222 protein-coding genes, 2 tRNA genes and 1 pseudogene (1 of these 225 running past the window's edge) are annotated in these 225673 nt (G+C 67.0%); 126 read left to right on the top strand and 99 right to left on the bottom strand.

What is annotated here, in order from left to right:
* A protein-coding gene (locus NGM06_RS08570; protein WP_254269871.1) for a methyl-accepting chemotaxis protein crosses the window boundary here: on the top strand, nt 1-211 show its end. Its footprint begins 2228 nt before the window's first position; only the last 211 of its 2439 coding nucleotides appear in the window; the start codon falls outside the window, past its left edge; the stop codon is at nt 209-211.
* Nucleotides 212-233: 22 nt separating this feature from the next.
* Here NGM06_RS08570 and NGM06_RS08565 read toward each other — a convergent pair whose 3' ends face one another.
* The 3 genes from NGM06_RS08565 to NGM06_RS08555 are packed head-to-tail and all read right to left on the bottom strand — an operon-like array spanning nt 234 to nt 1947.
* Complete coding sequence (locus tag NGM06_RS08565; RefSeq protein WP_254269870.1) at nt 234-683, bottom strand: VOC family protein; 450 nt, start codon at nt 681-683, stop codon at nt 234-236.
* A 38-nt stretch (nt 684-721) separates the two neighbouring features.
* On the bottom strand, nt 722-1267 hold the full coding sequence (locus NGM06_RS08560; protein WP_254269869.1) for a hypothetical protein: 546 nt from the start codon (nt 1265-1267) through the stop codon (nt 722-724).
* Nucleotides 1268-1320: 53 nt separating this feature from the next.
* On the bottom strand, nt 1321-1947 hold the full coding sequence (locus tag NGM06_RS08555; RefSeq protein ID WP_254269868.1) for a DUF7097 family protein: 627 nt from the start codon (nt 1945-1947) through the stop codon (nt 1321-1323).
* Nucleotides 1948-2081: 134 nt separating this feature from the next.
* Between NGM06_RS08555 and NGM06_RS08550 the strand changes: the two genes are divergently transcribed.
* Complete coding sequence (locus NGM06_RS08550; protein ID WP_254269867.1) at nt 2082-3158, top strand: succinylglutamate desuccinylase/aspartoacylase family protein; 1077 nt, start codon at nt 2082-2084, stop codon at nt 3156-3158.
* Nucleotides 3159-3277: 119 nt separating this feature from the next.
* On the opposite strand, the gene NGM06_RS08545 is transcribed toward NGM06_RS08550, so the two are convergent.
* Nucleotides 3278-3589 (bottom strand): hypothetical protein, encoded by a 312-nt coding sequence (locus NGM06_RS08545; protein WP_254269866.1) that lies wholly within the window; start codon nt 3587-3589, stop codon nt 3278-3280.
* Nucleotides 3590-3974: 385 nt separating this feature from the next.
* Between NGM06_RS08545 and NGM06_RS08540 the strand changes: the two genes are divergently transcribed.
* Together NGM06_RS08540 and NGM06_RS08535 are read left to right on the top strand one after the other, a co-directional pair.
* The gene (locus NGM06_RS08540) at nt 3975-4325 is read left to right on the top strand and encodes a DUF192 domain-containing protein (protein WP_254269865.1); all 351 of its coding nucleotides are present in this window, start codon (nt 3975-3977) and stop codon (nt 4323-4325) included.
* An 82-nt stretch (nt 4326-4407) separates the two neighbouring features.
* Nucleotides 4408-6000, top strand: coding sequence for a 2-isopropylmalate synthase (locus NGM06_RS08535; RefSeq protein ID WP_379793441.1), 1593 nt, complete (start codon nt 4408-4410; stop codon nt 5998-6000).
* Nucleotides 6001-6009: 9 nt separating this feature from the next.
* On the opposite strand, the gene NGM06_RS08530 is transcribed toward NGM06_RS08535, so the two are convergent.
* Nucleotides 6010-6291 (bottom strand): hypothetical protein, encoded by a 282-nt coding sequence (locus NGM06_RS08530; protein WP_254269864.1) that lies wholly within the window; start codon nt 6289-6291, stop codon nt 6010-6012.
* A gap of 119 nt (nt 6292-6410) precedes the next feature.
* On the opposite strand from NGM06_RS08530, the gene NGM06_RS08525 reads away from it, so the two are divergent.
* Both NGM06_RS08525 and NGM06_RS08520 read left to right on the top strand, forming a co-directional pair.
* The gene (locus tag NGM06_RS08525; RefSeq protein ID WP_254269863.1) at nt 6411-6920 is read left to right on the top strand and encodes a TspO/MBR family protein; all 510 of its coding nucleotides are present in this window, start codon (nt 6411-6413) and stop codon (nt 6918-6920) included.
* A 111-nt stretch (nt 6921-7031) separates the two neighbouring features.
* On the top strand, nt 7032-7475 hold the full coding sequence (locus tag NGM06_RS08520; RefSeq protein WP_254269862.1) for a hypothetical protein: 444 nt from the start codon (nt 7032-7034) through the stop codon (nt 7473-7475).
* Nucleotides 7476-7562: 87 nt separating this feature from the next.
* On the opposite strand, the gene NGM06_RS08515 is transcribed toward NGM06_RS08520, so the two are convergent.
* Nucleotides 7563-7648: transfer RNA gene (locus tag NGM06_RS08515), tRNA-Ser, on the bottom strand.
* Between the two features lie 102 nt (nt 7649-7750).
* Here NGM06_RS08515 and NGM06_RS08510 point away from each other — a divergent pair.
* The 3 genes from NGM06_RS08510 to NGM06_RS08500 all read left to right on the top strand — a co-directional run bounded on the left by NGM06_RS08510 (nt 7751) and on the right by NGM06_RS08500 (nt 9388).
* Nucleotides 7751-8701, top strand: coding sequence for an AAA family ATPase (locus NGM06_RS08510; RefSeq protein WP_254269861.1), 951 nt, complete (start codon nt 7751-7753; stop codon nt 8699-8701).
* 8 nt (nt 8702-8709) lie between these two features.
* A complete protein-coding gene (locus NGM06_RS08505; RefSeq protein ID WP_254269860.1) occupies nt 8710-9171 on the top strand; it encodes a hypothetical protein in 462 nt (153 codons plus the stop codon).
* A 61-nt stretch (nt 9172-9232) separates the two neighbouring features.
* Nucleotides 9233-9388 (top strand): hypothetical protein, encoded by a 156-nt coding sequence (locus NGM06_RS08500; protein WP_254269859.1) that lies wholly within the window; start codon nt 9233-9235, stop codon nt 9386-9388.
* Between the two features lie 411 nt (nt 9389-9799).
* Here NGM06_RS08500 and NGM06_RS08495 read toward each other — a convergent pair whose 3' ends face one another.
* The 8 genes from NGM06_RS08495 to NGM06_RS08460 all read right to left on the bottom strand — a co-directional run bounded on the left by NGM06_RS08495 (nt 9800) and on the right by NGM06_RS08460 (nt 19048).
* Nucleotides 9800-10300 carry a DUF7519 family protein gene (locus tag NGM06_RS08495; protein ID WP_254269858.1) on the bottom strand — a complete coding sequence of 167 codons (501 nt, stop codon included), beginning with the start codon at nt 10298-10300 and terminating at the stop codon, nt 9800-9802.
* Nucleotides 10297-11574 carry a DUF58 domain-containing protein gene (locus NGM06_RS08490; protein ID WP_254269857.1) on the bottom strand — a complete coding sequence of 426 codons (1278 nt, stop codon included), beginning with the start codon at nt 11572-11574 and terminating at the stop codon, nt 10297-10299. The genes NGM06_RS08495 and NGM06_RS08490 overlap by 4 nt, the downstream gene beginning before the upstream one ends.
* Complete coding sequence (locus NGM06_RS08485) at nt 11571-12338, bottom strand: DUF7269 family protein (RefSeq protein WP_254269856.1); 768 nt, start codon at nt 12336-12338, stop codon at nt 11571-11573. Before NGM06_RS08485 ends, NGM06_RS08490 begins: the two co-directional genes overlap by 4 nt.
* Nucleotides 12335-13345 carry a DUF4129 domain-containing protein gene (locus tag NGM06_RS08480; RefSeq protein ID WP_254269855.1) on the bottom strand — a complete coding sequence of 337 codons (1011 nt, stop codon included), beginning with the start codon at nt 13343-13345 and terminating at the stop codon, nt 12335-12337. The genes NGM06_RS08485 and NGM06_RS08480 overlap by 4 nt, the downstream gene beginning before the upstream one ends.
* Nucleotides 13346-13471: 126 nt before the next feature.
* Nucleotides 13472-15097, bottom strand: a complete 1626-nt coding sequence (locus tag NGM06_RS08475) for a hydantoinase B/oxoprolinase family protein (protein ID WP_254269854.1) — start codon at nt 15095-15097, stop codon at nt 13472-13474.
* Nucleotides 15094-17169 carry a hydantoinase/oxoprolinase family protein gene (locus NGM06_RS08470; protein ID WP_254269853.1) on the bottom strand — a complete coding sequence of 692 codons (2076 nt, stop codon included), beginning with the start codon at nt 17167-17169 and terminating at the stop codon, nt 15094-15096. Before NGM06_RS08470 ends, NGM06_RS08475 begins: the two co-directional genes overlap by 4 nt.
* A 125-nt stretch (nt 17170-17294) precedes the next feature.
* Nucleotides 17295-18134, bottom strand: a complete 840-nt coding sequence (locus NGM06_RS08465; protein ID WP_254269852.1) for an ABC transporter permease — start codon at nt 18132-18134, stop codon at nt 17295-17297.
* Nucleotides 18131-19048 carry an ABC transporter ATP-binding protein gene (locus NGM06_RS08460; protein WP_254269851.1) on the bottom strand — a complete coding sequence of 306 codons (918 nt, stop codon included), beginning with the start codon at nt 19046-19048 and terminating at the stop codon, nt 18131-18133. Before NGM06_RS08460 ends, NGM06_RS08465 begins: the two co-directional genes overlap by 4 nt.
* 156 nt (nt 19049-19204) lie before the next feature.
* On the opposite strand from NGM06_RS08460, the gene NGM06_RS08455 reads away from it, so the two are divergent.
* The 22 genes from NGM06_RS08455 to NGM06_RS08350 all read left to right on the top strand — a co-directional run bounded on the left by NGM06_RS08455 (nt 19205) and on the right by NGM06_RS08350 (nt 48952).
* Complete coding sequence (locus NGM06_RS08455; protein ID WP_254269850.1) at nt 19205-20554, top strand: ferritin-like domain-containing protein; 1350 nt, start codon at nt 19205-19207, stop codon at nt 20552-20554.
* A 72-nt stretch (nt 20555-20626) separates the two neighbouring features.
* Nucleotides 20627-20902 (top strand): ArsR/SmtB family transcription factor, encoded by a 276-nt coding sequence (locus NGM06_RS08450; protein WP_163522401.1) that lies wholly within the window; start codon nt 20627-20629, stop codon nt 20900-20902.
* 61 nt (nt 20903-20963) lie between these two features.
* Complete coding sequence (locus NGM06_RS08445) at nt 20964-21269, top strand: DUF8036 family membrane protein (protein WP_163522402.1); 306 nt, start codon at nt 20964-20966, stop codon at nt 21267-21269.
* A gap of 153 nt (nt 21270-21422) precedes the next feature.
* Nucleotides 21423-21569, top strand: a complete 147-nt coding sequence (locus tag NGM06_RS08440) for a hypothetical protein (protein ID WP_254269849.1) — start codon at nt 21423-21425, stop codon at nt 21567-21569.
* A 420-nt stretch (nt 21570-21989) separates the two neighbouring features.
* Nucleotides 21990-24215, top strand: coding sequence for a type II/IV secretion system ATPase subunit (locus tag NGM06_RS08435; protein WP_254269848.1), 2226 nt, complete (start codon nt 21990-21992; stop codon nt 24213-24215).
* A 307-nt stretch (nt 24216-24522) separates the two neighbouring features.
* Nucleotides 24523-25452 (top strand): glycoside hydrolase family 16 protein, encoded by a 930-nt coding sequence (locus NGM06_RS08430; protein ID WP_254269847.1) that lies wholly within the window; start codon nt 24523-24525, stop codon nt 25450-25452.
* A gap of 126 nt (nt 25453-25578) precedes the next feature.
* The gene (locus tag NGM06_RS08425; protein WP_254269846.1) at nt 25579-28584 is read left to right on the top strand and encodes a glycosyl hydrolase; all 3006 of its coding nucleotides are present in this window, start codon (nt 25579-25581) and stop codon (nt 28582-28584) included.
* A 183-nt stretch (nt 28585-28767) separates the two neighbouring features.
* Complete coding sequence (locus NGM06_RS08420; protein ID WP_379793588.1) at nt 28768-30690, top strand: type II secretion system F family protein; 1923 nt, start codon at nt 28768-28770, stop codon at nt 30688-30690.
* Nucleotides 30687-31490, top strand: a complete 804-nt coding sequence (locus NGM06_RS08415) for a DUF7289 family protein (RefSeq protein ID WP_254269844.1) — start codon at nt 30687-30689, stop codon at nt 31488-31490. Before NGM06_RS08420 ends, NGM06_RS08415 begins: the two co-directional genes overlap by 4 nt.
* Nucleotides 31483-31968: a DUF7266 family protein gene (locus NGM06_RS08410; RefSeq protein WP_254269843.1), complete on the top strand. Its 486-nt coding sequence runs from the start codon at nt 31483-31485 to the stop codon at nt 31966-31968. The genes NGM06_RS08415 and NGM06_RS08410 overlap by 8 nt, the downstream gene beginning before the upstream one ends.
* Nucleotides 31968-32654 (top strand): DUF7263 family protein, encoded by a 687-nt coding sequence (locus NGM06_RS08405; protein ID WP_254269842.1) that lies wholly within the window; start codon nt 31968-31970, stop codon nt 32652-32654. Before NGM06_RS08410 ends, NGM06_RS08405 begins: the two co-directional genes overlap by 1 nt.
* Entirely contained in the window at nt 32647-33087 is a 441-nt protein-coding gene (locus NGM06_RS08400; protein WP_254269841.1) for a DUF7262 family protein, read from the top strand. The genes NGM06_RS08405 and NGM06_RS08400 overlap by 8 nt, the downstream gene beginning before the upstream one ends.
* Nucleotides 33084-33641 (top strand): DUF7261 family protein, encoded by a 558-nt coding sequence (locus tag NGM06_RS08395; protein WP_254269840.1) that lies wholly within the window; start codon nt 33084-33086, stop codon nt 33639-33641. Before NGM06_RS08400 ends, NGM06_RS08395 begins: the two co-directional genes overlap by 4 nt.
* Before the next feature lie 210 nt (nt 33642-33851).
* A complete protein-coding gene (locus NGM06_RS08390; RefSeq protein WP_254269839.1) occupies nt 33852-34616 on the top strand; it encodes a hypothetical protein in 765 nt (254 codons plus the stop codon).
* 35 nt (nt 34617-34651) lie between these two features.
* A complete protein-coding gene (locus NGM06_RS08385; RefSeq protein WP_254269838.1) occupies nt 34652-35470 on the top strand; it encodes a hypothetical protein in 819 nt (272 codons plus the stop codon).
* Nucleotides 35463-36014, top strand: coding sequence for a hypothetical protein (locus tag NGM06_RS08380; RefSeq protein WP_254269837.1), 552 nt, complete (start codon nt 35463-35465; stop codon nt 36012-36014). Before NGM06_RS08385 ends, NGM06_RS08380 begins: the two co-directional genes overlap by 8 nt.
* An 11-nt stretch (nt 36015-36025) precedes the next feature.
* Entirely contained in the window at nt 36026-36952 is a 927-nt protein-coding gene (locus NGM06_RS08375; RefSeq protein WP_254269836.1) for a hypothetical protein, read from the top strand.
* A 127-nt stretch (nt 36953-37079) separates the two neighbouring features.
* Complete coding sequence (locus NGM06_RS08370; RefSeq protein WP_254269835.1) at nt 37080-38024, top strand: metallophosphoesterase family protein; 945 nt, start codon at nt 37080-37082, stop codon at nt 38022-38024.
* Between the two features lie 335 nt (nt 38025-38359).
* Nucleotides 38360-40897: a PKD domain-containing protein gene (locus NGM06_RS08365; RefSeq protein WP_254269834.1), complete on the top strand. Its 2538-nt coding sequence runs from the start codon at nt 38360-38362 to the stop codon at nt 40895-40897.
* A 127-nt stretch (nt 40898-41024) separates the two neighbouring features.
* Nucleotides 41025-42266: a hypothetical protein gene (locus NGM06_RS08360; RefSeq protein WP_254269833.1), complete on the top strand. Its 1242-nt coding sequence runs from the start codon at nt 41025-41027 to the stop codon at nt 42264-42266.
* 171 nt (nt 42267-42437) lie between these two features.
* Nucleotides 42438-47006, top strand: a complete 4569-nt coding sequence (locus tag NGM06_RS08355; RefSeq protein WP_254269832.1) for a NosD domain-containing protein — start codon at nt 42438-42440, stop codon at nt 47004-47006.
* Complete coding sequence (locus NGM06_RS08350) at nt 47003-48952, top strand: CARDB domain-containing protein (protein WP_368410474.1); 1950 nt, start codon at nt 47003-47005, stop codon at nt 48950-48952. The genes NGM06_RS08355 and NGM06_RS08350 overlap by 4 nt, the downstream gene beginning before the upstream one ends.
* Nucleotides 48953-49037: 85 nt before the next feature.
* Here NGM06_RS08350 and NGM06_RS08345 read toward each other — a convergent pair whose 3' ends face one another.
* From NGM06_RS08345 to NGM06_RS08330, 4 genes are all read right to left on the bottom strand, one after another.
* Complete coding sequence (locus NGM06_RS08345) at nt 49038-52316, bottom strand: right-handed parallel beta-helix repeat-containing protein (protein WP_254269831.1); 3279 nt, start codon at nt 52314-52316, stop codon at nt 49038-49040.
* Nucleotides 52317-52433: 117 nt separating this feature from the next.
* Nucleotides 52434-52616, bottom strand: a complete 183-nt coding sequence (locus NGM06_RS08340; protein WP_254269830.1) for a DUF7535 family protein — start codon at nt 52614-52616, stop codon at nt 52434-52436.
* A 34-nt stretch (nt 52617-52650) separates the two neighbouring features.
* A complete protein-coding gene (locus NGM06_RS08335) occupies nt 52651-53274 on the bottom strand; it encodes a DUF8054 family protein (protein WP_254269829.1) in 624 nt (207 codons plus the stop codon).
* On the bottom strand, nt 53271-54044 hold the full coding sequence (locus NGM06_RS08330; protein WP_254269828.1) for a nucleotide-binding protein: 774 nt from the start codon (nt 54042-54044) through the stop codon (nt 53271-53273). Before NGM06_RS08330 ends, NGM06_RS08335 begins: the two co-directional genes overlap by 4 nt.
* A 190-nt stretch (nt 54045-54234) precedes the next feature.
* Here NGM06_RS08330 and NGM06_RS08325 point away from each other — a divergent pair, with 190 nt between their 5' ends.
* The 9 genes from NGM06_RS08325 to NGM06_RS08285 all read left to right on the top strand — a co-directional run bounded on the left by NGM06_RS08325 (nt 54235) and on the right by NGM06_RS08285 (nt 62567).
* Nucleotides 54235-55605, top strand: a complete 1371-nt coding sequence (locus tag NGM06_RS08325) for an ABC transporter substrate-binding protein (protein ID WP_254269827.1) — start codon at nt 54235-54237, stop codon at nt 55603-55605.
* Between the two features lie 24 nt (nt 55606-55629).
* On the top strand, nt 55630-56496 hold the full coding sequence (locus NGM06_RS08320) for a branched-chain amino acid ABC transporter permease (RefSeq protein WP_254269826.1): 867 nt from the start codon (nt 55630-55632) through the stop codon (nt 56494-56496).
* Nucleotides 56497-56498: 2 nt separating this feature from the next.
* Nucleotides 56499-57671, top strand: coding sequence for a branched-chain amino acid ABC transporter permease (locus NGM06_RS08315; RefSeq protein ID WP_254269825.1), 1173 nt, complete (start codon nt 56499-56501; stop codon nt 57669-57671).
* Entirely contained in the window at nt 57661-58479 is an 819-nt protein-coding gene (locus tag NGM06_RS08310) for an ABC transporter ATP-binding protein (RefSeq protein WP_254269824.1), read from the top strand. Before NGM06_RS08315 ends, NGM06_RS08310 begins: the two co-directional genes overlap by 11 nt.
* Entirely contained in the window at nt 58476-59327 is an 852-nt protein-coding gene (locus NGM06_RS08305) for an ABC transporter ATP-binding protein (protein ID WP_254269823.1), read from the top strand. The genes NGM06_RS08310 and NGM06_RS08305 overlap by 4 nt, the downstream gene beginning before the upstream one ends.
* Nucleotides 59328-59454: 127 nt before the next feature.
* Nucleotides 59455-61032, top strand: coding sequence for a long-chain-fatty-acid--CoA ligase (locus NGM06_RS08300; protein ID WP_254269822.1), 1578 nt, complete (start codon nt 59455-59457; stop codon nt 61030-61032).
* Nucleotides 61033-61047: 15 nt separating this feature from the next.
* On the top strand, nt 61048-61842 hold the full coding sequence (locus NGM06_RS08295; RefSeq protein WP_254269821.1) for an enoyl-CoA hydratase-related protein: 795 nt from the start codon (nt 61048-61050) through the stop codon (nt 61840-61842).
* Nucleotide 61843: 1 nt separating this feature from the next.
* Nucleotides 61844-62290 (top strand): thioesterase family protein, encoded by a 447-nt coding sequence (locus NGM06_RS08290; protein ID WP_254269820.1) that lies wholly within the window; start codon nt 61844-61846, stop codon nt 62288-62290.
* A gap of 97 nt (nt 62291-62387) precedes the next feature.
* Complete coding sequence (locus NGM06_RS08285) at nt 62388-62567, top strand: hypothetical protein (RefSeq protein WP_254269819.1); 180 nt, start codon at nt 62388-62390, stop codon at nt 62565-62567.
* A 72-nt stretch (nt 62568-62639) separates the two neighbouring features.
* On the opposite strand, the gene NGM06_RS08280 is transcribed toward NGM06_RS08285, so the two are convergent.
* Nucleotides 62640-63701 carry a zinc-dependent alcohol dehydrogenase family protein gene (locus tag NGM06_RS08280; protein WP_254269818.1) on the bottom strand — a complete coding sequence of 354 codons (1062 nt, stop codon included), beginning with the start codon at nt 63699-63701 and terminating at the stop codon, nt 62640-62642.
* Between the two features lie 125 nt (nt 63702-63826).
* Between NGM06_RS08280 and NGM06_RS08275 the strand changes: the two genes are divergently transcribed.
* The 4 genes from NGM06_RS08275 to NGM06_RS08260 all read left to right on the top strand — a co-directional run bounded on the left by NGM06_RS08275 (nt 63827) and on the right by NGM06_RS08260 (nt 70030).
* Entirely contained in the window at nt 63827-64966 is a 1140-nt protein-coding gene (locus tag NGM06_RS08275; RefSeq protein ID WP_254269817.1) for an acyl-CoA dehydrogenase family protein, read from the top strand.
* A gap of 2 nt (nt 64967-64968) precedes the next feature.
* A complete protein-coding gene (locus NGM06_RS08270) occupies nt 64969-65856 on the top strand; it encodes an alpha/beta fold hydrolase (RefSeq protein ID WP_254269816.1) in 888 nt (295 codons plus the stop codon).
* Nucleotides 65857-65879: 23 nt separating this feature from the next.
* Nucleotides 65880-66407, top strand: coding sequence for an Lrp/AsnC family transcriptional regulator (locus NGM06_RS08265; protein ID WP_254269815.1), 528 nt, complete (start codon nt 65880-65882; stop codon nt 66405-66407).
* Between the two features lie 239 nt (nt 66408-66646).
* On the top strand, nt 66647-70030 hold the full coding sequence (locus NGM06_RS08260) for an MEDS domain-containing protein (RefSeq protein ID WP_254269814.1): 3384 nt from the start codon (nt 66647-66649) through the stop codon (nt 70028-70030).
* Nucleotides 70031-70101: 71 nt separating this feature from the next.
* Here the strand turns inward: NGM06_RS08260 and NGM06_RS08255 are convergent, their stop codons facing one another.
* From NGM06_RS08255 to NGM06_RS08235, 5 genes are all read right to left on the bottom strand, one after another.
* Nucleotides 70102-70539, bottom strand: a complete 438-nt coding sequence (locus NGM06_RS08255) for a MaoC/PaaZ C-terminal domain-containing protein (protein ID WP_254269813.1) — start codon at nt 70537-70539, stop codon at nt 70102-70104.
* Nucleotides 70536-71018: a PaaI family thioesterase gene (locus NGM06_RS08250; RefSeq protein WP_254269812.1), complete on the bottom strand. Its 483-nt coding sequence runs from the start codon at nt 71016-71018 to the stop codon at nt 70536-70538. The genes NGM06_RS08255 and NGM06_RS08250 overlap by 4 nt, the downstream gene beginning before the upstream one ends.
* A gap of 4 nt (nt 71019-71022) precedes the next feature.
* A complete protein-coding gene (locus tag NGM06_RS08245; RefSeq protein WP_254269811.1) occupies nt 71023-72987 on the bottom strand; it encodes a 3-hydroxyacyl-CoA dehydrogenase/enoyl-CoA hydratase family protein in 1965 nt (654 codons plus the stop codon).
* A 278-nt stretch (nt 72988-73265) separates the two neighbouring features.
* A complete protein-coding gene (locus NGM06_RS08240; protein WP_254269810.1) occupies nt 73266-74429 on the bottom strand; it encodes a branched-chain amino acid ABC transporter permease in 1164 nt (387 codons plus the stop codon).
* A gap of 39 nt (nt 74430-74468) precedes the next feature.
* Nucleotides 74469-75818, bottom strand: a complete 1350-nt coding sequence (locus NGM06_RS08235) for an ABC transporter substrate-binding protein (RefSeq protein ID WP_254269809.1) — start codon at nt 75816-75818, stop codon at nt 74469-74471.
* A 217-nt stretch (nt 75819-76035) separates the two neighbouring features.
* On the opposite strand from NGM06_RS08235, the gene NGM06_RS08230 reads away from it, so the two are divergent.
* From NGM06_RS08230 to NGM06_RS08215, 4 genes are all read left to right on the top strand, one after another.
* Complete coding sequence (locus tag NGM06_RS08230) at nt 76036-76947, top strand: branched-chain amino acid ABC transporter permease (RefSeq protein WP_254269808.1); 912 nt, start codon at nt 76036-76038, stop codon at nt 76945-76947.
* A 1-nt stretch (nt 76948) separates the two neighbouring features.
* On the top strand, nt 76949-77836 hold the full coding sequence (locus NGM06_RS08225; protein WP_254269807.1) for an ABC transporter ATP-binding protein: 888 nt from the start codon (nt 76949-76951) through the stop codon (nt 77834-77836).
* Between the two features lie 49 nt (nt 77837-77885).
* Nucleotides 77886-78602 carry an ABC transporter ATP-binding protein gene (locus NGM06_RS08220; protein ID WP_254269806.1) on the top strand — a complete coding sequence of 239 codons (717 nt, stop codon included), beginning with the start codon at nt 77886-77888 and terminating at the stop codon, nt 78600-78602.
* Nucleotides 78603-78740: 138 nt separating this feature from the next.
* Entirely contained in the window at nt 78741-79013 is a 273-nt protein-coding gene (locus NGM06_RS08215) for a HalOD1 output domain-containing protein (RefSeq protein ID WP_254269805.1), read from the top strand.
* A gap of 22 nt (nt 79014-79035) precedes the next feature.
* Here NGM06_RS08215 and NGM06_RS08210 read toward each other — a convergent pair whose 3' ends face one another.
* From NGM06_RS08210 to NGM06_RS08195, 4 genes are all read right to left on the bottom strand, one after another.
* Nucleotides 79036-80697 (bottom strand): acetate--CoA ligase, encoded by a 1662-nt coding sequence (locus tag NGM06_RS08210; RefSeq protein WP_254269804.1) that lies wholly within the window; start codon nt 80695-80697, stop codon nt 79036-79038.
* Nucleotides 80698-80868: 171 nt separating this feature from the next.
* Nucleotides 80869-81489 (bottom strand): class I SAM-dependent methyltransferase, encoded by a 621-nt coding sequence (locus NGM06_RS08205; protein WP_254269803.1) that lies wholly within the window; start codon nt 81487-81489, stop codon nt 80869-80871.
* A gap of 105 nt (nt 81490-81594) precedes the next feature.
* Nucleotides 81595-82365: an SDR family NAD(P)-dependent oxidoreductase gene (locus NGM06_RS08200; protein WP_254269802.1), complete on the bottom strand. Its 771-nt coding sequence runs from the start codon at nt 82363-82365 to the stop codon at nt 81595-81597.
* A 92-nt stretch (nt 82366-82457) separates the two neighbouring features.
* Complete coding sequence (locus NGM06_RS08195) at nt 82458-83609, bottom strand: phosphotransferase family protein (RefSeq protein ID WP_254269801.1); 1152 nt, start codon at nt 83607-83609, stop codon at nt 82458-82460.
* A 160-nt stretch (nt 83610-83769) separates the two neighbouring features.
* Here NGM06_RS08195 and NGM06_RS08190 point away from each other — a divergent pair, with 160 nt between their 5' ends.
* Entirely contained in the window at nt 83770-84984 is a 1215-nt protein-coding gene (locus NGM06_RS08190) for an acyl-CoA dehydrogenase family protein (RefSeq protein ID WP_254269800.1), read from the top strand.
* 42 nt (nt 84985-85026) lie between these two features.
* On the opposite strand, the gene NGM06_RS08185 is transcribed toward NGM06_RS08190, so the two are convergent.
* From NGM06_RS08185 to NGM06_RS08175, 3 genes are all read right to left on the bottom strand, one after another.
* Nucleotides 85027-86196, bottom strand: a complete 1170-nt coding sequence (locus tag NGM06_RS08185; RefSeq protein ID WP_254269799.1) for a zinc-dependent alcohol dehydrogenase — start codon at nt 86194-86196, stop codon at nt 85027-85029.
* A 226-nt stretch (nt 86197-86422) separates the two neighbouring features.
* Nucleotides 86423-87178: an HAD family hydrolase gene (locus NGM06_RS08180; RefSeq protein WP_254269798.1), complete on the bottom strand. Its 756-nt coding sequence runs from the start codon at nt 87176-87178 to the stop codon at nt 86423-86425.
* A gap of 2 nt (nt 87179-87180) precedes the next feature.
* Nucleotides 87181-88746 carry a class I adenylate-forming enzyme family protein gene (locus tag NGM06_RS08175; RefSeq protein WP_254269797.1) on the bottom strand — a complete coding sequence of 522 codons (1566 nt, stop codon included), beginning with the start codon at nt 88744-88746 and terminating at the stop codon, nt 87181-87183.
* Between the two features lie 131 nt (nt 88747-88877).
* On the opposite strand from NGM06_RS08175, the gene NGM06_RS08170 reads away from it, so the two are divergent.
* Entirely contained in the window at nt 88878-89654 is a 777-nt protein-coding gene (locus NGM06_RS08170; protein WP_254269796.1) for an SDR family NAD(P)-dependent oxidoreductase, read from the top strand.
* A 229-nt stretch (nt 89655-89883) separates the two neighbouring features.
* Nucleotides 89884-92463 carry an efflux RND transporter permease subunit gene (locus NGM06_RS08165; RefSeq protein ID WP_254269795.1) on the top strand — a complete coding sequence of 860 codons (2580 nt, stop codon included), beginning with the start codon at nt 89884-89886 and terminating at the stop codon, nt 92461-92463.
* 263 nt (nt 92464-92726) lie between these two features.
* On the opposite strand, the gene NGM06_RS08160 is transcribed toward NGM06_RS08165, so the two are convergent.
* From NGM06_RS08160 to NGM06_RS08115, 10 genes are all read right to left on the bottom strand, one after another.
* The gene (locus tag NGM06_RS08160; RefSeq protein ID WP_254269794.1) at nt 92727-93683 is read right to left on the bottom strand and encodes a hypothetical protein; all 957 of its coding nucleotides are present in this window, start codon (nt 93681-93683) and stop codon (nt 92727-92729) included.
* Between the two features lie 76 nt (nt 93684-93759).
* Nucleotides 93760-94512, bottom strand: a complete 753-nt coding sequence (locus NGM06_RS08155) for an adenosylcobinamide amidohydrolase (protein ID WP_254269793.1) — start codon at nt 94510-94512, stop codon at nt 93760-93762.
* Nucleotides 94499-95560: an aminotransferase class I/II-fold pyridoxal phosphate-dependent enzyme gene (locus tag NGM06_RS08150; RefSeq protein ID WP_254269792.1), complete on the bottom strand. Its 1062-nt coding sequence runs from the start codon at nt 95558-95560 to the stop codon at nt 94499-94501. Before NGM06_RS08150 ends, NGM06_RS08155 begins: the two co-directional genes overlap by 14 nt.
* The gene (locus NGM06_RS08145) at nt 95547-96602 is read right to left on the bottom strand and encodes a nicotinate-nucleotide--dimethylbenzimidazole phosphoribosyltransferase (RefSeq protein ID WP_254269791.1); all 1056 of its coding nucleotides are present in this window, start codon (nt 96600-96602) and stop codon (nt 95547-95549) included. Before NGM06_RS08145 ends, NGM06_RS08150 begins: the two co-directional genes overlap by 14 nt.
* The gene (locus tag NGM06_RS08140; RefSeq protein ID WP_368410465.1) at nt 96599-97168 is read right to left on the bottom strand and encodes an NTP transferase domain-containing protein; all 570 of its coding nucleotides are present in this window, start codon (nt 97166-97168) and stop codon (nt 96599-96601) included. Before NGM06_RS08140 ends, NGM06_RS08145 begins: the two co-directional genes overlap by 4 nt.
* Nucleotides 97153-98016, bottom strand: coding sequence for an adenosylcobinamide-GDP ribazoletransferase (gene cobS, locus NGM06_RS08135; protein ID WP_417439921.1), 864 nt, complete (start codon nt 98014-98016; stop codon nt 97153-97155). The genes NGM06_RS08140 and cobS overlap by 16 nt, the downstream gene beginning before the upstream one ends.
* The gene (cbiB, locus tag NGM06_RS08130) at nt 98007-98984 is read right to left on the bottom strand and encodes an adenosylcobinamide-phosphate synthase CbiB (RefSeq protein WP_254269790.1); all 978 of its coding nucleotides are present in this window, start codon (nt 98982-98984) and stop codon (nt 98007-98009) included. Before cbiB ends, cobS begins: the two co-directional genes overlap by 10 nt.
* The gene (locus tag NGM06_RS08125; RefSeq protein ID WP_254269789.1) at nt 98981-99604 is read right to left on the bottom strand and encodes an HAD family hydrolase; all 624 of its coding nucleotides are present in this window, start codon (nt 99602-99604) and stop codon (nt 98981-98983) included. The genes cbiB and NGM06_RS08125 overlap by 4 nt, the downstream gene beginning before the upstream one ends.
* Nucleotides 99605-100104: 500 nt before the next feature.
* The gene (locus NGM06_RS08120) at nt 100105-101307 is read right to left on the bottom strand and encodes a M24 family metallopeptidase (RefSeq protein WP_254269788.1); all 1203 of its coding nucleotides are present in this window, start codon (nt 101305-101307) and stop codon (nt 100105-100107) included.
* Between the two features lie 81 nt (nt 101308-101388).
* A complete protein-coding gene (locus NGM06_RS08115; RefSeq protein WP_254269787.1) occupies nt 101389-101730 on the bottom strand; it encodes a hypothetical protein in 342 nt (113 codons plus the stop codon).
* 82 nt (nt 101731-101812) lie between these two features.
* On the opposite strand from NGM06_RS08115, the gene NGM06_RS08110 reads away from it, so the two are divergent.
* Nucleotides 101813-102358, top strand: coding sequence for a redoxin domain-containing protein (locus tag NGM06_RS08110; RefSeq protein WP_254269786.1), 546 nt, complete (start codon nt 101813-101815; stop codon nt 102356-102358).
* 3 nt (nt 102359-102361) lie between these two features.
* Here NGM06_RS08110 and NGM06_RS08105 read toward each other — a convergent pair whose 3' ends face one another.
* Nucleotides 102362-102880, bottom strand: coding sequence for a DUF21 domain-containing protein (locus tag NGM06_RS08105; RefSeq protein ID WP_254269785.1), 519 nt, complete (start codon nt 102878-102880; stop codon nt 102362-102364).
* Nucleotides 102881-102961: 81 nt separating this feature from the next.
* Nucleotides 102962-103399: a GNAT family N-acetyltransferase gene (locus NGM06_RS08100; protein WP_254269784.1), complete on the bottom strand. Its 438-nt coding sequence runs from the start codon at nt 103397-103399 to the stop codon at nt 102962-102964.
* Nucleotides 103400-103543: 144 nt separating this feature from the next.
* Between NGM06_RS08100 and NGM06_RS08095 the strand changes: the two genes are divergently transcribed.
* Entirely contained in the window at nt 103544-104113 is a 570-nt protein-coding gene (locus NGM06_RS08095; protein WP_254269783.1) for a PepSY domain-containing protein, read from the top strand.
* A 684-nt stretch (nt 104114-104797) separates the two neighbouring features.
* Entirely contained in the window at nt 104798-105226 is a 429-nt protein-coding gene (locus tag NGM06_RS08090) for a hypothetical protein (RefSeq protein ID WP_254269782.1), read from the top strand.
* A 78-nt stretch (nt 105227-105304) separates the two neighbouring features.
* Here the strand turns inward: NGM06_RS08090 and NGM06_RS08085 are convergent, their stop codons facing one another.
* The 3 genes from NGM06_RS08085 to NGM06_RS08075 form a co-directional block, all read right to left on the bottom strand.
* Nucleotides 105305-106774, bottom strand: coding sequence for a HEPN domain-containing protein (locus NGM06_RS08085; protein WP_254269781.1), 1470 nt, complete (start codon nt 106772-106774; stop codon nt 105305-105307).
* Nucleotides 106775-106852: 78 nt separating this feature from the next.
* Entirely contained in the window at nt 106853-107251 is a 399-nt protein-coding gene (locus tag NGM06_RS08080; RefSeq protein ID WP_254269780.1) for a hypothetical protein, read from the bottom strand.
* Between the two features lie 174 nt (nt 107252-107425).
* Nucleotides 107426-107499 (bottom strand) — tRNA-Tyr (locus tag NGM06_RS08075).
* Between the two features lie 271 nt (nt 107500-107770).
* On the opposite strand from NGM06_RS08075, the gene NGM06_RS08070 reads away from it, so the two are divergent.
* The 3 genes from NGM06_RS08070 to ftsZ all read left to right on the top strand — a co-directional run bounded on the left by NGM06_RS08070 (nt 107771) and on the right by ftsZ (nt 110038).
* On the top strand, nt 107771-108433 hold the full coding sequence (locus NGM06_RS08070; RefSeq protein ID WP_254269779.1) for a double zinc ribbon domain-containing protein: 663 nt from the start codon (nt 107771-107773) through the stop codon (nt 108431-108433).
* 186 nt (nt 108434-108619) lie between these two features.
* Nucleotides 108620-108802 (top strand): transcriptional regulator CdrS, encoded by a 183-nt coding sequence (cdrS, locus tag NGM06_RS08065; protein ID WP_254269778.1) that lies wholly within the window; start codon nt 108620-108622, stop codon nt 108800-108802.
* Between the two features lie 3 nt (nt 108803-108805).
* Entirely contained in the window at nt 108806-110038 is a 1233-nt protein-coding gene (ftsZ, locus tag NGM06_RS08060; protein ID WP_254269777.1) for a cell division protein FtsZ, read from the top strand.
* A gap of 217 nt (nt 110039-110255) precedes the next feature.
* On the opposite strand, the gene ncsA is transcribed toward ftsZ, so the two are convergent.
* Entirely contained in the window at nt 110256-111227 is a 972-nt protein-coding gene (gene ncsA / locus NGM06_RS08055) for a tRNA 2-thiolation protein NcsA (RefSeq protein ID WP_254269776.1), read from the bottom strand.
* Between the two features lie 265 nt (nt 111228-111492).
* On the opposite strand from ncsA, the gene NGM06_RS08050 reads away from it, so the two are divergent.
* Nucleotides 111493-111696 carry a DUF8027 family protein gene (locus NGM06_RS08050; RefSeq protein ID WP_254269775.1) on the top strand — a complete coding sequence of 68 codons (204 nt, stop codon included), beginning with the start codon at nt 111493-111495 and terminating at the stop codon, nt 111694-111696.
* 14 nt (nt 111697-111710) lie between these two features.
* On the opposite strand, the gene NGM06_RS08045 is transcribed toward NGM06_RS08050, so the two are convergent.
* Both NGM06_RS08045 and NGM06_RS08040 read right to left on the bottom strand, forming a co-directional pair.
* On the bottom strand, nt 111711-112784 hold the full coding sequence (locus tag NGM06_RS08045; RefSeq protein ID WP_254269774.1) for a Brp/Blh family beta-carotene 15,15'-dioxygenase: 1074 nt from the start codon (nt 112782-112784) through the stop codon (nt 111711-111713).
* On the bottom strand, nt 112775-113626 hold the full coding sequence (locus NGM06_RS08040) for a lycopene cyclase domain-containing protein (RefSeq protein WP_254269773.1): 852 nt from the start codon (nt 113624-113626) through the stop codon (nt 112775-112777). Before NGM06_RS08040 ends, NGM06_RS08045 begins: the two co-directional genes overlap by 10 nt.
* A 131-nt stretch (nt 113627-113757) precedes the next feature.
* Here NGM06_RS08040 and NGM06_RS08035 point away from each other — a divergent pair, with 131 nt between their 5' ends.
* The 5 genes from NGM06_RS08035 (at nt 113758) to NGM06_RS08015 (ending at nt 117952) form a co-directional block, all read left to right on the top strand.
* Nucleotides 113758-114354 (top strand): hypothetical protein, encoded by a 597-nt coding sequence (locus NGM06_RS08035; protein WP_254269772.1) that lies wholly within the window; start codon nt 113758-113760, stop codon nt 114352-114354.
* Between the two features lie 111 nt (nt 114355-114465).
* Nucleotides 114466-115512, top strand: a complete 1047-nt coding sequence (locus NGM06_RS08030; protein WP_254269771.1) for a zinc-dependent alcohol dehydrogenase — start codon at nt 114466-114468, stop codon at nt 115510-115512.
* 80 nt (nt 115513-115592) lie between these two features.
* Nucleotides 115593-115970, top strand: coding sequence for a 6-pyruvoyl trahydropterin synthase family protein (locus NGM06_RS08025; RefSeq protein WP_254269770.1), 378 nt, complete (start codon nt 115593-115595; stop codon nt 115968-115970).
* Between the two features lie 3 nt (nt 115971-115973).
* Nucleotides 115974-117071 carry a glycosyltransferase family 4 protein gene (locus tag NGM06_RS08020; RefSeq protein WP_254269769.1) on the top strand — a complete coding sequence of 366 codons (1098 nt, stop codon included), beginning with the start codon at nt 115974-115976 and terminating at the stop codon, nt 117069-117071.
* The gene (locus NGM06_RS08015; RefSeq protein WP_254269768.1) at nt 117068-117952 is read left to right on the top strand and encodes a class I SAM-dependent methyltransferase; all 885 of its coding nucleotides are present in this window, start codon (nt 117068-117070) and stop codon (nt 117950-117952) included. Before NGM06_RS08020 ends, NGM06_RS08015 begins: the two co-directional genes overlap by 4 nt.
* 121 nt (nt 117953-118073) lie before the next feature.
* On the opposite strand, the gene NGM06_RS08010 is transcribed toward NGM06_RS08015, so the two are convergent.
* Nucleotides 118074-119219 (bottom strand): site-2 protease family protein, encoded by a 1146-nt coding sequence (locus NGM06_RS08010; protein WP_254269767.1) that lies wholly within the window; start codon nt 119217-119219, stop codon nt 118074-118076.
* 428 nt (nt 119220-119647) lie between these two features.
* Here NGM06_RS08010 and NGM06_RS08005 point away from each other — a divergent pair, with 428 nt between their 5' ends.
* Entirely contained in the window at nt 119648-120043 is a 396-nt protein-coding gene (locus NGM06_RS08005) for a helix-turn-helix domain-containing protein (RefSeq protein ID WP_254269766.1), read from the top strand.
* A 384-nt stretch (nt 120044-120427) separates the two neighbouring features.
* Complete coding sequence (locus tag NGM06_RS08000) at nt 120428-121075, top strand: DUF7095 family protein (RefSeq protein WP_254269765.1); 648 nt, start codon at nt 120428-120430, stop codon at nt 121073-121075.
* A 286-nt stretch (nt 121076-121361) separates the two neighbouring features.
* Here the strand turns inward: NGM06_RS08000 and NGM06_RS07995 are convergent, their stop codons facing one another.
* Complete coding sequence (locus NGM06_RS07995) at nt 121362-122162, bottom strand: class I SAM-dependent methyltransferase (RefSeq protein ID WP_254269764.1); 801 nt, start codon at nt 122160-122162, stop codon at nt 121362-121364.
* Nucleotides 122163-122357: 195 nt separating this feature from the next.
* Here NGM06_RS07995 and NGM06_RS07990 point away from each other — a divergent pair, with 195 nt between their 5' ends.
* On the top strand, nt 122358-123038 hold the full coding sequence (locus NGM06_RS07990) for an AzlC family ABC transporter permease (protein WP_254269763.1): 681 nt from the start codon (nt 122358-122360) through the stop codon (nt 123036-123038).
* Complete coding sequence (locus NGM06_RS07985; protein ID WP_254269762.1) at nt 123039-123380, top strand: AzlD domain-containing protein; 342 nt, start codon at nt 123039-123041, stop codon at nt 123378-123380.
* An 88-nt stretch (nt 123381-123468) separates the two neighbouring features.
* On the opposite strand, the gene NGM06_RS07980 is transcribed toward NGM06_RS07985, so the two are convergent.
* Together NGM06_RS07980 and NGM06_RS07975 are read right to left on the bottom strand one after the other, a co-directional pair.
* Entirely contained in the window at nt 123469-124239 is a 771-nt protein-coding gene (locus tag NGM06_RS07980) for a CPBP family intramembrane glutamic endopeptidase (RefSeq protein WP_254269761.1), read from the bottom strand.
* 221 nt (nt 124240-124460) lie between these two features.
* Entirely contained in the window at nt 124461-125291 is an 831-nt protein-coding gene (locus NGM06_RS07975; RefSeq protein ID WP_254269760.1) for a deoxyribonuclease IV, read from the bottom strand.
* A gap of 137 nt (nt 125292-125428) precedes the next feature.
* Here NGM06_RS07975 and NGM06_RS07970 point away from each other — a divergent pair, with 137 nt between their 5' ends.
* On the top strand, nt 125429-125749 hold the full coding sequence (locus tag NGM06_RS07970; RefSeq protein ID WP_254269759.1) for a hypothetical protein: 321 nt from the start codon (nt 125429-125431) through the stop codon (nt 125747-125749).
* 10 nt (nt 125750-125759) lie between these two features.
* On the opposite strand, the gene NGM06_RS07965 is transcribed toward NGM06_RS07970, so the two are convergent.
* The gene (locus tag NGM06_RS07965; protein WP_254269758.1) at nt 125760-128687 is read right to left on the bottom strand and encodes an LLM class flavin-dependent oxidoreductase; all 2928 of its coding nucleotides are present in this window, start codon (nt 128685-128687) and stop codon (nt 125760-125762) included.
* 125 nt (nt 128688-128812) lie between these two features.
* Nucleotides 128813-129625 carry a lipoate--protein ligase family protein gene (locus tag NGM06_RS07960; RefSeq protein WP_254269757.1) on the bottom strand — a complete coding sequence of 271 codons (813 nt, stop codon included), beginning with the start codon at nt 129623-129625 and terminating at the stop codon, nt 128813-128815.
* A 237-nt stretch (nt 129626-129862) separates the two neighbouring features.
* Between NGM06_RS07960 and NGM06_RS07955 the strand changes: the two genes are divergently transcribed.
* Nucleotides 129863-130339 (top strand): YbhB/YbcL family Raf kinase inhibitor-like protein, encoded by a 477-nt coding sequence (locus tag NGM06_RS07955; protein ID WP_254269756.1) that lies wholly within the window; start codon nt 129863-129865, stop codon nt 130337-130339.
* 54 nt (nt 130340-130393) lie between these two features.
* Here NGM06_RS07955 and NGM06_RS07950 read toward each other — a convergent pair whose 3' ends face one another.
* Nucleotides 130394-132193, bottom strand: a complete 1800-nt coding sequence (locus tag NGM06_RS07950) for an ABC transporter substrate-binding protein (RefSeq protein WP_254269755.1) — start codon at nt 132191-132193, stop codon at nt 130394-130396.
* A 309-nt stretch (nt 132194-132502) separates the two neighbouring features.
* Between NGM06_RS07950 and NGM06_RS07945 the strand changes: the two genes are divergently transcribed.
* Nucleotides 132503-133417, top strand: a complete 915-nt coding sequence (locus tag NGM06_RS07945) for a serine/threonine-protein kinase RIO2 (RefSeq protein WP_254269754.1) — start codon at nt 132503-132505, stop codon at nt 133415-133417.
* On the opposite strand, the gene NGM06_RS07940 is transcribed toward NGM06_RS07945, so the two are convergent.
* A complete protein-coding gene (locus NGM06_RS07940; RefSeq protein WP_368410472.1) occupies nt 133406-133552 on the bottom strand; it encodes a DUF1328 family protein in 147 nt (48 codons plus the stop codon). The two genes, NGM06_RS07945 and NGM06_RS07940, sit on opposite strands and share 12 nt — an antisense overlap.
* Before the next feature lie 249 nt (nt 133553-133801).
* Here NGM06_RS07940 and NGM06_RS07935 point away from each other — a divergent pair, with 249 nt between their 5' ends.
* The 4 genes from NGM06_RS07935 to NGM06_RS07920 all read left to right on the top strand — a co-directional run bounded on the left by NGM06_RS07935 (nt 133802) and on the right by NGM06_RS07920 (nt 137884).
* Complete coding sequence (locus NGM06_RS07935; RefSeq protein WP_254269752.1) at nt 133802-135328, top strand: Hvo_1808 family surface protein; 1527 nt, start codon at nt 133802-133804, stop codon at nt 135326-135328.
* Between the two features lie 166 nt (nt 135329-135494).
* Nucleotides 135495-136085 carry a 50S ribosomal protein L15e gene (locus NGM06_RS07930; RefSeq protein ID WP_163522494.1) on the top strand — a complete coding sequence of 197 codons (591 nt, stop codon included), beginning with the start codon at nt 135495-135497 and terminating at the stop codon, nt 136083-136085.
* Nucleotides 136086-136368: 283 nt separating this feature from the next.
* On the top strand, nt 136369-137202 hold the full coding sequence (ubaA, locus tag NGM06_RS07925; protein WP_254269751.1) for an SAMP-activating enzyme E1: 834 nt from the start codon (nt 136369-136371) through the stop codon (nt 137200-137202).
* Between the two features lie 112 nt (nt 137203-137314).
* A complete protein-coding gene (locus tag NGM06_RS07920; protein WP_254269750.1) occupies nt 137315-137884 on the top strand; it encodes a DoxX family protein in 570 nt (189 codons plus the stop codon).
* Nucleotides 137885-137989: 105 nt separating this feature from the next.
* Here the strand turns inward: NGM06_RS07920 and gfo6 are convergent, their stop codons facing one another.
* The gene (gene gfo6 / locus NGM06_RS07915) at nt 137990-139075 is read right to left on the bottom strand and encodes a D-xylose 1-dehydrogenase Gfo6 (RefSeq protein WP_254269749.1); all 1086 of its coding nucleotides are present in this window, start codon (nt 139073-139075) and stop codon (nt 137990-137992) included.
* A gap of 198 nt (nt 139076-139273) precedes the next feature.
* Between gfo6 and NGM06_RS07910 the strand changes: the two genes are divergently transcribed.
* The 3 genes from NGM06_RS07910 (at nt 139274) to NGM06_RS07900 (ending at nt 142661) form a co-directional block, all read left to right on the top strand.
* Nucleotides 139274-140590 (top strand): alpha-amylase domain-containing protein, encoded by a 1317-nt coding sequence (locus tag NGM06_RS07910; RefSeq protein WP_254269748.1) that lies wholly within the window; start codon nt 139274-139276, stop codon nt 140588-140590.
* A 101-nt stretch (nt 140591-140691) separates the two neighbouring features.
* Nucleotides 140692-141429: an NAD(P)/FAD-dependent oxidoreductase gene (locus NGM06_RS07905; protein WP_254269747.1), complete on the top strand. Its 738-nt coding sequence runs from the start codon at nt 140692-140694 to the stop codon at nt 141427-141429.
* A gap of 116 nt (nt 141430-141545) precedes the next feature.
* On the top strand, nt 141546-142661 hold the full coding sequence (locus tag NGM06_RS07900; RefSeq protein ID WP_254269746.1) for a hypothetical protein: 1116 nt from the start codon (nt 141546-141548) through the stop codon (nt 142659-142661).
* A 97-nt stretch (nt 142662-142758) separates the two neighbouring features.
* Here NGM06_RS07900 and NGM06_RS07895 read toward each other — a convergent pair whose 3' ends face one another.
* Together NGM06_RS07895 and NGM06_RS07890 are read right to left on the bottom strand one after the other, a co-directional pair.
* Nucleotides 142759-145005 (bottom strand): amino acid permease, encoded by a 2247-nt coding sequence (locus NGM06_RS07895; RefSeq protein WP_254269745.1) that lies wholly within the window; start codon nt 145003-145005, stop codon nt 142759-142761.
* Nucleotides 145002-145445: a universal stress protein gene (locus NGM06_RS07890; protein ID WP_254269744.1), complete on the bottom strand. Its 444-nt coding sequence runs from the start codon at nt 145443-145445 to the stop codon at nt 145002-145004. The genes NGM06_RS07895 and NGM06_RS07890 overlap by 4 nt, the downstream gene beginning before the upstream one ends.
* Before the next feature lie 210 nt (nt 145446-145655).
* Between NGM06_RS07890 and NGM06_RS07885 the strand changes: the two genes are divergently transcribed.
* Nucleotides 145656-146399, top strand: coding sequence for a winged helix-turn-helix transcriptional regulator (locus NGM06_RS07885; protein WP_254269743.1), 744 nt, complete (start codon nt 145656-145658; stop codon nt 146397-146399).
* 50 nt (nt 146400-146449) lie between these two features.
* On the opposite strand, the gene NGM06_RS07880 is transcribed toward NGM06_RS07885, so the two are convergent.
* Nucleotides 146450-146806, bottom strand: coding sequence for a hypothetical protein (locus NGM06_RS07880; RefSeq protein WP_254269742.1), 357 nt, complete (start codon nt 146804-146806; stop codon nt 146450-146452).
* Between the two features lie 84 nt (nt 146807-146890).
* Here NGM06_RS07880 and NGM06_RS07875 point away from each other — a divergent pair, with 84 nt between their 5' ends.
* Nucleotides 146891-147580: a potassium channel family protein gene (locus tag NGM06_RS07875; protein ID WP_254269741.1), complete on the top strand. Its 690-nt coding sequence runs from the start codon at nt 146891-146893 to the stop codon at nt 147578-147580.
* Between the two features lie 49 nt (nt 147581-147629).
* Here the strand turns inward: NGM06_RS07875 and NGM06_RS07870 are convergent, their stop codons facing one another.
* A complete protein-coding gene (locus tag NGM06_RS07870; RefSeq protein WP_254269740.1) occupies nt 147630-147911 on the bottom strand; it encodes a hypothetical protein in 282 nt (93 codons plus the stop codon).
* A 176-nt stretch (nt 147912-148087) separates the two neighbouring features.
* On the bottom strand, nt 148088-148441 hold the full coding sequence (locus NGM06_RS07865; RefSeq protein WP_254269739.1) for a thioredoxin family protein: 354 nt from the start codon (nt 148439-148441) through the stop codon (nt 148088-148090).
* Nucleotides 148442-148704: 263 nt separating this feature from the next.
* On the opposite strand from NGM06_RS07865, the gene NGM06_RS07860 reads away from it, so the two are divergent.
* Both NGM06_RS07860 and mutS read left to right on the top strand, forming a co-directional pair.
* Nucleotides 148705-149217, top strand: coding sequence for a hypothetical protein (locus tag NGM06_RS07860; protein ID WP_254269738.1), 513 nt, complete (start codon nt 148705-148707; stop codon nt 149215-149217).
* A gap of 272 nt (nt 149218-149489) precedes the next feature.
* Entirely contained in the window at nt 149490-152126 is a 2637-nt protein-coding gene (gene mutS, locus NGM06_RS07855; protein WP_254269737.1) for a DNA mismatch repair protein MutS, read from the top strand.
* Nucleotides 152127-152180: 54 nt separating this feature from the next.
* Here the strand turns inward: mutS and NGM06_RS07850 are convergent, their stop codons facing one another.
* Complete coding sequence (locus tag NGM06_RS07850) at nt 152181-152978, bottom strand: DNA polymerase sliding clamp (protein ID WP_254269736.1); 798 nt, start codon at nt 152976-152978, stop codon at nt 152181-152183.
* 120 nt (nt 152979-153098) lie between these two features.
* On the opposite strand from NGM06_RS07850, the gene NGM06_RS07845 reads away from it, so the two are divergent.
* Nucleotides 153099-153668, top strand: a complete 570-nt coding sequence (locus tag NGM06_RS07845) for a DUF8102 family protein (RefSeq protein ID WP_254269735.1) — start codon at nt 153099-153101, stop codon at nt 153666-153668.
* A 109-nt stretch (nt 153669-153777) separates the two neighbouring features.
* On the opposite strand, the gene NGM06_RS07840 is transcribed toward NGM06_RS07845, so the two are convergent.
* On the bottom strand, nt 153778-154758 hold the full coding sequence (locus NGM06_RS07840; RefSeq protein ID WP_254270005.1) for a DMT family transporter: 981 nt from the start codon (nt 154756-154758) through the stop codon (nt 153778-153780).
* A 218-nt stretch (nt 154759-154976) separates the two neighbouring features.
* On the opposite strand from NGM06_RS07840, the gene NGM06_RS07835 reads away from it, so the two are divergent.
* Complete coding sequence (locus NGM06_RS07835; RefSeq protein WP_254269734.1) at nt 154977-155771, top strand: helix-turn-helix transcriptional regulator; 795 nt, start codon at nt 154977-154979, stop codon at nt 155769-155771.
* Between the two features lie 6 nt (nt 155772-155777).
* On the opposite strand, the gene nucS is transcribed toward NGM06_RS07835, so the two are convergent.
* The gene (gene nucS, locus NGM06_RS07830; protein WP_254269733.1) at nt 155778-156512 is read right to left on the bottom strand and encodes an endonuclease NucS; all 735 of its coding nucleotides are present in this window, start codon (nt 156510-156512) and stop codon (nt 155778-155780) included.
* A gap of 105 nt (nt 156513-156617) precedes the next feature.
* Nucleotides 156618-157196, bottom strand: a complete 579-nt coding sequence (locus NGM06_RS07825) for a DUF6735 family protein (RefSeq protein WP_254269732.1) — start codon at nt 157194-157196, stop codon at nt 156618-156620.
* Nucleotides 157197-157527: 331 nt separating this feature from the next.
* Here NGM06_RS07825 and NGM06_RS07820 point away from each other — a divergent pair, with 331 nt between their 5' ends.
* From NGM06_RS07820 to NGM06_RS07810, 3 genes are all read left to right on the top strand, one after another.
* Nucleotides 157528-158907, top strand: coding sequence for an outer membrane protein assembly factor BamB family protein (locus NGM06_RS07820; RefSeq protein WP_254269731.1), 1380 nt, complete (start codon nt 157528-157530; stop codon nt 158905-158907).
* A gap of 2 nt (nt 158908-158909) precedes the next feature.
* Nucleotides 158910-159557, top strand: coding sequence for a PH domain-containing protein (locus NGM06_RS07815; protein WP_254269730.1), 648 nt, complete (start codon nt 158910-158912; stop codon nt 159555-159557).
* A 141-nt stretch (nt 159558-159698) separates the two neighbouring features.
* Nucleotides 159699-160331 (top strand): hypothetical protein, encoded by a 633-nt coding sequence (locus NGM06_RS07810; protein ID WP_254269729.1) that lies wholly within the window; start codon nt 159699-159701, stop codon nt 160329-160331.
* Between the two features lie 29 nt (nt 160332-160360).
* Here NGM06_RS07810 and NGM06_RS07805 read toward each other — a convergent pair whose 3' ends face one another.
* Nucleotides 160361-160741 carry a winged helix-turn-helix transcriptional regulator gene (locus NGM06_RS07805; protein WP_254269728.1) on the bottom strand — a complete coding sequence of 127 codons (381 nt, stop codon included), beginning with the start codon at nt 160739-160741 and terminating at the stop codon, nt 160361-160363.
* 222 nt (nt 160742-160963) lie between these two features.
* On the opposite strand from NGM06_RS07805, the gene NGM06_RS07800 reads away from it, so the two are divergent.
* From NGM06_RS07800 to NGM06_RS07790, 3 genes are all read left to right on the top strand, one after another.
* Nucleotides 160964-161983 (top strand): AIR synthase family protein, encoded by a 1020-nt coding sequence (locus NGM06_RS07800; RefSeq protein ID WP_254269727.1) that lies wholly within the window; start codon nt 160964-160966, stop codon nt 161981-161983.
* A gap of 64 nt (nt 161984-162047) precedes the next feature.
* On the top strand, nt 162048-162413 hold the full coding sequence (locus tag NGM06_RS07795) for a DUF5518 domain-containing protein (RefSeq protein WP_254269726.1): 366 nt from the start codon (nt 162048-162050) through the stop codon (nt 162411-162413).
* A gap of 100 nt (nt 162414-162513) precedes the next feature.
* Nucleotides 162514-162828: an ASCH domain-containing protein gene (locus NGM06_RS07790; RefSeq protein ID WP_254269725.1), complete on the top strand. Its 315-nt coding sequence runs from the start codon at nt 162514-162516 to the stop codon at nt 162826-162828.
* 364 nt (nt 162829-163192) lie between these two features.
* Here NGM06_RS07790 and hisE read toward each other — a convergent pair whose 3' ends face one another.
* From hisE to NGM06_RS07765, 5 genes are all read right to left on the bottom strand, one after another.
* Nucleotides 163193-163525, bottom strand: coding sequence for a phosphoribosyl-ATP diphosphatase (gene hisE, locus NGM06_RS07785; protein WP_254269724.1), 333 nt, complete (start codon nt 163523-163525; stop codon nt 163193-163195).
* Nucleotides 163522-163974: a bifunctional nuclease family protein gene (locus tag NGM06_RS07780; protein WP_254269723.1), complete on the bottom strand. Its 453-nt coding sequence runs from the start codon at nt 163972-163974 to the stop codon at nt 163522-163524. Before NGM06_RS07780 ends, hisE begins: the two co-directional genes overlap by 4 nt.
* Nucleotides 163975-164010: 36 nt before the next feature.
* Entirely contained in the window at nt 164011-164628 is a 618-nt protein-coding gene (gene pdxT / locus NGM06_RS07775; protein WP_254269722.1) for a pyridoxal 5'-phosphate synthase glutaminase subunit PdxT, read from the bottom strand.
* Nucleotides 164629-164680: 52 nt separating this feature from the next.
* Nucleotides 164681-165268, bottom strand: a complete 588-nt coding sequence (locus NGM06_RS07770) for a hypothetical protein (RefSeq protein ID WP_254269721.1) — start codon at nt 165266-165268, stop codon at nt 164681-164683.
* A 125-nt stretch (nt 165269-165393) separates the two neighbouring features.
* Entirely contained in the window at nt 165394-165558 is a 165-nt protein-coding gene (locus NGM06_RS07765) for a preprotein translocase subunit Sec61beta (protein ID WP_163522530.1), read from the bottom strand.
* 198 nt (nt 165559-165756) lie between these two features.
* On the opposite strand from NGM06_RS07765, the gene NGM06_RS07760 reads away from it, so the two are divergent.
* Nucleotides 165757-166023: a thioredoxin family protein gene (locus tag NGM06_RS07760; protein WP_163522531.1), complete on the top strand. Its 267-nt coding sequence runs from the start codon at nt 165757-165759 to the stop codon at nt 166021-166023.
* A 118-nt stretch (nt 166024-166141) separates the two neighbouring features.
* Here NGM06_RS07760 and NGM06_RS07755 read toward each other — a convergent pair whose 3' ends face one another.
* Both NGM06_RS07755 and NGM06_RS07750 read right to left on the bottom strand, forming a co-directional pair.
* Nucleotides 166142-166915: a YqjF family protein gene (locus NGM06_RS07755; protein WP_254269720.1), complete on the bottom strand. Its 774-nt coding sequence runs from the start codon at nt 166913-166915 to the stop codon at nt 166142-166144.
* Between the two features lie 165 nt (nt 166916-167080).
* Nucleotides 167081-168562, bottom strand: a complete 1482-nt coding sequence (locus NGM06_RS07750; RefSeq protein ID WP_254269719.1) for a carboxypeptidase M32 — start codon at nt 168560-168562, stop codon at nt 167081-167083.
* Nucleotides 168563-168678: 116 nt separating this feature from the next.
* Here NGM06_RS07750 and NGM06_RS07745 point away from each other — a divergent pair, with 116 nt between their 5' ends.
* Complete coding sequence (locus NGM06_RS07745) at nt 168679-169236, top strand: preprotein translocase subunit SecD family protein (RefSeq protein WP_254269718.1); 558 nt, start codon at nt 168679-168681, stop codon at nt 169234-169236.
* Between the two features lie 4 nt (nt 169237-169240).
* On the opposite strand, the gene NGM06_RS07740 is transcribed toward NGM06_RS07745, so the two are convergent.
* From NGM06_RS07740 to NGM06_RS07725, 4 genes are all read right to left on the bottom strand, one after another.
* Complete coding sequence (locus tag NGM06_RS07740) at nt 169241-170773, bottom strand: carboxypeptidase M32 (RefSeq protein WP_254269717.1); 1533 nt, start codon at nt 170771-170773, stop codon at nt 169241-169243.
* A 61-nt stretch (nt 170774-170834) separates the two neighbouring features.
* Nucleotides 170835-171977: a M20 family metallopeptidase gene (locus tag NGM06_RS07735; protein ID WP_254269716.1), complete on the bottom strand. Its 1143-nt coding sequence runs from the start codon at nt 171975-171977 to the stop codon at nt 170835-170837.
* A gap of 129 nt (nt 171978-172106) precedes the next feature.
* Complete coding sequence (locus NGM06_RS07730) at nt 172107-172376, bottom strand: DUF7553 family protein (protein ID WP_254269715.1); 270 nt, start codon at nt 172374-172376, stop codon at nt 172107-172109.
* 83 nt (nt 172377-172459) lie between these two features.
* Entirely contained in the window at nt 172460-172729 is a 270-nt protein-coding gene (locus tag NGM06_RS07725) for a glutathione S-transferase N-terminal domain-containing protein (protein WP_254269714.1), read from the bottom strand.
* A gap of 109 nt (nt 172730-172838) precedes the next feature.
* Here NGM06_RS07725 and NGM06_RS07720 point away from each other — a divergent pair, with 109 nt between their 5' ends.
* Nucleotides 172839-173987: a pentapeptide repeat-containing protein gene (locus tag NGM06_RS07720; RefSeq protein WP_254269713.1), complete on the top strand. Its 1149-nt coding sequence runs from the start codon at nt 172839-172841 to the stop codon at nt 173985-173987.
* On the opposite strand, the gene NGM06_RS07715 is transcribed toward NGM06_RS07720, so the two are convergent.
* Genes NGM06_RS07715 through NGM06_RS07705 form a run of 3 tightly spaced genes read right to left on the bottom strand, consistent with a single transcriptional unit; the run spans nt 173988 to nt 175585 of the window.
* The gene (locus tag NGM06_RS07715) at nt 173988-174365 is read right to left on the bottom strand and encodes a hypothetical protein (RefSeq protein ID WP_254269712.1); all 378 of its coding nucleotides are present in this window, start codon (nt 174363-174365) and stop codon (nt 173988-173990) included.
* Nucleotides 174366-174395: 30 nt separating this feature from the next.
* Complete coding sequence (locus NGM06_RS07710) at nt 174396-175001, bottom strand: DUF2238 domain-containing protein (protein ID WP_254269711.1); 606 nt, start codon at nt 174999-175001, stop codon at nt 174396-174398.
* Nucleotides 174998-175585, bottom strand: a complete 588-nt coding sequence (locus NGM06_RS07705) for a hypothetical protein (protein WP_254269710.1) — start codon at nt 175583-175585, stop codon at nt 174998-175000. Before NGM06_RS07705 ends, NGM06_RS07710 begins: the two co-directional genes overlap by 4 nt.
* A gap of 120 nt (nt 175586-175705) precedes the next feature.
* Here NGM06_RS07705 and NGM06_RS07700 point away from each other — a divergent pair, with 120 nt between their 5' ends.
* Nucleotides 175706-177574: a PINc/VapC family ATPase gene (locus NGM06_RS07700; RefSeq protein ID WP_254269709.1), complete on the top strand. Its 1869-nt coding sequence runs from the start codon at nt 175706-175708 to the stop codon at nt 177572-177574.
* A gap of 135 nt (nt 177575-177709) precedes the next feature.
* Here NGM06_RS07700 and NGM06_RS07695 read toward each other — a convergent pair whose 3' ends face one another.
* On the bottom strand, nt 177710-177991 hold the full coding sequence (locus NGM06_RS07695; protein WP_254269708.1) for a helix-turn-helix transcriptional regulator: 282 nt from the start codon (nt 177989-177991) through the stop codon (nt 177710-177712).
* 143 nt (nt 177992-178134) lie between these two features.
* Here NGM06_RS07695 and NGM06_RS07690 point away from each other — a divergent pair, with 143 nt between their 5' ends.
* On the top strand, nt 178135-178443 hold the full coding sequence (locus NGM06_RS07690) for an EMC6-like membrane protein (protein WP_254269707.1): 309 nt from the start codon (nt 178135-178137) through the stop codon (nt 178441-178443).
* Between the two features lie 3 nt (nt 178444-178446).
* Nucleotides 178447-180261, top strand: coding sequence for a ribosome biogenesis/translation initiation ATPase RLI (locus NGM06_RS07685; RefSeq protein ID WP_254269706.1), 1815 nt, complete (start codon nt 178447-178449; stop codon nt 180259-180261).
* 33 nt (nt 180262-180294) lie between these two features.
* Here NGM06_RS07685 and NGM06_RS07680 read toward each other — a convergent pair whose 3' ends face one another.
* Nucleotides 180295-180720, bottom strand: a complete 426-nt coding sequence (locus tag NGM06_RS07680; protein ID WP_254269705.1) for a DUF7979 domain-containing protein — start codon at nt 180718-180720, stop codon at nt 180295-180297.
* A gap of 85 nt (nt 180721-180805) precedes the next feature.
* Between NGM06_RS07680 and NGM06_RS07675 the strand changes: the two genes are divergently transcribed.
* Nucleotides 180806-182158, top strand: a complete 1353-nt coding sequence (locus tag NGM06_RS07675; protein ID WP_254269704.1) for a hypothetical protein — start codon at nt 180806-180808, stop codon at nt 182156-182158.
* A 142-nt stretch (nt 182159-182300) separates the two neighbouring features.
* On the opposite strand, the gene NGM06_RS07670 is transcribed toward NGM06_RS07675, so the two are convergent.
* Nucleotides 182301-182822 carry an archaemetzincin family Zn-dependent metalloprotease gene (locus NGM06_RS07670; protein ID WP_254269703.1) on the bottom strand — a complete coding sequence of 174 codons (522 nt, stop codon included), beginning with the start codon at nt 182820-182822 and terminating at the stop codon, nt 182301-182303.
* A gap of 66 nt (nt 182823-182888) precedes the next feature.
* Here NGM06_RS07670 and NGM06_RS07665 point away from each other — a divergent pair, with 66 nt between their 5' ends.
* The 10 genes from NGM06_RS07665 (at nt 182889) to NGM06_RS07625 (ending at nt 193123) form a co-directional block, all read left to right on the top strand.
* A complete protein-coding gene (locus NGM06_RS07665) occupies nt 182889-183251 on the top strand; it encodes a UPF0146 family protein (RefSeq protein WP_379793384.1) in 363 nt (120 codons plus the stop codon).
* A 73-nt stretch (nt 183252-183324) separates the two neighbouring features.
* On the top strand, nt 183325-184110 hold the full coding sequence (locus tag NGM06_RS07660) for a formate/nitrite transporter family protein (RefSeq protein ID WP_254269701.1): 786 nt from the start codon (nt 183325-183327) through the stop codon (nt 184108-184110).
* 113 nt (nt 184111-184223) lie between these two features.
* Nucleotides 184224-185159 carry a TIGR01548 family HAD-type hydrolase gene (locus NGM06_RS07655; protein ID WP_254269700.1) on the top strand — a complete coding sequence of 312 codons (936 nt, stop codon included), beginning with the start codon at nt 184224-184226 and terminating at the stop codon, nt 185157-185159.
* 36 nt (nt 185160-185195) lie between these two features.
* Entirely contained in the window at nt 185196-185570 is a 375-nt protein-coding gene (locus NGM06_RS07650) for a hypothetical protein (RefSeq protein WP_254269699.1), read from the top strand.
* Nucleotides 185567-185971, top strand: a complete 405-nt coding sequence (locus NGM06_RS07645) for a hypothetical protein (protein WP_254269698.1) — start codon at nt 185567-185569, stop codon at nt 185969-185971. The genes NGM06_RS07650 and NGM06_RS07645 overlap by 4 nt, the downstream gene beginning before the upstream one ends.
* Nucleotides 185972-186007: 36 nt before the next feature.
* Nucleotides 186008-186676: an NADPH-dependent F420 reductase gene (npdG, locus tag NGM06_RS07640; RefSeq protein WP_254269697.1), complete on the top strand. Its 669-nt coding sequence runs from the start codon at nt 186008-186010 to the stop codon at nt 186674-186676.
* 191 nt (nt 186677-186867) lie between these two features.
* On the top strand, nt 186868-187044 hold the full coding sequence (locus NGM06_RS07635) for an HVO_0416 family zinc finger protein (RefSeq protein WP_254269696.1): 177 nt from the start codon (nt 186868-186870) through the stop codon (nt 187042-187044).
* Between the two features lie 375 nt (nt 187045-187419).
* Complete coding sequence (locus tag NGM06_RS24455) at nt 187420-187581, top strand: DUF7563 family protein (protein WP_438267632.1); 162 nt, start codon at nt 187420-187422, stop codon at nt 187579-187581.
* 122 nt (nt 187582-187703) lie between these two features.
* Nucleotides 187704-189530 carry a UvrD-helicase domain-containing protein gene (locus NGM06_RS07630; protein ID WP_254269695.1) on the top strand — a complete coding sequence of 609 codons (1827 nt, stop codon included), beginning with the start codon at nt 187704-187706 and terminating at the stop codon, nt 189528-189530.
* Nucleotides 189531-189835: 305 nt separating this feature from the next.
* On the top strand, nt 189836-193123 hold the full coding sequence (locus tag NGM06_RS07625) for a methyl-accepting chemotaxis protein (RefSeq protein ID WP_254269694.1): 3288 nt from the start codon (nt 189836-189838) through the stop codon (nt 193121-193123).
* 136 nt (nt 193124-193259) lie between these two features.
* Here NGM06_RS07625 and NGM06_RS07620 read toward each other — a convergent pair whose 3' ends face one another.
* Both NGM06_RS07620 and NGM06_RS07615 read right to left on the bottom strand, forming a co-directional pair.
* On the bottom strand, nt 193260-193400 hold the full coding sequence (locus tag NGM06_RS07620) for a hypothetical protein (protein ID WP_254269693.1): 141 nt from the start codon (nt 193398-193400) through the stop codon (nt 193260-193262).
* A 67-nt stretch (nt 193401-193467) separates the two neighbouring features.
* Nucleotides 193468-193713, bottom strand: a complete 246-nt coding sequence (locus NGM06_RS07615) for a DUF7533 family protein (RefSeq protein WP_254269692.1) — start codon at nt 193711-193713, stop codon at nt 193468-193470.
* 162 nt (nt 193714-193875) lie between these two features.
* On the opposite strand from NGM06_RS07615, the gene NGM06_RS07610 reads away from it, so the two are divergent.
* The gene (locus NGM06_RS07610) at nt 193876-194520 is read left to right on the top strand and encodes a riboflavin synthase (protein WP_254269691.1); all 645 of its coding nucleotides are present in this window, start codon (nt 193876-193878) and stop codon (nt 194518-194520) included.
* A gap of 131 nt (nt 194521-194651) precedes the next feature.
* Here NGM06_RS07610 and NGM06_RS07605 read toward each other — a convergent pair whose 3' ends face one another.
* Complete coding sequence (locus tag NGM06_RS07605; protein WP_254269690.1) at nt 194652-195806, bottom strand: PrsW family intramembrane metalloprotease; 1155 nt, start codon at nt 195804-195806, stop codon at nt 194652-194654.
* Between the two features lie 133 nt (nt 195807-195939).
* Between NGM06_RS07605 and NGM06_RS07600 the strand changes: the two genes are divergently transcribed.
* From NGM06_RS07600 to NGM06_RS07590, 3 genes are all read left to right on the top strand, one after another.
* Nucleotides 195940-196128, top strand: coding sequence for a hypothetical protein (locus NGM06_RS07600; protein ID WP_254269689.1), 189 nt, complete (start codon nt 195940-195942; stop codon nt 196126-196128).
* A gap of 79 nt (nt 196129-196207) precedes the next feature.
* Nucleotides 196208-196582, top strand: a complete 375-nt coding sequence (locus NGM06_RS07595) for a DUF7532 family protein (RefSeq protein ID WP_254269688.1) — start codon at nt 196208-196210, stop codon at nt 196580-196582.
* Nucleotides 196579-198027 carry a ribonuclease FAU-1 family protein gene (locus NGM06_RS07590; RefSeq protein ID WP_254269687.1) on the top strand — a complete coding sequence of 483 codons (1449 nt, stop codon included), beginning with the start codon at nt 196579-196581 and terminating at the stop codon, nt 198025-198027. The genes NGM06_RS07595 and NGM06_RS07590 overlap by 4 nt, the downstream gene beginning before the upstream one ends.
* Nucleotides 198028-198038: 11 nt before the next feature.
* Here NGM06_RS07590 and NGM06_RS07585 read toward each other — a convergent pair whose 3' ends face one another.
* Nucleotides 198039-198395: a cell division protein SepF gene (locus tag NGM06_RS07585; protein WP_163522563.1), complete on the bottom strand. Its 357-nt coding sequence runs from the start codon at nt 198393-198395 to the stop codon at nt 198039-198041.
* Between the two features lie 150 nt (nt 198396-198545).
* Here NGM06_RS07585 and NGM06_RS07580 point away from each other — a divergent pair, with 150 nt between their 5' ends.
* The 4 genes and pseudogenes from NGM06_RS07580 to NGM06_RS07560 all read left to right on the top strand — a co-directional run bounded on the left by NGM06_RS07580 (nt 198546) and on the right by NGM06_RS07560 (nt 203525).
* A complete protein-coding gene (locus NGM06_RS07580; protein WP_254269686.1) occupies nt 198546-200279 on the top strand; it encodes a S8 family serine peptidase in 1734 nt (577 codons plus the stop codon).
* Between the two features lie 164 nt (nt 200280-200443).
* The gene (locus NGM06_RS07575; protein WP_254269685.1) at nt 200444-202024 is read left to right on the top strand and encodes a S8 family peptidase; all 1581 of its coding nucleotides are present in this window, start codon (nt 200444-200446) and stop codon (nt 202022-202024) included.
* A gap of 131 nt (nt 202025-202155) precedes the next feature.
* Nucleotides 202156-202924: pseudogene (locus tag NGM06_RS24305) on the top strand (DUF1028 domain-containing protein).
* A 4-nt stretch (nt 202925-202928) separates the two neighbouring features.
* A complete protein-coding gene (locus NGM06_RS07560) occupies nt 202929-203525 on the top strand; it encodes a hypothetical protein (RefSeq protein WP_254269683.1) in 597 nt (198 codons plus the stop codon).
* Nucleotides 203526-203607: 82 nt separating this feature from the next.
* On the opposite strand, the gene NGM06_RS07555 is transcribed toward NGM06_RS07560, so the two are convergent.
* Entirely contained in the window at nt 203608-204087 is a 480-nt protein-coding gene (locus NGM06_RS07555; protein WP_254269682.1) for an RNA-binding protein, read from the bottom strand.
* A 97-nt stretch (nt 204088-204184) separates the two neighbouring features.
* Here NGM06_RS07555 and NGM06_RS07550 point away from each other — a divergent pair, with 97 nt between their 5' ends.
* The 3 genes from NGM06_RS07550 to NGM06_RS07540 all read left to right on the top strand — a co-directional run bounded on the left by NGM06_RS07550 (nt 204185) and on the right by NGM06_RS07540 (nt 207472).
* A complete protein-coding gene (locus NGM06_RS07550; protein ID WP_254269681.1) occupies nt 204185-204481 on the top strand; it encodes a DUF6432 family protein in 297 nt (98 codons plus the stop codon).
* Between the two features lie 117 nt (nt 204482-204598).
* A complete protein-coding gene (gene ygfZ / locus NGM06_RS07545; RefSeq protein WP_254269680.1) occupies nt 204599-205723 on the top strand; it encodes a CAF17-like 4Fe-4S cluster assembly/insertion protein YgfZ in 1125 nt (374 codons plus the stop codon).
* Nucleotides 205724-205990: 267 nt separating this feature from the next.
* Nucleotides 205991-207472 (top strand): hypothetical protein, encoded by a 1482-nt coding sequence (locus tag NGM06_RS07540; RefSeq protein WP_254269679.1) that lies wholly within the window; start codon nt 205991-205993, stop codon nt 207470-207472.
* A 377-nt stretch (nt 207473-207849) separates the two neighbouring features.
* On the opposite strand, the gene NGM06_RS07535 is transcribed toward NGM06_RS07540, so the two are convergent.
* Entirely contained in the window at nt 207850-208419 is a 570-nt protein-coding gene (locus NGM06_RS07535) for an LURP-one-related/scramblase family protein (protein WP_254269678.1), read from the bottom strand.
* Between the two features lie 158 nt (nt 208420-208577).
* Nucleotides 208578-209591 (bottom strand): AI-2E family transporter, encoded by a 1014-nt coding sequence (locus NGM06_RS07530; protein WP_254269677.1) that lies wholly within the window; start codon nt 209589-209591, stop codon nt 208578-208580.
* Between the two features lie 214 nt (nt 209592-209805).
* Between NGM06_RS07530 and uvrA the strand changes: the two genes are divergently transcribed.
* The 3 genes from uvrA (at nt 209806) to NGM06_RS07515 (ending at nt 214677) form a co-directional block, all read left to right on the top strand.
* A complete protein-coding gene (uvrA, locus tag NGM06_RS07525; RefSeq protein ID WP_254269676.1) occupies nt 209806-212757 on the top strand; it encodes an excinuclease ABC subunit UvrA in 2952 nt (983 codons plus the stop codon).
* Between the two features lie 209 nt (nt 212758-212966).
* Nucleotides 212967-213521 (top strand): DUF7344 domain-containing protein, encoded by a 555-nt coding sequence (locus NGM06_RS07520; protein ID WP_254269675.1) that lies wholly within the window; start codon nt 212967-212969, stop codon nt 213519-213521.
* 64 nt (nt 213522-213585) lie between these two features.
* Nucleotides 213586-214677 carry a geranylgeranyl reductase family protein gene (locus NGM06_RS07515; RefSeq protein ID WP_254269674.1) on the top strand — a complete coding sequence of 364 codons (1092 nt, stop codon included), beginning with the start codon at nt 213586-213588 and terminating at the stop codon, nt 214675-214677.
* Nucleotides 214678-214738: 61 nt separating this feature from the next.
* Here NGM06_RS07515 and NGM06_RS07510 read toward each other — a convergent pair whose 3' ends face one another.
* The gene (locus NGM06_RS07510; protein ID WP_254269673.1) at nt 214739-215326 is read right to left on the bottom strand and encodes a DUF7282 domain-containing protein; all 588 of its coding nucleotides are present in this window, start codon (nt 215324-215326) and stop codon (nt 214739-214741) included.
* A gap of 158 nt (nt 215327-215484) precedes the next feature.
* On the bottom strand, nt 215485-215667 hold the full coding sequence (locus NGM06_RS07505; RefSeq protein WP_254269672.1) for a hypothetical protein: 183 nt from the start codon (nt 215665-215667) through the stop codon (nt 215485-215487).
* A 28-nt stretch (nt 215668-215695) separates the two neighbouring features.
* Between NGM06_RS07505 and NGM06_RS07500 the strand changes: the two genes are divergently transcribed.
* Nucleotides 215696-216151: a DUF7979 domain-containing protein gene (locus NGM06_RS07500; RefSeq protein ID WP_254269671.1), complete on the top strand. Its 456-nt coding sequence runs from the start codon at nt 215696-215698 to the stop codon at nt 216149-216151.
* A 108-nt stretch (nt 216152-216259) separates the two neighbouring features.
* On the opposite strand, the gene NGM06_RS07495 is transcribed toward NGM06_RS07500, so the two are convergent.
* Entirely contained in the window at nt 216260-217000 is a 741-nt protein-coding gene (locus NGM06_RS07495; RefSeq protein ID WP_254269670.1) for an SDR family NAD(P)-dependent oxidoreductase, read from the bottom strand.
* Nucleotides 217001-217108: 108 nt separating this feature from the next.
* Between NGM06_RS07495 and NGM06_RS07490 the strand changes: the two genes are divergently transcribed.
* Complete coding sequence (locus tag NGM06_RS07490; protein WP_254269669.1) at nt 217109-217558, top strand: universal stress protein; 450 nt, start codon at nt 217109-217111, stop codon at nt 217556-217558.
* A gap of 11 nt (nt 217559-217569) precedes the next feature.
* Here the strand turns inward: NGM06_RS07490 and NGM06_RS07485 are convergent, their stop codons facing one another.
* On the bottom strand, nt 217570-217974 hold the full coding sequence (locus NGM06_RS07485) for a hypothetical protein (protein ID WP_254269668.1): 405 nt from the start codon (nt 217972-217974) through the stop codon (nt 217570-217572).
* A 133-nt stretch (nt 217975-218107) separates the two neighbouring features.
* Here NGM06_RS07485 and NGM06_RS07480 point away from each other — a divergent pair, with 133 nt between their 5' ends.
* Genes NGM06_RS07480 through NGM06_RS07470 form a run of 3 tightly spaced genes read left to right on the top strand, consistent with a single transcriptional unit; the run spans nt 218108 to nt 220988 of the window.
* Nucleotides 218108-219085, top strand: a complete 978-nt coding sequence (locus tag NGM06_RS07480; protein ID WP_254269667.1) for an ROK family protein — start codon at nt 218108-218110, stop codon at nt 219083-219085.
* Between the two features lie 48 nt (nt 219086-219133).
* A complete protein-coding gene (locus NGM06_RS07475; RefSeq protein WP_254269666.1) occupies nt 219134-220588 on the top strand; it encodes an LVIVD repeat-containing protein in 1455 nt (484 codons plus the stop codon).
* 40 nt (nt 220589-220628) lie between these two features.
* Nucleotides 220629-220988: a NifU family protein gene (locus NGM06_RS07470; RefSeq protein WP_254269665.1), complete on the top strand. Its 360-nt coding sequence runs from the start codon at nt 220629-220631 to the stop codon at nt 220986-220988.
* A 36-nt stretch (nt 220989-221024) separates the two neighbouring features.
* Here the strand turns inward: NGM06_RS07470 and NGM06_RS07465 are convergent, their stop codons facing one another.
* The 3 genes from NGM06_RS07465 to NGM06_RS07455 form a co-directional block, all read right to left on the bottom strand.
* Nucleotides 221025-221222, bottom strand: a complete 198-nt coding sequence (locus NGM06_RS07465; RefSeq protein ID WP_254270004.1) for a GNAT family N-acetyltransferase — start codon at nt 221220-221222, stop codon at nt 221025-221027.
* A gap of 61 nt (nt 221223-221283) precedes the next feature.
* Nucleotides 221284-221679, bottom strand: coding sequence for a DUF5611 family protein (locus tag NGM06_RS07460; RefSeq protein ID WP_254269664.1), 396 nt, complete (start codon nt 221677-221679; stop codon nt 221284-221286).
* Between the two features lie 90 nt (nt 221680-221769).
* Nucleotides 221770-222759 (bottom strand): DUF7093 family protein, encoded by a 990-nt coding sequence (locus tag NGM06_RS07455; RefSeq protein ID WP_254269663.1) that lies wholly within the window; start codon nt 222757-222759, stop codon nt 221770-221772.
* Nucleotides 222760-223075: 316 nt separating this feature from the next.
* On the opposite strand from NGM06_RS07455, the gene NGM06_RS07450 reads away from it, so the two are divergent.
* Nucleotides 223076-225535: a glycoside hydrolase family 3 N-terminal domain-containing protein gene (locus NGM06_RS07450; RefSeq protein ID WP_379793587.1), complete on the top strand. Its 2460-nt coding sequence runs from the start codon at nt 223076-223078 to the stop codon at nt 225533-225535.
* The last annotated feature ends 138 nt before the right edge of the window (nt 225536-225673 follow it).

Raw genomic sequence — 225673 nt, 5'->3', positions numbered from 1 at the left:
TCGCCTCAGCGAGCAGTCGGCCGACGAGGCCGAGGAAGTCGCCATGGCGACCGAAGAGCAGTCGGCGGCGGTGTCGGAAGTCACCGAGAGCGCCGACCACCTCGCGCGGCAGGCCGACGAACTGATGGAGATGCTCGAGGACTTCCGCGTGGACCGAGACGCCGACGACCTCGGCGAGCGTGACGCGGTGACGGTGTCCCGGACGGAGTAGCCGCGGTCCGACCGACTCGTTCTCACTCGGCGTCCGAGCGTTCGACCGACGGGTCGAACGGTTCGTTCTCGCCGCGCCACTCCGAGCGGTCGTTCGCCTCGCGAGTGTCCAGATACACCTCCAGACCGTTCCCGTCCGGGTCGTCGAAGTAGAGCGCTTCGCTGATGCCGTGGTCCACGGACGCGACTTCGACGCCGCGTTCGCGGAGACGCCGGTCGGTCTCGCGGAGCGCTTGCGCGTCCTCGACCTCGAACGCGGCGTGGTACAGTCCGACGCCCCGACCGGGGCCGGGAGCGTCGGGGCCGAGACCCTGCAGCGCCACGTCGTGGTGCTTGTCGCCCCACGAGAGGAAGACGTAGTTGCCGACGCGCTCGTTCACGTCGAGACCCAGTACGTCGCGGTAGAACTCCACGGCCCGGTCCACGTCGCGGACCTTCAGGTGGACGTGGCCGAGTTCGGTAGCGTGGCTCATACGGATTCGTTAGCGCGACGGTGCCAATAACCTGCGGGTCAGGCCCCACTGCCGTCTTCCTCGTCGCCGTCGAGTTCCTCCACCGCGATATCGAGGAAGTTGGCGAGGTCGGTGACGAGTTCGTGGGTCTGAAGTCGGTAGAAGTCGCCGCCTCCGCACGGTTCGCCGCCGACGACGCGGTAGAGCGACCGCGGCGGCACGCGCTCGCCCGCGAACGCCGCCGTGTCCTCGAAGCCACCGATGGAGTTCGGGTCGCCGCCGAAGAACCCCTCCGTCTCCGTCGGGTCGATGACGGTGGCGTCGTAAGATATCCACTGGCTGTCGGCAGATTCGGGCACCTCCGGGAAGCAGGCGTCCGGCGGGCGGAAGCCGGGCTGGTTCGGTTCGGAGACCAACACGACCCGATTAACGAAATCGGCGTCCAACAGGTCCACTCGGGGAACGACCATCCTGACGTACCGCACTCCGCCGCCCTGCCCACCGCCGCCGTCCTGTGCGGCGACGCCCCCGGCCAGTCCGGCGACTCCGAACGACGCCGCGCCAGCGCGACGGAGAAACCTGCGTCTGTCGAGTTGCTCGTCCATGGCACCGAAATCAGGGCCGCGACGTCAATAATCGTTGTTGCCGCGTGGTCCGGTCACTCGTCGTCGAGGTCGAACCGGTCGGCCGCCGACTCGAAACTGGCCTCGGACTGCTCGCGCGACCGGCGGCCCTCCTTCTCGGCGATTGCCTCCGGGTCGGGGTTCACGTCGTCGTCGATGCGCGCCCACGACTTGTGGACCTTGGCGTGACACCACCGACAGAGGTACACCGTAATCTCGTGGCCGATGGTCTCGCCGCCGCCCGCGTACGAGAGGTGGTGTTCCTCCAGTAGCGGTCGCTCCTCGGAGTGGGCCATCCGGCGCTCTTCGAGACCGCACCGCACGCACTCGCGGTCCCGGTTCCGACACCGGAAGTGGGGACACGACTCCCAGTCCCAGTCGCCGCTCCCGGAGACACCGTCAGAGTAACCCTCTTCCGAGCCTCCGGTCGCTTCGCTCCCGGAGACACCGCTCGCTTTCGAGGCGCACGACGCCTCGCTGTCGGGGTCGGCGACGGGACACCGCAGGTCGTCGCGCCTGCGTTCGCGGGCGAACTCCGGGTCCTGCTCGGGGTTCTCAAAGGCGTACCGGCACTTGCCCTCGTCGGTGAGGTGGTCGCAGACCCCGGCGTGGTCGTAGGGGTCGTCCACGCCGACGGGGGTTCCGGAGGGCGTCTCCTTCATGCCTCGTCACTGCCTCGGGCGGCGTCGAATAAAAACGGTCGGGCTACCGGTCCGGGAGCGGCGCGACGAGGTCGCTCGCAAGCGATACACCCAACACGGTCGAGTCGTCCCCTTCTCTCGGAGTTTCAACTTTCATGTCCGAGAACGAACGACCCGAACCGTTCACGTACGACGGGGAAGTCCCGCCCGGCGAGACGCGCCACCTTCGATACGAAGTCGGAGAGACCTACCTCGGCGACCCCGTCGAGGTTCCGATAACCATAATCAACGGTACCGAGGCGGGGCCGAACGTGTTTCTCACGGCCGCGATTCACGGCGACGAACTCAACGGCGTGAAGGTGGTTCAGGAGGTCGCGGACCGCTACGACCCCGACGACCTCCACGGCACGCTGGTCTGTCTTCACGTCGTGAACGTGCCCGGCTATCTCGCCCAACAGCGCGACATCCCCATCTACGACCAGGACATCAACCGCTCGTTCCCGGGGAAAGAGCGGAGTAACACGGCCGAGCGCATGGCGAACAAAATCTATTGCCGGTTCGTCAGTCAGTGCGACTTGGGCATCGACTTCCACACTTCGACGCGCAACCGGACGACGATGTACCACATCCGCGCGGACGTCTCGAACCCGGCGGTGGACCGACTGGCCCGCGCCTTCAACGCGAACGTCATCCTCGACGGAGAAGGCGAGGCGACGTCGCTCCGGTCGGTCGCCACCGGCGACGGCATCCCGACCATCACGGTGGAGATGGGCAAGGCCCACCGCTTTCAGCGGCCCCTCATCGACAAGGCGGTCGAAGGGGTGAACAACGTCCTCGCCGAGTACGACGTTCTCCCGGACGAGTCCGCAACCGAGGCGAAGTGGCACAAGGTGCTGGGCGGTGAACAGGAGAAACGCTGGTTGCGCGCCGAGACCGGCGGACTCGTCGAGATGGAGTGGGGACCGTATCCGCTCGTCCACGAGGGCGACACCATCTGTACGGTTACCGACCACTTCAAGCGGGAGGAACACGCGGTAACGGCCCCGTTCACCGGCATCATCGTCGGCGTACTGGAGAACCCGGTGGCGTTACCCGGCCACCCGCTCTGTCACCTCGCGCGAATCGACCGCGAGACCCACGCCGAGATAGAGACCGAAATCGAACGGGGCGAGTTCGACGGCTACCGAACGCTCGGTCTCGGCGAGATGGCCGACGGCGAGCAGACGGAGTGACGACGCGAATCGAAATCGCGGACCTGCCCTCGTCGAACACGGTGCTCTCGGTGAGCGGAAGCGTCCGGCCAGAAGTAGCAGAGTACACATAGCCGTACCGGCGTTCTCGGAGACGTGCGTCAGTCGGCGTGCGGTGCGGCGTTCGTCGTCGAGTCGGTCGAGCGCGAGACCTCGGAGTCCGACGAGGAGTTGTAGGGGTGGGGCGAACGGAGCGCGGCGATGAGACTCCACATGACGCCCGTGAGGACGGACCCGACCGCGGACATCGTCATGCCGAGCGTGAAGAAGGCCGTGCCGTAGACGAATCCGATTGTGGCCGACGGGAGCGCGGTGCCGAGCGGGACGTTGGCCATCGAATCGCGGAGAGTCGGAACGAGGACGACGAGCGAGAAGACGCTCCCGCAGAGGAAGACGGCGTCTTGCCACATCATGGTTTCCGGTGCAGTTGTGCGAGCGGTTCGGTGAGCGTTTCGGTCATCGACTCAATGTAGACGGAGGAATTTTAAAAGGTTTACTCACTAGCGAGTAAACAATCCGTTACAGTTCGAGACGGTACCGTCACCCACGGTTCAAGCACTCACGGAGTCCGTTTCGTCGCGCCGGACTCGACAGTAGGCCGTCGTTGTGATGGAGGGAGCGGACGGACCCGTTCGCTGGTGAAAGCAGGATAGACGGGCTTTGAGGCCGTTATTCCGGGCTTATCATCGCCGTTTCGTCGGTTGCAGTTCGTTGCGACGGTCCCGGAGCGTTCGACAGCGCCGACGCGAGTTCCCGGCGACGGAAACGCTTTTGGCGACGCCGGGAACACCTCCGGTCGTGCGATTGGTACACGAATCTGACAGTCGGAGCGAGACCCTCGCCACCGAGGTCGAGACCGCCGACTCGTTCCTCTCGAAGGCGAGGGGACTGATGTTCCGGCGGTCGATTCCCGACGACTACGCGCTGGTCTTCCGGTTCGACGACGTGGCGAGTCGGGACGTTCACATGGTGTTCGTCCCCTTCCCGCTGGACGTGCTGTGGCTTCAGGACGGTGAAGTGACGCGGACCGAGCGCCTGTCGCCGTGGACCGGACTGGCAGAGGCCGAGGCCGACCAGTTGGTCGAACTCCCCGCGGGGAGCGCGGACGAGGTAACGGTCGGCGACGAAGTCCGCGTCGTGCGGGGGTAACGCCGGTCCGACAGACCGGTCTGTCACAAAGGCCCGCTTAACTACGCCCGAGGGAAACGAGAGGCGTGGTCAATCATGGCCAGTGAACGATTTATTCGGGGGTCTCCCCGATAACACATCTCCATCGAACCGCGACGAACAGCACGAAGAACGCGACGGACTGCTCTCCGGTCGAACCGTGAAACTCCTCGACACCACGCTCCGCGACGGCGAACAGGCCCCGGGCATCTCGCTCACGCCCGACGAGAAGGCCGAGATAGCCGCGGCGCTCGACCGCGCGGGCGTCGCCGTCGTCGAGGCCGGGAGCGCCTGCACCGGCGAGGTGGAGCGCGAGACCATCCAGCGCGTGACGGACCTCGACTTGGACGCCCGCGTCACCAGTTTCGCGCGGGGCGTCCGCAACGACGTGGACCTCGCGCTAGACTGCGGCGTGGACGGCGTGAACCTCGTCGTCCCCGCCAGCGACCGCCACGTCGAGGGGAAGGTCGGGACGACCCGCGACGAGGTGGTCGAGACGACCGCCGACCTCGTGGCGTACGCACGTGACCACGGTCTCTGGGTCGAGGTCATCGGCGAGGACGGGTCGCGGGCCGACCTCGACTTCCTCGAACGACTCGCCGAGGCCGCACACGACGCGGGCGCGAACCGCTTCTGCTACGCCGACACCGTGGGCCACGCCGGACCCGAGCACACACGCGAGGCGGTTTCCCGACTCGCCGACCTCGGGCCGACCAGCACCCACACTCACGACGACCTCGGACTCGCCGTGACGAACGCCCTCGCCAGCGTCGCGGCGGGCGCGGACCTCGTCCACGCCACTGTCAACGGCGTCGGCGAGCGCGCGGGCAACGTCGCGCTCGAAGAGGTCGCCATCGCGCTCGCTCACTGCTACGACGTGGAGACGGTCGAGACGACCGAACTCTACGACCTCGCCCGGACGGTCGCGGACGCGACCGACGTGGCGCTCGCGCCGAACAAGGCGGTCGTCGGCGAGAACGCGTTCGCCCACGAGTCGGGCATCCACACCGACGGCACCCTCAAAGACGAGCAGATGTACGAACCCTACCCGCCCGAGACGGTCGGCCGGGAGCGACGCCTCGTCCTCGGCAAGCACACCGGTCGGGCGGGCGCGAAGGCCGCGCTCTCCGAACACGACGTCGAGGTGAGCGACGACGAACTCCGCGAGGTCGTCGCCCGCGTACAGGACCTCGCCGAGCGGAACAAGCGCGTGACCGACGCCGACCTGCTCGCCATCGCCGAGGACGTGCAGGGCCGCGAGCGCGACCGGCGCATCGAACTCCGGGAACTCACCGCCACCAGCGGCGGGCGCATCCCGACCGCGAGCGTCAGACTCGACGTGGACGGCGACGAACGCGTCGCCAGCGGCACCGGCGACGGGCCGGTAGACGCCGCGGTCACCGCGGTCAGGGCGGCGGTGGGCGACTCCGACGCCGCGACGGACTTCCAACTCGAATCCTACCACGTGGACGCGATTACCGGCGGCACCGACGCGGTGGTCACCGTCGAAGTCGAGATGCGCCGGGGCGACCGGTCGGTGACCGTCGCGTCCAGCGACGGCGACATCACCCGAGCGAGCGTCACCGCGATGGTGGACGCGCTCGACCGCCTGCTCCCGGCCGACTCCGAGGCCGAGACCGCAGTCGCCGACGACTGACCGGTCGGTTCACTCGTCGTCCCGAAGCGCGGCCGCGACGGCTTCGAGTTCCGCCTTCCGGAACGCGCTCCCCGCGCTCTCCGGGTCGTCTTCCTCCGCGACACCGATTTTCCACAGGATACCCGCTCGCATCCGGGATTTCGACGGGAGACGGTTCGCGTCGATGTCGTAGTCCACGGCGTCGCAGATGGCCGCGAGGGCCTCCTTGGTGAAGGCGGTCGATTCGACGCGCTCGTACCTGCCGACGGACTCCCGGATTTCGTTTCTGAGTTCGTCTACGGTCGGTGACATACGGACAGAGATGGGGAGGTTGGCCCTGTAAGTTGCGGTCGTGCGTCGAGATTCGCGCTCGGGAGCGTCGCGTCCGGCTACCCTCCATCTCTTTCCCCGTTCCCCACCTACGTGGTCGCATGACCCTCACCGAGACCCCGAAGCGAGGCGACCGCGGCGGGAACACCCGCTGGGCCGCGCTCGTCGCCAGCGTCCTCGTCTGCGAACTCGCGGGCATCGTCCCGTCGATTCTGACTGCCGACGAGGTAGCGACGTGGTACCCCACGCTGGTCAAGCCCGCGTTCACGCCGCCGAGTTGGGTGTTCGGCCCGGTCTGGACCGCGCTCTACCTCCTGATGGGCGTGGCGCTGTACCTCGTCTGGCGGAGCGACCGCAGTCGAGTGCGGCGGACGGCGCTCGCCCTGTTCGGCGTCCAACTTGCTCTCAACGCGGCGTGGACGCTGGTTTTCTTCGGTTCACAGGCCATCGTCGGCGGTCTCGCGGTCATCGTCGCGCTCCTCGCACTCGTCGTCGCCACCGTCGCCGCGTTCGCCCGCATCGACCGCCGGGCGGCCGCATTGCTGGTTCCGTATCTGCTCTGGGTCGGGTTCGCCACCGCGCTCAACTACGAACTCTGGCGACTGAACTGACCCGCGAACGCGCCGAGTCCGACCGAGAGGACGCGACACGGGAGAGTATTGGGTCGTTACTCCCGGCGACGACCGGCAACCGTCGAGTTGGACGGTCGTTACCGACGGCGTTTGCAGTCTATAACAAAGGACGGTAGCGGCGTCGAACGGGACGTGTCGAACAGTTCGGTTCCGAGTTCGTACGCTATCGACGGCGGCCGGTTCGGGGTCGGGGCGGACCGCTACACGCTGTTCGTAGTGCTGTTCGTCGGCAAGGCACTCGACGCCGTCAGCACCGTGACCGTGCTCTCGCTCCGCGAGGACGTCTACGAGTCGATGTGGCTCACCCGCACCCTGATGTCGGAGTTCGGGATGGTCACGGGCGTCCTCATCACCGTCGTCCTCGCGGTGGTGGGCGTGGTCGTCCTCGCCGAGAGCGGCGAGGCGGTCGCTCGACTGACCCCCGACGGGTGGGCACCGGACGATTACCCGACCGCGTTCCGGGTCGTCACCTACTGCTCGGCGGGCGTCTGGTACGGGTTCCTCGGAGTCCACAACTTCATGCTGCTGTTTTGAGACGGGGCGCGTCGAGCGTCCTCGAAAGTTCGGGAATCCACCGCAGAGACGACGCTATCGACGGTGAAAGCGGAAGAAGTTTGGTGACGCCGAGGAGGAGATTTGAACTCCTGTGTCCGTGAAGGACAGTTGCTCTCGAAGCAACCGCCTTGGCCGGGCTAGGCTACCTCGGCTCACTCCATCATACTTCCCTCTCCGTCTTAGTGATTTCGATTCTCGCGCCACAGTTCAGTAGACCGTCACCTTCAAGCGGGTGCCACCACTCCGGGTAGGGTATGGACGTAACCGAGGCGAACGAGCAGTGTGACGCCGTCCTCGATGCCATCGGCAACGCGGTCATCGCCGACCGAGAGTTCCTCGAAACCGTACTTCTCGGCGTGATGGCCGGCGGTCACGCCCTCCTCGAAGACGTGCCCGGAACGGGCAAGACCCTGACGGCGCGGAGTTTCGCGTCGGCGCTGGGGTTGTCGTTCTCGCGGGTCCAGTTCACTCCGGACCTCCTCCCCGCGGACGTGACCGGCACGCACGTGTTCAACGAACAGGACCGGACCTTCGAGTTCAACGAGGGTCCCATCTTCGCGAACGTCGTGCTGGCCGACGAGATAAACCGCGCGCCGCCCAAGACGCAGGCCGCGCTGCTGGAGGCCATGGAGGAGGGACAGGTCACGGTGGACGGCGACACCCACGACCTGCCGAAACCGTTCTTCGTCATCGCCACCCAGAACCCGGTCGAGCAGGAGGGCACGTTCCCCCTGCCCGAGGCGCAGGTGGACCGCTTCGCGGTCAAGTCCTCCATCGGCTACCCCGAGGCCGAGGGCGAGTACGAACTGCTGCGCCGACGCGCGGGCCGGAGCGCCCAGAGCCCGTCGGTCGGGACCGTGCTGGACGAGCGACTCGTGACCGACCTCCGGGAGGTGCCCGAGTCGGTCCGCGTGGACGACGACCTGCTGGAGTACATGGCGAACGTCGCCCGCGAGACCCGCGAGGACCGCCGGGTGTCTGTCGGCGTCTCCCCGCGCGGGACCCAGCGCCTCTTCGAGGCGACCCGGGCCTACGCCGCGATGCAGGGCCGGGAGTTCGTCACCCCCGACGACGTGAAGCGCGTGGCCCACCCCGTCCTCGCCCACCGCGTCGTCCTCACGCCCGACGCGCAGGTCAACAACGTCGCGAAGTCCGCCATCGTGGACCACGTCCTCGACAGCGTCCCCGTGCCGACGGTGGAGTAGTCCGACCCGTGCCCTCCAGACGGTCGGTTCTCGCTACCGGAGTCGCCAGTCTCTACGCCGCCAGCGCGGGGTGTACGACCGTCCTCGACGGGTCGACCCCCGAACCGGCGTTGTGGACCATCACCCTCCGGAACACCGACGACGAGTCCCACGCCCTCGCGCTCCGACTCTTCCACGACGGCGCGGAGATTCTCGACCGGACGTACGAACTCGGTCCCCGGACCTTCGACGAGGAGGACGCCGCCACCGCAGATAGCGATACCGACCACGTCGCCGCAGTCGAAGACGCGTGGGACTCGCCCACCGGCGAGTTCCGGGCCGCGGTCCGAGTAGACGGCGAGCGCCGGACGAAGTTCCGACTCGACGACGAGGTTCGTCCGCCGACACCCTACCGGTACGAAATCCGCGTCGAGCGGAACGCCAGCGTGTCCACGTGGGTGACGAAACTGGAATCGACCGCGACGCCGTAGCCAGTTTCACTTTCACTCCGCTTGGCTCGCCTTTACGTTAGTCCGGCGACCACCCGGAACCATGAACGCAGACGAGTCCGGGGAGGATTCGGAGTCGGCGGACGCCACCGAACACGACGAGGAGACGGAACTCGCTGACCTCGACCCGAACGCCGAGGAACAGGCCCGACGCGTAGAACGCCAACTGCGGCGACTTCGCCGCGAGATGCGCGGATAACAGGGGCCGGTCGGGTCGGATTTCCCGTCGGGGTCCCTCGTGATTCGCGGCGGTTCGACCGGTACTCCCGGAGTCTCGGCCGTCGTCCTTCGAATCTGTCCTCTTCCTCTTCGAATCTCGCGGTTGCCCTCTCAGTCGAAGTGATTGCGCAGAAGAAGTAGTTTCACGCTCGAACACGGGAGTCCACCGCACAGCATCGCAACTGCACTGCGACAGCCTCACACCTCCCCAACCGACTGCGCTACTCGGCCGACGGCCTCCGTCGCTCGTCCCTCGCGCGGTGGGCGCGGCGCACGAGAGCGCCGCGCCCGCACGCGTCGGGACGAAAACTCGAAAGTGCGCTTCTCGGGAGCCACACTACCGAGCGCGAGAGAACGGAAATCGAACCGGACGCGACCCGAAAACAGGAGTTCAGTTCCGGAGCGCCGACGTGAGCACCACCGCGGCCAGCAGCAGGAAGACCAGCGCGGTCACCGGCTTGCCGCCCGCCGAGACCAGATAGATGCCGTACCCCAGACCGCCAGCGCCGACGGCGACAACCGTACTCCCGGCGGCGTGAGTCGCCTCCAGTTGGGTCGTGTCGGTCTCGCGGCCCAACTGGTCGCCGACGGTGATGGCCTGCTCGCCGAGGTCCCACGCCAACACGGCGGCGATGACCCCCGGCAAGAGCAGGTACGGGGTGGGGAGCGCCAGACCGCCGACCAGCGCGGCGACGAGGAGCGCGGTCGAACCGAGCGTGACCGCGCGCCGGGACCCCCAGAAGACGCCGAGCGCGACCACGAGGAACCCGGCCGCACCGGCCGCGAGTCCGGCGGACCCGGTGAGCGCGCTGGTCCCCGCCGCGATTCCGGCCGCGGTCACCGCCAGCGCCGACGACAGGCGGGCGGGCGACCGGTCGATTTCGCGGGTCACGCTGACCCCCGTGTGACGCGAGCCATTCGAGCGAGGGCGACGCCCAGCGACTCGTCGGTGTCCCAGTCCACGACCCGGACCCCGCTCTGGCGAAGTTCCGAGACGCGGTGGTCGCGCTGGGTTCGGGCGAACCGCTGGCCCGCGGTCCGCGTCGAGGTCGGGTCGGGACTGACGACCGTCACGAGGTGGTCCTCGGCGTCCAGTCGCCGCGCGACCTCCGGGCCGAAGTCGTCGCACAGCGGCGTGACGAAGACGACCTGCGAGGACGCGGGGAGTCGCTTGCGAAGCTGTTTGAGTCGGGTGGTCGGGTAGAACATCTCGTCTGAGGGCGTCGGCGCGAACGCCGGGTGGGTCGCCAGCAGGTCGCGGGCACGGGCCTGATGGTCGTGGCCCGCGCCGGGCGCGAGCCAACAGATTTCGGGACCGAACGACGCCAGTCCCACGCGGTCGCCCGCGTCGAGCAGTCTCGTGACCATCTTGCCCGCGGCGTCCACGCCGAACTGGACCGCGTTGCGCTCGTCGTCGCCCCGGCCCAGATACGCCTTCTCGCGAGTGTCCACGAGGACGACCACGCTGGCGGCCCGCTCCTCGCGGAACTGGACGGTCGTGAGTTCGCCCGTTCGCGCGAGGCGGTTCCAGTCCACGCGCGAGAGCGGGTCGCCCGGCCGGTACTCGCGGGTCGCGTGGAACTCGACGCCCGACCCGCCCACGTCGGTCGTCACCCGGCCGGTGTATTGGGTGGTCTGTGCGCGCAGGGGCACGTCCACGGTGGTTCCGAGTTTCGGGACGCACCGGAGGAGGGTCTCGCACTCGACTTCGGTCTCGACCTCGATAGCGCCGCTGAAGTCCCGGACGATGGCGGTCACGGGGTCGAACTCGTGGTCGCCGCGTTCGGCCTCGACGGTGTAGGTGAACGACGCCGTCTTGCCCGGCCGGAGCGCGGTCCCGAGGCGGGCCGACCCGTCTGTCACGGGCAGGGCCTCCGGAACGCCGTCCACGAGTCGGAGGTCGGCCAGCATCGAGTCGCCGACGTTCTCGACGACGAGTCGGACCTGCACCTCGTCGCCGGGCAGGGGTTCGTCGTCGCTGAGCGTCCGGGTCACGTCGAGGGCCACCTCGGGCGTGCCCGCCGTCCGGGCGTAGGCCGCGAACGCGACACCGACGACCCCCGACAGCAGGACCAGCGGCCGACTGAAGAGGACGCCCAGCGACCCCGCCAGCAGGGCGACCACGCTGACGCCGCGCCACCGTTTAGTCTGGCGAATCGACTTCACGCTTCGGCCTCCGTTCGACGAGCGTCCTGCGTCCCCGCGTCGGTCCGAGAGACCTCCGATTCGTCGGCATCGGTCGGGTCCGCGGACGCGCTCGCGGGGGTCTCGGCACCACGGTCGGTCTCGGTGCCGCCCGCTCCGGCCTCGTCGGATTCGCCGTCTGCCGGGGGACCGGACGACTCGCCGTCCGCCGGTTCGACTCCGGCCGCCCGAGCGACGGCGTCGGCGGTTCGACGGATTCGGTACTGGGAGGGCGATTCGGTGCTGACCGCGAGTTTCACCCGGTCGAAGACGGGCGGCGAGGGGGCGTCCTCTCCGCCGAGGAACGACGCCGCGTGCCGGTCGTCCGTCCACGTCCCGGCGTCGAGTCGTTCGCGGGCCTGCTCGCGCGAGCAGTTCTCCCGGTCGGCGACGGCGGTGACTGCGGCGGTTTCGAGGGTCTCGCGCAGGTCCGCTCGCTCGCGGATGAGGTCCCGCCGCGGTCCCGACCGGAGTTCGGCGACCGTCCGGTCGAACTCGTCGCCGGGGGTCGGCACCGTCTCGACCGTCTCCACGTCGGGCGTCTCGGTGGCCTCTAGTTCGGTGGCCTGCCGGGACCGGGCGACCCGAATCGCCTGCACCAGCGCGAGCAGGCCGACGACGGTCACCGCGGCGTAGCCGGTGCCGATGGCGGCGGCGAACCCGGGGACGAACGCCATCAGCAGGCCGAGCGCGACCGCGACCAGACCGACGGCGGTCAGAATCGGGTGGTCGTTGCCGTCGGTCACTCGGCGTCACCCCCGCTGGTAGTGTCCGAGGACGGAGACCCGTCCGACTGCGACCCGGCGTCCGAGGGCCGACCGGCGTACTCCCGCTCGATGCGTCTGAGAGCGTCGAGCGCCTGCTGTTCGCGTTCTTCCGTCGCCGACTCGCCGCCGTACCGGACCTCCTCGAACAGCGAGGTGAGTCGGTCCACGTCCTCGCGGGCCATGCCCGCTTCGACCGCGGCCCCGGCGAACTCCGCGGGCGTGCTGGCGGCGGGATTGGCCACGTCGAGGTGGTCGGTCATCTCGCGCCACGCGCGGAACACCTCGTTGTCCACGTCGGTCGCGTCTTCGATGCGGTCGGCGGCCTCGCCCGCGGCCCGGCCGACCGCGCGCACGTCCCCGGTGTCGTCGGGTTCCGCGAACGACTCCTCGTCCTCGGGGTCGTCGCCGCTGGAGGAGACGAACAGGAGCGCGACGGCGGCGAGGAGCGCGACGCCGAGACCCGCCATCAGGAGGAACGAAGGGTCGGTGAACGTCGTCCCGCTGGCACCGCCGGGCGCGCCGCTCCCGCCCGAAGGGGCGAGGGAGACGTTCCCGCCTTCGAACAGCGCGTTCCGTGCGTTCGGCACGGGGTCCGTGCAGAGGGTCAGGAGCGCGTGGGCGAACAGGATGGGGATGCCCACCGGCCCGGCGTACGCCACGGCGCCGAGTCCGCCGAGGCGGCGGTACGCGGCGTACGCGCCGAGGGAGAACACGCCGAGGATGAGCGCGATGGCCCACCACGTGTCGAGGAAGGCGTAACAGGGGACGTCCATCGGCGTCCCGCCGGTCGCGTCGGACGATTCGTTCCCGAACTCCAGACTGGGCTGACTACCGTTCTGTACGCCCGCGTCCGAACTCGGCGCGCCGAAACCGAACCCGCCGGACGATTCGGTGAGGACCGCCGAGTCCAGCGTCGCGGCGGCGAAGCCGATGGCGACGACTGCTAACAGCGCGAGGACGACGGGGCGTGCGGTATCACGGTCCACAGAGGTAGGTTGCGGGATTGATAACTTAGAGTTTCTGCCTCGTCGGCGGAGTACGGCGTTTCTTTCCCGCTTTCTCCGGCAGAATTAGGGTCGAACGGGCCAGTTCGGTGCGAGCGCCGAGAGGACTCACTCGCCGTCCGTGACGGACCCGTCCACGCGGTCGGACTCGCGAGAGTCGTCGGTCCGCTCGCTCGGGTCGCCGTACCCGCCGCCGCCGGGCGTCAGTACCGTGACCGTCGTCCCGGTCTCGACCTCGACGGTGGTCTTCGCGCCGACGCGCTCGCCGTCGATGCGGTTCTCGCCGAGCGCGCCCGACGCTCCGCCGTCGAGTCCCTTCGGCGCGTGTCTGCGGCGCTCGGTCAGCAACGACACCGTCGCGTCGGTCTCGACCGTCATCGAGCGTTCGAGTCCGAGACCGCCGCGGTGTCGGCCCGCGCCGCCGCTGTCGGGGCGGAGCGCGTACCGCTCGACGCGCAGGGGGTACTCGGTCTCCAGCGCCTCGACCGGGGTGTTGAGCGTGTTGGTCATCCCGACCTGCACGCCGTCCATGCCGTCCTTCGTCGGACGCGCGCCGAACCCGCCGCCGATGGTCTCGTAGTAGGTGAAGTCGCCGTGCCTGCTCCCGATTATCAGGTTGTTCATCGTGCCCTGTCCCTCCGCGGGCACGCGGTCGGGCACCGCCTCGGCCAGCGCGCGGACGACCACGTCGGTCACGCGCTGACTCGTCTCGACGTTCCCCCCGACCACGGCCGCGGGCGGCGTCGGGTTCAGCAGACTCCCCTCCGGTGCGCTGACCGAGACCGGCGCGTAACACCCGTGGTTCGGCGGAATCTCGGGGTCTGTCAGACACCGGACGACGAAGTAGACCGCGCTCTTGGCGACCGCCAGCGGCGCGTTGAGGTTGCCCGGTACCTGCTCGGCGGTCCCCGAGAAATCCACCGTGAGCGAAGCGCCGTCGATTTCGACCGTCGCTTCGACGGGCACGTCGTCGTCGCTGACGCCGTCACCTTCGAGGAAGTCGGTGGCCGCGTACTCACCGTCGGGTAGGTCGGCCAGTTCGCTCTCGACGCGCTCGCGGGAGTACGCTATCACCGCGTCGAACGCCGCCAGCAGGCGGTCGCCGTGGTCGGCCAGCAGGTCGCCGAGGCGCTCCTCGGCCCTGTCGTTGGCGGCCATCTGCGCCCGGAGGTCCGCCCGGCGCTCGTCGGGCGTCCGGACGTTCGCCAGCAGGAGGTCGCGCACGTCCTCGTTCACCTCGCCGCCCGCGACGAGTCGGACCGGCGGGAGGCGCAGGCCCTCCTGATAGATTTCCCGCGCGCCAGCGGGCATGCTCCCCGGCGTCATCCCGCCCACGTCGGCGTGGTGGGCGCGCGAGACCGCGTAGCCGACGATCTCCTCGCCCGCGCCGCCGTCGGCCTCCGGGGGCGCGAGCGGCGAGACCAGCGTCACGTCCGGCAGGTGAGTGCCGCCCGCGAAGGGGTCATTGACGACGAACGTGTCGCCGGGTTCGGGGTCCCGTTCCAACACCGCCGCCACCGCCTCGGGCATCGCGCCGAGGTGGACCGGGATGTGTTCGGCCTGCGCGACCAGTCGGCCCGCGGCGTCGAACAGCGCGGTCGAGCAGTCCCGTCGCTCCTTGATGTTGGGCGAGTACGCGCCCCGGATCAGCACCTGTCCCATCTCCTCGGCCACGCTCTCCAGTTGGTTCCGGAGGATTTCGAGTTCCACGGGGTCGAGGTCGGCGTCGGTCACGCTCGACCCTCCGTGTCGGTCGCCTCGTCTCCGCGCTTGGTCAGCACCAGCGTCCCGTCCTCGCGCACTGCGGCCCGCCACTCTGGCGGGACGACCACGGTGCTGTCGGCCTGCTCGCAGACGGCCGGACCCGCGAACGACTCGCCCGCCGGGAGCGCCTCCCGGCGGTAGACGGGCACCTCGCGGAACCCGCCGCCGAAGTCGGCCTCGCGCTCCCCGACTCTGGCCTCGCCCGCGCTCTCGTAGGCGACGGCGGGCGTCTCGCGCGCGACGGTCGCGCGCACCCGCAGGCCGACGAGTTCCACCGCCTCGTCCATCCGGTAACCGTACGCCGTCTCGTGGGCCTCGTGGAAGCGACGTTCGACCGCCTCGGGGTCGAACTCCTCGCCGACTTCGACGGGTAACTCGAAGCTCTGGTCCGCGTACCGGAGTTCGGCGCGCCGGGCGATGTCGGCCGCGTCGGGGTCCCGGAGGTCCGCCCGCGCCTCGTCGGCGAGGTCCGCGAGGACTCCCGCCACCGCTTCGGGGTCGGCCGCGTCGAGCGCGGTGCGGTAGGTCCGGACCGCGTCGCGGGTCTCGTCGGCCGCGAGCAGGCCGAACGCCGACAGGACGCCGCAGGCCCGCGGGACGACGACGCGGGTCACGTCGAGTCGGTCGGCCAGCGCCGCGGCGTGCATCGGCCCCGCGCCGCCGAACGCCGCCAGCGCGAACGACCGCGGGTCGTGGCCGCGCTCGACCGTGACCTCCCGGACCGCCCGAGTCATGTCGGCGTTCGCCACGCGGTAGACGCCGCGGGCGGCCTCGACCGGACCCGACAGGTCCGCTTCGTCGGCGAGGTCCGCGAGCGCGTCGCGCGCGGCCGCCACGTCCAGCGAGAGTTCGCCCCCGAGCGCGGTGTCGTCGCCCAAGTAGCCGAGGACGACGTTCGCGTCGGTGACGGTCGGTCGCTCGCCGCCCTTCCCGTAGCACGCCGGGCCGGGGTCCGCCCCCGCCGACTCGGGACCGACCCGGAGCGCGCCACCGGCGTCCACCCGCGCGATGCTTCCCCCGCCAGCGCCCACTGTCGTCACGTCCACCATCGGGACGCCGACGGGTCGCCCGCCGATTTCGGTCTCGGTGGTGCGCTCGACGTCGCCCTCCCTGACGAGACTCACGTCGCTGGAGGTGCCGCCCATGTCGAACGTCACGATGCCGGGCGCGTCGGTGGCGCTCTCGGCGGTCTCGGCCGCGCCGTCGGTTTCCGCGGCCGCTCTCTCCGCGGTCGCGGCCGCGCCCACGACTCCCGCGGCCGGGCCGGAGAGACAGGTCGTCACAGCGTGTTCCCGGACCGTCTCGGCGTCGGCGATGCCGCCGTTCGACTGCATGACCAGCGGGGCCGGAACTCCGGCGGAGTCGGCGCGCTCGACCAGTCGCCCGAGGTAGGCGTCGATTCTGGGCGTCACGTAGGCGTCCACGACGGTCGTGGCCGTGCGCTCGTACTCGCGGAACGCCGCCAGCACCTCGTGGGACGCCGAGACCGGCGCGTCGAGTTCCTCGCGCAGGACCTCAGCGACCGCTCGCTCGTTCCGGGGGTCGGCGTAGGCGTGGAGCAGCGAGACCGCGACGCTCTCGGCGTCGGTGTCGCGGATTCGGTCGGCGAGGTCGCGGACCTCGCTCGGTTCGACTTCGCGTTCGACGCCCTCCGGGGTGGCGCGCTCGGCGACCTCGAATCGCCTGCGCCGGGGGACGAGCGGGTCGAGTTTCTCGGCGTTCAAATCGTAGAGCGCGGGCCGGTCCTGCCTCCCGATTTCTAGCACGTCGCGGAACCCCTCGGTGGTGACGAGCGCGGTCTCCGCGCCGTCGCCTTCCAGTAGCGCGTTGGTCGAGACGGTCATCGCGTGCGAGAACGCGTCGATGCTCTGGGGGTCGAGGTCGGCCGCCTCGCAGGCCTTCCGGATTCCGGCCAGCACGCCCTCGCTCTGGTCGTCCGTGGTCGGGACCTTCGCGGTGACGAGTTCGTGGTCGGGCGTCAGCAGCACGACGTCGGTGAAGGTGCCGCCCACGTCCGCGCCGACGCGGATTCGGTCGGTCACGGTCCCGTCCCTCCTCCGGGTCGGTCGTCCCTGTGACGGTGGCTCATGCGGTTTGGGTGTCGCTACAGGACGTAATAGTTAGTGCTTGCGGAAGTCGGACCGTTCGAGAGAAGCGTCCGCTACCGTTATCCGAGGTCCGCGCGCTCGAACCGCCAGTAGCCGAGCAGCACGGGGGCGACCAGCCAGCCGACCAGCACGACCAGTCCGAACCAGTTCTGCACGTAGAACGGCACCGACGACCCGGCCAGCGCCTCCGCGGAGACCATGGGTCCGGCACCCGAGAACACGAGGTCGGCGGCCTGCGAGTAGGCGTTGTTGGGGTTGAGTACCTGGAGCAGATAGTACCACGCCGGAATCCCACTCGCGCCGGTTGGTAGACCGCCCTCCACGAGGTAGTAGACGCCCAGCGGGACGATGTTCCAGAGCACTTGGAAGAGGAAGAACGCCCCGATGGCCAGCGCCATGGCGCGGGACCGAGTCGCCGCGAACGACGACGCGCCGATAGCGATGCCCACGTACGTGAGTCCGAAGAGGACGGTAAGCAGCGTCAACAACAGGAAGTCCACGACCGCGAGTTCGCCGAACAGCGCGAGCAGGGTGACGGCCGCACCGGCGAACGCCACGAAGATGCCGACCGTGACGACCAGCGTCCGGCCGACCAACTTGCCGAGCACTACGTCGGCGCGGGTGTGGGGGAGACCGAGCAGAATCTTGATGCTCCCGGACTCGCGCTCGCCCGCGATGGCGAGGTACGCCACCACCAGCGCCGTGAGCGGAATGATGAGGCTCGCCGGGGAGGTCAGGAACTGCGTGGCGTCCGGGAGTCCCGGCGCGTCGCCGAGAATCGCCTTCCGGACGTAGACCGCGCCGACGGAGAACAGGAGGAACACCGCGGTGATGACCCAGAGCATCCGCGAGCGCACCGCATCCTCGAAGTCCTTGCGCGCGACGACCAGCCAACTCATGCCGTCACCTCCTCGGTGGTGTAGGCGGCGAAGAGGTCCTCCAGCGACGCCTGCTCGGTCGAGATGTCGGTGACAGTCACGCCCTGCGCCTCGACCCGATTTATCACCTCGGACTTGACGCCCGAGTCGTTCACGGCGATTCGGAGGACGTTGCCGTCCGCGGTCAGGTCGGTCACCGCGTCGATGTCGTCGAGACTGAGGTCGTCCGGCACGCGGTCCACCGTGAGTTCGAGGGTCGAACTGGTGCCGACCGACTCGCGCAGGCCCTCGATTGTGTCCTCGGCGACGAGTCGCCCCTCGTTCATGATTCCGACGCGGTCGCACACCGCCTCGACCTGCCCGAGGATGTGACTGGAGAAGAAGACGGTCGTCCCGCGATTCGCCTCCTCGCGGACGAGTTCGCGCATCTGGCGCGCGCCGTTAGGGTCGAGACCCGACGACGGTTCGTCCAGAATCAGGAGGTCCGGGTCGCCCACGAGCGCCATCCCGAGCGCGAGGCGCTGGCCCATGCCGGTCGAGTAACCACCGGCTTTCCGTCCGGCCGCCTCCGGGCCGAGACCCACGCGGTCGAGAATCTCGTCGGGGTCGTCGTCGCTCCCTTTCGAGTCCACTGCGAACTCGACGTGCTTTCGACCAGTGAGGCGGTCGTAGAGGTCGAACCCCTCGGGGAGGATACCGATTCGCTCGTGAATCTGTTGGGTCTCGTCCTGTGCGTCGTAGCCGAGGACCGTCGCGGTGCCCTCGGTGGGCCGGAGGTAGTCGAGCAACACGTTGATGGTCGTGGACTTGCCCGCGCCGTTCGGGCCGAGGTAGCCGAACACCTCGCCCTCCTCGACGACGAGATCGAGGTCCTCGACAGCGACGACGCCCGCGCCGAAACGCTTCGTCAGTCCGTCGGTTCGGATAGCTGGCATGAATGTACGGTCAATCCCGTCCGGCATTAGTGTTGTTAATTCAATATCTCTCTCGCGGCCCGGAACTCGGGACGAAATTGGGGGAGAGTTCCGCGGGAACTCGGAGGAAATACTGTCAGATGTCCGAAAATCTTCATGGGTGACCGAGGGGTCGGTGTGAGTGAAGCAATGACCCGGAACGACTCGACCCCGACCGACGACTCGTCCGACCCGAACTCGACTCGCTCGCGCCGCGCGTTCCTCGGTAGCGCCTCGGCGCTGGGCGCAATCGCGCTCGCTGGCTGTAGCGGGAGCGGGAGCGAGACGACTACGACGACCGAAGAGACGACGACCGAAGCGACGATGACGACCACGGAGACGACGACAGAGGAGACCACTACTGCGGCCCCGACAAATCCGGACGTTCCGATTCTCAACTACGCGCTGACGCTCGAACACCTCGAAAACGCCTTCTACCGCGAGGGACTGAAGGAGTTCGGCGACGACGAGTTGATGCAGGCCGACGCGCTCTCGAAATTCGGCGAGGAACTCCGGATGGACGTCCCCGAACATCTCGAGACGGTCGGCGACCACGAGGCCGCCCACGTCGATGCACTCTCGGCCACCGTCGAGAAGTTGGGCGGCACGCCAGTCGAGGAAGGGGAGTACGACTTCGGTTACCAGACGCCCTCGGAGTTCCTCGGCGTCGCCAAGGCGCTGGAGAACACCGGCGTCGCCGCCTACGCGGGCGCGGCACCGAAGGTCGTCAGCAACGACGTGCTGGCGGCGGCAGCGGGCATCCACAGCGTGGAGGCCCGCCACGCCAGTTTCCTGAATCTGGTCAACTCCGACTCGCCGTTCCCGAACGCGGTCGATTCGGCGAAGTCGGTGGACGAGGTGCTGGAAATCGCGGGGCAGTTCGTCACCTCGGAAGTCGATCCGAGCGTCTACGAGACCGAGCCGCCCGAGGAACGGGCGACGCCCGACAGGAAGGCCGACGACGACACGAGCGACGTGACCGTCCTGAACTACGCGCTGACGCTCGAACACCTCGAGAACGCCTTCTACCGCGAGGGGCTGAAGACGTTCGGCGACGACGAACTGATGCAGGCCGACGCGCTCTCGAAGTTCGGCGAAGAAGTCCGGATGAGCGTCCCCGAACACCTCGAAGCGGTCGGTGACCACGAGGCCGCCCACGTCGATGCCCTCTCGGCCACCGTCGAGAAGTTGGGCGGCACGCCGGTCGAGGAGGCCACGTACGACTTCGGCTACCAGACGCCCTCGGAGTTCCTCGGCGTCGCCAAGGCGCTGGAGAACACCGGCGTCGCGGCTTACAAGGGTGCCGCGCCGACCGTCTCCAACGACGACGTGTTCGCGGCCGCAATCGGGATTCACAGCGTCGAGGCCCGTCACGCCAGCTTCCTGAACGAACTGAACCTCTCCTCGCCGTTCCCGAAGGCCGTGGACGAACCGAAGACGATGTCCGAGGTGAAGGAAATCGCGGGGCAGTTCATCGTGGAAGAGTGAGCGGCCCGCTGAGTCGGGACCTTCGACTCCGCTTCGGTGGCCTTACGTACCGGGTTTGAGTTGTGACCGGTGATGGAGAAGGTCCTCTGGTACGTGCTGGCGGGGACGCGCGGGGGCATCAACCGCGCGCGTCTCCTCCGGGAGATAGACGAGCGTCCCCGGAACCCCAACCAGCTCGCAGAGGAACTCGACCTCAACTACGACACGGTTCGACACCACCTCGACGTTCTTGTCGAGAACGACGTCGTCACGTCCAGCGGCGACGACTACGGCGCAGTGTACCTCCCCTCGGACGCCACCCGCGACCACTGGGACGTCGTCGAGGAAATCATCACCCAAATCGAATGACCATGATCCGACACCCGAGCGAACACGACCGTCTCGACCGACCGACGCGGAGGCCGAACCGATGAGCATCTGGATCGACCTCGCGCGAGTCGCCACGGGACTCAACCTGCTGCTGCTCGCCGCGCTGGCCAGCGTCTGGGCGCGCAACTACCGCCGGGTCCGGTCGAAGCACACGCTCGGCATGCTCGTGTTCGCCGCGCTCCTGTTCGCCGAGAACGGGTTCGCGCTCTACTTCTATCAGGTGGACCCCCTGCTGTCGGTGTGGTTCAGCACGCAGGTCCCCGACCCCGCGTGGCAGGCGATGCTGTCGTTCCACGTGTTGGAGACGCTGGCCATCGGCTTTCTAGCGTGGGTGACGATGGACTGAGTGGAGAGCGATAATCTGCGAGAGGGAAGGCGGACTTCTTGGACGCATTTTACGACCAGACGTGATAGCGAGACGGGCGGAATCCTATCGAACGCTCCACCGCGAACGCCGTTTATCGACCCGAGGCGCAGTACGCGCCCGACGCCCGCGCTCATGTTCGAAGATTCGCCCGCGACGAACGTCCGACTCGTCGTTGTCGTCGCAATCACTGAGACCGGCGGTCTGGACTCCCACGTCCGGAAAGCCGACTACTCTCGCTACTCGTCGTTAGCGACGAGTCCGAGCGCCCGAATCAGTTGACCCTCTAGCCGAAACTCGTCAGCGCTATCGCAGTTCTGGAGTCTCGCCTCCGCGGTATCCACTAATTGACTCGGCGGCTCTCCGCCTGCATCGGTCGTCGTGGGTTCGACCTCGGCGATGTGTCTCCGTATCTCGCTGATTACGCGCTGGTACTCCGAAATCGTGCTTGCGTCTCCGACTCGTTCTTGGAGGCTACTTGAATCCACGTACACCGATTTCTCGTTCGAGAGTGTAATTACCTTCCGCTCCGACAACTACAGTCGGAAAACAGTCGCTCTGTGACCCGACTACGACTTCCAGTCCGCAGTGGTCGGAGTAGTCGATTCGAGTACCGAACCGACAGGGAACGGAACCCACTCGCGTCTGAATACGGAAATCACATGCGTGAATTTAAATACTAGCAGGTGGCGAATTAGTCGCATGGCCGAAACGTCGCTGGCGAACGGTGGACGGGGAGAAGACGGGGCGAGCGACACCCCACCGCAGGTCCCGCCGCCGACCCCGCCCGACGACCCCGAGGCGTGGTACGCGTCGGACGTGCGGGCACAGTACGAACCACATCCGGGCGTCGTCGCCACTATCACGGAGACCGACGACGGGTTCGACTACCGGATTCGCGAACCGGCCCTCTCTCCCGAGGGCGAAGACGCCCTCGCAAAGGTCGAGGACCACTTCGCCGACGCCAACCTCGCACGTCCGCTCACCCGCGAAGGCGCGAGCGAGCGCGCGGCCGCCGGGTTCGACCCGAAGTACCGTCGTATCGTGGACCGCCTGACCGACCTATCGCCCGAGACGAGACGCCGCGTGGAGTACTACGCGCTCCGGGACCTGCGGTGTCTCGGCGAAGTGACCCCGCTCGCGCTCGACGACGGCATCGAGGTGGCCGACACCGCGGGCGACCGTCTCGTGGTTCACACCGACGACTACGCGCCCGCCGACACCGACCTCCCGGCCGACGCCGACTTTCTGGAGCGGTTCGCCAGTGAGCGCGTCGAGACTCACACCGTCGATTTCCGGGAGTTTCAGGTGCCGGTCGTCGTCTACCGCGAACACCTGCTGGCCAACGACTCGTTCACGACGAAGTACGCGGTGCTCGAACCCGACTTACTGCCCGGCGACGAGGAACTGATTCGGGAGTGCAAGGACCGGATTTGGGAGACCAACGTCGACGGCGTGGTCGAGGACCGCGCCGGATTCGTCCGCGAGCGCGCCCGGACGTTCCTCTCACGGCGACTCACCGCGCGAAACACCCGGGCGTGGCTCGACGCCGCCGCGTACCGGGTCCGGACCGCGCTCGCGGAGTACGACCTCGCGGTCCCGCCCGTGGACCACCGATTTTCGACCGACAGGCTCTCGGACTTGGTCTACTACGTGATGCGGGACTTCGTGGGCCACGGGAAACTGACGGTCCCCATCCGAGACGACCTGCTGGAGGACATCGAGGCCAACCGGGTCGGCGAGCGCATCAAAGTGGTTCCGCGAGGCCGGGAGATCGGCCACGGCGAGCGCGCGCCGACCAACCTCGTCTTCGAGGACGAGACCGAGTTCGCCAACGTCGTGACCCAGATGGCCGCCAGCGACGGTACAGAACTCAACGCCTCGAACCCCAGCGCGAAGGTGAACCTCCAACCCGAGGGCGTGCCGGAGGAAGTCACCATCCGGGCGGCGGTCGCGCTCGGCGTCATAAGCGAGGACGGCCCGCACATCTCCATCCGAAAGCAGGCGCCCGAGGCGATGACGCCGGTCGACCTGCTGGAGTCGGGAAGCCTCTCGACCGAAATCGTCACGCTGCTCTGGCAGGTCTACGAACACCACGGCGTCGTCCTCTTCTCGGGACCGACCGGCACGGGCAAGACGACGCTGATGAACTCCCACATGCCGTTCATCCCCTACCGCGACCGGCCAATCTCCATCGACGAAGGCTCGCGGGAGGTCCGCCTCCCCCACGAGACCGGCGTGTCACTGACGACGCGCGACCACGAGAGCGACTACAAGCGCGTGTCGATGGCCGACCTCATGACCGAGTGCAACTACCTCAATCCGGACGTGGAGGTCATCGCCGAGATCAACACCCCCGCCAGTTTCCGGACCTTCGCCGAGAGTCTGAACACCGGCCACGGCATCATCGGGACCACTCACGCCGAGGACGTGGAGAAGTTGGTGAACCGGGTCGTCGAGCAGGGGCTACCCCCGTACCTGCTCCGAGAGTTAGACCTCGTGGTGTTCCCCCGGCGCGTGGACGGTCAGCGCTACGTCGGCGAGGTCGTGGAACTCCTCACCGAGTCGGAGTACGCGAAACTCGACTCGCGGCGAGCGCGGTGCGGCGCGATAGAGAAGGACGGCACCACCGTCTACTGGAACACGGTCGCGTGGCGCGACTCCGACGGCGAGTTCCATCTGGCGTACGACCATCAAGAGTCGGGCGACGGCGAGCGAGAGCGTCGGCTTCGGTTCTTCGACCGCCTCGCCGAGCGGACCGACCGGACTGTCGAGGAAGTCGAGACGGAGTTCCAGCGCAAGCACCGGTACGTGCAGTACCTGGAGCGGGAGGGCGTGGACGACTTCGACGAGTTGTTCGCGTTCCTCGCGGACCTCCGGAACGACGAGGCCGCGACGGTGGAGCGCGTGAAACGCGAGTCGGTCTGAACCCTCGTCCGGTTCGACTCAATCGAGAGGACACCGCCCGACTGACGGTCTCGGTAGTTCGTGAGTGACGCTCAGTTTCGCCGACGAACGACCTCGCTATCGGCTTGTTTCTGCCCCTTCGAGGATGCGCCGCGAACACTCCGTCGAGACGGAGGAAGGAGCTATATGGGCGGGGATATAAGTAACAACTATTCTAGTAGTAAAAATTAAGTTCTGTTATTATGGTTTTTACTAGCGGCGGTGCGCCACTCGCCGTTCTACTCGCGAGAGAGCGGAACGGGTGTGGCGACCGAGAGAAGGGATATCTATGACCGACGATAGACCACGGCAACAGACGGAAGACGAATCGGCCAGCAAACGACTCCGCCGTCGGGGCTTTCTGAGTACCGCGGCGGCGACGCTCGGCGGCACGGTCGCGGTCTCGACAGCGAGCGCCGCGTCCGACGGCGGCGCTCGGACGGACCTCGGTGGCGCTCCGACGGCGTTCGACGGGAACCAGTGGTCGCTGAGTTGGAGCGACGAGTTCGACCGCGGGTACGTCGACGAGTCCGTCTGGAGTTTCGAGACGGGCAACGGTCACGCCCAAGGCATCCCCGGATGGGGCAACAACGAACTCCAGTACTACCAGCGCGAGAACGCGTGGGTCGAGAACGACCACCTCGTCATCGAGGCCCGCGAGGAGCAGGTGTCCGACCAGTACGGTTCCTACGACTACACCTCCGCCCGGATGAAGACTCAGGGCGGGTACAACAAGCAGTACGGCCGCATCGACGTGCGCGCTCGCCTCCCGGAGGGACAGGGACTCTGGCCCGCAATCTGGGCGCTCGGGTCGAACATCGACTCGGCCGGATGGCCCGACTGCGGCGAGATAGACATCATGGAACTCACCGGGGACGACACCGACACCGTCCACGGCACCGTGCACGGTCCCGGCTACTCCGGCGGCAGCAGCATCGGCGGCACCTACAACAACGGGTCGTTCGCCGACGCCTATCACACGTTCCAAGTCACGTGGTACCCCGACGCCATCAAGTTCTTCGTGGACGGCCAGCACTACTTCACCGTCACGCTCTACGGCGTGGAGGACGCCGGGAACGAGTGGGTCTTCGACGACGGGCCGTTCTTCTTCCTCCTCAACGTCGCGGTCGGCGGGAACCTCCCCGGTTACCCCGACGCTACCACGCAGTTCCCCCAGCGGATGGAGGTCGATTACGTCCGGGTCTACGACTGGGTGTAGCAGTCCGACCTCGTCGTGTGCGAATATTTCGCACTCATACGCACCGAGAGCAGAATAAGTATTTTACTAACCTAGTAGTAAATTTTATAGATATAAATACGCAACAATACTGCGGAGCCTACCAATATGGACGAACGGACGGACGAACCCGATAGCGACCGGACGAACAGAGCGGACGGACGAGAAGAACCGAACGACTCGAACGACGGACTATCCCTGTCGCGGCGCACCTACTTCGAGGCCCTCGGCGTCGCCGGTCTGGCGGGTCTCGGGTCGATTCCGGAACCGGCCACGGCGGCGAGCGGAATCCACAGCGTCGGCAACGGGAGCTACACCCACCAGAAGCCCTCTGGTGAGGGAGAACCGCCAGCGACGCGGTACACGACCGGGAACGTCGGCGCGCCGCTCCCGTCGAACGACTGGTGGTCGTCGGCGCTCGCGACCCAGTACTCGGAGAACCTGTTCTTCCATCCGGGGTTCGCACTGGCCAACGATACCGGTCTCCGTGTCGGTCATCCGACGACGTGGAACTACCCCAACGAGGACGCGAAGATGAGCGTCCAGCGTGACTTCACGCTGGGCCACACCGCGACCACGTTCTCGGATACGCGAGTCGACGGCCACAGCGACTGGTCGGTGACGCTGAAGTGGGGTACCGGAACGGCGACGACGCTCACCGCGTCGCTCACGAAGGGGTCGCCGTACGTCTTCTGTGAGTACGAGGGCGGCGGTGCCGAACTCGCCTTCCAGACGGCACCGACCGTCTGGGACGACCGCGGAAACGTCCTCGGAGTGACCCACGAGGGCAATCACTACGGACTGTTCGCGCCGTCGGGCGACGACTGGTCCGGCGTCGGGTCGGCCACGCTGACCAACGGTCTCTCCGGGGGATATCTGACGATTGCAGTCCTCCCCGACGACACGTCGTCCACGCTCGACACGTTCGAGAAGTACGCGTACAACTTCATCACCGACACCGGCGCGGGCGACGCGACCCGCGTCAGTCCGACTTACGACCGGGACGCCGGGGAGGTCCGCACCACCTACTCGTTCACCACGACCAACAAGCCGGAGAGTCAGGTCGGCGGTGACGCGACGATTACGGGACTCTACCCCCACCAGCACAAGTACACCGACGAATCCCTGCTCGGGTACGCGTACGAGTGTCCGCGAGGGACGATGAAAACAGTAAGTGGGTCGTCGTTCACGACGACCCATCCGTTCCGCGGCGTGCTTCCGTTCCTGCCCGACCGAGGTTCCTACGACGACTCGGAACTGGCGTCCTACGTCGGCGACGTGTCGGCGGGCTACGACAACGGACAGGGGAGCGGCACTTACTGGACCGGCAAGGACTTCGGCCGAATGTCGGAGGCGGCACCCATCGCCGACCAAGTCGGGAACGCCAGCAAGCGGGACGCCCTGCACGGCGCCATCCGGTCGGAACTGGAGAACTGGCTGACCGCCGACAGCGGCGAGAGTCAGAACCTCTTCTACTACAACGACCAGTGGGGGACACTCGTCGGCTACCCCGACTCGTACGGCGCGGCGGGCGACCTCAACGACCACCACTTCCACTACGGCTACTTCGTCCGGGCCGCCGCCGAACTGGCGCGGACCGACGACACGTGGAGCGACGACGGCAACTGGGGCGGCATGGTTGACCTGCTCGTCCGCGACTACGCGAACTGGGGGCGACCGAACAGGGCCAACGCCCAAGAACCCGCCGACAACCCCGCCGACTCGTTCCCGTTCCTGCGGAACTTCAGTCCGTACGGCGGTCACTCGTGGGCCGCCGGGACCGCGGAGTTCGCGGGCGGGAACAATCAGGAGTCGTCCTCGGAGGCAATCCACGCCTACGCGGCGATGCTGCAGTGGGCGGTCTTCACGGGCAACGACGAGATGCTGAACTGGGCGGCGTACCTCTACACCCACGAGGTCTGTTCGGCCATGGAGTACTGGTTCGACGTGGACGACCAGAACCACCCCGACGAGTGGGGCCACGACACCGCGGGCATCGTGTGGGGCATCAAGTACTCCTACTCGACGTGGTTCTCGGCGGACGCCGAGGCGATTCACGGCATCAACTACCTGCCGTTCGGCGGGCACTCGCTGTACCTCGGGTGGGACTCCCAACTGGCCGAACGCAACTACTCCGAGGCGGTAGCCAACGACGACAACGGCGGCGACTGGGACTACTGGCAGGACATCATGTGGAACTACCGGGCGTTCTCGGACGTGAGCGACGCCAAGAGCATGTTCCAGTCCGCGAAAGCGAGTTACAGTCCGGAGGCCGGTGAGACGAAGGCCCACACCTACCACTGGATATACAACATCGACGCGATGGGGAACCCCGACCCCTCGGTGACCGCGGACTACCCGCTGGCCTACGCCTTCGACGACGGGACGGAAACGACCTACGTCGCCTACAACGGCGAGAACTCCTCGATTACGGTGACCTTCTCCGACGGAACCGCACTCAGCGTCCCGGCCAATTCGATGAAGTCGAGTACTGGCGGCGGCGGTGGCGACCCGTCCGACACGACGCCGCCGACGGCCCCGTCGAACCTCCGGTCGCCGGGACACACCGGTTCGTCGGTGGACCTCGCGTGGGACGCCGCGAGCGACAGCGGCGGGTCGGGGATGGACCACTACGCCGTGTACGTGGACGGGACGCGGAGCCAGCAGATTCCGGCGGGCACCACCTCGACCACCGTCTCGGGTCTCGCCAGCGGAACGACCTACGAGTTCTCCGTGACGGCCGTGGACGGCGCGGGCAACGAGTCGAGCGCGTCCGGGACTGTCAGTGTCACCACCGACGCGTCGGGCGGCGGCGACTTCAGCCAGCACGTCACCCGAATCGACGGGTCCGACGGCGACACCGCCACCGACGAACTGTCGTTCGAGTTCGTCTCGAACGTCGGTTCGGACTGGGTGGACGTCCACTACACGGTCAACGGCGGCACCCAGTACAACTACCGGATGAACAACCCGAGCGGCGACACACACACGCTCGAAACGAGTCCGGACTACGTCGTCGGCGACTTCTCCTCCGGCGACACCATCGAGTACTACTTCACCTACCAACACGACGGCACCGCGAGCGACACCGGGTGGTTCAGCATCACGTACTGAACCCGCTGCGACCGCCGCGCGGTCGATTCCACGGAACAGTCACGAGGCTTCCCGGCCGGAGCCCCTTTCGATGCAGATTATATTGCCATATTTTAAATACCAGAAAGAATAGAAGAACGGCCATGAACGCGATTCGAGGAGGCTTACGCGGTGAACACCACCACTGAGGCGGGTGAGACCGGCGTGACCATCGACGCCGACGGGGTGAGAGCGACCGGCGAGAGTCAGTCCGCGAACGCCACGCTCTCGGTGCTCGACCGCGCCCTCTACGCGCTGTTCTCCAGACACGCCGACCGCTCGCGCCACGACGCCGACCGCAAGCACTACCGAGCGACCGACGTGACGACGAGTTTCGAGGTGTACCTCTCGCGAGTCTACGGCCTGTCGTGGCTGGCGTTCGCGCTGGTGACGGGGTGGACGTTCGTCGTCGTGGTCGCGCTCCCCGACGCCACGCTCGCGGTGGTCGCGGACTTCCTCCGGCGGGGAGTCCCCGGTCTCGAAACCGTCGCGTTCCCGGCCGTCTCTCGGCCCGTCTCGGCCGCCGCGGTCGGAACCAGCGTCGGTCTCGCCGGGAAACGGGCGACCGTCGCGCTCGGCGGGCGCTACCTCTCGTGGACCGCGAGCGCACGCGGGTCGAACATCGAGACCACGCTGCCCGGCGCGGTCCGGTACCTCCACGCGCTCTCGTCGGGGAGCGACGACGGGGCGGCCATGCTCCGGAAGGTCGCCGACCGAGAGGAGGCCTACGGCGAGACCGCGGTGGCCTTCCGGAAGGCGCTCAACAGGGCGACCCTGACCGGGAGTCTCGGCGAGGGCCTGCGCGTGGTGGCGCGGGACACCCCCTCGCGGGACGCGCTCGCGCCGTTCCTCGTGAAGTTCCGCGAACACGCCCAGCAGGGACCCGACGCGCTCGCCCAGTACCTCCAGATGGAGAGTCGGATGCTCTCGAACCGGCAGGCCAGAAGCCGCGAGCAGGCGGGCGACTTCCTCGAACTCCTCGCGGAGATGTTCGTCGTCCTGCTCGTCCTCCCGGCGCTGCTCGTCATCGTCGTGACCGTGATGAGCGTCCTCGCGCCCGGCCTGAGCGCGACCACTGCGACCCCAGTCGGTCCGATTTCGATGCGGGCGCTGCTCGTCTACGGGAGCGCCGTGTTCATCCTCGTCGTCGGTCTCGTCGCGACCGCAGCGGTGGGTTCGCTGCGCCCGCCCGACCAGTCGGGCAGAGACTACGAGCGCCCCGACGGGGTACTCCCCACGCTCGGCAGCGTCTTCCGGAATCCCGCGAGCGCAGTCGTCGGATTCGCGCCGGTCGCGTTCCTTCTGGGGGTCGCGCTCTGGTCGCTCGACTACTGGCCGGTCAACGTCGTCCTCCTCGGATACGTCGCCGTGGCCCTCCCCGCGGGTCTCGTCGCGCTCCGACGCGCGAATCTGGACGACGCCAAGGACCGCGAAATCAAGGACTTCGTCCACGCCGTCTCGGGCCACGTCAGCCTCGGCCGTCCGTTCTCGGCGGCGGTCGAACGCGTCGCCAGCGACGTGGACCTCGGCGCGCTGAACGACGACGTGGCCGACCTCGCGTTCAACGCGAACCTGACGACGCGCGACGGCGACCGTCAGGCCGCCGCCCTCTCGCAGTTCGTGGACCGGGTCGGCACGCCGCTGGCCGACCAGACCATCGGACTCGTCACGGGCGCGCTCGACGCGGGCGGAGACGCGGAGGCCGTCTTCGAGACCTTACAGGTCGAAATCGGGCGACTCTACCACGAGCGGAAGGCCCTGCGGTCGAACATGCTGGTCTACGTCGCGGTCGCGTGGACCACGGCCCTGCTCGTCGTGGGCATCATGGTCGCGGTCAACGTCCACGTTCTCGACAGTTTCGCGCAACTGTCGTCTGTTTCGACCGCCGACGCCGGTCTGGCGCTCGACGCCGACGCCGTGAAACCGGCCCGCGACCGGCGGCGATTCTACGTCGTCACGCAGGCGACGATGTTGGCCTGCGGGTGGTTCGCCGGGTACGCGAGTCGCGGGCGCTACGAGGCGCTGCTCCACTCGGGGGCACTGGTCGGCGTCGCGTACTTCGTGTTCGCGGGGGTCGGGATGGTGTGAGTCGGGATTGTCGCACTGACGCCGACGGGCGTCAGACTCGCCAATCTCGACTCGGTTGCCCCGACCGCGCCCAGTCCAACGTCGTCGGTATCGCCATACTGCTCGGCGTCGTCGTGCTCGCGCTCGCCTCGCTGACCGCGGGTATCGGTGCTGTCGTGGAGCAGAACGCCGCGGCGGCCGACTCGGTCCGCGTGGCCGCCGACTTCGACTCGGCGCTGGACCCCGTGGCGACGACCGGAGTCCACCGCGGCCGAGTCTCGTTCACCGACGGCGAGTTGCGGACCGTCGAGCGCGAACTCCGACTGGTGAACGAGTCGGGAGTAGTCGGGTCGCCCGTCGAAACCGACGCGCTGGTGTTCACCGCGGGCCAGCGCCGGGTGGCGTACCTCGCCGGAGCGGTCGTGCGCGGTCCGCCCGGCAACGCCAAGGTTCGGACCGCGCCGCCGATTACGGCGTCGCGCAGTGGTGGCGCTGACGGCGAGGACGACCACGGCGTCCTCGTCGTGGGTGCGCCGAGGCTGAACGGGTCTGTTTCGGTCTCGGCGACCGGAGGCGGTTCGGTCGTCCTCCGAACGACTGTCACCCACGACCGGACCGCGCTCGCCAACGGCACCTACCGGGTCGCGGTCGAGACGGCGACCCCCGACGCGTTAGGGCGGTACTTCGAGCGCCAGAACGCGAGCGTGACGACCCGCGACTTCGACGACGACGGGGTGGCGAGCGTCGTCGCCGCATACCCCGGCGAGCGCGTGGCCTACCTCGTTGTTCACGACATGCGTCTGGAGGTGCGGCATGGATAGCGACCCGCGAGCACGGGGCGACCGCGCCGTCTCGCCGGTCGTCGGCAAGGCGATGGAGGCGAGTATCGTTGTCCTCTACGTCGGACTCCTCTCGGCGACCCTCTACGGCGGAGTCGTCCCCGAGTACCGGACCGCGGCGGGCGCGGAGGTCGGCGAACGCGCGCTGGCCCAGTCCGCGGAACGCGTCCAGCAAGCGGTACCGACCGACGCCGCGACAGTCCGCGCCCGGACCGAGGTGTCGCTCCCCCAGACCATCCGCGGCCGGGCGTACGAGATACGGGTCGAGACCCGGACGCTGGTTCTCGACCATCCCCGGGACGGAGTCGGCGGCCGGGTCACGCTCGCGCTACCCGAGACAGTCTCGTCGGTCCGGGGGAACTGGTCGAGTCGCGAACCGGCGTTCGTCGTCGTTCGGAGCGACGGGGCTGGCGGACTGGCGGTCAGACTCGAATCCGGCGACTCCGGAGGTGAGGGCTGATGGGGCGACCGAGACGCGCCCAGATGAACCTGCCTGCGCTGGCGGTCGCGCTCCTCGTCGTGACCACGGTAGCGGTCGTGAGTTTCGGGATGGCCGACCGGGCGTACCTGAGCGCGGAGCGCGACGCCGACCAGCGGCGGGTCGCGGTCGCGCTCTCGGAGCGACTCGTTGCGTCAGAGTCGCGGGTCACGGCCCGACCGAACGTCCTCGGCGCCGACGCAGTTTCGGGACTGAACGCCTCGCGCCTCCGGACGCTGTTCCCCGTGACCGACGGCTACGACGTCGCGGTCCGCCTCGGCGACCGGACGCTCGCATCCACGGGCGACCCGACCGGCGGAACCACGATTCGCCGAATCGTACTGGTCGAGAACCGGAGTTCGGTGTCGGCGACGCCCGACCTCTCGGCGACCGACCCCTCGGTGACGCTCCCCCGTCGGTCCCCGCGGGTCGAGATTCGGCTGACACCGCCCGCCGAGACGGACGTTCGGGTCGTCCGGGCGAACGACAGGGTGGTCCTCCGGAACGCCTCCGGACTGACGGGGACGTTCGAGGTCGAACTCTCGCGGTTCGAGACCACGACGCTCACCTTCGAGGCGGACGGTGCGCTTCCCACCGGGAGCGTCGAACTGACGTACTCGCCCGCCGAGACCGGAAAGGCAGTGTTGGCGGTGACTGTCGATGGCTGAAGACCGCGACCGCGGCGTCCGCTCGCAGACGCCGCGCGGACAGCTTTCGCTGTCGGTCGTGGAGGCCGGTGTCGGGGCCGTGCTCATCCTCGCGGTCGCGATGGGGTTCGCGCTCGGGGTCGCACCGACCGACGACGGGACGGCCCAGTTGGACCTCTACGCCGAGGACGCCGCGACCGTCCTCGCGGGCGAACCGCCGCGCCACGCGGGTGCGACCCGAGTCTCGGAGGTCGTGCGCTCGCCAGACGCCTTCGACCGGGAACGGGACGCCCTGCGACGTCGAGTGGCCCGTATCCTGCCGGACAATCTGCTGTTTCGGGTCCGGACGCCCCGCGGCGCGGTCGGCTTCCGGAAGCCCGGGGGCGTGGCGGTCGGGTCAGCCACCGTGACGACCGCCTCCGGTGACGTGACGATATGGGTGTGGTACGCGTGAGCGGAAGGGGTTCGGGAGCAGACGAACCACCGGCCCGCGAGCGCGCTCAACTCGTCCTCGCGGCGGCCGCGCTGGTCGCCATCGCGCTCGCGCCGGTCGTGATGGCCTACCTCCAGTTGGGATACCACGCCGACCTCACCGCCAGCGAGGAGTACGACGCGCCCGGTCGGAACGCCGAGCGCCTGCTCTCGCGGGCGGTCCACGACGCCGCGGCCGACGTGCCCGACGACTTCGCGTGGGACGAGCGAACCGCGGCCGTGAACGCAGTTCGCGCCGACCTGCGCCCCAGAGTGGAGGCACTCAGGTCCTCGCGAGTCGAGTCCGGGACCGTCTATCAGGTCGCGTACAACCAGTCCGCGGCGAGGGCGTGGCGACGGGCGAACTGCCCCGGCGGACCCGGTACCGACCGTCAGTTCGGTGACTGCGAGGTTCGTCGAGGCGTCGTCGTGCAGGAGCGCGCGGGCGAGACGCACGTCCTCGCAGTCGCGTTCGACGTGCGCGTGACGACGGCGAACACGGAGATGGACGTTGTCCTACTCGTCCGCGCGAAATAGTCCGCGTGCTCGGGATCGGCAGCCCATCTATCAAAGTTCGTACTATGTGGGAATTAGTATAGTAGGTGGTTGGTTTTCGTCGGTTGGACTCCTCGAACCCCTCTAAATCAATCTCTTATAGCCTAAGAAGCACCTTTACTCGTATGGATTACGAGTAACTTTACTCGTAAAGATATATATGTATGGAGTAATACATCGGAAATGAGAGAGATGAACGACACGAACTTCCAGCGCACGTTCGTCGCGATGGCGGCGCTCCTCGTCCTCGCGGCGGGAATCGCCGCTCCGGCGGCCGCACAGCTACAGAACGACGTCGCAGCAGCGAACACCACGCAGACTACGACGGAGACCGTGGCGACCACGGAGGCGGCGGCCACCACTCAGGGCGAGTGCGAGAAGCCGTCCTCGCCGCCGAGCCTGTCGCAGGCCCGGTTGTACGCCTCCCAGAAGACCATCAACAAGTCCCAACCCGGGAAGATTTCGGGCGGCTTCCAAGTGGACCCCACGGCGACCTGTCCCGTCGTCGTCCACATCACGATGAGCGTCCCCAGCGGCATGACCATTCAGGGCTCGTCCGACCTCTTCTCGGGCGGTGCCGGGATGGTGTCGGGGACGTTCGACGTCCGACCGCAGGGCGGCATCAAGGACATCCGCGCGAACGTGTACAGCACCAACACCGGCAAGCGTACGGTGACTGCGGACATCCAGTACTGGCCCAAGGGTCACAAGGACATGGCCCAAGAGATAGACGGCATGTCGTTCACGTTCGACGTGACGCAACCCGTCGAGGCGACCGGCGACTCGGGGAGTAACGCGGAGAGCGAGACGACGGCGGTGGCCTCCGGAGCCAGTTCGAGTCTGCCCGTCTCCCAGAACATGCTGATAATCGGCGGTCTCATGTTCGTCCTGCTCGTGGCGGTGCTGGCGATGACCAAGATGAGTCCGCGCGACATCAACATCGGAGTCAAAAAGTGACGCTCGACGTCGGAACGCGACCGAGGTGACCACCCATGTTCGACCGATTCTTCGGCGACGAAGGCGACTCCGGTGACGCCGACCCGGAGGCCGACGTGGAGGTTCGCACCAACGCAGGCGCGTGGGGAACCGACGTGAACGTCGAGTCGGGCGACCCGTCCGGCGTGTTAGACGGAGATTCGTGGTTCACGACGCACACGTTCGACGTGGACTCCGAGGAGAGTTCGGCCGGAACGCGAGGCGGGACCGAACCGTCGCCGGACGTGTCGCCGCGGGAGTCCCCCATCGGGACCACGTATCCCCGCGGGACGTTCGCGTTCCCCGCCTCGAAGCCGTTCATGCAGGCGCTCGAAACGCGCGGCAAGAACGGTGCGCACGAGCGGGTCGAGACGGTGTACGTCCTGACGGGCCAGTCGGCGACGACCCCGACCGAACTGTTCGGCCTCGACGACCCCGAATACTACGAGTCGGCGACTCGGAACAGCGTGACGACCCTCGAAGGCAAGGTGGCGCGTCGCGTGGCGTCGTCGTATCCCGACGGCGAGACGCCCGGCGTCGTGGCTCGGTTCCACACCCATCCGGGCGGGACGACGACGCCGAGCGACACCGACGTCGGGAGCGCCGAGAGCATCGAGGAGTGCTACGAGGACGCCTTCGGCACCGACGACTTCGAGTTCTTCCACGGCATCCACGCCTACGTGGAGCAGTCGGGCGTCCCGTCCGTCACGGAACGACACGACCCCGCGGCGCTCAACGGCGGCGTCTCGTGGCGCGGCGAGCAGTACCGTCACGAACTCGCGCTCTACGGCCCGCGGTTCAGGAACCCGCAAGACGTGGTGATAGCCGATGGGTAGTGACGAGACGGACCGCGATGTCGGCTTCGAGGCGCTCGATTCGGAGACCAGAGACGCCCTGCGACGACTCGCGGCGAACGACCCGACGCTGTTGCGCGAGACGCTCGCGGACCTCGGGTACCTCGACCCCGGGTCGGAGTCGGTCGAGACCGTCGAGAATCGGGAGACGCTCGAACTCTCGCCCGCGCAGGAACGCCTCGGCGACCTCCTCTCGTCGATGGGGAGTCCCCGAAGCACGACCCAGATAATCGACCTGCTCGGCGAACAGCACCCGTCGTTCTTCGAGGAGTACGGGTCGGCGAAACACCGGCCGTGGATGTCGAACCAACTGAACGCGCTGGTGGACGCGGGCGAACTCGGCCGGTACCGCGACGGGCGGACCGTCCTCTACACGCCGAGCATCGCCGACGCGATTCGCCACTGGGCGCTCAAGAACGACTACTTCGCCGAAGACCTGACCGCTCGCCACGTCGGCCGAATCGCCTCCGACACCGAGATGCCGCGGTCGGCGGTGCGCGAGGGACTGGAGGAGTTGCGCGAGTAGCGCGTGAGACCGTGACGGACCTTCGTTTCAGTGTGACCCAGAAGGACCTCTCGCGAGGCGCTCGCGGTGACCGGCCCCGTCTCGGGTTTCTGTCTGAAATCGCGGAGCGAGGTCTCCCGGTCGAACTGTTCGTCGCGGTCAACGCGATGTCCTACGTCAGGGCCGACGTTTCGCAGGCCGAATCGCTCGACCTCGACGTGCGAACCGTCCACCTCCCGCCGCTCGCTCGCGGCGCGGACGAGGACGGCGACGTGGAACTCAACACCCACCTCAAGGAGAGCCAGATGGTCTACGAACACGACGACGGTTCGGTCGAACGACGGCGGAACCTCGCTCCCGAACTCACCACGCTCCACCCGCCGCGGTTCGCGTCCGACGACGCGGACCGCGAAGCGCGACGCGAACGACTGGTTCGGACCCTCGCGGCGTCGAAGGACCACCGTCGGGCCGAGCGGAAGTACCGCGGTCCGGTCGCACTGGAGAACGTCTGCCCGCGGGGGTCGTTCGACTATCTCCTGACGACGGCCGAGGACGTGACGGCGCTACGGGCGACCGCGGACCGACTCGGACGGCGCGACGTGCTCGCGTTCACCTGCGACCTCGGTCACGCTCGGCGTCCCTTCGAGTTCCTCGACGCGGTCGGGTCACCCGCGAGCGTCCACCTCCACGGGACGCTCCCGGAGCGCGCGACCCGGGAACTCGACGCGGTCTGCGAGACGTTCGGCGTCGAGTCGCCCGCGGAACTCACGGTCGAGGAGTCGGTCGGCGAGTACCACCATCTACCGCCGACCGTCGGGACGCCCTCGTTCGAGCGCGCGGTGGCGGCACTCGACGAGCGCGACATCGACTGCCCGCTGGTGGTGGAACTCCAACCGGCGTTCAGGACGGCCGAGACCGTGACGCGAATCGCCGACGCGTTTCGGGAGGTGCGGTCGTGACCGACCCGGCGATTTCGGTCTCGCTGCCCCCGGACGAACTCCCGGTCGCCGCCCGCGTGCCGGGCGGCGTCGAACTCACGTTCAGTTGGGACCACCGAGACACGACGTATCAGATTACACGACACATATGCGACTCCTGCTACTCAACGACCTGCACCTCGGCCCGGGCGACGACCGACCGGCGTACGCCCGGCCGGACATCAACGAGGCGAAGTTCGACGCCGTCGTGACTGCCGGGGACGTCGTGGACGAGAACCGCGACCACGCCAAATCGGCGGCCGCGGGGGAGCGCTACGAGCGAGTCGGCAGAGCGTTCTACGAGTTCCTCCACGAGGAGTACGACCTCCCGATCGTCGTCGTCCCCGGCAACCACGACCCGCTCGACTGCGTCGAGCGCCTCACCGAGGGGTTGGACCGGGCCGTCGTCGCCCACGAGCGCGTCGTCGGGGAAGCGGAGTTCGCGTCCGCTGGGGCCGACTTCGACGGGTTCGCGCTCGCCGGGTGGGGGTGTGAGCAGTTCGACCAGCGCCCCGAGATTCGGTACACCGAGTTCCCCGCGACCGACCCGCTCGAAGACGCGACGGCGGCGACTATCGACCACGTCGCGGCCGAGCGCGCCGCCGAAATCGAGGCGCTCGCGGGCCGGTACCTCGACGGCGACGCGGACGCCGACGCGGTGGCCGACGCCCTCGGTATCGCCGACGCCGACCGAGCGCGTCTGGCCGACCAGTTAGCGGCGCTCGAACGACGCTACGAGGCGCTCTACTCGCTGGTGACCGCCGACGAGCGAGTTCTGCTCTTCTCGCACGTCCCCCCGTTCGACGTTGCCTTCGACCACCACCACTCGGGGTCCGGACTCCGGGGACGCATCCGGCGCGGGTCGATAGCGCTCAAACACGCCGTCAGGCGGGGGAGTCCGCACGCGGTGTTCAGCGGCCACACCCACGAGTACGGCATCGACACCGTGAGAACCGCCCGCGGCGACCGCTACGCGTTCAACGCGGGGTCGCCGGGCGTCGCGGTCGTCGAGGTGGAGACCGACCCCGCGGTGCTGAACGTTCGGACGGCCTGAGAACGGCGTCGGCCCGGTGAGTTCTCCTCCCGTACTGTCGAGAGGCTGAAAAAGCACCGGACGAGACAAAATTGGTCTAGAGACCATCAGTTTAGCCATCAACACATTTATCTATATTTGATATATCCATTCAGACATGACCGGTGGGCGTGACGTCCGTGGCCGGTCGGCGTTCTTCCCCGCCAGTTCGGTGGGAAGCGTCGCGCTTCCGTCGCGACGAGACGGACCCACCGATACGGAGGACTCCGACACAGTTCAGTAGTCGGATGTCCGGGTCGTTCACCGCGGGAGGAGCGTCGTCGAACTGCGACCGCAGTCCACCGAGGGAACTCACAATGATGGGGAATCGACCGAGAACGGGACTTGCGACGATAGCCGCGGTACTAATCGTGACGGCCTCCGTCGCGGGTGCGACGGCGGCCGGGAGCGCCACACTGCGACAGTCCGCCGAGAGCATCGACGCACGCATACTCAACTTCAACCAACAGACGGGGTCGTTCGAACCGGGCGACACCGTCAGAGCGGAAGTGGAGGTGCGCAACACCGGCGATAGCAGGCACACCTTCTTCGTCGGATACGGCGTCCGGGGACCCGACGGGAACTGGTACAACAACGACGACCGGACCGGGACGACGGTGACGCTCGACCCGAACGAGCGGGAGTGGGTAACACTCAGTTGGACTGTCGAGCAGGACGCTCCCTACGGATGGTACGACGCGAGAACGTCGGTCTGGGCCGAGAGCGACCGGGACAACCTCCGCACTCGACTCGCCGACGAGAGTCGGGGCAGCGTCTTCGAGGTGGTCGAACCCACGAACCAACCGCCGGACGCCGAACTCCAGTGTACGGACACCGAGGTGTCGGTCGGCGACACCGTGACCTGCACGGCGGACCGTTCGAGCGACACCGACGGGTCGGTCACGTCCTACCAGTGGGAGTTCGGGGGGCAGGACACCGACTACGGTGAGACCGCGTCCCACACCTTCGAACGGAGCGGTCTCTACTCGGTCGAACTGACGGTGACCGACGACGAGGGCGCGACCGACAGGACCTCCGTGACGGTCAGCGTCGAAGACACGACCGACCCGCCCACCGCGTCACTGAGTTGTAGCCCCACCGAAGTGACGGCGGGCGAGCGGGTCGAATGCACCGCCTCGGGGTCGAGCGACCCCGACGGCGACATCTCGACGTTCGACTGGACCTTCGGCGACGGGACGAGCGACTCCGGGGAGTACGTCGGTCACACCTTCGACGAGGCGGGCACCTACACCGTCGAACTCGACGTGTCGGACGAGACCGGCGCGACCGACACTGCCACGGAGACGATTCGCGTCGAGAGCGCCACCGAACCGCCGTCGGCGTCGCTGAGTTGCACCCCCACCCGAGTGACGGCGGGCGAGCGGGTCGAATGCACCGCGTCCGGGTCGAGCGACCCCAACGGCGACATCTCGACGTACGACTGGACCTTCGGCGACGGAACCGGCGACACCGGGACGTACGCCAGTCACACCTTCGACGAGGCGGGGACCTACACCGTCGAACTCGACGTGGCGGACGAGACCGGCGCGACCGATACCGTCTCCGAGACGATTCGCGTCGAAGCGGCGGCTAAGCCGCCGTCGGCCCGACTCTCGTGCAGTCCCACCGAGGTGACGGTGGGCGAGACCGTCGAGTGTACCGCCTCGGGGTCGAGCGACCCCAACGGCGATATCTCGACGTTCGACTGGCGTTTCGAGGACGGGACTACCGGTTACGGCGAGCGCGTCACTCACAGTTTCGACGAACCGGGAACGTACAGCGTCGAACTCGACGTGGCAGACGAGACCGACCGCACGGCCACCGCGACCGCCGAGATTTCCGTGACGGAGAAGAACGAGAAGCCGAACGCGCAGATTTCCTACTCGCCGACGCACCTCGAACGCGGCGACACGGTGACGTTCGACGCGAGCGACTCGACGGACCCCGACGGGAGCGTCAGCGAGTACAAGTGGGTGTTCGACGGCACCGTCAAACGCGGAGAGAGGGTCGAGTACAGCGTCGAGGACACCGGCGACTACACCGTCGAACTCGTGGTGACGGACGGAGACGGCGGGTCGGACACCGCGGCCCAGTCGCTCTCGGTCCGGCGTCGGCCCACCGCCGACTTCGATTTCACGCCGAAACAGCCCAACTCGGAACAGAGCGTCTCCTTCACCGCGGAGCAGGACGCGCGCGTCGAGCGGTACGAGTGGGACTTCGACGGCGACGGCGAGTACGACGCTCGCGGACGGAAGGTGACCCGCAACTTCGACTCGCCCGGCAAGTACTCGGTGCAACTCCACGTCGTCGGGAAGGGCGACATGGAGAACACGGCGACGAAGATAGTCACCGTCCAGCAGAACGCCTACTTCCAGTTGACCACCGACCGCGCGACGGTCGAGGCCGGGAGCGGGACCGCGGTCGTGATGTTCAGCGTCTCGAACCACGTCAACGACCGTCCGCTACAGGTCAAACTCGAACTCGACCTGCCCGACGAGGGCGTCTCGATACAGAGCGTCGCCGGTGAGTCGCCGGTGAGTCGGAAGGCCACCGACTTCTTCACGGTCGAAGCGGGCGCGGACGAGAGCTTCCGAGTCCGCCTGCAGGTGAACGAACCCGGGACGTACGACATCGGCGGGAAGGCAGTCTACTACTTCGGCGAGCAGGAGGACCGCAGGAGCCGCAGTGTCGGTCCCATCACCGTCGGGACGAAAGGCGCGGTGCAGGACACCGGCGACAGCGAGACGAGGGCCGACGACCTCGGCGGGCAGGGGAGCACGCCCGGATTCGGTCCGGGCGTCGCCCTCGCCGGACTCGTCGTCGCGGTCTGGCTCGCGGCGAAGCGACGTTCGTAGCCGCCTCCGCGCGACGAATTCGAGACTATCGGGACCTGAGAGAAAACGATGGTCGGCGGAACCCGCCTCGTGGAAACTATCCGAGACATTCGAAACGCATTTCACGCCGTGAGCGGAGGCAAGCATCGTGCAGAATCTCAGGAAGGCAGTCGTCTGTTCGCTCGTGGCCGTCCTCGTCGCCAGCGCTACTGTGGCTCCGGTTACCGGCGCGGCGTCGGCCGCGACCGGTTCCGGCGGCGTTACGGTACACGCGTCGCCCGACGCGACGAGCGTCGCGCCGGGAGAGACGACCACCACCACGGTCGCGGTGTCGAACGTCACGGCGGGGGTCGGCGCGTACAACCTGACGGTCGCGCTCTCGAACGCCTCCGTCGCTCGAATCGCGGACTACTCGCTGGTCGGCGGCCCGGAGGGGGCCAACGTAGAGACGAACGCGGACAACTCGTCGCTCCGCGTCACGGCCTACGGCGTCGATACGGACCAGAACGGGACCGTGGAACTCGTGCGACTCGAACTGGCTGGCGAGACCGTCGGGGAGTCCGACGTGGACATCGACGTTCGCGTTGTCGGTGACGAGGCGGGCAACGAGTACGAACCCGTCTCGGTCTCCGCAGGCACCCTCTCGGTGTCGGAGCGACCGCGAACCGCCACCACGACGAGCGACGACGGCGGCGGCGGCGGTGGGGGCGGCGGCGCGAACGTTCCGCCACCGCCGGTCCAACTCTCGACCGAACGGACGGACGGCGGCGTCCGACTCGACGTCCGGAACGCGCGACCCGGCGAGAGCGCCGGTGCTTCGGTCGCCGGTCTCGCCGCGGGCGACGCGACGCTCGAACGCGTGGACCTCGAATTCGCGGGCGAAGCCGCCCACGTGGTGTTCGAGTTCACGGGCGGCGATGGGACTCCCGACGGAATCGCCCGGCCGCCGGGCGGCGCGGTCCTCGGCCACGTCGCGGTCGCGTCTCGGTACGCCCCGGCGTCGGTCGTCGGTCGGGCGACGTACCGGTTCAGCGTCTCGGCGGACGCGTTGCCGGAAGGCGCGGCGCTGGACGACGTGACGGTCTATCACTACGCGGGCGGGTCGTGGACCGAGGCCCGCGTCGTGCGCGATTCGAACGCGTTCACCGCGACGGCCGACGGACTCTCGCAGTTCGCGGTCGTGGTCGACCGGAGTAGCGACAACCCGGTGACGAGTACCGCGGCGACGGAGACGACCGAGGGGTCGGCCACGACCGGAACGACCGGCGAGGAGGCGGCTACGACCGCGAACACCGGCGGAGACGCCGAAGGTGGGGTCCCCGGATTCGGAGGCAGCGTCACGCTCGCGGCGCTGGTCGGCGGCGTCCTGTTCGCGCTGGGTCGGAGGTAGCGGTTCCGCGTTCCCGGGAGACGGCGTAAATCGCTCGACCCGGGTAACGATGCATTTAATACCCCATGTTGAAACAAATTCACATCGACAAGTCAGAAGTATATCTTATGTTCTGGTGAAGTATTCGAGAAAATGCCAGATATATTCTGACAAATAAAAACAACGTAGAACATGGTCTCGAAATCACGACGACGGAAGAGCGTACTTCTGATCGGAATCGTCCTCGTCTCGGTAGTCTCGGCGTCGACGCCCGCCTCGGCGCTTCCGCAGTCGAGCGGACTCGACGCGCCGAGCGTAACCGTCCCCGAGGTTCCCGAAGGACTCTCGTTTTCGCTGACGGCAACCACCATCGTCGTCGATTCCGACGGGTCGGGGGACTACCGAACGATTCAGGCCGCCGTCGATAACGCGAGCGCAGGTGATACGGTCCGGATAGAACCGGGGGTGTACGCCGAATCGGTGCGAATCTCGAAGCCTCTCGACGTCCGCGCACCGAACGGCGCGACGCTCGACGGGTCGTCGCTGAGCAGTTCCGCGGACGGGATTCGCCTCTACAACGACGCCAAGGTATCTCTCTCCGGAGTCACGGTTACGGGGTACGACAACGCGATATTCGCGAACGGCGTCGACCGGAACGTCTCTATCTCCGACGTCACGCTGCGACAGAACCGACGGGGTCTCTACGTGGACGAGACGTACAACCGCTGGGAAATCCACGACAGCGTCGTCGAGAACAACAGTCACGCCGCTGTCCAGACCAGCGGTTCCTCGCTGGGAAACGCGACGGCTAACTACTGGGGCCGGGCAGACGGCCCGACCCGCGGCCAGTGCCGGGGCGACGTGGACTGTGGCTACTTCCTCTCCAGTCCGTCCGATTCGGTGTCCGTGCCCGCGGACCGAACCGGGACGTACGTCGTGGCCAACGACGGGTCGAAGCCCTACGCCACCATACAGGACGCGGTTCGCGCTGCCCCGTCTCGCGCCACCGTCGAAGTCCGGCCCGGCACCTACACCGAGTCGGTTCGCCTCGACAAACCCCTCTCGCTCGTGGCACCCGACGGCGCGACCCTGAACGGGTCCACCCGCAACTCGGGTGCAGACGCGATTCGCCTCTACAACGACGCCAACGTCACCCTCTCCGGGTTCACCGTCGAACACTGGGACGAGGGCGTCCGCGCCGACAACGTCGATAGCGAGTTCCTGATAGAGAACGTCGTGCTTCGAGAGAACCAAGACGGTCTCTACGTCGAGGAGACGTACAATCGCTGGGACGTCCAGCACAGCGAGATTTACAACAACTCCCACACCGGCATCTATAGCGCCGACCACCTCGGCGACGCCACCGAGAACTACTGGGGCCAGTCCGACGGTCCGACGCGAGGCCAGTGCCGGGGCGACGTGGACTGCGGCTACTTCCTGTCGTCGCCCACCGACTCCGTCTCGGTCCCGTCGAATCGGACCGGCACCTACGTCGTGGCCAACGACGGGTCGAAGCCCTACGCCACCATACAGGACGCGGTTCGCGCTGCCCCGTCCCGTGCCACCGTCGAAGTCCGGCCCGGCACCTACACCGAGTCGGTTCGCCTCGACAAACCGCTCTCGTTCGTCGCTCCCGACGGCGCGACGCTCGACGGAGCGAACCGGAGTTCGGGCGCCGACGGGGTCAGACTCTACAACGACGCCAACGTCACCCTCTCCGGATTCACTATCGAACAGTGGGACGACGGCATTCGTGCCGACAACGTGAACACTCGATTCCTCGTCGAGAACGTCGTCCTCCGACAGAATCGGGACGGTCTCTACGTCGAGGACACGTACAACCGCTGGGACCTCCAGTACAGCGAGATTTACAACAACTCCCACACCGGCGTCCGCGGCGTCTCCTCGCAGGTCGGCGACGCCACCGAGAACTACTGGGGCCAGTCCGACGGCCCGCTCCGAGCACAGTGCCGCGGTGACGTGGACTGCGGCTACTTCCTGTCGAGTCCCGACGGGTCGGTCGACGTTCCGTTAGTCCGGCCTCACGTCCTCGTCGTGGCGAACGACGGGTCGGCACCGTACGCCACGATTCAGGACGCGGTTCGTGCCGCGAAGGCGGGCGATACCGTCGAGGTCCGGCCCGGCGTCTACCGGGAACGCGTCAGGATTCAGAAGGACATCAACCTGACCGCGCCGCGAGGGGCGCACCTCAACGGTTCGACGCTCAGCGACGGAGCCGACGGCATATACCTCTCGAACGGCGGGGGCGCGTCCATCTCCGGATTCGTCGTCAGGGAGTTCGACGTGGGCGTTCGCGCCTCCAGCACCGACCGAGCGGTGGCCATCGGCAACTCCCACCTCGTGAACAACAGCGAGGCGCTTCGGGTGCGCTACGCGAACGCCCCGGTGGAGATTCACGACAGTATGGTCGCGAACAACCGCAACTCGGGAATCTACGTCTATCGGTCCCAGACGGTCGATGCGACCCGGAACTACTGGGGGCAAATCGGCGGGCCGGTCTCCGGCCAGTGCGACTCGGCGGCCGACTGCTCGAGTCCCCTCTCGGGCGTTCCGGAGGTCCGCGGCGACGAGATATCCTACACGTCGCCCAGCGAGTTGGAGTTCAACGTCGGGATGCGAACCCCTGTCGCGAACCGGAGCCTACGGCTGAGGAGCGCCGGCGTCACGACGACCGGCGTCGAAATCGCGAAGGCCGAGTGGCACTTCGGCGACGGGGCGACCGCCAGAGGACTCCAAGTCGCCCACGCCTACGACTCGCCCGGCGTCTACACCGTCACCCACTCGGTCGTGACCGACGACGGTCGAGGCTACTCCGTCACCCGGCAGATAAAGGTCGGCGAGGAACCCGAGGAGTTCGACGTCGTCTCGGTCACGCCCCACCTGTCGGGTCACCCCCGGAAAGACGTCGTCGTCATCGAGGGCCTGCCGCTGGACCTGAGCTATCGCGCCGCGGTCAGCCAACCGTCGAACACCGCCGAAGTCCGGTTCAGACTGAACAACTCGACGTACGTCGATTCCGACGGGAGCGACGGGTACACCTTCCCCGTGAACACCAGCAACGTCACGTCCGACGAGACGCTGGTCGCCACCGCAGTCCACACCAACGGCACGACCGCGAGTCGGGCGCTTCGCGTCGGCCACGTCTCGACGCCGGGGTGGTTCGAGGCGATGACCGTCTCGGTGACGCGCCCGACCCACGGCTACCTGATACTGTCGTCCTCGAAGCCAGCCAGCCTCTCGAACAAGATACCGAACAAGTTCCCGTTCAAGGACGAGGTGAAGATGCCGGGCGCAGGCGAGAACCAGAAGACCAGCGCCGCGGTGACAGTCACCATCAAAGTGGACCTGACGACGACCGAGACGGAGGCGTCGGTCAGCGGAGGAGCGTCGTACGACCTCGAGGTCGTCAACGTCACCGGGAACGCCACCGGCAAGGCGTTCGTCGACCTCGAAGAGGGCAACCTCACGAAGGGCGAACTCGAACTCAAGGCGACCGCGACGGCGGAGTATCCCCCGCCGCCGACGGGCGTCCCGAGTCCGCCGATAGGCCCGGTTCCGCCGGGAGCGGTGAGCCTCTACCCCATCTTCAGTGCGGAACTGAAGGTGACGACGACCTTCGACGAGACGGACACCGCGGGGTCGGGCGACAACGTCTCCTTCGAGTTCGAGAAGGGCGAGGTCTCGCCCAAACTCGGGGCGAAACAGGAACTCGGGAAGAAGTGGAACGAGTTCGCGCTCGTCCTCGGTCTCGAAGAGGAGATAGTGACGAAAGCCCCGCTACCCGGACTGAGTCCGATAGACGGCACGGTGGCCGGGCAGTTGTACGCCCGCGCGCAGGCCTACATGTTCACGCAGGAGGCCTACTACCCGTCCGGGAAGAAGGAGAAGTTCACCTACGACTTCGAACTGCTACAGGAGGAGGCGGCCTTGACCGCCGAGGGAACGGCCTCGGACGGCGGTTCGGCCGACGCCACGGAGACGGGGAGTTCCGGCGAGACGTCGTGGAACGTCCGGGAGCGAACCGGCGACCGGCCCCCGAAACCGACGGTCGGCACGGGCGACGGGAGTCGACAGACCCTGACTCACCGGATGGGGTTCGTCGGGAGCAGTTTCAACTCGGCGGGAGGGACGCCCACGAGAATCGCCGAGACCGGCGTCGTCACCAACAACACCGTCGCCGACGAGTCGCCCGCGGTCACTCGAATCGGAGACGCCCACACCGTCGCGTGGAGCCACCAGTCGGCCGAGAAGTCCGCGCTCAACGGTCGCGACATCCGAGTGTCGCGGATGGACGACAGTGGGATTACGTCGCCGTCGCCGGTCACTGACGACTCGTGGAGCGACTACGACCCGGCGCTCGCCGGGTCGGCCGGAAACGGGTCGCTCGCCGCGTTCACCACCTTCGACCGGACGTTCGAGAACGTCAGCGGGCCGTCCGACGTGTACGCGTACGGCGAAATCCGAATCGCGACGTCCGACGGGTCCGGGTGGGACGCGCCGCAGTTCGTGACCGACGACGCCGACTTCGACTTCGCGCCCGCGGTCGCCCAGCGCGGTGACGAGTGGGTCGTCGCGTGGACCGAGGACGCCGACGAGAACCTGACGACGTGGCGCGACCAGTCGCCCGTGTGTTCGCGCGGTACGACGGCACGCTGGGGCCGGTCCAGACCGTCGAGACGGCGCGCGCGCCCGACGTGTCCGCGACCGCCGACGGGTTCCGCGTCGGCTACCTGTCGATGAACGAGAGTTCCGTCAAGGGGTCGGTGACTGTCCGAACCGTGAGCGCTCGGGACGGACTCCCCCAGCAGTCCGAACGCGCGGTTTCCGTCGGTCAGTTCGGCGGCATGGACGTGAGCGCGACCCACGTCGGCATCGTCGATACCGGGGCGAACGACACGCACCTGCGAATCGCCAACGGCACCACCGTGCGGTCGGTCGGACTGAAATCGAACGTATCGACCCCGCAGACGGTCGAACTCACCGAACGGGACGGCGACCTGCTCGTGGACTTCCGGGCGTACCCCGCCGCGAGCGACGTGGCGGCCGCGTACTACAAGCCGCGAATCGGCGGGCAGTGGCTCCCGGCGCGCAAGTACGCCGACGGGTCCCACCGGAACCTCACGTTCTGGCAGGGAGACGCGGCCCCGAGCGGCGACGGCTTCGTGTCGGTGTTCGCCGGGCAGGACCTGACCTCCGACCAGCAACCCGACGTCTACGCGTTCAAGCACCGGTTCCACCCCGACCTGACGGTGAACGCGTCGGTCACCGCCGAGAACGTCAGCGTCGGCACGCAGGTCGACGTTCGGTACGCGGTGCGCAACACCGGCGACGCTCCGGCCGAGGCGTCCGACCTGCTCGTGCGGTCGGGCGACGGACCCCTGAAGTCGGTCTCGATAGGGTCGATACCGTCGGGCGAGAGCGTCTCGGGCACGGCGACCGTGACGGTCGATAGCACCGGAACGCTGTCGGTCGTCGCCGACGCCGGGAGCGCGGTTCCCGAACTCGACGAGCGGAACAACGACGACCGGGCGCTCGCGCTGGACCCCGACCTGAACGTCACGGGGATGACGGCCGAACGGGCGAACGACACGATAACCGTCTCCGCCACCGTGACTAACCCGTCGGGCGTCCGGGCGACCGACGTGGCGTATCGGTTGGGCAACGGACCGAACGTCCAGCGATACGGGACGGTGTCGGTGCTGGAACCGAACGCCACCCGGACGGTCAACGTCTCGCTTCCGGCCGCCGAGGCCGACCCCGCGTACACGACCCGGTTCGAGGTCACCCCGAACGAGACGGACGGCGACGCCTCCGACGACACCGCGTCGCGATACCTGTTCCGACCCGACCTCGCTCTCGGGGAGGGGCAGGTCGGGTACTACCGGACGGACGGCGTCGTCCGCGCGTCGATGCTCGTCTCCAACGAGGGACTGGCGAACGCGACCGCGGAAATCGAGGTTCGGAACGCGTCCACCGGGAGCCTCGTGGCCTCGCGGAACGTCACCGTCGCGGGCAGCGACTCCTCGCAGACGACGGCGTTCACGGAGGCGACCGTCGGCCTGCCCGGCGTCTCGTCCGGTTCCCGCGTCGAGACTCTGGTCACCGCGCCCGGAGAGACCGCGCTCTCGGACAACGTCGTCGTGGACGAAGTCGAACTGAACACGACGCTCGTCCCGCCGAGCGGCGATATCAGCGCGAGTCGGTCCGCTCCGACCGTCAACGAGTCGGTCCAATTCACGATTACCAACGTGACCGACGCCGACGGTCGGGCGGTCCACACGCAGTGGCGGGTCGCGAACACCTCCGCCGTAGACACCGGTTCGCTCAACTGGACCGGCCGCAGTCCGGGGAACCACACCGTCGAACTCGTGGTGGTGGACGACGACGGCATCACTTCGATAGTCACCCGGACCGTCCTCGTCCGTCCGGAGCGCCCCGACGTCGTCCTCGGTTCGCAGGCCCCGCGAGACCTCGACCGCGACGGGCGCTTCCGCGACGTGGACGGCGACGGGACGCTCACCCGGAACGACGTGCGGACGTTCTTCGAGTCCTACCGGAACGGTTCGGTTCGAGACAACCGGTTCGCGTTCGACTTCAACCGGGACGACGAGCGCATCGACATCCTCGACGTGCAGGCGCTCCACGCCGACAACGAGGAGTCGAGCGACGAGAGGGACGAGCAGTAACCGCCTCGCTTCTCGCGTATCGGTTCGAGAATCGAAACGCGGGTTCGCGGAGTTTCTCGGAGGAAGAGACCGTACCAGCGGTCGCTCAGTCGTACAACTGTCGCGTGACCGCCCACAGGAGGACGACGAGCGCGACCCAGAGGACGCCACCGGCCACGCCGACCGCGAGCAGGCCGTCGGTGCCCAGTAGCCCGAACCCGACCCAGACGGCGACGCCCGCCGCCGCGAAGCCGTTGATGGTCGCCCCGCTGACGGGCACGCCCGCGCTCCGGAGCGTGAGGACCGTCCCGTACGCGCCGAGGACCAGCGCGACGCCGTAGAGCGCGAGACCGAGCAGTCCACCGAACGTCGAGAAGACGGTCGCCGAGGGGAGGAGACCCCCGTCTGGGTCCCCGGTGGCGTTCGGCGTCGCGGTCCCGTTCGCTCCTCCGGCGCCGCTCGGCGCGTCGGACGTGCCGCGGGTGGCGTTCGACGCCGCGGCCATCTCGCGCGGTCGGACCACGACCGTCGCAGTCGCGGTCGCGGAGTCGGCGTTCTCCACGCCCGCGTCGTCCGTCACGTTCACCGAGACCGTGTAGTTGCCCGGGGTCTCGAACGAGAGGGTAAGGTTCGGCGACGACGAGACGGTGACGTTCGACGACGAGACGGTGACGTTCGGCGACGTGCCGTTCTCTCGCGCGACCGAGAACCGGTAGGACGCGACGCGACCGTCGCGGTCGCTGGACTCCACGGCGGAGACGCGGACGCGCTCGCCGACCCTCGCGGGGTTCGGCGAGACGCTGACGTTCGCCACCGGGCGGTACCGGGGCGAACGGAGCGCCGAGTCGGCGACCGGGAGGAAGTCCACCCAACCGCGTCGGGTGACGACGCGGTCACCGGTGCCCTTCGGGTGAATCGAGGAGTGAGTGGGACCGTCGGGCGCACCCCAGTAGTTGCGCTCGGCGACGACAGTCCGGGTCGTGTTGACGAGCAGTCGCGTGGTCGTGTTCACGTCCACGAGCGTGCTGACGTTCACCGTCATGCCGCGGGGGTGGCCGTACACGTCGTTGTTCCGGACGACGACTCGCGAACGGCGGTCGGCGTCCTTCGGGAGCGTGATGCCGGTGGGGATGTCCTCGGAGAGCGACCGGACCGTGAGCGCCGCGTCGTCGCTCTCCCAGACGTCGCCCGCAGCGCGCGGTCGGAGGACGACCGTGTAACTATCGCCGACTCTCCCGCGGAGTTCGCGCTCGATCTGCGGGTCGTCGAGCAGCGCCGCGAGTTTCTCGTCCACGTCTCCGGTCCTGAAAATCGCGCCCGCGTCGCCGCCCTCCACGACGATGCCCGTCCCCGGTCGGTAGCCGGTGAGTTCGACCGGCGCGCCGACGCCGTACGTGTTGTGGGTTATCGTGTTGTGGTGGACTCGCGCGCCCAGCGAACCGGCGATGCGAACGCCGTACGCGTTCGCGGTCACGACGTTGCGAGTCAGGTCGATTCGCCCGGCGTTGGTCAACTCGTTGTCAACGTTCAGGCCGACGCCCGCGTTGTCGAAGACGCGGTTCGCCGCGACCGAGAGGTTGTGGACCACGACACTCGTCCGGACCGAGAAGCCGTGGCCGCGGTTCTCCGCGAAGCGATTGCCCGCGACTCGACCGCGACGGACCTGCCGTCCGACCATTTCGAATCCCGTTCCGCCGTTGTCCGAGACGGTGTTGTTCGCGACCGTCGTGCGGACGAGGCGTCTCGCTTCGAGGCGGACGCCGCCGTCGCCGTTTCGGGTGACGTCGTTCCCGCGAACCGCGACTCCCGTCAGTCGCGTGGACGGGGCCACGACCGAGATACCGCGGCCGTCGTTCCGCGAGAGTTCGTTGTCGGCCAGCGTGAGCGAGACGTGCTGGACGTAGTAGGCCGCCACGTGCCGGACGCGAACCCCGGTCTCGCTTCTGGTGACGGAGTTGTTCGCCACCCGAATCCCATCGACGTTCTGATGGCGCGCGAACAGGGCGATGCCCGCGTCGGCACCCGTGATTCGATTTCCGCGGAGTTTCGCGTCGGCGGCGCGCTGTGCGGCGACGCGAACGCCGTCCGCGGCGCGGCCGACCGAAGCGATGCGATTCCCGCCGACGGTGACCGACTCGACTCGTCGCCCGCGGAGGCTGACGGCCGACCCGCCGACGTTCGCGACGGAGTTGTTCGCCACCCGGAAGTCGCGGGCCGCGTCGGCGGCCACGAACACGGCCTGTTCGCCGATCGAGTCGAAGGTCGAATCGGTTATCGAGAACCGACTCGCGCGACTCGTCTCGGCGTTCCCGCGGTCGGCGCGCCGGTGCCGGTCGCCGGCGGAACTGAGGTCGAGGGGCAGCGTCGTCTCCGCCGTCTGCTCGACGCCGTTCCGCAGAAGGCTGACTTCGACGGGGTAGGTCCCGTACGTTCGCGGGTTGACCGCGTCGTCGTAGACAGCGACCACCGTGGCGTCGGCCGGAATCGTGACCGAGCGGTTCAGCCGTATCTCGTAGGCGTTGCCCGTCCCGTTGCCGAGGCCGACTAGCAGCGGTTTCAGCGACCGCTCCACGGTTCCGTTGCCGTTGAGGTCGAGACCGAACGTCGAGAACGAATCCTTCTCGACCTCGCGGACCCCGCCGTGGCCGCGGTACGCGACCCGGAGAGCGTCCACGGTCGTGTCCGCACCGACCGTGAACGTCGCCCGGTGGGTCGCTCGCCTGCCGGTCGCGCTCCAGTTCGAGACGACGGCGGCGTCGCTGACCGTTCCCATCCCGGGCGTGACGGCGACGCCGCGCCGACCGATATCGGTGAACGTCGAGCGTTCGACCGACAGTCTCGGCGTGCGCGAGGTGTCCTCGACCAGAATCCCGTTCCGACTCACGTTCCGGACGGTGACGTCGGCGACCGAGACGCGGCCCGCCGCGCTGCTCACGGTGAGTCCGTTCTCGGCCATCTCGACGGTCGCGTGCGAGAGCGAGAGGTGCGAGTTCGACCGCCCCTCGTACCGAATCGACGCCCAGCGGACGCGGTCGGGGGCCTCGGGCGCGGTCGTGAACGCGATGGGTTCGGCCCGCGTGCCGTCGGCACTGAGATTCCCTTCGACCCGAATCGTGATGGCCTCCGCGAGTTGGACGGTCGTTCCGGGTTCGATGCGGAGCGTCGCCCCCTCCTCGACGGTCACGTCCGCCGCGACTCGGTACGGGCCGTCCTCGGCGGACCACGTCGTGTCAGCCGTCACGTCGTGTTCGACGTACGTCACGTCGTCCGTTCCGCTCGCCGAGACGACGCCTGCCGGAACGCCGACAGTAGCGAGACCGGTCGCGGTACATCCGAGACCGAACACGAGGACGGCGGCGAGTATCCGAGTCCGAGCGCGGTTCACAGTGGAGGTTCAAAGATACGAGACATAAATCATGCCCTTCGTGACGTTTCGCCGGGCGCGAGGCCGCTCTCGGCGTCCCGGACAGTCACCGCCGCGGAACGGGACCGGTCGCGGGCGTCAACTCGCGTGTGGCGTTTCGCGCTCGTCCCTCTCACCGGACTCCGCGAGGAGCCACAACAGGAGGACCAACGGGAGAACCGGCAGGAGGACGATAGCGACCCCCGCCGCGACGACGTACCCGACCGTCCCCATCTGACTGTTCGTCGTCCGCCCCCGCATTCGGGATACCTGTCCAGTCATAACAGTGGGACTACGGGTTCGACGGGGAAAGGGATTATTGCAGTTCTCCGTCGAGACCCCACTCCTCAGCACGCTCGCGGGCCTCCTCGCGGGCGCGGTCCCGAATCGCGGCTATCTTCTCCTCGTCGTCCAAGAACGCCTCGACTGCGTCCAGCGACTCGTCGGCGTCGTCGTCCGGTCGCTCGTCGCCGCCGTCCCGCCACTCCGCCGGGGCCGTCTCGCGCGTGCGCTCGGCGAGGTCCGGGTCGCCAGCGAGGCGGTCGGCGACTAGTCCGGGCGGGACCCGCAGGTCGGGCGGGGCGTCTACCGCGAGGTCGTCGGTCGGGAGCGACCGGAGCGTCACGTCGTAGGGCCCCGGTGCCGCGAGGTCGGCCAGCGCCGCCGACCCGCCGCGGTCGGTACCGGTGTGATACGCGGACCGGGGGACGCCCGACTCGAAAGCGACCACGCCCGCGCCGTCGGCGTCGAGCAACAGCGCGTCCTGCGGTTCGAGGACGGCGTAGCCGGTCAGTTCGCGGTCGAGGGCGGCGGCGAACGGGACCGACAGGTCTGACTCGACGCGCGAGCGGAGCAGGGTCCCGTCTGCGAGCGACCGCTCGGGGAGAATCGGCGCGTCTCGGTCCGGCGGACTCCGGTCGTCCGAGTCGGGACGCGTCATAGCGAGTCGGGGACCACGGCGCTCCGGAAGCGGTCGGCCACGTCGTCCGATGCACCGGGTCGCACGTCGAGCGTCGCCGCGGCCCCTCGGTAGGCGCGCGCGGCGTCGCTGTCAGGGGCGTGGGCGAGCAGCGGTTCGCCCGCGCGGCGGGCCGACCGGGCGGCGTCGGAGTCGGGGACCGTCGCGAGCGTCCGGCCGTCGAAGTAGCGTTCGGCCTTCTCGGTGACGCCCGCCGCGCCGCCGGGGTCGTGGACCTTGTTGAACACGACGCCCGCGGTGTCGGTGCCGTACGAGTGGGCGTACTCCTGCACTTTCAGGCCGTCGCTGAGCGCCGGAATCGTCGGTTGGAGCACGACGACCACGCGGTCGGCGAGGACGACGGGGAGGACCGCGCTCTTCGAACCGAGCGCGGCGGGCGAGTCCAGCAGGAGAACGTCCGTGTCGGCCGCGAGTTCGGCGACGACCGCGCGGAGGCGCTCGGGGTCGGCCTCCTCGAACGCGGCGAGACTGGTTCCGCAGGGGACCACCGACATCCCGAATCGGTCGTAGACCGCGTCGGCAACGTCGGCGGTGGCGTCCGCGACCAGCAGGTCGTGGAGTGTCGCGTCGGCGTCGGTCAGACCGGTGTGGAACAGCAGGTTCGCCATCCCGGTGTCGGCATCGACTATCGTCACGTCGTACTCCTCGGCCAACGCCATGCCGAGCGCCACCGTCGTCGTGGTCTTGCCGGTGCCGCCCTTCCCGCTGGCTACCGCGAACGCCTCGACCATTACCCCGGAGTTGCGCCCGATGTGTTAAAAACCTACGCCCGTGAAACGAATGAGGTCGAGTGATGCCTCGGGGTGGCGACCGTCCGAGATCGCGTTCGTGACAGGGTGTCGAAACTCGGAGGACATCCTACACCCATGATACCACCCCACACATTTATATAGATAGTTATGGAAGCTTCCACCCGGAACGATGGTTAACGATGGTAACGATTACCCTCGTAATCGGGTAAATGGAAAGCAGGCTCGAAGCACAGAAAACAATGATAAGAAATCGCCGGGTGGCTCCGTCGTCGACCGGCGTCGGTTCCTCCGGGTCGCCGGGACCGGCGTCGCGGCCACGTCGCTGGCGGGGTGTACCGGCGGGAGCCAGTCCAGCGACTCGAAGACCCAACAGCTACAGGGGCCCATAAAGATCGGCGTCCTCGCGCCCGAACCGGGGAACAACCCCATCGGCGCGTCGATAGCCAACTCGGCGAAACTCGCGGCGAGCCAACTCAACGAGAACGGCGGCGTCCTCGGCGCGGACGTAAAGGTCGTCGTGAAGGACACGAAGGAGGACCCCGCGACCGGGAAGCGCAAGTATCAGGAACTCACCGTCGGTCAGCAGGTGGACCTGACCACAGGCGTGTTCACGAGCGAGGTCCTGCTGAACCTGATGTCGAGCATCGCCCAACAGCAGACGCTCCACATGAGCACCGGGGCGGCGACGCCCGAGGCGAGTCGGAAGGTCGCGGAGAACTACGACCGATTCAAGTACTTCTTCCGCACCGGACCGGTCAACTCCCACTTCCTCGGCCAGAACATGGTGGACTTCGCCAAGGCCAACTTCGAGTCGATGGGGTGGGACTCGGTGGCCATCCTCGCCGAGGACTACAAGTGGACCGAGCCGATTTCGAAGGCTATCAACGGGTCGCTCGGCGAAGCGGGAATCGACGTGCCCGTCAACAAGCGCTACGCCGGCGGGACGGAGAACTTCTCGCCCATCTACGACGAGGTCCAGAGCGCGGGCGTCGACGCGGCGTACGTCGTCATGGCCCACACCGGAACGTCGGCGGTCGTCCAGTGGGCGAAACAGCAGCGGCCGTTCGAGTTCGGCGGCATCCACGTGCCGATGCAGTTCCCGTCCTACTACAAGGCGACGAACGGGGCGTGCCGGTACGCGGTGACCCAGAACTCCGCGACGCCGACGAGCGAGATAACCGACAAGACCGTGCCGTACGCCAACTCCTATCAGGAGGAGTACGGCAAGTACCCGGTCTACACCGGATACATCACCTTCGACGCCGTCAAGCAGTACGCCGCGGCGGTGGAGGAGGCGGGGAGCAAGGAGTCGGAGAAGGTCATCCCGGCGCTGGAGAACTCGTCGTTCACGGGGACCACGTCTCCGGCGCTCGAATACTACGGGAAGGACTCGGAGTACCCCCACGACGTGAAGTACGGGAAGAAGCACGCGTGGCCGGTCTGGCTGCAGTGGCAGGAGACCGGCGGGACGGGGAGCCAAGAGGTCATCTGGCCCGACAACCTCTCGACGACCGAGTACAAGTCCCCGCCGTGGGTCTGACCGACACCGACTTACTCCCCAATTATGGTTGACGTTCTCACCACGGTCATCAACGCCGTCACGATTAGCGCGTTGTACGCACTCGTCGCCATCGGATTCACGCTGATATTCGGCGTCGGCGGCGTGTTGAACCTCGCCCACGGGGCGATTCTCACCATCGGCGCGTTCACGGCGTACTACGCCACGAGCGCGATGGGTCTCGGCATCTGGACCGGCATGCTCGCCGCGCTGGTCGTCGCCGCACTGTTCAGCGCGGTGCTGTACCTCGGGATGATTCGCTGGATACAGGACGAGCCGATACTCGTGATGATACTCACGCTCGTCTCCAGCATCGCCATCGAGCAGTTCTTCCTCGTGGCGGTCGGGACCCAACCGAAGGCGGTCCCGTCACTGTTGCAGGGGCAACTGCGTATCGCGGGCAGCACCGTCCAGACGAACCAAGCGCTGACGTTCGTCCTCTCGTGGCTCCTCATCGGGGCGCTGATAGTGGCGGTCAACTACACCCAGACCGGGAAGGCCATCCTCGCGACCAGCATGAGTACGAAAGGGGCCGCGCTCGTCGGCATCGAGAGCGACCGCATGTACCTGTACACGTGGCTGCTCGCTGGCGCGCTCGCGGGCGTGGCCGGGGTGTTCCTCGCCTCGGTCAGGACCGCTAGCTGGACGATGGGGCGCGGACCGCTGATACTCTCGTTCTCCATCGTCGTCATCGGCGGCATCGGCTCCATCCGCGGGAGCGTCGTCGGCGCGTACCTCATCGGGTTCCTCGAAGTGTTCACGGTCTCGTACGTGGATTCGAGCCTGAGCGGTCTCGCGTCGCTGGTGGTACTCGTGGTCGTGCTGCTCGTCAGACCCGAGGGACTGTTCGGCCGAGAACTCGCGGAGGCCTGACCATGTCCGAGAAAGTCACCACCGACGGCGAGTCCTACCGCGACCTGCTCGACCCGACCTCGCTGGCGTTGCGCCACCAGTTGGGCATTCTCGGACTGCTGGCGCTGGGCCTGCTCCCGTTCGGCGTCGGCTCCCTGACGGCGCTGAAACTCACGGGCGCGCTGTACTTCGCGGTGTTCGCCATGAGTTGGGACGCCGTCTCGGGCTACACCGGCCAGATCAGCTTCGGTCACGGACTGTTCTTCGCGGTCGGCGGCTACACGTCGGCGCTGCTCAACCTGAACTGGGGCGTCGAACCCGCGTTGGCGGTCGTGGTCGGGATGGCGATGGCTGCGGTCGCTGGCATCGTCGTCGGCGTGCCCGCGCTCCGGTTGGAGGGGCCGTACCTCTCGCTGGTGACGCTGGTCGCGCCGCTCATCCTGCTCCAGATATTCATCGTGTTCAGCGACACGTTCGGCGGCGAACTCGGCCTGTCGAGTCCCGAGAATCTGGTCACGTTCGAGAGCTTCGAGACCGCCATCACCGCGAACTACTACCTTGCGTTCGGGTTGTTCCTGTTCGTCCTGTTGCTGCTGCTGGCGGTCACGCGCTCGGACGCCGGGTCGGTGTTCACCGCCATCCGCGAGGACGAGGACGCGGTCGCCGCGGCGGGTCTCAACCCGGCGAAGTTCAAGGTGTTCGCGTTCGTGCTGAGCGCCGCGGTCGGCGGTCTCGCCGGGGCGATGTTCGTCCACACGCCGGTCGGCAACCCCCAACCGAGCCAACTGCTCGTCCTCACCGTCAGCATCGAGGTGATAATCGCCAGCGTGCTGGGCGGGATGGGGACCATCGTCGGTCCGGCGGTCGGGGGCCTGTTCTACTACATGTTCCGGGACTACCTCGGCGGTCTCGCGTGGACCGTGCCGGTGGCCGACGTGCCGGTGTCGGAACTCGACCTGCTGCTGTTCTCGCTGGTCACGCTCGCGCTCCTGTTCTTCCTGCCCGGCGGCATCGTCCGGTGGACAATCAGGAACGGGCGGCGAGCGTTACGGGGCGGCGGTCCGGACGGCGGACGCGCCGTCCCGGACGGCGGCGTCGAATCGGACGCCGGGACGACCCCGGTCGAACGGACGCTGGCCTCGTTTCGGGAGGCCCTCGGCGGCGACGCTTCGACGGAGGACGACAATGAGCACTGAAACACCGACGGACGACGAGAGCGCGACGACCCTCGCGACGGACGAATCGGCGACCGAATCGTACGGTCCGGACGACGGCGTTCTCGTGCTAGACAGTCTCACGAAGCGGTTCGGCGGACTGACCGCTGTGGACGACCTCTCGTTCGCGGTCGAGGAGGGCGAGATTCTGGGCTTCATCGGGCCGAACGGCGCGGGCAAGTCCACCACGTTCAACTGCGTGACGGGGACGTACCCGCCGACCGAGGGCACGGTCTGGTACCGCGGCGAGGACGTGACCGGCGAACCCGCCCACGAGATGGTCAAGCGCGGGATGGCCCGGACGTTCCAGTCGTTTCGCCCGCTCGACGACCGGTCCATCGTCCGGAACGTGGCGCTCGCGCTCGTCCCCGACAGGATCGCGTCGCTCTCGGGACTTCGGGGCGAGACCCGGCGGCGCGCGACCGAAATCTGCGAGCGCGTCGGGTTGGGCGACCGACTCGACCAACTGCCCGACGAGTTACCGCACGCCGGGCTGTTGCGGCTGGAACTCGGCCGGGCGCTCGCCACCGACCCGGACCTGTTGCTGGTGGACGAACCGTTCGCCGGACTCTCGAATCAGGAGGTCGGCGAGATTTCGGACCTGTTGGAGTCGCTCCGGGACGACGGCATCACGCTGGTCGTCGTGGACCACAACATGCGAGGCCTGCTCTCGCTTATCGACCGGGCCATCGTCATCCAGTTCGGGTCCAAAATCGCCGAGGGCGACCCCGAGGAGATAAAGCGCGACCCCGCTGTGCAGGAGGCGTACTTGGGGGGTGATACGTTATGAGCACCGACTCCGGTTCCGGGAGCGACGACGCCTCGACGCGAGACGACGCGGCGGCGTCCCGCGACGGTGTCGCGTCCTCCGGGAATGCGCCCAGTTCGTCCGCAGACGCGACTAGGGGGCGCGACGACGCGACTCCCGACCGCGGCGACGCGATTCTGCGCGCCGAGGACCTGCGGGTCTCGTACGGCGAGGTAGTCGCGCTTCGCGGACTCGACTTCCACGTCGAGGACGGCGAAATCGTCGCCATCATCGGCCCGAACGGCGCGGGGAAATCGACGCTCGCCGACGCGGTGTCGGGCCACGTCGCCTACGAGGGACGGGTCAGCTATCGCGGCCGGGAGGTCGCCGACGAGAGCGCGAGCGACCTCGTCTCGCAGGGGTTGATTCACTGCACCGAGACGCGGGACCTGTTCGGCTACATGTCCGTGGCCGACAACCTCGACCTCGGGGCGTACCGCCACCGCGACGACGTCGACGAGCGCCGCGAGTTCGTCTATGACCTGTTCCCGACCCTCGAAGACCGGGCCGACCAGAACGCCCGGACAATGAGCGGCGGCGAACAGCAGATGCTCGCCATCGGCCGCGCGCTCATGAGCGACCCGGACCTCCTGTTGCTGGACGAACCGACGCTGGGTCTCGCGCCGGTGATTCTGGACGACATCAGCGACGGCATCGAGCAGATTCGGGACGCCGGGGTCACCGTGGTGCTGTGCGAGCAGAACGTGACGTTCGCCATGGACCACGCCGACCGGGTGTACCTCCTCGAAAACGGCCGATTCGAGCGCGAAGGGGTACCCGAGACGCTCCGCGGAGACGAGTACATCCGCGACGCCTACCTCGGCGGGTGACGTTCGTTTCCACCGTAAGTTTTCAATCGCCCAAACACTACAACTGTTAGGGTGACTCGGGGACTGACGCAAAATTGGTTCTGCGCGGGGCAAATCTTTAGGGGGTGTGATGCGATACCTATCCTGTATGGCAAATCTTGTCACTAACGTGCAGGCGGTGGCCAAGGAGCATCCCGAGGAAGTAGCGGTCTCCTTCCGGGGCCGGGAGACGACCTACGAGGAGTTCTGGGCGCGAACCGGGCAGTTCGCGGCCGGACTGGCCGACCGGGGCGTCGGCGAGGGCGACCGAGTCGCCGTCTACCTCCCGAACCTGCCTCAGTTCGTGACCGCGTTCCACGGGACGCTCCGGGCGGGCGGCGTCGTCGTCCCGATGAATCCCCAGTACAAGTCCCGGGAGATTCGCCACCTGCTGTCCGACAGCGAGGCGCAGGTGGTCGTGACCCTCTCGGACCTCGTCCCGTTCGTCGAGGAGGTCCGCGACGACACCGACGTGGAACACGTCGTCACGGTCGGCGAGGAGGCGGACGCCGGGACGGACTTCGAGGCGTTCCTCGGCGACGACCACGAGTTCGAAGTCGTGGACTGCGCAGACGACGACGTGGCGGTCCAACCGTACACAAGCGGAACGACGGGCCAACCCAAGGGCGTACAGTTGACCCACAACAACCTCGCGTCGAACGCCGACACCGCGGCGGGTCTCGTCCCCGACGGTATCCGGCCCGACGACAAGCAACTCGGCGTCCTCCCGCTGTTCCACATCTACGGCATGACGGTCGTGATGAACGCGACGCTGTTCAACGGCGGCGCGTACTACCCGCTCCCCGAGTGGGAGGCCCAAGAGGCCGTCTCGCTCATCGAGGACGAGCGACTCACGCTGATGCACGGCGTTCCGGCGATGTACAACGACATCATCAACCAACCGGACGCCGAGGAGTTCGACCTCTCGTCGCTCCGCCTCGCGGGCGTCGGCGGGTCGGGCATCCCCATCGAGGTGCTACGGCGGTTCGAGGAACTGTACGACGTGAAGGTGTACGAGGGGTACGGACTCACCGAGACGAGTCCCGTGACCCACTTCAACTCGCCCGAGCAGGGCCGCCGGGTCGGGAGCATCGGGAAGTCCCTGCCCGGCGTGGACGCGAAGATAGTGGACTCGGACTTCGAGGAGCGACCCCGAGTCGCGGAAGGCCCGGTCGACGAAGAGGAGGTGGACTTGGACGAGATAACCGGCGAACTCGTCGTCTCCGGACCGAACGTGATGAAGGGGTACTCCGGACTGCCGGAGGCCAACGAAGAAGCGTTCACCGAAGTAGACGGGACGCGCTGGTTCCACACCGGCGACATCGGCTACTGGGACGAGGACGACTTCTTCTACGTGGTGGACCGCGAGAAGCACATGATAAACACGGCGGGGTACAACGTCTACCCGCGCGAAATCGAGGAACTGCTCTTCGAACACGAGGCGGTGGCAGACGCCGCCGTGGTCGGCATCCCGGACGACCGGCGAGGCGAGACCGTCAAGGCGTTCGTCGTGCCGGTTCCGGACGCCGACGTGACGCCGGAGGAAATCAAGCAGTTCTGTCTGGACAACCTCGCTGAGTACAAACACCCACGCGAGGTCGAGTTCGTCGAGGAACTCCCCCGGACGACCACGGGCAAGGTCCAGAAGTTCGAACTCCGGGACAGAGAGACGGAGGCGGCGGAGTGAGTCGGAGAGTCACACATGTCTGACTCACCGACGGAACTGACGCTGGACGACGGTGTCGCCACGATAACGCTGAATCGGCCCGACCGGCGCAACGCCCTCTCCGAGGAGATTTCGGCGGGCATCCGCGACGCGCTCGCGGACATCGCCGACGGCGACGCCCGGTGCGTCGTAATCGAGGGCGCTGGCGGGGCGTTCTCGGCGGGCGGGGACATCGACGCGATGCGCGAGCGGTTCGAGTCCGACGAGTCCATCGACGAGCAGGTCCGGCGACTCGAACGGACCACCAGCGAGACTGTCGCCCGACTCGCGACGTTCCCGCTGCCCACGATAGCCAAGATAGACGGCGCGGCGTTCGGGGCGGGCGCGAACCTCGCCATCGCCTGCGACGTGCAACTCGCCAGCGACGACGCGACGGTCGGGTTCGGGTTCCGGCAGGTCGGTCTCAGCATCGACGCCGGGACCTCCTACCTGCTCCCCAGACTCGTCGGCGAGAACGTCGCCAAGGAACTGGTGTTCACGGGCGAACTCCTCGACGCCGAGCGAGCGCTCGACCTCGGACTGGTGAACCACGTCTACCCGGCCGAGGAGTTCGAGGAGCGCGCCGACGCGTTCGTCGAGCGAGTCGCCACCGGGCCGACGGTGGCGCTGCGCCACGCCAAGCGCCTCCTCGGCGAAGGCCTCGACAAGTCCATCGACCGGGCGATGAGCGACGAGGCGACCGCGCAGGGCATCGTCTTCGGCACCGACGACCACGAGGAGGGCGTCCGGGCCTTCCTCGAAGACCGGGAACCCGAGTTCGAGGGGCGCTGACGTGACCGACGAGTCGCGGAGCGACGACCCCCTCTCGGCGGTCGCCGAGGGGTTCGCGTACGAATCGACGCGGGAGGCCGGGCAGATGGAACCCCAGACGGTCGCCGACGGCATCGAGGTCGCGGCCACCCCGGAGCTAATCGGCTTCATGGAGCAGACCGTCTACGACGGGGTGGTCCCGCGACTTCCCGAGGGCCACCGCATCGTCGGCGTGCACGTCGAGTGCAACCATCGCGCACCCACGCCCGCGGGCGAGGCGGTCTCGGTCACGATTACGGTCGAGGAGGTGGACGCCGAGAGCGGTCAGATAACCTCCAGCGCGACGGTCGAGGACGAGGGCGGCGTGGCGGCCACCGGCCGGATGCGCCACGCCGTCGTGAACCGCGAGGCGTTCGCCGAGCAGGTGAAGCGGCGGTTCGACGCGACGCGGAACGCCGACGGGGAGTGACCCAGACCTAACCCGTCTCAGAGCAAGAGACTAGGTCACCGTCCACCGTTCTGCGGGCGGGAAAACGACTTACTTCGTTCGGCACCTCCGTTCGGACGTGACCGACGACTGTACTTACTGCGGGAGCGACGTGTCCGAACACGACGCGCTGTTCGTGGCCGAACGGCGAGGCGACGAGCGCGAACCGGCGGGGCAGTTCTGTAACTACGCCTGCCTGTCCGCGCACATCGACGAGGAGAACCTCGTCGAGGGGACGTGCTGCAGAATCGACGTCTGAGCGACGCGTCTCTCGGCGCGGGCGACGAAGTCGGTGGAGCGGTTGTGAAGGCCGAACGACCGTCTCCGGCGCTCAGAACTCGTCCACGACCGGGATGCCCATCGTCTCGTAGTCGGTCATCGCGGCGAGGCGGTCTGGCACGTCGTCCAGCGTCACCGTCTCGGAGACGACGGCGCTCGGGTCGAGCGTCCCGGCCTCGACCATCCGGAATATCTCGCCGTAGCGCGGCGGTTGCATCCCGAACGACCCGATGAACTCGGCCTCCTGCATCACCATCGCGTCGGTCGGGAGTTCGACGGTCCCCCGCTCCTCCTCGGAGGTCAACCCGATCTGGACGTGCTGGCCGCGCCGACGCAGACTGCCCACGGAGTTGCGACACGTCTCGGCGATGCCGAGCGCGTCCACCGAGACGTGCGCCCCGCCGTCCGTGAGTCCCTTCACGGCCCGCGCGACGTCGTCGGTCTCGGCGGCGTTGACGGTCGCGTCCGCGCCCAACTCCTCGGCCTTCGCCAGTTTCTCGTCGGTGAGGTCCACCGCCACGACGTTCGCGCCGATGGCGTCGGCGATGTGGACCGCCGAGAGTCCCACGCCGCCGCACCCGTGGACCGCCACCCAGTCGCCCGCGTCCACGTCGGCCCGGTGGACGAGTCCGTGGAACGCGGTCACGAACCGACAGCCGAGACCCGCCATCGCCACGGGCGAGACGCCGTCGGGGAGCGCCACCGCGTTCTGGTCGGCGGCCGGGACGTGGACCTCCTCGGCGAACGCCCCCTGCGCGGCCTCGGCGAACCCGAGGGGCAGCAGGTTCTCGCAGACGTTCGAGTGACCGGCGAGACACTCGGGGCAAGTGCCGTCGCTGAGGTTGAACGGGACGGCCACGCTGTCGCCCTCGCTGAGGCGGGTCACGTCCTCGCCGACTTCCACGACCCGACCGGCGGGTTCGTGGCCCAGAATCTGCCCCTTCGGTGGTTTCGCGCCGATCCAGTCCCAGTCGCCCTGCCACGCGTGCCAGTCGCTCCGGCAGATGCCGCAGGCGTCGGTCTCTATCACGACGCCGTCCGGGTCCGGTTCGGGTCGGTCCACATCCTCGATTTCGAGAGGTTCGCCGTACTCGCGTAACACTGCGGCGCGCATAGTCGGTATCTTGCGGCACGGTACCACATAAATCTATGGCAGCGATGTAACCACCTCTCGGCGTTTTGGTTAACAGTATTCTAACTCTACCAAAAATACTTTTTATTGGAAGGTGATGTACGGGTATGGCATTTCGACTGTCAGACGAACAGCGGGCGATACGAGAGGCGGTCCGGACGTTCGGCGAGGAGGAGATAGAACCGGTCGCGCGGGAACACGACGAGGAGAAGAAGTACCCCGCGGACCTCGTGCAGAAGGCGGCGGACCTCGACTTCGTGGCCCCGTCCATCCCGGTCGAGTACGGCGGCGCGGGGATGGACACGCTGTCGGCCATCGTCGTCACCGAGGAACTCTGGCGGGCCGACCCCGGCATCGGGAGCGCCATCGGGAGCCGCGGGTTCGGGTCCAACATGATTCGGAAGTACGGCGACGAGTGGATGAAAGAGGAGTGGCTCACCCGAATCGCGTCGGGCGAGTCGGCGTGTTGTAGCTGTATCTCCGAACCAGCCCACGGTTCGAACGTCGCGGGCATCGAAACCCGTGCGGAGCAGGACGGCGACGAGTACGTCCTCAACGGCAACAAGATGTGGATAACCAACGGCACCGTCGCCGACGTGGCAGTGGTGATGACCAAGACCACGCCCGGCGAGGGCCACCGCGGCATCACCGCGTTTCTCGTCCCGACCGACGCCGAAGGCTTCCAGACCGAGAAGATAGACAACAAACTCGGCATCCGGGCCTCGGACCTCGCGGAGGTCATCCTCGACGACGTGCGGGTCCCCGAGGAGAACGTCATCGGCGAAGTGGACAAGGGGTTCTACCAACTGATGGACTTCTTCGCGTCGGGCCGCACCAGCGTCGCGGCGCAGGCGGTCGGGGCGGCGCAGGCCGCGCTCGACGCCGCGCTCGACTACGCCGACGAGCGCGAGCAGTTCGGCCAGAAGATCGGCGACTTTCAGGCAATCGAACACAAACTCGCGGAGATGGCGACCAACGTCGAGGCGGCCCGGTCGCTCACCTACCGGGCGGCGTCGTACGTCGACGACGGCGACGACCAACTGGCGACGCAGTTCGCCAGCATGGCGAAGCTGTTCGCCAGCGAACACGCCGTGGACGTGGCCGACGAGGCGATTCAGGTCCACGGCGGGGCCGGATTCGTCACCGACCACCCCGTCGAGCGCTACTACCGCGACGCCCGCATCACGAAGATATACGAGGGGACCAGCGAGATTCAGAAGAACATCATCGCCGACAACTTGCAGTGACCATGCCGGGACACGAGGAGTGGAGCGACCGGCAGGAGGCGACGACCGTCACTGTGGACGGTCACGAACTGGAGGTGGCGTACTACGATAGCGAGGCGCTACGCGCCTCGGAGGACGACGGGGCCGCCGACGACCGACCGCCGGTCGTCTTCGTCCACGGCATCCCGACGTGGTCGTTCCTCTGGCGCGACGTCGCACCCGCAGTCGCCGAGGACCGGCGCGTAATCGCGCCCGACCTGCTCGGCTACGGCAACTCCGCGATGCGCGACGGGTTCGACAGGTCCATCCGCGCACAGGAGGCGATGCTCGACGACCTGTTCGACCGACTCGGCGTCGAGACCGTCTCGCTGGTGGCCCACGACATCGGCGGCGGGGTCGCGCTCCGGTACGCGAGTCACAACCCGGACGCCGTGGAGCAGTTGGTGCTGTCGAACGCGGTCTGCTACGACTCGTGGCCGGTCGAGTTCGTCAACGACCTCGGTCTCCCGTCCGTCGCCGAGGAGACGACCGACGAGGAACTCGACGCCAAACTCGACTTCGCGTTCGCCGACGGTCTCTACGACGACGGGGGCCACGGGGAGTTCGTGACGGGCATGAAAGCGCCGTGGCAGTCCGAGGCGGGGAAGGTGTCGCTCTCGCGGAACGCGGTGGCGACCAACACCAACCACACCACGGAACTCGACTACGGGGCCATCACCGCCGAGACGCTCCTGCTGTGGGGCGGCGACGACGTGCTCCAACCGGTCCGGTACGCCGAGCGCCTCGCGGACGACCTGCGGGACGCGGAACTGTCGGTGCTGGACCGGGCCTACCACTGGGTCGTCGAGGACCGCACGGAGGCGTACCGCGACCGACTCGACTCCTTCCTGAGCGAAGGGGAAGCGTCATAAACCGCTCGCGGGAAGCCAAGACCATGACCGACGGAACCGAATCACCGAACTGGAACTTCAAGGACAGGGACATCGCCATCCTGCGGGAGTTGACGCGGGACCCGCAACTGTCCTCGCGGGAACTCACCACGATTCTCGCCGAGGAGTACGACATCGAGGTGTCCCACGTCACCGTGAGCGAGTCCATCCGGGAGATGCGCAACGAGGGCGTCTTCCGGGAGGCCATCATCCCCAACGAGGAGTACTACATCTTCGGCCTGTTCGAGTTCAAGTTCAACCCCGAGAACTTCGAGTCCGGGTGGCGCGACGCGATGGAGTACATCCGCGACGACCCCCACACCCTGTTCTACTTCCTCTCGGACGGCGAGTACCAGTGGAAGACCGTGATGATGTTCCCCACGCGGGAGGACGAGTCCCGGTGGATTCACGAGTGCTACAAGGAACACGGCGACGTCATCGCCAACATCCGCAACTCGGTCATCCACAACGTCCTCAAGTTCGGCACCGACCCCGAGATATTCGACAGCCTGAACGGCGAACGCCCGGAGTAGCGGGTCGCCGCGAGACGGTTCTTTTCCATCGAACACCCCGAAAGCGCGCCGCCCCCATCGTACCGGAGAGCGACACGGACAGTTCACACGCCCACCCCCTCGTCGGGGTCCCTGACAACGAACCTGACGGGCCGTACGGTGCCTGCAGTAAGTTTTTCCCTGCAGAAACACTGTTCGTACTGTATGAAAACGACACTGTGGCCGAGAGATTTTCGCCCGACGGGGAGGGGGACGGCGACGTGAGCGAACACGCATCTCCGACCACAGCGGAACCGTCTCGAACCCTCGAAACCGAACTCGAGACGTTCCAGTCCAATCGGGAGTTCGACGGTCCCGTCGAGTCGCTCGACGACCACACCTGCAACGACCACTTCGCACAGATCTACGAGACGACCGAAGAGAAGTTCGCCGCCGCCGTCCCGTTCGTCCGCCACGGTCTCGAACGCGGCGAGCGCGTCCTGTACGTCGTGGACGAAACCGCCGAAGCCGAGGTCCGGGCGGCGGTGCGGGACGCCGGACTCGACGTCGATACCGCACTCGATTCGGGAGCGCTATCGTTCCACACGGTGCAGGACACCTATCTCCGCGACGGAACGTTCTCTGCGGACGAGATGCTGGAGTTCTACGCCGACACCGTCGCGGCCGCCACCGAGGAGTTCGAGGCGCTCCGAATCGTCGCCGAGACGACGTGGCTCCGAGACGCCGCCACGACCGTCGAGCAGTTCATGCAGTACGAGGCGAGAGTAAACGACCTCTTCTCCGACGAGGACTGCCTCGCGCTCTGTCAGTACGACCGCGAGCAGTTCGGGCCGGAGACCATTCGGAACGTCATCCGAACTCACCCTCATCTCATCTACGACGGGGCGGTCTGCCACAACTTCTACTACACCCCGCCCGAGGAGTTCCTCGGGCCGGACGCGCCCGCCAGCGAGAACGAACGGATGCTCCGGACGCTCCGGGACCGAACCGTGGCGAAGGCCACGCTCCGACGACGCGAACGCGACCAGCGGGAGTTGTACGAGATAACGTCCGACCCCGACCGGTCGTTCGAGGAGAAAATCCGCCGTCTGCTCGAGTTCGGGACCGAGCGGTTCGACCTCGAAATCGGCTACTTCACCCGCACCGACGACGACACGTTCACTATCGTCGATGCGGTCGGCCCCAACGAGCAGATTCGACCGGGCGTCACGGATTCGCTCTGCGACACGAACTGCGAGCGGTTACTCGCCTCGCCCGGACCGATAGCCGTCCGAGACGCCGCGGACGCCGGATGGACGGACGCCCCCGCCTACGAACGGTTCGGACTGGACGCCTACTTCGGGACGACCGTCCACGTCGGCGGCGAGGAGTACGGGACGCTGTGTTTCGCGTCCGAGACGCCGCGCGAGGAGCACTACACTCGCTGGGAGCGCTCGTTCCTCGACCTGATAGGCCAGTGGATGGGCAACGAACTGGAACGCCGCCGACGCGAAACGTTCCTGCGAGAGAGCTACGACATCACGTCCGACGTTACCCTGTCGTTCGAGGAGAAACTCGACGCGCTGTGTGACCTCGGGTGCGAACAGTTCGGTCTCGACCTCGGCGGACTGGCCAAGGTAGTCCCCGACACCGACTCCTTCGAGATCGAGATGGTCAGCGACGACCACGACCACCTCGTCCCCGGAGCGCAGGCCGACCTCTCGGAGACCTACTGCCGGGTGGTCACCGAGGGCGACGCGGCGACCACCGACGCCGAACCGGTCGCGGTCACCGACCCCGTGGGCGACGGCTTCGAAGGGGAACTGTGCTACGAACAGTTCGGCGTACGGACGTACTTCGGGACCTATCTCGAAATCGACGGGGACGCCGACCGGACGTTCTGGTTCGTCTCGAACGAACCGCGCGACGAACCCGTTACCGACACCGAGCGGACGTTCCTCGACCTGATCAGCCAGTGGGTCAAGTACGAACTCGAACGCCGCCAGCGCGAATCGTTCCTGCGGGAGAGCTACGACATCACGTCCGACCCCAGTCTGTCGTTCGAGGAGAAACTCGACGCGCTGTTCGAGTTGGGCCGCGAGCGATTCGGTCTCGAGATGGCGGGACTCAACCACCTCCCGTCGTGGGACGGCCCGTTCCGGTTGGAGAAAGGGGTCGGCCTCGGCGTCGGCGACGACGCCGAACTCTGGTCGGACCCGGGCTACGGTTGCTTCTGTCGCCAGACCATCGAGAGCGAAACCCCGGTCAGTATGGCCGACGTCAGGGGGACCGAGTGGGCCGAGGACTCGATTCACCGGGAGTTCGGACTGACGAGTTACCTCGGCACGAAGGTTTCCAGCGGGACCACGGCGTACGGGACGCTCTGGTTCGGGAGTACGGAACCCCGCGACCGCCAGTTCTCGGACACGGAACGAACGTTCATCGAACTGATGGGCCAGTGGGTGAGCTACGAACTCGAACAGCGCGAGTACAAACAGTCCCAGCGAGAACTGTACGAGATAACGGCCGACAACGAGCTATCGACCGACGAGAAGTTCGAGCGACTCCTCGAACTGGGAAGCGAACACCTCGACCTCCCGGTAGGGATGGTGACCCGCGAGCGCGAGGAGGCGTTCGAGATAAAGCAGATGCACGGCAGCCACCCCGACCTCGGGGAGGGGACGCTCACGCCGCCGCTGACGGACAACTACTGTCGTCAGGTCGTCGATACGGGGAGTCCGGTCAGCGTCGCCGACGCCGAGGCCGCCGGGTGGGACGGCGACGCCCTCTACCACGAGTTCGGCCTCGCGTGTTACGCCGGGGTGCAACTGACGGCGGGCGACGACGCGTACGGCACTATCTGTTTCACGGACCTCTCGCCGCGAGACGCGACGTTCACCGACGCCGAGGAGACGTTCCTCGAACTGATGGGCCAGTGCATGAGCTACGAACTCGAACGCACGCATCGGGAGGAGGAACTGGAGCGAAAGAACAGTCGGCTGGAGAACTTCGCCAGCATGCTCGCCCACGAACTCCGTAACCCGACCATGATAGGCCAGATATACAGCCAACAGCTCTCCGACGAGGCCGACTCCGAGGCGGTCGGGTACGTGACCGAGGCGTTCGACCGCATCGAGGACATGGTGGACGTGATGCTGGTGCTGACCCGCGGCTGTGAGGCGGTCGGCGAGCGCGCGCCGGTGGACCTCTCGGACGTCGCCGAGCAGGCGTGGGCGGACGTGGACACCTCCGACGCCGAACTCCGGTCCGAAATCGACGTCGTCGTCGAGGCCGACGAGACGTACATCGACCACCTGTTCCGGAACCTGCTCGAAAACGCCGTCGAACACGGTTCGGCGAGTCCTCGTTCACACGCTCACGAGGACGCCGTGGAACACGGCGGCGACGACGTGACAGTCACGGTCGGCGAACTCGAAGACGGGTTCTACGTGGCCGACGACGGGGACGGCATCCCTCCGGAGGACCGAGACGCGGTGTTCGAGGAAGGGTACACGACGACCGCAGATAGCGGCGGAAGCGGAATCGGGTTGGCGTTCGTCCGGAAACTCGCGGAGGTCTACGAGTGGGGCTACGCTGTCACCGAGAGCGAGTCAGGCGGCGCGCGCTTCGAGTTCACGGGCGTCCAGACCACCTCACGCGAGTGAACGACGCGGAGAATCGGCCGATGAGCGCCGCGTGACTGTCTCGGACGCTCGTCCCGCAACGCTCCCGTCGCCTACTTCACGAGCGAGAGCAGTTCGCACGACAGGACGGTTTCGTCGCGCTGATTCAGCACTTCGGTCTCGTACCGGACCACGCCGCTCGCGGTCGGGTGGTCGCGTTCGTCCTTCTCGACCAGTTCCATCTCGACGCGAATCGTGTCGCCGAACTCGACCGGGGCGGTGAACCGGAGTCGGTCCACGCCGTAGAACGCAACCACGTCGGCGCGCCGGTCGCCCGAGCGCCGCGCGAGACCGGTCATCATCGAGAAGACGAGCGCCCCGTGGGCCACGCGTTCGCCGAACGCCGACTCCGCCGCGACGGTCTCGCTCGTGTGGAGCGGGTTGAAGTCGCCGCTCACGCCCGCGAAGTTGGTCACGTCGGCCTCGGTGACGGTCCGCGTCGGAGTGGTGATTCGGCGGCCCACGTCGAGTTCGTCGAACGAGAGGCTCACGCCGTCTCACCCCGGAACAGTCGATAGCTCGCGCGTCCGACCGCGACTTCGGTCGCCTCCTCGCCGTCGTCGGGTCGCTCGCTCGTGACTGTGACCTCGGTCACGCCCATCGACCCGCCCGCCCGGACCACCTCGGCCTCGGCCCGGAGGTCGCCCGTCGCGGGCCGGAGGTACGAGACGTTCAGGTCGGTGGTCGTGAGCGCGGCCTCGGCCGGGTCCTCGAACGTGGTCCGCAGGGCGAACCCGCTGGCGGTGTCCACCAGCGTCGCCGCGATGCCGCCGTGGACGACCGGGGTCCCGTCCGGGTCGGGGTTGACCAACTTCTCCTCGTACGGGACCGACATGACGATTCGCCCGGGTTCGACCGCCTCGACCGTCACACCGAGCCACGAGAGGTAGCCGTGGCGGTCCACGAACGCCTGCATCTCGGCCGCCGCGTCCGCGGGCGAGTCGCCGCCCGCGGCGAACTCCTCGCTCATGCGGTCACTCCCCGGTGAATTCGGGGTCGCGGTCGTCGCGGAACGCCGCGGTCCCCTCGCGCACGTCGTCGGTACTCATCAGCAGGCCGAAGCCCTGACTCTCCATCGCGAGCGCGGCGTCGAGGCTGGCGTCCGCGCCCTCGTTCATCACCTTCTTGGCGACCTTCAGGCCGACGGGCGGCCCCTCCAGCACGTCCGCCACGAACTCCGAGACGGTGTCCTCGAACTCCGATTCGGGGACGGCGCGGTTGACCAGTCCCCACTCCTCGGCGCGTTCGGCGTCGATGCGGTTGCCCCGGAACACCAGTTCCTTGGCCCGCGTCTCGCCGAGCAGTCGGAGCAGGCGCTGGGTGCCGCCGCCGCCGGGGATGAGTCCGAGACCGATTTCGGGCGACCCGAACTGGGAATCCTCGGTGGCGATGCGGAGGTCGCAGGCCAGCGCGAGTTCGAGTCCCGCGCCGAGGCAGTAGCCGTCCACCTTCGCGATGACGGGCCGCTCGAAGTCGTTGACCGTCTCGAACGCGGGGGTCACGTCCATCGCGTCGGTGGGGTCCATGTCCGCGAACCCGCCGATGTCGGCCCCCGCGCTGAACGCCCGGTCGCCCGCGCCCTCGAAGGTGACGCATCGAACGTCGTCGGTATCGACCGACGAGAGCAGGTCGTCTATCTCGCTCAGCAGGTCCGCGGACAGCGCGTTCATGCGCTCGGGGCGGTCGAGTTCGACCGCGAGCAGGCCGTCGTCCGAGAGGTCGTATTTCAGCAGGCGGTAGTCGCCCGGTCCGTCGCCCCCCGAACTGCCGTACTCGTGGAAGCCAGCGCCCGCTTCCTCGCCGGTCCGTCCCTGTTCGACCAGTTCCACGAGGTAGTCGTCCGGTTCGAATCTGTCCTCGCCGGTCTCCTCGCGGAGGGTCCGGAGTTTGTCGAGGACCGCGTCGAGACCGAGTTTGTCGCCGCGTCGGCAGATGCCCTCGGGGAAGCCGAGACCGAGTTTGACCCCGGTGTCTATCTCCTCGGGCGTCGCCACGTCGTCGCCCACGAGTCGCGCGGCCTCGTTGACCATCCGGGCCTCGACGCGCAGAGTGTCGAACTCCTCGCCATCGCCGGGTTCGTAGTTCACGCCCTCCCCGTCTTCGTAGTCGTAGAAGCCCTTGCCCGTCTTCCGGCCGAGTTCGTCGTTCTCGACTTTCTCCTCGGTAATCGGGGGGATGGGTCGGCCCGCCTCCTTCCGGACGTGGTAGCCCACGTCGATGCCGGTGAGGTCCGCGAGTTCGAAGGGACCCATCGGGTAGCCCCGCCGGTGGACCATGGCGGCGTCGACCTCCCGAATCGTCGCCTCGCCGTTCGAGACCATCCACGCCGACTCGTCGGTGAACGGTCCGAGGACCGTGTTGACGACGAAGCCGTTCACGTCCTTTCGGACGTAGATGGGCGTCTTGCCCAGCGACTCAACGAACTCGTAGGCGGTCTCGGCGGTGTCGTCGCTCGTCTCCTCGCCGTAGATGACCTCCACGAGGTCCATCTTCACCGGCGGGTTGAAGAAGTGCATCCCGACCACCTGCTCGGGCCGGGCGGTCGCGGTCGCCATCTCGGTGATGCTCAGACTCGACGTGTTCGACGCGAGTATCGCGTCGTCCGGCGCGAACTCGTCCAAATCGCCGAAGATGTCCTTCTTGAGGTCCATCCGCTCGGGCGCGGCCTCTATCACGATGTCGGCGTCGGCCACCGCCGCTTCGAGGTCGGTCGTCGTGTCGATGCGGCCCAGAATCGCCTCGACAGACTCGTCGAGTCGGTCCTTCTCGGCCAACTTCTCCAGACTCCACTCGATGTCGTCGTAGCCGTCCTCCACGAGGTCCGTCTCGACGTCGCGCATCGTGACGTCGTACCCGGCGAGGGCGGCGACTTCGGTGATTCCGTGGCCCATGTTGCCCGCTCCGAGAACGGTCACGCGTCGGATGTCAGAAACTGTCATACGGTACGACGTTTCGTGACATCCGACCTTAACTCCACCGGAGGGTAGTTATCTCTGTAAAGGAAATACATCTCTGCCACAATATCGGTACTCTTTCACAGTAATTTCGTAATCGTTGTTAGAACGCGTCGGCGGGCGGTGCGAACTTCAGCGGAGATGCGACTCGCCCGTCGGCGAGCGAGACGACCGGTCGAAGAGCAGGACGACCAGTCGAAGCGCGGGACGACCGGTTGGCGGAGGGGTGTCGATGCCTCCGGCCGCATCGAGGCGTTGGAACGCTACTCGCCCTCGCGGCCGCCTCTGACCTCGCCCGTGACTGCGTCGCCGGAGCCGAGACCGTCGCGGGCGCGACGCCAGAGGCGCTTGATGCCGCCGGTGACGCCGTTCTCGAAGAACATCACGACCGCCAGCAGGATGACGCCGAACACCAGTTGCCAGCGCGCCGCCAGCGCGGGGTACTGGTCGATGGTGAACCGGAGGTACTCGTAGACGAACGCGCCCACCGTCGGACCGAGGAACGAGTACGGGCCGCCGATGACCGTCACCAGCACGGGCGTGGCCGAGAACGTCCAGTGGCCGATGCCGGGGACGACGCTGCTCTGCAGGGGTGCCCACATCGTCCCGACGAGACCGGTGAACGCCGCGCTGACGACGAACGTCGCCCACGAGTGGCGCGTCACGTCGATTCCGAGGGACCGGGCGCGCTCGGGGTTCTCCCGTATCGCCATGCAGACCCGCCCGAACGGCGACCGAATGATTCGCCAGAGCGCGTACATCGACGCCGCGAAGGCCGACAGGACCACGAAGTAGAACGCGAGGTAGTCGTCGATGTTCATGAACGTGAACGTCCACCCGAACAGGTCCACCTCGCCCATGGCCCGGAACGAGATTATGAGTCCGTCGTCGCCGTTCGTGGCGAGCAGTTCGCTGGCGGTCTCGCCGAGGTGCAGGATTTCGGCGAACTGGCCGGTGATGTCCTGCAGGAGGACGACGAACACCGCCATGCTGAACGACAGCGTGATCATCGCGAAGTATATCTCCTCCAGTTGGACGCTGAGGTAGCCGACGGGAATCGCCAGTAGCGTCGCCGTCGCCACCCCTATCAGGACCGCGAGCGCGAACGTCACCAGCACGCTGGCCCCGCCGAACAGTTGCTCGACGCCGAGGAGCGGACCGACCACGTTGAACACCTTCGCCGTCGCGTACGCCGCCACCGCGAGGAACATCGCGTGGCCGAACGAGAGCAGTCCCGTGTAGCCGTACAGGAGGTTGAACGCCGTTCCGAAGATGGCGACCAGCAGCATCGTGATGAGCAGCGAGGTCTCGACCGGGCCGAGGAACAGCGGTGCGCCGACGAGCGCCGCGGCGACGACGACGCCCGCGACGACGACTCCCAAGTCGCGGTCTCGGACGCGGTCGCGTACCGTATCTGTGTAGCTCATGTGTGGATAGCGTGTGCCCGTGAACCGGGAGTCCGGCGCTCAGACGCCCGGCGGCAGGTTGGTGTCGGCCTGACTCAGGAGGTCGGTGAGCGTCCCGCGGTCGACGCTGAGCGACTCCGAGGGCTGGAGGCCCACGCCGTCGTAGGGGACGTCGTCGTCGCTGCTGGTGGTCCCGATGATTGTCGGGGCCTGCGCTTGGTGGGAGTCGGCGTCGATGGTTATCGGTCCCCGCGGGTCGTTCTGGAACTGCATCCCCTCCAACTGCGAGGCGATGTCGTCGGGGTTGGTACTCCCCGCGTTCTCCATGGCTCGCTTGTACATCCAGAGCGCCGACCACGCGCTCGGCCCGGTGAACGACGGGACGCCGATAGTGTCGGTGTCGGCGTACTCCTCGTTCCACGCGTTCAGGAAGTTCTGGTTGTTCTCGTTGTCGTACGTGGAGTGCCAGTACCACGAGGAGTAGTTGACGCCCTCGGGCATGCTACCGCCCAGCGCCTTGAACACGGTCGGGTCGGCGCCCAGCGTGTCGAAGACGTCGGTGGCCTGCTCGAAGAGTCCCTGCTGGGTGGCCTGCTGGACGAACGTGACCGCGTCGCCGCCCCAGAACGAGGTGAACACCAGTTCCGGGTTGGCGTTGGTCACCGTGTTTATCTGGGGCGTCATGTCGCCCGCACCCACCTCCGGGAACTGGCTGGCGACGTACTCGTAGTCGGCCCCCATCGCGTTCGAGAACGCCTTGAAGTACTCCCAACACTGCTGGCCGTACGCGTAGTCGGGACCGAGGTTGGCGACCCGCGTCACGTCGAGGTTCTCCATCGCGTACTTCGCCATCGCCCACGTGTTGATGGCGGTGTTCGCGTTGGTCCGGAAGTGAACCGGCGTCCCCTGCGCGTTGTCGCCGTACGTGTCCTCGTCGTGTTCCGTGATGAACGGCGTCCCGATGTCGGTCAGCGTCAGGGGGACACCGAGCTGTGCGACCGTGGGCGCGGTAGAGAGCGTCACGCCCGAGGAGGTCAGACCGATCATCGCCGCGACGCCCTGCCGCTGGACGAGGTCCCGGAAGTGCTGGTTCGCGGTGGAGGCACTGTTCTCGTGGTCGCGGACTATCAGTTCGACGTCCCGACCCATGATGCCGCCCGCCTCGTTTATCTTCTTCACCGTGAGTTCCGCGGCGGCGACCGATGCCGACCCGAGCGACTGCCCGAGACCCGACAGCAGGTAGACCGCTCCGATCTTGATCGGCCCGTTCTGTCCGGCGGCCGACCCCACCGGTCCCGTCAGTCCGGCCACGCCGGTCGCACCCGCCGCACCGAGGAACGCGCGGCGATTCCACCCCGTCGATTCACCCCTCTCCTCCCGTCCGACACGGGGAGTGTCATCTGTTGTCATGAAACCCACGAATCGTTGATGATAGATGTGAACATATACCTTCGCCTGAGTACGAGGGCCGCCCTGTCTCTATTCTATCACTCGCCGCCACAACGTTTATCCGGCCGGTGACGCTCATCCAACCGCGTCCCGTCTCAATAGTAAAACGGCGGTATTCGACACCTAGAACACCCGAGAACGGCGAAACGTTTAATCTCGTTCTCGTCGAGGTGTGCGCATGGTTAGCATCGACCTGATCGCGGATCAGGTTATCACGGGACTCAGCATCGGCGCGCAGTTGTTCCTCGTCGCCATCGGGCTGAGCCTCATCTTCGGCGTCCTCGACGTACTCAACTTCGCGCACGGGGCGCTCTACATGATCGGCGCGTACGTGGCCGTGACGCTGGTCAACGGTCTCGACGTTCTGGGTCTGGGCGTCCCGCAACTGGGGTTCTGGCCGGGCGTGGTGGCCGCACTACTCGTCGTCGGCGTGCTCGGCGCGGTCATCGAGATGGGGTTCATCCGCAGGCTCTACGGCCGACAGGAGGAGGTACTCGACCAACTGCTGCTGACGTTCGCGTTCGTCCTGATACTCACCGACCTCACCAGAGTCGCCTTCGGGACGGGCCAGTTCGTCATCGCGCCGCCGCCGGAGCTTCAGGGCACCGTCCGGTTCACGAGTTCGCTCGCGGCCCCGACCTACCGGGTGTTCCTGATACTCACGTCGATAGCCGTGCTCGGCGCGCTGTTCGCGGTCCTCCGGTTCACCAACGTCGGCCGCCTCGTGCGGGCGACGTCGAGCGACCGCGACATGGCCCGCCTGCTCGGTATCGACGTCTCGCGGCTCTACACCGGCGTCTTCTTCGTCGGAGCGGTCCTCGCCGGACTGGGCGGCGCGCTCGCCTCGCCCGTCGGCGCGGTGAGTCCGGCGATGGGCAATCAGGTCATCATCAACGCGTTCGTCGTCGTGGTCATCGGGGGTCTCGGGTCGTTCACGGGCGCGTTCGTCGGCGCGTACGTCATCGGGCTGCTCATCGCCGTCGGGAGCATCGTCATCTCCGGGGCGGGCCAGTTACTCCCGTTCCTCGCGATGATAGCGGTCCTCGTACTCAAACCGCAGGGACTGTTCGGGGCCGAGGAGGGGGTCTGACGTGACGACAGTTCTCGAAACCGAACACCTGACGCGGGAGTTCGGCGCGCTCGTCGCGGTGGACGACGTGAGCGTGGCGATAGACGACGCCGACATCACCAGCATCATCGGCCCGAACGGCGCGGGCAAGACCACGTTCTACAACCTGCTCGCCGGGCAACTGGACCCGACCGAGGGTCGCATCGCCATCCGTCCGCGCCGGGAGGACCCGGTACCCGACGGCGGGACGGCGGCGGACGCCGACGGTGGTACCCAGATGGACGCCGACGGCGGGACGGACGCGAACGCGGGGACTGCGACCGATCCCGACGACACTGCGGACGCCGGACTGGTGGACGTGACGGGGATGGAACCGTTCGAGATAAACCGCCTCGGACTCGCCCGCGCGTTCCAGATAAACAACGTCTTCGAGCGCCTGACGGTGCTGGAGAACGTCCGCGTCGCTCGAATCAGCCGCGAGGGCCGGACCCTCGACGTCACGTCCGTCGCCGCCAGCGACGACGAACTCAACGAGCAGGCCCGCCGCGTCCTCGAACTGACCAACCTCGAAGGAGTCGCCGACACCCGGTGCGCGAACCTCTCTCACGGAGACGTTCGGAAGGTCGAAATCGCGCTCGCGCTGGGGACCGACCCGTCGGTGGTCCTGCTGGACGAACCCACCGCCGGGATGAACGCGACCGAGACCCGGCGGATGGTCGAACTCATCGGCGAACTCGACGAGACCACGGACACGACGTTCCTCGTCACGGAACACGACATGGAGGTGGTCCTCGGCATCTCCGACCGCATCCTCGTGTTCAACAACGGGCGACTCATCGCCGACGGCACTCCCGACGAGGTGATGGCCGACGAGCGCGTCCGCGAGGCCTACCTCGGGGGTGAGGGGTGATGACGACGCCGACCGGCAGAGCGAAGGCGGAGTCGGGAGGTGAGGCCTGATGGCGATTCTGGAGATGGAGAACGTGGACGTCTACTACGGGAACAGTCACGTCCTGTTCGACCTCTCGCTCGACGTGGAGGAGAACGAGGTCGTCGTCCTCCTCGGGCGGAACGGCGCGGGCAAGACGACCACGCTCCGGAGCATCGTCGGGTCCGTGCCGCGGCGCGAGGGGCGCATCACCTACCGCGGCACCGACATCGCCGACGCCGCGGTCGATAGAATCAGCGGGATGGGCATCAAACTCGTCCCCGAGGACCGCCGGATATTCCCGACGCTGACCGTCCACGAGAACCTGCAGGTGGCGGCCGAGACCGCCGGGGACCCCCGGCCGGTCGAGGAGATGTACGAGATATTCCCGACGCTCGACGACCTCCGCGACAGTCTGGGTCGGGACCTCTCGGGGGGCGAACAGCAGATGCTCTCGGTCGGTCGCGCGCTCGTCCAGAACCCCGACCTCCTCCTGCTGGACGAACCCACCGAGGGTCTCGCGCCGGTCATCGTCGAGGACCTGCGGCGCGTGTTCCGCGAAATCGTGGAGGAGGACGTGACCGTCCTGCTGACCGAGCAGAACGTCCAGTTCGCGCTGGACCTCGCCGAACGCGCCTACGTCATCGAGAAGGGGTCGAACGTCTGGGAGGGGAGCGTGCCCGAACTCCGCGAGCGCGACGACCTGCTCGAAGAGTACCTCTCGGTCTCGGTGGCCGAGTCCGACTGACCGACGCCGCCGAAGTCGTCCGACTCCGAGAAAGTCGAGAGAGTCAGCGCGCGAGGCGGTCGGTTCAATCCCCGATTACGGACGCGCCGGTCGCCCGTAACCCAAACTTATGGGTGGAGCTATTGTATAGCTGGCAGAATGTCCGACGAACCCGAGAGCGACATCATCCACCGACAGATCGATACGGAGCAGGCGGAACCGGCGACGGCGGTCGCAGAGATAGTCGCGGATATCGAAGGGAAGGACTCCACCGAGATACCGAACCTGTGGGAGTGTACGGACGAAGTCCTCCAGCACCTCTTCTCCAACCCGCCGAAGGCGGAGGCTCAGATGCAGGTCGAGTTCAGCTACGAGAGCTATCGTATCACGGTGGAACAGGACGGAACGACGGAGTTCATAAAGACGGAGTAGTTTCTCAGGGACCACCGCGGAACTACTCATCGGTCTCGCGGTCCCGGAGCTTTCGGCGCTGAATCTTGCCGGTCGTCGTCTGCGGGAGTTCGTCGAGGAACGCTATCTCGCGGGGGTACTCGTGCTTGGCGAGGTCCTCGCGGACGAGGTCCCGAATCTCCTCGCGGAGCGCGTCCTCGGGGGTCGCCCCGCCGACTGGTTGCACGAACGCCTTGATGATTTCGCCGCGTCGCTCGTCGGGGACGCCGACGACGCCGACCTGCTCGACGTCGGGGTGTTCGAGGACGGCGCTCTCGACTTCGCCGGGACCCACCCGGTAGCCCGCGGTGATGATGACGTCGTCGTCGCGCGCCTTGAACCAGACGTAACCGTCCTCGTCGCGGGACCCGAGGTCCCCGGTCAGGTGCCACTCCGTGCCGTCGGGCGCGGTGACGGTCGCGTCCGCGGTCTTCTCCGGTTGGTTCCAGTACCCCTCGAAGACGACCGGGTCGCCGTCCCGTCGAACCGCTATCATCCCGACCTCGTCCCGCGGACGGCGCTCGCCGGTCTCCGGGTCCACGATTGCGACCTCGTGACCGGGAACTGGCTTGCCCATGCTCCCTGGCCGGGCCGGGAACCAGTCCCGGCAGTTCGACACCAGCAGGTTGGCCTCGGTCTGGCCGTAGAGTTCGTTGACGGCGACGCCGGACAGTTCCTCGTCGGCCCAGTCGAGAATCTCGGGGGTCAGGGGTTCGCCGCCCGAGCAGACCGCCTTCAGGTCGAGGTCGTACTCGTCGGCGGGGTCCTCGACCTCCATCAGCATCCGGATGGCGGTCGGCGGGAGGAAGGCGTCGGTGACGTCGAACTCCGCCAGCAGTTCGTAGGCCGTCTCGGCGTCGAACCCGCCCATCGGGTAGCCGACGACCGGGCGGCCGTGGTGCCACGCCGGGAAGACGAGGTCGCCGAGCGCGCCGATCCACGCCCAGTCCGCGGGGGTCCAGAACACCGACTCCTCGACCTCGCGCTCGAAGTACATGTAGAACGCCGGGCAGTGACCCAGCCAGACGTCGTGGGTGTGGAGGACGCCCTTCGGCGGTCCCGTACTCCCGCTGGTGTACATGACGATGGCGGGCGTGTCCGCGTCGGTCTCGGCGACTTCGAACTCGGTCGGCCGGTCCTCGTGCAGCGCCTCGAACCGCTCGACGTCGGACGGCGGGTCCGCGGCATCGACGGCGACGACGTGGTCGAGGTCCGGGCAGTCCTCGCGCACCGCCAGCACCGTATCGAGGACCGACTCGTCGGCGACGACCGCCCTCGCCCCCGAGTCCGCGAGGCGATAGCGGAGTGCGTCGGTCCCGAACAGGACCGACAGGGGGAGCGAGACCGCGCCCAACTTCCAGCACGCGAGGTGCGTGATGGGATTGGCGGGTTTCTGCGGGACGACGACTGCCACGCGGTCGCCGCGTTCGATACCGCGGTCGGCCAACCCGCGGGCGACGGCGTCCGTGCGCGCGTCGAGGTCGCGGAACGTGTAGGTCTCCCGCGACCCGTCCGGGTACGCCTGATAGAGCGCGGGTCGGTCGGGGTCCTCGTGCTTGCCCAGCGCGTCGCGAGCGATGTTGTAGTCGTCGGGTATCTGCTCCCACGAGAACTCATCGCGGGCCTGCTCGTACGTCGGAGCGTCGAGCGTGATTCGCCAAGACATGTTGGTTCTCCGAGTATCGGCGTCCGGTACGACGGGGCCGGTCTAAAAAGTGGGGATTGGTGACAGTGGGCAAGAGCCGCGAGCGAACGGCAATGGGGGCAGGCTCTCTGCCGCCAGTAGTCGTTCGCCACGGACTCCGAGAAGCCGAGAGTCTGTTCGGAACGAGCACCGTCACTCCTCGACGCTCGGACGAGCGACGGTCGCCGTGTACAGTCCGCCGAGGAACGACTCCCGGCGTGCCACGTCGAGCGGAGTACCGGCGACCATCGGTTCGAGCGGTCGGTTGAGGTCGGCGAACAGGAGCCGAGCCACGGGATTAGCCACGCGTCTGGCGAGCGACGGGTCGGCGTCCGCCGGAGCGAACTTGTCGTAAATCGACACGCGGCCGTCCGGTGAGAGTACGCGCGTCGTCTCCTCGACGACCGCCTCCGGGTCCGGGACCACCGAGAGGACGAGATGGAGGAGGACCGCGTCGAAGGCGTCGTCCTCGAAGGGCAGTGTGTGCGCGTCACCGACCGCGAGACCGACAGTTCGGTCGAGTGCTTCCGCACGCGCTTCCGTGCGCCGGACCATCGTCGGCGTCAAATCGACGGCGGTCACTGCGGCCTCCTCAGGGAGGTAGTCGAGGTCCATCCCGGTTCCGCAACCGACGAGGAGGATGCGGTCGCTCGGCCGCGGGTCGAGTCGGGCGATAGCGCGCCGACGGCCCCGCTCCAGCGGCCGCGCCACGATATCGTATATCGGAGCGTACAGCCGATAGCGAGTCCTGTTCCACCGGTTCGTCGGCGTCATCGGCCGGGTCCTGCCTCGAACGTACAGGGAGACCTGCAAAAGTGTACTGCCGAACACGCGCTCCGTCTTACCGGAGGACGCAACCGATTGGGGTCAGTCCCCGCGTCACCGCGCAGTCCACCCGCCGTCCACGGCCAGACACTCGCCGGTGACGTACGAGGCGGCGTCGCTGGCGAGGAAGACGGCGGGACCGGCGATCTCCTCCGGGTCGGCGAACCGCGCCATCGGCGTCCGGTCCACGATGGACTGGCGGAGTCGCTCGTTCTCCTGCAGTTCCGCGGTGAGGTCGGTGCGGACGTACCCCGGCGCGAGCGCGTTGACCCGCACGTCGGGTGCCCAGTCGAGCGCCATGCTCTTCGTGAGACCGACGAGACCGTGCTTCGAGGCGACGTAGGGGTGCTGGCGCGGCAGGCCGACGAGTCCGCCGACGCTGGCGACGTTGACGACGGTCCCGCCGCGCTCCGCGAGGGAGTCGGCCGCCGCCCGCGCGCAGTCGAACGCCCCGCCGAGGTTCACGTCGGCCGTGAAATCGAAGGCCTCGGCGTCCACGTCTTCGGGCGGTCCCAGCGCGGCGTCGGGGTTGATACCGGCGTTGTTCACCACCGCGTCCACCCCGCCCAGTTCGTCTTCGACTCGTTCGAACAGGTCGCTGACGGCCCGCTCGTCGGTCACGTCGGTCGGCGCGACGAGCGACGACGCCCCGCGGTCGCGCACGTCCGCGACGGCGTCCTCGACGGCCGCCTCGGTGCGGGCGGTCGGCACTACGTCGGCCCCGGCGTCGGCGAATCCCGCGGCGATGGCCCGGCCGATGCCGCGGGTGCCGCCGGTCACGACGGCGACGGTTCCCGAGAGGTCGAACGCGTCGAGCGTTGGCATGCGTCCAGCGTCGGCGCGCGACGGCAAAACGATTTGGTCGCCTCGGGGGTGTCCGGCGGAACGTCGGCGAGGGTCGGTTCGAGGAGGAGACCTCAGAGCGGTTCGTCGCCGTCGATGATTCGCTTCGCGCGCCGGGCGAGGTCCGGGACGCGGTGTTCCATGGCCGGATACATCGGGTCGTCGCTGTTGCCTTCGAGGTAGCGCCGGTAGAACATCTCGCCGAGCGCCGCGAGTTTGTACACCGCGAGCGACCGGTAGAACCGGTCGTGTTCGTACTCGATGCCTGTCGCGCGCTCGTAGCGCTCGACCAATTCGCGACGGGTCGAGTACCCCTCCGCCTCCATGAACGTGGCCGTCAGTTCCGGCGTCGCCGGGTCGGGGTCGCCGGGGTCGCGCCAGTACGACAGCATCCACCCGAGGTCGGCCAGCGGGTCGCCGAGGGTCGCCATCTCCCAGTCGAAGACGGCGGCGAGTTCCGGCGGCGTGCCCGGCGCGAACAGCACGTTGTCGAGTTTGTAGTCGCCGTGGACCAGCGCGTGTTCGTGGTCGGTCGGGCAGTGCTCCGCCAGCCAGTCGCCCACCTCTCGGAGTTCGGGCACCGTCCGCTCGTCGGCGGTCCGCTCGAAGGCCCAGTGGAGTTGCTTGGTCCAGCGCTCGACCTGTCGCTCGGTGTAGCCCGGCGGGTGGCCGAACTCGCCGAGTCCCACCTCCTCGTAGTCGAGCGCGTGAATCGCCGCAAGGGTGTCCACGAGTTCCTCGCCGATTCGCTGGCGGGCGTCGGGCGTCCCGAAGCGGTCTGGTTCGGCGTCCCGGAGAACGTCGCCCGCCACGCGCTCCATCACGTAGAAGTCGCTGCCGACGACCGAGTGGTCCTCGCAGGCCAGCACGGTCCCCGGAACCGGGACGGCGGTGTCCTGTAGGGCGTCCAGCACCCGGTACTCTCGAAGCACGTCGTGGGCGGTCTCGGCCGTCTCGCCGGGCGGCGGCCGCCGGACGACGAGTTCCCGGTCGCCCCACGTCACGAACAGCGTCTCGTTGGAGTGGCCCTCCTCGTGGTGTCGGACCTCGTAGCCGTCGGCCTCGCCCAACTGGTGGTCGAGGTACTCCCGGAGCGCGCTCCGGTCGACGAGTCGTTCGAAGTAGTCGCGTTCGCCCTCGCTCTCGGAGTGGTCTCTCCCCTCTTCGCTCGCGGAGCGGTCTCGGTCGGTCTCGGTCGTGGAGTGGTCGCGTTCGTCACCTGTCATGAGTTCGTCCTGCAGTGTCGGTCGGCGGTTCCGCGGCCCGCGCTGTACTCTCGCGCGGCCCGGACGTTTCGTGTCGATTGTACGTACAACTCCGGTAAAGAACTTACGAGGGTAATAGAATCGGGGAAATATTTTTACATCGTTGTGGAGAGGTTGGAGTATGGAGTACGACGACCCCGAGCGAGGCCGAGCGGTGGCCGAGCGCGTGCGAGAGTTCGTCCGAGAGGAGGTGATTCCCGTCGAGCGCGAGCACCTCGGCGACGGGCCGGTCCCCCGCGACGCCGTCCGCCAACTCCGCGAGACGGCGCGGGAGTACGACGTGTACGGCCCCCAGATACCGGAGGAGTACGGCGGTCTGGGGATGGGGTTCCGCGAGATGCTGCCCGTCTTCGAGGCGGCCGGGCGGAGCCTCCTCGGCGCGACGGCCGTCCGCGCGAACGCGCCCGACGAGGGCAACATGCACACCCTCGAACTGGTCGGCACCGACGAACAGAGAGACGAGTGGCTCCGACCGCTGGCCGAGGGCGAGGCCCGGTCGGGGTTCTCGATGACCGAACCCATGCAGGGCGCGGGGTCGGACCCGAAGATGATTCGCACGAGCGCCGAGAAGGACGGCGACGAGTGGGTGATAAACGGCCACAAGTGGTGGACCACGCAGGGCAGCGAAGCCGACGTGCTGCTAGTGATGGCCCGGACCGACGAGGACGCCCACCCGTATCAGGGCTGTTCCATCTTCCTCGTGCCCGCCGACACGCCCGGCGTCGAAGTGGTGCGCGACATCCCGCACCTCGGCGGCGGTCTCACGGGCGCGAGCCACGCCGAGATTCGGTACGACGACGTCCGCGTGCCCGAGGAGAACCTGCTCGGCGAGGAGAACGCCGGGTTCGCCATCGCCCAGCAGCGCCTCGGTCCGGCGCGACTCACCCACTGCATGCGCTTCTCCGGGATGGCCGAGCGTGCGCTCGACGTGGCGAAGGCCTACGCCGAGGAGCGACGCGCCTTCGACGGGACGCTCTCGGACAAGCAGGCGCTCCGGTTCGAAATCGCCGAGGCCGAGACCCGCCTGCACGCCGCCCGGTCGATGGTCCGCCACGCCGCCCGCCAGATAGACGCGGGCAACGAGGCCCGCATCGAGGTGGCGATGAGCAAGACGTTCGCCGCCAACGTCACGCAGGACGCCATCGACACCGCGGTCCAGATATGCGGCGGCAACGGCATCGGCAAGGACCTGCCGCTCGCGGACTTCTACGAGAACGTCCGCCAGTTCCGCATCATCGACGGCGCGGACGAGGTCCACAAGCGCGTCATCGCGCGCGACGCCTTCGAGGACACCGACCCGAGCGAGGTCGAACACCTGCTCCGGTTCGGCGAGTGAGGTCGGTGGAACTGCGCGTTCGCCTCCGGTCGCCGAAGTCCGTCAGGGCGTCAGCACCGTCTTGATGCATCCGTCCTTCTTGTCTCGGAACGTCTCGTACATCTCCGGCCCCTTCTCCAGCGGTTCCCGATGGGTGACGACGAAGGAGGGGTCGATGTCGCCGTCCTCTATCTTCTCCAAGAGCGGGTCGAGATAGCGCTGGACGTGGGTCTGGCCCGACTTCACGGTCAGGGCCTTGTTCATCAGCGGGCCGACGGGAACGTTGTCCGCGTGGCCGAGGTAGACCCCGGGAACCGAGAGCGTCCCGCCCTTCCGACAGCACCGAATGGCCTGCCGGAGGACGTGCGGTCGGTCGGCCTCCAGATGCGCCTGTTGCTTCATCTTGTCCGCGACCCCCATGAGACCCGTGCCGTGGGCCTCCGTCCCGACCGCGTCGATGCACCTGTCCGGGCCGCGACCCCCGGTCATCGCCATCAGGCGGTCGTAGACGTCCTCGTCCTCGAAGTCGATTGTCTCGGCGTCGCCGTGTTCCCGCGCCATCTGGAGTCGCTCGGGCACCCGGTCGATGGCGACCACGCGGCCGGCACCGAGCATCCACGCGCTCTGGATGGCGAACTGCCCGACCGGTCCGCACCCCCAGACCGCGACCGTGTCGTCCGCCTCGATGTCGGCGTTCTCGGCGGCCATGTACCCCGTCGGGAAGACGTCCGAGAGCAGGAGGACCTGTTCGTCCGGCAGGTCCGACTCTATCTTGACCGGGCCGACGTCGGCGAACGGCACCCGCAGGTACTCCGCCTGCCCGCCCGCGTACCCGCCCATCATGTGCGAGTAGCCGAACAGTCCGGCGGGCGACTGGCCCATCATCTCGCGGGCTATCTCCTCGTTCGGGTTGGAGTTGTCGCACAGCGAGTAGAGTTCCTCCTCGCAGAACCAACAGGAGCCGCAGCTAATCGTGAAGGGCACGACCACGCGGTCGCCTTCCTCTAAGTTCTCGACGGCGCTCCCGACTTCGACCACCTCGCCCATCGGTTCGTGACCCAGCACGTCGCCCTCCCGCATCGTCGGCACGTACCCGTCGTAGAGGTGGAGGTCCGACCCGCAGATGGCGGTGGCGGTTATCTCGATTATCGCGTCCCGCGGGTTGACGATTTCCGGGTCGGGGACGTTCTCGACGCGGACGTCCTCCGCGCCGTGCCACGTGAGCGCCCTCATCGGTCCCCCTCCCGCCGCTCGCGTCCGCCGGTTCCCGCGACCGGATTCGTGGGGCGGAGGGACTCGGTCTCGCCGTCTCCTCGCCGCGGTGCGGACCTCGCCGTTCGTGATAGCAGGGCGTCTGTCATGGTGAATCGCGTTCACAATCGACACAAACGGTCCATTAAAGATGATGGCTGGTCAGGTGACGCGATGTCCGCACGCCAGTTCGGTCGGCATCGTCACCTCAGTCGAGCGAGTCACGAACGCCGACGACTTCGAGTATCTCGCGCAGGTCGTCCACCCGGTAATCGACCGCCGGACCGTCCTCGGCCCCGTACGCGACGGTCGCCAGTCCGACTTCCTTCGCGCCCGCCACGTCGTGGTCGTACCGGTCACCTATCATGAGCGCCTCGCTCGCCGCGACGTCGGCCTCCCGCAGAGCGGTCTCGAACATCCGGCGGTCGGGCTTGGTTCGCCCGACCATCTCGGAGGTCGTAATCGAGTCGAACCGGTCGCGGACCCCGAACGTCTCCAGAATCCGCAGTCCCTCCTCGGTGTCCACGTCGCTGACGACGCCGACGTGGCGGTCGCCGTCGGCCAGTCGTTCGATTGCCTCGACCGCGCCGGGTTCGGGCCGCAGGGTCTCGGTCGTCGCCGCCTCGAAGAGCGGGAGCCACTCGTCTTCGGGGACCTGCTCGCCGACGATTTCGGCGACGGCGCGGTCGTAGCCGGTCCGCGCAGACCGGAACTCGGTGCCCTCGCGCTCCCGGAAGTACGACCCGACCGCGGCCCGCCACGTCGCTATCGCGTCCTCGTGAGCCTGCGAACGAGGGCTCGCAGGGCCGTTTCCTGCGGCGTCCTCGGGCGAGCGTTCGGGGACGTACTCCTCGACCAGTCGCTCGACGAACGCCTCGTGGGCCTCACGGACCGAGTCGGGGTCGAGGACGACGCCGCCGATGTCCCAGAACACCGCCCGGTAATCCGGTGAGTCGCCCGACACGGTCAGCTCTCGCCCTCCTCGCCTTCGACCAACTTGAACTTCTGGACCTTCCCGCTCGCGGTCCGGGGCAACTCCTCGACGAACTCGACCTCGCGGGGGTGCTTGTACTCAGCGAGGTTGTCCAGACAGAACTGCTTGAGTTCCTCCGGCGTCACGTCTGTCTCCGGCGTAGGCACGACGAACGCCTTGACCGTCTCGCCCCGGCGCTCGTCCGGGATGCCGACCACGGCGGCGTCGGCCACGCCCTCGTGCTCGAAGAGCAGTTCCTCGACTTCGCTGGGGTAGACGTTGTACCCCGCCGTGTTTATCATGTGCTTCTTCCGGTCGATTATCTCGTAGTAGTTGTCCGCGTCGCGCCGCGCCACGTCGCCGGTCCGGAAGTAGCCAGCCTCGGTGAACGCCGCGTCGTTCGCCTCGGGCAGGTCGTGGTACCCCTCCATCACCTGCGGGCCGCGGACGAGCAGTTCGCCCTCCTCGCCCGGCGGCACCTCCTCGCCGCTTTCATCTACTATCTTGCAGTCGGTCATCCGGAGCGGTTGTCCGATAGTCCCGAGTTTGTGGCCGAACGTCGTCCCCGCGCCGGTGTGGGTCGCCGCCGTCGTCTCGGTGAGACCGTACCCCTCCCACGTGTCCACGCCCGCGACCGACTCGAACTCTTGTTGGACCGCGACGGGCATCTTCGCGCCGCCCTGTCCGGTCTCGCGCAGACTCGACAGGTCGTACTCCCCGAACGCCTCGTGGTTGACGAGGTCCACGTACATCGCCGCGACGCCGATGAATCCGGTGATACCTTCCTCCTCGATAGTCCGCATGGCGTCCTCGGCGTCCCACCGCGAGGGGTCGCGGACGTAGACAGCGCCGCCCCGAATCAGCGTCTGCCACGTCGAGTGGACGAAGCCCGTGATGTGGTACAGCGGCAGGACCCCGAGACTGCGGTCCTCGTCCGGGTCCACGTCTACCAGTTCGAACCCGGAGAACGCCTGCGCGCGGAGGTTGCGGTGCGTGAGCAGGACGCCCTTCGGTTCGCCCGTCGTCCCGCTGGTGTACGGTTGGAGCGCGACGTCGTCGCTCTCGCGCTCGACGGTGGTCGGGTCGCCGTCCACCTCCGGGAAGGGAACGTCTCCCTCGGGGACTGCGTCGGGGTCGCCCACCGTGACGACCGTCGGACTGCGGTCGGTCTCCCGGAGGGCGTCGGTCAGGTGTTCGCGGAGCGCGGCGTGGGTGACGACGACCGACGCTCCGGTGTCGCGGAGCTGGTGGCCGATTTCGCGGGCCTTGTACTGGGGGTTCATCGGGGACGCGACCGCCCCGGCCTTGAGCGTCCCGAGGGTGGCCACGACGTACTCCGGGCAGTTCGGCAGGTAGAGTAACACTCGGTCGTCGGTTCCGGCTCCGTGTTCGCGCAGTCCGCCCGCGAACCGCGCCGAGCGGTCCCGAAGCTGTCCGTGAGTGATTTCAGCGCCGTGCATTTCCAGCGCGAGGTCGTCGGCGTGGCGCTCTGCGGTCTGGTCGTGGAGTCGCGCGACGTTGCCCGAACGTGCGTTCTCGCCGAACGCGGACTTGTCCATGCGATATAATGACTAGCATCGTAGATTAAGATAACGATTGCAAACACCACCCCATATTTATTAACAGCGGGCGAGAATTGTAGTGCGTAGTTAACAATGGTAACGCCAATCCACTCCGCGGAGGGTCGCGCATGAGAGAGCAGTTCGGCGTCGCCGACGACACCGCCATCGTCACTGGGGCGTCGAGCGGTATCGGCCGGACCATCGCCGAGCGGTTCGCCGACGACGGCGCGAACGTCGTGGTCTGCTCGCGCGAACTGGAGAACGTCGAACCGGTCGCGGAGGGCATCGAGGACAGCGACCGCGAGGGAAGCGCGCTCGCGGTCGAGTGCGACGTGACCGACCGCGACGCCGTCGAGGCGCTGGTGGACGCCACCGTCGAGGAGTTCGGCGGCATCGACGTACTGGTGAACAACGCGGGCGCGAGTTTCATGGCCCCGTTCGAGGACATCAGCGAGAACGGGTGGGAGACCATCGTGGACATCAACCTCCACGGCACCTACCACTGCACGCAGGTCGCGGGCGAGCGCATGCGCGAGGACGGCGGCGGCGCGGTCATCAACCTCGCCAGCGTCGCGGGCCAGAAAGGGTCGCCCCACATGAGCCACTACGGCGCGGCCAAGGCGGGCGTCATCAACCTCACCTCGACGCTGTCGTTCGAGTGGGCGAGCGACGACGTACGGGTCAACTGCATCGCGCCCGGGTTCGTCGCCACGCCGGGCGTCGAGAGCCAGATGGGCGTCAGCGCCGACGACCTCGACCGCGACGAGGTCGAGCGCCGCATCGGCACCACCGAGGAGATAGCCGACATCGCCCAGTTCCTCGCCAGCCCCGCGGCGTCGTACGTCGTGGGCGAGACCATCACCGCGGCCGGGGTCCCGCGCATCATGGAGACGCCCGACGTGTAGGTGCAGACGCCGCGTAGTCGGTCGGCGAAGCGAGGAGAGTCGCGCCGAGACGGATAAACCTTTCCCGCGATTGCGTCGCCAGCAACTCTGGGTGTTTTTATACGGTGTCCGGGGTCGCAGATTGCGGTGTACCGATGAGCGACTCCGTACGACGCGACACTGACCCGCCGCGCGCTGACGGCGCGCGGCGGCGGTATCGACGCGCAACCGACCACCCGCGGAGGAGACGATGAAGAGACTGTTCGAGAAGTCCGCCCGGTTCGTCACCGACCACAGCCTCGTGGTCGTCCTCGTGATGCTGCTGCTGACGGCCGGAGTGGGCGCTGGCGTCACGAAGCTCCAGATGGGGAGTACGGTCGGCGACAGCGACGCCATCGGCGATACCGAGGTCGCACAGAAGTACGACTACGTCAAGAACAACTACGCCCAGCGCAACGACAGCAACGGCTCGCCGACGCCGGTCTACGTCAGGGACGACGACGGTAACGTCCTCTCGAAGGCGTCGCTGCTCGACTCGCTCCGCTACCAGCGGGCGGTCCGGGACAACGAGTCGGTCGCCGCGGCGCTCCCCGACCGGGGCGGCGTCGTCGGCGTCTCGAACCTCGTCGCGACGCGACTGGCCGGGGGTCGGTCCGCTCCGCTGAGCGACCAGATAGCGGCGCTCGAATCGGCGAGCGAGACCGAAGTCGAGGCGACCGTCGAGCGCACGCTCGCGGCGGGGTCGCCCGCGCTCGACCTGATGCCGAAGGAGTACGAACCCGGCACCGCGAGCGCGACGAGTCGCCGGATGGTGTTCCCGTTCGAGAGCGTCGGCGAGGACGGCGGCAGTGACGCCAGCGGGCGACCGCAGGGAACGCCCGCGACCCGCGCGCTCTACGAGCAGGCCGAGGAGACGGGCGACCACTTCACTGCCGGTCCGCACGCGCAGATGGTCGCGAACGAGCAGACCCAGCAGGACACCTTCGAGCTGATACTCCCCGCCGCGCTCGCGGCCATCCTGCTCGTCCTCGCGTTCTCCTACCGCGACCTCGTGGACGTGATCGTCGGCTTCGTCGGCGTCGTCCTGTCGGTCCTCTGGATGTTCGGCATCCTCGGGTGGCTTCAGATTCCCGCCGGGTTCACGCTCATCATCGGCCCGGTCCTCATCGTCGGGTTGAGCGTGGACTACGGACTCCACGTCTTCATGCGCTACCGCGAGGAGCGCGGCGAGGGCGAGGGCGTCCGCGAGCCGATGGCCCGGTCGCTGTCGTCGGTCGCGGTCGCCGTCGGTCTCGTCACCGTGACCACCGCGGTCGGCTTCATGTCGAACGTCACCAACGAGTTCGACCTCATCAAGGACCTCTCGGTCGGCATCACGCTCGGGGTGGTCTCGGCGTTCGTCATCTTCGTGACCATCGTCCCGGCGCTGAAGGTGACCGTCGACCGCCTGCTCGAACGCGTCGGATTCGACCGTCGCAAGCAGTCGCTCGGCAAGACGCGACTCCTCGAACCCCTGCTCGCCAGCGGCGCCGACCTCGCGCGGAAGGCCGCGCCGGTCGTCATCGTCCTCGCGCTCGTGGCGGGCGCGGCGAGCGGATTCGCGTGGACCGAACTCGACCGCACGGCGTTCCAGCAGGGCGACGACGAGGTCGCCGAGTGGAAACAGGACCTCCCCGGTCCGCTCGCGTGGGAGGTCACCGAGGAGGAGCGCAACAGCAACTACGTGAGCGAACGCTACCGCTCGGCCGACGAGAGCGACCGCCGGATGTCACAGGTTCTCGTCGAGGGCGACGTGACGGACCCGGCGACGCTCGAACGCCTCCGGGACGGCCGCGAGCGCGCCGCCGACAGCGACGTCGTCTTCGAGCGCGCTGGCGAGGTTCCGTTCGTCACGCCCCTGACCGTGATGGAGTCGGTGGCCGCCGAAGACGAGGCGTTCGCCCAGACGTTCCGCGAGGCCGACACCGACGGCGACGGGGTGCCCGACCGCGACCTCGAAGCGGTCTACGCCGCGCTCTACGACGCGGCCCCCGAGCGGGCGAGTCGCGTCGTCGAGCGGACGGACAGCGGGGCGGGAAGCGCCTCGAAGGCGAGCGGTGGTACCGCGAGCAGCGAGTTCCGGTCGCTCCGGATGGTCGTGCCGATCCAACCCGACGCGAAGTACGAGACGCAGGCCGACGAGATGCGCGCAGTCGCGGCCGCGGTCGAGGGCGACGGCGACGCGCTCACCGCGACCGCGGTCGGATCGGCGACCGTGAGCGAGGCCGAGTCGGCCCAGACCGCCGACAGCATCCTGACTACGCTGGTCGTCGCGCTCGCCGCGGTGTTCGCCATGCTGATGGTCGTCTACCGACTCGCCGAGGGGAGCGCCTCGCTCGGCGCGGTTACGGTGGTTCCCATCGCGCTGGTCACCGCCTTCGTCGTCGGCGGGATGTACCTGCTCGACGTCCCGCTGACGCTGCTCACGGCGCTGTTGATGAGCTTGATAATCGGTCTCGGCATCGACTACAACATCCACATCAGCGACCGGTTCGCGCAGGAACTCGACGCGGGCCGGGACGCCTACCGCGCGCTCCGAGAAGCCGTGACGGGGACGGGCGGCGCGCTGTTCGGCAGCACGCTGACCTCTACCGGTGCGTTCAGCGCGCTCATACTGCACCCACACCCGCAGATCCAGAGTTTCGGGACGCTCGTCGTCCTCGCGCTGACGCTCTCGTTCGTCGTGAGCATCTTCGTCCTGCCGAGTCTGCTGTTCGTCTGGACGCGCTACGTCCGCGCGACTCCGAACACGGAGTCGGCGGGTCCCACGCCCGCGGGACAGCAGGACTGACCGGCCCTCTACCGTCGACCTGACTCCCGCTGCTGGCGGGGCGTCTGCCGTCCGCCGGCGAACGCCAGTCGTCCGCAGTTACTCGCTTCGGCCCCTGCGAACGCGTCTCGGTTTCGGCGCTCTCCGCTGTTCGGGTCCCCCGTTTCGGCCTTCCATCGGGTCGAACCCCGTCTCGACTCGGTACTGTCGGCCCCCTCACGTGCCGCGCCGGCGGAGTCGGGCCGCGTCTTCGGGCGGCGCGGACCGCCGCTTTCGCCCCCCGATTATTCAGACGGGTTCTCTCGCCCCGCGTACCGTATCGTGAGGAACTTTCGGCCGAACAGCCACATCTCGTGGGTGGCCACGATGGCGGCTTCGTCGCCGTCAACGTCGTTGAACGGGTCCGTGCCAGGGAAACCGGCGGAGGCGGGGCACACCCGGAACCGCTGGTCGAGGGGGAGCGAGAGCGCGCCGAGCGGCGTCACCAGAAACAGACCTTCGTCGCCGTCGGCGTCGAGGGTCGTCAGTTCGATACCGTCGCCGAGGTTCTGAGGCCGGAGGACGGTACTCAGGTTCGCGCCGGGAAGCGGGACGGCGACGTTGACGTACGTCGTCCCGTCGCGCTCGTGGTGCGCGTAAATCGCCACGAAGACGGCTTCGCCCGCCACGTTCGTCCGGACCCACGCTCGCGCGCCCTCGCGGGGGTCGGCGTCCGGGTCCACGCACGCGAACCGACCGTCGAGTTCGCGGACCCGCGAGTCGCCCGAGGGCCCCGATTCGCCGGGACCGGGGAGGTTCAACTGCCGGAGGCGACTGGTGGCCGCGCTGGCGAGCGCCGCGCCGAGGCGGAACGGGCGGTGCCAGCGCACGTCGTAGGCGAGACGGTAGTCGGCGGTGCGCTCGTAGAACGACCGGACCGAAGGGGCCACAGCGTCCGGGTCGAACGCGGGACCGGCGTACTCGCTCACGTCGTCCATCTCGCCCGCGATTTCGCCGTCGGCGTCTCGGGGGTCGTCGCTCCCCCCTCGACGTTCCGAGGCGCTTCGCGCCTCGCTGACGATACCTCGGCGCTCGGGGTAGTCCGCGCCGACGCGCCATCCCGCGGTGAGGGGACTGAGCGGAACGCCCCGTGCGCGTTCGGCAGAACGTCGCAGCGCCCGGACGAGGGCAACCAGCGCCGCGAACGCGATGGCGAGCGCGGCGACGACCAATCTCGTCAGTGGTCGGTTTCGGCGGGCCATGTCGGTCCGTGGGCCTCCTAGAAGGTCAGTACAAGGGTCTCGATTCGCCAGGTCCTTCGCGGACTCCGAATCGGACTCACGGCGTGAACACGGTCGCGCGTCGGGTCGCGGTGGCGCCGTAGTCGGCGTCGGCGACCGACTCCGGAATCGTGGCGTCGGTCGCGTCGCCGTAGCGCGATTCGAGTCCGGCGCGCACCGCCTCCCGGACGCAGACCCGCGCGCAGGCCCCGACTTCCGTGGCGCTCCCGGAGAACGTCGTCTCCTCGCCCGCGGGGTCGCAGGCCGCGACGACGGCGTCGCTCGTCGTCCCGGGAAAGCCGGTCTCGGCGAGCAGGGTCGCGGTCTTGGCCTCGACGGCGACCGCGAGCAGGTTGGGGAGCGCGCCGGGCGCGAGCGCCCGGTCGGTCCCGACGACGACGTTGACGGTGCCGATTTCGGGGCCGGAGTCGAAATCGGAGTCGGACGCGTCCGAGTCGGAGTCCGACGGACCGCCGTCGCCCTCGGCGGGTTCGCCGTCGGGGTCCATCGGGAGCGCGGCCGGGTTCGAGACGCCCGCGGTCGCCACCGCCGAGACCGGCCCGCACCGCGCGCCGCGGGCGTGGCGCAACGCGACGCCGGTCAGGAGCGCGGGACCCGGGTCGTCGAACCCCGCCGACCGCCTGCGCTCGGCGAGGTAGGCGTCGAGGTCGGTCCGGTCGAACCCCTCGGGCACCGAGACGTTGTAGGCCGCGTCGGCCCGCCACTCCCCGCCGTCCCACCCGGTCGAGAGCCAGCGCGCGCCCTCGCGGCCGACTCGGAGGACGCCCTCGCGGGTCTCAGTCTCGAACATCGGACAGCACCTCCAGCAGGCGGTCGTTCTCGTCGGGGGTCCGGACCGCGACCCTGACGTGGGCGTCCAGTCCGCGGAACGTCGTCGCGTCCCGGACCGCGACCCCTCGCTCGCGCGCCGCCGCGACGAGTTCCGCGGGCGACTGCTCGCCGTCTTCCGGCCCGCCCTCGCGCAGGTCGAGCAGGAGGAAGGGGGCCGACGAGGCCGATAGCGGCGGCGCGTCGGGGGCGTAGACGGCGAAGTCGTCGCGGAGCGCGTCGGCCATCCGGGCGCGCTCCCGGCGGACGCGCTCGCGGGTCTCGGCGACGAACGCCGACTGGCCCAGACAGTGCGCGCCGACGCGGGCCGCGGGCGTCCCGAGACTCCACGCCCGCCGGGCGATGGCGAGGTCGTGGCCGAGGTCGCCGGTCGCCGCCGCGAACCCGGCCCGGAGGCCCGGCAGGCCGAACAGTTTGGTCAGCGAGCGCGCGACGACGACGCCGTCGGTGCCCGCGAGCGAGGGCCGGTCGGTGAACCCGAGGAACGCCTCGTCGGCCACGAGCAGGGCGTCGGCGTCACGGCACCGCGCCGCGAACGCACGGAGCGCATCGGGGTCGTAGGCGTCGCCGGTCGGGTTGTTGGGGTTGCAGACCACGGCCGCAGCGTGGTCGGCGGGGTCGGCGTCGAGGAGTTCGTCGTGAGGGACGAACTCGGGGTCGCCGCCCTGCAAGCGAATCTCGCGGGCGTACTCGCCGAAACTCGGGTACGGAACCAGCACGGAGTCGCCGGGCGAGACGCGGACGGCGAACGCGAGTCGGAGCGCCGCGAGACCGCCCGGCGTGGGGACGACGTCGCCGGGGTCGCAGTCCGCGAAGTCGGCGGCCGCCGCCCGGAACTCGGGGTAGTCGTCGTTCGGGTACGACCGGGCCGCGTCGAGCGCGTCGGCGTAGACTTCGGCGACGCCCTCGGGCGTCCGGGGGTTGGTGTTCGCGCTGAACTCCAGCAGGTCCGGGTCGTCGCTCCCGCCGTGGGGCACGCGGTCGGTCTCGCGGACGCTATCGGGGTGCATCGGCGGTCTCCGAGTCGGTCGGGTCGGCCTCGCCGTCCAGCAGGTGGTCGTACACCGACCGAATCCGGTCGCGGACGCGGGCCATCTCGATTCCCTCGCGGTCGGCGAGCGCCAGCGCGCCGCCCATGCCGACGCCCTCCTTGGCCTCCCCGGCGACGTACCGCGCCATCGCGGGGGAGTCGGCCGCGTCGAACCCGGGGTCGGTGACGGTCAGGTCGAAGTCGAAATCGACGGCCGCGGCCCGGAGGTCGGCGGCCGGGTCGTCGGCGACGAACTGCGTCGTGGCCAGCGAGAGGGGCGCGTCGAGTCCGGCGTGGCGCGCCAGCGCCGCCACCGCGACCATCTGGGTGCCCCCGGCGAGCGTGACGCGAGTGCCCGACTGGGCGGCCCCGACGACGAACCCGGCGGCGCTCGCCTGCACGGGATCGCCCGCGCGCCGGACCGCGAGACGCGGGTCGCCCGCGGCGTCGCCCGGTTCGAGACCGCTCGCGTCGAGCGCCTCGGCGACCACCTCGCGCTTCTGGTCCACGGGATTGTCCGGCAGCGACGACGAGACGCCGAACTCCTCCCCCAGCGCGGTCAGGACGCCGAGCGCGGTGGTAGTGCCGCCGGGAATCGTCTCGGCGACCAGCACCTCCTCGTCCGGAATCCGGCGGCCGAACTCCCGGGCGGCGGCGAAGGCCCCCGGCGCTGTCGAGACGGGGTCGGACGCCCGGACGTCCTCGCCGGGTCGCGCGCCCACCGTCACCGTGGGCGCGGCGGTGGGTTCGGCGAGTCCGGCGTCCACGACCGTCGTCTCGAAGTCCGCGAGTTCGCGGACCGCGCGGGTCACGACCGCCGGGGTCGGACATCCCGAGGGACTGACGGGGACCACCGGCGCGCGGACGGGTTCGCCGTACTCCAGTATCTCGGCGTCGGCGCTCGGCGTGTGGACCATCACCTCGGGGTCGGCCCCCGCGGCGCTCAGTCCGTCGATTTCGGCGGTCCGGGTCGTCCCGGCGAACAGCACCAGTCTCGTCGGAGCGCTTCCGTCCTCGCTCATAGCAACTCCTCCGCGAGGTCGGCGTCCGACAGTCGATTCACGTTCACGGCCAGTCGTGCGTCGTAGGTCTCGTACATGGTTTCGGTTTCGGTGTCGGGGTCGGCGACGACGTTGACGCCGGTCGGCGCGAGTTCCCGGCCCTCGCGCTCGAACGTCGTGTCGATGCTCGCGCCGAGCGCGCGCTTGAGCGCGGCCGGGACGCAGACCGTCAGCGACCCCTCGGAATGGCTCCGGAGGACCGCGTTCACGGCGTCGGCGTCGAGCAGCGGCAGGTCGGCGGCCGCGGTCAAGACCGGCGGTTCGACCGCTTCGAGAGCAATCTGCAAGTCCGCGACGTAACCCTCGCCGGGCGTCTCGATTGCGGACAGCGAGTCGCGTTGCGCGACGAACTCGCGGGTCTCGGGCGCGTGGGGGGAGACGACCGCGTGGACGGTCTCGACGGCGCTCTCGGCGAGGGCGTCGGCGACCCGGGCGACCATCGGCCGCCCGCCGACCTCGAACAGCGGTTTCTCGGTCGGGGCGTCGAGTCGGGTCCCGCGCCCGCCGCACATCACGAGAGCGTCCACGCGACCACCCCCAGATGGAGGCCCGCGATGCGGGCGAGTTCGTTCGCCGCGCCGAACACGTCGCCGTTGACGCCGCCGAGGTTCGCCCGCGACCACCGCAGGAGCGCGAGCGCGACGGCGACCGCTCCGGCGAGTGCGGCCGTTGAGGCGGCGACGAGACCGGCGGCGGACGCGCCGAGTGTGACAGCCGGGAAGCCGACGGCCGCGAGAGGGGTGACGAAGCGGCCGAGACCGACGACCGGAGCGGCGACCGCGGCCGGAGCGACCAGCGCGACCGGGGCGTTGTCGGTGAACGCCGACCCGAGGCCCTCGAACGCGGGGTCGCCGAGGCAGGCCAGCGCGGCCATCCCGAACTTCGCGCCGACTTCCGCGGCGACGACCACCGTCACGGCCGCCGCGAGGGGGAGACGGGCGAGCGCGAGCGCGGCGAGCGCGAGTCCGACGACGACGAGACCGAGCGCCAGCACCGCGCCGACGCCGACTTCGGTGTCCTTCAGGACCGCGCGGCGCGCCTCCGGGTCACCGTGGACCGCCGCCGCGTCGCCGAGGTCGGCCACCCCGTCGGCGTGGTTGATTCCGGTAACGGCGTAGAGCGCGAGCAGATAACCGAACGCGACCGTCGGGGCGGGAACCGGGACGAGCGCGGCCGCGAGGAACGGCGTCGCGGCCAGCGCGCCCACGACCCATCCGGCCAGCGGGAACGCCGCGGGGGTCTCGCTGAAGGCGGTCCACGCCGACTCGCTCCGGCCGGTCGGAATCCGAGTGAGGAAGCCCAGCGCGCCCTTCGCCGCGGTCAGACGGCGGCCGACGAACTCGCGGGTTCGACTCGCGACGGCGGTCAGAGCCACGCGACCACCTCCGGCAGAAGCACTGTGGCGACCCCCGCGAGGAGTCCGGCGAACAGGAAGGCGAGGACGCCCGCGACCGAGACGACGCGAATCGCGGCCCGCGAGGTTTCGACCGACGGCAGAGCGCCGCCGGGGTTCAGCACGTAGACGCCCGGCTTTTCGAGGCGCGAGTCCACGACCGCCGCCAGCGTCGCCATCGGCCACCCGGAGTTGGGCGAGGGCGGAGCGTCGGCCCACCGGCGGGCGGCGAGGAGCGAGGCGGGGAGCGACGCCGCGAGCGCGAGCAGGACCGCACTCGCGCGTGCGGGAATCCACATCGTGAGGTCGTCGAGGCGGGCGCTCGCGGTCCCGTGGGACACGTCGAGGTAACCCAGCATCGAGTCGAGGGTGTTGACCGCCTTGACCCACGCCGCGGCCGCGGCCCCGGCGGCCAGCGAGAACGGGGCGAACAGGGCGAACGCCAGCAGCGGGGCCACCGCGCCGTCGGCGAGGTTCTCGGCCGCGCTCTCGACCGCGGCGCTCCGGACCTCGCCCGCCGAGAGGTCGGCGGCGTCCCGGCCCGCCAGCCACCGCAAGCGCTCGCGGGCGGTCGGCAGGTCGGCGTCGGACGCGGCGACCACCTCGGCGGCCTTCGAGGAGAGCATCCGGAGACTCGTCGCGGCGAAGACGGCGAGTCCGGCCGCGGCGACGCCGAGGGCGGGGTGGAGGCGAGTCGCCAGTCCGACCGCCAGCGCGACCGCCGCGGCCGCGAACAGCGGGAGCGCAACCGCGACGGCGAGACCGACCGTTGCCGGGTGCGACCACTCGCGGTCGAAGCGAGCGACCAGCGACCCGAACCACGCGACGGGGTGGAGTCGCCGGGGCGGTTCCGCGACGGCGGCGTCGAGCGCGAGCGCGAGCGCCACCGTGGCGGCCGGTAGGACACCAGCGGCGGCCGCCCCGACCGAGACGCCGCCGGGCGGGTTCATCGCCGACCCTCCAGCCAGTCGGGGAACGCGGTCAGGGGCACGTCCGAGACGAGGACCGCCTCGCCCCCGCAGTCCGCGATACCGCCGTCGGTCTCGGGGTCGTCGCCGACGTGGACGAGGTCGGCGACCGGGACGCCGAGGCGGTCGGCGCAGGTCTCGAAGGCCCGCGGGTCGGGCTTTCGCCACCCGCAGGCGACGCTGGTGACGACGGCGTCGAACGCCTCGCGGTCGAGGTCGGAGCGAATCAGCGCCGTGCGCGCGAGTTGGGGCACCGCGCAGTTCGAGAGGACGGCGACCGGCCCGCGCTCGCTCGCGGCCTCGACCGCCTCCACCGCGCCCTCGCGGGTCTCGACCGCGGGGTCGAACGCCGAGACGACCGCCCGGCGCGCGGCGTTGCCGGGGGCCTCGGCGCCCCTGCTGGCGAGCGCGGCGCTCACGTGAGCCATCAGCGGGACCTCGGCCCCCTCGGGCGCGTCGACGTGTACCTCGCGGTAGGCGTCGGCCCAGTCGTCGGGGACCGCCACGCCGCGCTCGCGGAGTGCCGCGCCGACGGCCTCGGCGGGGTCGGCGGGGCGCTCTGCCTCGACGAGGGTTCCGAACAGGTCGAACGATACTGCCACTACGCCGTGATTAGTGCAAACTAACTTGAATCGCTCGGACTCGGCGTTGTTCGCCCAGTACGTGCTGGCACGGTATGCCGCGCCCTCGTCGCGCGCGAGACGAGGGCGCAGGGAGAACGACCGAAGAGACCGGCGACGGAGAAACGTTAGGGTGCGGCCTGCGGTTGCGGTGCGAGGCGGTGCCGTTACGATTGGTTGGAGCGCGCGGGTAACGTCCCCCTCTCGCAGACTAGCGACGAGTTACGTTCTATCGACGCTACTGGAAGGGCATTGCACCGCATAGCAACTAACCAGAGGAAATCGACGAAGGAGCTAGCTACTGCTTGAGCCGAGGAGTCACCGCACAGCACCGCCGCCTCACTCCGCCCCAGCCTCGTCGGCCGCCCGAACGTGGCCGACTCCCTCGCGCGCTCGGCGCGGCACGAGGCCGCACCGGCACGCGCCGAGATGGATTGGTCGCCGAGTAGCTGTCGGGGAGAGTAGTCGCCGAGACGGGAACACTACTCCACGCTGATGACGTTCGATTTGAGGTCCCGCGGGAAGTAGGTCAGCCAGTCCACGCCGTCCTCGGTGATGGCGATGGTGTCCGAGTGGCGGTAGCCGTACTCGTCGGTGTAGATGCCGGGTTCGATGGTGTAGATGTGGCCCGGTTCCATCTCGGCGTCGCGCTCCTCGCGGCCCTCGCGCTCCTCGCAGTGGTCGGTCCACCCGCGGTCGATGTAGGGCGGTTCGTGCGCGCCCAGACCGATGTTGTGGCCGACGTGGTGCTGGGCGAGGTCCGTGACGCCCTGCTCCTCGAAGAAGTCCCAGACCTGCTCGTCCACGTACGACAGCTCGACGCCCGGCCCGAGCGCGTCGATGGCGACGGTCTGGGCCTCCAGCATGAGTTCGAAGTAGTGGGCCTGCTCGTCGGTGGGTTCGCCGAGGAACATCGTGCGCTCCAGTTCCGAGTGGTAGCCGTCCACGTTCGCGCTCGCGCCCGTGACCAGCACGTCGCCTTCCTGCAGGCGGCGGTTCGCGGTGTGGCCGTGGGGCAGGGCGGTCTGCTCGCCCGTGATGAACCCCGCCATCGCCGGGCCGTCGCCGCGCGTCCGCGGGACGTACTCGTCGCCCAGCGTGTCGAGCATCGCCCGCGAGGCCTCCATCGAGGCGCGCTGGCTCACCGTCGCCGGATGCTCGCCGACCTCGGTGAAGTCCGCGAGGTAGCGATGGGCGAGGTTCCCCCAGCGCGCGGACTCGCGGACCAGTTCGACCTCCACGTCGGACTTGGCCCACCGCATCCGGTCGATCCAGTTCTGGGTCTCGACGTCCACGAACGCCGAGAGCGCTGGCCCCTCGTACCCCATCACGCCGGGCGCGCCGTCGGTGTCGGTGGCGACCGATTCGACGCCGAGACCCGACAGCATCTCGGCCGCCGTCTCGACCGGTTCGCCGCCGGGGTAGTCGAAGTAGTGGTGGACCGCGTCGATGCGCGAGTTGGCCTCGACGCGCTCGACTTCGAGGCGGGGCACGGTTATCTCGACGCGGTCGTCGGTCACCGCGAGGACGACCGGGCGCTCGGTCTGGATGTGGTCGAAGCCGGTCAGATATTCGATGCTTGTCGCGCCGAACCAGACTCCCGCGTCCGCGCCGGTCTCCGCGATGCGGTCGCGGACGGCGGCGAGTCGGTCCTGAAACTCGGCGTCGGGTACGCGCGTCGGCATACGGACCGAACCACGCAATCCTATCGGTTAAACATTGACGTGTGGGCAACCCGGCCGGACTGCCCCGCCTCGCCGTGGGACTCACCCCCGGGGAAGGTTCAGCCCCACCCGGAGCAGAACCGCGTACACCGCGACACCGAAGCGGAAGAACAGGCCGAAGACCACCGTGAACAGCAGCGCGAGACCGACCGCGGCCAGCGCCCCGCTGGCGGTACTCGACCGCAACCGCGACACCTCCACCGCGACCGTCGCCAGCGACAGCAACGCGCCGACGCCGCCCGCGACGTACGCGCCGAGCGAGAGGCCCAGACCGAGTCGCCGGTCGAGGAACTCGGTGGTCGCGCCGAGGTCCCGCGCCAACCCCCCGTAGAAGCCGACCAGCGCCACGACGACCAGCGCGTCGGCGAGCAGTGGCGATACCATGCCAAGCGCGTTGGCTTCGGCCGTGATAAAGGGGTCGGTGTCTGACGTAATTTTAAACCCACTTGGAGAGATACGTCGGACGATGGGAGATTCGGCCGGTCCGGCAGTCGGTTCGCACGCCCCGGAGTTCACCGCACCGCTGGCGACGCCCGACGGGTCGGTGTCGGACGTCTCGCTGTCGTCGCTGCTCGACGACGGGGCCGTCCTGCTGGTGTTTCAGCCGACCGACTTCGAGTTGGGTTCGTTCGCCGAACGCCACGCGCTCGGCGAGTACGACTGGTTCACGACCGACGACCGGGTCCGGGTCGTCGGGGTCAACCGCGCCAGACCCCGGACTAATCGGGAGTTCGTGGACTACCTCGACGTGACCTACCCGTTCTGCTCGGACCGGGACCTCTCGATAGCCCGGTCGTACGGCGTGACCTATCGCGCGTTCGGAATCGCCCCGCGGGCGCGCCGGGCCTGTTTCTTCGTGGACCGCGACGGCGTCGTCCGGTATCGGTGGGTCGCCGACCGGAACCGAAGCGGTCGCGCCCGTCCGCAGATTCGGGACCTCTACGAGGTCGTGATGGACGTTCTCGGGAAGCCAAACCCCGAGAGCTTCGGATTCGGAGACGGCGTCCACTGACGGTCACTCGTCGAGATACTGCTCCTCGATGTCGGCGTCGCCGCCGAGGCGGCGACTCGCGCCCCGAGTAACGCCGTCGAACAGCGTCACGAGCGGGGAGAGGACGCGCTGGACGAGCGTTATCGGGCCCGCGATGTCGAGCGCCCACGCCTCCGCGTTCCCGAGTCCGTACGACTTCGGGATGATTTCGCCGAATATCAGCACTATCGAGGTGACGACGAGCGTGGCGACGGTCACCGCGATACCCGGCGGAAACGCGTCCACGAGCAGGACCGTGACGACGCTGGAGATGGCGACGTTCACGAGGTTGTTGCCGACGAGGAGCGTCACGAGCAGTCGGTGGGGGTCGTCGCGGAGTTTCTGGAGCAACACCGCGTGGCGGTCGCCTCCGGCCGCGCGTTCGGCCACCCAGTCGACGGACAGCGAGAAGATTGCCGTCTCACTGCTTGAGAAGAACGCACTGAGCGCGAGTAATACGACGACGGCGACGGCGGCGAGCGCCGTCGTGACGGATTCGAGCATCGTTCCCGACCACGGAGGTGAGGCCCTAAAGGTACTGGAAGACGGTCGGCGTTCTCAGAGTCCGCGTCCAGTCGTCACCCTTCACTCGCTCCGCTCGCGTCGGTACTGGAGCCACTCCCCGTCCCGACCGACCGTCTCGAACCCGTGTCGCTCGAACAACCGCTGGGACGCGGTGTTCTCGGCGCGTATCTCGGCGGAGAGGGTCCGGTCGCTCCCGTCGAGCGCCTGCTCCAACGCCGCGGAGGCGAGTCCCCGTCCCCAGAGGCGCTTCTCACCGATGTAGATACCCACGTCGCCGTCTGCCGCGACGGAAACGACTCCGACCGGCCTCCCCAGATACTCGATCATCAGGTCGTCGCGGTCCGCGGGGCGGTTCCGGAACCACTCGACGTGGTCGTGCCACTCCAGTTCGTCGTCCTGCTCGCGGAACCAGCGATAGATGTCCGGGTCGTTTCTCCACCGGTAGATGCGGTCCACGTCCTGACGGGTCGCGGGACGGAGCGATACCGACCGAGGCATACTCCAGACCAACCCGTCTACCCTCTTATAATTGGCTCCTCCTTTGAACCGACGACTCGGGGTCGGCGACCGACGGCACGGAACGGCCGTCAGTCCTTTGCGGTAGTCCGCACCACTACCGACGACGGTCAGTCGGTGAACTGAATGACACGCTATCCACGGTTCGTGCTCGGACTCGCCGTCCTGCTGGTCGTCGGCGCACCGGTCGGAGCGGCCGCTCCGAGCGCCGTGTCCCACTCGTCGGAAGAGCGAGCCACGAGTCCCGCGCCGACGGTCGAAGAGACCGCCCGAAACGTGACCGCAGTCGATGCGATGGTCGCCGCCGAGAACGAGACGAACGGGACGGCCATCGGCGTGGAACGCGAACGCAAGGACGGGACGCCGGTCTGGGAGGTCGAAGTGCTGCGCGAGGACGCGGCGCGGTTCGAGGTAGACGTCCACGCCGGGACCGGCGCGATACGCAGCGTCGAGAACGGGGGCGTCCTCGTGGGCGGTGCTTCCGAGGGTCTCCTGCCCGCCAATCGGACCCGCAACGTCTCGGAGATGCGCTCGGCCGTCGAAGCGGTGGAAGTCGTCCGGAACCGGAGCGCGACGGTGACGAACGTCTCGCGGGTGTCGCTCGAAATCGAGAACTCGACGCTCGTCTACGAAGTCGAGTATTCGACGCCGGACGGTGAGAGCGAGGTTCACGTCGCCGCCGTCCCTCGAACGTGAATCGTGAGGTGAAGAAGTCCGCTTTTTCCGAGTGACGTTACTAGACAATTCACGTTCTCTATCAGGCGACGAACACTGCCGATAACGAGTGCGTTCTAGTATTTCGTCAACACGTGTCTCGTTGGGTGGAGACGCTGGAGGAACACGGGCTTCTGAAGCATCTCGAAACGGCGTCTACGTCATCACCGAGCAGGGCGAGAAGTACCTCGATGGCGAGCTGGACACGGCCGAAGACGCACCGGACGATTATACCAACGGAGTCGAGAACAACAACGGTCACCAGACGGGAACGCCAGAGGAGGGATAATTCGTGCCACCTCGGAAGTCAGCAAGATGGATGCAGCAACTCGAGGACCGAATCCTCGAACACCTGAACGAGGAGCCGTGGTCATCGCCGTCAGTGATGAAGTCACTTCCGAGGCTACGAGCGTCGAAGCGACGGATTTGAGAGCGTTGTAAGGTACTGGCGTCAACAGGACTCATCGCGCCAGTTCACGGAGAGATGTACGAGATTACGACATGGGGGATGCGGTACTTGGAAGGGAAAATCGACGCGCAACATCAACCAAGGCCGAACCCGCGCGTACTTCGTGGATAACTTCTCGGTAATTTAAAGTGGCTAGTTTTGAGAGGATAGAGCGATTAGAGATGAAGTTAGACTCATATTTAGCGAAAAACGAGTCCGTGACGAAGGAGGTCGAGGCGTTCGAGAGCGTTGATGCAGTCTCAGACAGTAGAAAAGGAAAATTGGCCTGTACGCCGAATCGGGTCGTGTACGTCCAAGGAGAGAATGTAATTGATATCTCGCTCAACGGAATCAATTCTATCGAGTTCAGCGCACCGTCGTATCCGAAAAGTTTCCTCTATTGGGGCGGAGGCTTCGGCGTATTGGCTTTTCTTACGGGGGTTGCCGAGTTCGTAGGTGATTCTTCAATACCGGACCTGATGCTAGCGATTGTATTCTTCGGATTAATTAGCCTGGCAATTCTCGTTGCTGGACAGTTTCTGAAACGGTCTACGATAAAGTTCAGAACTCCGAATACGACATACACGTTTGCGTCGACCGATAGAGCGATTCAGGATATTGCTCACGCTGTTCGCGGTCACGAGTAAATACCCCACAAGGTGGGTAGGTGGGTGGGTCGGTTGAAGCTCATCTGAGCTAAGACACTTTCATACCATTTATTAGAATTAGTCATCATATTCATTATTTCCCAATTCAAACGAAGCAGTTTCCCAAACCGCTTGGTCAAGTTTTTGATTTATTTGTGTAATACTTAGAGAGTATTCGTTAATAAGGTCGAAATATTTGATTATCGATTTAGCAAGCAAGAGTCTATAATCAGATATGTTCTCTTCTGACGAGACCGCATCAATCTCCTGGAATTGGTCATCTTGTTGTATTTCTGTAAGTTCACGGTCCTGATGTACAATCTCTCCACGAGTATAATACAAGTTCTTGAACAAGTTGCGTATCACTTCGCGATCGTAGTCGACAAAGTCCTCAAGTAGGAGTCCAGCACGCAAACCTAGTCGAAAAGAATAGGAGGAATTTTTCGGTACATCGCGTAATAGAGTAGATTCAAACGCTATAACTATATCAACGATTTTGTCTTCAAGATTGTGCTTCAAATAAGATTCATTAAATCGACGAAGTGCCCCTGAAAGTTTACCTGCTTTTTCTTCTGCTTGAGATAGATTTAGGTAGTTTCTGTATTCCGACCAAAACTCCCGGAATTCACTCTCGTTATCGAGGCTTTGCCAATTTCTTGGGTTTACCCCTGAAGTCGGGTTTTCAATAGGAGAGACACCAACGCAATCTTCAATTCCTTCTCGATAGGTCTTACCTGTTTTTTCTATCATATATATTTTCCCAGAATGAATCTCTGAGGATGTAGGTGAAAATAGCCTCAAAGAGGTTATTATCGATTCAACCAATTTATTAGTCAATAGTGAGCCATTAAATTCGATTCTAATGATACTCTTCCAATCGTAGCCATAACTTCGTAAGGTTGATTTCGTGGCGAAATTGTTTTGAGAAGATCTTATAGCGGCTAATTCGGAGTCAGTAATATCATCAATCTCTATGGAGATATTTTCTATATCTGCATTATTCAACCAGCTAATGTCTTCTTCTAAGCTAATGGAATCTTCAACTTCTAAATTACTTATTGGGAGTATGTGCTTTTCCCAAGTTTTCTTATCATATCTCTCCCCAAAGAAATCCTCAAAGGCCCGATCGTAATCATCACTATCGAAGTCATATGATCCAGCATAGTCTAATACTTGACCTGCAAAAGAACTAAAGTCAGATTCGTATTGTGTGATGATTTGGTCCATTTCAGCCTCTTCAGCCTTTATTGATTGATATGAGATGTGGTCTTCTTTTTCGATCTTCTTAAAGATGCTTTTCTGATTATATGAGTTTCCAGATGTGATAAACCACTTTGCTAAATCACGGAAGAATTCGGGGCGTTTCTCCTCATAAAACTCTGGTAGTTTGCTCATATTAGGAATTTCTTGCTTCTCCATTCCCTTCTCTCCGGGAATAAAATATTCCGATGTCGGTATTTTACCATCTTCTTGCTCTTCAATATATGATGTGTAATCTTCAACAGCCAGTTTAAGTTTCTTTCTTAGTTCGAAGTTAATTTCTTGCATGCAACCTTAATCGTATCACGTATTATTAAGCTTTCTGCATTAGAGAAACATAATGATAGTTGTATCCTTATTTTACATCTAGGAAGATATCCGATGGAGTAGCTGTGACCAGTTGAGGTCAAGTGAGAACAAATCGGACTCCAAATCCCACGACCATGGCGCGGCGTCGTTAGGGTCGTACTCGGTCCCGGTCGGCTCTAAATTCTCAACGGAGCCACCGAACAACGAGTCAGCAGGCATATCGGCGTCGGCAGGCCACCGCTCGAAGAAGTCCACGACCTTCTTCTCGCGCTTGAAGTACGGCATTGTCGAGAGCCGCTTCGCCTCGGGGTGGAGGTCCTTCCCGGAGTGGCAGATGAGACCGCACACGTCCACGCCAATCTTGGCGAACCGCTTGGCGAGCGGCGTCCATTGGGTCGCCACCTCGTGGCGGTAGGTCCGAGCGTCGAAGTGCGTTGAGGCCTCGTCGATGACCACGAACGGAAAATGCGTTTCTGAATCGTGGACTCGCTTCGCTCGTCGTTGTAAATTCGGGAGAAGTCCGCTCTTTCCGATTTGAACGTTGTGAGACGTTCCGGGCGTGCGGCCTTCGGCCGTTCCGGGACTGCGGCTCACAGGCTCAAATCGCGTCGATCGGATTTGTAGAACAAATCCGCCCTCCCCGATTTGAACGGGGGGCAAGTCGATCTACAGTCGACTGCTCTACCAGTCTGAGCTAAGGGCGGGCACGCAGTTTCACGTAGGTGCCCTGCCAGACTTAAGGGTTATTATTCGGTGAGAGCGCGTCGCCTGCCACCGAGTCACGTCGCCGTTCAGTGTTCGACCCCGACACCCCCGGTGACCATCGGATGAGGTCACACGTTACGCGGCGTTCTGAACGACAGACGGACCGGAAACCTCCCGACGGCCGCCCGTCTCCCATCGTCTTCCGCTCGTCGGACATGTTTGGGGAAGATTGAAATAGGTTGGTCGTAAACCTGTGGGTCGAACTGGCACATGAGCAAGATAACGTTCCGCGCGGACGAGGAACTGGTCGAGCGCATCGAGGCCCGCGACGCCTCGAAGAGCGAGATCATGCGGGAGGCGCTCCGCGAGTACCTCGACGCGTCCGACGACGCGAACCGCGCCCGTCGCAGCCCCACCGCGGACGCGGACCGCGTGCGCGACGTACGCCGAGCGACCACCTCGGAGGGTGGCCACGGCGAGCGCCGAAGTGCCGACAGGATCGACGACGTCCTCGCGCAGCGCGTGGACGAACTCGTCGCCGAGCGACTCGCCGCGTGGGAGGCCAGCGAGCGCGAACGCGACCGCGGCGAGCGCGCACGAGACGTGAACGTCAACGTGACGCTCGACACCGATGCGGCCCGAACCGACGCGTCGGCCGACCGGCACGCGAACGCGTCTGACGAGTTGTCCGACGGACGCCCGCCGGAACGCGCCGCCGACGCGGACGGCCGCGAGCCGTCCGACGAGACAGAGAACGCCTGCGGACAGTGCGGCGAGTCGCTGTCCGACGACCACGTCTACTGTCCGAACTGCGGAGAGAAGGCCGCACGACGGGTCTTCTGTGAGTGCGGTGACGAAGTGCGCTCCGACTGGGGGTTCTGTCCGAGCTGCGGCCGCCGAACGCCCGCGGCCGACGTTCTCGACCGGTCGTAAGACAGTGTTTTACGACGGGCGTTAACTATTTAAGTTTTGACTATGTGGATAGTGGCACGTAAGACGGTCGTCTTACACGTCGCCCCGAAGACGGGAATTGTCCCGTGTTGAGGGCTAACAAAGTGTAAGACAGGACGCGCTGGAAGTCGCGTGCCGTCTTACTAACAACAGGGGAAATTACAAAATATGGAGCGTGTGACACTGCGCATTCCGAAACAGCAGATAGAAGAGGTCGAACAGATGGTCGAGACGGGCGAGTTCCCGAACCGGAGCGAAGCGATTCGGGCCGCCGTTCGAGACATGTTGAACGAACACGAAGAAGAACAGACCGAGCAGACCGCGAACAAGCGCTCGTGGGCGAAGGTGTAGACCATGCAGGATATCGTTCAAGACGCCCTCGAGAACGCCGAGGAAGAGAGCCGCGAGATGGACGCCTCGACCGACGGCGACGAGTTCGGCGACCCCCGAATCGTCATCGTCGGCTGTGGCGGTGCGGGCAACAACACCGTCAACCGACTCTACAACATCGGCGTCGAAGGCGCTGACACGGTCGCTATCAACACCGACAAGCAGCACCTCAAGATGATCGAGGCCGACACGAAGATTCTGGTCGGCAAGTCCCTGACCAACGGACTCGGCGCTGGCGGCGACCCCTCGATGGGCGAGCGCGCCACCGAGATGGCGCAGGGCACCATCAAGGAGGTACTCGGCGACGCGGACCTCGTGTTCGTCACCGCGGGGATGGGCGGCGGCACCGGCACCGGTGCGGCCCCCGTCGTCTCGAAGATCGCCAAAGAGCAGGGCGCTATCGTCGTCGGGATGGTCTCGACGCCGTTCAACGTCGAGCGCGCACGCACGGTGAAAGCCGAGGAGGGCCTCGAAAAGCTCCGCAACGAGGCCGACTCCATCATCGTGCTGGACAACAACCGACTGCTCGACTACGTCCCGAACCTGCCCATCGGCAAGGCGTTCTCGGTGATGGACCAGATCATCGCCGAGACCGTCAAGGGCATCTCGGAGACCATCACCCAGCCCTCGCTCATCAATCTCGACTACGCCGACATGACCTCTATCATGAATCAGGGCGGCGTCGCGGTGATGCTGGTCGGCGAGACCCAGGACAAGAACAAGACCGAGGAAGTCGTCCGCGACGCGATGAACCACCCGCTGCTGGACGTGGACTACCGCGGCGCGTCCGGTGGACTCGTCCACATCACGGGCGGTCCGGACCTCACGCTCAAGGAGGCCGAGTCAATCGCCTCGAACATCACCGAGCGACTCGAAGCCAGCGCGAACGTCATCTGGGGCGCGCGCATCCAGGACAACTACAAGGGTAAGGTCCGGGTCATGGCCATCATGACCGGCGTCCAGAGCGCGCAGGTCCTCGGTCCGAGTACCCAGAAGCAGGCCGACAAGTCCCGTCAGGAGATGCGCGACGTGGACGCCCAGTCGTTCGACGCCAGTCAGAACGTCGAAGACGCCGGAGGTCTCGGCGGAACTGGCGGTACCTCCCGCGAGACCAACGAGTCCGCGGAGTGGGGGACCAAGAGCGACGGCGGTCAGGACAAGGTCGAGCAGAACAACGGTCTCGACGTGATTCGCTGACGGCGCTTCCGTCTTCCGACGAATCGTGCGTTTTGGCTCTTTCTCGCAGTAGGTCGGACGCGTAGCGGCGCGTCGCTCGTTCGAGAGTTGCGTCTGTTCGCCGTTCGATAGAACACCTAGCGGGTTCCGCGGTGTCGAAGATAGACTCCAGTGGTCTCTCTCACCGGGCGGACGCGAAAGGTCCCCACCGAGCGCAGCAGGTTCGGCGGCGGGAGAATTAGACGGCGTGAATCGAATCGAGGAGCGAACACTTCCGGCAGACGTCGCGCGTGGTCGATGCGCCACAGCGCTCGCACTCGCCGAGTTCGGTGTCGCCCTCGTCGCGCGCGCCGAACTCGCTGGCGGCCAGCGACGCGAGTTCCTCGTAGCCCGCCATGATCGAGTGGCGTGTCCCCGGGTGGTTCTCTTCCAGTTTGTGAAGGAGTTCCTGAATCTCGCCGCGGTAGGCCTCGCTGGCGTGCGGGCACTCCGTGATGTGGGCCGGGAGGTCTTCGAGGTGCGCGTAGAGCGCGACTTCCTTCTCGGGCACGTCCCGGAGCGGTTTGGCCCGCGGTACGAAGTCGTCCTGTTCGCCCCGCTCCTCGAAGCTGCCGAGACTCGCGTCGAAGTGCTTGGCGACCTGCGAGACGTCGCCTTCGAGGAAGTTCATCAGCGCGGTCTGGGCCTCGTCGTCGAGGTTGTGGCCGGTCAGGAGTTTGTCGGCGTCGTACTTCTCGGCGTACTTCGAGAGCAGGTCCCGACGGAACACCCCGCAGTAGGCGCATGCCGCCATCCCCTCGGGGTCTTTCTCGACCACGTCGTCCATCTGTACGTCGAACTCCTCCTCGTAGGTGACGAGTTCGTGGCGGATGCCCAGTTCGTCGGTCAGTTCCACGCAGGCGTCCACGCTCTCGTCGCGGTAGCCCTCGATGCCCTCGTGAATCGTGAGCGCGACGAGTTGGATGCGCGGGTCCTGCTCGAAGGTCCGGTAGAGGATGTCGGTGAGGACGACGCTGTCCTTACCGCCGGAGAGACCGACGACCCACGTCTGGGGGTCCTCGGGCGTGGCGTCGTCGGGAACGAGGTCGTCCTCCCGGATACGACGCCGAACTCGCTTCTCCACGGAAGCGACGAAGTGGTCCTCGCAGAGATGTAGCCCCGAGTAGGCGGCGTGCATCACCGCTTCTCGGCCGCATTTGTCGCAGTCCATCGCGTGTGGGTTTCGGTTCCGGGCGTTTGTCGGTTTCGCCTCGGACTGATAAATGGAATAGCGCGATAGCAAATCGGCATCGAGTCAGAGAGGCGGTGGCTGTGTTCGGGGCCGAGGACCGGCCGAACACCTTCTAAATGATGCATCTCTATCAATTCCTGAGTGGCCCTGAGAGGCGTTCACGGGACCGTTCAGGTCGATTTCGTGGAGAACCGAGACGGCGCCCACCCCGAGTAATAAGACCACCGAGCGCGTACGTCAGTCCATGCCCGTGGGTGGGTACGACCCCGACGACCTCGACGAGAAGCTCTCGGACCTGCTGGACGAGACGGGCCGAGACCCCTCGAACTGGCTGACCGCCGAGGAGATAGCCGCGTGGGAGAACGGCGAGAGTCTGGTGGACCTGCTCGACGAGGAGGACATCCGCGAGTTGTTGCAGGCGGAACGCGACCGCGACGCCGCGAGTTAGTCCGGCGAGCAGAGTCACTCGGCCGACCAGACGCCCTCGCGCAGGTCCATCCACGTGACGACCGTAGTGTGGGGGAGCGTCAGCACCGCCAGCAACACGAGATAGAGACCGAGGAGCGACGCCAGATTCTGGTCGGGTGGGACGACGGACGCGAGACCGGCGAGGACGACCAGCGCGCCGACCGTGTTCGGAAGCGCGTCCCGAGCGAATCCCGCGACCGCGGGGGCGATTCGTCCGCCCGCGAGCGACTCGCTGTCGTTCTCGACGACGAGCAGGCGCGCGACGTGGCGGACCGAGTGCCAGAGGCAGAAGTAGAGACCGACCGCCAGTACCGGCGGGACGACGAGGAAGTAGGCCCACAGCAGGCCGGTTTCGAGCGCGTCGATTCGCCACCCGCGGTCGGTCCGCCCCGTCCCGCGGACGACCCCGACGCCGACGGCGACTAGCGAGAGCGCCGCCAGTCCGCCACCGAGCGCGAATCGGACCTCGGGCCGGAACGCGGCGTCGAGGGTGGCGGCGGTGACGAAGGCCGAGTCGAACAGCCGAATCGTCGCCTCGGCGACCGACCGGTAGACGCCGGGAAACGAGACGAGCGGGACGACCATGGGAATCCCGCCCCGGACCGCGAGCGCGAGCAGGCGCTGGCCGCGGGTCCGGAGGTGGTCGCCGCCGACCGCGAGAAGGACGTAGAGGTCGCCCTGCCCCCAGTGGTAGACGGTCAACAGGAGGAACGAGGCGAACCCGAGGGCGGGCGCGGTCACCCAGACCGCGAGGACGCCCGCGCCGCCGAGGAGGTAGACCGCGCCGACCGCCGCCAGCGGGCGGGACCCGCCGAGGCGCGCGACCGCGAGGTGGTCGGCCGCGCCGTGGGGGAGTCCGAAGGCGACGAAACTGGCGAGGAACGGGAGGTAGCGCGCGACCGTCGGCAGGTCGGCACCGACGCCGAGGGCCACCGCGGCCGCGACCGCCGCGAGGGCGACCCACGCGGGGACGACCGCGATTCGGAACAGTTCCCCGCCGAACCCGTCGGGCGGACCACCGCTGACGGAACCGGTCCCGCCCGAATCGCGCTCGCCGTTCACTGCCATCGGCGACGCACCTCCGCGACGTCCGGAACCCGGGCCGCGAGCGACCCGGCCAGCGACGCGACCGACGGCGGGACCAGTCCCGCGACCGCGTGGACCGGACCGCGCTCGGCGGCCCGGGCGGCCACCCAGTCGAACAGCAGGAGACCCTGCACGACGAGGAGGTTCGTCAGGACGAAGAAAATCGCCTCCTCGACCGGCAGTCCGACGACGTGGATCCCGGTCGAGTAGTCGGGCGATATCGTCCAGAGACCCCTCCCGATGGCGAACCGGTCGGCGACCCAGAGGTACGCCGACGGGACCGCGACCGCGGCCGCGACGAGTCGGCGGTAGCGCCAGACGACCGGGCCGCCGACCGCCCAGAGGAACGCGACGACCGGCCCGGCCCAGACGAGTATCATCCCGAGGTAGTAGGTCCGGGTCGCGCTCACGGTGAGAACCGCCCCGAGCGCCGCGAGCGCGAGCCACGCGACGGCGCCGACGGACCGGGCGTCGGCCCGTCCGGGCGCGTCGCGGCCGGGAACTCCGGGGTCCACTCCGGGCGCGAGCAGGTGGTACCAGAGTCCGGTCGTCACGGTCTGGAGGACGAAGAACAGCCACTCGCCGAGGGGGACGCGGGCGAACCGGGCCGCGACCACGCCCTCGCCGTAGGTCCAGACGCCGCGACCGACGAGATAGCTGTCCCACGGCGCGGTGTAGGCGACCGCGATGCAGACCAGCGCGGCCACGCCCGCGAGCACTCGTCGCGGGGCGTCGGTCCGGCGAGCGACAGCGACGGTCAACCCGACTGCGGGGACCGCGAGGAAGGCCGACAGGAACTCGACGTAGGTGAGCGAACCGGTCATCGTGGGAGTCGAACTCGTTCGCGGCGTTCGCGACCGGGTGTCAAAGTCGATTCGGTACCCGGTCAGTGGGGAGGGCGACCCGTGGCTGTCGGGGAACGGAATTGAGTGACTTCGGCCCGTAGGACCGACGAATGCGCCGCGTAGCCCAAATCGAGGTCCTCCGCGAGTGGCTCCGGGTGGAGCGAAGCCACCCAGAGGTGGACTGGTTCCCCGTCGAATCGCTGGACGAGCGAGCGGCGCTGGACGAACTGCTCGACCGCAAACCCGGCGCGGCCGCGTTCGTCTGGCGGGACGCCCCCGTGCGGTGGTACGAGACGACCCTCGGCCGCGAGGACTTCGCGGACCTCCGCGTGGTCGAGGGACCCGACAGACTGCGGTGGCGCGCCCTCTCGCCCGACGGGACGATTCGCGGCGCGGCCGACAGAATCGCAGACGGGGACCCCGGCGAGTTGACCGACGAGACGGGCGTCGACGTGTCCACGGTGGTGGAGTTCGTGGACGAGATGCCCGACGGTCCGCTGGTCCTCTCGACGCGGGAGGGGTGCGTCCCGCGATACGTGGCCGACGGCAACCACCGCGCGGTGGCGCTGGCGCTCCGGATGCGCTCGGGGGAGTTCTCGCCCCGACGCGCCTACGTCGGCGTCGGCGCGAACCGCGTGGTCCGGCCCCTCCGACAGCGCCTCTGCGGGGCGGTCGAGGACGCGCTCGACGGCTACTTCGGGAGATAGCGTCCCGAACAGTTTCCGGGCGCTGGAACGTTCTCGCGTCGGTTCGGGGCCAAAGAGGCATAAGTCGGCCCGTCGTATCCCGGTCGGACGGCCGAGCGCCGTCGGGGGAGCATGCCAGCACGGTCACTCTACTTCACGGGGGACGGAGCGGTGGAGGTGCGCGAGCGAGAGATACCCGACCCGGACGAGGGGGAGGTTCGGGTCCGAGCCGAGCGGTCGGCGGTCAGTCCCGGCACGGAGCTACTGGTCTACCGCGGCGAGGTGCCGACGGGGATGGCCGCCGACGCGACCATCGACGCGCTGTCGGGTGGGTTCGAGTTCCCGCTCCGGTACGGCTACGCGGTCGTCGGCCGGGTGACGGCGACCGGACCGAGCGTCGATAGCGCGTGGGAGGACCGTCGCGTGTTCGGGTTCAACCCGCACGAGAGCCACTTCTGCGCGCCGGTCTCGGACGTGCTAGCGGTGCCCGAGGACTGCTCGGCCGCGGCGGCCACCTTCCTGCCGAACGTCGAGACGGCGGTCAACTTCCTGCACGACGGCGCGCCCAGACTCGGCGAGCGCGCGGCCGTCTTCGGACAGGGCGTGGTCGGCCTGCTGACGACCGCGCTGCTGGCCGACTGTCCGCTGGACCGACTCGTCACGGTGGACCGCCACGCCGCGCGGCGCGAGCGCTCGCTGGAACTCGGCGCGGACGCCGCGCTCGACCCGGACGGCCACGATTTCGGCGGCGAGGGCGACCCCGGCGAGCGAATCCGGGAGCGACTGGGTCGCGCCGACGAGGAGGCGGCGGGCGCGGACCTGACCTACGAACTCTCGGGGTGTCCGGACGCGCTCGACTCGGCCATCGCGGCCACGGGCTACGACGGTCGGGTCGTGGTCGGGTCGTGGTACGGAACGAAGCCCGCGGAACTCGACCTCGGCGGGCGGTTCCACCGGAGTCGGGTCAGCGTCGAGAGCAGTCAGGTCAGCACCATCGACCCGGAACTCCGAGGCCGGTGGTCGAAGGACCGGCGACTCGCCGTGGCGTGGGACCGACTCCACGAGGTGGACCCCGAGCGGTTCCTCACCCACGAGTTCGACGTCGGCGAGGCCGGACGAGCCTACGAACTGCTGGACGAGAATCCGGCGGACGCGCTCGGCGTGACCTTCCGGTACTGACGGAGGGCGGTGACGCCCCGAGAGTCCTCGAACCCCGCGACCCCCGACTTTCAAGCCGACGGGCGTCGTGCCGTCTGTGAATGTACACCGTCACGGTCCAGCGTGACTTCGTAGCACAGCACTTCCTGACGGTTCCGAACCCCGGACCCGAGGGCGACCTGCACTCGCACCACTACACCGCGACGGTCGAACTCGCGGGCGAGCGACTGAACGAGTACGGCTACCTCGCAGACATCGACGCCGTGACCCAGCGCCTCGACGCGACGGTGGCGCGCTATCGGGACGCGACGCTCAACGACTTACCGGAGTTCGAGGGGCGGAACCCGAGTCTGGAACACTTCGCGCGCCTGTTCGGCGGTCGATTCGAGGAGAGCCTCGACGCGCCCGAGGTCGATACCGTGACCGTCACGCTCCGGGAGGACGACGTGGCGCGGGCGTCCCACGAGCGAGCGGTCTGAGCGATGCACGTCGGACTGGTGGTCTACGGCGACCTCGGGACCACCAGCGGCGGGTTCCTCTACGACCGGAAACTCGCCGCGGCGCTCCGTGACGCGGGCCACCGGGTCTCGGTCGTCTCGCTCCCGTGGCGCGATTACCCCCGGGCGCTCGCCGACAACCTCGACCCCCGAATCCGCTCTCGACTCCGGGGGTTCGACCTGCTGGTCGAAGACGAACTCTGTCACCCCTCACTAGTCGGCCACAACCGGGCCGTCGATGCGCCGATAGTCGCGGTCGTCCACCACCTCCGGAGCAGCGAGCGGTGGCCCGCGTGGCGCGAGCGACTCTATCGCGCGGTCGAGCGGCGCTACCTCCGGACCGCCGACGCGGCAGTCTACGCCAGCGACGCGACGCGGCGCGACGCCGAGCGACTCGCCGGTCCCCGTCCCTCGGTGGTCGCCCGGCCCGCCGGAGACCGATTCGACCCCGACGTGGACACCCGGAGCATCGTCACCCGGGCCGACCGCGACCCCTTCCGAATCGCCTTCGTCGGCACCCTCGTCCCGCGGAAGGGTCTCCGGGTTCTGCTCCGCGGACTCGCCCGCGTCGCGGGCGACTGGCACCTCTCGGTCGTCGGGAGCGACGCCGCCGACCCGGGGTACGCGGACGACGCCCGCGAACTCGCCGAGACGCTCGGAATCGCCGACGGGGTCCGGTTCGAGGGGCGACTCTCGGACGCCGCGCTCGCCGACCGACTCGCCGAGAGCCACCTGCTCGCGGTCCCCTCGCGGTTCGAGGGGTACGGCATCGTCTATCTGGAAGGCATGGGGTTCGGACTCCCGGCGCTCGCCACGACCGCGGGCGGCGCGACGGAACTCGTCACTCACGGCGACGACGGGTTCCTCGTCCCGCCGGGCGACGCCGATGCGGTCGCCCGAGCGGTCGAGACTCTGCTGAGCGACCGCGACCGCCTCCGCGAGATGAGTCTGGCCGCCAGACGCCGATTCGAGCGCCACCCGGGGTGGAGCGAGTCCATGGCGACCGCCCGGCGCTTCCTCCAGTCGGTCGCGGACGAGTCGGGGAGACTCCACGAGAGTCACCGGCAGGAGGCCGAACCGTGAACTTCCAGCGCTACCTCTCGGCCAAGCGGACCGTGGACGAGCGAGCGCTGAACCGCCGCGTCGAGCAACGACTCGGCGAGGAACTCGCGGAGCGGCGACGGACCGACCCCCTGAACGTCCTCGAAGTCGGCGCTGGCGTCGGTTCGGCCGCACTCCGACTCCTCGACCGGCGGTGGCTCCCCGACCGGGTGACTTACACCGCGCTCGACATCGACGAGCGGAACGTCGCGGCCGCCCGCGAGCGCCTGCCGCCGCGCGCCGCCGCCCTCGGCTACGCGGTCCGGCGCGCGGGCGACCGGTTCGTCCTCTCTCGGGGCAGACGGCGCGTCGAAGTCGAGTTCCGAGCGGCCGACGCCTTCGAGTTCCTCGCGGAGACCGACGCGATGTGGGACCTCGTGGTCGCTCAGGCCTTCGCGGACCTCGTCGACCCCGCCGACGCGCTGGCGGCGTTCCGAGACGCGCTGGCACCCGGCGGTCTGGTCTACTGTCCCATCACCTTCGACGGCGAGACGATTCTCGAACCCGTGGCCGACGCCGAGTTCGAGGCCCGTCTGCTGGACGCGTTCCACCGCCACCTCGACCGGTCGGGCGACAGCAGGGCGGGCCGACACCTGCTCTCGCTGGCCGCCGACGCCGGAGACGAGGGCGACGTTCTGGCGGCGGGCGGGTCGGACTGGGTGGTCCGACCCCGCGGCGAGGCGTATCCGGCCGACGAGGCCTACTTCCTCGACTGCATCGTCGAGATGGTCGGGAGCGCGGTCCGCGCCGAGTCGGCACTCGACGACCGGCGACTGTCGGCGTGGGTCGCGCGCCGCCGCGAACAGGTCGAGGACGCGGAACTGGTGTACGTCGCCCACCAGCTCGACCTGCTGATTCGGTGAAACTGTCGCGACGCGAGATTCAGTGGAGAAGTACTCTGGGAGGCTGATTTCGACAGAGCGTGTGTTTCGGAACGTCGGGGCGTCCCCGACTACCGAACGGAATCGCCGCAGACGACCGGTGTCACATGGCGGTCCGCGGTGGGGCGACGCTCCCCGCTTCCCGGCGAATCTGCAACGCCGTCGTCATCTCCGTCGAAGTGATGACGCCCTGAATATCGCCGTCCGCTTCCACGATTGCCGCGTTCACCCGGTCGCGGTTCATCAGCGCGTACACGTCGAACAGCGACGTTTCACCGGTGATTCGAGGGACGTTCGTGTCCATCGCTTCCTCGACCGAAGTCGCCTTCCCGCGACTGCGTTTGAAGTCGTCTACCGAGACGATGCCAGCGACGGTTCCGTCGTCGCCGGTCACCAGATAGGTCGTCCGGCCCTCCTCCACCATTCGCGTCGCGAGGTCCGCCATCGTGGTGTCTCCGGTGACTCTCTCCGTGTCCGTCGCCATCACGTCCGCGGCGGTGACGCCGTCGAGCAGCGTGTCGAGCGCGACGAGTCGCGATTCGCTCGTCGCGCCCCCGTACACGAACAGCGCGAGGAGCAGGAGGAGCGGACTGAACGAGAGGACTCCCAAGATGGCGAAGCCGAGCGCGAACAGGGCACCCACGCGCGCGGCGGTCCGCGTCGCCGTCGCGTACGGTTGCGACCGGGCGAGGAGCGCCCGGAGGACGCGCCCGCCGTCCATCGGGAACGCCGGCAGGAGGTTAAACACGGTCAGGACGAGATTCGTCACCACCAGCCACCCGAAGACGAAGGTCACGACGGGGAGCGAAGCGGGGACGACGAGGACGACGCCGTAGGCCACGGCGGCGACGAGAACGCTGGCCGCGGGTCCGGCGATGGCTATCCAGAACTCCTTCTGCCACTCGCGGGGAATCGTCTCGAGGTTGGCGAGACCGCCGAGCAACCAGAGGGTGATCGAATCGACCCCGATACCGTACCGTCGCGCGGCCCACGAGTGTCCGAGTTCGTGGAGCGCGACGCTGACGAACAACCCGACCGCCGCCAGACTACCGACGAGCCACGGCGTGTTCCCGGCTCGGAGGTCCGCCGCGTCGAGCGGCGACGGGGTGAACCCGTTGATGATGCCGGTGTAGATAGTGATCTGTTCGCCGCTTCCGATGAGCCACGCCAAGACCGGCAGGAACACCAGCAGCGAGACGTTGATTCGAATCGGGATACCCCAGACCGAGGTAATCCTGTAGTTCCACATTACGGAAGCATACGAATTGAGACAAAATATGCTTGGTGGCACATCGCCACCGCCGTACGGTTACTGACTGAACGACGCTTGGTAGAGGTAAGAGAGTAGTCATAAATCAACGAGATAGCCGTGTCCGTTCGAGAGCGGACAGTTCGACGACGAAGGAGAGGCGTGGCCGGTCGTCGGATACGGAGCGACAGAGAGTCGATTCGTAGGAGGCGTGCTGCGATTCCCTGTTCGGACTCCGCCACGGACGTTTGATATACCGATATTCAGTTTACTACATCTGCGGGGGAGGTTCGAGCGAGACCACTTCTGCTGGCCATCGAAGAGGGCGTCGCTGCCGCAGCGAGTGGCCGACACGGGGCGATTGCAGAGCAGTGTTGTGCGCACTATACAAATCCTTTTACGTGTTTGGTCCGTACCGACCGCTAAGAATGGCAGACTCGATGGCCGAATATCTTCAGAGCGACATGGAGTGTGAGGGACTGCTGGAGTGCATCCACGGTCTGAAGGAACTCGACCGGGAGTGCTTCCAGGTCCTCGTCGAGAGCGAGGAACCGCTGACCATCGACGAGATGGCCGACCAAGTGGACCGCGAGCGTTCGACGGCGTACCGCTCCATCCAGCGACTCCTCCAGTCCGGATTCGTCCAGAAGGAACAGGTCAACTACGAGCAGGGCGGCTACTATCACGTCTACCGACCGACCGACCCCGACGAGGTGGCCGACGACATGCAGCGGATGCTCAACGACTGGTACGCCAAGATGGGCCAGTTGGTGCAGGAGTTCCGCGACAAGTACGACCAGCAACCGGTCGCGGCCGAGAACTGAGCGACGCCGCTCGGGTCCCGCCACGCTCCCGCGTTCTCTTTCGGCATCTGATACCCGATATCGCTCTCTTCCCGGGGTTCGACACACACTTCTCTCTAATTTCGACAGACCACGGGACGCGCCGCGCTCGCGCTCGGCCGCACGCAGTGCGGTTGCGGCCGAGCGTCCGTGCAAGCGGGGAGGAACGGGGCGCGGTTGCGGTGCCGCGCGGTAGTACCGTGCCGTGACGGTGCGGTTGGCGTGGCCCTGTACTCCTCGGCTCAAGCAGTAGCTAGCTTCTCGTCACCTCCTGCCCCTTCACGAGATTCGGACTACGAATCTCCGCGATACCGATCGACGCCCAACACAGCACCGTTAACCCGCCCGAACTCTAACACTGCGCCGATGAACCGAGACGAAGCCATCGAACGCGTCGAGGAGATTCTCGCCACCGTCGAGAACGAGACGATGCCCGTTCCGGTCCGGGAGTTGTGGGTCTACGGCGACGTGGCGCTGGGCCTCGACCCCGTCGAGCGACTCGACGTGTACGTCACTAAGGACATCCTCCTGCGCGGCGACGACGCCGACGCCGCCGAGCGGTTCCGGAAGTCCCACGGCGTCGAAGGCGTCGGCAAGACCGTCCGGGCGGAGTGGGCCGAGCGACACCCCGACCTCCTGCGCGCGAACGACAGCGGCCACGTCGCGCCCGAGAGGTGTCTGGCCGCCCACCTCCTGCCCGACGACGAACCCGTCCACCTCGAAGTCTGCAACTCCAGTTTCGAGGACAACGTGACCCAACGACTCGAAGGAGCCATCGCGCGGGAGGCCTACGAGCAGATTCTTGACCCGCGGGGCGTCTGCCTCTGGGCCGACGGCCAGCGGAGCGACGAGGCCCTCCGCAAACTCCGGGAGAGCGAACTCCCCTTCCCGACGCTGCCCGACGCGCTGGAGATGCTGGGCATGGACGAGGTGAAGACCGACGAGGCCGCCGAGGCGGTCGAGTCCTACCGGAAGCGCCAAGAAGGCGCGACGGTCCGGGGCGACGTGGTGTAGCCACTCCACAATCGGTCCGGAACCGGATTGGCGAACAGGCTGTGACGAGTTCGAGTTCGCACGGGAGTCCACAGCGCACCCGCCTCGACTGCCCGCGCGACAGGGTTCAGGTCACGGACGGGGTTCGTTCCGTTCTTGTACTTGAATTTTAGTCGGCGCTGTTGCTCGAACGGAGATGCCCGTCCCACTGGACGATTTTTGCCGTCCACCTCGACGTACGAATCCTCGCTCGTGTCCACTAACACGTCGACGCGAACGCGCTATCGGCGGCGACTGTTCTCCCACTTCAGACCGACCCGACAGTCACGTAGAAAGGGACGACCTCGGCGCGGCGGTACTCGCCCGCGCTCATCTGCTCGACGACCTCGCGGCCCATCTCGCGCCAGTCGCTCCGGAGGTCGTCGTACTCCGCCACCGAGAGGTCGCCCGCGAGCAGGGTCGCCCGGTCGTCGGCCAGTCCCTCGCCGCTGGCCTTCCGGCGGGCCGAGCGCAGGTCTCGCTCGGCGTAGGGCGGTTCGACCGTCCGGGAGTGGTAGTGCTGGCGGGTGGTCACGTCCGACAGTCCCGCCTCGCGGAACGCCCCGCGGGTCCCCTTGCCGCCGAGCGTCACGTCGGTCTCGACGCCGCGGAGGTACGCCCGGCGCGCGCGGGCCGCGAGACCGTCCTCGGACTCGACGGTGGACTCGACCGACACGCCGCCGTTGTCCGGTTCGACCGCGGCCACGAGGTCCGAGGAGACCCGCCGGAACTCCCGGACCGCGGCGGCCGGGTCGGGCAGGTTGATGAGCAGGGCCTGACAGACCACGAGGTCGAAGCAGTCGTCGGGGAAGGGGAGGCGGAGGGCGTCGCTGGCGACCGTCTCGATGTCAGCCTGCTCGCGCGCCACCGCGAGCAGGTCGCGGTCGGCGTCCGCCCCGATTACTTCGCCGGACGTCTCCTCGGCGAGGACGCGGGAGAGTTCGCCCGTGCCGCATCCCACGTCGAGGACGCGCTCTCGCGAGTCGAGTTCGAGGTCGGCCAGCGCCTCGCGGTCGTCCCACATCCCGCGGCGCGTGTCTCGGAGGTAGTCGGCGGAGAACTGTCGCACGGCTGATTCTGGTCGGGCTTGGAGGCGGTCGGTGAAAAGCGGGGCGGTTCCGGCGAGCGAGTCGCCGGACGGTCCGCCCGGCGCGCACGGGCCGCGCTTCGCCGGGCATTCGGTCTGCACCTCGGTGGACGCTCGGTCCGAACGTCTCGCCGGAAAACCAAGGATGATACCCCTCGGTGCGCCTACGAACGGACAGTGCCATCTCCACGTGCAGATTTCCGTTCGGGCGTTCGCGTCGCCCTCCCGATTCTCCTCGGTATCGTTCCGTTCGGAATGGTGGCGGGCGTGGCCGCGGTCAACGCGGGCATCCCCGCGGTCGAGGCGGTCGCGATGTCGGTCGTCATCTTCGCCGGGGCCTCCCAGCTCGCGGCGGCCGAACTCGTCGGCCGGAACGCGCCCGCCGTCGTGGTCGTGTTCACCGTCCTCGTCATCAACCTCCGGATGATGATGTACAGCGCCTCCATCGCGCCGTACTTCCAGCGCGAGTCGGCCCGGTGGAAGGGCGCGCTGGCGTACCTCCTCACCGACCAAGCCTACGCCGTCTCGCTGTTACGGTTCGAGAACGACGAGGACGTCTCCCGGCGGTGGTACTATCTCGGCGTCGGCGGTGCGCTGTGGGTGACGTGGCAACTCGCCACCGTCGTCGGTATCGCCCTCGGCGCGAGCGTCCCCGACAGTTGGCGACTGGAGTTCGCGGTCCCGCTGGTGTTCCTCGCAGTACTGGTCCCCGCGGTCACCGACCGAGCGACCGGTGTCGCCGCGCTCGTCGGCGGAGCGGTCGGGGTCGCCGCCAACGGACTGCCGTTCAATCTGGGACTGATAACCGCCGCCGTCGTCGGCATCGCGGCCGGACTACTGGCCGAGGAGGTGGCGTAGATGGCGACCGACTACGGGTCGGCGACGCTGTGGCTGGTCATCCTCGCGGCGGGCGTCGGGACGTTCCTCATTCGATTCTCGTTCATCGGACTGTTCGGTCTCCTCGACGACGTGCCCGAGGGCGTCGAGCGAGCACTCCGGTTCGTCCCGGCGGCGGTCCTCTCGGCGCTGGTGGTTCCCCAGTTGGTCGTCGTAGACGGAAGCGTCGCGCTCTCGGCCGGGAATCCGCGACTGCTGGCGGGCGCGCTCGCGGCGCTGGTGGCGTGGCGAACCGAGGACGTGCTGGCGACCCTCCTCGCCGGGATGGCGAGCCTGTGGCTCCTGACGTTCGTCTTCGGATAGCGGACCGACGAGTGTGTTCGCAAGTTCGCCGCACACGTCGGTCCTCTTCGAGAGAACTCGTCCCGGTCGTATCACACTACCACGAAACTCACGCGGCGATGACGTCGAACTCGAGCAGAAGGTACGCCGACGCGAAGATAGACGCGTTATAGAGGCCGTGAACGGCCATCGCGACCGGGAGCGAACCGGTAGACGCGTACAGACAGCCGAAGGCGAGACCGACGAGGAGGATGACGAGGAGGGTGACCGCGATACCGAGCGCGGACGGCACGACCACCAGCGTCGGGAGGTGTATCGACGCGAAGAGAACTCCCGCACCGACGACGGCGCTGCGGACCGAGAACGCCCCGGCGAGATATCGCTGGATGACTCCGCGGAACAGCAACTCCTCGGAAGGGCCGATTACGAGGACGGAGAGCGGAACCATCGCCAACAGGAGTAACTGCGTATCGACCGACGTCTGCAGGATGCTCGGGGGAGCGAGGGGGACGCCGGCCAGCGACGCCACCCCGACGATAGCCGACCGTAGCGCGAACAACGCCACGGTCGCACCGAGTACGTACTTCGCGAGCGTTCGGGTATCGGGAATGGAGAGGTCGAGAAAGTCCAGTCCCCGCCCACTCAGTTTCAGAAATCCTGCGCCGACGACGACGAACGCCAGTTCACCGAGAACCGTCGCCGCGACGGTCCGCTCGATACCGGTCAACCCGAGGAGCGCGGGCAACGTGAAGACGCCGTTCACCACGACGGCGACGACCGTCAGGCCCACGGCTACCAGTCCCCGTATCCATCGCGTCCCCTTCGAGGACTCTGGGTCGGCTGCTGCTCCGTCGCTTAGTTCGTTCTCCGATAACTCCATACCAGTGACAGAATTGGGAAATTACTTAGAATTTGTCATTCGGCGGTAACTGCCTCGGCGAGCCGTAGCATTCGGAAAGTACGGTGTCCGTCGTCCGCAGAGCGCCGTGCATCGCGCGGGCGATCCGAACAGCTGTAGCGGACGCGCTACCGGTTCGTAGCGCCGTTTAGTCCCGCAAAGAAGTCGCGCCGACCGACCGGCGTTCGGGACCGAGCGAACGCTCAGTCCTCGCGCAGTTCCTTCACGCGCTCGATGTTCCACGCGAAGCCCTTGCCGTCCTCGTGGGGCGTTTCGAGGACGAGGGGCACGTCTTCGAGGTCGGGGTGGTTGACGAACGCGCGCATCCCCTCCTCGCCGATGAGACCCTCGCCGATGTGGGCGTGTTCGTCCTTGTTCGTCCCGCACTCGTGCTTCGAGTCGTTGAGGTGGACGCACTTCAGGTGCTCCAGTCCCACCACGTCGTCGAACTCCGCGATGGTGTCGTGGACCGCCTCCTCGGTGGAGAGGTCGTAGCCCGCCGCGAAGGCGTGGGCGGTGTCGATGCAGACGTCGAGGTCCTGCTCCGACCGGGTCAGCACCTCGTGGAGGTGTTCGAAGTCGCCGCCCAGTTTCGTCCCCGACCCGGCGTCGCTCTCGATGAGGACGGTGACGCCCTCGGGGATGTCCAACTCGTCTAGCGCGGACGCGGCGTTGTCGAGGCCGCCGTCCACGCCAGCCCCGGTGTGCGCGCCGAGGTGGACGTTGACGTACGGGATGTCGAGTTTGGCCGCGGCGTCGACCTCCTTCTGCATCGAGTCGATGGACTTCGCTCGGAGGTCGTCCTTCGGCGTGCAGAGGTTCACGAGGTACGACGAGTGGATGACCCACGGTCCCACGTCGTTCTCGGCGGACACCGTCCGGAACCGCTCGGCCTCGTCGTCGCCGATGTTCGGGTCCTGCCACACCTGCGGGGAGTGAGTGAATATCTGTCCGCAGTTGCCGCCGTCCTCTATCTGCTCGTCTACGGCGTTGTAGACGCCGCCAGCGATGGATTCGTGCGCACCTACTCTCATGTGTTCGAGGATGGATGGAGGGGTGAAAGGCGCTTCGGAACCGGGGGCCGACTACCGGAGGACCGACGCGCCGACCCGCAGTCGTGGGTCGCGGTACCAGCCCCCACTCTTATTGAACTCCGAACGCTACCGGGTGTGTGCCTATCAGCCTCGAAACCTTCGAACGGGGCGGGGAGCGCTACTCCGTCGAGAGGCGGGTGCTGACGTTCCTCAGGGAGAACGACCAGCAGGCGTACAACGTCTTGGAAATTACCGAGGCGGTGATGGACACCGGATGGTCCGAGGCCAACGTGGACTACCCGGTCGGCGACGGCAACGACGACCTCATCGGTTGTATCGTCGACGTGGCGACCGTGAGCGCGATTCTGGACCGACTCGTGGACCACGGCGCGCTGGAGCGAAGAGTCCTCGACACAGGCGAGGGCGAGCGGAGTTACTACCGGACGAGAGCGACGTGACTCCGGGGTGCTACAGTTCGGGAGGCCGCTCCTCGGCGACGGGGTAGTCGCCGAACAGGTCCTCGCGGTCCGGGAGGCGGCCGCCGTCGTCCGCGGCGACGGTCGTGTAGTTCAGGAAGTACTCGTAGCCGAGGTTGTCGTCGAACTGGTTGCCCGCCCACGTGCCGCCGCCCAGCGAGAGCGTGAAGTCGAGGTCGTTGTTCCCCGCGCCAGCGAGACACAGCGAGGGCTGATTGACCAACACCCGACCCACGTCGATGGCCTCGCCCATGCGCTCGGCGCGGTCGTCTTCCGACGTGTGAATCGTACACGAGTGGCCGATGCCCTCGTACTCGACTATCGACTGGGTGAGGTCGAGCGCCGCGGAGAAGTCCGGCGCTTCGTACACCGTCAGGACGGGCGTGAGCTTCTCGCCCGAGAGGGGGTGGCGTTCGCCGACGCCCTCGCCGTCCACCAGCAGGAAGTCGGCGTCCGCGGCGCGGTCGATGCCCGCCATCTCGGCCAGCGTCCCCGCGTCCGAGGCGATGGCCCGCCGGTCGAGGTGGCCGTCGCGGAAGAGCGTCTCCTCGACTCGGTCGCGTTCGGCGTCGTCGCAGTAGTACCCGCCCGCGACTTCGAGCGCCGTTCGGAGTTCGTCGGCGACCGACGACTCCGCGACGAGCGAGTTGACGTTGACGCAGGTCGCGCCGTCGTCCAGCGGCTTGCTGACCGCGACGAACTCCGCGACCTGCGCGATGTCGGCGGTCTCGTCCACCACGCTGACGACGTTGCCCGCGCCGACGCTGTAGTTGGGCGTCCCCGACGACTGCCCGGCCTCGACGTTGTTCTGGGACCCCGTAACTTGCAGGAGGTCGGCCCGTTCCATCAGCGCGTGGGCCTTCGGCTTGTCTATCTCGCCGGGCACCACCTGCACGAGGTCGGCGGGCGCGCCGACCGCCGCCAACTCCTCGCGGACGTGTTCGACCAACTCCGCGCAGGCGCGCCGCGTCTGAGGCGACGGCGAGAAGACGACGGCGTTTCGTCCCTTCAGCGCGAGCATCGCCAGTTGCGGCACCGTCGCCACGGGGTTGGTCGAGGGGGTGAACGCGCCGACGACGCCGACCGGCTTGGCGACCTCGCGGACGCCGCGCTCGGGGTCGCGCTCCACGACGCCGACCGACGGGGCGTCCCGGAGGTCGGCCAGCGTCCCCTCGACCTGTCGTTTCACCTTGTAGACTTTGTCGGAGACGTTGCCGATGGCGGTGTCCTCCACGGCGGCGCGCGCGACCGGTTCGACGTTGTCGTCCCGATAGGCGGCCCACCCGACCGCTCGGACCAGTTCGTCGGTCGCGGACTGGTCGTAGTCGGCGATGGCGTCCATCGCTCGCTCGGCCCGGGCGACGACCCCGGCCACGAGGTCGTCGGCGTCGAGCGACGCGTCCGCTTCGCCGTCGGCCGGAGCGTCAGGTCGCTCGGACGCCGAATCGGCGGACGCGGCCGACCGCTCCGGACTGCTCTCGGTGGAGGCGGCGGCCGTCTGGGCCGACGCACTCGCAGTCTCGACGCCTCCGCCGTCGGCGGCCGCTGCGCTTCCGGAAGTCGCCTCCGCGGACGGGCCGGGGAACTGCTCGCGGAGGTAGGGCGCGACGTCCTCGCCGAACGCGCGCAACTGGTCGTCCACCGCCTCGCCGCCGACGCCGTTGACCTCGAACGCCGGTTGGAAGTTCAGGCCGTCGAGTCCGCACTCCTCGACGATGCTCGACACCTCGTCCCGGATGTGGTCGGTGTCGCCGACGATGGCGACGCCCTTCTCCACGAACAGGTCGGCACCGTGTTCGCGCAGCGCCGCCGTCGCTTCCTCGTAATCGAGTCCGGAGACCGCTCCGAGCAGGCCCAGCGGCGCGTAGTAGTTCCACTGGTTCTCCAGTCCGCGCTTCCAGCGGTCGAGCGTCTCCGCGTCGGCGGCGTCGGTGTTGAACACGTAGCGGGTGACCGCGACGCCGCGGTTCCGTCGCTCGTCCCACCCGAAGGCGAAGGGTTCGCCGTCGTACTCCGGGCGGTGGTCGGGCCACCCCGCCTGCTCGGCGAACCGGTAGTAGGCACCGATGGCGTCCTCCAGCGCGTCGTTGGGCAGGCCGATGTAGAAGCCGTTGATGCCGCGCTCGGCCGCGAACTTCATCGAGCGCGGCGAGAACGCGGGTTGCCAGAGTTGCGGGTGCGGTGACTGTTCTGGCTGCGGATAGACCGACACCGCGTCGAGCGTCGAACCGCCCGAGACGACTTCGTTCGCCCCGTCGCTGGCGTAGAGGTCCGAGTCGGTCCAGTCGATGACGTCGTCGAGGTCGTACTCGCAGGCGTCGCTCTCGTAGTAGGCCTTCTCCTGCTCGTGGTGCCACTTGGTCCCCTTCGGCGGGACGCTGTGGTACTCGCCGTCGTAGGAGAACACGTCCTCGGTCCACGCCTTCCGGACGATTTCGTACTTCTCCTCGAACGACTCGTAGTTCCGTGGCTGGTTCTGGACGCCGCCGCCCCAGTACTGTCCCATGAGTTCGGCCTCGCGGGGTTGATACCCGCGCCCGATGCCGATTTCGGCGCGTCCGTCGCTGACCACGTCGAGGAGCGCGGCCTGTTCGGCGAACCGGACCGGTTCGTACCACGGCAGGATGCACGACGCCTGCCCGAGGCGCAGGTCGTCGGTCCGGGCCGCGATTGCGGTCAGGGTCTGGAGCGGGTTGGTGCTGACCTCTTGGCCCATCGTCTGGGCGTGATGTTCCGAGAGAAACAGCGAGTCGTAGCCGAGGTCGTCGGCCAGCACGCCGTGGCGAATCTGGTCGCGCATGGCCTGCTTGGCGGCCTCGTGTATCTCTTCGACCGAGGCGTCGGGGACGAGGTGGCCGTCGTCGGTCCGTTCGAGCGGGAGATTGGTCGTCGCGTTGTGGAAGGTGCCGAGGTGAACCACGATACGCGAACATCAAATCAGAGAGACTTATAATTTAGTATTAATTATACTACCAGCTATTTTACCGTTAGCCGTCCCCGCGATACGGTTACGGTTCTCCGATCCCCGACGCACCGACCGAGCGGTCACTCGGTCGGGTCCTCGCGGTCCCGGACCCACGCCTCGCTCTCGAACTTCGCCTCGGCGCGTTCCTCGGCGCGCGCCAGTTCGTCGTCGGTCCAACTCCCGTCGTCGGTCTCTGCCCAGTCGCCGAGGGCGTCCTCGACCGCTTCGACGGCCTCGTCCCGGTCCGCGCCGGACTGTTCGGCGATGCTGGTCACGCGCTCGCGGAACTCCGCGGGCGCGGTGTCGGGGTCGGCGAACGTCGAGAGGTGACGGTCGGCGTCGAGGTCGAACTTGAGCGACCCGTGCTGGACGACCGCGTCCTTCCGGCGGTACTGGGCGTTGCCCGAGATTTTTCGCCCCTCGCCCGCGACCACGTCGTGAGCGGGGTGGAGTTCCCGGAGATAGCAAGCCGGTTGGTGGATTTCGGGGAGTCTCTCGTCGGTGAACCGCGCGTCGATGCCGAGTCGCTCGAACGCGTCGAAGACGGGTTCGCAGAGCAGTTCGTACGTCTCCATCAGGTCGCCCGGCAGTTCGTCGGCGGGCGCGACGATGGAGTAGGAGATATCGGCGTCCCGGTCGTGGTAGATACCGCCGCCGCCCGTCGGTCGGCGCGTCACGGTGATGCCCTCGCGGTCGCAGTAGTTCCACGCCACGGTGTCGGGGTCCTGCCGGTAGCCCAGCGAGAGCGTGCTGGGGTCCCACTGGTAGACTCGGACGGTTCGAATCCCTTCCTCGGCCGCGGTCTGGGCCGCGATTTCGTCGAGGGCCATGTTCATCGGGCCGCGTCGGGACTCCTCTCGAATCAGCCGCCACTCGCGGTCGGACAGGGCCATACCGGGAGTTCGGGCGAGGGTGCCAAGTGGATTGCGAAGCCGAACAGTTAAGTGATTTAGGCCCGCCTAAACTACGTATGGACTTGAACCGATTCGGCAAGACGCGTGCGAAGCGGACTCGAACGTGGGCCGCGGTGTGCGCGGGCCTGTTCGGCGATTCCTCGTCCGACGAGCGCGAGGAGACTCAGTAGCCGTCACGGCTTTTGACGTGGACGGCGACCTGTGAGAGGGGGTACCATGGCAGACGCTTCGATTCGAACTCCGGCGTTCACCCACGGTGAATCGGTCCCCGAGAAGTACACCTGCGAGGGCGAGGACGTTTCTCCGGAACTGACCCTCGCGGACGTGCCGGACGACGCGGCGTCGCTCGCGGTGGTCGTGGACGACCCCGACGCGCCCGCCGGGACGTTCACCCACTGGTTGCTCTGGAACCTGCCGCCCGACACGGTCGAGATTCCCGAGGACGTGCCGCGACGCGAGGCCGTCTCGGAACTCGGCGACGCGAGGCAGGGCGAGAACGACTTCGGCGACGTCGGCTACCGCGGTCCCTGCCCGCCGGAGGGCGACGACCCGCACGAGTACCGGTTCACGCTCCACGTGCTGGACGAGGAGTTGAACGTCGATGCGGGGGTCCCTCGGCCGGAGGTGCAGGACGAACTCGACGCGAAGAGCATCGACTCCGACCGGTTCACCGGGACGTTCTCACGGGAATGAGACCGCATCGAACACCGGGCTAGTACGAAAGAAGCGGTCTCACCGACGCGACCGCTACTGTCCGCCGTTCGGCTTATCCACCGTCGCGTCGTTGAACATCTGGCGACTCGTTCCGGCCGCGCCGAACTTCGGAATCTGGGCGTAGTCGTACCAGAACCGCTGGTCGGTCTGGTGGTAGACGTTGAGGAACACCGTGTCCTGCCAGTTGGCCTCCTCCATCTCGATGTACGCCTCGTTGCGCGCCTGCTCGGCCTGATCGGTCGGTGCGGGGTTCTGCTGGACCGTGGTCCAGGCCCGTCTGGCGCGCTCGGACGCCTCGGTCCCCGACCAGTTGACGTACGAGATGGGCGCGCTCTGGGAGGTGTCGGTCAGCGGCGGGTTGAGCAACTGCAGGAAGTTGTCGGGCGCGGGCCAGTCCATGACCCACCCCAGCGAGTACGCCTGCAGGTTCCCGTTCCGACCGCGCTTGAGCAGGGTCGAGAACGGCGCGGTCTCGATGTTCATGTCGATGAACGCGCTGGAGAGTTTGTCGCGCAGGAGTTGGCCCACCTGCGGCCACGTGTTGGAGCGTTGGTAGACCGTGAACGTGAACTGGTACCGGTTGTCCGGGCCGTAGCCCGCCTCTCGCATCACCTGTCGCGCCTTCTGGAGGTCGGTCTGGCGGTAACTGTACGGGTACTCCTGCTGGGCGTGCTGCTGATAGGCGTCGGGACCACCGGGGTAGATGGCGGGCGGCGTGAAGTGGAACGCGGGTCTCCCGCGGCCCTTGAACACCTGCTCGACCAGTTGCTCCTTGTTCATCGCGTACGCCGCGGCGTGCCGGGCGGCCTGTTCGACCCGGTTCGTGTTGAACCCGATGTAGAACGTGTTGATGGTCGGAACCGCGAGGAAGTTGAGGGTCTCGCCGTTCCGAACCGGCCCGTACGTGCCGACCTCGCGGCCGCGTTCGTCGGTCGTCTCGACCTCGACCTTGTTCGGGTCGTAGAACTCCGTCGGGATGGAGAACGCGTCGGCGTTCTTGTTCATCGCGTAGGTGTACCGCGCGTTCGCGTCCGACATTATCTGCCAGTGGACTCGCTCCACCTCGGCCTTGTTCCCGTAGTAGTTGCCGTACCGCGTGACCGAAGCCTCCGTGTTCGGTTGCCACGACTCGAACTTGAACGGTCCGCACCCGACGGGTTGACTGGTGGCGAACTCGCTGTATTCGAGTTCCCCGTTGTACCCTTGGATGTCGCCGACGATGCCCTCGGGTACGGCGGCGAACGCCGTGTACGCCAGCATCTCCAGCGTCGCGTGGAACGGCTCTTCCAGTTGTATCCGGAGGGTGCGGTCGTCCACGGCTGTGACCGATAGCGTGTCCGGTTGGTAGTTCCCGTCGGCGTCGGTGGAGTGTTTGACGCCGATGGACTGGAGGATGAAGTAGGCCCGCCGCGACTCCGGCGACTGAGCCAACCGCTCGAAGGAGTACACGAAGTCCTGAGCGGTGACCTCCGACCCGTCGTGGAACGTCGCCCCCTCCTTGAGCGTGAAGGTGTACGTCGTGAAGTCGTCGGAGACCTCGTAGTTCTTCGCCAGCAGCGGTTGGACCTCGATGTTCCCGTCCGGGTAGTTCATCAGGGCGTCGAACACCTGCTGGATGACCTCTCCGGAGGCGGTGTCGGTCGCCTTGATTGGGTCGAGGGTACTCATCGTGGAGTTGATGAGGTTGAGCGTGCCGCTTGCGCCCTGCCCCTGCTGGGTCGTCGTCTGTTGAGCGTCCGCCTCTCCCGTGAACGCACTCCCGAGCGCGACGGCCGACGCCGCACTGCCGGTCGCTTCGAGGAAGGACCGGCGGCTCGTGTCTTGTCCCACCATGACAACGGAAAGCACGGCTTCGAGTTGCATTTATCCCCGTATCCGTGAGCGAATACGAATCGCTTGGTAAAATCAGCTAACGCCACAGTTTTTCGGCGGCCGGACCGCGAAACCCTAATCGGCCCCAAATCCTACATTTTGTATCGCAGTAGTTAGTTTATACTTGGTGGCCGCGCACCGGACCCCGAATCGCGCAGCGCACGGGTCCTGTCGGTTCGCACGCTACACGCGCGGAGACGCGGCGTCGCGGTCGAAGCGTCACGTCGGGTTGCGCGGGGCTTTTACCGACCGGGCGACTACGTGACGGTGATGGTCCAGAACGTCGCGGGCATGCTCTCCGAACTGGAGGTGGAGGACTTCCACTTGCTGTCGGGTATCGAACAGGGGATGCGCTTCTCTGAGTGGGTCGCCCGCGAGAAGATTCCGGAGTTCTCACGGCTGACCGCCGAGGAGGTCGATTACCGCATCGACAGGTGTCTCGACCGCGAACTGGTCGAGCGCAAGACGATACAGTACGAGGGCTACAAACTCAAGTTCGAGGGGTACGACGCGCTGGCGCTCCACACCTTCGCGGAGCGCGACACGTTGGAGGGGTTCGGTTCGCCCCTCGGCGTCGGCAAGGAGAGCGACGTGTACGAGGTCCAGTCGTACAAACCGCTCGCGCTGAAGTACCACCGCGAGGGCTACACCAACTTCCGCGAAGTGATGAAAGAGCGCGACTACACGTCCGACCGCGAACACGTCTCGTGGCTCTACACCGCGCGGAAGGCCGCCGAGCGCGAGTACGAGGCGCTCGAAGCGCTCTACCCCGACGTGAAGGTCCCCCGCCCGATAGACCACAACCGCCACGCCATCGTGATGGAGAAGATTGACGGCGTGGAACTCTCGCGGACGAAACTCGAGGACGAGCAGGTGGTGCCGATACTCGACCTGATACTGTCGGAGATGAGCGACGCCTACGCCGAGGGCTACGTCCACGCCGACATGAGCGAGTACAACGTCTTCGTCAACGCCGAAGGCATCACCATCTTCGACTGGCCGCAGGCGACCCCGACCGACCACGAGAACGCCGAGGAGTTCCTCGAACGCGACGTGGACAACGTGGTCGGCTACTTCCGGCGGAAGTACCCCCAACTCGTGCCCGACGTGGACGTTCCGGCGCTCTCTGCGGCCCTCGCGGACGGGACGTTCGAGTCCGCCCGCGACCACGCGTCAGAAGACTAAGGACACGACCGCCAGTACGAGGAAGATTATCACCAGCCACTTGGCGACGTCCATCGAGAGTCCCGCGACCCCGCCCGCGCCGAGCGCGGCGGCGATGATTGCGAGGACGAAGAAGGCGATGGCGAGTTCGAGAATCGCCATGCTATCGACCCCCGAGACACCGCGTCGGTTTCTCGACCGTTCTCACACGTCGGATAGTTCCGAACATGTCTCCGGATTTCTCGTCCACGCGCTTAGTTATCAGGTGGCTAATCCTCGCGGGTCGGCCGAGGACGCCGGGACCCCCCGTGAAACGGTCCGAAACGGTAGACGACAACGCGTGATTTCTCGGGTCTCGGCGGCCCGAAGCCACTTCTGACGGACGATGGTACACGGTCGCGGACTATGCGAACTCCGTTAGCACTCGCACTGCTCGTACTCGTCTCGGCGACGACGACGTTCGTCGCCGTACCGGCCGGTGCGGACGCCCGCGCGCATTCGGACGCGGCGCGGGCGCAGGACGGCGCGCCGCCGGACCCCGAGTCCGACGTGCTCGGGTGGGAGAACGGCTACTGGTACAACGAATCGCTCAGCATCGTTCGCAACGACGGGATAAACGAGTCCGAGCGGCGGAAAATCGTGGCGCGGGCGATGGCGCGCGTCGAGCGCATCAGGCAACTCGAATTTCGGAAGACGGTTCCGGTGAGGGTGATTCCGCGCGAACGGTTCCAGAATCGGAGTCAGGGTCCGGTAGAGGACCGCAGGCGGACGTTCGACAACGTGAAGTTCGAAGCGCTGTTCATGGTCAACGAGACGACGAACTCGCTGGCCGTTCAGGAGCGCAACGCCGGGTCCTCCATCGGCGGATTCTACAGTCCGACCGAGGACTCCATCGTCGTCATCTCGGAGACCAGACCGCCGAAGGTGGACGAACTCACGCTGGCCCACGAACTCGTCCACGCGCTTCAGGACCAGCACTTCGACCTGACGGAGTTCAACCGCTCGACCCGCGAGGAACACAACGAAATCGACGGACTGGTCGAGGGTGACGCGAACTACGTCCAGTATCTCTACACGAAAAACTGCAATCAGAACTGGAGCGGGACGTGTCTCGAACGGACGGGACGGGCCGGTGGCGGGAACGGGACGCTCGCCAACGCCGGTATCTACCTCCTGAAGTACCAACCGTACAGCGACGGGCCGCCCTTCGTCGCCGCGATTCGCAACGAGTCGGGGTGGGACGGCGTGAACGCGCTCTACGAGGACCCGCCCAACAGCACCGAGCAAGTGATTCACCCCGAACTGTACGGCGAGGACCTCCCGAGTGAAGTCGAGTTACGGGACGAGAGCAACGAGGACTGGCGCAGAGTCAAACTGGAAGACAGAGGGGTCAACTACGCCGAGTTCGGCGAGGCCGGACTGTTCACGATGCTCCTCTACCCCAGTCTCACGCAGGAGGGGACAGAGACGGTGATTCCGCGGGAATCGTTCGCCACCCGGAACCCCGCAACGGACCAGAACGCCCTCGACGCGTACAACTACAGCCATCCGACCACGGCCGGGTGGGACGGTGACAAACTCTACGCGTACGTCAACGAGAACGTGCCGGAGAACGAGACGGGCTACGTCTGGAAGACCGTCTGGGACTCCGAGAAGGACGCCGAGCAGTTCGCGGAGGCCTATCGGAAACTACTGAATATCCACGGCGCGCAGCAGGTCAAAGGGCGGCCGAACGCGTGGGTCATCCCCGACGACCGCGAGTTCGCCGACGCCTTCAACGTCGAACGGCGCGGAGACACGGTCGTCGTCGTGAACGCGCCGACGGTGGACCAGCTATCGGGGGTCTCCGCCGACGTGACGCCCGAGGCGGAGTCGAACGCCTCCGGTCGGAGTCAGGTCGCCCGAGCGCAGGTCCCAATCCGAAGTCCTTAAACGCCGACGACGAGAATTCACGGTAACTCGCTGGCAGACGGGCACCAGCGGGCACCTGTGGGCCGGAAGCGGGCGACGCCGCTCGCGTGCGGCCGCAGGACGGGATGTGGCCTCCGAGACGTCGGGTCTCGCGGGCTGAACCACGCAACGCCCGTGGTGACAAACCATGGCAAAAAGCTTCTACTCCCACATCAAGGACGCGTGGAAAGACCCCGGCGACGGCGATCTCGCCGAACTGCAGTGGCAGCGCAAGCAGGACTGGCGCGACCAGGGCGCTATCGAGCGCATCGAACGCCCGACCCGCCTCGACAAGGCCCGCGAACTGGGTTACAAGGCGAAGCAGGGCGTCGTCCTCGCCCGCGTCAGCGTCCGCAAAGGGTCGGCCCGCAAGGAACGGTTCAAGGCGGGCCGACGCTCGAAGCGGCAGGGTGTCAACCGAGTCTACCGACGCAAGAACCTCCAGCGCATCGGTGAGGAGCGCGCCAGTCGGAAGTACCGCAACCTGCGCGTGCTGAACTCCTACTGGGTCGGCGAAGACGGCAGCCAGAAGTGGTTCGAAGTGATTCTGCTGGACCCGGAGCATCCGGCCATCGAGAACGACGACGACCTCAACTGGATCTGCGACGACTCCCACAAGGGCCGGGCCTTCCGCGGCCTGACCAGCGCCGGAAAGAGCAACCGCGGTCTCCAGCAGCGCGGCAAGGGCACGGAACACACCCGCCCGAGCAACAACGGCGGTCAGGGTCGCGGGAAGTAGCGCGGGTTTCCCGCGAAGAAGTAGCGCGGCTCTGCCGCGAAGAAGTAGCGCGGCTCTGCCGCGAAGAAGTAGCGCGGGTTTCCCGCGGAGTAACTTCAGCACCCGAGACGACCGCTCGACGACTCGATTTTCGTTTCTTTCGCGTCACTCACAGTGCGATAGCCGACAGGCCGACCAGCACGACGTAGAGGGAACTGAGAACAAATCGGGTCCGCGACGCGGACGCTCCCCTCCGGAGGTCTTCGACCGCGGATTTATACCTCAAAGCGCCCAACTTCCGGCCATGAGTCTCTCGCTGGACCCGGAGCAACTCGACCGCTACTCCCGGCACATCATCATGGACGAGGTGGGACCGGAGGGCCAGCAAGCCCTGCTCGACGCCGCCGTGCTGGTAATCGGCGCGGGCGGTCTGGGCGCGCCGGTCATCCAGTACCTCGCGGCCGCGGGCGTGGGCACCCTCGGCGTCGCCGACGACGACGAGGTCGAACTGAGCAACCTCCAGCGCCAGATAATCCACGGCAACGACGACGTGGGGCGGCCGAAAGTCGAATCTGCGGCCGACTTCGTGGCCGATCTCAACCCCGACGTGGACGTGCGGACCCACGAGGTCCGAGTCGAACCCGACAACGTGGAGGGCCTCGTCGCCGACTACGACTTCGTGGTGGACGCCACCGACAACTTCCGGACGCGCTACCTCGTCAACGACGCCTGCACGCTCTCGGGCACGCCGTTCTCCCACGGCGCTATCTACAAGTTCGAGGGGCAGGTCACGACGTTCACCACGGAGGGACCGTGCTACCGGTGTCTGTTCCCCGAAGCGCCCCCGGAGGGGATGGTCGCCGACTGCGCGAGTACCGGCGTATTGGGCGTCCTTCCCGGCACCATCGGTAACATTCAGGCCACCGAGACGGTCAAGTACCTGCTCTGTGAGGGCGGAGGCCTCGACGCGGCCGAACTGCTCGACGGCCGGATGGTGTTCTACGACGCGATGGCGATGTCGTTCGAGGAGGTCGAGTTCCGCCAGAACCCGGACTGTCCGGTCTGTGGCGACGACCCCATCGACTCGCTGGCGCAGGTGGAGTACGCCGAGGAGTCCTGTCCGGTGAACGCCGACTGAGAGCAGGTTGCCGAACTCGTTCGCCGCAGAAGTTACGCTTCTCTACTTCTGGGAACCACTGGCTGTTTATATACCGTCTCCGGCCGTCGATTCGAACGTAAGGTGAACGACGATGACAACTACAGAAATCAACACCCGAGTCAACGAGTTCGAGAGCACGGTCGGCGGCGTCACGGTCCGGGGCGAGGCCCACAGTCTGAGCGCGTGGTTCGTGCTGGCGCTCCGACTCATGATGGGTTACGCGTTCCTCCACTCCGGACTCGACAAACTGCTGGCGGCGGAACCCTTCAGCGCGACCGGCTACCTGCTGAACGCGGTTCCGGAGGCGAGTCCGCTCTACGGGACGTTCCAGTGGATGGGCCAGACCCCGTGGTTCGCCGACTTCCTCGCGGTCGCCGTCCCGTGGGGCGAGACGCTCATCGGCCTCGCTCTACTCGCGGGCCTCGTGACCCGCCTCGCGGCGTTCTTCGGGGCGTTCATGATGCTGATGTTCTACTTCGGCAACTGGGACGTCGCCCACGGCTTCATCAACGGCGACTTCGCGTACATGCTCGTCTTCCTGTCGGTCGCGGCGTTCGGCGCGGGCCGCATCCTCGGACTCGACGCCGTCGTCGAGAACTACGACCTCGGCGGCCGAACGCTGGTCGAGACGTACCCGCGACTCCGGTACGTCCTCGGCTGAGCACTCCTCTTACCGGTCGTCGCGACCGTCTGTGCGGTCCGAGTCGGTTCTCGATGAACGGATAAACCCCCTGCCGGGACAGCGTTTAAATTACTCCTCGCTATATCAAATCCCCGAGAGCGATACCGTCGAACCCGTTTCCGCGCTCTCGTAGATAGCGGCTATCGTCTCAAGGTCCACGAGACCGTGCCGACCGTCGGGGAGAATCTCGCCGTCCGTCCGGAGTTGGTGGGCGAAGTAGTCGAACTCCTCGCGCATCTGGTCTACCTGCTCGTACTCTACGTCCGCCCGTGTACCGTCGACCTCCAGCGCGAACGCCCGGTCGCGCCGGTCGAAGAACGCGGGTTCGACGCTCACGACGCCCTCGGTGCCGACGACCTTCAGGTGGCTGGACTGGGCGGCGTGCTGACTCGCGGAGCAAGCCGCCAGCGTGCCGTCGTCGAATCGGACCTGAAAGGTGGCGGCCTCGTCGGGCACGTCCGAGAAGGCCTCGCCGTCCGAGCGCGCGAACGCCGAGACCGCAACGGGGTCGGCGTCGAGGACGAACCGCGCTGTGTTGAGCGGGTAGATGCCGAGGTCCATCACCGAGGTGCCGGGTCCCGAGAGGTCGGGGTCGAGACGCCACTGGTCGGGGTTCGGATTCATCTCCAACAGGTTCTGAGACATGCTCCCGTGGACGAGGACGGGGTCGCCGATAGCGCCCTCGCCGACGAGTTCGCGCGCCCGCCGGACCGCGGGTTCGGTGTGCATCCGGTAGGCGACCATCAGCGGCACGTCGGCGTCCTCGCAGGACTCGACCATCCGGCGGGCGCGCGCCGGTGTCGCCTCCATCGGTTTCTCGCAGAGGACCGCCTTGCCGAACTCGGCGGCCGACTCGACGAACGCGAGGTGCTCGGCGTTCGGCGTGGCGACGTACACCGCGTCGTACTCGTCTGTGGCCGCGCCGTCGTGGAACTCGTCGTAGGTGAGCGCGACTTCGGCGCTCTCGACGGCGTCGGCCACGTCCTCGGCCTTGTCGCGGTCACCGCTGACGACCACGGTCGTCTCGCACCAGTCGCTGTCCTCGGTCACGGGGATGGCTTCCTCGCGGGTCCACCACCCCAGTCCGACCATGGCGAATCGCACGGGTTCGAGGTCCGATTCCGTCTGCCAGTCGCGGCGTCCGAACGAGGAGAGGGCGTCTCGGTCCATACCGGACTGTCACGGTCCGCCCGGACGTAGCTTTCGACCCGGGCAACGCGGACACCGACCGAGCATAGAGTGCGAACGGGACCGACGAACGCTCGATTCGGACGGGACAGAAGTATCATGAATTAACGTAACTAGGATACGAACATTGAAACTGGCGTAAGAAAATGTTATACTATTTCTTCACAGATTGAGGAGAGGATGGAACGAAGTACCATCGAAGACGGACAGCGACCTTCGCGGAGGAACGTGCTGAAGGGAATCGGCGCACTGGGCGCGGCCGCCGCGGGCGCGTCGCTGACCGCCGACCACGCGTCCGCGCTCGGGTCGAGCGCGGCGTACCAGTACTACCACACCGACTGGGCTACCATCGAGAGCGACCTCTCGACTATCGCCGACCAAGGCTACGACGCGATACAGGTCCCGCCCGCGCAGTTCAGTCGAGTCTACAAGCACGAACGGGAGTACACGGGCGAGAAGTACGACCCGCCGCTGGGCTACCAGCCCATCGACCTGCTGAACTTCGACAGCGAGTTCGGGACCGAGTCGGAGTACCGGTCGATGGTGGACGAGGCCCACACTCAGGGACTGGACGTCGTCGCCGACGCCGTCGTCAACCACATGGCCGCGGGCGGGGACGCCTTCGAACGGAAGGTAACCCTCGACGACATCCCGCAGTTCGGCAGCGACGACTTCCACCCGGAGTGCAGCATCGACTACTCCAGCGACTACTCGGTCGAGGGGTGCTGGCTCGTCGGCCTGCGCGACCTGAAACAGGAGTCGTCGTACGTCCGCGGCGAACTGAAGAAGTACGTGGAGAAGTACCGAAACATCGGCGTGGACGGCATCCGATGGGACGCCGCCAAACACGTCCCGGAGTCGTTCTTCGCCGACTACGCCAACCAGTGGGCGAGCGACCTCTACACGGTCGGCGAGGTCATCCCCGAATCGTACGGCGGCAAGTCCAAACTGGACTACCTGCAGGGGTACGCCGACACCGGGATGTCGGTCACCGACTACACGCTCTACCACGTGATGAAGAACGAGGTGTTCTACGGCCCGGGCGGGGACATGAGCAGGTTGGCCGGGGCGGGGTTCGTCAACCGCGACCCGTACAGCGCGCTGACCTTCGCGGGCAACCACGACAGCCCCGACCCGGCCCAGTCGCTGCTGGCCCACGCGTTCATCCTGACCTACGAGGGGTATCCCCGCGTCTACAGCGAGGACTACGGCGTCGGCGACGACTCCATCGGGAACCTCCTGTGGATTCGGAACAACCTCGCCAGCGGCACGGCCTACGACCGCGTGACCGACGCCGACGTCTACGCCTTCGAGCGGTACAACAACCTGCTGGTCGCCATCAACAACTCCACGAGTTGGCAGACTCGCACGGCGTACACTAGCTGGCGGAATCGAGACCTCAACGACTACACCGGCGACCAGAACGGTCGCGCCGACGGGAACGGGAACGTCGAGGTGTCTATCCCGCCGGAGGGGTACGTCGCGCTCGCACCGTAGTCGGGACTACCAGAGACGAAGACGGTCCCCGACGTTCGCCGGGACCGGGCGAGCTTTCGAACACGCTATTGGGGACCCTCACCGAGACGAAACCGAGAACCATGCCAGACGAGACGTACGGCGTGCTTATCGTCGGCGGCGGCGTCGCGGGTCGCTCCGCCGGCGTCTTCACCGCGCGACACGGATTCGACACGGTCGTCCTCGACGGCGGCGGGTCGATTCTCCGGCGGAACGCCGCGCTGGAGAACTACCCCGGCTTCCCCGCGGGCGTGGACGCCCGACTGCTGCTGGAGATGATGCGCGAGCAGGGCGAACGCGCTGGCTGTGAGTACAGGGAGACCGAGGCCACCGGCGTGGAGGCGACGGACGACGGGTTCGTGACCGAGACGGCCGACGGCGACCGATATCGGTCGCGGTACGTCGTCGCCGCGACCAAGAACGCGACCGACTACCTCGAACCGCTCGACGTGGAACTGAGAGAGCGCGGGAAGACGTTCGTGGAGACCGACGAGAAGGGACGGACCACCGTCGAGGGTCTCTACGCGGCGGGGCGACTCGCCGGGAAGCCCCATCAGGCCGTCGTCGCCGCCGGGCACGGGGCCGAAGTCGCGGTGACGCTCCTCGAAGACGACGACCGACCGTTCTACCACGACTGGGTCGCTCCGGAGGGGTACTTCACGGGTCGCGGCCGGGAGGTGCCGCCCGGGTGCGAGGAAATCGACGACGAGGAGCGCGAGCGCCGCGAGGAGGAGTCGCTCGCGGCGATGCGCGAGCACTTGGGCGAACCGCACCCGGACGAACCGGAGATGCACCCGAGCGTGGAGAGCGACGACGAGTAGTTCCGACCCCGGCGACGGCATCGCGACCGCCGTCTCCGTCACTGTCGCGGCGGGCGTCCCGGACGCGTCGTCGTCGTTCCAACGCATACATACAGGCGCGACGACGAGAGTCGGACATGGACACTCGTTCGTTCGCTCGCGCTGGGACCCTCTGTAGCGCGCTCGGCGCGGTGCCGGTCGCCTCGGCCCATGGCGGCGAGGCGGCCCCGCCGATGCCACAGTGGATGGCGCTCGCGGTCCTCGTCGTCGGCGTCGTCGTGACCGTCGGCGGCGCGTACGCGCGTCACCGCACGACGCCGACGACCGCGCTCGGCGTCGCGTTCGCCGGTATCGTGGTGGCCGCAATCGGCGCGGTCGGTCTGGTCCAACTCTCGCCGGTCGAGACGCTGGCGACCAGCCAACCCCCCATCTCGCGGGCGTGGTACGGCCCGCTGACGCTCGGTATCGGTCTCGCAATCGTCGTCGGGAGTCTCGTCGTCGGCCGGATGCGCTGGCCCGACGACCCCCGGTACGCCGCGCTCGGGATGCTACTGGGCCTGTGGGTCGCCTACCCGGTCCTCGTGCCGAGACCGCTGACGAACCCCGTCGGCTACCTGCTGGCCCTCGCCGTCCCGGTGACGGTCGGGTACGTCGTCCGGCGGGACTGCTGGGACCTGCTGGCGCGGGCGCTGACCGACCGTGCCGCCCGGTGGTTCGGCGTCGGCACCGGCGTCGTCGCCGGACTGTTCTTCATGTTCTCGATGGGCATGCTGACGTTCGTGCCCGAGGTCGGCAGCGGCGTGAACCTGAACCGGAGTTTCGTCACGACCTCGCAGGTCACCAACCCGCTGGTCTACTGGCCCGCCGTCGAGTTCCACTTCCACGACTTCGTCGGCACCACGCCGCTGAGCGGCGTCGTGTCTGTCGGAATGGCGCTGCTCGTCGGTCTCGTCGCGGTGCTGGTGGGACTGAACGCCGCTCTCCTCGCCTACCAGTGGCGAGCCAACGCCGCGAGCGGCGGCGCGGAGGCGACCGCCGGGTCCGCGGCCGTGGCCGCGCCGAACGCCTGCTGTTGCTGCGGCCCGGTCATCTCGGAGTTGGCCGTGGTGTCGGTCGGGCCGTCGGCGGCCGCGCCGCTCTACTGGCTGTTCGTGGACCTCGCCTCGCCGGTCGGTGCGCTGTTCTTCGTCGTCAGCGTCGGCCTGCTGGCCGGGAATCTGGCGCGGGCCGGGCGTTCACAGGGAGCGTGTTGAGTCGAATCGCTGGACGGTAACTCGCGCTGGAAAATCGGTAATCGGCGATTGTCTGTCGGAGCCGAACCGTGGTCGGAGCCGGAGCGGACCGGCGTGGTTACGAGTTCAGGCGGTCTATCACGCCTTCGCGGACGCTCCGCGCCGTCTGCTTCGGTCCGCGAACCATGGCGACGGTGGCGTCCACTCGCTCGCCTATCGTCTCCGGAATCGACCCGAACAGTGCTTGGGAGACCGACCCCGAACGCGTCGCGCCGACGCAGACCGTGTCGTACGCAGCGACCGCGTCGAGCAGCGTCTGCTCGATATCGTCGCCGACGACGACTTCGCTCTCGTAGTCCACGTACTCGATACCGGCGCGCTCGGCGAGGTCCGCGATTACGGCTTCGCCGCGCTCGCGCGGGTCCTCCTCGTCGTCCGGACGCTGGGCGTTGAGCAGGGTGAGCGACCCCTCTCCCGGGATGGTATCGACCAGTTCCGCGCCGCGACGAGCGGCGACGGGAGCGTGCGGTCCTTCGCCTGCGAGCGCGACGACGTCCCGCACTACGTCCTGACGCTCGGTCGTCGCCAGTTTCGCCAGCGTCACCTCGCAGGGTGCGTGCTGGACGACTTGGTCGATGTTCGACCCGAGGATGTGTTCGCGGGCGCTCCGGGACCCCTTCCAGCCCATCAGCACGTGGTCGGCCCGCTCCTCTTCGACGACGTCGAGAACGACGTCACCGACGTCGCGCCCGACTATCGCTCGCGTCCGGAGACCGATGTCGAGGTCCTCGGCGATGTTCCGGGCGGCGTCGAGCAGTTCCTGTTGGCGCTCGACGCGCTCGTTCTCGAACTCGAGGTCCTGAGACAGCGACGTCTGCTGGGGCACTTCGATGACGTTGACCGCGATGATTTCGGCGTGTTCGTCCTCGTGGGCGTGGGCGTTCGCGGCCGCCAACCAGAGCAGGTCCCGCTCGGTGTCGGGGTTCGCGACGGGGACGACGACCCGATAGTTGCCTTTGCCGTCGGCGGCGGTCGTCGGTTCCGGCGCGATGGCCTCCCCGACCAGTCCCTCGGTGATAGCGCGGTCGCGCGCGTACGCGAAGTACCAGACGACGCCGACGAAGACGATTGCGACGCCGATGGCCTGCACGACCCAGCTCATCTGGAACAGGATCGCGATGCAGGCGACGAAGCCCAAAATCGGGACGACCGGGTAGAGGACGCTCGGAATCTGGAACGCCGGGTCGTAGTCGTCCGGGTCGGCCCGCCGCATCACGACGACCGCGACGTGGACGAGCGCGTACGTGACGAGATACGAGAAGGAGGCGACCTCCGCGAGCGTCCCGATGGGGACGCCGCTGGCGATGAGCGCGAGGATGACCGCGCCGGTGGCGACGATGGCGCGGTACGGCGTGCGGAAGCGCTCGTGGACCTGATTGAGCCAGTTGGTGAGAATCTTGTCCCGGCCCATCGCGAAGTTGACGCGGGCCGCCGACAGGATGGACGCGTTCGCGCTGGACACCGTGGCGAGGACCGCCCCGACGACCATCGCGATCGCGCCGATTTCGCCGAGGAACTGCTCGGCCACGCGGGCGACCGGAATGTTCGAGGTGGCGAGCGCGTCGATGGAGAGGGTGCCGGTGCTGACGAACATCACCAGCACGTACATCAGCGTCGGCGTGACGACCGCCGCAATCATCGACAGCGGGAGGTTGCGGCTCGGATTCTTAATCTCCTCGGCGCTGGTGGCGATGACCTCGAACCCGATGAACGTGACGTACACCGTCCCGGCAGTGGCCGCGACTGCGGGCCATCCGTTCGGGTTGAACGGGTCGAGGGTCTCCATGTCCACGTTCAGGACGCCGAACGCGATGAAGACGATGATGAGTCCGACCAGCGCGAGGACGATGACGTTCTGGAGCGCGCCGGTCTCCTTGACGCCCCGGTAGTTGACGCCGGTCAGGATGGCGGCCATGACGAGCGCCGCGATGGCCACGCCCGTCGAACCCATCGGGACGAAGTACGTGAGGTACTGGCCGAAGCCGAGCATGTAGAACGCCGACGCGAACATCAGGCCGCCCCACATGCCCCATCCGACGATGCTCCCGAAGAAGCTCCCGAGCGACCGGTTGACGTAGTAGTAGCTCCCGCCAGCCTTCGGCATTCCCGTGGCGAGTTCCGACAGCGAGAGCGCCGCGAGCAGCGAGACGAGACCGCCGACGGCGAACGAAATCATGCTCGCCGGACCCGCCGCCTCGGCCGCGATGCTCGGCAGGACGAAGATGCCCGCACCGATCATCGTGCCCAGACCGATGGTGTAGGCTTCGAGGAAGCCGAGGTCACGGGCGAGTTCCTGGTCGGTCATCCGTTCGCCTCCGCCTCGTCCGGCAGGACGACGACCGGCCTGTCGGCGTTCCGGACGAGGCCAGTCGCCGTGTCGTTCGTCAGGAGCTTGAGCCACCGACTGCCGCCTCGGGGGGTGAAGACGACGGCGGAAGCGTCGAACTCGTCGGCGGCGTCGAGTATCGCCTCGGCGACGTCGGTGCCGTAGAGGATTCGCGTTTCGAGGTCGATTCCGTCCGCCGCGAGGCCCTCCTCGACGACCGCGAAGATGTCGCGCGCCCACTCCTCGCGCTGTTCGACGGAGGCCTTGTCGGGCGCTCCGCCTGCCTTCTCGACGACGTGGACGGCCAACACCTCACCGCCGCCGTCTCGGAGTCGAGGAAGCACCTGCTCGCAGGTCGCCTCGGCGTCCTCCACCGACGCGACCGGCAGGACGATTCGCTGTAGTAGTGTGTCTGTCATGCGTAACCTCTCTCGTTAGTCGGGAGGTTATCCTTCTAGAGTATATAAGTATGGTTTTGCAGGCAGTCATCACACACGTCAAAATTGAGCATTCCGAAATCCCACCGGGGAATCACTATCAGCCTATCGAGAGAACGAGCGTCGCACCGCCGAGCGGCGGCGATACCCGAAGTCGGAAGCGGTTTACCCCCGCTCGCCCACCTCCGAAGTATGAGCGTTCGCTTGGACGAGATAGACAAGCGCATCCTCTACCACCTCGCTCGGGACGCACGCGGTATCTCGGCCCCGGACATCGCCGAGGAGGTCAACGTCTCGGCGGGGACGATACGGAACCGAATCCAGCAACTCGAAGCCGAGGGCGTGATAGAGGGGTATCACGTCCGCATCGACTACGAGCGCGCGGAACGTCGGCTGAGGAACCTCTTCATCTGTTCGACCGACGTCCCCGACCGCGAGCGCATCGCCAAGCAGGTCGCGGACATCCCCGGCGTCATCGGCGTCCGCGAACTGATGACGGGACGCGGGAACCTCCACGTGACCGCCGTCGGCGAGGACATGGCCGACCTCTCGCGCGTCGCGCGGGACCTCGCGGCCCTCGGCATCGACATCGAGGAGGAGAACCTGATTCAGCAGGAGTATCGCGGTCCCTACGACGCGTTCGGCCCCGAGGACGGACCCGAGGGCCACTCCATCACCGACTTCATGAACCTCTCGGGCGGTGCGGAAGTGGTGGAACTCACCGTGACCCGTTCGGCACCGATTGCCGGACTTACCCTTCAGGAGGCGAACGAGCGAGGCATCATCGATTCGGAGGCGCTCATCATCTCGATAGAGCGCGACGAACAGATGCTGACGCCGAAGGGAGACACCAAGATGAATCCCGACGACGTGGTCACCCTCTTCTCGCGGACCGGCATCGACGACGAGACGATAGCGGCGTTCAGCGAGCAGTAACGTCCTCCGTCGCTCCGAGACGTAGTCACTACGCCGGTCACGCTCTACGGTTACTTGACCAGTCCGACGAACTCCCAGTGCAGGGACGGTCCCGCTCCGTCTTCGGGATGGTTCTCCACTCGGACGTGGTAGAGGTACGGCCCGTGGGGACACTCCTCGCAACCCTGCGCGCACGGTTGGCGTTTGACGACCTTCGCGTAGCCGTCGCGCTCTTCGACGTCGAGAATCTCCTCTCCCGGGCGCGCTTCGAGCAGGTCCGTCACCGTCGGCGGTCGCGGCAGGAGCGACTCCGCGTGGGAGATGACCGCGCGGAGTTCGGACTCGGACAGGTCGGAGAGACGTTCCGCGAGGTCGTCGGGGAGCGAGGAGCCAGGGGAGTCGGACCGGTTGTCGGAGTCTTGGGACATGCTCCGGATTTCGGAACCATCCCACTTAGAGTTACGGAATCGCAACCAACTACTTTTATAGTATTCTGTGTTCCTCAATCTAGCATGTACGTAATTATCGTTGGCGCAGGCGACATCGGGTCTCCGCTCGTCGAACTCGCCAGCAGGGAGAGCCACGACGTGGTCGTCGTCGAACGCGACGAGGCAGTGGCCAGCGACATCTCCCGGAACCACGACTGCCTCGTGCTGAACAGGGACGCGACGACGATGGAGGCGCTCGAAGAGGCGGGCGGCGACCGGGCCGACGCCATCATCAGCACGACCGAGTCCGACGCGACGAACATCATGGTGATGCTACTCGCTCGGGAACTCGAAATCCCCTCGCAGGTGTCGGTCGTCCACGACCCCGAGCACATGAGCCTCTTCCGACGGCTCGGCGTCAACGCCCTCGAAAATCCGGAGCAACTCATCGCGGAGTATCTCTATCGGGCGGTCCAGCGACCCTCGATAAAGGACTTCATGCACCTCTCGGGCGACGCCGAGATATTCGAGATTACCGTGGGCGAGGACAGCGCCATCACCGGTCGGAGCCTCGCCGCCGCCGACGAGAACGACGTTCTCCCGGACGACGTTCGGGTCGTCGCCATCGAGCGCGACCAGTCGGTCCTCCTCCCGCAGGGCGACACCGAGATTCGGAGCGGCGACTTGGTGACGGTGTTCTCGAAGCGCGGGTTCGGCTCCGAGATCATCGAGACGTTCGTCGGGGAAGCGACACCGTCGTCCGCGGTCAGTTGAGCCGAATCGTCACCGACGGCCGGGGGTCGCCGTCGCTCGCCCGCGTCGGTCACCGTCGAAACAGGACGGCGGCACCGCCGAACACCAGAACGACGACCACGACCGGGACGTGCCACTCGTCGGTCACGACCGGCGGACCGACGCCGGAGAGAACGAGCGAGACGGCGACGCCGACGATAGCCGCGGTTCCCCGCGGTCTGAGGTCCAAGTCGCCGTCGTAGAGGAGCGCGACGGCGACGAGACCGATGGCCAGCGCTATCCACTCGTCGCGCGACGAGAGGATGCCGTGGGGAACGCCGAACACGCCCTCGTTCGAGGCAAGTACGAACACCGGATTCTCTATCGTGGTCGTGCGCCGCGAACGACCGGCGTCGCCGTGAGCACGCCCGCCACCGACAAAAGCCCTCGCGGAGCAGTCGGCGAACTGCAGCGAGGCAATCGACTGGATTGCTCCGGGAAATTCGCGTTCCGAAAAGCACCGAAAATCCGATTCCGAAACGAACTGTGCTACTGCGTCTCGCCCCTCGACTCCACGAACTCGACGACTGCCTCGGTCCCCCGAAACCCCTCCGCCATCCGCCCGACGAGTTCGCCGTCCTCGAACAGGAGCAGTGTCGGGACGCTCCGAACGTCGTACGCCTCGACGAGCGACAGGTCGTCGCGGGGGTTCAGCATCCCCACGGCGGCGTCGGTCGCACGGGCCACGTTCCCGACGACCGGTTCGATGGCCTGACAGAGCGAACAGCCCTTGGTGTAGAAGTCCACCAGCGCGAGGTCGTTGTCGGCGACGAAGGCGTCGAGTTCGTCGGCGTCGCGGAGGTGAACCGGCTTGTCCGCGGTCGTTGCGTTCTGGTCGGTCACGCGTAACTCTACGGTGCCAGCGCCGGTTAGCCGTTCCGCTCTCGGCGGCTTCTGGCGGTTCTTCTTCGACCGTCGTCGAGTGGGCGAGCGGTCGGTGATGTGATGGGAGAGAGGAGAAAGGAAGATACAACCTCGTCGGAATCCTCTCTCCCGAACAGTACAACTCCGAATACGCGTGATATAGAGCGTTTATCTATCGTTTCGGTTTTGAGCCAATTGGAACGGGAAGAACATATTAGTAATTTGAGCAACAACTTTGCTCTATGAGCCTTGGGTCTGACCGATTCACCGACCTGCTTCTTGGGGAGAAGTGGTCGAGGACACGACAGGCGTTCATACTCGCAGTTGGGTTTGCCATCGTCGGTGTGGTGTTGGAATATGCCCTCTTTCTTACGAAATTCGAGGGTGGAGTGATTGAGACGCTTCACGAGGTGTTCCTACTCGATGGATACCTCCCGAGTTGGCACGCAACAGGCATGCTCTTCGTTATCGGCCTCGCCGCCCTTCATGCGTATCTAAATGAAGGGTATCTCCCGAGTATCCTCCTTGGCTGGAGTCCCGTGTATGGGAACGTCAGTTGGACGATTGGGTCTCCCACGGCGATCGAGAATTATTATCTCGACCCGGTTGCGGCGTTTGAGCGTACGTTCCCTGAAGCACTCGTCCTCGCTTCACTTGGGTTTGTCATCGGTCTCAGTCTCCGCTGGATTCGGAAGCGACGAGAGACCGACGCGATGCCCCAGTCCGACTCAGACAACCTGCAATCGACGGGATAACTCTCAGAGAATCAGTATCAGTACCAATCAAACTCGGTCAGCGATACGTTCGCACCACGCATCGTCCACCCCAACTCCGGGCAGAGTCGAAGCGTTTCGACAGCGCCAGCTATCACTCCCGTACGCAGTTCACCACACCGCAGAGGTCGGTGAACGGGAAAAGCTAGCTACTGATTGAACAATAGTGACCGCACAGCAGTCGGACGACGGGGAGCAATCCCGCCGTCGGCATCCGATTCCTATTTTTGGCTCGGGCCACTCTACTATCACTCATGGACGCGGCGCTGGGGCCACCCGAGAAGATGGCCGAGAACGAGGACGACCTGACGCCGATGATGAGTCAGTACTTCGAGTTGTGCCGGAAGTACGACGACTCGCTCGTGCTGTTTCAGGTGGGGGACTTCTACGAGACGTTCTGTGACGCCGCGGAACGGACCGCGCGACTGCTCGAAATCGCGCTGACCAAGCGCGAGGACTCGACCGGGACGTATCCGATGGCGGGCATCCCCATCGACAACGCCGAGTCGTACATCGAGACCCTGCTGGACGCGGGCTACCGGGTCGCCGTCGCCGACCAAGTGCAGGACCCCGAGGACGCTACCGGGGTGGTCGAGCGCGCGGTCACCCGAATCGTGACCCCCGGCACCCTGACCGAGGACGAACTGCTCGACACCGAGGACAACAACTTCGTGGCCTGCCTCACGGAGGACCCCGACCGCTACGGCGTCGCCCTGCTCGACGTCTCGACCGGCGACTTCTACGCGACCAGCGCGCGCCGCGAGGAGTTGGTCGCCGACGAGGTGAGTCGGTTCGCCCCGGCCGAGGCCATCACGGAACCCGACGCCACCGCCGACCCGTTCGAGGCCGACTGCATGGTCTCGCCCTACGACGCCGAGGCGTTCGACCCCGACGCCGCGGCCGACCGAGTCGAGCGCTACTTCGGGTCGCCCGACGCCCTGCTCGCGGCCGACGTGGAGGTCCGCGCCTGCGGTGCCCTCCTCGCGTACGCCGAGTACACCCGCGGTGGAAAACGTGCCGACGGGCATGCAGGCGAAGACGGGCACCTCGACTACCTCAACCACCTGACCCGCTACGAACCCCGCGAGTACATGCTGCTGGACCGGGTGGCGCTCGCCAGCCTCGAACTGTTCGAGCGCCGGACGGTCCACGGCGACGCCGACGTGACCCTGCTCGGCGTGCTGGACGAGACCTCGTCGGCGCTCGGAAGTCGGACGCTCAAGGACTGGCTCCGGCGTCCGCTGCTCGAACCCGACCGCATCGAGGCCAGACTCGACGCCGTCGAGGAGTGGACCCACGACGTGCAGGCCCGTGAGGCGGCCCGGGACCTGCTCCGGGACGTGTACGACATCGAGCGCCTCATCGCCCGCATCTCGCGGGGGCGGGCCAACGCCCGCGACCTGCGCTCGCTGAAGGCCACCCTCGACGTGGTGCCCGAGTTGAAGGCCGCGATGGTCGACTTCGAGTCCGAGTTGCTGACCGAACTCCGCGGGAACCTCGACGAACTCGCCGACGTCCGGGACCTCGTCGAGCGCGCGATTCGGGAGGACCCCGCGCGGGAAATCACCGAAGGCGACGTGATAAAGCCCGGTTACGACGACGAACTCGACGAACTCCGGGCGACCGAGCGCGAGGGCAAGGCGTGGATAGACGACCTCGAAGCGAAGGAGCGCGAGCGGACCGGCGTCGACTCGCTCAAGGTGGGCCACAACTCGGTCCACGGCTACTACATCGAGGTCACGAACCCCAACCTCGACGCGGTGCCCGACGACTACGAGCGCCGCCAGACCCTGAAGAACTCCGAGCGGTTCTACACGCCCGAACTCAAGCAGCGCGAGGACGAGATTCTGCGGGCCGAGAACCGGGCCGACGACCTCGAACACGACCTGTTCCGCGAGGTGCGGTCGTCGGTGGCCGCCGAGTCCGAGCGCGTGCAGGCCGTGGCCGACGCGCTCGCCCGACTCGACGTGCTGGCCGCGCTGGCTGAGGTCGCGGCCACGCGGGACTACGTCCGCCCGGAAATCGGCGGGGACGGTATCCGCATCGAGGGCGGCCGCCACCCCGTCGTGGAGCGGACCCAGCAGTCGTTCGTGCCCAACGACACCCGCCTCGACGCCGAGGACTCCTTCGCGGTCATCACCGGCCCGAACATGTCGGGGAAATCGACGTACATGCGGCAGGTCGCGCTCGTCACCGTCCTCGCCCAGACCGGGAGTTTCGTCCCGGCGGCGAGCGCCCGCATCGACCCGGTGGACCGCGTCTTCACCCGGGTCGGCGCGAGCGACGACATCGCCGGGGGCCGCTCGACGTTCATGGTCGAGATGACCGAACTCGCCTCGATTCTGGAGAGCGCCACCGACGAGTCGCTGGTCCTGCTGGACGAGGTGGGCCGCGGAACCAGCACCACCGACGGTCTCGCCATCGCCCGCGCCGTGACCGAACACGTCCACGACGAGGTGGGCGCGCTCACGCTGTTCGCCACCCACCACCACGAACTCACCCGGACCGCCGCGGACCTGCCGCGGGCGTTCAACCTCCACTTCTCCGCCGACCAGACCGACGAGGAGGTCGTCTTCGACCACGACGTGCGCCGGGGCGCGGCCACCGCCTCCTACGGCGTGCAGGTGGCCCGCGAGGCCGGTGTTCCGGACGAGATAGTCGAGCGAGCGCGGGAGTTGCTTAGCGAGGCGGAGTCGGCCGACGTGGAAGTCGAGGAGTCGGACCCCGAGACCGGGGGAGTCGAAGACGACAACTCGGAACCGACACCGAAGGCCATCGCAGACGGTGCGGAGGACGAACTCGCCGCGCGACTCCGCGAGGTGGACGTGGCGACGATGACGCCGCTGGAGGCGATGAACGAACTGGCGGAACTGAAGCGCGAAGTGGAGTAGGTAATCTCGTTTTCCAGAGGTCAGACAGAGGTGCAGTAGCGCCGACTGCCGTGGTCACTGCCGAGAGATGCGTGGCGCGACGAAGTACGCTACCGACCCCGCCTCGTCGGCGAACTCGTACTCGATGGCGACTGGCTGTTCGGTCCCGAGTCGGAGGTCGACGTCGAGGTCCGAGGGCATCGCGCGGCCGATGACCGAGAGGTAGTCGAGCGAGAACAGCGACCGGACCTCCGCGGACCTCACCTCGACGAGGTCGTCGGCCGTCAGTACGAGCGACACGTCGTCGGTGTCGCCCTCGGCCTCGACGAAGAAGGCGTCCTCCTCGGCGTCGATACCGAGGGCGAGGTGGTCCGAAACCATGTCCGCGGCCCGGACGGCCCAGTCGAAGTCGTCGGCGTCGGCGACGACGCCACCTTCGAAGTCGAAGTTCTCGCTGGGCCGGTCCGGGGGCCGTCGAATCGTCTCCGGGTCGATAAGCGCCAGCGCGTACTCGAGACCGCCGAACCGAATCTCCAGCGTGCGGGTCTCGTGGTCGAGTGCGAGGTGAACCGACTGGCCGCGGTCGGCCATTCCCACGACGTCGCCGAGTCGGGAGAGGTCGACGCCGCTCCGGACGCCGGTCGCCTCGTAGTCGTCGAACGCCGCCCGCTCCAAGGTGAGGTCGACAGACGCCACCGTCGCCGGGTCCATCCCCCACATCCGGACGCCGTCCTCGTCGAACGAGAGGTGACACTCGTCGAGGAGCGCGGCGACGAGGTCGACGGCGGTCTGAATCGCGTCGGCGTTGACAGTCGCTTGGAACGACCGGGTCGATGCCTCGGGGGCGTCGGCGTCTGAGACGGACTCGCTCATTGTGTCGCGTCGGAACCATCATCGACGGAACCTATAAGCGTTTTGCCGAGTGTGCCGGACATAATCCAAAATCCATTATCTATATAAATGGTAAACGCACATCATAACCCATATCAGATTATGACCGAGGACGAGCGGGACCGTGGCATCCTGAGTCGGGCCGACAGAGCGTACCTCCGCGGGGAGGCCGACCACGCGAGCGTCCAGTCCGAGCGGAACGCTCGGGGCCGCATCCGGGAGCGGATCTACCACGCGCTGCTGGACTTCGAGGTACTCGTCGAGCACCTCTCGGAGCGAGACCGCGAACTCGTCACCGAGAAGCGACTCGGCGACATCGACGGGACGGAGGCGTTCGACGCGCTGGTGTCTGGGGTCGCCTTCCTCTACCGGGCGACGAAGGACACGGACCTCGAGTTCGAGACGGTGCTCAACGAGGCGGTCAACCTCGCGGAAGTGAACGACGACCGGGTCGCCACCGTGGACCTCGACCTGACGTTCCAGTCGCTGACCGCCGAACAGTTGCGCCACAAACTGGAACGGGGCGAAGACCTGTCGCTCACCGAGGTCGCGTATCTCCACGAGAGCGACGAGGTCGGGTTGGACGAGTTGGCCCGGTACTTCCGGGACGCAGAGGAGGAGACGCCAGCGGTGGACGACGGCCGAATTCAGTCGAAGGTGACCAACTTCTGACTCGCAGCGGCGGGCGTCGCACGTCCGATAGTGAGCAGGCGACCTCCCGTACCACGAAGTCCGGTTCGGCGTACCGGAACCGAAGTCCGAAGTCGAGTGACCCGGTCGGTCAGTCGGACTCGCAACCGTACTGCTCGTCGGTCGGTCGCCCGCCGTCGGTCAGCGCGCGCTCCGCGGACGGAGACCGGAAGCGCCCCCGCACGTCTATCGACTCGCTGCCGATTACCGCGAACCCGGCGAAGATGGTGAGGAACCCGCCGACCGCGAGCGCCGAGATGTCCTCGCCGAGCAACGCCCACCCGCCCAGCGACGCCACGACCGGCACGAGGTAGAAGACGAGGTTCGCCCGAATCGCGCCGGTGACGTCGAGGAGTCCGAAGTAGGCGATGTACGCCAGCGCACCGGCGAAGAGAGCGACGTACCCGAGCGCGGCCAGCGCCTCCGGCGTCCACGAGATGGACGCGGCCGACTCCCCGGCCGACCAACTCAGGAGGTGACAGAGCAGCGCACCGAAGGGCAGGCCCCACGCGGTGCGGACCGTACTCGACAGGTCGCCGTCGGCCCACCGGATGAGGACGCTCCCCAGCGCGCCGCTCACCGCGCCCGCGAACAGAATCGCCTTGCCGACCGCGTCGCCGCCGAGCAGGTTCGCGGGGTCGGGGCTGACGACCAGACCGACGCCGACGAGACCGAGGAGCATCCCCGCGGCCCCGCGCGCCGAGAGGCGCTCGTCCGAGAGCAGGACGGCCGCGAACACCGGCGTCAGGATGGGGTTCAGACTGAAGACGATGGAGGCGACGGCGCTGGAGGCGTACTGCTGACCGACGAACAGCAGGGCGTTCGTCAGTCCGATGGCCAGAATCCCGGTCGCGAGGATGCCCGCGGCGTCACCGCGGGTCCGGGGGAGCAGGTCCTCGCGCGAGGTCGTGAGCGCCGCGTACCCCAGCAGCGCCGCGGCCGCGACGTCGAACCGGAGCGCCACGAACAGCAGGGGCGGGAAGTAAGCGAGACCGGCCTTCGCGGCGACGAACGTGCCGCCGAAGAGGACGCTGGCGACTGCGAAGAAGACGAGCGTGCGGCGTTCGACCACGGTCACGCCGCCTCCTCGCGTATCGCGTGCGCCGGACCTGCGAGGTGCGGCGCGTCGAGAGAACGAATCATACGACACGGTAGGAGCGCCGGGGTTATAGTTTCATTTAGAAACTATTTCACGGTAAGAAACGGCGGTGAGTCGGCGGACGTCGGTCGAGGCGTGAAATCGTTTCACGGTACGAAAGCGATTTACCGCGAGCGGTTCGACTGTCGGTCATGGAGTCCGCGCTGGAGGAAATCGAGTTCCTCGCGCTCTCGCCCAATCGAGTCGAAGTGCTGCGCCTGCTCGCCGCCGACCGACGCACGCGGAGCGACCTCGCGGCGGCCACCGGGGCGTCGCAGGCGACCCTCGGTCGCATCCTCGGCGACTTCGAGGAGCGGTCGTGGATTCGCCGCGAAGACGGCGAGTACGCGGCGACTGCGACCGGGCGACTCGTCGCCGAGGGGTTCACCGACCTGCTGGAGATTCTCGAAATCGAGGGCGACCTCCGCGACATCGTGCGCTACCTGCCGACCCATGCGATGGACTTCGACCTCCGGCGACTCGCCGACGCCACCATCACCGTTCCGAGCCAGATGCGGCCGAACGCGCCGGTCCAGCGGGTCCTCGACCTGCTCGGGGACGCGGAGGAGGTCCGGGCGTTCTCCCACGCGTTCAACGAGCAGAGCCTCGGACTGATTCGCGACCGGACCGTCGCTGGCGACGCGACGTTCCGGGGCGTCCTCTCGCGCAACGCCATCGACGCGCTCGCCGACGACTCGGGGTTGCGCGAACAGTTCGCGTCGCTGCTCGACGCCGACGGCGCGGAGATACGCGTCCGCGAGGAGGGGATTCCGCTCGCGGTGACGGTCGCCGACGACGCGGTCCACCTGCTGTTGCGCGACGAGAACGGCGTCCTGCAGGCGTCGGTGGACACCGACGACCGGGCGGTGCGTTCGTGGGCGCAGGACACCCTCGACCACTACTGGCGGACCGCCACGCCCCTCGACGCCGAGGAGTTCTCGACCTGAGCGGCGTCACTCCGGCGGACCGAGCGAGACGAACTCCAACCCCTTCTCGGCCAGCAGTTCTCGGGCGCGTTCGGTCACCGAGGGCGCGACCAGAAAACCGCGAATCTCGGCGTCGGCGTGGAGTTCGCGGTCCAGCGCCTCGACGTACCGCGATAGCTGACCCGCCGCGTCCGGGCCGACGCGCTTGCGCTTGAGTTCCACCACGACCGTCGCGCCGTCGCGGTCTTTCCCGTAGATGTCCACCGCCCCGGCGGGCGTCTCGCGCTCCGTGGCGAGCGGTCGGAACCCGGCTTCCACGAGGTCGGGGTCGTCGAGGACGCGCTGGCGGAGGTCCTCCTCGGTGCCTTGGAGCGCGAGGTCGTTCCGGTCGGTCACGTCGAACGTGGATAGCTGTTCGACCCGCTCGAACGCCACGACCAGTCGCTCCTCGGGCGAGGCCCGGCGACTGAGAATCCGGAACTCGCCGTCGGCGACGCTCGCCTCGTGGGTACACCCCGGCGGTTGCCAGTTGACCGGCTTCTGGCCCTCGTCGGTGTGGACCAGCGCGGTGCCGTCGGGCTTGAGGACGACCAGTCGGTCGCCGGGACCGAGCGTGCTGGCGGCCCGGCCCTCGTACTCGACGGTACACCGACCGAAGACGGTCACGAGGTTCTCGGCGGCGACGGCCGCGGCGACGCGGTCGCGGGCCGTCTCGGGGTCCGGGCGGTGGAGGGTGGCGGAGTCGCCGTCTGCGATTGTCACTGGGTCCGCGTAGGCGGCGAACGCACTAAAGCGGCCCGCGTCGCCCCGCCGAGCGTACCGCGCGGTCGCCGGTCGAGGAGTCCGCCGTCCGACGGTTTGGCGGAGTCAGTCGTCCACCGGTCCGCCGTCCGACGCTCGGTCGGGAGCTATCACCGTCCGGTCGTCGGCCCGCGTCTCGACGCGCCGGGCGAGGTACTCGGTCGCCGCCTCGGGAGAGAGCGCACCCCAGTCCACCGCGTCGCCGACGACCGCTTTCGTTCCCCGGAACCACTGCGGGAAGGAGTCGTCCCCCTCCGGGTGGACCTCGACCAGCGCGCCGTGACCGACCGTCTCGCTCCGCTCGACGGTGTCGCTGTCGGCTTCGAGACCGAACCAGAGGACGTGGAACGCCGTCATCTCGTAGTCGAGTTCGATCCGGTAGAACGCCTCGTGGTGGAGGAAGTCGAGGGAGTTCGCGGCGATGTCGGCCAGCGAGCGGTCGGTGGCAACTGGAGACGGGTCCACGGCGAACGGGGTGTCGGCGGCGTAGGGCGACTTCGCCGAGAGTCGGCCCGCGAGCGCGAAGTCGGCACCGCCCCAGTGCGAACGGTGGAGGTCGTAGGTGGCCGGTCCGTCGTCGGAAGCGTCGGTCGAGTCGGTGTCGTCGCCCTCGCGGCGGTACGCGAGGAGTGCGCGGTGTCCCATCGGCGGAATTCGTCCCGTCTTCGGATGTAAAGCTACGCTCGGCGGAGGGCGGTTCGCGCGACGTATCTTCCCCCCCGAAACTGTCATAATATCCTGTACTATTTGTTTGCGTATACAGTAACCTTCTTATCAGAAGCCTCCTTTGCCACGGTTGGAAGTACATTGCTATCGTCGCTATCGCCGGAAGCGAGTCGATGGCGTCGGGAGCTACAATCGTAATGCAGCTATTAGGACGGTCCACGAGGAATACTGTCGGGCGTGCGGACAGTGCGACGGTTCGATATTTATGAGAACTAATGTCAATACGGACGGGTGTACGCGGAGAGAACTGTTGACCACCGCGACGGGGGTCACGGCCGCGCTCGCCGTCGGACCGGTTCCGGCGTTGGCGGCGCAGGCGGTCCCAGACTGGACGGCGACTCTCGGGGGCGTGCCCGGCGAGTGCGTCGTCCACGGGAACGCGGTGTTCGTCGCGGACACGTCGGGGAGCGTGACTGCCTTCGATACCGCCGACGGAGCGGTTCGCGGCACGACCGCCACGGGCAAGGACATGGTGAGCGTCGGAGCCAGTGACTCCTACGTCGCCGCAGGTGCCAAAGACGGGTCGCTGTACAGCATCGACCGCGAGTCGATGACGGACAACTGGCATCGGTCGCTGTCGGCCTACGTGAACGGCGTGACGGTCGCCGGAACCGTGGCCTACGCCGTGACCGAGGACGGGGAGTGTTACGCCATCGACCTCGACTCGGGCGAGACCAAGTGGCGCGAGACGCTGTCGGGCGAGAACCCCGCCGCGCCGGTCGTCGGCGAGTACGTCTACGCTCGGTCCGGCGGCGAGGCCTCGTCGGGCGCGGTCTACGCGTTCGACCCCGATTCGGGCGCGACCGAGTGGCAGGTGTCGATAGCGAGCGGCGAGAACGCGTACGCCGTCGACGCCGACCTCGCGCTCTCGCCCGACGGACGACACCTCGCAGCGAACTACCTCCGGGGAGAGGAGGTCGCGGGCGTCACGCTCTTCGACGCCGCCGACGGGACCGAGCAGTGGAGCGCGCGCTCCGACGGTGACGGCGTGGGCGCGGTCGCGGTCGGTGCCGACCGCGTCGTCTACGAAGGCGACCAGCGCGTCTTCGGGCACGACCGCGCGACCGGCGAGCAGAAGTGGCAGTCGGGACAGGGAGTCGCGGGCGGTCTCACCTACGACGCGGGCCGCCTCTTCTACGTCGCCGACTTCGGCGACCAGGAAGCGGTCCGCGGAACGAGGAGCGACACCGGCATCGTCACGTGGGAGACCGAGAAGGAGTACCTCGACATCTGGGGCGGTGACGCCAGCGCGACCCACTACTACGCGCTCCACGAGGACGGTATCAAAGCGTACCGCCGGAAGAAGACGGTCGAGACGACGGAATCGACGACCCGAGAGGCGACGACCGAGAGCACGCGAACCGGCGGTGGAACCGGCGGTGGGACGGAGCGCGCGACCACCGCTCGGGCGACGACCGACCGGACCGAAACGCCGCGTTCGACCACCGCCTCGTCGGCGACCACGGAGGCCCCACTGCGCGACGCCACGACGGTCGCCAGCGATGGACGGGGACTGTTCGTCGCGGGCGACGGCGTCCTGCGCGGGAACGTCTCGACGTGGATGTTGACTGTCTCGGGATTCGCCCTGTCGGTCGTCGGACTGGTGTACTCGATGCGGAAGGAGAACTAACGATGGCGAGAGGCAAACCAGCACTCTGGAGTGCGCTCTTCGGTGGCCTGTTCGTCGCCGCGGGCGTGTACGTCAACGGGAGCGCAGTACCGTACAACCGTCTGGCCTCGTACCCTCTGTTCGCACTCGGGGCGCTCGTGGTCGTCGGCGGTCTCTACGTCCACACGGTCGCTCCCGAGGAACCGCAGATGCACGACGGCGAGACCGTGACAGACAAGTTCCACCCGACCCTCCGGGTGGCGTTCGTCAAACTGTTCGCGGGCGTCGTCCTGCTGGGGGTCGGCGGCTACCTGCTGGTCGGCACGCAGGTTCCGTACGCCTACCCGTTCGCCTGCGTGGCGCTCGGCGCGTACGTCTTCGCGGTCGGTCTCTGGCGGTTCTGGGCGAACTCGCTGACGACCTACTACGTGACGAGCAATCGGTTCATCAAGTCGTTCCGGTTCCTCGGCAACCGCCGCCGGAACGCCTTCATCGGGGACGTGAGGGGCGTCGAGGCCAGCCGCGGCTTCCTCGAAACGCTGCTGGGCATCGGCCACGTCCAGATCGCGACCGCCGGGAAGACGGCCGCCACGGTCATCAAGGCACGGAACATCCCGAACCCGGACGAACTGGAGGAGTTCCTGCTTCGCGGGATGAACGAACGGCAGTAGCGCCGCGCTCGGGCTAACCGGATTCTCGCTCGGTGGGCGCTTCCGGCCCCGATTCCGTATCTCCGGTATCAGTCGGCGTGAAGCAGTAACCGCCGAGCGCGTCGACCGAACGTATTAGTTACATAACCGACAAGGCAACTCATGGTCTCGGCGAGCCACTCCGAGTCGGTCGAAAGGGCAAGTCACCTGCTGAGCGCGCTCGCGGTCCTCTCCGCCAGCGCGGCTGGCGCGATTCTGCTCTCGGCGGGACCGCGCGCGGACGTGTTCTTCACCGGTTGGGTGCTGGTCGCGGTCGGTCTCGCGCTCGCGGGTGGAATCGGCGCGTGGACGAACCGGACGCCACTCGTCTGGGTCGCCGCGCTCCTGTTGACCGGACTCTCGGTCGTCGGGATGTGGTCCATCGGTCTCTTCCTCGCGCCCGCGGCGCTGCTCCTGCTCGGGTCCGCCGTCCTCTCCCAGCGAGTCGGGCCGCGCGAGGAGGTCCGCGCGGCGATACTCGCCGACCCGCCGTCACCCTCGGAAAGCGCGGCGAAGGCGACGTGCGGAGTCGGTTCCGCGGCGGTGGGCGCGTGGCTGGTGTACGTGAGCGCCGTGGAGGGAGGACTGTTCGAGGCCTGCGCGACCGAGACGCTGGCCTGTACGCTGGAGAACACGCACTGGGACGCGGTCGGCGTGACCGTCGCCGGACTGCTCGCGGTGAGTCTCGGCGGTTGGCTGCTCTGGAAACAGGTCTACACCGCGCGCGTTCTGGCATCGAGTGCGTCTACCCGGTGAGGGTGAGAATCAGGGTCAGATAGCCGAACTCACGCGATGGCCTCTTCCTGCTCCTCGGCGGCGTCGAGGTGTTCCATCCCCCAGTCGCGCATCTCGAAGATGAGCGATTCGAGCGACTCGCCGTGTTCGGTCAGCGAGTAGTTGACCCGGACCGGCTTCTCGCTCACGATTTCCCGGTTCACCAACTGCTTGTCTTCGAGGTCTTCGAGACTGTCGGACAGGACCTTGCTGGAGATGCCGCCGACGTCGGCCTTGAGTTCGTTGAACCCCATCGGCCCGCCTTCGAGCAGGCGGTGGACGATTACGGGGTGCCACTTCTTGCCGAGGAGCGAGGCGGTCGCGGTGATGGGGCACCAGTCCTTCCCGGCACACCACACCGGCAGTCGGTTGCTCGCGTCGGTGTCTGTCATGGTCGGGGCTACTCCGGCGACCCGTAAAAAGTTACCTCTAGCCATCTAGTTACCGAGGGTAACTAGGCGCTTCGGGAGCTGTGGAGGGAAGAGGTGAAACGGTGGAGAGCGGACGCTGGCGCAGTAACGCCGGGGCACAGTGTGCCGTACAATCGAGCAGTAGGTAAGACCCGCGGCCGCCGAACCACCACCGATTTGTCCGCACCCGCCCAACGCCCGCCAATGACCGACCTCGGAAAGGTGGACCGCGAGTTCTTCGACCGGCGCATCTACCCGCACCTCGGTGCCGAACGGGACGACGTGAGCCTCGGCCCCCAGCACGGCGTCGATTTCGGCGTCGTGGAGGTCGGCGGCGAGGCGGTCGTGCTGGCCAGCGACCCCCTCTCGCTGACCCCCGCGCTCGGGTTCGAGAAGGCGGCGTGGTTCGCGGTCCACGTCGCGCTCTCGGACGCCGCGGTGTCGGGCATCCCGCCCTCGCACCTCGCGGTCACCTTCACGCTCCCGCCCGAGATGACCGACGAGGAGTTCGGCACCGTCTGGGAGACGTTCGACCGCGTGACCAGCGAGTTGGGCGTCAGCATCGTGACGGGCCACACCGCCAGATACGGCGGGTGCCGGTACCCGTGGGTCGGCGGCGCGACCACCCTCGCGGTGGGCGACCCCGCCGACATCGTGCGACCCGACGGGGCGAGTCCGGGCGACCGCCTGCTGGTCACGAAGGGACCCGGCGTCGAAGTCGCGGGGTTCCTCGTGACGCTGTTCGAGGACGCGGTGGACCTCCCGGAATCGACCCTCGCCGAAGCCAAAGAGCGGTTCTGGGACATGAGTCCGGTCCGGGACGCGCTGACCGCCGCGGCGGCGGGACCGGTCACGGCGATGCACGACGCGACCGAGGGCGGCCTCCGGGGCGCGCTCGTCGAACTCGCGCGGGCGGGCGGCGTCCGCCTCGACGTGGACTCGGACGCGGTCCCCTACCTGCCGGGGGTCCGCGAGTCCTGCGAGTTCTTCGACATCGACCCGTGGGCCGCCACGAGCGAGGGGACGCTCGTGCTGACCGTCGAGTCCGAGGGCGTCGAGAGCGTGCTGGCCGCGCTCGACGCGGAGGGAATCCCGGCGGCCGAAATCGGTGCGGTGCGCGACGGCGAGGGCGTCTTCGTGGACGGCGAGCAGGTGGAACCACCCGAGGTGGACCCCTCGTGGGCGGTGTTCGAGGAGTACGCCGAGAAAGTCGGACTGGAGTGAGACGCGGCGTCTCCGGGTCCGCCTCGAACGCTTATGCGTCCGTAGAACGTACGAGAAGTATTCTATGACCAACTGGTACGCAGTCGCTGTCGGGTTCGTCGTCATGACCGTCGTCGGCGTGGTCGGACTCGCCGTCCCCGGAGTGGGGCAACTCGCGGCCGGTCTCGTCGGCGGGTTCGTCGCCGGGTACATGGCCGCAGGCGGCGCGGGACGCGGCGCGTGGCACGGCCTGCTCGCCGGGTCGCTCGGCGGCGTCCTCGTGGCGCTGATTTTCGGCGTCGCGGTCAGCGCCCTCGGTGCGGTCGGACTCGGCCCGCTCGGTCCCGTCCTCAGCGGCGGCGTCTTCCTCGTCGGCGTCGTCATCGCGCTCGCGATGGGTCTCGAAAGCGCGCTCGCCGGGGCAGTGGGCGCGTGGATAGCCGAGGCGTAGATTCGCGGTCGGACTCCGACTCCACGGCGGGACCCAGAACGGGACCGGAAATTGCGCCTGTACGCGAATCGTTTTCCCGGTCGGGTCCGAACCGTGTGGCATGGCGACAATCGACGCCGACGACCTGCTCCCGAACGAGCGGATGCGCCGGGGCGCACAGGACGGCCAGATCACCCAGATTCACCGGGGCGACCAGTACGCCGAGGCGGGCGACCGGTTCGAGGTGGACGGCGAGTCGTTCGAGGTCGTAGAAGTCAGCGAGCGAACGCTCGGCGACCTGACCGACGAGGACGCCCGCGCCGAGGGGATGGCGGACTTGGAGGAGTACCGCGAGATACTGAACCGGGCGCACGAGAACTTCGAGTGGTGCGACGACAGCGAAGTGGTCCGCCACCGGTTCGAGAAGGTGGAGTAAGGGTTTTCGGCGTGGTGGAGTTCTTCGGCGTAGTGGAATTTCTCGGTATAGTGGAGCCGCTCGGTGAGAAGACGACGGAAAAGCTAGCTACTGCCGGTACGAATGAGTCTCCGCACAGCACCGCGACCGCGGGCCTCACGCCTCCCCAACCGACTGCGCTTCTCGGTCGCTCCGCTCCCTGCGATGCTCACCCTCGCGCATATCGGCACGACCACTGACGGGTCGCGCCGGAAGACAACCGCGTCTTCCGAGCAATCGCGCCGACGGCGCGATGACGCCAGCGCGCGCCGACCGCACGACGAAAAACTGGAAAACGAATCCCGGATGGAGAACGGGAACCGGACTCGGAGGGAGAGCGGTCGAATCAGCGACGCTCGCGCAGTTCCGCCCGCAGGTCCGCGAGGTCCATCTCCTTCATCGACAACAGCACGAGCAGGTGGTAGACGATGTCGGCGCTCTCGTGGGCTATCTCCTCGCGGTCGTCGTCCTTCGCGGCCAGCAGGAGTTCGGTGGTCTCCTCGCCGAGTTTCTCCAGCACCGCGTTCTCGCCCTTCTCGTGGGTGAACAGCGAGGCGGTGTAGGAGTCCTCGGGCAGGGTCTCCTTGCGGTCCTCCACGACCGCGAACAGTTCGTCCAGTACGGCGTCGGTGGCGTCGTCCTCGACATCGGACGACTCGCCGGTCTGGTCCCCGCTCATGGGTTCAGCTCCGCGACCTCCCGGATGTCCTGCAGTTGGTCGAACTCCTCGCGGTCGCGCCGCCCCGACTCGAACACGTCCGACTCGACCTCGACCGGGGCGTTGGTCCGGGCCGCGAGCGCCAGCGAGTCGCTGGGCCGGGCGTCCACCACGGTGTCGCCCCGCGGCGTATCGACGTGGAGGTCGGCGATGTAGGTGTTGTCCTCCAGCGACGAGACGACGACGCGGGTGACTCGTCCGCCGAGTTCCTCCACGAGGTCGAGCGTCAGGTCGTGGGTCAGCGGGCGGCCGATGTCCTCGGCCTCCATGCCGCGAGCGATGCTGACGGCTTCGTCGAAACCGATGAATATCGGGAGTACACCGTCCTCGTCGTCTGCGGCGAGTACGACGACCGGGACCGGCCCGTCGTCGGTCATCGCCACGCGCACCGCGTCGATGTCGGCGTTCATACCCCGACCGACGGCGGCCAGAAAGAAAAGTCTGCCCTACTGGTCGGGCGCCGGAAGGCGCTCGGCGAGTTCGCTCTCGAAGAGCGCGAGACCGTGAATCCGGGAGTCGGGCGTCAGTTCGGGGTGGAACGAGGTGCCGACCACCGGACCGTCTCGGACCGCGACCGGGCGACCGTTCCACTCGGCCAGCACCTCGACGCCTTCGCCGACGTCGGCGATGACCGGCGCGCGGATGAACACCGCGGGGAAGGGGTCGTCAAGTCCCGCCACGTCGAGCGGTGCCTCGAAACTGTCCTTCTGCCTGCCGAAGGCGTTGCGTTCGACGGTCACGTCCGCGACGCCGAGGGTCTCGACGCGGTCGTCCCCGGCGTCGGTCGCGGCCACGATGAGACCCGCGCAGGTCGCCAACAGGGGCTTGGCCGCCTCGACGTGGGCGACTATCTCCTCGGCGATGCCCTCGTCGCGGAGCAGTCGCGAGATGGTCGTCGATTCCCCGCCCGGCATCACCAACAGGTCGCAGTCCGGGACCGTCCCCTCGGTCCGTACTTCGACGACTTTGGCCTCTCGACCGTACTCCTCGCTGGCGCGCCGGAGGGCGTCGGCGTGTTCGCTCACGTCGCCCTGCACCGCGACGACGCCCGCTCTGAGAGTCATGTCCGCCGGTACGGATTCGGAGAGCAAAAGTGGCGCGCCTCGGGACGCCGACTCACTCCTCGTCGCTCGTCCGGGACCCGAACAGCGTGCCGAGGCTGAGACCGTAGACGAGGTGACCCGCGTGGAAGACGAGGCGCTCGTCCACCTCGGGGTCCATGTCGAGGACCCGCTCCAACACGACGCGTTCGCCGAAGACCGAGAGCGCGAGCGCGTAGACCGACCCCCAGAGCAGACCGACGACTTCCCGGGAGGCGGTCTCACGGTGGTCGTCGTCCGTCGAACGTCCGGGTTCGTGCGACCCAGTGGAACCGGCGGAACTGCCCGCGTCGAACGGTGTCAGCGCGCCGAAGATGGCTCCGCCGACGGCGCCGTACAGCAGGTGGAGCGCGAGCGCGATTATCGGATGGTCGTCGGGGTCGTCGCCGGAGACGAACTTCGACCAGAACAGCGCGGTCGGCGGTAACGAGCGAGAGACCGGGAGCCGGTAGGCCGTCATCACGAGCGTGGCGACGAACCCGGCTCTCGCTCCCTCGGCGATTCTGGCGGCGAGTCGAGGAGCGCTGTCGGTGGCACTCGCCGAGTCCGCATCGACGCGACGGTCGCGTTCCGGGTCGGCGGTGCTGGTGAACGGGACGCGCATAGGGGAACGCCGACGACGACCGGGATAGCGCTGACGGCCGTCCGGAGGGCGCGAAATCGGGCGATGACGACGGAGTAACAGTGAGGAATCGAAAGCCGGGACGCCGAATCGAGTGCGCTCGCCGACTACAGTCCGAGGACGTTCAGGACTTCGATGAAGACGCCGAAGAGGACGCCGAAGGCGACGATGGTCTTGGGGTCGATGCGTATCGCGTTGCGGTCCTCGGCGTCGAAGTACCGGACGAGTCCGGCGCTGGACATCAGTCCGCCGGAGTTCTGGCCACTGCTCATGTTCGTCGCTCCGTTCGCCGGTCGCCTAAACCTTTCGGAGTGGGGTGGCGGCGTCGGGATGTCGAATCGGAGCGGTCCGGTGCGCACGAGGTCGAACCGAGGGTCGTCGGACCGGCGCGGCGGTCGGCGGGAACGCGGCAAAGTCGCGTCGGTGGGAAACCCTTATGCGCGCGGCGAAGATACGTTCGGAAGAACACGATGACTGTCACACTGAAGGACTTTTACGCGGACTGGTGTGGGCCGTGCAAGACTCAGGACCCGATTCTCGAAGAGATGGAGGGCGACTGGGACGGCGTCGAATTCGAGAAGATAGACGTAGACGAACACCAAGATGTGGCGAACGAGTATCAGGTCCGTTCCATCCCGACCATCGTCGTCGAGAACGACGACGGCGTCGTGGAGCGGTTCGTCGGCGTCACCCAGCGTGACGAACTCGAAGACGCCCTCGAAGAGGCTGGCGCGTAACCGTCCGAATTAGCATCTTTTACGGAAGTCTCGTCACCCGAGAGTGACGACGCTCGTCAGAGTACGGCGGGCTTCGATTACGGGAGTCCGACCCCGTCAGACTCCGACCGACGTCGGACTACGGCGGTCGCTGGAGTCGCTCGCCGGACGGGCGACCGTCGTCGGCCTCGCTCGCGGCGGTCTCGACCTCGACCGCGGACGGCGTCCAGCGACGACTCGGCGAGGCGAGGACGCGGACCGCTGGACTGTAGTAACATATCGGGTCGGCGTCGGGCGTCTCGAAGGCGTTGGCCCGGAACAGCGAGTTCTCCTCGACGGTCGCATCGGCGTCGTAGAGCGGCCACTTCGCGTGGTGAACGTCGGCGTACCGAAGCCGTCCGCGCGGCGACTCAGTGTAGTAGCGGTCGCGTTCGGTGAGGAACTCGGCCAGCGACCCGCGCTCGGCCTCGAACCGCTCGCCCTCCGGCCCGTAGGTTGCGTCGAACCTCGCGGGCCGCGCCCCCGGATGGCGGCGTCTGCTCTCGAACCGGACTCGGTCGTCGCGGGATTCGACCGAGATGGACGCGAAGTAGTACGGCAGGAGGTGAGTGAGTCGCGCGCCGAGGACCGTAAACGGGTCGGACACGTCGAGATTGAAGAAGTAGACGCCCGGTCGCCCCTCGCGGGTGACGTAGGTGCGGAGGTTGACCTCCGGAATCCGGATACCCGTCCCGGCCGGAAGCCAGCGGGGACGCACGTCTACGTTGACGAACGCGACGACCGAGAGCCACGCCCGGCCGTCGTACGTGTCGAGCGAGACCGAGTCGGGGACGTGCGGGGCGACGACGCTCGGGTCCGCCGCCCAGTTGGCGAACAGCACGTCGCGCCACCCCATGTGAAGCCAGACGACCATCGGTGGAGTTCGTGACCGTTCGTCGCGTTCGACGCTCCGTCGGCCAATAGTCGTTGCGGTCGCCGGGGAGTTCCGTCGGTCGGGAGCGGTCGGCGGCGCGACGATAGTCGTCCGAACCGACGCCGACGAGCGCGATGCGGAGCGAAGAACCGTCGGTTCCGAGCGCTACAGGTCGTAGATTTCGCCGAACTTCTCCTCGGCGTAGTCGAGGAAGTAGTCGGCGGTCAGTTCCTCGCCGGTGGCCTGTCGAATCAGTTCGTCGGTGGTGTAGCGCTGGCCGTGGCGGTGGACGTTCTCGCGGAACCAGTCGTGGAGCGGTTCGAAGTCGCCCGCCCGAATCAGGCCGCGGGGGTCGTCGAGTTCGTCCTCGATGGTCGCCCAGAGTTGGGCCGCGAGGACGCTCCCGACCGTGTAGTTCTGGAACCGGGCGAACCCGCCGGTCCAGTGGATGTCCTGCAGACAGCCCTCGGCGTCGGAGTCGGGCCGAACGCCGAGGTACTGCTCCATCTTGTCGTCCCACGCGGCGGGAATCTCGCTCACCGCGAGGTCGCCCGAGACGAACTCGTGTTCTATCTCGGACCGCAGGATGATGTGCATGTGGTAGGTGAGTTCGTCGGCCTCAACGCGAATCACGTTGTCGGCCTCCACGCGGTTGGCGGCCCGGTAGGCCTCCTCGGGCGTCACGTCCGAGAGTTCCGGGAAGTGATCTTTCACGGTCGGCAGGAACAGTTCCCAGAACTCCTTCGTCCGACCGACGTGGTTCTCCCAGAAGCGCGACTGGGACTCGTGGACGCCGTGGGAGCGCGAGTCGCCGAGCGGCGTCCCGTAGGCGTCGTCGCGCAGACCCAGCGCGTAGGTCGCGTGGCCGAACTCGTGGATGGTCGAACTCAGCGCGCCGAGGAGGTCCGACTCGTCGAACCGGGTCGTGATGCGGGCGTCGAACTGGGTCCCCGAGGTGAACGGGTGGGTCGAGGTGTCGAGGCGTCCGCGGTCCCAGTCGTAGCCCAGCAGGTCCAGCGCCGCCTCCGAGAGTTCTCGCTGAGTGTCGGTGTCGAAGGTCCCTTCGAAGGCGGGCGGCACGTCCTCGCTCGCCCGGATGTCCTCGATGAGCGGGACGAGCCCGTCCTTCAGTTCCTCGAAGATGCGCTCTACGGTGTCGAGTCCGAGATAGGGTTCGCCGTCCTCGAACATGACCTCGTAGGGGTCGCGGTCGGGGTCGATGTGTTCGGCCCGTTCGATGCGGAGGTCCAGCAGTCGCTCCAGCGTGGGTTCGAACGCCGAGAAGTCGTCGTTCGCCTTCGCCTCCCGCCAGTCGTCCTGTGCCTCGGACTGGAGGCGGGTGTGGTCCTCCACGAGCGACTCGGGTATCTTCCGTTCGCGGTCGTACTCGCGGCGAATCTCCCGGACGACCGCCCGCTGTTCGTCGGTCAGGTCTTCGTCGGCGGCGGCGTCGAGCAGTCGGCCGGTCTCGTCGTCGGTCAGTTTCTCGTGGGTGACCGCCGAGAGCGCCGAGAGTTGCTTGGAGCGGGCAGGCGTCCCGCCTTCGGGCATCGTCACCTGCTGGTCCCAGTAGAGGACGCCGCCGCTGTCTCCGAGCGCGGAGATTCGTCCGAATCGGTCGAGGAGGTCGTCGTACGCGTCGGCCATACGCTCACCTCGCATTCCCGACGTATCAAAATGAGGGTGGCGGCGAGGGCGTGGGGGTAGTCACCAGTTCTCGCCCCGACCGAACGCTTAAGATGCTAATTAGGCAACGTTTTCGCATGCCTTCCCGAAGACAGGTCCTCGCGGCGGGATGTCTCGCGCTGGGGGGCGGTTCCGGTTGCAGTCGAGCCCGAGACGCCGTCTCGACCGACAGCGGCGACGGAACGACCGAAACAGACGGAACCACCGCGAGCGGTGAGACTCCTTCCAGTGACGAACCGACCGCGGACGACGGGACCGCCACCACCGACGCGAGCGCGTTCCGAATCGTCGTCGCGGACGGCGACCGCGAAATCGAACTCGTGACCGGCGCGGACGTGGCCTCGGTGGGCGACGTCGAGCGGAGCAGAACCGGCGACGGCTATCAGTTACTCGTGACGCTCACGGACGAGGGAACTACGGCCTTCACGGACGGACTCGAACGGGCGGGCGCGTTCGAGAACCGCGACGACCACCCCATCCGGGCGTACTTCGAGGGCGAGATGCTCTACGAGGCGACACTCGCACCCGGCTTGGCTCGCAAACTCGAATCCGAGGAGTGGAGCGGCGAGTTCCTGTTGCACGTGAGCGAGCAGAAGACGGCGCGAGAATTGAAGCAGGCGCTCGAAGGGAACTGACGCTCTACTGGTAGTCGTCCAGTTCGTAGAGGTCGCCGTACTTCGACTTCACGTAGTCGAGGAAGTAGTCGGCGGTGTACTCCTCGCCGGTGGCCTGCCGAATCAGTTCGTCGGTGGTGTAGCGACTCCCGTGTCGGTGAATCTCCTCGGTCAGCCAGTCGTGGAGGTCCTCGAAGTCGCCCGCCGCGACCTTCTCGTCCAGATTCTCGACGTCGTCCTCCGCGGCGTCGAACAGTTGGGCCGCGAGGACGCTCCCGAGCGAGTAGGTCGGGAAGTAGCCGAAGTCACCGTGGCTCCAGTGGATGTCCTGCAGACAGCCCTCGGCGTCGGAGTCGGGCCGGACGCCCAGATACTCCTCGTACTTGTCGTTCCAGACCTCGGGCACGTCCTCCACGTCGAGGTCGCCGCGGATGAGGTCGCGCTCGATTTCGAACCGGACCACGATGTGCATGTGGTAGGTGAGTTCGTCGGCCTCGACCCGGATGAGGTTGTCCTCGTACACCTCGTTGGCGGCCTCGTACACGTCCTCGACGCTCGCGTCGTCGAGTTTGTCGGGGAAGCGCTCCTTGACCTTCGGCAGGAAGCGCTGCCAGAACGCCTCCGACCGGCCGACGTGGTTCTCCCAGAGGCGCGACTGGGACTCGTGGACCGTCATGTCGCGCGAGCTACCCAGCGGCGTCCCGTAGTGTTCGCGGGGGAGACCGAGGGTGTACGTCGCGTGGCCGAACTCGTGGATGGTGCTCATCAGCGCGCCCAGCGGGTCCGCCTCGTTGAACCGTGTCGTGACGCGGGCGTCGAACTGGTTGCCCGACGAGAACGGGTGGGGCGCGGTGTCGAGGCGGCCGTGGTCCCAGTCGTAGCCGAGCGTGTCGAGCACGTCGCGGGTCAGTTCCTCCTGCGTGTCGGTGTCGTACTCGCCCTCGAACGCGTCGGTGGCGAGGTCGGCGTCGCTCTCCCGGATGTCCTCGACCAACGGGACGAGTTCGTCGCGTAGTCGCTGGAGGACGCGCTCGGCGGTGTCGATGCCGAGGTACGGTTCGTAGTCCTCGAACAGCACTTCGTAGGGGTCGCGGTCCGGGTCGATGTGTTCGGCCTGCTCGCGCTTGAGTTCGACCAGTTTCTCGAGGGTGGGCGCGAACGTCGAGAAGTCGTCCTCCTCGCGGGCCTCCTTCCAGACGGGCATCGCCTCCGAGGAGACCTGCGATATCTCCTCCACGAGGTCCTGCGGTACTCTTGCGGCCCGGTCGTGCTTACGCCGGACCTCGCGGACGACCGCTTCCCGCTCGTCGGTCAGGTCCTCGTCCTCCAACTCGTCGAGCATCTCGGCCATCTCGTCGGACGTGAGAATCTCGTGCGTCACCGTCGAGAGCGCCGAGCGCTGCTTCGAGCGGGCGGGCGTGCCGCCCTCGGGCATCATGACCTCCTGGTCCCAACCGAGGACGCCCCCGGCGTGTCCGAGGTTCGTCAGTCGCTCTACCTTGTCGATGAACTCCGAGTAGGTGTCGGACGCCTCGTCGGCGGCGGCTTCGCTTGCCATCGGGGAGGAGTACGCTGTCAGGCGTTATCAAAGCGCGGATTTCGAATCGAAACGCCGTCGCTCAGAACCGCTCGGCCGCGTCCCGGTAGATGTCGTAGCACCGCTCCAGCACCTCGATACTCGCGCTCTCGGTGTCGGTGTGGGCCTCGCCGGGTTCCGCGACGCCGCAGACGACGCAGGTCGTCCCGGCCTCGGCCAGCCACCCCGCGTCGGTGGCGTGGGGCTTCGAGACCAGTTCGGGGTCGGCCACCTGTGCGTCGCTCGCGGCCGCCAGTACGGTCTCGGCGAAGTCGGCGTCGTCGCAGCGCATCGGGGGGAGGTCCTGCTCGACGGTCCACTCCACGCCCTCGATTTCCTCGACGCGCTCCAGCGGGGCGCGCTCGCCGGGGACGGTTCGCTCGTCCACCGTCACCTCGCACGCCTCGGGAATCACGTTCCACGCGCTCCCGCCGTCGATTTCGGTCACGGCGACGCTCCCCCTGACCTCCTCGCCGAACACTTCGACCGCGGGGAACTCGAGGTCCCGAATCACGTCTACGGCGTCGCAGGCCCGATAGACCGCGTTCTCGCCAGCCTCGGGTTCGCTGGCGTGGGCTGCCGACCCGCGAGCGGTGACGGTACTCCCCCGGCGTCCCTTGTGGGCGACCGCCACGTCGGTCGCCCCCTCGGCGGAGTAGCCCGTCGAGCCTTCGCCCACGATGGCGTAGTCCGGGGCGAAGCCGTCTTCGATGGCCGCTCGCGCGCCGACGCCGCCCTGCTCCTCGCCGACGAAACTGGCGAAGACGAGTTCCGAGGGCTGGTCGACGTCCGAACCGCCGCGGTCGGCGTCGTCGGACCGCGTCCGACCGCTCGCGGTGTCGCCCACCGCGGCGTCCCTGAACGCGAGCATCGCCGCCGCCACCGCGCCCTTCATGTCCGCCGTGCCCCGACCGTGGAGTCGGCCGTCGCGCTCCTCGACGACGTACTCGCCCGCCGCCGTGGTCTGAGAGTCGGCCGGGGGAACTACGTCGTGGTGGCCGACGAGTGCGAGCGAGGCGGCGTCGGCGGGGCCACGTCGCGCGACCACGTTCCCGGCGTCGTCGCGGGTCACCTCGGCGTCGGTCTCCTCGCGGAGCCAGTTCTCGATGTAGTCGCCCGCCTCGGTCTCGTCGTCGTGGCTCGGAATCGAGACGAGTCCGCGGGTCAACTCGACGACTTCGCTCATGTGTCGGGTGTGGACCGCGAGGCGCTTCAAAACGTGGGTCGCGGAACCGCGGCGCGTCGGGTATCGCTCGGGAGCGACCGTATCCTCGGTGGCAGACGAACGCTCCAGAACGGACGCGTCCACTTGTACCTACGCGTCCTCTCGTTCGTACTCCCGGACTTGCTCGCGCAGGCGGTCGAGTTCCCGGGCGGTCTCGCCCTCGGTGTCGTCCGAGAGGCGGTCGAGTTCCGCCCGGACCTCCTTGATTCGGTCGGCGTACTTCCCCGGCGACTCCTCGTCCGACTCCATCCCCGACAGCGAGCGCTCTATCGACTGGAGGGTGTTCCGAACCTCACTGCTGGCGTCGGTCTCCTCCCGGATTCGGTATATCTCGTCGTGAATCGCTTGCATATCGACCATGTCGGAGTGGACGGGGTGAGCGAGAAAAGGCGTGGTGGCCTCCCCGGCGCCACTCCGAGAGCGGTGTCTTCGCGCGGTTCCGGTCAGGTACCGCCGGTGTCTCCGTAGTGACGGTCGAGGTACTGAACGATGTCGTCGCTCTCGTAGAGCGATTCGTCGCGCTCGGGGTCCACGAGGAACGGAATCTGGTCCTCGCCGCCGAGTTCTATCAGTCGCTCGTGGGCCTGCTCGTCGCGCACCTCGCCGCCGTGGGTACGGGGGTTGTGCGCGACGTAGGACAGTCCGAGCGCCTGCATCTGTTTCCGAACTTTCTTCGAGTAGGGACAGCCTTCCGCCTGATACAGTTCGAGCACGCCCGCAGGTACGTTCCCGAGTCGGTAAACCCGAGTGGCCGACCCCCGAGTGGCCGATACGCGGTTACTCGGGCATAACCTGAAAGAGGTTCGGGACGAAAAGCAGTCTATGTCTGGGGAGATGCAGTCTACGTCCGGGGAAGCATCGGACGTTTCTCGGGAGCGAGCGTCCTCGACGGAGAACCGATGCGGACACGTCCACGAGGCCAGCGCGGTCTCCAACCTCGGCGGCGTCTGCTGCTGGCGGCCGGTCTGGGGCGACACCGAGCGGTGCATCTGGCACGCCGACGTCGCCCAGAAACCGACCCGCGTGCTGGAGGACGCCGCACCCGAAATCGGCGAACGCCTCGACGGGGCCATCTTCCGCGACGTCGAACTGTCAGACGGGGACTGGCTGGCCGGGAAGACGATTACCGACGCTCGATTCGTCAACTCCAACCTGGAGAACGCCGACCTGAGCGACGCCGACCTCCGGTACTCGCACTTCGAGGGGGTCGATGCCCACGGCGTGGACCTCCGGGACTCGAACCTCGAACACACCGAGTTCCACCGCACCGACCTCCGCGGCGCGGACCTGTCCGGGGCGCAACTCCATTACGCGGTGTTCGACAACGCCCGAATCGACGAGTCCACGACGTTCGGCGACAACGTGGTGTACGAGACGGAACTGCTGGAATCGACCGACGAGGGGCGACTCGCGGCGCTCCGCAGGCGACGGTCGGACCGTAACAGGGACCGACTGAGTCGGTACGAGGCCGCCCACTGGACGTACAACGAACTCCAGCGACTCGCCGAGGAGAACGGCCTGACGCAGGCCTCGCGGGACTACTACAACCAGCGCAAGAACGTCCGGCGGCGCGAGGCGTGGGAGTTCCAGTCGTACCCGCGAGCGCTCGGCAAGGAGGCGTGGCGGTGGACGACCGGGTACGGGTCGAACCCGTGGCGGGTAATCGGAACCGCGGTGGTCATCATCTTCACCTGTGCGCTGCTGTTTCCGTTCTTCGGTGAGGTACTGGGAGGGACGCCGGGTGGTGAACCAGTCAGGTACACCTACGACTCCAACGTGTGGTACAACCTCCTCGTGGTGTTCCCCCATAGCCTCTATCTCAGCACGGTGACGTTCGCCACGCTGGGGTACGGCGACATGCAACCGCTGCTGGGGGCCAAACCCATCGCCGCGTCGGAGGCGCTGCTCGGCCAACTGGTGATGGCGCTGCTCGTGTTCGTCCTCACTCGCAACGTGACGTGGTCGGAGTAGTCAGATGCCGCAGTCGTCCACGTACTCGAACCCCTCGTCGTAGTCGCCGGATTCGTCGGCGTCGTCACCGTCGCTGGCGCTGTCCCGTGCGGTCCCGTTCCGACCGCGGCGGCCCGCCCCGACGCCGCGTCCGCCGTCTCGGTCGCGGTCCGGCGGGCCGCCGCGACGACTGTCGGGGTCGCGGCCCCCACCGACGCCACGGTCCCCGTCGCGCTCGCGGACCCCCTCGGCGTCGTCTCCCTCGTCGCTCTCCGCGGCCAGTTTCCGCTCCACCGCGTCGGCGATCCACGATTCGAGCGACTCGCCGGGGTCGAGGTCGGCGTCGATGCGCTCCTTGAGTCCGGCCTCGACCGTGACCACGAGGTGTTCGTGACGCATGGACCGCGTTACGTGACGGCGGCGGATAAATCAGTCGTCCGTCGCCTCGTCGGCGATTTCCTCCGGTCGCGAGGCGTCCCACCCGGCGACGACGAGCGCACCCACCTGATTGAACACGAGGTCGTTGACGATGTCGTCGAGTCCGTACTGGACCAGCACCTTCGCGCCGACGAACCCCGCCAGCAGTTCGGCCCCGAACTCGAGTATCTCCCAGAGGACGCCGAACGCCATCACGAAGATGAAGACGAAGGCGAACTGTAACTCCCCCGGTAGAGTCGTCCGCTCGGAGTTCCGGTGTATCGTCTCGACCGTGGCGTAGCCCGCTCCGGCGACTATCGACGCCGAGAGGGCGTGGGTCACGGCGTCGTACCACGGAATGTTCTGGTAGGGACCCAGCATGCCCACTGCGTGCAGGAACACCGCCACCGCCAGCCACAGGACGTAACTAACGTCCATCGAGACGCCGGCGTCGCGCCGGAGCAGCGCCGGGACGAACGTGACCGCCAGCGCGACGACCGCGTTGACGGCGACGCCCACCTCACCGCGGAAGAGACCGTACGCCGCGATGGCGACGAGTCCGGCCTGTAGCAGGCGGACGGCCAGTCGTTCGCGGGCGTCGGACAGCAGTTCCGTCACCCGCAGTCACCCTCCGGTAAATCGGCGAGGTTGGCGTCGCTACTCGTCTCGGACTCGAAGTAGAGTTCGAAGACGACGGCCGCCACGACGCCAGCCACGGTGGCCCTGACGAACTCCCAGTTCACCGCGCGCTTCGACCCGAGGAGTTCGGTTCCGAGGTAGCGGTCGGAGTAGAACTGGAGGACCGCCCACGCGCCGATGGCCGCCATCGTCGTCAGGACGACCATCGCGTCGGCGAACCGCGGCGAGAGTTCGGCCTCGGTGAACAGCGTCAACTCGGCCACGACCGCGAGCGACACCGCGGCGACCCCGACGTAGGTCGCGTACTCGGTGACCCACGCGGGACCGACCGCCCGCGTCACGCCGGGGAGGACCGCCAGCGCGGTCACCGTCGGCGGAAGCATCGCGTCGGGGTCGCGTAACACGACCGCCGGGAGGACGAGGACGACCAGCGTCGCGACGAGAAACGCGGTCCAGACGAGGTCGCCGTCCACGAGGTTCTCCAGCACCGCCAGTGCGAGAACCCCGACGAGGAGCCAACTCACCCCGCCGCCGTCGTCGGTCAGCGATTCGAGTACACCCATACCAGTGACAGGGGGCCGACGCGATTGAAGGTTGTTGCCCCGCGAACGCGCGTTCGCTGGCCCGCCGACGCGCGTGGCCCCCTCGTAAAGAGTATCAACGCGCCGCACCAAAAGGCGCGTATGAACGTACTACCGGACACGAGCGTCGTCATCGACGGTCGGATATCCGACCGAATCGAGGACGGCGACTTCGAGGGCGCGACGATACTGGTGCCCGAGGCCGTGGTGGCCGAACTCGAAGCGCAGGCCAACGGCGGGGCCGAGAGCGGGTGGGACGGCCTGTCGGAACTCCAGCGACTCGCCGACCTCGCCGACGAGGGGACCATCGAACTGGACTACGTCGGCGAGCGACCCGACGCCGACGAGCAGGGCCGCGCCAGCGAAGGCGAGATAGACGCCCTGATTCGGGAACTGGCGGCCGAATACGACGCGGTGTTCGTCACCAGCGACGTGGTCCAGAGCGAGGTGGCGCAGGCGAAGGGCATCGAGGTCGAGTACGTCTCCCCGCGGGTCGAGGAGACGGACGTGGGCCGCCTCTCTATCGAGGACTACTTCGACGAGCAGACCATGAGCGTCCACCTCAAGGCCGGGGTCGAACCGATGGCCAAGCGCGGCGACGTGGGCGACATGTCCTACCAGACCATCGGCGAGGACCCGACCGACGAGGCGGCGGTCCGGGAAATCGCCCAAGAGATAATCGACAGCGCGAAGGAGAGCGACGAGGGGTTCATCGAACTCGACGAACCCGGCATGACCATCGTCCAGTTCCGCGATTACCGCATCGCCATCGCGGAACCGCCGTTCGCCGACGGGTGGGAGATAACCGCGGTCCGACCCATCGTCAAGACCGCGATGGAGGACTACGAGCACGCCGACGAACTCAAGGACCGACTCCTCGAACGCCAGCGCGGCGTCCTCATCGCCGGGTCGCCCGGTGCCGGGAAGTCCACGTTCGCGCAGGCCGTCGGCGAGTTCCTCGTGGACCACGACTTCGCGGTCAAGACGATGGAGAAGCCCCGCGACCTGCAGGTCGGTCCCGAAATCACCCAGTACACCGAGTTGGGCGGCGAGATGGAGAAGACCGCCGACTCGCTGTTGATGGTCCGCCCCGACTACACCATCTACGACGAGGTGCGTAAGACCGACGACTTCGAGGTGTTCGCCGACATGCGACTGGCGGGCGTCGGCATGATTGGCGTCGTCCACGCGACCCGCGCCATCGACGCGCTCCAGCGCCTCGTCGGCCGGGTCGAACTCGGCATGATTCCCCAGATAGTGGACACCGTGGTCTACATCGAGGCCGGGGAAGTGAACAAGGTGTACGACGTGTCCACGCAGGTCAAGGTGCCCGAGGGCCTGATGGAGGAGGACCTCGCGCGACCGGTCATCATGATTCAGGACTTCGAGACCGGCCGCCCCGAGTACGAAATCTACACCTTCAACCGGCAGGTCGTCACGGTGCCGCTGAACGAGGGCGAACGCGAGGAGGGCGGCGTCTCGAAGTTGGCCAAGCAGGAGATAGAGCGGGAGATTCAGTCGGTCGCTCGCGGACCGGTCGAGGTGGAAGTGCAGGGCCAGAACCGCGCCACGGTGTACGTCAGCGACGACGACATCTCCTACGTCATCGGCAAGGGCGGCGGGCGCATCGACGACATCGAGAACCGCCTCGGCATCGACATCGACGTGCGCACCCTCGACGAACTACCCCAGTCGGCCTCCGGCGCAGGCGGTGGCGCGGGAGCGAGCGCGGCGGGCGCGACGGCCACGCAGGGCGAAGTCGTGACGCCGGACATCACCTCCCGGCACATCGTCCTCCCGACCGACGGCCACGCCGGGGAGACGGTAGAGGTGCAGGCCGACGGCGAGTACCTGTTCACCGCGACGGTCGGTCGCGGCGGCGACATTCAGGTCTCGCGCGGCAGCGCGATCGCGGAGGAACTGGAACGGGCCATCGACCGCGAGCAACAGATCGCCATCGTGCGGGCGTAGTCGAACGCTCGCCGACGCGGACCGCGGGAAGATGGATAGCCGCGCGCGATACGCACGGCTGAGAGACGTGGGGAACGCGCGACCGACTCGGAGGGTCGCGCTCGGACGACCGGTCGGCGAGAGGTGATTACTCGGCTACTCGGCGCACTTCTGCGCCTCGGCGGAGTCGGCCGAGGTGTCGCACGCGACGTCGATCTCGTAGAGGTTCTGGCGGGCGTCGGCGAAGTAGACATCCTCCTGTACGACGTCCAGTTCTTCGAGTCGTTCGAGCGCGTACCGGACCGTACGGGCCGATAGCATCGACTCCTCGACTATCTGTTTCTGGGTGAGCGCACCCTTGTACTCGAGTACCTTGAAAACCAGTTTCGCACTGGGCGGCAGGTCGTCGATGTCCTCTAACTCGGACTGAGTTGCCATCGTTACGAATCGAAACACCCGACCAGTATAAAAGTATTGAGAACGTCTGGCACTGTTCGGTGGCGGCGCTGGGCGACTCGTCCGGGCCAGCGGGTTCCGAACGTAACAAAAAGGCCTTCAACTCGCGTCACTGAAAGACAGTCATGGCGACCGAACAGGCATCCGAGCGACGAGCATCCCACGTCAGGGGCGTCACGGTGACGGCCCTCGCCTCGTTAGGCGGCATCGCCGCAGCGTTCGTGTCGGCGATGTTTCTCGGCACCGCGCCGAAAGACCAGTTAGCGCTGGGCATCGTGGGTGCGTTCGTCATCGTCCAGTTACCCATCTTACAGGCACTCGGCATCGACGTCGAAGATTTCTCCACGAAGGACCACCTCTACGTGCTGTTCATGACGTTCTCGCTGTGGTTCGTCACGTGGACGATTCTCCTGACCAACGGAGTCACCTTCTAACCGATGGCGGACGACAGTATCGCGGTCGTGGACCTCGAACGGTGTCAACCCGACCGATGCAACTACGAGTGTAAGAACTACTGCCCGCCCAACCGGACGGGCAAGGAGTGCATCACGCTGCGCGGCGACGACGCCGACGAGGGCGACCCCGACCAAGTACACATCAGCGAGGAGATTTGCCTCGGCGAGACCTGCGGTATCTGCGTCGAGAAGTGTCCGTTCGACGCGATAGAGATAATCAACCTCCCGCAGGAACTCGACGACGAACCGGTCCACCGGTACGGCGAGAACGCCTTCTCGCTGTACGGCCTGCCGGTCCCGCTGGAGGGGCAGGTCACCGGCATCCTCGGGCCGAACGGTATCGGGAAGACCACGGCCGTCAGGATTCTGGCGGGCGAACTCGCACCGAACCTCGGCCAGCACGGCGACCCGCCGGGATGGGACGCGGTGCTGGACGCGTACCGCGGCACGGAGCTACAGGACTACCTCTCTGACGTCCGGGACGGCGAGGTGAGCGTCGCGCGCAAGCCCCAGTACGTGGACAAGATTCCCGACCAGTTCGACGGTTCGACCGAGCAACTGCTGGAGAACGTGGACGAGCGGGGCGTGCTGGACGACCTGCTCGAACGACTCGACATCGAACACGTCCGCGAGCAGGACATTGACAGCCTCTCGGGCGGCGAACTCCAGCGCGTGGCGCTGGTGGCGTGTCTGGCCCGCGACGTGGACTTCTACTTCATCGACGAGATTACGCCCTATCTCGACATCAGCCAGCGCGTGAAGGCCGCGCGACTGATTCAGGAGATGGCCGAGGAACACGGCAAGTCGATGCTCGTGGTCGAACACGACCTCGCCATCCTCGACCTCGTGGCCGACAACCTCCACGTCGCGTACGGTGAACCCGGCGCGTACGGTGTCATCACCGACCCCAAATCGGTTCGGAACGGCATCAACGAGTACCTCAAGGGGTACCTCCAGAACGAGAACATGCGCATCCGGCCCAACGCCATCGAGTTCGAGGAACACGCTCCTCGGCAGGTGTCGCGCGCCGACACGCTGGTCGAGTATCCCGACGTCTCGAAGTCCTACGGCGAGGGCGAGTTCGGTCTGGACGTGGAAGGCGGCACCATCCGCGAGAACGAGGTGCTCGGCATCGTCGGCCCGAACGGTATCGGGAAGTCGACGTTCGCCGAGTTGCTCGCCGGGCGACTCGACCCCGACGAGGGCGAACTCGGCTTCGAGTTGGACATCGCCTACAAGCCCCAGTACATCGAAATCGACCAACCGATGCAGGTCGAGGCGTTCCTGCGCTCGATAACCGACAAGGTGGGGTCGTCGTACTGGAACACCGAGATCGGCCAACCGCTCCAGTTGGACCGCATCATGGAGCAGAACCTGCTCGACCTCTCTGGCGGCGAGCGCCAGCGGGTCGCCATCGCGGCCACCCTCTCGGAGTCGGCGGACCTCTACCTGCTCGACGAACCCTCGGCGTACCTCGACGTCGAACAGCGCGTCCGCGCGACCAACGCCATCCGGCGGTTCGCCGAACAGCAGGACGCCACCGTGATGGTCATCGACCACGACATCTACATGATAGACCTGCTCGCCGACCGACTCATGGTGTTCGACGGCGAACCCGCGGTGCAGGGCCGCGCGAGCGAACCGAAGGGGATGCGCGAGGGGATGAACGACTTCCTCGCCAACCTCGACATCACGTTCCGGCGCGACGAGAACGTCGGCCGCCCGCGCATCAACAAGCCGGGCAGTCAACTCGACAAAGAGCAGAAGAAGTCGGGCGAGTACTACTACGCGCCCTGACGCGGTTACACCCTTTTCTTTGCGCACAACGCCTCAGACGATGCTGACCCGGAGGAAGTAGTACGTCCCGTCGTCCTCGACCACCTCCACGCGCTCTTTGTCGTAGAAGCTGAACTCGCCGCTCAACTCGACGTTGCAGTCGCACTCGATGGCTCGCCGGACGACCCGCTGGCGCTCGTCCGAGAGGTTCTCGAAGGCCGCGCGCTTGCTGGCGTTCCACTGCATCGCCCGACTCTCGTCGAGTGACGAGACAGAGAGGAACTGGTCGCCCTTCTGTGGTTCGTCGTCGGTCGTGGCAGGCGTCGTTTGAGTCGGCGTCTTCGTGGTGGTCGATTCGGCGTCCGTCGTCACCCCGTCCGGCGGTTCGTCACTGACGCGATACGTGTCCGCACAGCCAGCCGAAACGACGAGTGTGAGGAGGGCGAGCGCGAGGAGCGCGTGTGTGGAGACCGCACGCATACGGACGCTTGGACGGACGAACGGTAAGTGTCTTGTCCGTCGCGGAACCGAACGATTTTCGTCAACGCACTCATAGGCCAACGCAGTGACTCGTCTCCCCGCATGGTTCGGTACCGGACACGAGCGTCGCGCCAAACTACTGGCGTGCCTCGCTGTCGTCGCGCTCGCCGCGGCGTCCGTCGGAGTGCTGTCGGCCCCCGACCAACCCCGACTCACCATCGGCGACGAGAAGCCCGAGAACAACACCCTCGTCGCACTGCAGGGGTACAAACACGACGGGAAAGCGGTCGAGTTCTCCCCCGACGGCGACGTGGTCTGGGAGTACGCGAAACCGGACGACGTGTTCGACGTCGAGGCGCTCGGACCCGACCGAGTGCAGGTCTCGACCGCCGACGAGGTCTCCGACGCGGAGTGCCCGGCGCGCTATCGCGACGACGGGTTCGAGAACTGCGTCCGGAACAGCCTCCGTATTCTGAACAAATCGACGAAGGAGGTCGTCTGGGAGTACGCGTGGTACGACGCGGAACTCCACGAACACGAACTCCACGACGCCGACCACTACACCGTGGCCGCCTCCGACGGCGGAAACGCGACCGAGGACCGCTGGGTTATGGTGGACATGGGCAACGACCGCGTGTTCGCGGTGAACCGCCAGAAGGAGGTCGTCTGGGAGTGGAACGCCACCGACACCTACGACCGGCCCGCCGGGATAGGACCGGAGGGCGACTGGACGCACGTCAACGACGTGGACCGACTCCGACCGGGCGTGTTCCAGATAAGCCTCCGGAACTTCGACACCGTGGCCGAACTCCACGTCGCCAACGGGTCGAACCCGGCCGAGCGGTCGGTGACGGTCGAACCCGTGGTCGGCCCGAATCAGTACGCTGGGAAGGGCGACATCATCTACGAGCAGCACAATCCCGACAGACTCGCGGACGACCACCTGCTGGTCGCCGACAGCGAACACGACAGAGTCGTGGAACTGAATCGGTCGGGCGAGGTGGTCTGGGAGTTCGGCGGGAGCGCCACCCTGAACTGGCCCCGCGACGCAGACAGACTCCCGAACGGACACACGCTGGTCACCGACTCGTACAACGACCGGGTGGCCGAGGTGAACGAGGACGGCGACGTCGTCTGGGCCGTCGAGACCGGGCGTCTCCCCTACGAGGCCGACAGACTGCCCGGCGAGGGGAGTAGCGACCGCCCGACCGCGACCGAGGGCGGACTCGCCGACGGCGGCCGGGAGTCTATCGTCGAGCGCTACCTCGGGTTCGCGGTCGCCATCTCGAAGTACGTCCTCCCCGCGTGGCTCGGCAGGCAGGTGTTGTGGCTCGTCGTCGCGCTCCTCTCGCTGGTGGGCGTGGCGATAGAGACCGTCCGGTGGCGAGGAGTCGGCCTGTTCGACCGACAGACCGACGAGTTGACGGACGAGCAGTGACGGTCGAGCGTCGCTCTCCCGACTCGCTCTCGGAAGGAAAACCGGTCAGAAATCGAACAGCGAGTGAGTCGCGCGTCCCGACTCCGTATCGCGAACGACATCGTCGCGGCGGCCGGGCGTTCTCGGTCACCGTGTCTACCGACTACAGCACGTTGCGCTGACAGGAGCCACAGAGGTTCTCCTCTTTCACGTCTACCTCGCGGACGGTCGGCGAGAAGTTCATGACGCAGCGCTTGTTGTCGCAGTGTTCGAGACCGAGGGTGTGGCCGATCTCGTGGACGACCTCCTTGCGGACCCGGTCCTCGAAGATTTCGCCCGCGCTCCGGTTCGAGAACCCGCCGTCGCTGGAGGTCTGGAGACGGTACGTCGAAATGACGCTGCCGTTCCCGTCGAGATAGGCGAGACCGAAGACGTAGTTTCGGCGGCGGTAGAAGAGGTCCTTGGGCGTGATGGCGATGTTCTTCTCCCCCGACCCGACGCGGCCGGCGAGTTCGATGAACTCCTCGGCGCGGTACTGGTCGCGTTTCTCGTCGTGTGCCCCGGTCGGAATCGGTTGGGCGTCGTGGATAGTAACTTCGCAGTCGTAGACCGAGCGCAGAGCGGTCGAGGCCTGACGTTTCACTTTCGCGGAGAGGTCCCCGACCGGGACGACGTCAACGAGCATGGGAAACAATATGGGGGAGCGGCCCATAAACTTCCCGCCGTGCGTCCCCGAACCCGTCGTGCCATCGTGAACTGTCTGTCGGACTTCGAACGTCTCGTGGAGGTCGGCGTCGGCGAGCGGACCGACGTGGCCGCCGCGCTGGCCGAGACCGGTCGGTCCGTCACCGCGACGGACGTTCACCCCCGCGAGGTACCCGTCGGGGTCGAGTTCGCGAGAGACGACGTTCTCGACCCGGACCCGGCGGTCTACCGCGACGCCGACGCCGTCTACGCGCTGAATCTCCCGCCGGAACTCCACCGCCCCGCCCTCGACGCGGCCCGGCGACACGACGCCGCGTTCCTGTTCACGACGCTCGGGGGCGACCAACCGGCGGTTCCGGTCGAGCGCGAGACGGTTCCGGGCGAGACGATTTTCGTCGCGCGCCGGTAAGGACCGACTGTCGCGACGGTTACGGGGCGCTTACCGCCGAGAATCTTAATGGGTTTCCGAACGACCGTAGAGCGTGGCCGTCGCACCCGACCCGTCCGAAATCTTCCAGCGGGCAGTCGAGGAGGGCGAGCGCCGCCTCGACCAGTCGATGCTCGAACTGGTCTCGACCAGCTTCATCGCCGGGTTCACCGTCGTCTTCGGGATGCTCGCGCTGGGCATCGTCGAAGGGGCGTTCGAGCCGCGGTTCCCCGAACTCGCCAAGATAGCGGGCGCGCTGGCGTTCGGTCCCGCGCTCGTGTTCCTCGTGGTCGGGCGGACGGAACTGTTCAACGAGAACTTCTTCGACCCGGTGGCGAAGGCGGCCGACGACGAGGACTCGTGGATGGTCAGGTCGCTCCTCAGGCTATGGACGGTCACCTTCGCGCTCAACCTCGTCGGCGGCGGTCTCTTCGTGTGGCTGCTGTCCGTGGAGGGCGCGCTGACGCCGGGTGCGGTCCACGTGTTGACGCGGACCGCCGAGGAGATAATCCACCGGCGAATCCCCGCCGAGTTCGTCAAGGCCGTCACCGGCGGGGCGCTCGTGGCACTGCTCTCGTTCATGCTGGAGGCCGTGGACGGCGTCGGGAGTCGCATCCCGCTCGCGTACGTCGTCGGCGTCCTGCTGACGCTCGGTCCCTTCGACCACGTCATCGTCACGATACTCCACGTCTTCTTCGGCATGCTGCTCGGCGCGAAAATCGGTCTCGGCGAGCTAGCCGTTACGACGGTCGTCGTCACCGCGGGGAATCTCGTCGGCGGCCTCGGACTGGTCACGCTCAGCCACGTCGCGCAGGTGAAGGGTGCCGAGGAGTCCGGCTGAGAGCGGTCGGGCGAACCGCCCTAGCGAGTCGCTGGTCGGGGTCCGACGGGCGGCCCCGCCGGACTCGGAGTCGCGTCGAAAGCCCCTTGAACGCCGGTTCACTACCCCCTCGCATGCAAGCAGACGCGGTCGTGCTGGACATCGACGGGGTAGTCGTGGACGTGGCCGACTCCTACCGACGCGCAATCGTGGAGTCGATAGAGCGCGTCCACGGCGACACCATCGAGAAGGACGCCATCCAGTCGTTCAAGAACGCGGGCGGGTTCAACAACGACTGGGAGTTGAGCTACGCTGCGGCGCTGTTCGTCCTCGCGCGCCGGGAGGGACTGAACGCGGACGTGGAGACCTTCACGGACCGAATCGCGGCGCACCGAGCAGAATCGGACGACGCCGAGGCGGCCGACGGTCTGAACGCCGCCGAGGCCGTCGTGGACGACGCACTGGGCGAGGCGGCCCGCGAACGCGCACGGGCCGACTGGGACCCCGAGCGACTCCGCGAGGTGTTCCAGCAACTCTACCTCGGGTCGGACCTGTACGCCGACATCGAGGGCGCGGACCCCGACCTCGACGAACCGGGGTTCATCCACGACGAACCGGTTCTGCTCGACGCCGCGACGCTCGACGCGCTGGGCGACCGTCCGCTCGGAATCGTCACCGGCCGCCCGGCAGACGAGGCCGACATCGCCCAGCGCCGGGCGGGTCTCGACGTGCCCGACGACCGGCGGTTCACCATGGACGACTGGGAGGAGGGCAAGCCCCACCCGCACGCACTCGTCACGCTCGCCAAGCGGTTCGACGCCGAAGCGCATAGCGCTTCGAGCAATCAGACGCAGTCTGATGACGCCGATTCAGTCGTCTTCGTCGGCGACACGCTGGACGACGTGCGGACCGCGCGCAACGCCGCCGACGAGGACCCCGACCGCGAGTACTTCGGCGTCGGCGTGCTGACCGGCGGCCTGACCGGCGAGGCGGGCCGCCGGAAGTACGAGGAGGCGGGCGCGGATGCGGTCATCGACTCCGTGAACGACCTGCCGGAATTGTTGGAGTAAGGAGACTTTTTGGGGTTCGAGTTCGGCGAATCAGACATGGACTGGTCCCGACTCGGGAGTGCGGTACCCGACGCCCTCGTGATTTCGTTCGGCTTCGGCGCGGTTCTCACCCCGCCGGACCCGTTCGCGCAGTCGCTGTACGCCGGTCCGGCGTTTCTCGTCGCGCTCGCGGTCGTCTATCGCTACGGCCACCGGTCGGTCGCGCCGTGGTGGCGTCGCTATCTCGTCTTCGGCGGCGTCGTCCTCGCCGCCTCCGTCGCGTTACGGGTACTGGCGTTCGCAGTCGGCCCCGAACTCGCCGCGGGCGTCCGACCGGCGGTTCTGTTCGTTGGGGTCCTCTCGGCCGCGTGGCTCGCGTACTTCGGCGGACTCGAACGACTCCGAGACCGCGAGGCGGTGAGCGAGTCGTGAGACTTCGGACCGTCGAGCGCGCGGCGTGGACGCTCGGCATCGGGGGCTTTCTGAGTTACCTGCTCGGCGCGCTCCTCGCGCCGAATCCTACCCGGATACTCCCGTACGTCGTCGGTGCGTCGTTCGTCGGGTTCCCGATAGCCGACTGGTACGTCCGTGGGCAACTCGGCGACTTTCCGAGCGAGAGCGCCGGGCGACTGACCCTCTTTTTCCTCTCGATATTCGTCGTCTCGTACCTCGGGTTCGAGGCCGTCGAGTTCGTCGCCGCGCCCGACTCCGCCGTCGAGACGGTCGGGGAGGCCGCCGCCTTAGTGGTCGCTCTCTCCGTTGGACATCGGGCGGCGAATCGAGGCTACGACCGAGTTCGGGCGGCGTTTCGGTCCGACAGTCCGCGGCAGTGAGAATCTTTAATCCGGCCCCGCCCCGAACGTCGGGGTATGCGAATCGCACTCCTCGGCGGAACCGGCGACATCGGACAGGCCCTCGCGCTTCGATGGGCGCGAGACACCGACCACGAGATTCTCGTCGGGTCCCGCGACCCGGAGAAGGCCCGCAACAAGGCCGACGAGTACGAGACCGAACTCGACAGCGTCGGCGTCGAGTGCGAGGTCAAGGGGTTCGCCAACGAGATGGCGGCCGACCGCGCGGACGTCGTGGTGCTGGCGGTGCCCGCGTTCCACGTCCGGGACCTCGTGGAGTCGGTCGCCGACCGCATAGAGGACGCCGACGTACTGGTCTCGCCAGCGGTCGGGATGGACCGCGACGAGGAGGGGTTCCACTACAAGCCCCCGAAGGCGGGCAGCGTCACGGAACTGGTCGCCGACGCCGCGCCCGAGGGCGTCCCGGTGGTCGGGGCCTTCCACAACCTCTCGGCAGACAGACTCGCCAATCTGGACGTGGAACTCGACCTCGATACGCTCGTGGTCGGTGACGACGGCGACGCGGTGGAGACCGTGGTCGAGTTGGCCGACCAGATAGACGGTCTCCGCGCGCTGAAGGCGGGCGGGGTCGCCAACGCCGCGGAAGTCGAGAGCATGACGCCGCTACTCATCAACCTCGCCGTGGAGAATCAGGGAATGCACGACGTCGGCGTGAAGTTCGAGTAGCGCTCGGAGTCCGAACTCCTGCCGTCCGGCCGCTCGTTTTCGGCGTGCTTCGTCGCCCTCGTTCGGGGGTAAGCAGGGCCTATTCGGGGAGACAGGTCACCCCACACGAGAAATCAGACCTTTCGATAGCTCTATAATCCGGCTGTTACACCAACACGGTTATATGGGTGGTGTGCATTAGCATACCATGTATGGCGACCGCACCGACCGGCGACGACGACGTTTTCGACGAATTCCTGTCCGAGCGTGGCCACGAAACCGAGACAGTCGGCTGGCAGGAGGACTACAACAAGAAACAGTGCCCGGAGTGCGGCGGACTTCACGATACGTCCGCGAACGAGTGTTCGGTATGCGGCTGGCGACCGTAGTTTCGGTCGCCCCGTCTCGCTGCCGTCCAGCGCATCGGTCCCAGACTGTGTACTCATTTTTCGACGCCTGACGCGTCCGAGACGGTTGTCGTCGATTTCTCCCCGGGCGTGATACTGCGTGCCAAGTCCGAATCTCGACGCTCGTCCGCGCGTGGCGGTTCGCAGTACGGCGACGATATCTGGGCATCGACTCCGCGCGGTCCGCCGTCGCGGTCCTGAGGACTCGGAACACATCCGGGAACACCACCGGAATCTTATTGTTTCGTCGCCGATACTCGTCTTCACGGCCTAACGGTGCAGTAATCGCCGGATACCGTCGCTCACGACAGTGTCGATAGAAATATAGTGTAAGATTTCCGTAGTGGCACAAGAGAAATGCCTGAGTGTCAGAACTGCGGTTCGTTCGTGACGGACGCCTACGCGCGAGTGTTCACACCTCGCGAGGTAGACGACCCGCGAGTGTGCCCGGAATGCGAAGACAAGATTCGAGACGGGAGCGAAGTGCGCGAGGCACGGTCGCCGCGGAACACCTCGTAACGCCGTCGAGAGATCGTTTTCTCCGTCAGTAACGAATCTGCGCGAAGTCGCGCGACCGCCGACGCTGACCGCCACTCCGATTCACATCGTTTTATGAGTGATGGGGCCATGTGATTGGTGTAATGAGCCAAGACACGGAAGAACGTGTTACCCGACTCTTCGGTGGACCGGGGAGCGGGAAGACTACAGAGTTGCTCGACCGAGTCGAGGGATTACTCGACAAGGAGGGCGTCACGGTCAACGATATTCTGCTAGTCTCGTACACTCGTGCGGCCGCCAACGAGGTCCGCGAGCGTCTCGCCGAGCGACGCGACCTCAACCCCCGCTCGCTGCAGGGGTCGATCTGTACGATGCACGCGAAGGCCTACGAACTGCTCGACCTCTCGCGGAACGACGTCGTCGGCGAGTCCGACAAGAAGGAGTTCTGTGAGGAGTTCGGCATCGAGTTCGAGGACGAGTACAGCGGCGCGGGCCGCCGGACCGCTCGTTCGACCACGCTCGGCAACAAGATAATCGCCACGAGCCAGTGGCTCCAGCGGACCAGTCGCGACGTGGCCGACTGGTACGACGTTCCCTTCCAGTGGAACGACGAGGAGGTTCGCCTCCCCCCGGAGATAGACGAGAACTCCCAAGAGGGCAACAAGTACACGCCGACGTGGCCGAGCGACGACGACCGACTCGACGTGCCCGAGGCCATCCGCGGATGGCGCAACTACAAGGGCGAGAACGACCTCGTCGGGTTCGCCGACATGCTCGAACGCGTGCGCCAGCGGTCGCTCCTCCCGAACGTGGACTACCTCGTCATCGACGAATTTCAGGACATCACCAGCCTCCAGTACGACGTGTACGAGGAGTGGAAGCCCCACATGGAGCAGGTCCTCATCGCGGGCGACGACGACCAGGTCGTCTACGCGTGGCAGGGTGCCGACCCCAAACTCCTCCTCGAAGAGGAGGGCAACGACGTGATTCTCGACACGTCCCACCGACTCCCGTCCGAGATTCTGCGCGTCGTCCAACAGGAGGTCCGCCACATCGAAGAGCGCCAAGAGAAGAACCTCTCGCCGCGCAAGGAGGGCGGGTCGGTCGAACAGGTCGATAGCCCGTCGATGCTCGAACTCGTCCGGAACGTCCGGTACACCGTGCAGGAACACGACGGCACGCTGATGATTCTGTTCCGGGCGCGGTACCAGATGTTCCGGTTCATCGACGAGTTCATCGACGAGGGCATCCCGTTCAAGTGCCTGACCGACCAGCGGATGTGGACCGACCGCCTCCAGCAGTACGTCGACGCCGTCGAGAAGGTGGACGACGACGAACCCATCACGGCGCTCCAAGCGCGCCGATTCGCAGACATGCTTCAGGACTCGGCGTTCGGCACCAACGAGCGCGACGAACTGTTCGACGCCATCGACGAGCGAAAGGAGGAGGCCGACACCGACGACCTCGCCGAAATCGAGGTCGAACCCGACTTCGTGACCGACTTCGCGCCGTTCATGCCCGGTCCGGCCTCGGCCGCCGACATGGTCCGGAAGGTCACGAGTTTCCAGAAGAACTCGATGCGGGCCTACTTCCAAGGCGACTATCAGGACATGGACGCCGACCGCGTGCGCCTCGGCACCATCCACTCCGCGAAGGGTCGCGAGGCCGACCACGTGTTCGTCGGCACCGACCTGACCGAGAAGGTGGTCGAGCAGATGGCCGCCACGGTGGGCGGCGAAGTCGACGGCGAGGAGTTCACCGCCACGACCGACCCGGTCCCGATTCTGACCGACAACGAGCGCCGGGTGTTCTACGTCGGAATGTCGCGTGCGCGCGAGCGTCTCGTCATCATGGAGAACCTCGTCAGCGGCGCGCCGACGCTCCCCATCGACGTGTTGCTCTACAACGAACGCAACGAGAAGGACATCGAAGACGCGCTGGCGGAAGTCTCGGAAGCGACGCCTCAGTGAGTCGGTCGCCGGTCGCGACCGTCGCTATTTCTGAAGCGGTGACGATTCGAGTCGAACGACGGTACGCCGATAGTCGCCTCATATACACGTATTAAATCGGTGAGGTGGGAAAAGAGAATTAACTCTCGGATTATCACAGCTAAAAATCCGGTGGCAACGTTTAAATAAACGGTTTTTGGTGATACTGCCATGGCAACGTTCAGTACGACACATGTTGACAAAAATTGCGGTCGGAGCGGTCCGCCCACCGGTCGGTCGAACCGTCGCGCCGAGGGTGTCGAACCGCGCCGGACGGAGGAGCAACGATGAAGATACGGACGAAACTCATCGTGCTGTTGCTCGTCATCTCGCTCGTCCCGGTTTCGGTGGTGGGTGTGGCCGGACTCCAGAACATGCAGGATATCGGGTCGTACGCGCAGGAACAGAGTTCGAAGCACCTCGAACAGCAGATAACGAAGGACCTCAACAGCACCGTCGAGGCGAGGACCGAGGAGTTCGGGAACCTGCTCGACGTGCGGCGAGTGGACGCCCGCTCGCTGGCGGAGTCTACCTCGGTGCAGAACTACGAGGCGGCGAGCGCGGGTGAGATGGAACTCATCCAGCGACAGAGTCAGAAGCAAGTCGGGTACACCGCGCTCCAGATGCACAGCACCATCGAGACCACGAAGCAGACGATTCTCGACGAGGAGTACGGCGGCCGGAGTTGGGAGGACCTCTCGTCGGCCGAGCAGCGACAGGTCGAGAACCAAGTCGAGACCAGAATCGTGGGCACGACCGGGAGCGGGATTCGTCCGAGCGGCACGCTCTCGGAGATGTTCCAGCCGGGGTACATCGGCGACACGGGATACGCGTACGTGACCGACCTCGATTCGAACATCGTCGCCCATCACAGTCTCGAAGACGGGTACAACCTCAGGAACGACGCCTCGCTGACCGTCTTCGACGATATCCGGACGAACGTCGAGTCGAACCCGGCCGTCCGAAACGGGTCGGAGTGGGGCGTCGTCGAGTACGAGTGGGAGGACACCACCCAGAAGGGCAACCCGAAGGAACGCAAGTTCATCGCCTACACCTACCACGAGGACTTCGACTGGGTGCTCGCGCCCAGCGTCTACTACTACGAACTCCAGACCGCCGCCGTGCAGAACGCGCGTGACGGAATCAACGAGTCGTTCCGGAGTTACCTCAACACCAGAACCGTCTCGGTCGGCGACGAGTCGGTGCGGGCCTACGACGAGATTATCATGACCGACGAGGAGGGGCAGGGCGTCCTCCGAGCGCACAGCAGCGGGGGCGAGGTCACGACCGAGTCGGTCGCCGGTACCTCGTACGCCGACACCGCTTGGTTCGACAAGACGAAGTCCTTGGAGAAAGGGGAGGTCCACTTCGGCGACGTGCGGTCGGTCGGCGGCAAGCAGGTGGCGTACATCACGACGCCGGTCTACCACGACGGCGAGTTCGCGGGCACCGTCGCGCTCAGGTTCAACTACAGCATCCTCACCGCGATGACGAACCACGTCACGGTCGGCGAAACCGGTCACCTGACCATCGTGAACGAAGAGGGTCGGGTGCTGAGCCACCCCGACCAATCGGTGATCGAATCGAACGCGAACATCGCCGAGGAGTCCTACGGAGGGTCGTTGGCCACGCTGGCCGACGAGCGAATACTGGCGGGCCAGACGGGACTCAGCACGTACACCAAGACCGAGAACGGCAACGAGAGCCGCTACTACGTGTCGTACGCCCCGCTCCAGTTCGGCGATAAGCAGTTCGCGCTACTCGGCACGGTGCCCGAGAGCGACGTGAAGGCACCGGCCGCCGCGCTGGGTCAGGACCTGAGCGACCGGACGACCTCCGCTCGGAACTTCATCCTCCTGCTCATCGCGGGTCTCATCGTGGCCGTCGTGGGACTGGGCTACAAGGCGGCGGAGTACTTCTCGACGCCCATCGAGCAGATTCGGGACCGAGCGACCGCGCTCGCGGAAGGCCGCTTCGACGAGGAGACCGACATCGACGCGTCCGACGACGAAATCGGGGAACTCGTGGAGGCGTTCGACGAGATGCAGGGGAACCTCCGAACGCAGGTCGCGGAACTGCAGGCCGTCAGCGAGAACCTCGGCGAAGGGACGCTCGACCAAGAGGTCGACACCGACCTCCCCGGCGAGTACGGCGCGATAATGACCGACATCGACGAGGGAATCGAGAAGCTACAGGTCGGGTTCGACGAGATTCGCCGGACCAGCCAACAGATACGGGAGGGTCGCCTCGACCAGACGGTCGATACCGACCTCCCCGGCGAGTACGGCGCGGTCCTCGCGGACCTCGAAACCGGCGTCGAACAACTCGGGGCGAGTTTCGACCGGATTCAGGACGCCAGCGAGCAGTTGCGCGAGGGAACGCTCGACCAAGACGTGGACGCGGAACTGCCGGGCCAGTACGGCGAGGTGATGGCCGACTTGGACGCCGGACTGACCGAGATCGAGAGCAGTCTGGCCGAGGTCAAGGAGTTCGCCGACCGCTTCGCACGCGTGAGCGACGAGACCGCGACGAGCGCCCAGCAGATAGAGGCCGCGAGTCAGGAGACCGCCGAATCGGTCGAGGAGATCGCGTTCGGTGCGGAACAGCAGACCGAACAGCTACAGGCCGCGGCGAGCGAGATGAACGACCTGTCGGCCACCATCGAGGAGGTCGCCTCGTCGGCCGACGGCGTGGTCGAGACCGCCAACGAGGCGGTGGACCTCGCCGACCAAGGCCGCGAGCACGCCGCCGACGCGACCGCGGAGATTTCGGCCATCGAGTCGGAGGCCGACACCGCCGTCGAACAGGTCGAGAGTCTGGAGACCCAGATAGAGGAGATAAACGACATCGTCCAGTTGATAACCGACATCGCCGAGCAGACCAACCTGCTCGCGCTCAACGCCTCCATCGAGGCCGCACGTGCGGGCGAGGCCGGAGAAGGGTTCGCGGTCGTGGCGGACGAGATAAAGACGCTGGCGAACGAGGCCGGTGACGCGACCGAGGAGGTCGAGAGCCTCATCGACGAGATTCAGTCGCACACCGACGAGACGGTCGGCGACATGCGCTCGATGCAACAGCGCGTCGAGACCGGGTCCGCGACCATCGCCGACGCCATCGAGATGTTCGACGACATCGCCGGAGCGATACAGGAGGCCGAACACGGCGTCGAGGAGATTTCCGACGCCGCCGAGGACCAAGCGGTCTCCACCGAGGAAGTGGTGGCGATGGTGGACGAGGTCTCCAGCGTGAGCCAACAGACCGCCGCCGAGGCGAGTTCCGTCTCGTCTGCGACCCAAGAGCAGACCGCGGCCATCAACGACGTGTCGCGGAACGTCGAGACGGTCTCGGACTCCGCCGACTCGCTCAAGGAACTCGTGGACGAGTTCGACGTGGACGAAGACGCCGCCTCGACCGACCGGCAGTTCGGTGCGGAGTCGGAGTTCGGCGCGGAGTCGGAATCTGACGACGAATCGGAGTTCGAGGAGGACTCGGAGTTCGACGACGAATCGGAGTTCCAGTCGAAACCGACCGTCGCCGACGGCGGTGACAGAGAGGCGACCGACTCCGACACGTAGTCGGCGGGTCGTCAATCCTCGCCGCCGCGGGAGACGGGGGAGTGCAGCGCAACGGTCAACCCGGACGACACCGGGTGCGAAGCAGTTCTCGACGTGTTCGTTCTCTATAGTTCTCGATGCTGTCCGGGACTCAGTGCTACTTGGGGTGGTACTCGTTCAGGCACTCGCGCGAGCAGAACCGGTGCTGTAGGATGGGGTCGGACCCCGACTGGTGGTGGTGGAGTTCGAAGTGTTCGGTCGTCCGGTCTATCTTGTCACCGCAGTGGAAACAGACCATGGCATAAATTAGCGCGCTCGTACGTATAAGCCTGTAGACCGCGAACGTCCGCCGTCGGTCCGCTGGGTCACTCCTCGTCGTCGGGCGTCTTGGCCACTTTGCCGATGGTCTTCTCGGCCACCGCGCCCGGAACGTCCGTTGGCGTCGTCAGGTACTCTTCTAGGACGACCATCAGGACCGCCACGGCGACGAACCCGCCGCCGAGCAGCGTTCGACCGTTCGCGAGGAACTGGACGCCGAGCAGACCGACGGGGAGCGCGAACACGAGCGTCGCCGCGAGTTGAAGCGTGCCGAGGATGCCCGGTTTACTCATCACCCGGTGGTTCCGGCCCGGCCGTCAAAAATCCCGCGGGCGCGGTTCGACGGGTCCGGAGTCGAGTCCGAAGGGTCGGAGTCCGCGACAGGGACCATCGTCGTTCGCTCTGGACTGCAGACTCCGGAACGTTTTTCATCCGACCGGCCCCACAAATCTGGTATGTTTACCGGAATCGTTGAGGAGGCGGGCGAGGTGCGCGACGTGACCGTGACCGACGAGGGCCGACGCCTCCGCATCGCGGGCGAGGACGTGACCGGGGACCTCGAACGCGGCCAGAGCATCAGCGTCAGCGGCGTCTGCCTGACGGTCGAGGAGTTCGAGCAGGACTGGTTCGAGGTGTTCCTCGCCAGCGAGACGGTGGACAAGACGTACCTCGGCGATATCGAGGTCGGCGACCCGGTGAACCTCGAACGCGCGATGCCCGCCGACGGCCGGTTCGACGGCCACGTCGTACAGGGTCACGTCGATACCACCGCGAAAGTCACGGAGGTGCGCGAGGTCGGAGAGGACTGGGAGTACGAGTTCGCCATCCCCGAGGGCTTCGGCAAGTACGTCGTGGACAAGGGGTCGGTCGCCGTGGACGGCATCAGCCTCACCGTGGCCGAGCGCGGGGAGGACACCTTCTCGGTCGCCATCATCCCGGAGACCCGCGCCGTGACCAACCTCTCGGAGAAGGAACCGGGCGACGCGGTCCACCTCGAAGTGGACGTTATCGCGAAGTACGCCGAGCGACTGCTGGACGACGCGGGGTTCGAGGTCGAGAACGCGAAGACAGAAGGCGTTCTCGACGCGCCCGAACAGTGACCGCTGGCGAGTAGTCGCCTCGCGCCACGACGTAGCGCGCCGAGTGTGAGTGGGTCGAACGCAGTTGTGTGTCGAACGAGTCTCGTTTCGGAAGCGGAGAACAGACGCCGATTCGCCCCGTCTTCGCCCGACTACTCGGAGTCGTCGTCGGAGTATCGTCGCTCGGTGGGTCGGCTCTCGGCGTACTCGTCGTCGCTGCGGTCACGGTCGGCGCGCCGACGTTCTGCAGTCTCCTCGGAGGTCTCGAAGTCGCCGACTCCGTCGGCCGACTCCTCGAAGTCGGCGCGGTCGCGTTCGACGCCGTCCTCGAAGGAGACGCTCGTCCCCATGTCGATTTGCCGGTAGGCGTTCCGGTAGCGCGCGAGTTTCCGGTAGAGCAGGTAGCCGAAGACGCCGTCGTACACCACGATGAAGCCGATGAACGCGAGTCCGGGTGCGACGCCGATTCCCAAGAGGTCGAGTATCGGTTCGAGGTACGTGACCAGCGTGTTGTAGGTCGCGTGGATGAACGCGGCGATGAGCAGGCCCTTGACCACGATGGGACCGGCGTTCTCGCGGTTGAACTTGGCGAGTCCGAGGTAGTAGCCCGCGAACGCCGAGTAGATGACGTGACCCGGCCCGGCCAGCAGGCGAACCGCGGCGGTCTGGCCCGCCGACGCTATCTGCTGTTGACCGATGGTGCTCACGTCGGTGATGCTCTGGGTGATGTAGATGGCGTTCTCGATGGTGGCGAAGCCGAGTCCCGCCATCGCGCCGTACACCGCGCCGTCGACGACCGCGTCGAACCGGTCGCTCCGGAAGGCGTAGAGTCGGATGGCCAACCACTTCACGAACTCCTCGACCGGCGCGACGACCAGATAGAAGAACAGCGCCATGCCGACGACCGGGACGAGGGTGACGACGCCCGCGAGCGTGTTGATGATGGCCGCGAACCCGGCGAACAGCACGCCCAGTAAGAACGTGGCGACCAGTAAGGAGAGCGGTTCGGAGGTCGTCACGTCGGCGTACCAGATGTAGGCCGCGAGTCCGAACGCCGGGACGACCGACATGAGGACGAACGCGCCGATTATCGGGTCCCTGACGGACGCCAGTCCGGTCAGCACGAACTGGGCGGCGAGGATGGCCAGCGCGAGCAGAACGACGACGATACGACCGAGGCGGCGACCCCAGCGGTGGACGCCGCCTGCTATCCTGTCGAGCGAACTCCGGGACTCCCACGTGGCGACGTCGTAGAGGTCCGCGGAGTCGGTCGCACCTTCTTCTATCGGGTCGCGTTCATCTTCCATCGCGGGAGGCTACGAATTCCAGAACCAATTATCTGGCTCCCGATTCACCTTTGACGCCTTAATTGTGATTATACACCATTAAGACTGGCAGGGGAACGCTTAACACCCTGAACCGACCAGAGAGTTCAACAAGATGACGTACCGAAGTGAGAGCCGAGGAATCCTGTACACAGCACCGCCGAGCGCCGACGACAACGACGCGACAGACGAGACGGCCCAAGCCGAGGACCCGACCGAGGAGGAACGCGAGATGCCCGAACTCGAAGGGACGAGCGCGACGACCGACGCCAACTGGACCGGCACCGTGCCCGCCGACGACTGAGACCGGACGACTGCGACCGACACCGTCTCTTCTCGCCCGAATCGCTACACCGAAGGGACCGCCGCCCGACCGTTCTCGTATGAGCCTCGACCCCCGCGTGCGCCGGGCGCTCCGCGACGCCGGCGTCTCCGAGGAGACGCTTCGAGAGGCGGCCGACGCCGCGACGGCGGACGCCGAACGCACGGCCGAACAGTTGGAGTCGTTCTTCGAGGACCGCGAGGTCGTCTACTCCGACATGGACCTGACCCACAGCACCGACGAGTACCCCGAACACGCGGTCGAGTACGCCGACCTGTTCACGCACAGCGAGGACGTTCGCGGGTGGCTTCGGTTCGACTCGTGGGGCGTCTACGTCGAGGGCGGCCGAGTGCTGAGCGACGAGGTGGTCGAGTTGACCCTCGGTCCGACGGTTCACGAGCGAGTCCGGTTCGCCACCGCCCGCGAGGAGCTATGAGCAACGTCCGGATTCGCGGTATCTACACCACCGCGCTGACCGAACGCCTCCGCGAGGCGTTCGACGTCGTGCAGGCCTCCCCGCCCATCCGGCGGCGCTTCGACGCGACGTTCTCCGGCGAGGAGTACGACGCCAGCGTCGAGACCACCGACGACCGGCAGGGCGTGGGGATCGTCGGCGACCCCGAGGCGGTCGAGGCGGTCACAGACGACCTCGCCGACCTCGGCATCGACACGTTCCGGTGGTCGGACCCGACCCCGCGCGGGGCCGTCTTCGACGCCGTCGTCACCGACACCCTCGGCGGCGGCGCTGTCGTGGACCTCGGCGACCGCGAGGGCTACCTCTCGTTCGGGGCGACCGACCGCCGAATCGACGAGGGCGACCGCGTCCGGGTGCAAGTCCGCGACCCCGTCGCGCCGTGGGCCGACCGCCGACCCGACCTCGACACCGAGATACAGGCGTTCGGCGGCGTCGTCAGCCTCTCGAAGGGCGTCGACAAGGTGGTCGCCCGAGGCGACGACGCGACCCGGACCGAACTCGCGCGGACGACCGAGATGCTCTCGACCGAGGTGCCCGACGACTGGGGCATCCGCTGGGAGTACGCCGCCGAGGACGCGGGTCTGACCGCGATGGACGACGCCCTCGGGAAAGCGGTCTCTCGGGCCGAGGCCATCGACGCCGCGCTCGCGGACGCCCCCGACTCGCCGGAGGACGCCGACAGGGGCGACCTCCCGCGGCGACTCGCCGCGCCCGAGGCGACGGAGTGGCTCTGGTTCGGCCGGGAGTCCCGGTTCGCCGTGGACGCCGAGCGCCGGGCCGTCACGACCACCATGCCGGGCCACCACCGGGTGAAGGCCGCCCACGACTCGGCCAGTACCGCCGTCGATTTCGTGGAGGACCTCTGGGCGGACGTGGGCGCGGCGAGCGGCGACGCGGACGACGAGTTTCCCGTGGGCGCGACGCTCCGACAGTTCGGTCCCGCGGAGGGCGACCGACTCGAAATCCGCCACGGCAAGCCCGACGGCCGGTGCTTCTCGCTCGGCCGGGGCGAGGTCACCGAGTTCGAACCCGCTGAGGGGAAGGCCACGGTCCGGCGCGAGATGTCCGGCCGCGGAACCTACGACGCGTTGGGGACGCCCCGCGAAGCGGGCGACGTGGCGGTCACCAAGTTCCGCGAGGGTCGGTGGTGGTACCCCACGGTCTACCGGGGCGAGGACGGCGAGAAGAAAGGAACGTACGTCAACGTCTGCACCCCGGTCGAACTGTTCCCCGACGCCGCGCGCTACGTGGACCTCCACGTGGACGTGGTGAAGTCACCCGAGGGCGCGGTCGAGCGCGTGGACGACGACGAACTCGACGCGGCCGTCGAAGTCGGACACGTCTCGGCGGAACTGGCCGAGAAGGCGCGGAGCGTGGCGAGTAGCGTAGAGCGGGCGTTGCAGTAGAAGCAGGGGCGTCAGCGCGTGAGTTTCTCCCGACTGACCTTCACGCCGGTCGGGGTGACGAGAATCTGGTCGTCGCCCTTCTGGACGATGTCGCCGTCCACCTCGCGGGCGACCTGCTGGAGTTCGTTGGTGATGCGTTCGACCGTGGTGTCCTCGGTTCGGAGACGCGTGATGTCGGCGACGACGAGGTCGCCGTCGTAGATAGCGTCCTTGATGGCGATTACGTCCTGCTGGCCCTGTATCTCGGCGATGTGGACCTGCATCGCGGCGTCGCTCGACGCCGTGTCGAAATCGTCGAGGTTGAGTTCCACGTAGTCCTCGGCGGTGTGTGCGTCGCGGTCGCCGAGAATTTTGCTCATGAAGCCCATAGGGGAATGGGCCGAGCGAGACCGTATAGTTCTTACGTCAGACGGAGTCGGTCGTGTCTCGATTCCCGACAGGTAAAATAATCTACTGGACATATAATATTATTCGTATTATGGAAACACTTAACATAGAACCACGTATGTTTCCTGAAGATGCTAGATAATCACAACGGACTTTCGAGGCGCAACGTCCTGAAGGTAGCGGGGAGTTCGGTCGCGGCGGCGGGGACGGCGGATCTCGGGACCGCGAGCGGGCAGGTCGAGGTCAACGTCGGGTTCGCCTCCGAGCGCGGCCGCCAGATGGCGCTCGCCGAGGCCGACGAGACGGTCCGGGAGTTCAGTTCCATCGACGCGCTGACGCTCCGCATGCCCCAGCAGGCGGCGAAAGCGCTCGAATCGAATCCCAACGTCCGCTACGTCGAGCGGAACGGTCGGATGCACGCGCTGGCCCAGACCTTGCCGTGGGGCATCGACCGCGTGGACGCCGACGTGGCCCACTCCAACGGCGACACCGGTAACGGTGCGGACATCGCCATCCTCGACACGGGCATCGACTCCGACCACCCCGACCTGCAGGACAACCTCGGCACCGGCGAGGCGTTCGTCACGTGCAACGGCTGTAACCAGTCGTGGGACGACGACAACGACCACGGTACCCACTGCGCGGGCATCGCCGACGCGGTCGACAACACCGAGGGCGTCGTCGGCGTCTCGACCGAGGCCACGCTCCACGCCGTGAAGGTGCTGGACTCCGGCGGCGGCGGGACGTACTCGGACATCGCGGCGGGCGTCGAGTACGTCGCCGACCAAGGCTGGGACGTCGCCAGCCTGAGTCTCGGGGGAAGTTCCGGGTCGTCCACGCTCCACGACGCGGTGCAGTACGCCCAGAGGAACGGCGTGCTGGTGGTCGCGGCGGCGGGCAACTCCGGTCCGTGTTCGGACTGCGTCGGCTACCCCGCGGCCTACTCCGAAGTAATCGCGGTCGGGTCCACCGACAGCGACGACAGCCTGTCGAGTTTCTCCTCGACCGGTCCGGAGGTCGAAATCGCGGCACCCGGCGGGGGCATCTACTCGACGATTCCCGGCGGCTACGACACCTTCTCGGGCACCTCGATGGCCTGTCCGCACGTCGCGGGCGCGGCCGGTCAGTTGATGGCCGACGGCGCGTCCAACTCCGAGGCGCGCGACACGCTGACGAGTACGGCCGAGGATATCGGTCTCGCGTCGAACGAGTCCGGGTCGGGCCTGCTCGACGTGGAAGCCGCGCTCGGCGGCGGCGGGAGCGACCCGAGCGTCGCTGTATCGACGGGGAGCGCCTCGAACGTCGGGACGTCGTCGGCCACGCTGAGCGGCGACCTGACGGACCTCGGCGGCGCGTCCTCGGCCGACGTGTACTTCGAGTACGGCGAGAGCGGCACGTCGCTCGACAGCACGACGAGTACCCAGACCCTCTCGGCGACCGGGAGCTTCAGCGCGGACGTGTCCGGTCTCAGCGGCGGTACGGACTACGACTTCCGCGCGGTCGCGAACGCCAGCGACGGCGACACCGACACCGGGAGCGGCGTCACGTTCACCACGGGCAGTTCGGGCGGGGACAGCGGCCCGGCTATCGACTCGCTCGGCATCAACAACCGGAGCAACGGCGGGTGGGCGCGCTTCGAGGTCAGTTGGAGCGTCTCGGACGCCGACGGCGACCTCGCCGCTGTCGACCTCACGCTGACCCAGTCTTCGACGGTCGATTCGTCGAGTACGTCGGTCAGCGGTTCCAGCGCGTCCGGGTCGGACCGACTGCAGGAGAAGAAGGGCAGCGGTTCCTACGACGTGACCGTCACCGTCACGGACTCGCAGGGCAACACCGCCAGTCGGACCGAGACCGTCTCGGCCTGAACGGCGTTCGCCGAATCGTTTCCGCAATTCTGTCGTCGGACTACCCTAGACGAACCGACCCCTATCGCCGTGATTCGCGACTTGAACCGAGAGATTGCATTCCTAATTTAATTAAATCTACTCTAGAAAATTATTAAGTGGCAGAAACCTCTTGTATCTTATGCATGCCAGAGAATGACAACGGAGTTTCGAGGCGCAACGTACTAAAGATGGCTGGCGGGTCGGTCGCGGCGACCGGAGTGGCCAGTCTCGCCGGTGCGACTGGGAGAGTCGAGGTCAACGTCGGGTTCCGCGGCGACGACGCTCGCAGGGCCGCACTCAGCGCCGCGGGCGGCGTGGTCCGGGAGTTCGGTTCGCTCGACGTCGTGACCATCCGCGCGTCGGCGAAGGCCGCGAAGGCGCTCGAAAGGCGCAAGGGCGTGCGCTACGTCGAGCGGAACGGAACCGTTCACGCCCACGCCCAGACCCTGCCGTGGGGTATCGACCGCGTGGACGCCGACGTGGTCCACTCCAACGGCGAGACCGGCAACGGTGCGGACATCGCCATCCTCGACACGGGCATCGACTCCGACCACCCCGACCTGCAGGCCAACCTCGGCACCGGCAAGGACTTCAGCGGCAAGGGGTCGTGGGAGGACGGCAACGGCCACGGTACCCACTGTGCCGGTATCGCCGACGGGGTCAACAACTCCGAGGGCGTCGTCGGCGTCTCGACCGAGGCCACCCTCCACGCGGGGAAGGTGCTGGACGACAGCGGGAGCGGGTCGTTCTCGAACGTCGCGGCGGGCATCGAGTGGGCCGCCAACCAGGGCTACGACGTCGCCAGTCTGAGCCTCGGCGGGAGTTCGGGGTCGTCCACCATCAAGGACGCCGTCGATTACGCGTACAACAACGGCGTCCTCGTAGTCTCGTCCGCGGGGAACTCCGGTCCGTGTTCGGACTGCGTGGGCTATCCCGCCGCCTACAGCAACGCCGTGGCGGTCTCTTCGACCGAGAGCGACGACTCGCTGTCGAGTTTCTCCTCGACCGGTCCGGAGGTCGAACTCGCCGCGCCCGGCGGGAGCATCTACTCGACCTACAACGACGGTGGGTACAACACCCTATCGGGCACCTCGATGGCTTGCCCCCACGTCTCGGGCGCGGGTGCCCAACTCATGGCTAACGGCGCGACCAACACCGAGACCCGAAGCACGCTCCAGCAGACGGCCGAGGACATCGGTCTCGCCAGCAACGAGCAGGGGTACGGCCTGCTCGACGTGGAGGCCGCAGTCAACGGTGACGGCGGCGGCGGTGGCGGCGACTGCCTCGACGCCACCAAGTGGCCCGCCGGAACCGGGTCGAGCGGTGCCGAGAACATCGACACCGTGGGATTCGGGGGGCAGTTCTCGAAGAGTTCGGCCGACAACGCCTACGAGGACTTCACCTGCGCGGGTCCCATCACGGTCAGTCCGGGTGGCTCGTTCGACATCTCGCTCGACTACTCGGACGGCGGGTACGACAGCCACTACGCCAACGTCTACGTGGACTGGGACCAGAACGAGGACTGGTCCACCGCGACCGAGACCCGGATAATGTCGAACGTGAGCGACGACACGTCCACCTACACGGCGACGGTGGACGTGCCGAGCGACGCCCCGACCGGCCAGACGCTCGTTCGAGTCCGTCTGAGTTGGAACGACTTCGCCGGTCCCTCGGCCACGGGCGAGTACGGCGAGGTCAACGACTTCACCGTCGAAGTCCAGTAGAGCGCGCGAGAGCGGTCCGAAGAACCCGCGCCACGTTTCCGCGGTCGGCGTCCGGTCCCGGCAGGTGCGACGGTGCGGCGCGACCTTCCGCAAGACCGAACTTTTTGCCGCGTCGCGTTCTCCGTCGGAGTATGACGTTCAGCATCTGCGTCCGCGAGGAGTACGAGGACGACGACGGCGACGACCAGACCAGATTCGGCGTGGCGGTCACGACCCGTCTGCCCGCGGTCGGGACGCTCTGTCCGTTCGCCAGCGAGAGCGGTGCGGTCGCGACCCAGAGCCTCGTCAACGTCGAACTCGGCCGGAAGGGCGTCGAGTACCTCGACGACGGTCTCGCCGTCGAAGACGCCCTGCAAGCCCTGCTCAACGCCGACGAGGGCGCGCCCCAGCGCCAACTCCACGGAGTCGATGCCGAGAGCACCTTCGCCTTCTCGGGCGAGGAGTGCAAGGACTGGTACGGTCACGTCGAGGGGGAGAACTACACCGTCGCCGGGAACCTGCTGACCGGCGAATCCGTCGTCGAAGCGGTCGCCGACGCCTACGAGGCGAGCGCCGCCTCGCGGCGCGAAAACGTCGAGCGCGGAGACGCGAGACGACCCCGACGCACCCCTCGCGGAGCGACTCGTGGACGCCCTCGAAGCGGGCCACGCCGAGGGCGGGGACAAGCGCGAGGAGCTCCACGTCCAGAGCGCGGCCCTGCTCGTGGAGACCACCGAGGACCGCGAGATGGAACCGTACTACGACGACCTCCGCGTGGACGCGACCGAGACCCCCATCGCGGACCTGCGCGAGACCTTCGAACTCGCCGAGGAGGGCTTCGAGATGGCGGTCGAGCGCTACGAGGAGGCCTACGAAGACGACGAGGTGGAGGCCGCTGACGACGGGGACGCGGCCGAGTAGACCCGTGTCACGGTCGGGGTCAGGGACGAGGACGGAGACGAACCCGCGCCACGCCGGAACTGCCGGTGTCGCGGGCGTCGCGGGCGGTCTGCTCTGGGCGGCGCTGGTGGTGCTGACGTTCGCGGCGGACCGGGGCGTCACCTCCCTGCTCTGGTACGGGACGCTGGACGCGCTCACACCGCTGGCGCTCGCGCTGATGGGCGCGGGTCTCGCGGGGTACCGCGCCCGAACCAGACCGGCGTGGGGCCTGCTCGCGACCGCGGGGTTCGCCGTCTTCGGCGCGGGACTCCTCGGCGCGCTCGCGGGGTCCACCGCCTACGTCGTCGGGGAGATTCTCGCGGGGTGGACCGTCTCGGTGTGGGCGTACTCGCTCGCGCTGGTCGGCGCGACGACGTTCGGTCTCGGACTGCTGCGGGCCGGAGTCGAACCGCGGGCGGGTGCGGGACTGCTCGCCGGTTCCCTCCCCATCGGAGCGGCGGTGTCGCTATCGCTCGCGGTCTCTGGCGTCGTTCCGGACGAGGCGGTCGTGCCGGTCGGACCGGGCGTGCTGCTGGGCGTCGGCGTCGCGGCGCTCGGGTGGTGGCTGTGGAGAAGCGAGTAGCTGTGCGGGCGAAACAAGCGTAATCACCGCGAACGAGGAGATTCGCCGCAGGCGGGTTTCCGGGCGCAGTAAACGGTCGTGCCTAGACGTTGAACTCGTAGAGTTCGTCGCCGACGTGGTGGACCGACGAGACGACCTTCCCCTCGTCGCCGACCATGTCGTCGCCCGCGGTCTTGGCCCGGCCGACGGCCAGCACCTTGCCGTGGGACTCCTCGGCGATGGCGACGAGGTCGCCCGCCGAGATGTCGTCGTCGGCCTCGACGATGCCGGGGCGCATCACGTCCGCGCCGTCGCTGACGAACGAGACCGCGCCCGCGTCCACGGTCACGACCCGGGTCTGGGGCGGGTACTGATTCGCGCCGCGGACCGTCAGGAACGGTTCGTCCTCGTAGTAGAGGACCGCGGGGTCGCCGTCCACGAGGACGAGGTCGAACTCCGAGTCCTCCAGTTCCACGAGTTCGTACGTGTCGGCGTCCAACTCGACGCCGAGTCGGTCGGCGAGTTGCTGCTCGATGTCGCCCACCTCGTCGCTCCGGAGGTGGTGGCGAGACTTGACTTCCATACCCACACGTGTGTGGTTTCGGGGCTTAATACTCTCGCCTTTCGCGCGGAGCGCGGTTTCAGATAAAGGTAAAAGCCCACCGGTCATACTGCCACCTATGAAGGCAAAGCGGGAGTACCGCGAGCGCGACGAGGTCGAAGTCGCGGTACTCGACGCTCTCGTCGACCGGAACGAAGAGGGCATGACCGTCTTCGAGATTCGCTCGCACGTCGAAAGCGACATCGACGAACTGGAGACGGCCCTCGCCAGCCTCAAGGAAGACGACCTCATCACCGCCGACGAGACCGACCACCGGACGCTCATCAGACCCGACGAACAGGTGATTCCGGACCCCGACGAGGAGGTCGAGGAGCCGTCGTTCGTGGACAGAATCATCGACCGACTGCCGCTTTGAGTCGTCGTTCTCGGCGTCGTCAGTGACTCGAATCCGGAGAGCGAGCGCAGCGAACGTCCCCTCGCCGTTCCGAATTCCGACCCTTTAATCCCGTCCCGACCCGAGTTCGACGTAGAGATGACTGTCATCGAGGGCCAACAGACCGACCTCGGGGCCGAGTGGACCGAGGTAGGCGACCGGCGAATCCCCGCCGACTACGGCCGACCCGCCCGCGCCCACGGCGCGGTCCGGCGGGTCGTCGGCGTCACCGAGATGCCGTACGGCGTGGTCGTCGTCCGGGGCGAAGACCGAGTCAAGTACGTGGACAACGTGGTGTCGAACGACGTGCCGACCGAGGACGGCGAAGGCGCGTACGCGCTGCTGCTCGACCCGCAGGGCGGCGTGGAGTTGGACATGTACGTCTACAACGCCGGGGAACAACTCCTGCTGTTCGTCCCGCCGGGCGAGGCAGAGTCGCTGGCCGACGAGTGGCGCGAGAAGGTGTTCATTCAGGACGTGGAGATAGAGGCCGCGACCGACGAGTTCGCCGTCTTCGGCGTCCACGGCCCGAAAGCGACGGAGAAGATAGCCAGCGTCCTCAACGGCGGCGGCACGCCGGAGGGTCACCTCTCGTTCGTCCGCGGGCGGATGGCCGAGGTCGGCGTCACGGTGATTCGCACCGACGCGCCGACCGGCGAGGAGGGGTTCGAGGTGGTCTGCACCACCGGGACGACCGTCAACGAGACCGGCGAGGAGCGCGAGAACGCCGAACTCGTCTTCGACACGCTGCTGACGCAGGGGTTGAACGCCGCGCCGTTCGGCAGGCGGACGTGGGAGTCGCTGACCCTCGAAGCCGGGACCCCGCTGTTCGAGACCGAGTTACGCGGCCGGATTCCCAACGTCGTCGGTCTCCGGAACGGAGTGGACTTCGAGAAGGGGTGTTTCGTGGGACAGGAGGTCGTCTCCCGGGTCGAGAACCGCGGCCAACCGAGCCAGCGACTCGTGGGCCTGCGCCCCGAGGCGGTGCCCGAGCGGGGTGCCGCGGTGTTCCGCGGCGACGAGGCGGTCGGCGAGGTCACGCGCGCAGTCGAGAGTCCTACCGTGGAGTCGCCCGTCGCGTTCGGCGTCGTGGACTACGACGTCGGTGGGGACTCGGACGCCGACCTCTCGGTCCGCGTCGGCGGCGAGGAGGTCCCCGCCGACCTCGCGGCGCTCCCGTTCGTGGAGGGGAGCGACCGGTCGGCCCGCCTCCCGGAGTACTAGGTTCGCACGCCGCAGTTTATCGCGGTTCTCGTCCGACCGGCGATTCGACTCTCCGGTGAGCGTCCACCGGACCGCAACTCGGAATCACCGACTGGCGCTATCTCGTTGTCGTCCGTAACTACCGTCGTCGATGATTCGCTCGTTATCGACCGAGCGGAGCGTCCTTCGACACTCGGTAGACCTGAGGGAGTCGGCAGAGTTAGAGGGTCGTCATTTTCTGCGTGCGACCGAAGACTACTTAAAATATGCTTGGGACATTGAACCCGCATGGCACGCGATACGCAGGCAGGCGAGCAGGAGGAAGAGAGTTCGCTCCTTGACCGACGCAGCTATCTCAAAGCGACCGGCACGGCCCTCGTCGGGGCGGTCGCCGGGGCTGGCGTCACCGCTTCGACCGCAGGGGCCACCCCCGTGAGCGGGAACTGGGAGATACGGAACCGCTATATCGAGACCGGGAGCAACGAACTCGGCATCGGGTGCGCCGTCACCGACCCGGACGGCGAGGGCGTCATCGAACACGTCTACATCCGGTCCACCGCGAGCAGCGACAAGCCCGCCATCTGGGTGGACCCGAAAAAGCACGTCGGACACTTGACCATCAAGAACGTCCACATCGAAGGCCACGCCGACAACGCGATTTACGCGGAACTGCACGAACCGTGGGGAGCGGGCGGGACGCTCACCATCGAGGACTGCTACCTCCACGACAACACGCGAGGGAACCTCCGCGTCAACGGCGGAACCGAGGTCCGCAACACGCACATCCACAACACGGGCGAGAACTTCCCGACCCGCGGGTACCTCTGTGCGGGCCACTTCTCGTACTACGAGGGCGGCGGCGAGATCAACGTGCGCCACTGCCAGATAGACATCGACGGGTCGAACGTCAAGAACGGGAGCAACCACCTCGCGCTCATGACGCGGGGTTCGACGAGCGCCTACGGCGACTACGGGTCCAACATCCCGACGGTCACCGTCTCGAACTCGCAGGTGGCGGGCGAAATCGACGCCCACGAGGGGAACATCACCCTCCAGAACTCGGGGCGCAACCCGACCATCGACCCGCCGAAGGGCGTCCCGATGACTCCCGACGAAGCGGAGAACGGCACGACCAGCGCCACGGGTCCGACGTGGAGCGAGGTCGGCGGCGGAAGCGGTAGTTCCGAGACCGAAACGTCCGAGAGCGACCAGCAGGGGACCGTCCTCGAACTCGTCGCGAGCGCAGACGCCCAGAACGCCGCGTACGAGTTCACGGTCGAGGGCGGGGTCACGAAGCACACTGTGGACGACCAAATCGGGGCGGAGGGCAACGACAGCATCACCGACAACGGCGACGGCACCGTGACGGTGACGGGTGCGTCCGGGAACGGGTACGGCGACGCCTACGTGGTCGAGGGGACGGTCACGGCGATGCAACTCGACGCGGCCAAGTGGACGCTCCGGTACGGCGGTGAGCAGACGAGCGTCGGCGACCTGACCGACTCCGGGTCGGGATCGAGCGACCTGCCGAACATGCTAGTCATCGACGGGACGGACAAGCCGAATACGGCCTCCGCGTACCAGTTCGCGGTGAGCGGAAACGCGGCGAAGAACGATTCGCTCGGGTCGATAAACCCCGCCGACGAGGTCGGCGACGGCACGATAACGGGTCGGGTCATCGGCGGGAAGGACGCTTACCGGTTCAGCGGCGAGATTACCGACTTCACGGTGGACGGGCCGGTCGCCGTCGAACTCGACAGCCAGTCCTAATCTGGTTTAGTTCCGAAAGAGAAACCGCGTCTTTCGACCCTCGCCTCGTTTCACTCGGCTCAGTTCCGAAAGAGAAACCGCGTCTTTCGACCCTCGCCTCGTTTCACTCGGCTCAGTTCCGAAAGAGAAACCGCGTCTTTCGACCCTCGCCTCGTTTCACTCGGCTCAGTTCCGAAAGAGAAACCGCGTCTTTCGACCCTCGCCTCGTTTCACTCGGCTCAGTTCCGAAAGAGAAACCGCGTCTTTCGACCCTCGCCTCGTTTCACTCGGCTCAGTTCCGAAAGAGAAACCGCGTCTTTCGACCCTCGCCTCGTTTCACTCGGCTCAGTTCCGAAAGAGAAACCGCGTCTTTCGGCCTTCGTCTCCCTTCGCTCGCCTCAGTTGCCTTCGATAGCGTCCACGACCATCGCGGCCGCGACGACCGTCTCCTTCGGAATCCCCGCCGAGTCGTCGATAGTCACCTCGTACTTGTCCTTGAGCGAGAACTGGCCGTCGATGGTGCCGACGTGACGACCGTCGGCGTCGGTAATCTCGTACTCGTGGGGAATCAGACTGAACACCGCGTGAAGGTGACGCAGGACCGAGACCACCTTGCTCTTGGAGGAGATTTCCGCGATAACGTCGCCGGTGTCGGGGTCGCGGACCGACCACTTGTCCGCGAACAGGGTGAAGTTCCGGTCGAGGACCGCGACCGACTCGCCGGTCGCGTCGTCCACGAGCGCGTAGTCGCCCGCGAAGTCGAAGACGCCGCTGGCCTTCACGGTGAACGCCGGGTTCCCGTCGGCGTCCACGAACGGGAACTCCTCTTTGAGTTTGAACATCTTCTGCTTGCCCCTGAGAACGACCTCCCCGTCGGCGTCGTAGGCTTCGTACTTGTTGCGAATCAGCGACTGGGCGACCGTGTACTCGTCGTCGGTCAGGTCGATGGCGGCGATGTCGGGGGCCATACCTCGGCGTTGTCGGTTCTAATTTAAATAAGTTGGTAGGCGGTCCGAAGGTCGGCGACTGCAACTTCGGACGGGACGTCGGACACAGAGCAGGACGGGCCGGAGACCCAGAACCGGAACGGCGTTCGAGCAGTGAGTCCACCGCTCTCGACCGACTATCAAGCGTACTCCCGCGCGGCGACCGCGACGATGGCTCGCGTGAACCCGAGCACGATGGGGCCGACGAAGATGCCCATGACACCGAACACCGTGAGTCCGCCGAAGATGCCGAGGACGAGAATCGCTGGGTTCAGGTTCGCGCTCCGGCCGCCGATGACCGGCCGGAGGTAGTTGTCCGTGAGGTTGACCAACCCGAACCCGTAGACGAGCAGGGCCGCCCCGCCGACGAATCGGCCGACGGAGATCAGGTACAGCGCGGCGGGGACCCAGATGAACATCGACCCCACCAGCGGGAGGATTCCCAGCACGACCGCGACGACCGTCCAGAACAGCACGTTCGAGAAGCCCAGAACCAACAGCGCAAGACCGGTGAGGACCGCCTGCACGACCGCGATGACCAGCGTCGTTACTAGCACCGCGTAGGTGAGGCGGTCGAGTTGGGCGAGGAGTTCGTCCTGTACGTCTGCCGGGAGCGGGGTCACCTCGCGGAACCACGCTACGGTCTCCTCCCCGCCGACGAGCAGGTAGTACAGCACGAACCCGAATATCGTGAGGCCGAGCATCACCTTCGACACGCCGCCGAGGAATCCGGTCGCCTCCTGAAGCACTCGGCCCGCCCCCGACTGCACGACTCCGGCGACCTCCTGTAGCGTCTGGTCCACGTAGTCGAACGGGTCGATGCCGACCGAGTCGATGAGCAACTGCCGCACCAGCGCAATCTCCCCCTGAACGTCCGTGGACTGGAAGGTCTCGATGGCGGCCAGCGCCTGCCGGACGACCACTTGGAGCAGGAGAACCAGCGGAAGGACGAACAGGAACGTGGAGGCGACCATCAGGACGACCGCCGACTTCCGCGGGCCGATTCGGGGAGCGAGTCGGCGCTGGAGGGGAAAGAGCGTGTAGGCCAGCAGCAGGGCGAGCGCGACGTAGGTGAAGAACGGCCGCACCACGAGAGTCGAGACGTAGAGTGCGACCGCGAGAAGGACGGCGAAGAATCCGCGCTCGGTGTCCATGAACCGTGGGTCGGGACGCGGCGAGAAAAGTTCCTCGGTGGTCGCGACGCGAAAAGACTGCTTAACCGGGCGTCCCGAACTCGCGGTCGAGCCACCCACGTCACTCGGGCACTCACCGCATTACAGTCCCGTTAAGTGCACTGAATCCCTGTATCCTCTTGATGAACGAGACGGCACAGCGAACGAAGCGGGACTCTATTTCGACACGAAAACGATGAGTAAGGACTATATCGACGTGAAGGGCGCGGAGGAACACAACCTCAAGGACCTCGACGTCTCCATCCCGCGCGAGTCGTTCAACGTGGTGACGGGGCTGTCGGGGTCGGGGAAGTCCTCGCTCGCGTTCGAGACCGTCTACGCCGAAGGCCAGCGCCGGTACATCGAGAGCCTGTCGGCGTACGCCCGCAACTTCCTCGGGCAGATGGACAAGCCGCAGGTCGAGAACGTCGAGGGCCTCTCGCCCGCCATCTCCATCGACCAGAAGAACGCCGCTAACAACCCCCGTTCGACGGTCGGGACCGTCACGGAACTCCACGACTACTTCCGCCTGCTGTACGCCCGCATCGGGACGCCCCACTGTCCCGAGTGCGGTCGAGAGGTCGGCGAGCAGAGCGCCCAGAACATGGTCCGGCGCGTCCTCGAACTCCCCGAGGGCACCAAGGCGAAGATAGCGGCCCCCGTGGTCCGCGACCAGAAGGGCGCGTTCGAGGACCTCTTCGACGACCTCGTGAGCGAGGGGTACTCCCGGGTCGAGGTGGACGGCGAGGAGTTCGACCTGACGATGGACAGGCCCGACCTCGACAAGAACTACGACCACGACGTGGACGTCGTCGTGGACCGGGTGACGGTCTCGCCGGAGGCCCGGAGCCGAATCACCGACAGCGTCGAGACGGCGCTGGAGGAGGCGGACGGCGCGCTGAAGGTCGTCCTCCCGGACCCGCCCGAAGAGGCCGGGGACGACATCGGCGGCGCGACGGCGCGCTCGACGGGCGACCTCGCGGGCGACGAGGACGACCGCCTCGTCGTGGAGTTCTCCGAGGACCTCGCCTGCACCCACTGCGGCATCGACTTCCGGGAGATAGAGACCCGGAGCTTCTCGTTCAACAGCCCCCACGGCGCGTGTCCGGAGTGCGAGGGCATCGGCGAGACCAAGGAGGTGGACGAGGACCTCGTCGTCGTGGACACCTCCAAGCCGCTCAAGAACGTCTTCGAGCCGTGGAGCTACAACCGGACGTACTACCGGCGACAACTCGACAACGTGGCCGACCACTTCGGCGTGAGCGTGAACACCCCGTTCGAGGACCTGCCCGAGGACGTGCAGGAGGCGTTCGTCTGGGGGACCGACGAGACGGTCCACTTCGAGTGGACGACCAAGAACGGCACCCGCGAGAAGGACGAGCGCTTCGAGGGCGTCATCCCCAACCTCGAACGCCGCTACGTCGAGACCGACTCGGACAGCACCCGCGACCACATCGAGGAGTACATGGCCGTGACGGAGTGTCCCGAGTGTAACGGCACTCGTCTCAACGACCAGAGTCGGTCGGTGTACGTGGACGGTACCTCCATCACCGAGGTCAACGAGATGTCCATCGGCGACGCCTTGGAACACTTCGAAGGGCTGGAGGCGAAACTCGACGAGCGCGAGACCAAAATCGCCGAGGAGATTCTGAAAGAGATTCGCGCCCGCCTCGGTTTCATGGAGGAGGTCGGACTGGAGTACCTGACGCTGGACCGCGAGGCCTCGACGCTCTCGGGCGGCGAGAGCCAGCGCATCCGACTCGCCACTCAGATAGGGTCGGGGCTGGTCGGGGTTCTCTACGTGCTGGACGAACCGTCCATCGGTCTCCACCAGCGCGACAACGACCGCCTGCTCAACACGCTGAAGGAACTCCGCGACCTCGGCAACACCCTGCTCGTCGTCGAACACGACGAGGAGACGATGCGGCAGGCCGACAACGTCATCGACATGGGTCCCGGCCCGGGCAAGCGCGGCGGCGAAGTCGTCGTACAGGGCACCACCGAGGAGATAGAGGCGTGCGAGGAGTCCGTCACCGGCGACTATCTCGCCGGGCGCAAGGAGATACCGGTACCCGACGAGCGCCGCGACAGCGACGAGTCGCTGACCGTCGTGGGCGCGCGCCAGCACAACCTCAAGGACCTCGACGTGGACATCCCGGTCGGCCAGTTCACCGCGGTCACCGGGGTCTCCGGTTCCGGTAAGTCCACCCTGATGCACGACATCCTCTACAAGGGACTGGCCCGCGAGATGAACGACAACACCAGCGTGGACCCCGGCGACCACGACGCCATCGAGGGCATCGACAACGTCGAGAAGGTGCGACTCATCGACCAGTCGCCCATCGGTCGGACCCCGCGGTCGAACCCCGCGACGTACACCGGCGTCTTCGACTACATCCGCGAACTGTTCGCCGAGACGAAACTCGCGAAACAGCGCGGCTACGAGAAGGGCCGGTTCTCCTTCAACGTGAAGGGCGGCCGGTGCGAGGAGTGCGGCGGGCAGGGCACCGTCAAAATCGAGATGAACTTCCTCTCGGACGTGTACGTCCCCTGCGAGGAGTGCGACGGGGCGCGGTACAACGACGAGACGCTGGACGTGACCTACAAGGGCGCGACCATCGCGGACGTGCTGGAGATGTCGGTCGAGGAGGCCTACGAGTTCTTCGAGCACGACCAGCGCATCGCTCGAAGGCTCGGCCTGCTTCGGGACGTAGGCCTCGACTATATGAACCTCGGCCAGCCCTCGACCACCCTGTCGGGCGGCGAGGCCCAGCGCGTCAAACTCGCCGAGGAACTCGGGAAGAAGGACACCGGCGACACCCTCTACCTGCTGGACGAACCCACCACGGGTCTCCACAAGGCCGACGAGCGGAAACTCATCGAGGTCCTCCAGCGACTCACCGACAAGGGCAACACCGTGGCCGTCATCGAACACGAACTCGACCTCGTGAAGAACGCCGACCACGTCGTGGACCTCGGACCCGAAGGCGGCGAGAACGGCGGCGAAATCGTCGCCTCGGGGACGCCCGAGGAAGTCGCGCGCAGCGACGACTCCCACACCGGCCGGTACCTACGCGACCTGCTTCCCGACGTGGACCTCGACGGTCCGCGGACCGACCGCCGGGCCGCGCCCGCCACCGACGACTGAAGATTCGTTCTTGTTTTCGGCCTAGAATCCGGATATCGTCACGTTAAATCCGGGAATCGCGCTGTTACTGCCAAAAAATGTAGCCTCCACTACATTTGTTTGGCGCTAAGTACTGGATAACAAAGTGTGGTCCGGGCGAAACTGGCGTACCGTGACGGGATGGGTGGCGGTGGCACCGGCGCAACAAGGGATTGAGCGACTTCGGTAGTATGAGTTCGGCTGATAATTCACCGGGACAAGAAACACTGTCCGAGGATCTAATCTTCGACGTGTTGAAGAACCGGCGACGGCGGTACACGCTACATTACCTCAAGCAGGAGGAGCGGCCGGTCGAGCTGAGCGAACTCGCGGAGCAGGTCGCGGCGTGGGAGAACGACACGACCATCGAGGGGCTGTCGGCCAACGAGCGCAAATCGGTCTACACCTCTCTGTATCAGACGCATCTCCCGAAACTGGCGGACGCAGGTATTGTGGACTACAACCAGAACCGCGGGGTCGTAGAGCTATCGGAGAACGCGGCCCAACTGGAGGGGTATCTCCGGCCGCAGGACGAGTTTCCGTGGATTCGGTACTACCTCGCCCTCTCGGTCGTGAGCGCGATTCTGGTCGTCGGGGACCTGCTCGGGGTCCCGCCGTTCGACGCGATTCCCGACGAAATCTGGGGGATTCTCATCGTCGCGGCGTTCGCGCTCTCGGCGGCGACCCACTACCTGCGGCGGCGGCAGTTGGCTCAGCAAGAGACTCCACCGAACGTGGAGCGGTAGGCCGACGGCGTGTCGAGAGCACAGAGCGGTGATTACTTGAGCGAACGAGTTGTACCCCCCACCGATGTACGACTTCGCAGTCGTCGGGGCTGGCCCGGCCGGGTCGCGGTTCTCCCGACGGGCGGCCGAACGGGGGTACGACGTGTTGACCGTCGAGCGCGGAGAGGTCGGGAAACCGCTGGCGTGTTCGGGCCACGTCAGCACCGACGTCTGGGAGTTCACGCCCGACGGTGCGCGCGAGGACCTCCTCCAGAACGAGGTGTACGGCGCGCGCTTCCACGTCGGCGGGCCGGGGAGCGACGACTACCCCTTCTACAAGCGCGAGGTCGTCTCGAACGTCATCGACCGCGTGGGTCTCGACCGGACGCTCGCCGAGGCCGCCCGCGACGCGGGCGCGGACCTCCGGGAGAACCACAGCGTCTCGTCGGTCGAGGAGAAACGCGACCGCGTGGAACTGACCGCCAGCACGCCCGACGGGACCGAGACGTTCGAGGCGAGGATGGTCGCCGGGTGCGACGGTCCGGTCTCGCGCGTACGGAGCGAACTCGGTCTGCCCGAACCCGGCGAGAAGCTACAGGGCGTCCTCGCGTTCTCGGAGGAGGACGACCCCGGCGACTACGTGGACGTTCACCTCACCGCCCCGCGGTTCTTCGCGTGGCGCATCCCGCGGGGCGACGCGGGCGTCGAGTACGGACTGGCGGCCCCGCCGGGGTCCGACCCCTCGGCCAACGACCTGTTCTCGGCGTTCACCGCGGAGTACGACGCGGAGACGAGTCACTTCTGCGCCGGGATGATTCCGGTCGGCCCGGCCGAGACGGTGACGAGTCGGCGCGGATTTCTCGTCGGCGACGCCGCGGCCCAGACCAAACCGTTCACCGGCGGCGGCATCCTCTACGGCATGACCGCCGCCGACCACGCCGCGAAGGTCATCGACCCCGAGCGGCCCTCGACGCTGGCCGACTACGAGGAGGCGTGGCGCGAGGAGTTGAGTACGGAGATACAACTGGGACACTACATCCGGAAGTGCTACTCGCTCCCCGAGGGCGTCCAGAAGGCCGGACTGTCGGCGTTCTCGGGCGAAATCGGCGTCCACATGGACAAGCCCACCTCGTTCTTCTCGACGGAACATCTGAAGAAATTGCTCTCCGGGTCGTAGCCGGGTCCGCGGACGGCCGCAGTTCCGCTACCCGACCGGTCGCGCCGTCGCCGAACCGCGTCTACTGGGTCGTGGTGGTTTCGCCGCCCATCGTCGTTTCGCTCTGTACGACGACGTACGCGAGTCCCACCACAGGTGCCCCGGCGTTGGTGTACGGCCCGTCGTCTTGGCCCTCCGAGGAGACGAAGTCGTACGCATCGTTGTCGTTCGTGTTCTGGTGGGGCATCGCGATCAGCGGCTGCGTCTCCTGCAGCGCCGACTGGTCGAACTGCGCCCCCGGCACGCCCTCGAACAGCGTGATCTCGACGTTCTGGTGTTCGCCAGCGTCTAACAGCTCCGAGACGCCGATGACGCTCCCGAGGACTTCGCCCTGAAGGAGCGTCGCGTCGTGGATAGCGACGAATCCGCCCTCCGGGAGGGCCGCCGAGGCCACCATCACCGTCGAACCGTCCGACTCCTGATTCTGGAACGTCACCGCGGCTCCTTCCGTCTGGGTGCCGTCCGCGGCGGCGACGGTGCCGCCCCCGAGCGCGGACAGCGCGAGCGCGCTCCCGCCGAGTTTGGCGGTCGTGTCCATGAATTCGCGGCGAGACGTCCCCTCGCCCAGCAGTTTCGATGCGATGTTCGAACTGTCGTCGTTTTCGTGCATTGGTCTTTCTCCGTCGGGTCGGTCCCGACGAACTACCGTAGCGGACGGACACGAAAAGTTATTAGTCGGTTGGAGAATCGTTCACAGCTTCGAACGCCGATTTTTCGACGTGAAACGCCCGTTACGCCGGGGTAGGGCGCGACTACGTGGCACCGCCACTACACGGTCTCCGGCAATCTGCCGCGGTCAACCTCGACGTTCTCGCCGCTGAGGTAGTCGCTACCTTCCTCCGGTGTGTCCGAGAGACCGCCGCCCGCTACCGACGCGTCCGGCGGAACGCGGTACTCCTCGCAGTCCGCCGAGCGGTGGCGCGGGCGAGGACCGACTCCGACACAAAGCACTTACTCGCCAGTCGGGAAGCCGACCGGTATGGACGCTCGAATCGGTCCCCTCGCGCTCGCGGTCCTCCTCGTCCTCGCCGGTTGCGTCGGCGGGACACCCGGCGGGACCGCCACGACTTCGAGTACCACCGCGCCCGGCGGGACCGCCACGACTGCGGGTACCGCGACGACCACCGACGACCCGACGACCAGTCCGGACACGCCCTCGACGCGGACCGACGACGCCCCGCCGAAGGGGAGCCAGTTCGTCTCGGTCGTGGCGTTCGAGAACCAGAGCCGTCACGCCCAGTGGCCCGACAATCAGACAGTCGCCTTCGAGAACCTCTCGGCGGACAGGCAGCGCGTCTTCGAGGAGGCCCTCCCGGGCGGGTCAGTGGCGTTCGGTCCGGACGAGACGGCCCCGTTCTCGTTCTACGACGAGACGCGGCCGCGGGCGGTCCGGTACGACGGCACGTGGTACTACGTGCGCGTGGCCATCGTCTGAACCGCCTCGACTCCGCTCGGTCGCTCGCCGAGTGCCTCCGTCCGGGGACCGAGTCCCCGGACTCGGCCCGACGAACGCTCGCCCACTGTACTTTCCTTCGACGTCCGTTCACACGCTCTCGGGCAACCACCCGCCGTCTACCTCGATATTCTCGCCGCTGATGTAGTCGCTCCCCTCCTCCAAGAAGAACAGCACCGCTTGGGTCACGTCCTCGAAGTCGGCCGGACGCCCGCGCGGGAGGTCCTCCGGGAACTCGTCGGAGTTCTCGACCACGTAGGGCGAGACGGCGTTGGCCGTGATACCGTCGTGCTGGGTGTCGTTGGCGAGCATCCGGGTGAACATCAGCACGCCCTGCTTGGCGATGAAGTACGGCGCGTTCTTCGGGTCCACGAGTCCCTTCTCGGAACTGGCGTAGCCGATGTTCACGATGCGGCCCCACGACTGGTCACGCATCCCCGGCAGTGCGCGCTTACAGCAGAGGTAGGTGCCGTTGACGTTGGCCTGAAGGACGGTGTTCCACTCCCCGAAGGAGATGTCCTCCCAGTGGTCGGGCGCGAACGGGCCGACGTTGTTCACCAGCACGTCCACCGCGCCGAGTTCATCCTCGACCGCGGCGAACATCTCGTCCACCTCGTCGGGGTCGGCCACGTCGCCCTGCACCGTCGTCGCCGCGGGTGCGCCGCGTTCGCGGGCGGCGTCCGCGACCGCTCGGGCGGCGTCGGCGCTGGAGCGGTAGTGGACCGCCACCGACGCGCCGCAGTCGGCCAGCGCGAGCAGGAGTTCCCGGCCGACGCCCTTCGAACTCCCCGTCACGAGCGCGATTCGGTCGCTCAGGTCGGGTCGAATCACGCCCGGAGGTTCGTGGGCGGCGTATTTCTACGTTGAGGCTTCGAGTCGGGACCGCGAAAATCGTCACGGCCACGTACCCTTTAATATCGAGACGGTAAAAGAGTCGGTATGGCACTAGAAACCATACTGCTCGCGGTCGGACCGGGCGACGCCGAACGAACCGAGGAGTTGGCCCAGACGGTCGTCGACGTCGCGGGACCGGCGGGGTCGAACGTCGTCCTCGCGCACGTCTTCACCGACGAGGAGTTCGACGGCGTGGTGAGCCAACTCGACTACGACCCGATGGGCGACATCGACCCCGACGAGGTGGCCTCGCGCCACGCCACGGTCAGGCAACTCACCGACGACTTCGACGACGCGAACGTCAGTTACAACGTCCGCGGACGGGTCGGCGAACACGGCGAGACCATCGTGGAGTTGGCGAACGAAGTCGGCGCGGACCTCGTCGTCGTCGGCGGACGAAAGCGCTCGCCCACGGGGAAAGCCGTCTTCGGCAGTACGGCCCAAGAGGTGATGCTCAACGCGCCCTGCCCCGTCACGTTCGTTCGGGGCGACTGAGTTCCTCGCGGTCACTCCCGCGACCGGTCCTTCCACTCGCGCTCCTGTCGGCGCTCGGCGACGTGGCGGCGACCGTCCGCGACCGACTCGCGGGCGTCGGTGCCGAATCGTCGGGCCTCGGCCAGCGGCCCGTCCTGAAACGCCTCCAGCACGCCGTAGGACCACGTGTCGCCGACCACGCCGCGAGGGAGCAGGTCGTCGCGCAGCGAGTCGGCGAGTCCGTCGTACCCGGCCTCGCGGAGGCGGTCCTCCGCCTCGGCGAGGTGGTCCATCGCGTGACCCGTCGCGTGGTGGAACTGGACGAGTTGGCCGTGGGCGCGGTGGAGCCACTCGACCCCGAGTTCGACCTCGTGGAGCGCCTCGACTTCCGCGTCCGAGAGGTCGGCGTCGGTCGAGTCGTCGCTGTCAGAACCCATGTCTCACGTTACCACCTACCGAGAGTTAACGCTACCGCGGCCGGTCGCGCACCGCCCTTCGCGACTCAGTGGCATACTCGCCCCCGAGTAAATGCTTGTAGTTAAGTGCGGTCGGACCGTCCTACCGGGGTGAATGGCGTACTACGCGGGCGTTGACCTCGGTGCGACGAACGTCAGGGCGGCAGTCGCCGACGACGAGGGGGACGTGGTAAGCGTCCACCGCGCGAACACGCCCAACGGTCCGACCGGCATCGCAGTCACGGAGGCCGTGCTGGAGTGTCTCCGCGAGGCGAGCGCCGCCGCCGACATCGACCCGTCCCGGATACGCGCGGCGGGCATCGGCTCCATCGGACCGCTGGACCTCGCGGAGGGCGTGGTCGAGAACCCGGCGAACCTCCCGGACACCATCGACCGTATCCCGCTGACGGGACCGGTCGGACAACTCATCGACAGCGACAGGGTGTACCTCCACAACGACACCATCGCGGGCGTCATCGGCGAGCGATACTACAGCGACCGCAACCCCGACGACATGGTCTACCTGACCATCTCGTCGGGCATCGGCGCTGGCGTCTGCGTGGACGGGAAGGTCCTCTCGGGGTGGGACGGCAACGCGGGCGAGGTCGGCCACATGGTCGTGGACCCCCGCGGCCGACGCACCTGCGGTTGCGGCCGGGAGGGCCACTGGGAGGCGTACTGCTCGGGCGAGAACATCCCCGAGTACGCCGGATTGCTCGCCGAGGACGCCGGGAACCTCGACACCGACCTCCCACTCGACGACCCCGACTTCTCCGCGGCGGACGTGTTCGAGGCGGCGGGCGACGACGAGTTCGCCGACCACGTCGTGGACCAACTCGCCCACTGGAACGCGCTGGGCATCACCAACGTCGCGCAGGCGTACGCGCCGCTGGTCGTCTACGTCGGCGGCGCGGTGGCGTTGAAGAACGAGGAACTCGTGGTGGACCCGATACGGGAGCGCCTCGACGAACTCGTGTTCAACAACGTTCCCGACGTGCAGTTGACCAACCTCGGCGACGACGTGGTGCTGAAGGGGGCCATCGCCAGCGCCCTGACCGGCGGCACGGGCGACCGAACCAGTTCGGCGGTCTGACTCGCCGCTCGCCGACCTTTTATCCACCTCCGCCACGTGGATACGTCCATGCATCGCCGCGAGTTTCTGCGGGGAGTGTCGGGGGCAGTCGCGCTGGCCACGGCGGGGGTCGCGTCGGCGGCCGAGACGACGACGGCGCATCCCGGACCGTACCGGCCGCTGGGGAGCGTTCCGATTACCAACGCGAAGGAGGCCGTCCCCGACCCGGAAGGGAAGTTCGCCTACGTCGCCGCCATGAACGGGTTCGCCGTCGTAGACGTGCAGATTCCGCGCGACCCGCAGGTGGTCGCCGAGCGGACCGACCTGATGGCCGACCGCGAGACCGGACCGCTTCGAGTCGTTCAGGACGTGAAGGTCGACGGCGACCGACTGGTGGCGGCCGGACCGGCGAATCCAGTACAGGGCGACGTGTTACAGGGGTTCGTCCTCTACGACGTGAGCGACCCCGCGAACCCCCAGCAGGTCGCGTTCCACGAGACCGAGTTCCCGATTCACAACTGTTTCGTCCGCGACAGTATCGTCTACCTCACCGGGAACGGCAGCGAGACCAACGCGCTCGTGATGGTGGACGTGAGCGACGGGACGCCCGAGGAGGTCGGGCGCTGGTCGATAGCCGACCGGAACGGCGCGTGGTCCGAAGTGCCCTCTACTCTCTGGACGCTTCACGACGTGTGGGTGCAGGACGGTCGGGCGTATCTCGCCCACTGGGACGCCGGGACGTACATCGTAGACGTGAGCGACCCCGCGAACCCGGCGTTCGTCTCGCGGGTCGGCGGGAGACCGCCCGAGGAACTCCGGAACCTCCCGGCCGAGCAGTCCCGACAGGTTCTGCGACTGCCGGGCAACGCCCACTACGCGATGACCAACGACGACGGAACTCTGCTCGGCATCAACAGGGAGGCGTGGCAGGTCGACGGCGAGGGCGGACCCGGCGGACTCGAACTCTGGGACGTTTCGGACGCCGCGAACCCGACGCGACGCTCCACCATCGACGCGCCGCGGTCCCCCGGTTCGTTCTCCGGAACGTGGACCACCTCACACAACTTCGACGTCGTGGGCGACCGACTGTTCACCTCGTGGTATCAGGGCGGAGTCAAGATTCACGACATCTCGGACCCCGCGAACCCACAGCGGTTGGCGTGGTGGCGGGAACCCGAGCAGACCTCCTTCTGGACCGCCAAACGCGCGCGGTCGGGGTTCTTCGTCGCCAGCAGCATGGGTCGGCGCTCGAACGGGAAGGGCGGTCTCTACACCTTCCCGATAGAGGACGCTACCGACAAACCGCAGAAGGACCCGCCGTCGCTAACGACGACCGCCGAGGAATCGACGACCTGGAACGAGACGCCGACCGAAACGACGACCGAACAGGCCGCCTTCTCCGGCGAGACCACCACGAGCGAGTCCCAGTCGGACTCGACCGCCGGGGGCGTCCCCGGATTCGGGGTTCCTGCCGCAGTCGCCGCGCTCCTCGGGGCGGGCGCGTGGCGCGAGGCACGGAACTGAACCCAAAGTCCTACCACCCCGTCGCCCCTACTCCAGCACAATGACCGACGACGACTCTCTCAAGGCGCGCGTCGAGCGATGGCTCACCGGCCAGATGCCCATCATCAGCATGCACGGCGGCGAGAGCGCCGTCCAGAAGGCCGACCCCGACAGCGGCGAAATCGTCGTCGAACTCGGCGGTGCCTGCTCGGGATGCGCTATCAGTCCGCGGACGGCCCAGAACATCAAGATGGACCTCGCGAAGGACTTCGAGGAGATAGAAGACGTGACCGTCCGCGTCGCCGACGACGGCACCGGTAACTGGGACATCGACCAACCCGAGAGCGTCATGGGCATCGACCGAAACGAGGGCGGCCGGGGCGGCCGCGGCGAGGGGTCGCCCGACAGCGACCACTTCTGAGAAGTCGCCGCTCGCTTCTACGTCATCGGGTCGTCGCTACAACATCCCCTTCGAGTCGAGAGCCACGTCCTCGAACCCGAATCGCTCGTAGAACCGGTCCACGTCGGCGGCGAGGCTGACGTAGGCCGACCCGGGCGCATTCTCGCGGAGGTAGTCGAGCAGGGCCGTCACGACCCGGGTTCCGAGACCCCGGCCCTGACGGTCCGGAGCGACATAGGTCGTCGAGAGACCGATAGCGGCCGCTCGAAAGTAACGGTATCGAAGAGAGGAGAGAGCTACGGCCGGAGTACCGGGATTACGAAACTCCGTCGGGAGTCTCGGCGTCGTCCTCGACCTGCCGCTTCATGGACTCGCGGCGGGCCTTGGCGTCGCGGCCGGTGGCTTCGAGCAGGAAACTGTTCTTCCTGTCCACGGCGTCGGCCGCCGCGTCGGCGTTCCCCTTGGCGATGACCTCCTCGGCGTCGCGCTCCTCGAAGTGGACCGCGAGTTTGTCCTTCTTGCCGCTGTACTCGGCCGCACCGGCCAGAATCTTCTCGAAGACGGGGTTGTCCGGGTCCCCGACCACGTAGAGTTCGTGTCCGTTGTGTTCCTCGGTGCCGGTAATCTCACCGAAGTACTCCTCGACTTTCGCCTCCATGTCCGGGATACGGTCCTCCAGGTGTTCGCCGCGTCGCATCTTGTACTCTTTCATGGTAATCTCCCTTTGGACAGGATGGTGTAAACCCTTTTCGCGTCGTTCTCCTTCTTGAATCCGACGTTTCGTTCGCTTTAATCCGTCTTTCTATTCCTGCGCGAGGTACCCCCGAGCGCACTCGGGACAGATGTCGCCCGCGCGGAGCGACGACCCGGCGACGCTCGCGCGGTAGTCGCACTCGGGGCAGACGAACTCGGCGTCCACGTCGGGGTCGTCGGCCGGACCCGAGAGCGAGGGCGCTTCCGCGCCCGCGGAGATGCCCGACGAGAGTTCGGTGTTGCTCTCGGCACCGTCCTGTGCCCGGAGGGTGTCGCCGTCGGCGTTGACGAACTCGACTTCCTCCGTCTCGTCGTCGGCCACGCCGGACGCGGACTCCGGGGTGAGTCCGCCGCCGAACTCCACGTCGGCGTTCGAACCGTCGTCGGGTTCGGCGTCGTACCCTTCGTCCTCCCGGCCGACGGCGGGCCAGTCGCCGGACCCGCCCTGTTCGGTCTCCGCCGGGTGGGTGGTCTCGGCGTCGGGCCACTCGCCGGGCGTGCGGTCGCCCTCGGACGGTTCCCCGTCGTCGTCCAGAATGACGCCGTCGTCGTCGGCCGCGGACTGCGACGGGTCGAGGTCGTCCCCGGTGTCAGTGCTGCCGTCCGTATCGTCGGCGGACGTGGACGCGGAGGACGCGACCGAACCGGACGACTCGTCCGAGGCGGACGAACCCCCGATGATTTCGGCGTCGTCTCCGTCCGCGGGTGCATCGACTCCGACGTCGGGACTCGCGGTCGAGTCGGGACCGGCACTCGCGCCGGGAGCGACGCTCACGTCGGACTGCCCGTTCGTGTCCGAACCCCCTTCGGCCCCTGCGCTCGCCGCCGACTCCGCTTCCGCCGCGGATTCGAGGTCCGGGGCGGGCGAGTCGAGCGCGGTGACTTCCTTGTTCTCGGTGACGACCTTCCGGTCGCCGCACCGCTCGCACTCCTCGAACTCCCGGACGGTGACCACGACTTCGCTTCCCTGCTCCTCGCGTTCCCGTTCGATTTCTGCCTCCCCGTAACTGTGGCCGAGGAGCGAACACCTGAGACTCATCGTGCTTTTCCTTACGTTCATGTGTGGTAAAGCCTGTGTTTCGCCGTACGACGTGCGTCTGACGCCGCTCAGCGATGCGCCGGTCACACCAGCGCGGTCGGGGGCCGAGGCGGAGTCGGAGCGGTGAGACGCCCCGGTTGCACCCCATCGAACCATTACTATCAATTACTATTACAAAAATCTTAACTCAAATGTGAAATATGTTAGTTACAGTCTCATGCAGAGTGATTCATCAGACGGAGTTGAAGAACAGAACCCGCCCGAGAGTTCGGCGGCCGACGGCGAACCCGCGTCGAAGTCGTCCCGTCGAACGTTTATGAAGGCCACGGGGGCCGCCGCGGGAGGCGCGGCGATGGGGACGAGCGCGGAGCGCGTCGCCGCACGAACCGGCGTGAACGTCGAGAAACGCCTCCGCGAACTCACGCTCGAACAGAAGGTCGCCCAGATGACGCAGGTGGCCATCGGTTCGTTCGAACCCGAACCCGACGGGTCGAACGTGCCCGACAACTTCGGAGTGGACACGGTCGGCGAACTCTTCACAGAACTCGGCGTCGGGAGCGTCCTCTCGGGCGGCGCGGCACCGCCGTCCCACGACGGGGAGACCGTGGTGAAAGGCATCAACGCGCTTCAGGAGTACAATCTGGAGAACGCGTCCCACGACATCCCGTTCCTCTGGGGCGTGGACGCCACGCACGGTAACGGACTGCTCGAAGGCGCGACCGCGCTCCCCCAGCGCATGAACATGGGGGCGGCGCGGGACGCGGACCTCGTCCGTGAGGCCGAGAGACACACCGCCGAGTCCACGGCCGCGATGGGTGCCCACTGGACGTTCGCGCCCACGACGGACCTCCAGCGCGACCCGCGCTGGGGCCGGTTCTACGAGGGCATCAGCGAGGACCCGACGATAGAGGGCGAGGTGTCCCGGGCGCGCGTGGAGGCGCTAGAGAGCGCCGACCGCCTCACGTCCACGGTCAAGCACTTCGCCGGGTACTCCGTTCCCAACAACGGCAACGACCGCGCCCCCGCGGACACCTCGTTGCGCGACCTCCGGACGAATCTCCTCCCGCCCTACAAGGAGGCGCTCGACGCCGACCCGGGGACGGTGATGGTCAACAGCGGCGCTGTCAACGGAAAACCGGCTCACGCGTCGAGTTGGCTACTCATGCGGGTGCTGCGCGAGGCGTACGGCTTCGAGGGCGTCATCATCTCCGACTGGGACGACATCTACCGGATGCTGAGCAACCACGACTACGCGCCCGACTTCCGGCAGGCGACCAAGGAGGCCATCAACGCCGGTATCGACATGTACATGATAGGCGACGGCGGCACGGCCCCGGGTCCGGTCGAGTACATCGACACGGTCGTCAGTCTCGTTCGGGACGGCGAGATAAAGCGCAAGCGCATCGACGACGCCGTCCGGCGGATTCTCGCGCTCAAGGCGGACCTCGGCCTGTTCGACCGACCGACGGTAGACGAGTCCCGGCTCTCGGACGCGCTGGGCGGGGCACAAGAGACCTCCGAGAAACTCGCCAAGGAGTCGCTCGTCCTCCTCACGAACGAGAACGACGCCCTCCCGCTGTCCGGGAGCGAGAACGTCCTGCTCACCGGTCCCGGGGTGGACGAGAACGGCAACAACACTCGCCCGCTGATGCAACACGGCGGGTGGACGCTCGGCTGGCAGGGACCGAGCGCGGGCGGACCGTTCCCGCGCCAGAGCCTCGTGGCCGACGAACTCCGCGACCGATTCGCGAACGTCACGCACGTCCCCACCTCGTTCGACAACCAGCGGTGGTGGTCGGGCGAACAGACCGACGCGAACGGCAACTTCGAGTTCACCGACGAGCAGGAGCGCAAGGTGCGGTCGGCCGCGCCGAACTCGGACGCGGTCGTGGTGGTCCTCGGCGAGGGACCGCACAACGAAGGGTTCGGCGACCGAGACGACCTAGAACTCGACGCAGCGCAGCGAGAACTTCTGAGTGTGGTGAACGAGGAGACCGGCGACGACACGCCCGTCGTCGGCGTCATGCTCGCCGGGAGTCCCCGGGGGTCGCCCGAGACCCACGACATGCTCGACGCGCTGCTGTTCGCCGGGCAACCCGGCAGCGACGGCGGCGTCGCCATCGCCGACGCGCTCGTCGGCGAGTACAACCCGTCGGGCAAACTCGCGTTCAGTTGGCCGCAGAACGTCGGCACGGTGCCGGTGCAGTACGACCGCGCGCCGCCGACGAGCACGGGAGGGGCCGACAACACGGCGCTGTACGAGTTCGGTCACGGACTCTCGTACACCGACTTCGAGTACGGAAACGTGTCGGTCTCGCCGGGGAGCGTCTCGGACCCGTCCAAGCAGTCGAGCGTGACCGCTCGCGTGGACGTGACCAACACCGGGGACGCGGCCGGTGACCACGTGGTCGAGGTGTACAACACTCAGTCGTACGGGTCGGTCCTCCAGCCCAGACGCCGACTGATGGGCTACGAGCGCGTCTCGCTGGACCCCGGCCAGACCGAGCGCGTCGAGGTCGAACTCGACCTCTCGACGCTCGAAGTCGTGCCCGACGACGTGCTGGCGCTCCGTCCCAAGGTGGTCGAAGCGGGCGACTACGAGTTGACGGTCGGACAGGACGGCCCGACCGCGACGCTGTCGGTCCAGCGGACCGGGGGCGTCACGGATTCGAACATCACCCACGGACGGTCGGGCAGGGGCCGAGGCCGCGGAAACGGGAAGAACAGCCTCGGCGACGTGTTCTCGCGCTTCAGAACGGGGCCGGACTCGGAGTGACGCGGTAGGTGGAGTTCACGGTCGGACGCTTCGGTCGAAGTGAGGCGGGACGTCCGACCGACCCGTTCCCTCGCAATCGCAGTGCCGTCGAGGGACCTATCGCATCGGAAGCGAGCGTGGGGGTCAGCGTACCAAACA

The organism is Halorussus aquaticus, assembly GCF_024218795.1.
GTDB lineage: Archaea > Halobacteriota > Halobacteria > Halobacteriales > Haladaptataceae > Halorussus > Halorussus aquaticus.
This window is presented reverse-complemented; position numbering and strand designations above follow the sequence as displayed.

What these genes read in the sequence shown, in the direction of transcription:
- NGM06_RS08070 (WP_254269779.1), top strand. Translation starts at nt 107,771, where the DNA reads ATGAGCAAGATAACGTTCCGCGCGGACGAGGAACTGGTCGAGCGCATC.
- NGM06_RS08385 (WP_254269838.1), top strand. Translation starts at nt 34,652, where the DNA reads ATGTTCGACCGATTCTTCGGCGACGAAGGCGACTCCGGTGACGCCGAC.
- NGM06_RS07960 (WP_254269757.1), bottom strand. Translation starts at nt 129,625, where the DNA reads ATGGCCCTGTCCGACCGCGAGTGGCGGCTGATTCGAGAGGAGTCCCGA.
- NGM06_RS07935 (WP_254269752.1), top strand. Translation starts at nt 133,802, where the DNA reads ATGCGAACTCCGTTAGCACTCGCACTGCTCGTACTCGTCTCGGCGACG.
- NGM06_RS07655 (WP_254269700.1), top strand. Translation starts at nt 184,224, where the DNA reads ATGCAAGCAGACGCGGTCGTGCTGGACATCGACGGGGTAGTCGTGGAC.
- NGM06_RS07510 (WP_254269673.1), bottom strand. Translation starts at nt 215,326, where the DNA reads ATGCACGAAAACGACGACAGTTCGAACATCGCATCGAAACTGCTGGGC.
- NGM06_RS08100 (WP_254269784.1), bottom strand. Translation starts at nt 103,399, where the DNA reads ATGCCTCGGTCGGTATCGCTCCGTCCCGCGACCCGTCAGGACGTGGAC.
- NGM06_RS07880 (WP_254269742.1), bottom strand. Translation starts at nt 146,806, where the DNA reads ATGTCCCAAGACTCCGACAACCGGTCCGACTCCCCTGGCTCCTCGCTC.
- NGM06_RS07950 (WP_254269755.1), bottom strand. Translation starts at nt 132,193, where the DNA reads ATGGTGGGACAAGACACGAGCCGCCGGTCCTTCCTCGAAGCGACCGGC.
- NGM06_RS08545 (WP_254269866.1), bottom strand. Translation starts at nt 3,589, where the DNA reads ATGATGTGGCAAGACGCCGTCTTCCTCTGCGGGAGCGTCTTCTCGCTC.
- NGM06_RS07580 (WP_254269686.1), top strand. Translation starts at nt 198,546, where the DNA reads ATGCTAGATAATCACAACGGACTTTCGAGGCGCAACGTCCTGAAGGTA.
- gfo6 (WP_254269749.1), bottom strand. Translation starts at nt 139,075, where the DNA reads ATGGACCGAGACGCCCTCTCCTCGTTCGGACGCCGCGACTGGCAGACG.
- NGM06_RS07765 (WP_163522530.1), bottom strand. Translation starts at nt 165,558, where the DNA reads ATGAGCAGTGGCCAGAACTCCGGCGGACTGATGTCCAGCGCCGGACTC.
- NGM06_RS07825 (WP_254269732.1), bottom strand. Translation starts at nt 157,196, where the DNA reads ATGGGACACCGCGCACTCCTCGCGTACCGCCGCGAGGGCGACGACACC.
- NGM06_RS07530 (WP_254269677.1), bottom strand. Translation starts at nt 209,591, where the DNA reads ATGGACACCGAGCGCGGATTCTTCGCCGTCCTTCTCGCGGTCGCACTC.
- NGM06_RS08040 (WP_254269773.1), bottom strand. Translation starts at nt 113,626, where the DNA reads ATGACCGGTTCGCTCACCTACGTCGAGTTCCTGTCGGCCTTCCTCGCG.
- NGM06_RS08565 (WP_254269870.1), bottom strand. Translation starts at nt 683, where the DNA reads ATGAGCCACGCTACCGAACTCGGCCACGTCCACCTGAAGGTCCGCGAC.
- NGM06_RS07550 (WP_254269681.1), top strand. Translation starts at nt 204,185, where the DNA reads ATGAAGGCAAAGCGGGAGTACCGCGAGCGCGACGAGGTCGAAGTCGCG.
- NGM06_RS07475 (WP_254269666.1), top strand. Translation starts at nt 219,134, where the DNA reads ATGCATCGCCGCGAGTTTCTGCGGGGAGTGTCGGGGGCAGTCGCGCTG.
- NGM06_RS07635 (WP_254269696.1), top strand. Translation starts at nt 186,868, where the DNA reads ATGGCGACCGCACCGACCGGCGACGACGACGTTTTCGACGAATTCCTG.
- NGM06_RS08020 (WP_254269769.1), top strand. Translation starts at nt 115,974, where the DNA reads ATGCACGTCGGACTGGTGGTCTACGGCGACCTCGGGACCACCAGCGGC.
- NGM06_RS07875 (WP_254269741.1), top strand. Translation starts at nt 146,891, where the DNA reads ATGTACGTAATTATCGTTGGCGCAGGCGACATCGGGTCTCCGCTCGTC.
- ygfZ (WP_254269680.1), top strand. Translation starts at nt 204,599, where the DNA reads ATGACTGTCATCGAGGGCCAACAGACCGACCTCGGGGCCGAGTGGACC.
- NGM06_RS08315 (WP_254269825.1), top strand. Translation starts at nt 56,499, where the DNA reads ATGTCCGAGAAAGTCACCACCGACGGCGAGTCCTACCGCGACCTGCTC.
- NGM06_RS08210 (WP_254269804.1), bottom strand. Translation starts at nt 80,697, where the DNA reads ATGTCTTGGCGAATCACGCTCGACGCTCCGACGTACGAGCAGGCCCGC.
- NGM06_RS08185 (WP_254269799.1), bottom strand. Translation starts at nt 86,196, where the DNA reads ATGAGGGCGCTCACGTGGCACGGCGCGGAGGACGTCCGCGTCGAGAAC.
- NGM06_RS08230 (WP_254269808.1), top strand. Translation starts at nt 76,036, where the DNA reads ATGGTTAGCATCGACCTGATCGCGGATCAGGTTATCACGGGACTCAGC.
- NGM06_RS07850 (WP_254269736.1), bottom strand. Translation starts at nt 152,978, where the DNA reads ATGAGCGAGTCCGTCTCAGACGCCGACGCCCCCGAGGCATCGACCCGG.
- NGM06_RS08085 (WP_254269781.1), bottom strand. Translation starts at nt 106,774, where the DNA reads ATGCAAGAAATTAACTTCGAACTAAGAAAGAAACTTAAACTGGCTGTT.
- NGM06_RS08005 (WP_254269766.1), top strand. Translation starts at nt 119,648, where the DNA reads ATGGCAGACTCGATGGCCGAATATCTTCAGAGCGACATGGAGTGTGAG.
- NGM06_RS07860 (WP_254269738.1), top strand. Translation starts at nt 148,705, where the DNA reads ATGAGCCTTGGGTCTGACCGATTCACCGACCTGCTTCTTGGGGAGAAG.
- NGM06_RS07535 (WP_254269678.1), bottom strand. Translation starts at nt 208,419, where the DNA reads ATGGCCCCCGACATCGCCGCCATCGACCTGACCGACGACGAGTACACG.
- NGM06_RS08430 (WP_254269847.1), top strand. Translation starts at nt 24,523, where the DNA reads ATGACCGACGATAGACCACGGCAACAGACGGAAGACGAATCGGCCAGC.
- NGM06_RS08095 (WP_254269783.1), top strand. Translation starts at nt 103,544, where the DNA reads ATGACACGCTATCCACGGTTCGTGCTCGGACTCGCCGTCCTGCTGGTC.
- ncsA (WP_254269776.1), bottom strand. Translation starts at nt 111,227, where the DNA reads ATGGACTGCGACAAATGCGGCCGAGAAGCGGTGATGCACGCCGCCTAC.
- NGM06_RS08265 (WP_254269815.1), top strand. Translation starts at nt 65,880, where the DNA reads ATGACCGACGGAACCGAATCACCGAACTGGAACTTCAAGGACAGGGAC.
- NGM06_RS07600 (WP_254269689.1), top strand. Translation starts at nt 195,940, where the DNA reads ATGACGTACCGAAGTGAGAGCCGAGGAATCCTGTACACAGCACCGCCG.
- NGM06_RS07650 (WP_254269699.1), top strand. Translation starts at nt 185,196, where the DNA reads ATGGACTGGTCCCGACTCGGGAGTGCGGTACCCGACGCCCTCGTGATT.
- NGM06_RS07485 (WP_254269668.1), bottom strand. Translation starts at nt 217,974, where the DNA reads ATGGGTTCTGACAGCGACGACTCGACCGACGCCGACCTCTCGGACGCG.
- NGM06_RS08330 (WP_254269828.1), bottom strand. Translation starts at nt 54,044, where the DNA reads ATGGTCGAGGCGTTCGCGGTAGCCAGCGGGAAGGGCGGCACCGGCAAG.
- NGM06_RS08530 (WP_254269864.1), bottom strand. Translation starts at nt 6,291, where the DNA reads ATGTCACCGACCGTAGACGAACTCAGAAACGAAATCCGGGAGTCCGTC.
- NGM06_RS08355 (WP_254269832.1), top strand. Translation starts at nt 42,438, where the DNA reads ATGGTCTCGAAATCACGACGACGGAAGAGCGTACTTCTGATCGGAATC.
- NGM06_RS08170 (WP_254269796.1), top strand. Translation starts at nt 88,878, where the DNA reads ATGAGAGAGCAGTTCGGCGTCGCCGACGACACCGCCATCGTCACTGGG.
- NGM06_RS07520 (WP_254269675.1), top strand. Translation starts at nt 212,967, where the DNA reads ATGAGTTCGGCTGATAATTCACCGGGACAAGAAACACTGTCCGAGGAT.
- NGM06_RS07595 (WP_254269688.1), top strand. Translation starts at nt 196,208, where the DNA reads ATGAGCCTCGACCCCCGCGTGCGCCGGGCGCTCCGCGACGCCGGCGTC.
- cbiB (WP_254269790.1), bottom strand. Translation starts at nt 98,984, where the DNA reads ATGAACCCGCCCGGCGGCGTCTCGGTCGGGGCGGCCGCCGCTGGTGTC.
- NGM06_RS08365 (WP_254269834.1), top strand. Translation starts at nt 38,360, where the DNA reads ATGATGGGGAATCGACCGAGAACGGGACTTGCGACGATAGCCGCGGTA.
- NGM06_RS07730 (WP_254269715.1), bottom strand. Translation starts at nt 172,376, where the DNA reads ATGGTCGATATGCAAGCGATTCACGACGAGATATACCGAATCCGGGAG.
- NGM06_RS07810 (WP_254269729.1), top strand. Translation starts at nt 159,699, where the DNA reads ATGGTCTCGGCGAGCCACTCCGAGTCGGTCGAAAGGGCAAGTCACCTG.
- NGM06_RS08105 (WP_254269785.1), bottom strand. Translation starts at nt 102,880, where the DNA reads ATGCTCGAATCCGTCACGACGGCGCTCGCCGCCGTCGCCGTCGTCGTA.
- NGM06_RS08390 (WP_254269839.1), top strand. Translation starts at nt 33,852, where the DNA reads ATGAACGACACGAACTTCCAGCGCACGTTCGTCGCGATGGCGGCGCTC.
- NGM06_RS07930 (WP_163522494.1), top strand. Translation starts at nt 135,495, where the DNA reads ATGGCAAAAAGCTTCTACTCCCACATCAAGGACGCGTGGAAAGACCCC.
- NGM06_RS08400 (WP_254269841.1), top strand. Translation starts at nt 32,647, where the DNA reads ATGGCTGAAGACCGCGACCGCGGCGTCCGCTCGCAGACGCCGCGCGGA.
- NGM06_RS07690 (WP_254269707.1), top strand. Translation starts at nt 178,135, where the DNA reads ATGGCGACCGAACAGGCATCCGAGCGACGAGCATCCCACGTCAGGGGC.
- NGM06_RS08025 (WP_254269770.1), top strand. Translation starts at nt 115,593, where the DNA reads ATGTACACCGTCACGGTCCAGCGTGACTTCGTAGCACAGCACTTCCTG.
- NGM06_RS08510 (WP_254269861.1), top strand. Translation starts at nt 7,751, where the DNA reads ATGGACGTAACCGAGGCGAACGAGCAGTGTGACGCCGTCCTCGATGCC.
- NGM06_RS08410 (WP_254269843.1), top strand. Translation starts at nt 31,483, where the DNA reads ATGGATAGCGACCCGCGAGCACGGGGCGACCGCGCCGTCTCGCCGGTC.
- NGM06_RS08165 (WP_254269795.1), top strand. Translation starts at nt 89,884, where the DNA reads ATGAAGAGACTGTTCGAGAAGTCCGCCCGGTTCGTCACCGACCACAGC.
- NGM06_RS08240 (WP_254269810.1), bottom strand. Translation starts at nt 74,429, where the DNA reads ATGAGCTACACAGATACGGTACGCGACCGCGTCCGAGACCGCGACTTG.
- NGM06_RS07910 (WP_254269748.1), top strand. Translation starts at nt 139,274, where the DNA reads ATGGAACGAAGTACCATCGAAGACGGACAGCGACCTTCGCGGAGGAAC.
- NGM06_RS08050 (WP_254269775.1), top strand. Translation starts at nt 111,493, where the DNA reads ATGCCCGTGGGTGGGTACGACCCCGACGACCTCGACGAGAAGCTCTCG.
- NGM06_RS07695 (WP_254269708.1), bottom strand. Translation starts at nt 177,991, where the DNA reads ATGGCAACTCAGTCCGAGTTAGAGGACATCGACGACCTGCCGCCCAGT.
- NGM06_RS08335 (WP_254269829.1), bottom strand. Translation starts at nt 53,274, where the DNA reads ATGACGCGTCCCGACTCGGACGACCGGAGTCCGCCGGACCGAGACGCG.
- cdrS (WP_254269778.1), top strand. Translation starts at nt 108,620, where the DNA reads ATGGAGCGTGTGACACTGCGCATTCCGAAACAGCAGATAGAAGAGGTC.
- NGM06_RS07790 (WP_254269725.1), top strand. Translation starts at nt 162,514, where the DNA reads ATGGCGACAATCGACGCCGACGACCTGCTCCCGAACGAGCGGATGCGC.
- NGM06_RS07705 (WP_254269710.1), bottom strand. Translation starts at nt 175,585, where the DNA reads ATGGGTGTACTCGAATCGCTGACCGACGACGGCGGCGGGGTGAGTTGG.
- NGM06_RS08310 (WP_254269824.1), top strand. Translation starts at nt 57,661, where the DNA reads ATGAGCACTGAAACACCGACGGACGACGAGAGCGCGACGACCCTCGCG.
- NGM06_RS08435 (WP_254269848.1), top strand. Translation starts at nt 21,990, where the DNA reads ATGGCCGAAACGTCGCTGGCGAACGGTGGACGGGGAGAAGACGGGGCG.
- NGM06_RS08425 (WP_254269846.1), top strand. Translation starts at nt 25,579, where the DNA reads ATGGACGAACGGACGGACGAACCCGATAGCGACCGGACGAACAGAGCG.
- NGM06_RS07610 (WP_254269691.1), top strand. Translation starts at nt 193,876, where the DNA reads ATGTTTACCGGAATCGTTGAGGAGGCGGGCGAGGTGCGCGACGTGACC.
- NGM06_RS08275 (WP_254269817.1), top strand. Translation starts at nt 63,827, where the DNA reads ATGGCATTTCGACTGTCAGACGAACAGCGGGCGATACGAGAGGCGGTC.
- NGM06_RS07735 (WP_254269716.1), bottom strand. Translation starts at nt 171,977, where the DNA reads ATGAGCGAAGTCGTCGAGTTGACCCGCGGACTCGTCTCGATTCCGAGC.
- NGM06_RS08030 (WP_254269771.1), top strand. Translation starts at nt 114,466, where the DNA reads ATGCCAGCACGGTCACTCTACTTCACGGGGGACGGAGCGGTGGAGGTG.
- NGM06_RS07980 (WP_254269761.1), bottom strand. Translation starts at nt 124,239, where the DNA reads ATGGAGTTATCGGAGAACGAACTAAGCGACGGAGCAGCAGCCGACCCA.
- NGM06_RS08205 (WP_254269803.1), bottom strand. Translation starts at nt 81,489, where the DNA reads ATGACGCCGACGAACCGGTGGAACAGGACTCGCTATCGGCTGTACGCT.
- NGM06_RS08550 (WP_254269867.1), top strand. Translation starts at nt 2,082, where the DNA reads ATGTCCGAGAACGAACGACCCGAACCGTTCACGTACGACGGGGAAGTC.
- NGM06_RS08295 (WP_254269821.1), top strand. Translation starts at nt 61,048, where the DNA reads ATGTCTGACTCACCGACGGAACTGACGCTGGACGACGGTGTCGCCACG.
- NGM06_RS08405 (WP_254269842.1), top strand. Translation starts at nt 31,968, where the DNA reads ATGGGGCGACCGAGACGCGCCCAGATGAACCTGCCTGCGCTGGCGGTC.
- NGM06_RS07945 (WP_254269754.1), top strand. Translation starts at nt 132,503, where the DNA reads ATGGTCCAGAACGTCGCGGGCATGCTCTCCGAACTGGAGGTGGAGGAC.
- NGM06_RS07685 (WP_254269706.1), top strand. Translation starts at nt 178,447, where the DNA reads ATGGCGGACGACAGTATCGCGGTCGTGGACCTCGAACGGTGTCAACCC.
- mutS (WP_254269737.1), top strand. Translation starts at nt 149,490, where the DNA reads ATGGACGCGGCGCTGGGGCCACCCGAGAAGATGGCCGAGAACGAGGAC.
- NGM06_RS07845 (WP_254269735.1), top strand. Translation starts at nt 153,099, where the DNA reads ATGACCGAGGACGAGCGGGACCGTGGCATCCTGAGTCGGGCCGACAGA.
- NGM06_RS08175 (WP_254269797.1), bottom strand. Translation starts at nt 88,746, where the DNA reads ATGGACAAGTCCGCGTTCGGCGAGAACGCACGTTCGGGCAACGTCGCG.
- NGM06_RS07450 (WP_379793587.1), top strand. Translation starts at nt 223,076, where the DNA reads ATGAAGGCCACGGGGGCCGCCGCGGGAGGCGCGGCGATGGGGACGAGC.
- NGM06_RS08160 (WP_254269794.1), bottom strand. Translation starts at nt 93,683, where the DNA reads ATGGCCCGCCGAAACCGACCACTGACGAGATTGGTCGTCGCCGCGCTC.
- NGM06_RS08555 (WP_254269868.1), bottom strand. Translation starts at nt 1,947, where the DNA reads ATGAAGGAGACGCCCTCCGGAACCCCCGTCGGCGTGGACGACCCCTAC.
- NGM06_RS07900 (WP_254269746.1), top strand. Translation starts at nt 141,546, where the DNA reads ATGGACACTCGTTCGTTCGCTCGCGCTGGGACCCTCTGTAGCGCGCTC.
- NGM06_RS07750 (WP_254269719.1), bottom strand. Translation starts at nt 168,562, where the DNA reads ATGGCCGACGCGTACGACGACCTCCTCGACCGATTCGGACGAATCTCC.
- npdG (WP_254269697.1), top strand. Translation starts at nt 186,008, where the DNA reads ATGCGAATCGCACTCCTCGGCGGAACCGGCGACATCGGACAGGCCCTC.
- NGM06_RS08465 (WP_254269852.1), bottom strand. Translation starts at nt 18,134, where the DNA reads ATGAGTTGGCTGGTCGTCGCGCGCAAGGACTTCGAGGATGCGGTGCGC.
- NGM06_RS07795 (WP_254269726.1), top strand. Translation starts at nt 162,048, where the DNA reads ATGACCAACTGGTACGCAGTCGCTGTCGGGTTCGTCGTCATGACCGTC.
- NGM06_RS07720 (WP_254269713.1), top strand. Translation starts at nt 172,839, where the DNA reads ATGTCTGGGGAGATGCAGTCTACGTCCGGGGAAGCATCGGACGTTTCT.
- NGM06_RS07590 (WP_254269687.1), top strand. Translation starts at nt 196,579, where the DNA reads ATGAGCAACGTCCGGATTCGCGGTATCTACACCACCGCGCTGACCGAA.
- NGM06_RS07540 (WP_254269679.1), top strand. Translation starts at nt 205,991, where the DNA reads ATGGCACGCGATACGCAGGCAGGCGAGCAGGAGGAAGAGAGTTCGCTC.
- NGM06_RS08350 (WP_368410474.1), top strand. Translation starts at nt 47,003, where the DNA reads ATGAACGAGAGTTCCGTCAAGGGGTCGGTGACTGTCCGAACCGTGAGC.
- NGM06_RS08235 (WP_254269809.1), bottom strand. Translation starts at nt 75,818, where the DNA reads ATGACAACAGATGACACTCCCCGTGTCGGACGGGAGGAGAGGGGTGAA.
- NGM06_RS07470 (WP_254269665.1), top strand. Translation starts at nt 220,629, where the DNA reads ATGACCGACGACGACTCTCTCAAGGCGCGCGTCGAGCGATGGCTCACC.
- NGM06_RS08220 (WP_254269806.1), top strand. Translation starts at nt 77,886, where the DNA reads ATGGCGATTCTGGAGATGGAGAACGTGGACGTCTACTACGGGAACAGT.
- hisE (WP_254269724.1), bottom strand. Translation starts at nt 163,525, where the DNA reads ATGAGCGGGGACCAGACCGGCGAGTCGTCCGATGTCGAGGACGACGCC.
- NGM06_RS07460 (WP_254269664.1), bottom strand. Translation starts at nt 221,679, where the DNA reads ATGAAAGAGTACAAGATGCGACGCGGCGAACACCTGGAGGACCGTATC.
- NGM06_RS07975 (WP_254269760.1), bottom strand. Translation starts at nt 125,291, where the DNA reads ATGAGAGTAGGTGCGCACGAATCCATCGCTGGCGGCGTCTACAACGCC.
- NGM06_RS08560 (WP_254269869.1), bottom strand. Translation starts at nt 1,267, where the DNA reads ATGGACGAGCAACTCGACAGACGCAGGTTTCTCCGTCGCGCTGGCGCG.
- NGM06_RS08500 (WP_254269859.1), top strand. Translation starts at nt 9,233, where the DNA reads ATGAACGCAGACGAGTCCGGGGAGGATTCGGAGTCGGCGGACGCCACC.
- NGM06_RS08445 (WP_163522402.1), top strand. Translation starts at nt 20,964, where the DNA reads ATGAGCATCTGGATCGACCTCGCGCGAGTCGCCACGGGACTCAACCTG.
- NGM06_RS07890 (WP_254269744.1), bottom strand. Translation starts at nt 145,445, where the DNA reads ATGACAGACACACTACTACAGCGAATCGTCCTGCCGGTCGCGTCGGTG.
- NGM06_RS08215 (WP_254269805.1), top strand. Translation starts at nt 78,741, where the DNA reads ATGTCCGACGAACCCGAGAGCGACATCATCCACCGACAGATCGATACG.
- NGM06_RS08195 (WP_254269801.1), bottom strand. Translation starts at nt 83,609, where the DNA reads ATGACAGGTGACGAACGCGACCACTCCACGACCGAGACCGACCGAGAC.
- NGM06_RS08200 (WP_254269802.1), bottom strand. Translation starts at nt 82,365, where the DNA reads ATGCCAACGCTCGACGCGTTCGACCTCTCGGGAACCGTCGCCGTCGTG.
- NGM06_RS08325 (WP_254269827.1), top strand. Translation starts at nt 54,235, where the DNA reads ATGGTTAACGATGGTAACGATTACCCTCGTAATCGGGTAAATGGAAAG.
- NGM06_RS07605 (WP_254269690.1), bottom strand. Translation starts at nt 195,806, where the DNA reads ATGGAAGATGAACGCGACCCGATAGAAGAAGGTGCGACCGACTCCGCG.
- NGM06_RS08380 (WP_254269837.1), top strand. Translation starts at nt 35,463, where the DNA reads ATGGGTAGTGACGAGACGGACCGCGATGTCGGCTTCGAGGCGCTCGAT.
- NGM06_RS08460 (WP_254269851.1), bottom strand. Translation starts at nt 19,048, where the DNA reads ATGCCAGCTATCCGAACCGACGGACTGACGAAGCGTTTCGGCGCGGGC.
- ubaA (WP_254269751.1), top strand. Translation starts at nt 136,369, where the DNA reads ATGAGTCTCTCGCTGGACCCGGAGCAACTCGACCGCTACTCCCGGCAC.
- NGM06_RS07455 (WP_254269663.1), bottom strand. Translation starts at nt 222,759, where the DNA reads ATGAGTCTCAGGTGTTCGCTCCTCGGCCACAGTTACGGGGAGGCAGAA.
- NGM06_RS07800 (WP_254269727.1), top strand. Translation starts at nt 160,964, where the DNA reads ATGACCGACCTCGGAAAGGTGGACCGCGAGTTCTTCGACCGGCGCATC.
- NGM06_RS07490 (WP_254269669.1), top strand. Translation starts at nt 217,109, where the DNA reads ATGGCACTAGAAACCATACTGCTCGCGGTCGGACCGGGCGACGCCGAA.
- NGM06_RS08320 (WP_254269826.1), top strand. Translation starts at nt 55,630, where the DNA reads ATGGTTGACGTTCTCACCACGGTCATCAACGCCGTCACGATTAGCGCG.
- NGM06_RS08110 (WP_254269786.1), top strand. Translation starts at nt 101,813, where the DNA reads ATGGGAGATTCGGCCGGTCCGGCAGTCGGTTCGCACGCCCCGGAGTTC.
- NGM06_RS08190 (WP_254269800.1), top strand. Translation starts at nt 83,770, where the DNA reads ATGGAGTACGACGACCCCGAGCGAGGCCGAGCGGTGGCCGAGCGCGTG.
- NGM06_RS07740 (WP_254269717.1), bottom strand. Translation starts at nt 170,773, where the DNA reads ATGGCAAGCGAAGCCGCCGCCGACGAGGCGTCCGACACCTACTCGGAG.
- NGM06_RS07955 (WP_254269756.1), top strand. Translation starts at nt 129,863, where the DNA reads ATGGCAGACGCTTCGATTCGAACTCCGGCGTTCACCCACGGTGAATCG.
- NGM06_RS07805 (WP_254269728.1), bottom strand. Translation starts at nt 160,741, where the DNA reads ATGACAGACACCGACGCGAGCAACCGACTGCCGGTGTGGTGTGCCGGG.
- NGM06_RS08280 (WP_254269818.1), bottom strand. Translation starts at nt 63,701, where the DNA reads ATGCGCGCCGCAGTGTTACGCGAGTACGGCGAACCTCTCGAAATCGAG.
- NGM06_RS07585 (WP_163522563.1), bottom strand. Translation starts at nt 198,395, where the DNA reads ATGGGCTTCATGAGCAAAATTCTCGGCGACCGCGACGCACACACCGCC.
- NGM06_RS07885 (WP_254269743.1), top strand. Translation starts at nt 145,656, where the DNA reads ATGAGCGTTCGCTTGGACGAGATAGACAAGCGCATCCTCTACCACCTC.
- NGM06_RS07625 (WP_254269694.1), top strand. Translation starts at nt 189,836, where the DNA reads ATGAAGATACGGACGAAACTCATCGTGCTGTTGCTCGTCATCTCGCTC.
- uvrA (WP_254269676.1), top strand. Translation starts at nt 209,806, where the DNA reads ATGAGTAAGGACTATATCGACGTGAAGGGCGCGGAGGAACACAACCTC.
- NGM06_RS07760 (WP_163522531.1), top strand. Translation starts at nt 165,757, where the DNA reads ATGACTGTCACACTGAAGGACTTTTACGCGGACTGGTGTGGGCCGTGC.
- NGM06_RS08000 (WP_254269765.1), top strand. Translation starts at nt 120,428, where the DNA reads ATGAACCGAGACGAAGCCATCGAACGCGTCGAGGAGATTCTCGCCACC.
- NGM06_RS07905 (WP_254269747.1), top strand. Translation starts at nt 140,692, where the DNA reads ATGCCAGACGAGACGTACGGCGTGCTTATCGTCGGCGGCGGCGTCGCG.
- NGM06_RS07480 (WP_254269667.1), top strand. Translation starts at nt 218,108, where the DNA reads ATGGCGTACTACGCGGGCGTTGACCTCGGTGCGACGAACGTCAGGGCG.
- NGM06_RS08035 (WP_254269772.1), top strand. Translation starts at nt 113,758, where the DNA reads ATGCGCCGCGTAGCCCAAATCGAGGTCCTCCGCGAGTGGCTCCGGGTG.
- NGM06_RS07815 (WP_254269730.1), top strand. Translation starts at nt 158,910, where the DNA reads ATGGCGAGAGGCAAACCAGCACTCTGGAGTGCGCTCTTCGGTGGCCTG.
- NGM06_RS07670 (WP_254269703.1), bottom strand. Translation starts at nt 182,822, where the DNA reads ATGCTCGTTGACGTCGTCCCGGTCGGGGACCTCTCCGCGAAAGTGAAA.
- NGM06_RS07515 (WP_254269674.1), top strand. Translation starts at nt 213,586, where the DNA reads ATGTACGACTTCGCAGTCGTCGGGGCTGGCCCGGCCGGGTCGCGGTTC.
- NGM06_RS07770 (WP_254269721.1), bottom strand. Translation starts at nt 165,268, where the DNA reads ATGCGCGTCCCGTTCACCAGCACCGCCGACCCGGAACGCGACCGTCGC.
- pdxT (WP_254269722.1), bottom strand. Translation starts at nt 164,628, where the DNA reads ATGACTCTCAGAGCGGGCGTCGTCGCGGTGCAGGGCGACGTGAGCGAA.
- NGM06_RS07895 (WP_254269745.1), bottom strand. Translation starts at nt 145,005, where the DNA reads ATGACCGACCAGGAACTCGCCCGTGACCTCGGCTTCCTCGAAGCCTAC.
- NGM06_RS07835 (WP_254269734.1), top strand. Translation starts at nt 154,977, where the DNA reads ATGGAGTCCGCGCTGGAGGAAATCGAGTTCCTCGCGCTCTCGCCCAAT.
- NGM06_RS08450 (WP_163522401.1), top strand. Translation starts at nt 20,627, where the DNA reads ATGGAGAAGGTCCTCTGGTACGTGCTGGCGGGGACGCGCGGGGGCATC.
- NGM06_RS08340 (WP_254269830.1), bottom strand. Translation starts at nt 52,616, where the DNA reads ATGACTGGACAGGTATCCCGAATGCGGGGGCGGACGACGAACAGTCAG.
- NGM06_RS08115 (WP_254269787.1), bottom strand. Translation starts at nt 101,730, where the DNA reads ATGGTATCGCCACTGCTCGCCGACGCGCTGGTCGTCGTGGCGCTGGTC.
- NGM06_RS07745 (WP_254269718.1), top strand. Translation starts at nt 168,679, where the DNA reads ATGCCTTCCCGAAGACAGGTCCTCGCGGCGGGATGTCTCGCGCTGGGG.
- NGM06_RS07615 (WP_254269692.1), bottom strand. Translation starts at nt 193,713, where the DNA reads ATGAGTAAACCGGGCATCCTCGGCACGCTTCAACTCGCGGCGACGCTC.
- NGM06_RS08370 (WP_254269835.1), top strand. Translation starts at nt 37,080, where the DNA reads ATGCGACTCCTGCTACTCAACGACCTGCACCTCGGCCCGGGCGACGAC.
- NGM06_RS24455 (WP_438267632.1), top strand. Translation starts at nt 187,420, where the DNA reads ATGCCTGAGTGTCAGAACTGCGGTTCGTTCGTGACGGACGCCTACGCG.
- NGM06_RS07920 (WP_254269750.1), top strand. Translation starts at nt 137,315, where the DNA reads ATGACAACTACAGAAATCAACACCCGAGTCAACGAGTTCGAGAGCACG.
- NGM06_RS07780 (WP_254269723.1), bottom strand. Translation starts at nt 163,974, where the DNA reads ATGAACGCCGACATCGACGCGGTGCGCGTGGCGATGACCGACGACGGG.
- NGM06_RS07985 (WP_254269762.1), top strand. Translation starts at nt 123,039, where the DNA reads ATGGCGACCGACTACGGGTCGGCGACGCTGTGGCTGGTCATCCTCGCG.
- NGM06_RS07575 (WP_254269685.1), top strand. Translation starts at nt 200,444, where the DNA reads ATGCCAGAGAATGACAACGGAGTTTCGAGGCGCAACGTACTAAAGATG.
- NGM06_RS08155 (WP_254269793.1), bottom strand. Translation starts at nt 94,512, where the DNA reads ATGTTCGAGACTGAGACCCGCGAGGGCGTCCTCCGAGTCGGCCGCGAG.
- NGM06_RS07680 (WP_254269705.1), bottom strand. Translation starts at nt 180,720, where the DNA reads ATGCGTGCGGTCTCCACACACGCGCTCCTCGCGCTCGCCCTCCTCACA.
- NGM06_RS08150 (WP_254269792.1), bottom strand. Translation starts at nt 95,560, where the DNA reads ATGCACCCCGATAGCGTCCGCGAGACCGACCGCGTGCCCCACGGCGGG.
- NGM06_RS07500 (WP_254269671.1), top strand. Translation starts at nt 215,696, where the DNA reads ATGGACGCTCGAATCGGTCCCCTCGCGCTCGCGGTCCTCCTCGTCCTC.
- NGM06_RS07715 (WP_254269712.1), bottom strand. Translation starts at nt 174,365, where the DNA reads ATGCGTCACGAACACCTCGTGGTCACGGTCGAGGCCGGACTCAAGGAG.
- NGM06_RS07630 (WP_254269695.1), top strand. Translation starts at nt 187,704, where the DNA reads ATGAGCCAAGACACGGAAGAACGTGTTACCCGACTCTTCGGTGGACCG.
- NGM06_RS08525 (WP_254269863.1), top strand. Translation starts at nt 6,411, where the DNA reads ATGACCCTCACCGAGACCCCGAAGCGAGGCGACCGCGGCGGGAACACC.
- NGM06_RS08045 (WP_254269774.1), bottom strand. Translation starts at nt 112,784, where the DNA reads ATGGCAGTGAACGGCGAGCGCGATTCGGGCGGGACCGGTTCCGTCAGC.
- NGM06_RS08145 (WP_254269791.1), bottom strand. Translation starts at nt 96,602, where the DNA reads ATGAGCGAGGACGGAAGCGCTCCGACGAGACTGGTGCTGTTCGCCGGG.
- NGM06_RS07555 (WP_254269682.1), bottom strand. Translation starts at nt 204,087, where the DNA reads ATGGAAGTCAAGTCTCGCCACCACCTCCGGAGCGACGAGGTGGGCGAC.
- NGM06_RS08245 (WP_254269811.1), bottom strand. Translation starts at nt 72,987, where the DNA reads ATGACAGTTTCTGACATCCGACGCGTGACCGTTCTCGGAGCGGGCAAC.
- NGM06_RS08305 (WP_254269823.1), top strand. Translation starts at nt 58,476, where the DNA reads ATGAGCACCGACTCCGGTTCCGGGAGCGACGACGCCTCGACGCGAGAC.
- ftsZ (WP_254269777.1), top strand. Translation starts at nt 108,806, where the DNA reads ATGCAGGATATCGTTCAAGACGCCCTCGAGAACGCCGAGGAAGAGAGC.
- NGM06_RS07755 (WP_254269720.1), bottom strand. Translation starts at nt 166,915, where the DNA reads ATGGTCGTCTGGCTTCACATGGGGTGGCGCGACGTGCTGTTCGCCAAC.
- NGM06_RS07700 (WP_254269709.1), top strand. Translation starts at nt 175,706, where the DNA reads ATGAACGTACTACCGGACACGAGCGTCGTCATCGACGGTCGGATATCC.
- NGM06_RS07620 (WP_254269693.1), bottom strand. Translation starts at nt 193,400, where the DNA reads ATGGTCTGTTTCCACTGCGGTGACAAGATAGACCGGACGACCGAACAC.
- NGM06_RS08300 (WP_254269822.1), top strand. Translation starts at nt 59,455, where the DNA reads ATGGCAAATCTTGTCACTAACGTGCAGGCGGTGGCCAAGGAGCATCCC.
- NGM06_RS08250 (WP_254269812.1), bottom strand. Translation starts at nt 71,018, where the DNA reads ATGAGCGAGGAGTTCGCCGCGGGCGGCGACTCGCCCGCGGACGCGGCG.
- NGM06_RS08010 (WP_254269767.1), bottom strand. Translation starts at nt 119,219, where the DNA reads ATGTGGAACTACAGGATTACCTCGGTCTGGGGTATCCCGATTCGAATC.
- NGM06_RS08270 (WP_254269816.1), top strand. Translation starts at nt 64,969, where the DNA reads ATGCCGGGACACGAGGAGTGGAGCGACCGGCAGGAGGCGACGACCGTC.
- NGM06_RS08440 (WP_254269849.1), top strand. Translation starts at nt 21,423, where the DNA reads ATGTTCGAAGATTCGCCCGCGACGAACGTCCGACTCGTCGTTGTCGTC.
- NGM06_RS08120 (WP_254269788.1), bottom strand. Translation starts at nt 101,307, where the DNA reads ATGCCGACGCGCGTACCCGACGCCGAGTTTCAGGACCGACTCGCCGCC.